162 protein-coding genes, 2 tRNA genes, 69 pseudogenes and 1 other annotated feature (1 of these 234 running past the window's edge) are annotated in these 230686 nt (G+C 56.6%); of the genes and pseudogenes, 113 read left to right on the top strand and 120 right to left on the bottom strand.

Features of this window, described 5'->3' with window-relative positions; translation table 11 throughout:
• Both JZM24_RS20095 and JZM24_RS16245 read left to right on the top strand, forming a co-directional pair.
• A pseudogene (locus tag JZM24_RS20095) lies at positions 1–41 on the top strand (type I glutamate--ammonia ligase); its annotated part reaches 496 nt to the left of the window's first position; the annotation flags it as partial.
• Positions 42–273: 232 nt separating this feature from the next.
• Positions 274–1648, top strand: a pseudogene (locus tag JZM24_RS16245) (APC family permease).
• Between the two features lie 21 nt (positions 1649–1669).
• Here JZM24_RS16245 and sbcB read toward each other — a convergent pair.
• Positions 1670–3091, bottom strand: a complete 1422-nt coding sequence (sbcB, locus tag JZM24_RS16240; protein WP_215670977.1) for an exodeoxyribonuclease I — start codon at positions 3089–3091, stop codon at positions 1670–1672.
• A 492-nt stretch (positions 3092–3583) separates the two neighbouring features.
• Between sbcB and JZM24_RS16235 the strand changes: the two genes are divergently transcribed.
• From JZM24_RS16235 to JZM24_RS16210, 6 genes and pseudogenes are all read left to right on the top strand, one after another.
• Positions 3584–4027 (top strand): type III secretion system chaperone, encoded by a 444-nt coding sequence (locus JZM24_RS16235; protein ID WP_215670975.1) that lies wholly within the window; start codon positions 3584–3586, stop codon positions 4025–4027.
• A 2-nt stretch (positions 4028–4029) separates the two neighbouring features.
• The gene (locus JZM24_RS16230; RefSeq protein WP_215670973.1) at positions 4030–5790 is read left to right on the top strand and encodes a hypothetical protein; all 1761 of its coding nucleotides are present in this window, start codon (positions 4030–4032) and stop codon (positions 5788–5790) included.
• Between the two features lie 815 nt (positions 5791–6605).
• Positions 6606–6746 (top strand): hypothetical protein, encoded by a 141-nt coding sequence (locus JZM24_RS16225; protein WP_215670971.1) that lies wholly within the window; start codon positions 6606–6608, stop codon positions 6744–6746.
• Positions 6747–7127: 381 nt separating this feature from the next.
• Positions 7128–7867, top strand: a pseudogene (locus JZM24_RS16220) (FUSC family protein).
• Positions 7868–8048: 181 nt separating this feature from the next.
• The gene (gene tmaR / locus JZM24_RS16215) at positions 8049–8393 is read left to right on the top strand and encodes a PTS system regulator TmaR (protein WP_215670969.1); all 345 of its coding nucleotides are present in this window, start codon (positions 8049–8051) and stop codon (positions 8391–8393) included.
• Positions 8394–8658: 265 nt separating this feature from the next.
• A complete protein-coding gene (locus JZM24_RS16210) occupies positions 8659–9222 on the top strand; it encodes a hypothetical protein (RefSeq protein ID WP_215670967.1) in 564 nt (187 codons plus the stop codon).
• Positions 9223–9465: 243 nt separating this feature from the next.
• Here JZM24_RS16210 and JZM24_RS16205 read toward each other — a convergent pair whose 3' ends face one another.
• Positions 9466–10416 carry an L-lactate dehydrogenase gene (locus JZM24_RS16205; RefSeq protein ID WP_215670965.1) on the bottom strand — a complete coding sequence of 317 codons (951 nt, stop codon included), beginning with the start codon at positions 10414–10416 and terminating at the stop codon, positions 9466–9468.
• A 113-nt stretch (positions 10417–10529) separates the two neighbouring features.
• Positions 10530–10718, bottom strand: a complete 189-nt coding sequence (locus JZM24_RS18925; RefSeq protein WP_246580116.1) for a hypothetical protein — start codon at positions 10716–10718, stop codon at positions 10530–10532.
• On the opposite strand from JZM24_RS18925, the pseudogene JZM24_RS16200 reads away from it, so the two are divergent.
• Positions 10626–11126 (top strand): annotated as a pseudogene (locus JZM24_RS16200) (DNA-3-methyladenine glycosylase family protein); the annotation flags it as partial. The gene JZM24_RS18925 and the pseudogene JZM24_RS16200 overlap by 93 nt on opposite strands.
• A gap of 108 nt (positions 11127–11234) precedes the next feature.
• Here the strand turns inward: JZM24_RS16200 and JZM24_RS16195 are convergent.
• Positions 11235–12530 (bottom strand): NCS2 family permease, encoded by a 1296-nt coding sequence (locus JZM24_RS16195; RefSeq protein ID WP_215670963.1) that lies wholly within the window; start codon positions 12528–12530, stop codon positions 11235–11237.
• A gap of 120 nt (positions 12531–12650) precedes the next feature.
• Between JZM24_RS16195 and JZM24_RS19300 the strand changes: the two genes are divergently transcribed.
• Positions 12651–12785 carry a hypothetical protein gene (locus JZM24_RS19300; protein ID WP_281418240.1) on the top strand — a complete coding sequence of 45 codons (135 nt, stop codon included), beginning with the start codon at positions 12651–12653 and terminating at the stop codon, positions 12783–12785.
• A 450-nt stretch (positions 12786–13235) separates the two neighbouring features.
• Here the strand turns inward: JZM24_RS19300 and JZM24_RS16190 are convergent, their stop codons facing one another.
• Positions 13236–13796 carry a flavin reductase family protein gene (locus JZM24_RS16190; protein ID WP_376775573.1) on the bottom strand — a complete coding sequence of 187 codons (561 nt, stop codon included), beginning with the start codon at positions 13794–13796 and terminating at the stop codon, positions 13236–13238.
• Positions 13797–13981: 185 nt separating this feature from the next.
• A pseudogene (locus JZM24_RS16185) lies at positions 13982–14761 on the bottom strand (DeoR/GlpR family DNA-binding transcription regulator).
• A 266-nt stretch (positions 14762–15027) separates the two neighbouring features.
• Between JZM24_RS16185 and JZM24_RS16180 the strand changes: the two are divergent.
• A pseudogene (locus tag JZM24_RS16180) lies at positions 15028–16359 on the top strand (aspartate aminotransferase family protein).
• A gap of 125 nt (positions 16360–16484) precedes the next feature.
• On the opposite strand, the gene JZM24_RS16175 reads toward JZM24_RS16180, so the two are convergent.
• The 10 genes and pseudogenes from JZM24_RS16175 to JZM24_RS16135 form a co-directional block, all read right to left on the bottom strand.
• Positions 16485–17066 carry a DNA-3-methyladenine glycosylase I gene (locus JZM24_RS16175; RefSeq protein WP_215670959.1) on the bottom strand — a complete coding sequence of 194 codons (582 nt, stop codon included), beginning with the start codon at positions 17064–17066 and terminating at the stop codon, positions 16485–16487.
• A 127-nt stretch (positions 17067–17193) separates the two neighbouring features.
• Positions 17194–17454 (bottom strand): YdgH/BhsA/McbA-like domain containing protein, encoded by a 261-nt coding sequence (locus JZM24_RS16170; protein WP_215670957.1) that lies wholly within the window; start codon positions 17452–17454, stop codon positions 17194–17196.
• An 816-nt stretch (positions 17455–18270) separates the two neighbouring features.
• Positions 18271–18432 carry a hypothetical protein gene (locus tag JZM24_RS16165; RefSeq protein ID WP_215670955.1) on the bottom strand — a complete coding sequence of 54 codons (162 nt, stop codon included), beginning with the start codon at positions 18430–18432 and terminating at the stop codon, positions 18271–18273.
• Positions 18433–18450: 18 nt separating this feature from the next.
• The gene (locus JZM24_RS19880) at positions 18451–18657 is read right to left on the bottom strand and encodes a hypothetical protein (RefSeq protein ID WP_376775572.1); all 207 of its coding nucleotides are present in this window, start codon (positions 18655–18657) and stop codon (positions 18451–18453) included.
• A gap of 1020 nt (positions 18658–19677) precedes the next feature.
• Positions 19678–19821: a hypothetical protein gene (locus JZM24_RS16155; RefSeq protein WP_215670951.1), complete on the bottom strand. Its 144-nt coding sequence runs from the start codon at positions 19819–19821 to the stop codon at positions 19678–19680.
• Positions 19822–19852: 31 nt separating this feature from the next.
• A pseudogene (locus JZM24_RS19875) lies at positions 19853–20203 on the bottom strand (pyrroloquinoline quinone biosynthesis protein PqqF); the annotation flags it as partial.
• Entirely contained in the window at positions 20200–20661 is a 462-nt protein-coding gene (locus JZM24_RS16150; protein ID WP_215670949.1) for an insulinase family protein, read from the bottom strand. The gene JZM24_RS16150 and the pseudogene JZM24_RS19875, both read right to left, overlap by 4 nt.
• Positions 20662–20783: 122 nt before the next feature.
• A pseudogene (gene pqqE, locus JZM24_RS16145) lies at positions 20784–21941 on the bottom strand (pyrroloquinoline quinone biosynthesis protein PqqE).
• Positions 21910–22182 (bottom strand): pyrroloquinoline quinone biosynthesis peptide chaperone PqqD, encoded by a 273-nt coding sequence (pqqD, locus tag JZM24_RS16140; protein WP_215671230.1) that lies wholly within the window; start codon positions 22180–22182, stop codon positions 21910–21912. Before pqqD ends, pqqE begins: the two are co-directional and overlap by 32 nt.
• Positions 22183–22187: 5 nt before the next feature.
• Positions 22188–22310: pseudogene (locus tag JZM24_RS16135) on the bottom strand (pyrroloquinoline-quinone synthase PqqC); the annotation flags it as partial.
• An 811-nt stretch (positions 22311–23121) separates the two neighbouring features.
• On the opposite strand from JZM24_RS16135, the pseudogene oppA reads away from it, so the two are divergent.
• The 5 genes and pseudogenes from oppA (at position 23122) to oppF (ending at position 28752) form a co-directional block, all read left to right on the top strand.
• Positions 23122–24759: pseudogene (oppA, locus tag JZM24_RS16130) on the top strand (oligopeptide ABC transporter substrate-binding protein OppA).
• A 98-nt stretch (positions 24760–24857) separates the two neighbouring features.
• Positions 24858–25778, top strand: coding sequence for an oligopeptide ABC transporter permease OppB (gene oppB / locus JZM24_RS16125; protein ID WP_215670946.1), 921 nt, complete (start codon positions 24858–24860; stop codon positions 25776–25778).
• A gap of 15 nt (positions 25779–25793) precedes the next feature.
• Positions 25794–26702: an oligopeptide ABC transporter permease OppC gene (gene oppC, locus JZM24_RS16120; RefSeq protein WP_215670944.1), complete on the top strand. Its 909-nt coding sequence runs from the start codon at positions 25794–25796 to the stop codon at positions 26700–26702.
• Positions 26703–26713: 11 nt separating this feature from the next.
• The gene (locus tag JZM24_RS16115) at positions 26714–27739 is read left to right on the top strand and encodes an ABC transporter ATP-binding protein (RefSeq protein WP_220098925.1); all 1026 of its coding nucleotides are present in this window, start codon (positions 26714–26716) and stop codon (positions 27737–27739) included.
• Positions 27736–28752 (top strand): murein tripeptide/oligopeptide ABC transporter ATP binding protein OppF, encoded by a 1017-nt coding sequence (oppF, locus tag JZM24_RS16110; RefSeq protein WP_215670941.1) that lies wholly within the window; start codon positions 27736–27738, stop codon positions 28750–28752. Before JZM24_RS16115 ends, oppF begins: the two co-directional genes overlap by 4 nt.
• A 115-nt stretch (positions 28753–28867) precedes the next feature.
• Here oppF and JZM24_RS16105 read toward each other — a convergent pair whose 3' ends face one another.
• Together JZM24_RS16105 and cls are read right to left on the bottom strand one after the other, a co-directional pair.
• Positions 28868–29191 carry an HI1450 family dsDNA-mimic protein gene (locus JZM24_RS16105; RefSeq protein WP_215671226.1) on the bottom strand — a complete coding sequence of 108 codons (324 nt, stop codon included), beginning with the start codon at positions 29189–29191 and terminating at the stop codon, positions 28868–28870.
• A 54-nt stretch (positions 29192–29245) separates the two neighbouring features.
• Entirely contained in the window at positions 29246–30706 is a 1461-nt protein-coding gene (gene cls, locus JZM24_RS16100; protein WP_215670939.1) for a cardiolipin synthase, read from the bottom strand.
• Between the two features lie 175 nt (positions 30707–30881).
• On the opposite strand from cls, the gene JZM24_RS16095 reads away from it, so the two are divergent.
• Positions 30882–31061: a YciY family protein gene (locus JZM24_RS16095; RefSeq protein WP_215670937.1), complete on the top strand. Its 180-nt coding sequence runs from the start codon at positions 30882–30884 to the stop codon at positions 31059–31061.
• 154 nt (positions 31062–31215) lie between these two features.
• Here JZM24_RS16095 and JZM24_RS16090 read toward each other — a convergent pair whose 3' ends face one another.
• Together JZM24_RS16090 and JZM24_RS16085 are read right to left on the bottom strand one after the other, a co-directional pair.
• Positions 31216–31449: a hypothetical protein gene (locus tag JZM24_RS16090; RefSeq protein WP_215670935.1), complete on the bottom strand. Its 234-nt coding sequence runs from the start codon at positions 31447–31449 to the stop codon at positions 31216–31218.
• A gap of 701 nt (positions 31450–32150) precedes the next feature.
• Positions 32151–32447, bottom strand: coding sequence for a YciI family protein (locus JZM24_RS16085; RefSeq protein ID WP_215670933.1), 297 nt, complete (start codon positions 32445–32447; stop codon positions 32151–32153).
• Between the two features lie 276 nt (positions 32448–32723).
• On the opposite strand from JZM24_RS16085, the gene tonB reads away from it, so the two are divergent.
• The gene (tonB, locus tag JZM24_RS16080) at positions 32724–33464 is read left to right on the top strand and encodes a TonB system transport protein TonB (protein WP_215670931.1); all 741 of its coding nucleotides are present in this window, start codon (positions 32724–32726) and stop codon (positions 33462–33464) included.
• A 223-nt stretch (positions 33465–33687) separates the two neighbouring features.
• Here tonB and yciA read toward each other — a convergent pair.
• From yciA to JZM24_RS16060, 4 genes and pseudogenes are all read right to left on the bottom strand, one after another.
• Positions 33688–34096, bottom strand: a pseudogene (yciA, locus tag JZM24_RS16075) (acyl-CoA thioester hydrolase YciA).
• A 41-nt stretch (positions 34097–34137) separates the two neighbouring features.
• Positions 34138–34689, bottom strand: coding sequence for a septation protein A (locus tag JZM24_RS16070; RefSeq protein ID WP_215670929.1), 552 nt, complete (start codon positions 34687–34689; stop codon positions 34138–34140).
• Positions 34690–34726: 37 nt separating this feature from the next.
• Positions 34727–35479, bottom strand: a complete 753-nt coding sequence (locus JZM24_RS16065) for a YciC family protein (protein WP_215670927.1) — start codon at positions 35477–35479, stop codon at positions 34727–34729.
• 54 nt (positions 35480–35533) lie between these two features.
• Positions 35534–35941 (bottom strand): annotated as a pseudogene (locus tag JZM24_RS16060) (YkgJ family cysteine cluster protein).
• A 277-nt stretch (positions 35942–36218) separates the two neighbouring features.
• Here JZM24_RS16060 and ompW point away from each other — a divergent pair.
• A pseudogene (ompW, locus tag JZM24_RS16055) lies at positions 36219–36855 on the top strand (outer membrane protein OmpW).
• A gap of 65 nt (positions 36856–36920) precedes the next feature.
• Here ompW and JZM24_RS16050 read toward each other — a convergent pair.
• The 6 genes and pseudogenes from JZM24_RS16050 to JZM24_RS16020 all read right to left on the bottom strand — a co-directional run bounded on the left by JZM24_RS16050 (position 36921) and on the right by JZM24_RS16020 (position 43890).
• Positions 36921–37235, bottom strand: coding sequence for a BON domain-containing protein (locus JZM24_RS16050; RefSeq protein WP_215671225.1), 315 nt, complete (start codon positions 37233–37235; stop codon positions 36921–36923).
• A gap of 109 nt (positions 37236–37344) precedes the next feature.
• Positions 37345–38151: a tryptophan synthase subunit alpha gene (gene trpA / locus JZM24_RS16045; protein ID WP_215670925.1), complete on the bottom strand. Its 807-nt coding sequence runs from the start codon at positions 38149–38151 to the stop codon at positions 37345–37347.
• Positions 38151–39341 (bottom strand): tryptophan synthase subunit beta, encoded by a 1191-nt coding sequence (gene trpB / locus JZM24_RS16040; protein WP_215670923.1) that lies wholly within the window; start codon positions 39339–39341, stop codon positions 38151–38153. The genes trpA and trpB overlap by 1 nt, the downstream gene beginning before the upstream one ends.
• Positions 39342–39374: 33 nt before the next feature.
• The gene (trpCF, locus tag JZM24_RS16035) at positions 39375–40727 is read right to left on the bottom strand and encodes a bifunctional indole-3-glycerol-phosphate synthase TrpC/phosphoribosylanthranilate isomerase TrpF (protein ID WP_215670921.1); all 1353 of its coding nucleotides are present in this window, start codon (positions 40725–40727) and stop codon (positions 39375–39377) included.
• A 7-nt stretch (positions 40728–40734) separates the two neighbouring features.
• Positions 40735–42328, bottom strand: a pseudogene (gene trpD / locus JZM24_RS18920) (bifunctional anthranilate synthase glutamate amidotransferase component TrpG/anthranilate phosphoribosyltransferase TrpD).
• Positions 42328–43890: an anthranilate synthase component 1 gene (locus tag JZM24_RS16020; RefSeq protein WP_215670915.1), complete on the bottom strand. Its 1563-nt coding sequence runs from the start codon at positions 43888–43890 to the stop codon at positions 42328–42330. The pseudogene trpD and the gene JZM24_RS16020 overlap by 1 nt, the downstream one beginning before the upstream one ends.
• Before the next feature lie 30 nt (positions 43891–43920).
• Positions 43921–44026 (bottom strand) — a sequence feature (Trp leader region).
• Between the two features lie 200 nt (positions 44027–44226).
• Here JZM24_RS16020 and rnm point away from each other — a divergent pair.
• The 3 genes and pseudogenes from rnm to rluB all read left to right on the top strand — a co-directional run bounded on the left by rnm (position 44227) and on the right by rluB (position 47293).
• Positions 44227–45114 (top strand): RNase RNM, encoded by an 888-nt coding sequence (gene rnm, locus JZM24_RS16015; protein ID WP_215670913.1) that lies wholly within the window; start codon positions 44227–44229, stop codon positions 45112–45114.
• 52 nt (positions 45115–45166) lie between these two features.
• Complete coding sequence (locus tag JZM24_RS16010) at positions 45167–45787, top strand: L-threonylcarbamoyladenylate synthase (RefSeq protein WP_215670912.1); 621 nt, start codon at positions 45167–45169, stop codon at positions 45785–45787.
• A gap of 600 nt (positions 45788–46387) precedes the next feature.
• Positions 46388–47293: pseudogene (gene rluB / locus JZM24_RS16005) on the top strand (23S rRNA pseudouridine(2605) synthase RluB).
• Between the two features lie 248 nt (positions 47294–47541).
• On the opposite strand, the gene cobO reads toward rluB, so the two are convergent.
• Both cobO and JZM24_RS15995 read right to left on the bottom strand, forming a co-directional pair.
• Positions 47542–48135: a cob(I)yrinic acid a,c-diamide adenosyltransferase gene (gene cobO / locus JZM24_RS16000; RefSeq protein ID WP_215670909.1), complete on the bottom strand. Its 594-nt coding sequence runs from the start codon at positions 48133–48135 to the stop codon at positions 47542–47544.
• Positions 48136–48189: 54 nt separating this feature from the next.
• Entirely contained in the window at positions 48190–48951 is a 762-nt protein-coding gene (locus JZM24_RS15995) for a YciK family oxidoreductase (RefSeq protein WP_215670907.1), read from the bottom strand.
• A gap of 356 nt (positions 48952–49307) precedes the next feature.
• On the opposite strand from JZM24_RS15995, the gene sohB reads away from it, so the two are divergent.
• Complete coding sequence (gene sohB, locus JZM24_RS15990; protein WP_215670905.1) at positions 49308–50354, top strand: protease SohB; 1047 nt, start codon at positions 49308–49310, stop codon at positions 50352–50354.
• A gap of 540 nt (positions 50355–50894) precedes the next feature.
• On the opposite strand, the gene JZM24_RS15985 is transcribed toward sohB, so the two are convergent.
• On the bottom strand, positions 50895–51146 hold the full coding sequence (locus JZM24_RS15985) for a YciN family protein (RefSeq protein ID WP_215670903.1): 252 nt from the start codon (positions 51144–51146) through the stop codon (positions 50895–50897).
• A gap of 272 nt (positions 51147–51418) precedes the next feature.
• Between JZM24_RS15985 and topA the strand changes: the two genes are divergently transcribed.
• The 3 genes and pseudogenes from topA to acnA all read left to right on the top strand — a co-directional run bounded on the left by topA (position 51419) and on the right by acnA (position 58308).
• Entirely contained in the window at positions 51419–54007 is a 2589-nt protein-coding gene (gene topA / locus JZM24_RS15980; RefSeq protein ID WP_215670901.1) for a type I DNA topoisomerase, read from the top strand.
• A 194-nt stretch (positions 54008–54201) separates the two neighbouring features.
• A pseudogene (gene cysB / locus JZM24_RS15975) lies at positions 54202–55176 on the top strand (HTH-type transcriptional regulator CysB).
• Positions 55177–55682: 506 nt separating this feature from the next.
• A pseudogene (acnA, locus tag JZM24_RS15970) lies at positions 55683–58308 on the top strand (aconitate hydratase AcnA).
• Between the two features lie 149 nt (positions 58309–58457).
• Here the strand turns inward: acnA and ribA are convergent.
• Positions 58458–59057: a GTP cyclohydrolase II gene (ribA, locus tag JZM24_RS15965; protein ID WP_215670899.1), complete on the bottom strand. Its 600-nt coding sequence runs from the start codon at positions 59055–59057 to the stop codon at positions 58458–58460.
• Positions 59058–59318: 261 nt separating this feature from the next.
• On the opposite strand from ribA, the pseudogene pgpB reads away from it, so the two are divergent.
• The 5 genes and pseudogenes from pgpB to yciH all read left to right on the top strand — a co-directional run bounded on the left by pgpB (position 59319) and on the right by yciH (position 63079).
• Positions 59319–60073, top strand: a pseudogene (pgpB, locus tag JZM24_RS15960) (phosphatidylglycerophosphatase B).
• Between the two features lie 256 nt (positions 60074–60329).
• Entirely contained in the window at positions 60330–60647 is a 318-nt protein-coding gene (locus tag JZM24_RS15955) for a LapA family protein (RefSeq protein ID WP_215670896.1), read from the top strand.
• A 6-nt stretch (positions 60648–60653) separates the two neighbouring features.
• Positions 60654–61823, top strand: a complete 1170-nt coding sequence (gene lapB / locus JZM24_RS15950) for a lipopolysaccharide assembly protein LapB (protein ID WP_215670894.1) — start codon at positions 60654–60656, stop codon at positions 61821–61823.
• A 178-nt stretch (positions 61824–62001) separates the two neighbouring features.
• Positions 62002–62760, top strand: a complete 759-nt coding sequence (gene pyrF / locus JZM24_RS15945; RefSeq protein ID WP_215670892.1) for an orotidine-5'-phosphate decarboxylase — start codon at positions 62002–62004, stop codon at positions 62758–62760.
• The gene (gene yciH / locus JZM24_RS15940) at positions 62753–63079 is read left to right on the top strand and encodes a stress response translation initiation inhibitor YciH (RefSeq protein ID WP_215670889.1); all 327 of its coding nucleotides are present in this window, start codon (positions 62753–62755) and stop codon (positions 63077–63079) included. The genes pyrF and yciH overlap by 8 nt, the downstream gene beginning before the upstream one ends.
• An 89-nt stretch (positions 63080–63168) precedes the next feature.
• On the opposite strand, the pseudogene JZM24_RS15935 reads toward yciH, so the two are convergent.
• A pseudogene (locus tag JZM24_RS15935) lies at positions 63169–63312 on the bottom strand (osmotically-inducible lipoprotein B); the annotation flags it as partial.
• 285 nt (positions 63313–63597) lie between these two features.
• Between JZM24_RS15935 and araD the strand changes: the two are divergent.
• Both araD and JZM24_RS15925 read left to right on the top strand, forming a co-directional pair.
• Positions 63598–64293, top strand: a complete 696-nt coding sequence (araD, locus tag JZM24_RS15930; protein ID WP_215670888.1) for an L-ribulose-5-phosphate 4-epimerase — start codon at positions 63598–63600, stop codon at positions 64291–64293.
• Positions 64294–64871: 578 nt separating this feature from the next.
• Positions 64872–65824 (top strand): annotated as a pseudogene (locus JZM24_RS15925) (2-keto-3-deoxygluconate permease).
• A gap of 131 nt (positions 65825–65955) precedes the next feature.
• Here the strand turns inward: JZM24_RS15925 and JZM24_RS15920 are convergent.
• Both JZM24_RS15920 and JZM24_RS15915 read right to left on the bottom strand, forming a co-directional pair.
• A complete protein-coding gene (locus JZM24_RS15920) occupies positions 65956–67890 on the bottom strand; it encodes an exoribonuclease II (protein ID WP_215670885.1) in 1935 nt (644 codons plus the stop codon).
• Between the two features lie 191 nt (positions 67891–68081).
• Positions 68082–70372 (bottom strand): annotated as a pseudogene (locus JZM24_RS15915) (FdhF/YdeP family oxidoreductase).
• 253 nt (positions 70373–70625) lie between these two features.
• Between JZM24_RS15915 and JZM24_RS15910 the strand changes: the two are divergent.
• On the top strand, positions 70626–72221 hold the full coding sequence (locus JZM24_RS15910; RefSeq protein ID WP_215670883.1) for a PTS transporter subunit EIIC: 1596 nt from the start codon (positions 70626–70628) through the stop codon (positions 72219–72221).
• A 298-nt stretch (positions 72222–72519) separates the two neighbouring features.
• Positions 72520–73401, top strand: a pseudogene (locus JZM24_RS15905) (LysR family transcriptional regulator); the annotation flags it as partial.
• Between the two features lie 60 nt (positions 73402–73461).
• Here the strand turns inward: JZM24_RS15905 and fabI are convergent.
• The 6 genes and pseudogenes from fabI to sapA form a co-directional block, all read right to left on the bottom strand.
• Entirely contained in the window at positions 73462–74250 is a 789-nt protein-coding gene (gene fabI / locus JZM24_RS15900) for an enoyl-ACP reductase FabI (protein ID WP_215671223.1), read from the bottom strand.
• A 181-nt stretch (positions 74251–74431) separates the two neighbouring features.
• A complete protein-coding gene (gene sapF / locus JZM24_RS15895; protein WP_215670881.1) occupies positions 74432–75244 on the bottom strand; it encodes a putrescine export ABC transporter ATP-binding protein SapF in 813 nt (270 codons plus the stop codon).
• Positions 75245–75246: 2 nt separating this feature from the next.
• Complete coding sequence (sapD, locus tag JZM24_RS15890) at positions 75247–76239, bottom strand: putrescine export ABC transporter ATP-binding protein SapD (protein ID WP_215670879.1); 993 nt, start codon at positions 76237–76239, stop codon at positions 75247–75249.
• Positions 76239–77129, bottom strand: coding sequence for a putrescine export ABC transporter permease SapC (gene sapC, locus JZM24_RS15885; RefSeq protein WP_215670877.1), 891 nt, complete (start codon positions 77127–77129; stop codon positions 76239–76241). Before sapC ends, sapD begins: the two co-directional genes overlap by 1 nt.
• A complete protein-coding gene (gene sapB, locus JZM24_RS15880; RefSeq protein WP_215670876.1) occupies positions 77116–78075 on the bottom strand; it encodes a putrescine export ABC transporter permease SapB in 960 nt (319 codons plus the stop codon). The genes sapC and sapB overlap by 14 nt, the downstream gene beginning before the upstream one ends.
• Positions 78072–79749, bottom strand: a pseudogene (gene sapA, locus JZM24_RS15875) (ABC transporter substrate-binding protein SapA). Before sapA ends, sapB begins: the two are co-directional and overlap by 4 nt.
• Positions 79750–80389: 640 nt before the next feature.
• On the opposite strand from sapA, the gene JZM24_RS15870 reads away from it, so the two are divergent.
• Together JZM24_RS15870 and JZM24_RS19870 are read left to right on the top strand one after the other, a co-directional pair.
• Complete coding sequence (locus JZM24_RS15870) at positions 80390–81643, top strand: TonB-dependent receptor plug domain-containing protein (RefSeq protein ID WP_376775561.1); 1254 nt, start codon at positions 80390–80392, stop codon at positions 81641–81643.
• A 7-nt stretch (positions 81644–81650) separates the two neighbouring features.
• Positions 81651–82025 carry a TonB-dependent receptor domain-containing protein gene (locus JZM24_RS19870; RefSeq protein WP_376775560.1) on the top strand — a complete coding sequence of 125 codons (375 nt, stop codon included), beginning with the start codon at positions 81651–81653 and terminating at the stop codon, positions 82023–82025.
• Here JZM24_RS19870 and JZM24_RS15865 read toward each other — a convergent pair.
• From JZM24_RS15865 to pspF, 5 genes and pseudogenes are all read right to left on the bottom strand, one after another.
• Positions 82022–83223, bottom strand: a pseudogene (locus JZM24_RS15865) (IS3 family transposase). The gene JZM24_RS19870 and the pseudogene JZM24_RS15865 overlap by 4 nt on opposite strands.
• A gap of 91 nt (positions 83224–83314) precedes the next feature.
• Positions 83315–83855 (bottom strand): annotated as a pseudogene (locus JZM24_RS15860) (TonB-dependent receptor domain-containing protein); the annotation flags it as partial.
• Between the two features lie 442 nt (positions 83856–84297).
• Positions 84298–85125 carry a hypothetical protein gene (locus tag JZM24_RS15855; RefSeq protein ID WP_215670873.1) on the bottom strand — a complete coding sequence of 276 codons (828 nt, stop codon included), beginning with the start codon at positions 85123–85125 and terminating at the stop codon, positions 84298–84300.
• Between the two features lie 60 nt (positions 85126–85185).
• A complete protein-coding gene (locus JZM24_RS15850) occupies positions 85186–86907 on the bottom strand; it encodes an RAD23 family protein (RefSeq protein WP_215670871.1) in 1722 nt (573 codons plus the stop codon).
• A gap of 280 nt (positions 86908–87187) precedes the next feature.
• A pseudogene (pspF, locus tag JZM24_RS15845) lies at positions 87188–88164 on the bottom strand (phage shock protein operon transcriptional activator).
• A 182-nt stretch (positions 88165–88346) separates the two neighbouring features.
• Here pspF and JZM24_RS15840 point away from each other — a divergent pair.
• A pseudogene (locus JZM24_RS15840) lies at positions 88347–88613 on the top strand (PspA/IM30 family protein); the annotation flags it as partial.
• Here JZM24_RS15840 and tpx read toward each other — a convergent pair.
• Entirely contained in the window at positions 88591–89097 is a 507-nt protein-coding gene (gene tpx, locus JZM24_RS15835) for a thiol peroxidase (protein ID WP_215670869.1), read from the bottom strand. The pseudogene JZM24_RS15840 and the gene tpx sit on opposite strands and share 23 nt — an antisense overlap.
• A gap of 148 nt (positions 89098–89245) precedes the next feature.
• Here tpx and ycjG point away from each other — a divergent pair, with 148 nt between their 5' ends.
• The gene (ycjG, locus tag JZM24_RS15830; RefSeq protein ID WP_215670867.1) at positions 89246–90169 is read left to right on the top strand and encodes an L-Ala-D/L-Glu epimerase; all 924 of its coding nucleotides are present in this window, start codon (positions 89246–89248) and stop codon (positions 90167–90169) included.
• A gap of 46 nt (positions 90170–90215) precedes the next feature.
• Here the strand turns inward: ycjG and mpaA are convergent.
• Positions 90216–90938, bottom strand: a pseudogene (gene mpaA, locus JZM24_RS15825) (murein tripeptide amidase MpaA).
• Positions 90939–91083: 145 nt separating this feature from the next.
• Here mpaA and JZM24_RS15820 point away from each other — a divergent pair.
• From JZM24_RS15820 to JZM24_RS15810, 3 genes and pseudogenes are all read left to right on the top strand, one after another.
• Positions 91084–92700 carry a peptide ABC transporter substrate-binding protein gene (locus JZM24_RS15820; protein WP_215670865.1) on the top strand — a complete coding sequence of 539 codons (1617 nt, stop codon included), beginning with the start codon at positions 91084–91086 and terminating at the stop codon, positions 92698–92700.
• A gap of 129 nt (positions 92701–92829) precedes the next feature.
• Positions 92830–93168, top strand: a pseudogene (locus JZM24_RS15815) (CorA family divalent cation transporter); the annotation flags it as partial.
• Positions 93169–93588: 420 nt separating this feature from the next.
• A complete protein-coding gene (locus JZM24_RS15810) occupies positions 93589–93753 on the top strand; it encodes a hypothetical protein (protein ID WP_215671262.1) in 165 nt (54 codons plus the stop codon).
• 90 nt (positions 93754–93843) lie between these two features.
• Here JZM24_RS15810 and ttcA read toward each other — a convergent pair whose 3' ends face one another.
• Positions 93844–94761 carry a tRNA 2-thiocytidine(32) synthetase TtcA gene (gene ttcA, locus JZM24_RS15805; protein ID WP_215670861.1) on the bottom strand — a complete coding sequence of 306 codons (918 nt, stop codon included), beginning with the start codon at positions 94759–94761 and terminating at the stop codon, positions 93844–93846.
• 567 nt (positions 94762–95328) lie between these two features.
• Between ttcA and JZM24_RS15800 the strand changes: the two genes are divergently transcribed.
• From JZM24_RS15800 to JZM24_RS15790, 4 genes and pseudogenes are all read left to right on the top strand, one after another.
• Positions 95329–95748, top strand: coding sequence for a pentapeptide repeat-containing protein (locus JZM24_RS15800; RefSeq protein WP_215670859.1), 420 nt, complete (start codon positions 95329–95331; stop codon positions 95746–95748).
• A 12-nt stretch (positions 95749–95760) separates the two neighbouring features.
• A pseudogene (locus JZM24_RS19560) lies at positions 95761–95994 on the top strand (pentapeptide repeat-containing protein); the annotation flags it as partial.
• Between the two features lie 186 nt (positions 95995–96180).
• The gene (locus JZM24_RS19555) at positions 96181–96369 is read left to right on the top strand and encodes a hypothetical protein (protein ID WP_312885053.1); all 189 of its coding nucleotides are present in this window, start codon (positions 96181–96183) and stop codon (positions 96367–96369) included.
• A gap of 38 nt (positions 96370–96407) precedes the next feature.
• Positions 96408–97381: pseudogene (locus JZM24_RS15790) on the top strand (hypothetical protein).
• Between the two features lie 424 nt (positions 97382–97805).
• Here the strand turns inward: JZM24_RS15790 and JZM24_RS15785 are convergent.
• The 3 genes and pseudogenes from JZM24_RS15785 to JZM24_RS15775 all read right to left on the bottom strand — a co-directional run bounded on the left by JZM24_RS15785 (position 97806) and on the right by JZM24_RS15775 (position 103483).
• Entirely contained in the window at positions 97806–98540 is a 735-nt protein-coding gene (locus tag JZM24_RS15785; RefSeq protein WP_215670853.1) for a collagenase, read from the bottom strand.
• A gap of 6 nt (positions 98541–98546) precedes the next feature.
• Entirely contained in the window at positions 98547–99569 is a 1023-nt protein-coding gene (locus JZM24_RS15780) for a hypothetical protein (protein ID WP_215670851.1), read from the bottom strand.
• 506 nt (positions 99570–100075) lie between these two features.
• Positions 100076–103483: pseudogene (locus tag JZM24_RS15775) on the bottom strand (2-oxoacid:acceptor oxidoreductase family protein).
• A 232-nt stretch (positions 103484–103715) separates the two neighbouring features.
• On the opposite strand from JZM24_RS15775, the gene JZM24_RS15770 reads away from it, so the two are divergent.
• Positions 103716–103964: a DUF333 domain-containing protein gene (locus JZM24_RS15770; protein ID WP_215670849.1), complete on the top strand. Its 249-nt coding sequence runs from the start codon at positions 103716–103718 to the stop codon at positions 103962–103964.
• Positions 103965–104109: 145 nt separating this feature from the next.
• Here the strand turns inward: JZM24_RS15770 and JZM24_RS15765 are convergent, their stop codons facing one another.
• Positions 104110–105102 carry a 2-hydroxyacid dehydrogenase gene (locus JZM24_RS15765; protein ID WP_215670847.1) on the bottom strand — a complete coding sequence of 331 codons (993 nt, stop codon included), beginning with the start codon at positions 105100–105102 and terminating at the stop codon, positions 104110–104112.
• A 149-nt stretch (positions 105103–105251) separates the two neighbouring features.
• Here JZM24_RS15765 and JZM24_RS15760 point away from each other — a divergent pair, with 149 nt between their 5' ends.
• The 3 genes and pseudogenes from JZM24_RS15760 (at position 105252) to JZM24_RS15735 (ending at position 107980) form a co-directional block, all read left to right on the top strand.
• On the top strand, positions 105252–105548 hold the full coding sequence (locus tag JZM24_RS15760) for an intermembrane phospholipid transport protein YdbH family protein (protein ID WP_215670845.1): 297 nt from the start codon (positions 105252–105254) through the stop codon (positions 105546–105548).
• A pseudogene (locus JZM24_RS20010) lies at positions 105514–107771 on the top strand (intermembrane phospholipid transport protein YdbH family protein). Before JZM24_RS15760 ends, JZM24_RS20010 begins: the two are co-directional and overlap by 35 nt.
• Positions 107771–107980, top strand: a complete 210-nt coding sequence (locus tag JZM24_RS15735) for a YnbE family lipoprotein (protein ID WP_215670836.1) — start codon at positions 107771–107773, stop codon at positions 107978–107980. The pseudogene JZM24_RS20010 and the gene JZM24_RS15735 overlap by 1 nt, the downstream one beginning before the upstream one ends.
• A 165-nt stretch (positions 107981–108145) precedes the next feature.
• On the opposite strand, the gene JZM24_RS15730 is transcribed toward JZM24_RS15735, so the two are convergent.
• Positions 108146–108751, bottom strand: a complete 606-nt coding sequence (locus JZM24_RS15730; RefSeq protein WP_215670834.1) for an FMN-dependent NADH-azoreductase — start codon at positions 108749–108751, stop codon at positions 108146–108148.
• A gap of 221 nt (positions 108752–108972) precedes the next feature.
• Between JZM24_RS15730 and hrpA the strand changes: the two genes are divergently transcribed.
• Positions 108973–112848 (top strand): ATP-dependent RNA helicase HrpA, encoded by a 3876-nt coding sequence (gene hrpA, locus JZM24_RS15725; protein WP_215670833.1) that lies wholly within the window; start codon positions 108973–108975, stop codon positions 112846–112848.
• A gap of 122 nt (positions 112849–112970) precedes the next feature.
• On the opposite strand, the gene JZM24_RS15720 is transcribed toward hrpA, so the two are convergent.
• The 5 genes from JZM24_RS15720 to rstA form a co-directional block, all read right to left on the bottom strand.
• Complete coding sequence (locus JZM24_RS15720) at positions 112971–113789, bottom strand: trypsin-like serine peptidase (RefSeq protein WP_215670832.1); 819 nt, start codon at positions 113787–113789, stop codon at positions 112971–112973.
• Positions 113790–113936: 147 nt separating this feature from the next.
• Positions 113937–114017: a small membrane protein YdgU gene (gene ydgU, locus JZM24_RS20090; protein WP_512699077.1), complete on the bottom strand. Its 81-nt coding sequence runs from the start codon at positions 114015–114017 to the stop codon at positions 113937–113939.
• A 139-nt stretch (positions 114018–114156) separates the two neighbouring features.
• On the bottom strand, positions 114157–114474 hold the full coding sequence (gene asr / locus JZM24_RS15715) for an acid resistance repetitive basic protein Asr (protein WP_215670831.1): 318 nt from the start codon (positions 114472–114474) through the stop codon (positions 114157–114159).
• 326 nt (positions 114475–114800) lie between these two features.
• Positions 114801–116105 (bottom strand): two-component system sensor histidine kinase RstB, encoded by a 1305-nt coding sequence (gene rstB, locus JZM24_RS15710; protein WP_215670829.1) that lies wholly within the window; start codon positions 116103–116105, stop codon positions 114801–114803.
• The gene (rstA, locus tag JZM24_RS15705) at positions 116102–116830 is read right to left on the bottom strand and encodes a two-component system response regulator RstA (protein WP_215670827.1); all 729 of its coding nucleotides are present in this window, start codon (positions 116828–116830) and stop codon (positions 116102–116104) included. Before rstA ends, rstB begins: the two co-directional genes overlap by 4 nt.
• 275 nt (positions 116831–117105) lie before the next feature.
• On the opposite strand from rstA, the gene JZM24_RS15700 reads away from it, so the two are divergent.
• Positions 117106–117531, top strand: coding sequence for a hypothetical protein (locus JZM24_RS15700; RefSeq protein WP_215670826.1), 426 nt, complete (start codon positions 117106–117108; stop codon positions 117529–117531).
• Positions 117532–117691: 160 nt separating this feature from the next.
• Here the strand turns inward: JZM24_RS15700 and ydgH are convergent, their stop codons facing one another.
• Positions 117692–118645 carry a DUF1471 family protein YdgH gene (gene ydgH, locus JZM24_RS15695; RefSeq protein WP_215670823.1) on the bottom strand — a complete coding sequence of 318 codons (954 nt, stop codon included), beginning with the start codon at positions 118643–118645 and terminating at the stop codon, positions 117692–117694.
• Positions 118646–118800: 155 nt separating this feature from the next.
• On the opposite strand from ydgH, the pseudogene pntA reads away from it, so the two are divergent.
• Together pntA and pntB are read left to right on the top strand one after the other, a co-directional pair.
• Positions 118801–120246: pseudogene (gene pntA / locus JZM24_RS19290) on the top strand (Re/Si-specific NAD(P)(+) transhydrogenase subunit alpha).
• 10 nt (positions 120247–120256) lie between these two features.
• Positions 120257–121648, top strand: a pseudogene (gene pntB, locus JZM24_RS15685) (Re/Si-specific NAD(P)(+) transhydrogenase subunit beta).
• A 395-nt stretch (positions 121649–122043) separates the two neighbouring features.
• Here pntB and JZM24_RS15680 read toward each other — a convergent pair.
• Positions 122044–122713 (bottom strand): annotated as a pseudogene (locus JZM24_RS15680) (SDR family NAD(P)-dependent oxidoreductase).
• A 544-nt stretch (positions 122714–123257) separates the two neighbouring features.
• On the opposite strand from JZM24_RS15680, the gene JZM24_RS15670 reads away from it, so the two are divergent.
• The gene (locus JZM24_RS15670; protein ID WP_312885042.1) at positions 123258–124196 is read left to right on the top strand and encodes a LysR substrate-binding domain-containing protein; all 939 of its coding nucleotides are present in this window, start codon (positions 123258–123260) and stop codon (positions 124194–124196) included.
• A 306-nt stretch (positions 124197–124502) separates the two neighbouring features.
• Positions 124503–124715 carry a DUF378 domain-containing protein gene (locus tag JZM24_RS15665; RefSeq protein ID WP_215670816.1) on the top strand — a complete coding sequence of 71 codons (213 nt, stop codon included), beginning with the start codon at positions 124503–124505 and terminating at the stop codon, positions 124713–124715.
• A 53-nt stretch (positions 124716–124768) separates the two neighbouring features.
• On the opposite strand, the pseudogene uspE reads toward JZM24_RS15665, so the two are convergent.
• Together uspE and fnr are read right to left on the bottom strand one after the other, a co-directional pair.
• Positions 124769–125711, bottom strand: a pseudogene (gene uspE / locus JZM24_RS15660) (universal stress protein UspE).
• 126 nt (positions 125712–125837) lie between these two features.
• Positions 125838–126595 (bottom strand): annotated as a pseudogene (fnr, locus tag JZM24_RS15655) (fumarate/nitrate reduction transcriptional regulator Fnr).
• A 214-nt stretch (positions 126596–126809) separates the two neighbouring features.
• On the opposite strand from fnr, the pseudogene smrA reads away from it, so the two are divergent.
• Positions 126810–127383 (top strand): annotated as a pseudogene (gene smrA, locus JZM24_RS15650) (DNA endonuclease SmrA).
• 35 nt (positions 127384–127418) lie between these two features.
• Here the strand turns inward: smrA and JZM24_RS19550 are convergent.
• Together JZM24_RS19550 and JZM24_RS19545 are read right to left on the bottom strand one after the other, a co-directional pair.
• Positions 127419–127868, bottom strand: coding sequence for an SLAC1 family transporter (locus JZM24_RS19550; RefSeq protein WP_312885041.1), 450 nt, complete (start codon positions 127866–127868; stop codon positions 127419–127421).
• Positions 127856–128371, bottom strand: a complete 516-nt coding sequence (locus tag JZM24_RS19545; RefSeq protein ID WP_312885040.1) for a TDT family transporter — start codon at positions 128369–128371, stop codon at positions 127856–127858. The genes JZM24_RS19550 and JZM24_RS19545 overlap by 13 nt, the downstream gene beginning before the upstream one ends.
• Before the next feature lie 107 nt (positions 128372–128478).
• Between JZM24_RS19545 and JZM24_RS15640 the strand changes: the two genes are divergently transcribed.
• From JZM24_RS15640 to JZM24_RS19865, 6 genes and pseudogenes are all read left to right on the top strand, one after another.
• The gene (locus JZM24_RS15640; protein ID WP_215670814.1) at positions 128479–129357 is read left to right on the top strand and encodes a LysR substrate-binding domain-containing protein; all 879 of its coding nucleotides are present in this window, start codon (positions 128479–128481) and stop codon (positions 129355–129357) included.
• A 114-nt stretch (positions 129358–129471) separates the two neighbouring features.
• A pseudogene (tam, locus tag JZM24_RS15635) lies at positions 129472–130232 on the top strand (trans-aconitate 2-methyltransferase).
• 478 nt (positions 130233–130710) lie between these two features.
• Positions 130711–131700, top strand: a complete 990-nt coding sequence (locus JZM24_RS15630; protein ID WP_215671221.1) for an isopenicillin N synthase family dioxygenase — start codon at positions 130711–130713, stop codon at positions 131698–131700.
• Positions 131701–131790: 90 nt separating this feature from the next.
• Complete coding sequence (locus JZM24_RS15625; RefSeq protein WP_215670812.1) at positions 131791–131976, top strand: antitoxin Xre-like helix-turn-helix domain-containing protein; 186 nt, start codon at positions 131791–131793, stop codon at positions 131974–131976.
• Positions 131973–132173 (top strand): MbcA/ParS/Xre antitoxin family protein, encoded by a 201-nt coding sequence (locus tag JZM24_RS15620; protein WP_215670810.1) that lies wholly within the window; start codon positions 131973–131975, stop codon positions 132171–132173. The genes JZM24_RS15625 and JZM24_RS15620 overlap by 4 nt, the downstream gene beginning before the upstream one ends.
• A gap of 172 nt (positions 132174–132345) precedes the next feature.
• Positions 132346–132819: pseudogene (locus tag JZM24_RS19865) on the top strand (RES family NAD+ phosphorylase).
• Positions 132820–133053: 234 nt separating this feature from the next.
• Here the strand turns inward: JZM24_RS19865 and JZM24_RS19540 are convergent.
• Genes JZM24_RS19540 through JZM24_RS19535 form a run of 3 tightly spaced genes read right to left on the bottom strand, consistent with a single transcriptional unit; the run spans position 133054 to position 134677 of the window.
• On the bottom strand, positions 133054–133200 hold the full coding sequence (locus tag JZM24_RS19540) for a hypothetical protein (RefSeq protein ID WP_312885039.1): 147 nt from the start codon (positions 133198–133200) through the stop codon (positions 133054–133056).
• A complete protein-coding gene (locus tag JZM24_RS15610; RefSeq protein ID WP_312885038.1) occupies positions 133178–134446 on the bottom strand; it encodes a protoporphyrinogen/coproporphyrinogen oxidase in 1269 nt (422 codons plus the stop codon). Before JZM24_RS15610 ends, JZM24_RS19540 begins: the two co-directional genes overlap by 23 nt.
• Positions 134447–134497: 51 nt before the next feature.
• Positions 134498–134677: a hypothetical protein gene (locus JZM24_RS19535; protein ID WP_312885037.1), complete on the bottom strand. Its 180-nt coding sequence runs from the start codon at positions 134675–134677 to the stop codon at positions 134498–134500.
• Between JZM24_RS19535 and JZM24_RS19530 the strand changes: the two genes are divergently transcribed.
• Positions 134676–134897 (top strand): hypothetical protein, encoded by a 222-nt coding sequence (locus tag JZM24_RS19530; protein ID WP_312885036.1) that lies wholly within the window; start codon positions 134676–134678, stop codon positions 134895–134897. The genes JZM24_RS19535 and JZM24_RS19530 overlap by 2 nt on opposite strands.
• Positions 134898–135071: 174 nt before the next feature.
• Here the strand turns inward: JZM24_RS19530 and JZM24_RS15605 are convergent, their stop codons facing one another.
• Complete coding sequence (locus JZM24_RS15605; protein ID WP_215670806.1) at positions 135072–135488, bottom strand: hypothetical protein; 417 nt, start codon at positions 135486–135488, stop codon at positions 135072–135074.
• Positions 135489–135746: 258 nt separating this feature from the next.
• Here JZM24_RS15605 and JZM24_RS15600 point away from each other — a divergent pair.
• From JZM24_RS15600 to JZM24_RS15585, 4 genes and pseudogenes are all read left to right on the top strand, one after another.
• Positions 135747–136345: pseudogene (locus JZM24_RS15600) on the top strand (ATP-dependent Clp protease proteolytic subunit).
• 647 nt (positions 136346–136992) lie between these two features.
• Positions 136993–137706 (top strand): PAS and helix-turn-helix domain-containing protein, encoded by a 714-nt coding sequence (locus tag JZM24_RS15595; RefSeq protein WP_215670804.1) that lies wholly within the window; start codon positions 136993–136995, stop codon positions 137704–137706.
• Between the two features lie 67 nt (positions 137707–137773).
• Positions 137774–139080, top strand: a pseudogene (locus tag JZM24_RS19860) (purine-cytosine permease family protein).
• Between the two features lie 16 nt (positions 139081–139096).
• Complete coding sequence (locus JZM24_RS15585) at positions 139097–139894, top strand: nitrilase-related carbon-nitrogen hydrolase (RefSeq protein WP_215670802.1); 798 nt, start codon at positions 139097–139099, stop codon at positions 139892–139894.
• A gap of 253 nt (positions 139895–140147) precedes the next feature.
• On the opposite strand, the gene JZM24_RS15580 is transcribed toward JZM24_RS15585, so the two are convergent.
• Positions 140148–140975, bottom strand: coding sequence for an SDR family oxidoreductase (locus JZM24_RS15580; protein WP_215670800.1), 828 nt, complete (start codon positions 140973–140975; stop codon positions 140148–140150).
• A gap of 669 nt (positions 140976–141644) precedes the next feature.
• Between JZM24_RS15580 and JZM24_RS15575 the strand changes: the two are divergent.
• Together JZM24_RS15575 and JZM24_RS15570 are read left to right on the top strand one after the other, a co-directional pair.
• Positions 141645–141804, top strand: a pseudogene (locus JZM24_RS15575) (transposase); the annotation flags it as partial.
• Between the two features lie 312 nt (positions 141805–142116).
• A pseudogene (locus JZM24_RS15570) lies at positions 142117–143392 on the top strand (ISNCY family transposase).
• A 550-nt stretch (positions 143393–143942) separates the two neighbouring features.
• Here JZM24_RS15570 and JZM24_RS15565 read toward each other — a convergent pair.
• The 9 genes and pseudogenes from JZM24_RS15565 to JZM24_RS15530 all read right to left on the bottom strand — a co-directional run bounded on the left by JZM24_RS15565 (position 143943) and on the right by JZM24_RS15530 (position 148627).
• The gene (locus JZM24_RS15565; RefSeq protein WP_215670798.1) at positions 143943–144116 is read right to left on the bottom strand and encodes a hypothetical protein; all 174 of its coding nucleotides are present in this window, start codon (positions 144114–144116) and stop codon (positions 143943–143945) included.
• Positions 144092–144670, bottom strand: a complete 579-nt coding sequence (locus JZM24_RS15560; RefSeq protein ID WP_215670796.1) for a PAS domain-containing protein — start codon at positions 144668–144670, stop codon at positions 144092–144094. The genes JZM24_RS15565 and JZM24_RS15560 overlap by 25 nt, the downstream gene beginning before the upstream one ends.
• A gap of 170 nt (positions 144671–144840) precedes the next feature.
• A pseudogene (locus tag JZM24_RS15555) lies at positions 144841–145378 on the bottom strand (type II secretion system protein GspD); the annotation flags it as partial.
• Between the two features lie 132 nt (positions 145379–145510).
• Positions 145511–145621 (bottom strand): annotated as a pseudogene (locus JZM24_RS19855) (hypothetical protein); the annotation flags it as partial.
• A gap of 320 nt (positions 145622–145941) precedes the next feature.
• On the bottom strand, positions 145942–147207 hold the full coding sequence (locus JZM24_RS15545) for a hypothetical protein (protein WP_215670794.1): 1266 nt from the start codon (positions 147205–147207) through the stop codon (positions 145942–145944).
• Positions 147197–147538, bottom strand: a complete 342-nt coding sequence (locus JZM24_RS15540) for a hypothetical protein (protein WP_215670792.1) — start codon at positions 147536–147538, stop codon at positions 147197–147199. The genes JZM24_RS15545 and JZM24_RS15540 overlap by 11 nt, the downstream gene beginning before the upstream one ends.
• Before the next feature lie 83 nt (positions 147539–147621).
• A complete protein-coding gene (locus JZM24_RS18110) occupies positions 147622–147813 on the bottom strand; it encodes a major capsid protein (RefSeq protein ID WP_220098924.1) in 192 nt (63 codons plus the stop codon).
• A gap of 316 nt (positions 147814–148129) precedes the next feature.
• Positions 148130–148468: a hypothetical protein gene (locus JZM24_RS15535; RefSeq protein WP_215670789.1), complete on the bottom strand. Its 339-nt coding sequence runs from the start codon at positions 148466–148468 to the stop codon at positions 148130–148132.
• A 9-nt stretch (positions 148469–148477) separates the two neighbouring features.
• Complete coding sequence (locus tag JZM24_RS15530; RefSeq protein ID WP_215671218.1) at positions 148478–148627, bottom strand: phage/plasmid replication domain-containing protein; 150 nt, start codon at positions 148625–148627, stop codon at positions 148478–148480.
• A gap of 27 nt (positions 148628–148654) precedes the next feature.
• Between JZM24_RS15530 and JZM24_RS15525 the strand changes: the two genes are divergently transcribed.
• Entirely contained in the window at positions 148655–149488 is an 834-nt protein-coding gene (locus tag JZM24_RS15525; protein ID WP_215670787.1) for an oxidoreductase, read from the top strand.
• Between the two features lie 101 nt (positions 149489–149589).
• Here JZM24_RS15525 and JZM24_RS15520 read toward each other — a convergent pair whose 3' ends face one another.
• Both JZM24_RS15520 and JZM24_RS15515 read right to left on the bottom strand, forming a co-directional pair.
• Entirely contained in the window at positions 149590–149931 is a 342-nt protein-coding gene (locus tag JZM24_RS15520) for a hypothetical protein (protein WP_215670785.1), read from the bottom strand.
• A gap of 85 nt (positions 149932–150016) precedes the next feature.
• The gene (locus tag JZM24_RS15515; protein ID WP_215670783.1) at positions 150017–150649 is read right to left on the bottom strand and encodes a hypothetical protein; all 633 of its coding nucleotides are present in this window, start codon (positions 150647–150649) and stop codon (positions 150017–150019) included.
• 125 nt (positions 150650–150774) lie between these two features.
• Between JZM24_RS15515 and JZM24_RS15510 the strand changes: the two are divergent.
• The 5 genes and pseudogenes from JZM24_RS15510 to JZM24_RS19505 all read left to right on the top strand — a co-directional run.
• Positions 150775–151596 (top strand): annotated as a pseudogene (locus JZM24_RS15510) (integrase core domain-containing protein).
• A gap of 71 nt (positions 151597–151667) precedes the next feature.
• Entirely contained in the window at positions 151668–151916 is a 249-nt protein-coding gene (locus JZM24_RS15505; protein ID WP_215670781.1) for a hypothetical protein, read from the top strand.
• Positions 151917–151919: 3 nt separating this feature from the next.
• Positions 151920–152399: a hypothetical protein gene (locus JZM24_RS15500; RefSeq protein WP_215670780.1), complete on the top strand. Its 480-nt coding sequence runs from the start codon at positions 151920–151922 to the stop codon at positions 152397–152399.
• 38 nt (positions 152400–152437) lie between these two features.
• Entirely contained in the window at positions 152438–152671 is a 234-nt protein-coding gene (locus JZM24_RS15495) for a hypothetical protein (protein WP_215670778.1), read from the top strand.
• A pseudogene (locus JZM24_RS19505) lies at positions 152604–154325 on the top strand (autotransporter outer membrane beta-barrel domain-containing protein); the annotation flags it as partial. The gene JZM24_RS15495 and the pseudogene JZM24_RS19505, both read left to right, overlap by 68 nt.
• Here JZM24_RS19505 and JZM24_RS19850 read toward each other — a convergent pair.
• Entirely contained in the window at positions 154306–154509 is a 204-nt protein-coding gene (locus tag JZM24_RS19850; RefSeq protein ID WP_376775559.1) for an autotransporter outer membrane beta-barrel domain-containing protein, read from the bottom strand. The pseudogene JZM24_RS19505 and the gene JZM24_RS19850 overlap by 20 nt on opposite strands.
• Positions 154510–154687: 178 nt before the next feature.
• Here JZM24_RS19850 and JZM24_RS19845 point away from each other — a divergent pair, with 178 nt between their 5' ends.
• Positions 154688–154936 (top strand): autotransporter outer membrane beta-barrel domain-containing protein, encoded by a 249-nt coding sequence (locus tag JZM24_RS19845; protein ID WP_376775571.1) that lies wholly within the window; start codon positions 154688–154690, stop codon positions 154934–154936.
• A 958-nt stretch (positions 154937–155894) separates the two neighbouring features.
• On the opposite strand, the pseudogene guaD reads toward JZM24_RS19845, so the two are convergent.
• Positions 155895–157220, bottom strand: a pseudogene (gene guaD, locus JZM24_RS15480) (guanine deaminase).
• Positions 157221–157847: 627 nt separating this feature from the next.
• Between guaD and JZM24_RS15475 the strand changes: the two are divergent.
• Entirely contained in the window at positions 157848–158963 is a 1116-nt protein-coding gene (locus JZM24_RS15475) for an aldo/keto reductase (RefSeq protein WP_215670772.1), read from the top strand.
• Positions 158964–159010: 47 nt separating this feature from the next.
• Complete coding sequence (ydfG, locus tag JZM24_RS15470) at positions 159011–159715, top strand: bifunctional NADP-dependent 3-hydroxy acid dehydrogenase/3-hydroxypropionate dehydrogenase YdfG (protein WP_312885052.1); 705 nt, start codon at positions 159011–159013, stop codon at positions 159713–159715.
• A 188-nt stretch (positions 159716–159903) separates the two neighbouring features.
• Here ydfG and JZM24_RS15465 read toward each other — a convergent pair whose 3' ends face one another.
• The gene (locus tag JZM24_RS15465; RefSeq protein ID WP_215670770.1) at positions 159904–160236 is read right to left on the bottom strand and encodes a YnfA family protein; all 333 of its coding nucleotides are present in this window, start codon (positions 160234–160236) and stop codon (positions 159904–159906) included.
• Positions 160237–160406: 170 nt separating this feature from the next.
• On the opposite strand from JZM24_RS15465, the gene JZM24_RS15460 reads away from it, so the two are divergent.
• On the top strand, positions 160407–160712 hold the full coding sequence (locus JZM24_RS15460) for a DUF1283 family protein (protein ID WP_246580108.1): 306 nt from the start codon (positions 160407–160409) through the stop codon (positions 160710–160712).
• Positions 160713–160789: 77 nt separating this feature from the next.
• Complete coding sequence (locus JZM24_RS15455; protein ID WP_215670766.1) at positions 160790–161044, top strand: DUF1161 domain-containing protein; 255 nt, start codon at positions 160790–160792, stop codon at positions 161042–161044.
• Positions 161045–161107: 63 nt separating this feature from the next.
• Here JZM24_RS15455 and JZM24_RS15450 read toward each other — a convergent pair.
• The 4 genes and pseudogenes from JZM24_RS15450 to JZM24_RS15435 form a co-directional block, all read right to left on the bottom strand.
• A pseudogene (locus JZM24_RS15450) lies at positions 161108–162560 on the bottom strand (MDR family MFS transporter).
• Between the two features lie 105 nt (positions 162561–162665).
• The gene (bioD, locus tag JZM24_RS15445; RefSeq protein ID WP_215670764.1) at positions 162666–163352 is read right to left on the bottom strand and encodes a dethiobiotin synthase; all 687 of its coding nucleotides are present in this window, start codon (positions 163350–163352) and stop codon (positions 162666–162668) included.
• Between the two features lie 117 nt (positions 163353–163469).
• Positions 163470–164687, bottom strand: a complete 1218-nt coding sequence (gene mlc / locus JZM24_RS15440) for a sugar metabolism global transcriptional regulator Mlc (RefSeq protein WP_215670762.1) — start codon at positions 164685–164687, stop codon at positions 163470–163472.
• A gap of 157 nt (positions 164688–164844) precedes the next feature.
• A pseudogene (locus JZM24_RS15435) lies at positions 164845–165731 on the bottom strand (LysR family transcriptional regulator).
• A gap of 135 nt (positions 165732–165866) precedes the next feature.
• Here JZM24_RS15435 and JZM24_RS19840 point away from each other — a divergent pair.
• The 3 genes and pseudogenes from JZM24_RS19840 (at position 165867) to tus (ending at position 168390) form a co-directional block, all read left to right on the top strand.
• A pseudogene (locus JZM24_RS19840) lies at positions 165867–166624 on the top strand (MFS transporter).
• Positions 166624–167136 (top strand): MFS transporter, encoded by a 513-nt coding sequence (locus tag JZM24_RS19835; protein ID WP_376775570.1) that lies wholly within the window; start codon positions 166624–166626, stop codon positions 167134–167136. Before JZM24_RS19840 ends, JZM24_RS19835 begins: the two are co-directional and overlap by 1 nt.
• Before the next feature lie 324 nt (positions 167137–167460).
• Complete coding sequence (gene tus / locus JZM24_RS15425) at positions 167461–168390, top strand: DNA replication terminus site-binding protein (RefSeq protein WP_215670760.1); 930 nt, start codon at positions 167461–167463, stop codon at positions 168388–168390.
• A gap of 63 nt (positions 168391–168453) precedes the next feature.
• Here tus and fumC read toward each other — a convergent pair whose 3' ends face one another.
• Complete coding sequence (fumC, locus tag JZM24_RS15420) at positions 168454–169851, bottom strand: class II fumarate hydratase (RefSeq protein ID WP_215670758.1); 1398 nt, start codon at positions 169849–169851, stop codon at positions 168454–168456.
• Between the two features lie 161 nt (positions 169852–170012).
• Here fumC and manA point away from each other — a divergent pair.
• The 3 genes and pseudogenes from manA to add all read left to right on the top strand — a co-directional run bounded on the left by manA (position 170013) and on the right by add (position 173971).
• A pseudogene (gene manA, locus JZM24_RS15415) lies at positions 170013–171189 on the top strand (mannose-6-phosphate isomerase).
• Positions 171190–171332: 143 nt separating this feature from the next.
• Positions 171333–172841 (top strand): YdgA family protein, encoded by a 1509-nt coding sequence (locus JZM24_RS15410; protein WP_215670756.1) that lies wholly within the window; start codon positions 171333–171335, stop codon positions 172839–172841.
• 128 nt (positions 172842–172969) lie between these two features.
• On the top strand, positions 172970–173971 hold the full coding sequence (gene add / locus JZM24_RS15405; protein WP_215670754.1) for an adenosine deaminase: 1002 nt from the start codon (positions 172970–172972) through the stop codon (positions 173969–173971).
• A gap of 150 nt (positions 173972–174121) precedes the next feature.
• Here the strand turns inward: add and JZM24_RS15400 are convergent, their stop codons facing one another.
• The 5 genes and pseudogenes from JZM24_RS15400 to JZM24_RS19830 form a co-directional block, all read right to left on the bottom strand.
• Positions 174122–174277, bottom strand: a complete 156-nt coding sequence (locus JZM24_RS15400) for a hypothetical protein (protein ID WP_215670751.1) — start codon at positions 174275–174277, stop codon at positions 174122–174124.
• A 214-nt stretch (positions 174278–174491) separates the two neighbouring features.
• On the bottom strand, positions 174492–175691 hold the full coding sequence (locus JZM24_RS15395; RefSeq protein WP_215670749.1) for a hypothetical protein: 1200 nt from the start codon (positions 175689–175691) through the stop codon (positions 174492–174494).
• A gap of 26 nt (positions 175692–175717) precedes the next feature.
• Positions 175718–176416: a hypothetical protein gene (locus JZM24_RS15390; RefSeq protein ID WP_215670747.1), complete on the bottom strand. Its 699-nt coding sequence runs from the start codon at positions 176414–176416 to the stop codon at positions 175718–175720.
• A gap of 1069 nt (positions 176417–177485) precedes the next feature.
• A pseudogene (locus JZM24_RS15385) lies at positions 177486–179436 on the bottom strand (MacB family efflux pump subunit).
• Positions 179436–180515 (bottom strand): annotated as a pseudogene (locus tag JZM24_RS19830) (efflux RND transporter periplasmic adaptor subunit). The pseudogenes JZM24_RS15385 and JZM24_RS19830 overlap by 1 nt, the downstream one beginning before the upstream one ends.
• Before the next feature lie 1093 nt (positions 180516–181608).
• On the opposite strand from JZM24_RS19830, the pseudogene JZM24_RS15375 reads away from it, so the two are divergent.
• Positions 181609–182419 (top strand): annotated as a pseudogene (locus JZM24_RS15375) (CPBP family intramembrane glutamic endopeptidase).
• Positions 182420–182743: 324 nt separating this feature from the next.
• On the opposite strand, the gene JZM24_RS15370 reads toward JZM24_RS15375, so the two are convergent.
• The 4 genes and pseudogenes from JZM24_RS15370 to araH form a co-directional block, all read right to left on the bottom strand.
• Complete coding sequence (locus JZM24_RS15370; RefSeq protein ID WP_215670745.1) at positions 182744–183760, bottom strand: bile acid:sodium symporter family protein; 1017 nt, start codon at positions 183758–183760, stop codon at positions 182744–182746.
• Positions 183761–183830: 70 nt separating this feature from the next.
• Positions 183831–184881: pseudogene (locus JZM24_RS15365) on the bottom strand (oxidoreductase).
• A gap of 81 nt (positions 184882–184962) precedes the next feature.
• Entirely contained in the window at positions 184963–185898 is a 936-nt protein-coding gene (gene araC, locus JZM24_RS15360; protein WP_215670743.1) for an arabinose operon transcriptional regulator AraC, read from the bottom strand.
• Between the two features lie 32 nt (positions 185899–185930).
• Positions 185931–186728: pseudogene (gene araH, locus JZM24_RS15355) on the bottom strand (L-arabinose ABC transporter permease AraH); the annotation flags it as partial.
• Between the two features lie 90 nt (positions 186729–186818).
• Between araH and JZM24_RS15350 the strand changes: the two are divergent.
• From JZM24_RS15350 to nth, 10 genes and pseudogenes are all read left to right on the top strand, one after another.
• Positions 186819–187997: pseudogene (locus tag JZM24_RS15350) on the top strand (IS3 family transposase).
• 136 nt (positions 187998–188133) lie between these two features.
• Positions 188134–188349, top strand: coding sequence for a transcription modulator YdgT (ydgT, locus tag JZM24_RS15345; RefSeq protein WP_215670741.1), 216 nt, complete (start codon positions 188134–188136; stop codon positions 188347–188349).
• Between the two features lie 183 nt (positions 188350–188532).
• Positions 188533–188772 (top strand): DUF2569 family protein, encoded by a 240-nt coding sequence (locus tag JZM24_RS15340; RefSeq protein ID WP_246580079.1) that lies wholly within the window; start codon positions 188533–188535, stop codon positions 188770–188772.
• Positions 188773–188977: 205 nt separating this feature from the next.
• On the top strand, positions 188978–189559 hold the full coding sequence (rsxA, locus tag JZM24_RS15335; protein WP_215670739.1) for an electron transport complex subunit RsxA: 582 nt from the start codon (positions 188978–188980) through the stop codon (positions 189557–189559).
• A complete protein-coding gene (rsxB, locus tag JZM24_RS15330) occupies positions 189559–190131 on the top strand; it encodes an electron transport complex subunit RsxB (protein ID WP_215670737.1) in 573 nt (190 codons plus the stop codon). The genes rsxA and rsxB overlap by 1 nt, the downstream gene beginning before the upstream one ends.
• Positions 190124–191788, top strand: a pseudogene (gene rsxC, locus JZM24_RS15325) (electron transport complex subunit RsxC); the annotation flags it as partial. The gene rsxB and the pseudogene rsxC, both read left to right, overlap by 8 nt.
• Before the next feature lie 108 nt (positions 191789–191896).
• Positions 191897–192937: an electron transport complex subunit RsxD gene (rsxD, locus tag JZM24_RS15320; protein WP_215670733.1), complete on the top strand. Its 1041-nt coding sequence runs from the start codon at positions 191897–191899 to the stop codon at positions 192935–192937.
• Between the two features lie 10 nt (positions 192938–192947).
• Complete coding sequence (rsxG, locus tag JZM24_RS15315) at positions 192948–193583, top strand: electron transport complex subunit RsxG (RefSeq protein ID WP_215670731.1); 636 nt, start codon at positions 192948–192950, stop codon at positions 193581–193583.
• Entirely contained in the window at positions 193576–194274 is a 699-nt protein-coding gene (locus JZM24_RS15310) for an electron transport complex subunit E (protein ID WP_215670729.1), read from the top strand. Before rsxG ends, JZM24_RS15310 begins: the two co-directional genes overlap by 8 nt.
• Positions 194267–194905 (top strand): endonuclease III, encoded by a 639-nt coding sequence (gene nth, locus JZM24_RS15305; RefSeq protein WP_215670727.1) that lies wholly within the window; start codon positions 194267–194269, stop codon positions 194903–194905. The genes JZM24_RS15310 and nth overlap by 8 nt, the downstream gene beginning before the upstream one ends.
• A 242-nt stretch (positions 194906–195147) precedes the next feature.
• On the opposite strand, the pseudogene JZM24_RS15300 reads toward nth, so the two are convergent.
• Positions 195148–196283, bottom strand: a pseudogene (locus tag JZM24_RS15300) (IS3 family transposase).
• A gap of 1 nt (position 196284) precedes the next feature.
• Here JZM24_RS15300 and JZM24_RS15295 point away from each other — a divergent pair.
• Positions 196285–197182 (top strand): annotated as a pseudogene (locus tag JZM24_RS15295) (oligopeptide:H+ symporter); the annotation flags it as partial.
• A 96-nt stretch (positions 197183–197278) separates the two neighbouring features.
• Here JZM24_RS15295 and pdxY read toward each other — a convergent pair.
• The 5 genes and pseudogenes from pdxY to JZM24_RS15270 form a co-directional block, all read right to left on the bottom strand.
• Positions 197279–198142, bottom strand: a complete 864-nt coding sequence (gene pdxY, locus JZM24_RS15290; RefSeq protein ID WP_215670725.1) for a pyridoxal kinase PdxY — start codon at positions 198140–198142, stop codon at positions 197279–197281.
• A 78-nt stretch (positions 198143–198220) separates the two neighbouring features.
• Positions 198221–199495: a tyrosine--tRNA ligase gene (gene tyrS, locus JZM24_RS15285; RefSeq protein WP_215670723.1), complete on the bottom strand. Its 1275-nt coding sequence runs from the start codon at positions 199493–199495 to the stop codon at positions 198221–198223.
• A 115-nt stretch (positions 199496–199610) separates the two neighbouring features.
• Positions 199611–200231 carry a pyridoxamine 5'-phosphate oxidase gene (gene pdxH, locus JZM24_RS15280; protein WP_215670721.1) on the bottom strand — a complete coding sequence of 207 codons (621 nt, stop codon included), beginning with the start codon at positions 200229–200231 and terminating at the stop codon, positions 199611–199613.
• A gap of 61 nt (positions 200232–200292) precedes the next feature.
• Positions 200293–200619, bottom strand: a pseudogene (locus tag JZM24_RS15275) (MliC family protein).
• A gap of 73 nt (positions 200620–200692) precedes the next feature.
• Positions 200693–201692 (bottom strand): annotated as a pseudogene (locus JZM24_RS15270) (anhydro-N-acetylmuramic acid kinase).
• A 326-nt stretch (positions 201693–202018) separates the two neighbouring features.
• Here JZM24_RS15270 and slyB point away from each other — a divergent pair.
• On the top strand, positions 202019–202486 hold the full coding sequence (gene slyB, locus JZM24_RS15265; protein ID WP_215670718.1) for an outer membrane lipoprotein: 468 nt from the start codon (positions 202019–202021) through the stop codon (positions 202484–202486).
• A gap of 96 nt (positions 202487–202582) precedes the next feature.
• Here slyB and slyA read toward each other — a convergent pair whose 3' ends face one another.
• The gene (slyA, locus tag JZM24_RS15260) at positions 202583–203017 is read right to left on the bottom strand and encodes a transcriptional regulator SlyA (RefSeq protein ID WP_074011882.1); all 435 of its coding nucleotides are present in this window, start codon (positions 203015–203017) and stop codon (positions 202583–202585) included.
• A gap of 1040 nt (positions 203018–204057) precedes the next feature.
• Positions 204058–204303, bottom strand: a complete 246-nt coding sequence (locus JZM24_RS15255; RefSeq protein ID WP_215670716.1) for a DUF1289 domain-containing protein — start codon at positions 204301–204303, stop codon at positions 204058–204060.
• Between the two features lie 179 nt (positions 204304–204482).
• Here JZM24_RS15255 and gloA point away from each other — a divergent pair, with 179 nt between their 5' ends.
• Together gloA and rnt are read left to right on the top strand one after the other, a co-directional pair.
• Positions 204483–204890 (top strand): lactoylglutathione lyase, encoded by a 408-nt coding sequence (gloA, locus tag JZM24_RS15250; RefSeq protein WP_215670714.1) that lies wholly within the window; start codon positions 204483–204485, stop codon positions 204888–204890.
• 129 nt (positions 204891–205019) lie between these two features.
• Positions 205020–205721: a ribonuclease T gene (gene rnt, locus JZM24_RS15245; RefSeq protein ID WP_215670713.1), complete on the top strand. Its 702-nt coding sequence runs from the start codon at positions 205020–205022 to the stop codon at positions 205719–205721.
• A gap of 150 nt (positions 205722–205871) precedes the next feature.
• Here the strand turns inward: rnt and JZM24_RS15240 are convergent, their stop codons facing one another.
• Positions 205872–206222 (bottom strand): Grx4 family monothiol glutaredoxin, encoded by a 351-nt coding sequence (locus JZM24_RS15240; RefSeq protein ID WP_215670711.1) that lies wholly within the window; start codon positions 206220–206222, stop codon positions 205872–205874.
• Between the two features lie 392 nt (positions 206223–206614).
• Here JZM24_RS15240 and JZM24_RS19825 point away from each other — a divergent pair, with 392 nt between their 5' ends.
• Entirely contained in the window at positions 206615–206959 is a 345-nt protein-coding gene (locus tag JZM24_RS19825) for a hypothetical protein (protein ID WP_376775558.1), read from the top strand.
• A 110-nt stretch (positions 206960–207069) separates the two neighbouring features.
• Positions 207070–207497: pseudogene (locus tag JZM24_RS19820) on the top strand (C40 family peptidase); the annotation flags it as partial.
• Positions 207498–207685: 188 nt separating this feature from the next.
• On the opposite strand, the gene cydH reads toward JZM24_RS19820, so the two are convergent.
• Positions 207686–207775 carry a cytochrome bd-I oxidase subunit CydH gene (gene cydH / locus JZM24_RS15230; protein WP_215670709.1) on the bottom strand — a complete coding sequence of 30 codons (90 nt, stop codon included), beginning with the start codon at positions 207773–207775 and terminating at the stop codon, positions 207686–207688.
• A gap of 220 nt (positions 207776–207995) precedes the next feature.
• On the opposite strand from cydH, the gene purR reads away from it, so the two are divergent.
• Positions 207996–209015, top strand: coding sequence for an HTH-type transcriptional repressor PurR (purR, locus tag JZM24_RS15225; RefSeq protein ID WP_215670707.1), 1020 nt, complete (start codon positions 207996–207998; stop codon positions 209013–209015).
• 476 nt (positions 209016–209491) lie between these two features.
• Entirely contained in the window at positions 209492–210628 is a 1137-nt protein-coding gene (cfa, locus tag JZM24_RS15220; RefSeq protein WP_215670705.1) for a cyclopropane fatty acyl phospholipid synthase, read from the top strand.
• Positions 210629–210706: 78 nt separating this feature from the next.
• Here the strand turns inward: cfa and JZM24_RS15215 are convergent, their stop codons facing one another.
• Positions 210707–211324, bottom strand: a complete 618-nt coding sequence (locus JZM24_RS15215; protein ID WP_215670703.1) for a riboflavin synthase subunit alpha — start codon at positions 211322–211324, stop codon at positions 210707–210709.
• 237 nt (positions 211325–211561) lie between these two features.
• On the opposite strand from JZM24_RS15215, the pseudogene JZM24_RS15210 reads away from it, so the two are divergent.
• The 5 genes and pseudogenes from JZM24_RS15210 (at position 211562) to JZM24_RS15190 (ending at position 215926) form a co-directional block, all read left to right on the top strand.
• Positions 211562–212906, top strand: a pseudogene (locus JZM24_RS15210) (MATE family efflux transporter).
• A 152-nt stretch (positions 212907–213058) separates the two neighbouring features.
• Positions 213059–213135, top strand: a tRNA-Val gene (locus JZM24_RS15205).
• An 8-nt stretch (positions 213136–213143) separates the two neighbouring features.
• Positions 213144–213220: transfer RNA gene (locus JZM24_RS15200), tRNA-Val, on the top strand.
• A gap of 483 nt (positions 213221–213703) precedes the next feature.
• Positions 213704–215116: a pyruvate kinase PykF gene (pykF, locus tag JZM24_RS15195; RefSeq protein WP_215670701.1), complete on the top strand. Its 1413-nt coding sequence runs from the start codon at positions 213704–213706 to the stop codon at positions 215114–215116.
• Positions 215117–215689: 573 nt separating this feature from the next.
• Positions 215690–215926 carry a major outer membrane lipoprotein gene (locus JZM24_RS15190; RefSeq protein WP_215670699.1) on the top strand — a complete coding sequence of 79 codons (237 nt, stop codon included), beginning with the start codon at positions 215690–215692 and terminating at the stop codon, positions 215924–215926.
• Between the two features lie 741 nt (positions 215927–216667).
• Here the strand turns inward: JZM24_RS15190 and JZM24_RS15185 are convergent.
• The 7 genes from JZM24_RS15185 to sufA all read right to left on the bottom strand — a co-directional run bounded on the left by JZM24_RS15185 (position 216668) and on the right by sufA (position 223791).
• Complete coding sequence (locus JZM24_RS15185) at positions 216668–217675, bottom strand: L,D-transpeptidase family protein (RefSeq protein WP_215670697.1); 1008 nt, start codon at positions 217673–217675, stop codon at positions 216668–216670.
• Between the two features lie 492 nt (positions 217676–218167).
• On the bottom strand, positions 218168–218584 hold the full coding sequence (gene sufE, locus JZM24_RS15180; RefSeq protein WP_215670696.1) for a cysteine desulfuration protein SufE: 417 nt from the start codon (positions 218582–218584) through the stop codon (positions 218168–218170).
• A gap of 23 nt (positions 218585–218607) precedes the next feature.
• Positions 218608–219831, bottom strand: coding sequence for a cysteine desulfurase SufS (gene sufS, locus JZM24_RS15175; protein ID WP_215670694.1), 1224 nt, complete (start codon positions 219829–219831; stop codon positions 218608–218610).
• Complete coding sequence (gene sufD, locus JZM24_RS15170) at positions 219828–221114, bottom strand: Fe-S cluster assembly protein SufD (RefSeq protein WP_215670692.1); 1287 nt, start codon at positions 221112–221114, stop codon at positions 219828–219830. Before sufD ends, sufS begins: the two co-directional genes overlap by 4 nt.
• Positions 221089–221835 (bottom strand): Fe-S cluster assembly ATPase SufC, encoded by a 747-nt coding sequence (gene sufC / locus JZM24_RS15165; protein WP_215670690.1) that lies wholly within the window; start codon positions 221833–221835, stop codon positions 221089–221091. Before sufC ends, sufD begins: the two co-directional genes overlap by 26 nt.
• 62 nt (positions 221836–221897) lie before the next feature.
• On the bottom strand, positions 221898–223403 hold the full coding sequence (gene sufB, locus JZM24_RS15160) for a Fe-S cluster assembly protein SufB (RefSeq protein WP_215670688.1): 1506 nt from the start codon (positions 223401–223403) through the stop codon (positions 221898–221900).
• Positions 223404–223416: 13 nt separating this feature from the next.
• Positions 223417–223791 (bottom strand): Fe-S cluster assembly scaffold SufA, encoded by a 375-nt coding sequence (gene sufA / locus JZM24_RS15155; RefSeq protein WP_215670685.1) that lies wholly within the window; start codon positions 223789–223791, stop codon positions 223417–223419.
• Positions 223792–224524: 733 nt separating this feature from the next.
• Here sufA and JZM24_RS15150 point away from each other — a divergent pair.
• Positions 224525–225712 (top strand): annotated as a pseudogene (locus JZM24_RS15150) (MFS transporter).
• Here JZM24_RS15150 and JZM24_RS15145 read toward each other — a convergent pair.
• A complete protein-coding gene (locus JZM24_RS15145; RefSeq protein WP_215670684.1) occupies positions 225709–226167 on the bottom strand; it encodes a hotdog fold thioesterase in 459 nt (152 codons plus the stop codon). The pseudogene JZM24_RS15150 and the gene JZM24_RS15145 sit on opposite strands and share 4 nt — an antisense overlap.
• Positions 226164–229232, bottom strand: a pseudogene (gene ydiJ / locus JZM24_RS15140) (D-2-hydroxyglutarate dehydrogenase YdiJ). Before ydiJ ends, JZM24_RS15145 begins: the two are co-directional and overlap by 4 nt.
• A 270-nt stretch (positions 229233–229502) precedes the next feature.
• On the opposite strand from ydiJ, the gene ydiK reads away from it, so the two are divergent.
• Positions 229503–230603, top strand: coding sequence for an AI-2E family transporter YdiK (gene ydiK / locus JZM24_RS15135; protein WP_215670682.1), 1101 nt, complete (start codon positions 229503–229505; stop codon positions 230601–230603).
• The last annotated feature ends 83 nt before the right edge of the window (positions 230604–230686 follow it).

Raw genomic sequence — 230686 nt, 5'->3', positions numbered from 1 at the left:
AGCGTTTTTGCCGTCTGTTTCATACCTGTAAAGCCGCCTAGCTGCGTCAGTTCGAGCGGCGGGTGACGACCACCGAAATTGACTGGATGCGGAACAATGCCTGAAGCGGCGCGGCTTGCCATCCCGGCGTCGCTGTAGCAAAATACCGCCCGAAAAAAAACCGGCGCCTCGCAGCGCCGGTTTTTTCATCGTTGTTTCGCGCAGATTGGCAGGCGCGCGACATGTTGTTACCCGATGAGGCGCCTTCGCGCGTGCATGAGGACGTAAAGAGCTATGGGGCAGAATGTGATGGCAGGGCCGGCGACCGCCGAACGCGCTACGTTAAGAAAAACCCTGACCTTGTTTCAGGTGGTGGTGATAGGCCTGGCCTACCTGCAACCGATGACCTTGTTCGATACCTTCGGTATCGTCTCCGGCCTGACCGACGGGCATGTGGCGACCGCCTATGCGGTAGCGTTGTGCGCCGTGCTGTTCACAGCGCTCAGCTACGGCAAGCTGGTCAGTCGCTTTCCCTCGGCCGGCTCGGACTATACCTACGCGCAAAAAGCTATCAGCCCCGGCGTCGGCTTCATGGTGGGGTGGTCGTCGCTGCTGGATTATCTTTTTATGCCGATGATCAACATTTTGTTGGCCAAAATTTATTTGCAGGTGCTATTTCCGTCGTTGCCGGCATGGATTTTCGTCGCGGCGCTGATCGCGATGATGACGCTGTTCAATTTACGCGGCATCCGTCTGGTAGCCCATTTCAACGGCCTGATTGTGGTGCTGCAGGTCGCAATTATTCTGGTGTTTCTGGGACTGGTTATCCGCGGTGTGATGCAGGGGGAAGGCAGCGGCACGCTGGTGAGTATGACGCCGTTTTGGTCTGACAACGCCCACCTCATTCCCATGATAACCGGCGCCACGATCCTGTGTTTCTCGTTCCTGGGTTTTGACGGCATCAGTTCGCTCTCGGAAGAAACGCCGGATGCCGGACGGGTGATCCCCCGGGCGATTTTCCTGACGGCGCTCGTCGGCGGCATTATTTTTATTATTGTCTCCTACTTTTTGCAGCTGTTTTTCCCCACCATTGCGCGCTTTCACCATCCTGACGACTCGCAGCCGGAAATCATGCTCTACGTGGCGGGGAAATTGTTTCAGTCGGTGGTGCTGTGTTTTTCCTGTGTAACGGGTGCTGGCGTCCGGCATGGCGTCCCATGCTGGCGTTTCAAGGCTATTGTATGTCATGGGGCGCGATGGCGTATTTCCGGCGCGCTTTTTCGGTTTTGTCCATCCCACCTGGCGCACGCCTGCCCTCAATGTACTGCTGGTGGGCCTGATTGCTCTGTCGGCGGTGTCATTTGATCTGGTCACCGCGACCGCGCTGATTAACTTCGGCGCGCTGGTTGCGTTCAGCTTCGTCAATCTGTCGGTTATCGCGCAATTCTGGCTGCGGGAACAGCGTCGCCGCCATTGGCGCGATCACCTGCACTATCTGTTGCTGTCGCTGGTTGGGCTGCTGACGGTAGGCCTGCTGTGGCTTAATCTGGAAGCCAGCTCCATGATGCTCGGTCTCAGTTGGGGTGCTACGGGCGTGGTGTATCTGCTGTTGATGACGCGCGGTTTTCGCCGCGCGGTGCCGCAATATCGTGAAGAGATGGCGGGGTAGCGCGGCGCCGCCGCCTTCCCGTTACAATGTCTGCAAATACTCGAACAGCGCGCGCAGTAGCCGCGTTTTGTGCTCATCCCCTTCATGGGCCAGATACAGCGTCTCCAACTGCTGCACATAGGCCTCCAGCCGCGGCTGGGTGAAGCGGGTCTTGCGGTGCTCAAGCCAGCGTAACTGCTCATCGTGGTCCAGCGTGTGGGGGAAATTGCGTGCGCGATAGCGGAACAGCAACGGCTTCAGGCGCGGGTCGACAAAGCTGATATCCAGCGTCGGCAGATTTCCCGACGCGGTGGCGAGAATAATCTCCATCGCGGCGCGGTCGGCATCGCTGAAAAAGCCATCATACAACTGAGCATCCACGTCATCCGAAGGCGTAAAAGGCGCGCTTTCGGCAAACAGCGCCACCACTTTCTCGCGCAGTTCCGGCCGCGCGCGCAGCCAGGTTAAATTCTCCAGACAGCGTTGACGCTGAATGCCGAGGCGTTCGGCATCCATTGGCCGTAGCGTATTGGCGGGCGCCAGCACCGGGCACTTATTCAGGTGCACCAACTTCAAGTGAACCGCGGCATTGTCACCCAGCGCGTCGCGTCGCGTGTACAGCCGGGTACGCAGTGCATCGCTGTCCAAATCCGCCAGCACCTGCATATCGCCACCGAGATCGCACACGATAAGCGCATTCGGATTGTCGGGATGCCAGGCGAGCGGCGCAATCCAGGCGGTATTGCCCCGGGCGGCGCCAAACATGCCCGAAACATGCACCAGCGGTTTCATCGTTGCGATGTCGACAAGCGATTTCAACGGTCGCTTACCGCGGTGGCGGTAGAGATAGTCAAACAGCTTCGGCTGCGCCTGACGCATCAGTTTGGCCATCGCCAGAGTGGCATAGACGTCGGCCATGGCATCATGCGCGTTGGCATGTTCAATCCCGTTAGCTCGGGTCAGATTCTCAAGCCGGAAGCTGGGCAGCCCGTCGTCATTCAGCGGCCATTCGATGCCGTCGGGGCGCAGGGCATAGCAGGCGCGCACCACATCGAGCAGGTCCCAACGGGAATTACCCTGCTGCCAGCTCCAGCCGTAGGGATCGTAGAAATTGCGATAAAACAGGTTGCGGCTGACTTCATCGTCGAAGCGAACGTTGTTGTAACCTAAGATGCAGGTGTCGGGTACGCTGAATAATTGATGAATACGGCGGGCGAATTCCGCTTCTGTGACACCGTCACGCAAGGCCTGCTGGGGTGTAATGCCGGTAATCAGCACCGCCTCCGGGTCCGGTAAATAATCATCGGTCGGACGGCAAAAAAAGACCTCCGGCTCGCCCAGGGTCTCGAATTGGCTGTCGGCGCGGATCCCGGCGAACTGCGCCGGCCGGTCAAGAGCGTGGTGCTTACCAAACGTTTCGTAATCGTGCACCAGAAAGGTGGGTTGCTTTAACGGGTTAGCCATGTTGTGCCCCCGCCCTGTTAGGGTAGTGAATTCCTTTATGAGTCATTTTTATGCCGTCCATTATGTTCACCGAGTTCCAGGTAGTCTGGTGCTGTCGTTGACGATGTTACCGCGATGATGCAGACGTGGGGAGGAGTAGATTCTGAACGTGCCATCAATGGCTGCGTACCCCTTCCCCCCCTCGAAGTTAACGTGTTTGGCCGGTTGACGCGGCGCAGTCTGTTCATTCACCGTCAGGAAAACTGACATTAACCTGATTTATGCCGGCGCGCCAATCATCCCCGTTCATTTACTTTATAGTTAATGGACTGTCTTTCGTTGACGGCGTTTCAGAAGTCGCCCGGCCCAGACCGCGACACGTTAACGACAGTGCGCCCGGAAGGATCCGCAGGAAATAAAACATCGCGTCAGCATAAAAACGGAATATTACCTGTATTTCAACCGATTGGGATGCGGAATGCCCGTATCCGTTGCTCACTAATGGTGATAATAATGACGTTTGAACAATTATTGCATGTACTCTCTGTGGAAACCCATCTCAATCTCGATGAAGCGATCGATAGCGGCGGCTGCACGTTGGAATTCGATAAGAATATCCGGGTGACGCTGGAGCACCATAACGGTTGCGTCTATATTTTCTCACCGGTAATGGCTATTACCGGTGAATTATCGGGGGACTTTTTCGCCTCCTTATTGCAGGTGCAACTCTTTGGCATCGCTACCCACCGTTGTTGGTTTGGTTACGATGTCGGTGGCCAGCGTATTATCCTGTTTTTTCTGATGGATCTGGCTTATAACAGCGCGCAAAGCGCACTGGAAAATATTGAAAATCTGATCGACCAGTCGCATTACTGGCTGAAAAATCTGCCCGATATTGCTTGCCATCTTGGCGTACATGGCGCACCGCGGTCAACAAACCACTTTGCTGTGAGGTGATTATGGAACCTGTCTCCCGCGCTGGTTTTGTCTTGCGCACCGCTACCTATGCCCTGTTGGATAAATCGACATGGTTGAATCAGTTAGCAAGCAGGATTACCTGCGGCAGTCTGAACCGCGATCGTCTGGCGGATGGTATTGCCGCCGATATGCTGCGTTTCGGGCAGGCGACGCTACAAGATACCGCCATGTTCAAAGATTATGACGCGGATTTGGTGGCGTTTGGCCGATCGGCATTGTTGGCCGAAACCCATCAGCAATGCAAAGACGGCGCCGCCAATTTCGTGCGGCACTTGTTGGCGTCCCGGGATTACCAACCCTGGCTCCAGACGTTGGCCGCCTCTCTCACTGAATTAATACCGCCGGAGGTGGCGGACCATCCGCTGGAAAGAGTGCTGACGGCGCTCAGTAGTCAGGAGAACGGCGAAGCCGTATTGCGCACGGGGCTACGCAATGCGTTGGCAGGGATAACCGGCGGGCGCTTGCTTACGGCACCGCTGATGGCGGCGTTCAAGCGGGCTGTCCTCGACACGAGCAAATATCCTCCCACGTTTTTCGGCCACCATGCTGCCGCATGGTATTTACGCCGACTGCTTGCCCCAGACGATAAATGCTCGCCGACGCAGCCGGTCAAAGCCTGGCTTCTCGCCTCGGGAGGAGATCTCTTCCGTATGCTGTATCGAAAAAAGGGTCTGATCTATCAGCGTTTGGGTTTCCTGCCGGCGGCATGCGATATCAATACCTTATTCGTCAGAAGTTTACCCGGCTCGCTTAAAGTCACCGCTGACATGACGCCGCAGGCCGTGACCCGTTTGGTGCTTAAAGCCTATGTGTGTGGTCAATTGCCGGCTATGGAGACGTCATTGTCGACGTTATCGACCCCGGTCGGCCAGAGGTTCCGGCTGCAGCGGGATAGCTTGTTGACCTTTCTCCGCCGTTTGCCGGACGCGGAAATCACCGCCACCCCCGCGATGCCGGATGAAATTGCTGCGGTGACCGCCACGTTAGCGCGGGAAGTCGAACCGGACGAACAACGGTGCCTTGATAGACGCCACGGTTTCGCGTTGCCGATAAAGCACCCGATGATGCGCGGCAAATGGGCAATAGACCCGGCGTTAGATCGGGCCTGGGAAGAGGGCATGGCGTTGAGGGTGCACCCGGCGGAACAGGATCTGCGGCTGTGGGTCCCAAGAGGCGTACAGGCGTGGCACAGCGCCTGGCATTATGCCTGCGGCGCCAGGTCGCCTTCCGCGCGGGACGATGCGCTGGCGCAGTTATCCGCGCTGGTGCAGGATAACGCGCTAAGTTTGCTGGCCCTCACCCGCCTGCTCAATCCCGCGGGTATCGTTGAGGCGGTCGGGCAGCGTATCCTGTCACAATTCGATGGTGGTCAGCCTGACCGGATAGTCTATCAAGGACTTTGGCTACAGTTGGCGAAACCGGCGGTAAGCTTTGAGGTCAGTCCGGGCGATGGCGTCAATGTCGCGGCAACCTTATGCTGGCAGGTTGTCGGCTTCAGACCGACTCCACGCTGTGAAAATACCCCTGGCGAGCCAGACGGAACGGCGACGTTATCGAGTACCGTACATATTCACTTGCGGCTAAATCAGCACGGCGTCGAGCAACACAGCTTCACGCTGGGGCCGGCCCGGCTGGTGCTGCGGAAAACCTGGCGCTGTGCCGTGCCGGAACCCTTGCCGGAATTGTCTGCGCGGCCGGAATCGATAACACCGCCGGTCAATATGATTGGCGAATTCGATTAATTGCGGCCCGCCATGTGAATGACACCGTTTGCGAGACACCGCCCAATCGAGGGACGATAATTCTTGACGACGCAAGCAAGCAATACCGGCTGAGTAGCGAAGCAGACTAAGGACGGGATTGACAGACATCGGCTGGCAATGGCCGCAGCTGGGCTGACAGGGCTAAATTGATAAAATGCGGTTCGGGGCCACGCGGGGCTAACCTCCGCGTACAGACATCCGCTTTTATCATGCCAGCCAGCGAAGAATGAGCGCAACAACAATCCAAAATAATAAGCAAACAATAAATACACCTCGCCAAGCAAAATAACGGGTCATCAAGATTCTACTGCGTAATTTGTGTATGGGATACATAAAAACGTAAACCAATATGAAATGTGCTAAGCCGGAAATACGATTGAACAGCCGACATCATAAACATACCGACCTAAACCGCAGTTGAATACCAAATAACAATCCTGAAAGGCGTGCATTTAAAAAAAGACAAGATGAAAACAAAGAATGGATTGTTCATCAGCCGGATAATCATGGTTCTCCATGAAACGGCAGAGTTTTTTTTGCGGGTGGACTATTATTTAACTGGGTTGGCAGCCATTTGACAACGGCTGTTAAGTTAAAGTGATTTTTCTTCATATTTAAAACGACCTTTTACTTTTAGGACGCGCTAGCGCCTTGTTTTTGTAAAGTGCAATGTAATTGTTTACTTTTGCATTAACAATCAGGTGTCTGGATGCGATCACCGCCAGCCGACGCCACCGATTCGTGCATTACCAGAACGCCAAAAAAAGAAGGGCAACCGTCGTGACGGAAGGCTGGTGTTTGCTCTGCATTTGGCAAAATGTCCTGCCGAAGCCGAAGCCGAAGCCGAAGCCGAAGCCGAAGCCAATACCGTTACCGTTGCCGATGCCTGTGCTACCGGCTGCGGTAACATCCTGTCGGTGGCGGTCAGTGGCTAACGCTAGCTGTCATTGCCAATGATCTCTGGCTCCCCTCCGTCCCCTGCAACGTCAGCATCCGGCTGCGGGCTGCCCATGTGATGCCGGAATGCTCTGTGACGCAACGGGCCGCCGGAATGGTCCCTGCACCTGCATCAATCTTGGCCGGCAAAGGGGCATCAAGATTGAGGAACGAGAAGCCCTGCACGCCATTGCGCGGGTAACGCCGCTTGCGCCGCACGCAAAGCGTCGCGGTGTTTGTCATCAATCCAGGGTCGCCTGGCAGACGGAACAAGGTGGGCGATGTCATAATTTGTATAAAAAATGATTTTATTATTATTGATTTTAATGGAATTAAAATTGACTAAAATAGTTATTTCCTTGGTTTTTGGTTACTCCGGCGTGCGTCTCGACAAAAAAATTTCTCCTCTCGAATACCGTATTTACCAGCATTATCGTATCGCCCATGGCCTGCGCATCGCTCTGGCGTTCGTGCTCACCTTCTTAATCGTGCGCCTGCTGGCGCTGCCGGAAGGCACATAGCCTCTGATTACGCTGGTGGTGGTCATTGGGCCTATCTCGTTTTGGGGCAATGTGCTGCAACGCGCGCTTCAGCGTATCGCCGGCACGGTATTCGGCGCCGCCTCGGGGCTTATTGCCCTGCGTCTGGAACTCATCTCCTTGCCGGTCATGCTGGTCTGGTGTGGTCTGGTAATGTTTTTCTGCGGCTACCTTACGCTCGGCAAACGCCCCTACATGGCGCTATTAATCGGTATCACGCTGGCCAAACGCTGAGCCGCAATATGGTCTGCGTGCTGGAAATGCAGATAGAAGCGTGGTGGGCCTCGCGCGAGAGCCACTTTTTGTTGTTAAACGCGACGTCGTTGCGCAGCACACAAATCAGAACCCTGCGGACGCTGGCTACGCTTGCGGAAGCGTTGCGCGAGGGGAATCCCGAGCCTATCGTCGCCAATAGCCAGGAGCTGGCCTCCATCGCGGCGGAGCTTCATCAAATGCGAGATCAGATAAATCAGCGCCATCAGATCGAAGCCCCGATTTATGGCTATGTGTGGCTGAGTCTGAAATTGGCCCAACAGCTGGAACAGCTGCTGTGTATCACACTTCGCCGGCCAATGCCATAACCGGCACCGCGCCCCGGTGGGCGCGTGGAGTCATAGGCCGGCCCAGCCCGTGCGCACAGATTTTTGCCATCGCCAAAAAGCGGGTAGAATAGGGGGTATGCCAAAGTGGTGCATAGCTGCTACTCTGTAAGCACGCAGCATTGCAAAGAATTTAACGTATCAGCTAAACAAGGAAACTGAAATGGATCACATTAAGCCTTCATTCCACGATGTCCTGGAATTCGTGCGCATGTTTCGCCGCAAAAACAAGCTGCAGCGCGAGATCGCCGACAATGAGAAAAAAATCCGCGATAACCAGAAGCGTGTGCTGCTGCTGGATAACCTGGGCGACTACATCAAATCGGGTATGTCCATTGAGGAAATCCAGGCGATTATTGGCAATATGCGTACCGATTATGAAGATCGCGTCGATGATTACATCATCAAGAACGCCGAATTGTCGAAAGAGCGCCGCGAGCTGTCGAAAAAACTGAAGGCAATCGGGGAAGTCAAGGCGCTCAGCACCGTGATTGATAAACAACCTTAAGTGCGGCAAAAGCTGCATTGGAGGTAGAAACAGCTACAGTAGGCCGGGCGCTCCCCGGCCTTTTTTATCGGGGTCTATAGCCTATGATATATTATGATTATTAATTGTTGATCGTTAAATATATATAGCTGATGCAGATAAATAAAATAACGCCGCGGAGAAAATGATGATAGCATTATCACCTTGCCTGTTAGTTTAATCACTACCAAGGAGTCAGGGCAGAGAATAATGGGGCTAACCCACTGAATTAAATTATTGATTTATTATGAATCTTGTTACTATTTTTTGTATTGATGACCGTGGCAAATGGAAGTTTCTGAGCCTGACGGAATTTTTACCGGTGCAAAAGGGCGTCAGCGGCGGCCTTGGTTCAAGGCGGATAAGTTCTCTCATGACCGTATATAAATATGATTCCGGTATAATATTACGTCCGGTTGTATTAATATTTTTATTGGTGGCATTACTTTATTGGCTAGGGAAATTACCTGGCACATTATCCCCTGCGGAAAAAAAAGGTGCAGCATCGTGCGATATGACCGAAGCGGTGCCGCTCTCCGCTCGGCGCACTCTCGACCAAGAGGGGCCGGGAATGCTGGCCTTTATGTCTGGCGCGGATCCGTCCTATTCCCAGATACCGAACTATTCGCCGGGTAATGCGCAATTAACCCAGTGGCGCCGGGCGAAGATTACCCCCGTCAGCGTGTGTTGCCAGAAGTTGTATTGCCGGATAAAGCTAAGGAAAATAATTTTTTTCAACCATATGAAAAAAATTCTGAAACGCGAAATCAGGCATTTTCTAAAATTTACGCGGCCAGATAAAAAAAATTAAAATGATGTGCTGAATTAATTATATGCATATTAATTTTATTGAAACCATTTGCCGGCGCACGCAATTTTTCTTGCGGCGACAATCGGATGATTGGCATACAGGGAGTGGTGACGAGGGCGGCCAGCATGTGGCTGGAGAGTTCGCACGCCGGCAACGTGTTGACGAAAAGAGAACGCTTCCCAGGCGCGTGCCATATGGGCATTGTCACCGGCCAGAGAGGCGGGCTTCGTCGCCGGCCGACGGTTAAGACGGCAACATCGCCAGCCGCCGGATGTTTTGCGCGATAACCGCCGCAGACACATCAAATTGCTGCCGCTCAAGTGGCGTAAAATCCAGCTCGATAATTTGCGCCACGCCGTCTTGCGACATCACCGCCGGTACGCCGATGGCCAGTCCGCGCTGACCGTATTCGCCATCCAGCACGCAGGAAACCGTTAGCGCGCGGTGGCTGCCGGTTAGAAGATTGCGGCAAATTTCGGCGATGGTGCCGGCGACGCCATAATCCGTGCAACCTTTCTGAGCGTAAATATCAAAGCCGGTTTTGCGGGTGCGTTCGGCCAATGCGGCAAAATCCAGCGATTGCCCGTTTTTGCCAAGGCTGAATTCTCCCAAGGGCATACCGTATACCGCGCAATGGGGCCACACCGGAAATTGGCTGTCGCCATGTTCCCCCACGATAAATGCATCGATACTTTGCGGCGCGATATCCAATTCCTCCGCCAAGAGACGGCGAAGCAGGGTGGTATCCAGCCAGACCCCGGTGCCCAGCACGCGATGGCGCGGCAGCCACGACAATTGCCATACCTGATAGGTAATAATATCGCATGGGTTGGTGGCGATAAGGAAAATGCCGCTAAAGCCACCCGCCATCATTTGCGGCACAATTTGCCCGACAATGCCGGCGGTGGCGTCAAGCTCATCCAGCCTGGTCTGGCCCGATTTCAAACTGCAGCCGGACACGGTAATAACGGCAATATCCACATTGGCGCAATCGGCCGCGCTGCGGCTGCTGACGGTTACGCGGCTCGGCATATAGGCCGCGGCGTCGGCCAGATCTTTGCGCTGACCGTCCATTCGCGATGGGTTAATATCCACCAGGATCAGTTCTTCACCAATCTGCTGGTTGAGCAATGCATAGGCGGCGGAGGCGCCGACATTACCGGTACCGATGATCATGACCTTACGTGGCTTCATACAGCGTCCTCGTCGCAATAATTACGGTGGCCATGGAGGCCACGCGCAGGCTACTCCAGCCAGAGTAAATGAACAATATCATGATTGACAAAATGCTATGCTAATTGCACTGGCTACCGCCATTGGGTGAGCACGAGGGGATCATGACGGCACAGTTTTTTCACTACGGCAGCAAAGAAACCGACTGGCTGGCCAAACGGGATAAACGCATGGCGGAGGCCATTGCGCATTTTGTGGTGCTCCAGCGCGGAATGGCGCCGGATTTGTTTGCCGCGCTTATCAGAAACATCGTCGATCAGCAAATATCCACGAAAGCAGCCTTAACGGTTAACGCTCGACTCCTGACGCTGGCCGGCGCTTTAACCCCGCAGCGGCTTGAGGCGCTGCCGGCGCAGGCGATTCAGGGCTGTGGCATGTCGATGAAAAAAGCATTGTACATTAAAGGGGCGGCCAGCGCCGCCATGAGCTGTGAGCTTGACCTTGGCACGATTGCGCAGGCGTCTGATGAGGAGGTGATCGCCACCTTGTCCCGCTTACCGGGCATCGGGATCTGGACGGCGGAAATGCTGATGATTTTCTCTCTGGGCCGGCCGAATGTGCTGAGCTGGGGAGATTTGGCCATTCGACGCGGCATCATGCATCTGTATCGCCACAAAACGTTGCCGCGGGAACGATTCGAGCGATATCGCCGCCGGACTATGCCGCGGGGTTGGCGGCACGGAAATCTGCTGTTTTTTGAAAGCGGTGGCGCGGGTGAGGTCAGCGGCAAAGGAGGGCGGCGCCACCGCAGGGCGTGCGCCGGGCGGTCCGCTGACGGGTCAGGCGCTAAGCCAGCCCAGCTTGATGACAAACAGAATCGACAACACAGTCAGCGCCACGTTCAGGTCGCGATAGCGGCCGGTCAGCAATTTCACCAGCGTCCAGGTGATAAAACCGAAGGCGATGCCGTTGGCAATCGAGTACGTCAGTGGCATGGTCAGGGCCGTTACGGTGACCGGGGCCGACACGGTGATATCTTTCCAGTCAATTTCCGCCAGGCCGGAGGTCATCAGCACCGCGACAAACAGCAGCGCCGGAGCGGTGGCGAAAGCGGGCACGCTTGAGGCCAGCGGGGCGAAAAACAGGCTGAGCAGGAACAGAATACCGACCACAATCGCCGTCAAACCCGTACGGCCGCCGGCGCTGACGCCCGCAGCGGATTCAACATAGCTGGTGGTGGTAGAGGTGCCCAGGAGCGAGCCAAACAAGGCCGCGGCGCTGTCGGCCACCAGCGCTTTGCCCATTTTAGGTATATTGCCCTGTTCATCTGCGAGTCCGGCGCGTTTGGTCACCCCGATAAGCGTGCCGGAGTTGTCGAAGACGTCCACGAACAGGAAAGCGAAGATCACGCTCACCAGCGAAATGTCCAAGGCGCCGAGGATATCCAATTGCATGAAGGTCGGCGCGATCGACGGCGGCATGGAGACCACCCCGGCAAACGGACTGAGGCCCACCGCGATGGACAGAAAAGTGATCGCCAGGATACCGATTAATACCGCGCCAGGGACCCGCCGCGCTTCCAGCACCACAATCACGATGAAGCCCAGCATGGCCAATAGCGGGCCAGGCCGGGTGAGATCACCCAGGCCGACCAGCGTCGCCAGGTTATCCACCACGATGCCGGCGCCCTGCAGCGCGATGATAGCCAGGAATAGCCCAATGCCCGCAGAAATCCCTGAACGCAGCGGCAATGGAATGCTGGTGATGATCCATTCGCGAATTTTGAAAATCGACAGCGCAAAGAAAATCAGCGCCGACAAGAACACCGCACCCAACGCGATTTGCCAGGTGTAACCCATGTGCAGGACCACGGTATAGGTAAAAAAGGCGTTCAGCCCCATTCCGGGCGCCAGGGCGATCGGGTAGTTGGCGATGAATCCCATCAGCATGGAGCCAATCGCCGCCGCAAGGCAGGTGGCGACAAACACCGAACCCTTATCCATGCCGGTGGCGCTGAGAATGGTCGGGTTGACGAACAAAATATAAGCCATTGCCAAAAATGTCGTCAGGCCCGCGACAATCTCGGTGCGTACCGTGGTGCGGTGGGCCGTTAATTTAAATAATTTTTCCAACATGTGTTTTAATCTCTGAGAAGATGTCTGCACTGCCCAAGCAATCGTTATGCCACTCTTCTGACACCGGCGCAGGACAGAAAAAAAACCGATTAAGGGTGATTAATCAGGTTCTCAACGGGCATGAAGGTCCCGCAGGCATTAACCCTCAGCGCGGAGGCGATAATGCGGTGCGGCAGTGTCACCCTGCTGGTGCCGAAGCACCAATGCAGGGCAAGCGCCCCCGGCCTGGCCGAAGTGGCGGCGGCGGGTGACTGACATGCCGGAGCGGCCACATCATATCGCCGGTAACGCTCAACGTCGATCATATTCTCCGCCACGACAAGATATTCTGTCGTCGCAGATGGGTCACGTGCCCGGCGGCAACGCAGAGCGGCGGCATGGGCAGACCCACTTCCGTGACGAAAGCGGGCGCGGGTAGCTCAACCCGTTGACCAACGCGGCGAGATGGGTAGCTTAACCCCAGGGACGAAAGTGGCGGCGTGAAGAGCCCAACTCCTGTAACGAAAGCGGCGGCGCGGCTAGCTCAGCTCCCGCAACGAAAGCGGCGGCGCGCTAAAGGACTGGCCGCTGACCCCAAGGGTGTCCAAGGTAGGTACTGGTGCGCAAATATTGCGGCCCGCGCAGAGTTCCGGCGCGGGGTAGCTAGCGGTAATAGCACGGCGCGCCGCTCCGGGCGGATAAAGAGGCGGGGCGGCGAGAAGGGTGTTACAGCATTTCGGGTTTGAACTGACCGCGCCGGCTGATGATATTCCCCGCCACCATAAACACGCCCTCGCCGGTATAATGCAGCGTCTGCGGGTGCTTCGGCCGTGCGGCGACATGGGATTTTACTATCTCGAAGATAAAAAAATTGTAGCGGTCCACCAGTTGATCATCAAACAGGCGGCACTCAAAGCAGGCGTGACATTCGGCGATAAGCGGCGCGCTGACCCGTTCTGCCTTCAGCGGTGTCAGATCATTTTCCTGGAATTTGTCCACCTCGGCGCCGTGGCTGTTACCTATCTTCACCACCTTATCGGTCAGATCGGTGGTGGGCAGATTAATAACGCATTCGCCGCTGTCTTGCACCAGAGAGAAACTGTGATTATTAGCGGCAATAACGCAGCCCAGCAGCGAAGGGGAAAATTCCAGCATCGTATGCCATCCCAGCGTCATAATATTGTTCTGGCCGCGGCAGTGCGAGGAGAGCAGCACAATAGTGCCCGGTTCCAGATATTGACGCGCTTTTTCCGTTGGGAAATCCCGTTTGCGGCTGTTCATCGCCAGTCTCTACGGCTCGGGTGGGAATGCTTTACGTCGCGGCTTGCCTGTCGGGACGGCGAGGCCGCGTTGCATCGCGCGCGAAGGCGGCGGCATGCAAAGCCCTCTCTGGTGATTAACCGCGCTGCCGATAACAACCGCAGCCGGGGGCGCATGACGCTACATTCTGCGTAGTGATAAGCATAGATCAATTATCCGGCGACGATGACCTCGGTCAATACCCGGTTTAACGCCTGGAGCGCCGGTTTATCCGCTGCGGCTTTATCCGTTATCAGCAGCGCAATACCGTTCGGGGGAGCGTAAACCGCGCGACTGGTGACGCCAAGCTTGCCATGGTCTGCCAGAATAACCAGTCGGGCCGCCAGCTGCGCCATCGCTCGCGCCACTTAGGCCTCCTGATGGTCATAGCTGCTGGCGCCTTCGCGCGCATCAATACCGACCGGCGACAGCATGGCAAAATCAGCCCGATAGCGATAGATACTGGCGATTGCGGTAGCAGCGATGCTCGCATGTCCGCCGGGTGCCAGCTCACCGCCGATAAGTGTTATCTGATGCGGGCAGGGCGCGCGCTCACCGGCCGCCGCCAGTTTGCGCGCGGCGTCAAGGCTGTTGGTCAATATGGTCAAACCGGCCATGGCGATCAATTCCTCCGCCAGCATGGTGGTAGTACTGCCGGCGTCGAGAAACAGGGTTTGTCCTGGCTGCAACAGCCGCGCCGCGGCACGGACAATGGCGCGTTTCTCACTGGCGCGAACCGCGCTGCGAACGGCAAGCGGCGGCTCCGACGCCGGTCTGACAGCCACTGCGCCGCCGTGGACCCGTCGCAGTATCCCCTGCGCTTCCAGTGCGATGATATCCCGCCGCGCGGTTTCGCGGTAAATCCTTAGCGCCTCGCTGATATGACCTGTCGTGATGCGATCGAGCGTTGCCAGCAGCGCGCTAATCCGATGAAGACGGGTTTCCTGAAGCATAGTCAACCTCAACCGATGACAAATTGCGCTAATAATTAATGCGCCTAACGAAAGGGGATATCGGTAGGTACGGACAGCGGTCATTATGACAAAGTTGCCTCGGCGGGCAAAGCGTCAATGTGTGTTTGGTTGCATTTGTGGATTTTATTGCATTTTAAATTAAAGCGTTCATCATGAGAGGCGCAATGTGTGTCAGGCTTCCTGGAAGGGATAGCTCCCCCGCAGGCGATGCCGGCAATAGGTTTACGGCCCTAGGGGAAAGCATTATGGCGTCACGTTCAACGATTATGGATACCAACAGCTATCGCGCGGAGCACTCGGCAAAATTGGATCCCGATGCCCGGCGATTGACCGAGCGACGCAGCAAACTGCTGGGCGAATCCTACCGGCTGTTTTACCGCAAACCGGTGCATCTGGTGCGCGGCAGCGGGCAGTATTTGTGGGATGCCGCGGGTCGAAAATATTTGGACGTCTATAACAATGTCGCCAGTATCGGCCATTGCCACCCGGCGGTAATTGACGCCGTCTACCATCAGATGAGCCAGTTAAATACCCATACCCGCTATCTGCATGAAACCATATTGGATTACAGCGAACAGCTTTTGGCTACCCTGCCGGCGGAAATCGATCGCGCCATGTACATGTGTACCGGTTCTGAAGCAAACGATTTGGCCATACGGGTCGCCCGTGCCTGGAGCGGCGGTACGGGGATCATTGTCAGTCGTGAAGCCTATCACGGCACCAGCGATCTGACCTCCGGCGCTGGGTAGCGGCCAGACGCTGGCGTCGACGACCCGGCTGGTGGTGCCGCCGGACCGCTATCGCGTTGATGCGCCAGATTTGGGCCGTTGGTTCGCAAACGAGATCCATCGGCAAATTGATGATATGACGGCGCACGGCATTAAATTTGCGATTCCATCTTCTCGTCGGACGGCGTCATGGTTGGCCAGCGCGGCTTCCTGCAGCCGGCGTTGGAGGTGGTGCATAACAACGGCGGGATTTTCATTGCCGATGAGGTGCAGCCCGGTTTCGCCCGTACCGGTGAAGCCTTCTGGGGCTTTGGCCGGCACGGTATCGTGCCGGATATCGTGACCATCGGCAAACCGATGGGCAATGGTATGCCCGTCTCTGGCCTGCTGGCCAAAAGCGAGGTGCTGGCGACGTTCAGTGACCAAATTCTGTATTTTAATACCTTCGGCGGTAACCCGGTATCGATGGCGGCCGCCCGGGCGGTGCTGGAGGTGATTGCGCGTGAAGGCCTCCAGGCCCATAGCCTGGACGTAGGCAACCGGCTGCAGGCGTAACTGCAGACGCTGGCGGCAAAATATCCCTGCGTGGGCGACGTGCGCGGCGCGGGGTTGTTCATCGGTTTTGAGTTGGTGAGCGATCGAGAGCGTAAAACGTCGGATAAAGCGCTGGCGCTGGAAGTCATTGAGGCCTTGCGCGACCGCTTTGTGTTGACGTCCGTCGCTGGCCCGTTCGGCAACGTTTTAAAATTGCGTCCGCCGCTGGCGTTCCAGACCGGGGATATCGACTGGCTGGTGGGGGCGCTGGACGGGGCCTTGGCAGACAGCCTGCAACGCGTCCGGCGAGGTTAACCTGACGTCAGCTAACCTCACCCGGGGCGCTACCGGCGCCGGCGGCGATCTTGCGCCCGTTTGGCGCCGTCCGGGACGACCGGGCACCAGGCGGGCAAAAAATGCCCCGTCGGCAACGCCGGTGCTCAGCAACCGGCGTCTTGTCGCCGCCGGCAAAAGCATTCAGCGCTATGGTCGTTTACTATCCCGACGTCCTGCATCCAGGCGTAGACAATTGTTGGCCCGACGAATTTGAAGCCCCGTTTTTTCAGCGCCGCCGAGATCTGCGCTGAAAGCGGCGTGGAGGCGACCTGCGTCACCCCGTCGCCCTCCAGCACCTGACCGTGGATGAAATGCCAGCAAAAGTCGCTGAATGATTCCCCTTGAGCTGCCATTTGGCAATAGATGCGGGCGCCGGTGATCGTGGCCTCAATCTTTGCGCGGGCGCGGATAATGACCGGATTGCCCAGCAGTCGTTGCACGTCATGTTCGGTAAACACGGCAACATGGTGCGGATCAAAGCCGCAAAACGCTTCGCGAAAAGCGGCGCGTTTACGCAGTACGGTAATCCAGGACAGGCCGGCCTGGAACCCTTCCAGCATCAGCATTTCCCATAGCAGGCGATTGCCATGCTGCGGCACGCCCCATTCGGTGTCGTGATAATCGCGCATGAGCACATCATTGCGTACCCAAGTACAGCGCGGCAGCGCCGGGTCCCGTGCAGTCATTTTCGCCTCCAGGCGTGATCAATACCGTCGTGTGGCATCATACCCTGAAAGACGCGGCATGGGCGAGCGCCGCAATAGTTCATTTACAGGCTGCGGCCGTGATCCCAAATTGGACGTCATGCGTTCATTATTGGTAGATCAAGGCATCACCATGCAGCCGGTTCTTTCCGGTCGTCGCGATAATCACATAATAATTCGCGCCGGCCCGGTCCGCTTTCTGGGCAATATTGCGCTCCAGGTGATCTAAGGTTGCGGCGCCGGTAACGCTGATTGTTCCTAGTGCCTGTTTATTTACCGCTTCCTGGCGGCTAATCGTCTCTGCGGCAAAAGCGGGAAGACTTAAACCGGCCAGCAATAGCGGTGTCAGAACGAGTAAAGATCTTTTCATGAGGTTTGGCCCTGTGGTGAGTTTACATTGGCGATGTAGATTACTAATCGCCGTAAGTGATATATTTGATATTGTCAGTGGAATATCGTTTATCGATATATAAGGGGCGCGTGGCGCCTGTTTAAATAAAATTATCCCCCTCGTCAGTATGTGTCTCGAAGACGCGCCGAGGTAACGCCGTCAGCCCAGACGCTGCCATCGGGCCGGAAAGCAAGGTGAGCATCGTTTTTTAATTCATCATCATCCATGTTGTTACAGAGAATTACGCTATCCCCCAGCAGGCGGGAAGACTATTCCGCCAGAGGCCACGTTGAAAGCCAAGAATACCTCTTTTTTACCCTGGCGCTTAAAACATTCCTAAAATTAAGTAAATGTTTTGTCTGTAACCGTAACGGTTATTGTCGAATGCATTCCTGATGTCAAAATAAAGCAAGTATAAGCACGCATGCGTTAATTGCTGTATTGTACTACTTAATGGCTCACTTATTTACCCCTGCAGGTATATTCATGCACTCGCCGGTCATGGATAAGTTAAACATACACTATAAATTATAACGTATCCCATCAGATAATGCGGATAATGCCCCTCCAGGCGTTAACGGCATTATGTATACTTTATATAAAGGCAACAAACTCAAACCGCTTGCTTTATACGTAATCGGTCACGCCAGGGAAAGCCTGCGCCATCTATGGGTGGCAACGTCGCCGGCATGACACAAGCTCGATTGGCCGCTTCACGGGTGGGGCGAACGCAATAGCGTGCCGGGAGACGTGGGGCCCTCCGGCAAAACCTGCACCGTCGGCCTTACCGCGGCATCAGACCGGTGGTGCCTGATTGCTGAGCAGCCACCAGCGCGCTGTTTTCCGCATCAACCGCTGGTGGTAACGCCCGAGCGTCAGGGGGCTAATGGCCTCCACCTCCTGCGCCAGCTGCGCGTGGCGTTGCCGCCAATCTCCCCGCCAGTAGGCCTTCGCCATCGCGAGATTATTTGCCGGTCACTGGGCCAGCGCCTGCGTTAACGATACCTTGAGCGCCGCCAGCGCGACGGAGGACAGCGTAGCCAAGGTGAGGGACATGTTCGCCAAAAAGTCCTGGAGATGGGTGTACAGCGCCGCCGCATCACACCCCGGCGATTGCAGCAGAAATAAAATGCCGTTGTGATCGGCGGCGTGATGGAAACGGCAACTGACAATATAGCCAATTTGCTTAACGACGCGCAGGTGCTGGAAGAAGCGCGGCTGATACAGCAGCGCCAGTAGCCGCCAGGCGGCTTCTGCGGACGGCGAACGCGCAGGCTGTGGGCAAAAACTAGCAGCGCTGCCTCAGAATGCAGGGAGCTTACCTGGAGCCAGGCATTTGGCGGCAGCGGTGCCACGGCCGGGGATGCTGGGGGAACTATGCTGCCGGGAAAGGGAGAAAGCAGGCGCGCCAGTGGCGTTGACTCGCTGCCGTAAAGCAGCGCCTGCCAATGTAAACCGTCCAGACGGGGTTTTTCAACAGGAAACAGACTTTCGTCCCTCGCCGTCAGAGTCCTATCCAGCCACTGCGCCAACGCCTGCAGCAGCGCGCGCGCCGGTATATCGGCCTCCCTCTGTAGCCAGTCTGCCTGCCGACGCCAGAGGCCATGTTGATACTCGGCCGCCGTCAACGATCGCAGGCGGTCAATAGCGCCTGCCAGTGCGCCCATCATCGGTGCCGGCGCCGCGCTGAGCAGCAGCGTCCAGCGCCCCTCTACAGGCTGGAACGACAATAGTCCCCCGCGATGCGCCAGCGCGCCCGCCGTCGTACGCAGCGCGCTCTGAATGCAATAGCCCAGACGATCATCCCACGCCTCCCAGGTCTGAGGGCGCATCAGCAGCAAGGCTCGCCGGCGCGGCGCCGGCCGGTGACGCAGCCTGACCCGGCGTGCCGGGAAACGGGTAAAAGTGAAAAGCGGATTTGGGCTGCTCGGCAGCAGGCCCGGCAGCGAGGGGACTCACCCCAGTGTCCGCTGCGATGGCACGGGCGGGCGGGGTCTGGGGGGCGAGCCCTGGTCCATCGCCGAGCCGCAGTGTGAATCCCTGGCTGACCACCTTCTTGCCCGGCAGATCGGCGGCGATAGCCAGCTGCAGCATGACCCGCGCGTCGAGCAGGCCCAGCCAGCGCGCCCAGTGCGCGCAGGGAAAAGACGACCGCGTTGCCGGCGTCGCGGCCTGCGGCCATAGTGTCCCGATGCGGGCGCGTTAGCGCAGCTGCCGCATCGGCGACAAACGCGCCAGCGCGGCCTCTGCCAAGACGGCATAATGCCGCAGCGAGCGCGGCGGCAGCCGGTGCAGGGAAACCAGCCATTGCTGCAGCAGCGCCGCAATGTCCTGACCTCGCGTCAATACCCCCGGCAGCAGGGAAAAAAACCAGCGCCACGATCCCCTGATTGAGGGTTTGGTCGCATGGCAACAGCTGCACGCTGTCGCACAACCCGCGTGCGCGCAGTTGATCTAACAGGCCGCCGGCGGCCTCATCCTGTAATAATTGTCGAAACAACGGCAGCGTCGCGGCCGTCCCTTCGATGGCATCGGTCAGGGCAAAGGCCAAGACCAGCCGTGGCATCCCGGGGCAGCAGAGCGTTAACGGGCCGGGCAAGCGCCAGACCAATGGCGGCAGGCTGGCCCGCGATGGGCAAGGGGACCGCCGGGGCAGTCCTGTGGCGCCCGCGTTAGCGATAGCGCGCAGAGCTTCCTCGCTCTGGGGTACCTGCGGCCATAACGTCATATTGGCAGCGTGAAAAAAACGCTGATGGTAGTCGCGCAGGGCGTGCAGCAATTCCGCCGGATCGCCGCCCAGTGAGACAGGTTACCGGCGCAAAAACGGTGCAGCGGGTGACCGTCGGCCACCGCCCACGCCAGCGCCGCCTCGACCAGCGTGTCGCCGTCGTGGCGGCGGGCGCGGTATTCCGCATCAATAACCGCCACTTCCCGCATCGCCGCCTGGTCCGACCATAACGGCCAAGTCAGCATTGAAATCAGTCGCTGGACACCGTCCGCCAACAGGGGGGCCGGCACCTCGAAAAAAAAGTGGGTGCTGGCGGCCTCCGTGCTGGCGTTAACCGCGCCGCCGACCGCTTCCACCCAGGGCATCAGCCGCGCGTCGCCGCGGTGATGCCGGTTGTCGCCGAACAGCAGATGTTCCAGCAGATGGGCCAGACCCGGCCAGTCTTGCTGGCTCGTCATGGCTACCGGCCGCCACGGTCAACATGGCGGCGGCGCGCGGCTGGTTCGGCGTACTGACCACCCGCACCGTCAGTCCATTTCGTAATCGACATGGGGCGTGAGCCGGGCTCATGATTTTGCGCTCACGGCTTGGCGTACGAGGCAGAGTTGGTCCGGTTGCGGTAATGCAGCTCACCGATGCGAATCGTGGTGGTGTAGGCTTCTTCGCGTGCGGACACAATTTTGTCGTGGTGCGGCGATTTGGCGCAGACCGGGTCGGCATTGGCGGCATCGACCGTCAGCAGAAAAGCCTGGCAGCGACAGCCGCCGAAATCTTTCTCTTTTTCATCGCAGGAGCGGCACGGCTATGGCATCCAGTCCTGGCCGCGAAACCGATTGAAGCCGAACGAGTGATACCAGATATGGCGTAACGGATGTTCGCGTACCGAGGGGAACTGCACCGGCAATTGTCTGGCGCTGTGACAGGGCAGCGCGGTGCCATCGGGGGTGACGCACATAAAGAGCGCGCCCCAACCGCCCATGCAGCCTTTGGGCCGCTCTTCGTAATAATCGGGCGTGACAAACAGCAGACGCGTCAAATTGCCCTCGGCCTTCATACGCGCCCGGTAACGATGAACCACCTGCTCTGCGCGTGCGATCTGCTCGCGGGTTGGCAGCAGTCCGGCGCGATTGAGTTTTGCCCAGCCGTAAAATTGACAGGTCGCCAGCTCCACATCATCGGCCTCCAGCTGCAAGCACAGTTCGATGATGCGATCGATGTCATCAATATTGTGTCGATGCAGCACGAAATTGAGCACCATCGGATAGCCGTGCGCCTTGACCGCGCGCGCCATCGCCAGTTTTTGCCGGAAGGCGCGGGCCGAACCCGCCAGCGCGGCGTTGAGCGTTTCGTCGCTGGCCTGGAAACTTAGCTGGATATGATCCAACCCGGCGCGGGCAAAACGGGCGATCTTCTTCTCGGTCAAGCCGATGCCGGACGTCAACAAATTGGTGTAAAAGCCCATCTGTGATGCCGCGCCAATAAGGCTGTCCAAATCCTGACGCATCAGTGGTTCGCCGCCCGAGAAGCCGAGCTGAACGCTGCCCAGCTCCCGCGCCGGGCGAAAAACATCGATCCACTGTGCGGTTGACAGTTCCTGGTGATGCTGGGCGAAATCGAGCGGATTGGAGCAGTAAGGACACTGCAACGGGCAGCGAAAGGTCAGTTCCGCCAGTAACCACAGCGGCGGGTTGACCTGTGGGGCCGCCTCAGTCGCTAAAGAGGATCCATTTTTGTTCATACGCCCTCTGCATGAATTCGTCAATGTCGGTGCCGATAGCCTGAGCCGCGGGAAAACGGGCGGCTAGCTGGTCAATGATGTCGCTAATACGCCGTTCGCCGTAGACCAGCAGAAGAACAGCGGCCGCGCTGTCGTTGAGCTTCACCATCCCCTCCGGGTACAGCACCACATGGCAATTCTGCACGGCTTCCCATTGCAGGCGGAAACCGCGGCGAAACGAAGGGATGGCGCGCCGGTCAATAGGGTTCATACCAGCCCTCCGTGATGCCAAACCGGTTCAGCCGTCACCGTATGGTAAGGGGGACGATGTAGTTCGTAGGCCATGCTCATCGCATCGAGCATGCTCCAGAGAATATCCAGGCTAAGCCGGCTTGTTGCGGGTGGCGATGTCCGCGGCGTTGTGGTGTCAACCGCCTTATCCATCGCAGTAGCGATATCGATGTAGTGGGCCCTCAATCAAACCCTGGCCGCCAGGCGCCAGGCGGGGGCGGTGAAATGCCACCGATGTCGGCGAAACGGACCCCGCCCGGCGGTGATAAGCCGCTCACTGTCCTTATGCCGGCCGTCAGTAGGCCACGAAGGTACGCGGCACATTATTCTGTGCCGATACGCAAGCCCTAAAACAAGGCGCATTGCACAATGATACGTCAACCGCGCACTCTTTTGCGGCAACGGCGGGATAAAAGGACGTTGGCGCAGAGAGACGGTGCAGAAAAAACTTTTTACGCTATTTCAGCCATATATCAGTAGTCCCCCGCACGGTAGGGTTTTTTTTAACCGTTCACGTTCAAGGGACTTGTCACAATGCAACCTATATGTTATTAGTGTTATTTATCTTATTATTAGCCAATTATTCTATTTCCTGGAGATATATTGACCTTATCTGTTTTAGCTAGCGTCTGGATTACTTAATTATTTGATAAACGGTCTATTGCAGTTGAAATCACCATGATAAAGGCTATGCCTATCGTTAAGGCGAGATCGAGCCTGTCGCCGCAACCTTTTTACGGCGACGCAACGCCTTGTTTAACATGCCTGGGTTAATACCGAATATCATACCTTTTGCCTTGCGGCTTCGTTCGCCACTGAGGGCAAGAGGTGCGTTATACCCGCAAAGCGGGAATCTGCAGAGGGCTTGACAGGGTCCGTGCAATAATAAAAAAACCGGAGTGCATCACTAATGACCAACATCACGAAGAAAACGCTTCTTGCCGCGGCCGTAATGACCGCCATGGGAATGGGCGTTGCTGGACACACTTTTGCCGCGGACGTTCCCGCCGGCGTGCAGTTAAGCGACAAACAGGAATTGGTACGCGGCAATGGCGCCGAATTGCAATCCCTGGATCCCCACAAGATAGAAGGGGTTCCCGAATCCAACGTTAACCGTGACGTGCTGGAAGGCCTTATCATTAACGACCTGCAGGGTCGGTCCCAGACGGGCGTGGCGGAAAGTTGGGAAAATAAGGATTTTAAAGTCTGGACCTTCCATCTGCGGCAAAACGCCAAATGGTCCAATGGCGATCCGGTCACCGCCCAGGACTTTGTCTACAGCTGGCGACGATTGGCGGATCCCAAAACTGCCTCTCCTTATGAAAGCTACCTGCAGTACGCTCAGATCACCAACATCGACGATATCATCAGCGGCAAGAAAAGTCCGGACACCCTGGGCGTGAAAGCGCTGGACAGTCATACCTTGGAAGTCACGCTGGCCGAGCCGGTGCCGTATCTCATTAAGGTGCTTTCGCATCCGTCCATGTCGCCGGTGCCGCAAAAAGTGGTGGAAAAATTCGGTGAGAAGTGGACCCAGCCCGCCAATTGGGTGGGGAATGGCGCCTATGTCGTCAAAGACTGGGTGATTAACGAACGTATTGTCCTGGAGCGGAATCCCCAGTACTGGGATAACGCTAAAACCGTCATTAATAAAGTCACCTATCTGCCGATCTCGTCGGAAGTCAGCGACGTCAACCGCTATCGCGCCGGCGAAGACGATATGACCTACAACAACATGCCGATTGAGTTATTCCAGAAACTCAAGAAAGAGATCCCTAAAGAAGTGCATGTTGATCCCTATCTTTGCACATATTACTACGAAATCAATAACCAGAAAGCGCCGTTCACCGATGCGCGCGTGCGTACCGCGCTTAAGCTCGGGCTGGATCGCGATATCATCGTCAATAAAGTGAAAGCGCAGGGCGATCTGCCGGCTTACGGCTTCACGCCGCCCTATACCGATGGCGCCAAGCTGACGGCACCGGAATAGTTTGGCTGGTCGCAGGAGAAACGCAACGAAGAGGCGCGCAAACTGCTGGCCGAGGCGGGCTATACCAAAGACAAACCCTTGACCTTCGATTTACTGTATAACACCTCGGATCTGCATAAGAAGCTGGCCATCGCCGTGGCGTCTATCTGGAAAAAGAACCTCGGTGTCAATGTGAAGCTTGAAAACCAGGAATGGAAAACCTTCCTCGATACCCGCCGTCAGGGCAATTTAGACGTCGCTCGGGCCGGCTGGTGCGCGGATTATAATGAACCGACTTCCTTCCTTAACATTATGCAGTCCAACAGCTCCAATAACAGCGCGCATTATAAGAGTCCGGCATTTGATAAATTGTTGGTCCAGGCCCTGCAGGATGGTTCGGAAGACGCCCGCGCCGGTATTTATCAGCAGGCGGAGCAGCAGCTGGATAAAGACTCGGCTATCGTCCCGGTGTGTTACTATGTTAACGCCCGTTTGGTCAAACCTTACGTTGGGGGTTATACCGGTAAAGATCCGCTTGATAATGTCTATGTGAAAGATCTGTACATTATCAAACACTAAAGACGTTTAACGCGAGACAACAGGGCAGACCGCTGGCGGTCATGCCCTGTTTGTTCTGCAAACGCCTTACAGTCTACTGCCATGTTATAGGTCTGGTAATGTTAAAGTTTATCCTTCGACGGCTGCTGGAAGCGATTCCAACGCTGTTCGTGCTGATCACCATCTCATTTTTCATGATGCGCCTGGCACCCGGTAGCCCGTTTACCGGCGAGCGCAACCTGCCGCCGGAAGTGATGGCCAATATTGAAGCCAAATACCATCTGAACGATCCCATCCTTACGCAGTACGGCAATTATTTATTGCAACTCGCCCACGGTGATTTCGGTCCCTCGTTCAAATATAAAGACTACTCGGTCAATGATCTGGTCGCCAATTCGTTTCCCGTCTCGGCCAAACTGGGGCTGGCGGCGTTTTTGCTGGCGGTGGTGGTCGGTGTCGCCGCCGGTGTCATGGCGGCATTGAAGCAGAACACCAAATGGGACTATCTTGCCATGGGGTTTGCCATGACCGGCGTGGTGATCCCAAGCTTTGTCGTGGCGCCGTTATTGGTGCTAGTTTTCGCCATCACGCTGAAATGGCTGCCCGGCGGCGGCTGGAACGGCGGTGAGCCCAGATTTGTCATTTTGCCGATGGTGGCCCTTTCTCTGGCCTATATCGCCAGCATTGCCCGCATTACCCGCGGTTCAATGATCGAAGTGCTGCATTCCAATTTTATCCGCACTGCCCGCGCCAAAGGGCTGCCGATGCGGCGGATTGTTTTCAGCCATGCCCTGAAGCCGGCGCTGCTGCCGGTCATCTCGTATATGGGGCCGGCGTTTGTTGGCATCATTACCGGCTCGATGGTGATAGAGACTATTTATGGCCTGCCCGGTATCGGCCAGCTGTTTGTCAACGGTGCCCTTAACCGCGACTATTCCCTGGTGCTGAGCCTGACCATTTTGGTGGGCACCCTGACCATCCTGTTCAATGCCATCGTCGATGTCCTGTATGCGGTTATCGACCCGAAAATCCGTTATTGACGCTGGAGCGCGCAAATGATTTTGAGCAAGAAAAATAGCGAAGCTCTGGAGAAATTCAGTGAACAACTGGAAGTGGAAGGCCGCAGCTTGTGGGCCGATGCCAGCCGACGCTTCATTCATAACAAGGCGGCATTGACCAGCCTGTTCATCCTGCTACTGATCGCGTTGTTCGTCATTTTGGCGCCGTCGCTGTCTGCATTCCGCTATGACGATACCGACTGGGCCATGATGTCCAATGCGCCGGATATCGCCTCGCAACACTATTTCGGCACCGATTCATCCGGCCGTGATTTGCTGGTGCGGGTGGCTATCGGCGGACGTATTTCGCTGATGGTGGGTATTGCCGCCGCGCTGGTGGCGGTGGTGGTGGGGACATTATACGGCGCCCTGTCCGGTTATCTCGGCGGCAAAACCGACTCCATAATGATGCGGCTGCTGGAAATTCTTAACTCGTTTCCCTTTATGTTTTTCGTCATCCTGCTGGTGACGTTTTTTGGTCAGAACATCTTTTTGATTTTCGTGGCCATCGGGTTGGTTTCCTGGCTGGATATGGCCCGTATCGTCCGCGGCCAGACGCTGGGCCTGAAGCGCAAAGAGTTCATTGAGGCGGCCATCGTCAGCGGCGTGTCCACCCGCAATATTATTCTGCGCCATATTGTGCCGAACGTACTGGGTGTGGTGGTGGTATACGCGTCGCTCCTGGTGCCCAGCATGATTTTGTTCGAGTCCTTCCTGAGCTTTCTTGGTCTGGGCACTCAGGAGCCGCTTTCCAGCTGGGGAGCGCTGCTTAGCGATGGCGCCAATTCCATGGAAGTGTCTCCCTGGCTGCTGATTTTCCCGGCGCTGTTTCTGGTGGTGACGCTATTTTGTTTCAACTTTATCGGCGATGGGTTGCGTGACGCCCTCGATCCGAAAGACCGTTAAGGAGTGCCGCGATGAGCACGTATCAAACCTCGGTGCCGGGCGCGGTAACGCTTACGTACACCGCTGCGCCGGAACTGTTGGATGTGCGTGACCTGCGGGTCACATTTGCTACCCAGGACGGTGAGGTGACCGCGGTCAATAACCTGAATTTCACTTTGCGCGCTGGCGAGACATTGGGCATCGTCGGCGAGTCCGGCTCCGGCAAATCCCAGACCGCTTTCGCCTTGATGGGGTTGCTGGCAGGCAATGGTCGTATCGACGGTAGCGCCAAGTTCAATGGCCGCGAAATCCTTAATCTGCCGGAAAAGCAGCTGAATAAACTGCGCGCCGAGCAGATTTCGATGATTTTCCAGGGTCCGATGACCTCGCTGAACCCTTATATGCGGGTGGGCGATCAGTTAATGGAAGTGCTGCAACTGCACAAACGGATCGGCAAACATGAGGCTTTCAATGAGTCCGTGCGCATGTTGGACGCGGTAAAAATGCCTGAAGCGCGCAAGCGCATGCGTATGTATCCACATGAGTTCTCGGGCGGTATGCGCCAGCGGGTGATGATCGCCATGGCGCTGCTGTGCCGACCGAAACTGCTCATCGCCGATGAGCCGACCACCGCGCTGGATGTGACGGTGCAGGCACAGATAATGAACCTGCTCAACGAACTTAAACGCGAGTTCGATACCGCCATCATCATGATTACCCATGACTTGGGCGTGGTGGCCGGTATTTGCGACCGGGTGCTGGTCATGTACGCCGGCCGCACCATGGAGTATGGCAAGGCACGGGATGTGTTCTATCGCCCGAGCCATCCTTATTCCATCGGCCTGCTGGCGGCGGTGCCCCGCCTGGATGCCGACGGCAGCGATATCATGACCACCATTCCCGGCAATCCGCCTAATCTGCTGCGCTTACCCAAAGGCTGTCCTTTTCAGCCGCGCTGTCCCTACTCGATGGACATATGCGCCACCATGCCGCCGCTGGAACGCTTTGGCGATCAGCGTCTGCGCGCCTGTTATAAGCCACTGGAGAAGCTGGTATGAGCACCCTGGCCGAGAATAAAAAAGTCATCCTCGACGTCGACAATTTGAAGGTGTATTTCGACGTGAAAGGGGATAAACAGTGGTTCGGGCAGCCCGCTAAAAGCCTGAAGGCGGTAGATGGCGTGTCCTTGCGGCTGTATGAATGGGAGACGCTGGGGGTGGTCGGCGAGTCCGGCTGCGGAAAATCGACTTTTGCCCGGGCGCTGATTGGTCTGGTCAAGGCCACCAGCGGGCGTATTGCCTGGCTGGGAAAAGAACTGCAGGATATGAATACGGCGCAGTGGCGCGCCACGCGTAACGATATCCAGATGATTTTCCAGGATCCGCTGGCCTCGCTGAACCCGCGTATGACAATTGGCGAAATCATCGCAGAACCGCTGCACACCTATTTCCCGAAAATGCCGCGGCGGGAAGTGAAAGAGAAAGTGCGCAATATGATGATGAAGGTCGGGCTATTGCCGAACCTGATTAACCGTTATCCCCATGAGTTTTCCGGCGGGCAATGCCAGCGTATCGGTATTGCCCGGGCGCTGATTCTCGAGCCAAAGCTGGTGATTTGCGATGAACCGGTGTCGGCGTTGGATGTGTCCATTCAGGCGCAGGTGGTGAACTTGTTGCAGCAGCTGCAGCGGGAAATGGGGCTTTCGTTGATTTTTATTGCGCACGATTTGGCGGTGGTTAAACATATCTCCGATCGGGTTTTGGTCATGTATCTCGGCCATGCCGTGGAGCTTGGCACCTATGATCAGGTGTATCACAATCCACAGCATCCCTATACGCGCGCCTTAATGTCGGCGGTGCCGATACCGGACCCGGATAAAGAGCGCAATAAGGCGATTCAACTGTTGGAGGGGGATTTGCCTTCGCCGATTAATCCCCCGTCGGGATGCGTGTTCCGCACGCGCTGTCCGCTGGCCGATGAGACCTGCGCCGTGACGCGACCGATATTGCAGGGCAGTTTCCGCCACGCATGTTCATGCATCAAGGTGGACGTTGCCCAACTGGCGCCATAGTGTGGTGTCCCATCGGGCGCGGCAAAAGGCGGTGGGCTAAGGTTAATGCGGCGTTAGCTGTCGCTACACGGCCTGACGAGCGCTGCGAGGGAGCCCATCGCTGGCGGGGCGGCGCTTACTCCTTCCACAAAATGTGGCAAACTTTTTCGCTTCTGTCGCGGCAAATCAGGATGCGCGCAAACACGTCGTTCACCGCCATGCCGTCTTGTTCCGCCAGACCTATCACGACTTCGGCGAAAAGATCAGGATTGAGATCGAAATCCACCTGCTCATGCCACGCCTCTGACGGGTCAAACAGTTCTGCTGCGCCGCGCTGTTCAAACTGCAGGTTGAACAGCAAAATGTCTGCCGGATCGAGATTATCCTGCGCCAGTTCAAGAAAAATATCGTAGGCCGCTTCGAGCGTTTCGTCATCCGTCAGACGATTGTCAACATCCATCATTACTGTCCCGTTAGCTGAATTGGCGCTATTACAGCATGCCGTCTGACAAAATTACAGCAATGGACTGAAAAAGTAGAACAGCCGCTCGACTAGACGCTGCCAGTAAGGACGCTTCGACCAGACTTTGGCCTCGATGAGCCGTGAACTGGCGATATAATCCTCCTGCACCCGCGCCAGATCGCTGCCAAAATCGTCATCGTCAATAACCAGGGTTATCTCAAAATTCAGCCACAGGCTGCGCATGTCCAGATTCACCGTTCCCACCAGACTCAACTGGCCGTCGACCAGCACACTTTTGGTATGCAGCAGGCCGCCCTCAAACTGATGGATAAGCACGCCGGCTTCCAGCAGTTCGGCAAGGAAGGCCCGGCTGGCCCAGCCTACCAACATGGAGTCGTTGTGGCGTGGAACGATAATATGGACCTCCACGCCGCGCTGCGCCGCGGTACAAATGGCATGCAGCAAATCGTCGCTCGGCACCAGATAGGGGGTGGTCATGACCAATTGTTCGCGCGCCGCATAAATCGAGGTCAGCAACGCCTGATGAATGACGCCCTCGGGGAAACCGGGCCCCGAGGCAATGACTTGAATGGTATGCCCTGTGGCTTGTTCAAACGGCATGATATTGACGTCGGGCGGGGGTGGCAGGATGCGTTCGCCGGTTTCAATTTCCCAATCGCAGGAAAAAATGATCCCCATGGCGGTAGCCACCGGCCCCTCCATGCGCGCCATGATATCGATCCATTGGCCCACGCCGGCGTCCTGTTTGAAAAAGCGCGGATCCACCATGTTCATGCTGCCGGTGTAGGCGACATAGTTGTCTATCAGTACCATTTTGCGATGCTGACGTAGATCCATCCGGCGCAGAAAAACACGCAGCAGGCTGACGTGCAGGGCTTCCACCACCTTCACCCTAGCCTTGCGCAGCAACGCGGGGTAGGGACTGCGGAAAAAGTCCACGCTGCCGGCAGAATCGAGCATCAACCGGCAGCGTACGCCGCGCCGCGCCGCGGCCATTAACGCCTCCGCCACTTGGTCCACCAGGCCGCCGGTTTGCCAGATGTAGAACACCATCTCAACATTGTTTTGCGCCAGACCGATATCGCGCACCAGCGCCCGCAGGGCATCATCGCTGCTGGTCAGCAATTGCATCTGGTTACCCTTCAGGCCGCCCATGCCCTGCCGATGCTCGCAAAGCTTGAAAAGGGAGCGGGCTACTTCGCTGTTTTCACTGGCAAAAATGTGATGGCAACCTTTGAGATCTTCGATCCACTTGGCGGTGGAGGGCCAGAGGGCCTTACTGCGTTCGGCGCGGCGTTTCCCCAGATTGAGTTCGCCGAACAGCAGATAGGTAATAATCCCCACCAAGGGGAGAATATAGATGACCAGCAGCCAGGCCATGGCGGAGGGCACCGCGCGACGTTTCATCATCACCCGCAGCGTGACGCCTGCGATCAACAACCAATAGCCGAATAGCAATAGCCAGTTGATTACGGTATAAAGCGTTGTCATAGGGGCGAAAAATCCTGTTCGCGGAGCGTTAGCCTGAGTTTACGCATAAGGGGCGCAAAGAGGAAATTGTTTTACCGGACGCATTATGCGTCGCAGCCCTTGCGTGGCTTGGCAGGGATGTAAAAGTGGCTATAATGGCGTGCGTTGATGTCAGCCCGTGCCGAAGGTCTTTGTGATGAAAAGAAGCCGTAACGAAGTTAGCCGTTGGCGCATGCAGCGCCAAGTACAGCGTCGGCGCAGCCAGTGGGTTGAAGCCCAATCCCGCACCTATCGCCGTCTGACGCGCTTGAGCCATCTGCAGCTCAAACAGCAGCGGCGCTCGTTGCTGTTTTCCCTCGTTTACACGCCTAACTGATCGCCGCCGCCGAGCCGCGGGTGGGGATTGCCGTGCCATACTCGGTCACTGGCGCCTTTGGCACGGGTTTTAGGCAATAAAAAACCGGCTCCATGCCGGTTGAGATGTGACAAACACAAGGCCTGTTTTCCTCCATGAGGCGTTACCTGCAGCGTTACTGCGTGGCGGTCGTGGTTGAGGTCGACCTAGAGGAACCGGTATTTTCCGGATCGCTGGCCGAGGTGACCGCGGCAACGGAGCCGGACACAAAGCTGGCGTCACTGCTGCTGGCGCTGCCGGACGCGCTCTGCGATGCCGCCGCGGTGGTACCGGCCGCGCCCGCGGCGTAAACGGACGAGCTGCCGACCGCAGACAGCACCAGAGCTACCATCAGTGTTTTCTTCAACATAATTACCTCCTACTGTTAAGTGTTTAACCGGGAGTACAGCATTTCTACGTTATGCGATAAACTGGCGGGGTACAAACCGGATATCCTTGGCGCGGCATCATTCGGAACTATCCGTAAAAAAGCGGTTAGATAACATACTGAATCGCGTCAAATTATAAAGTTGACTGCGAAAATTCCTAAATAGAGTGTTTCCGCGCCGTGCTCACGGAAATCATGGAAAGGTGATCGTTATTGGAATCGTTGAATTCTCGCCATGTATGACACCCTGACACCCTTGCGCCCTGATAGCCCTGCATCACCGCATCCAGGCATTCGTGCACGAATAAACGCCCAGTTTGTCCCGGGTCAATCGCGCCTTGGCGAACCTGACGTTGTCCTTGACGGTTTATATTGGGTGGGGAAACGGCAAGCGTGACCGGCGGCAAAAACGCCGTTGGGCTGGGGAAGATGCTTGGGGCAATGTGTGCGGTGTGAATGGTCAAGCGAGGACGCACCCACCCCCGCAATAGCGGCTCACGATCCGGTGACAGGGGCGCATACCCCAACGGCCTATGCCAAGGTTGGGCAAGCTTCGGCAAGGTTTGGCAAGGGATAACCGAGGGCGGCTGACTGCCCGAATGGGGTGCTATTCGTTTATGCCCGCGCCACGGGTTACCCCGCATGTTGGCGCTTGCAGGGGCACGCCCTCGCGACCTTGACGTTTAAAAGACCTTTTTGTAGGGTTTGGCCTGCACGCTAGCATACAGGCCGGCAGCGACATAGGGATCGGCTTCGGCCAAGGCTTGCGCTGCTTCTATGGAGTCAAATTCGGCGATGACCGTGGAACCGCTAAAGCCCGCCGCGCCAGGATCGTTGCTGTCTATAGCGGGTTTGGGTCCGGCGGTGAGCAGGCGGCCCTGATCCCGAAGCAGCTGGAGACGCGCCAGATGAGTGGGGCGAACGGACAGGCGCTTTTCTAACGAATCGGCCACGTCTTCGGCATAGATGACATAGAGCACGGTAAGACTCCCAACCAGGATTAAATAAAAGTAATTCACGTTATGATATTGCACCCTGTAGCGCAACGAAAAGTTACGCGACAGGGACGCGTTGAGAGCGGGTAGAACGGCGGGGGCCGATAGATGACCGTTGAGGCATTGGCCCTGAAGCGGAAGGTCCGGTGCGCCTGCCCTCTGACAGATAAATGCGCTAAACGAGAAAGAGATCGCTGTCAGTTATTGAATATGATTGCTATTTGCATTTAAACTTTGCCCTCATCCACGACTTCCAATGATATGGCGTTAACTATTTTGAATCAGACCCGTCGCTTTTCCTGGCCGTTTATTGCCTCTGCCGGATTACACGCCTCTTTGGTCGCAGGATTACTTTATGCCACGGTGCCGCCGATAAGTTTACCTTCCGCCGTCGAGCAGCCTATGACCGTGATGCTGGTGGCTCCTCTGCCCCAGCAGGCGCCGCCGGTGGAGCAACCGCCTGAGCCGCCTGTTCAGCCCGAGCCGGTGGTCGTGCCGCAACCTGCCCCGGAGCCAGAGCCAGTGCCGGAACCGCCCGCACCGGTGCAGGTGCCCAAACCGGTGCCGAAACCAAAACCGAAGCCCAAGCCCGAACGGCACCGTGAAATCAAGCCTCAGCCGCCGAAACCCGACACGCGCCCGGCGACGCCGGTCCCCAGTGCGCCGTCGGTTCGACCGACTAACGAGCCGGTCACCAGCGCGACGGCGTTAAGCAGCATGAAAAGCGTGAGTAATGCGCCGTGGGCCATGCAGTGTACCAACACCATTTATCCCCCGCTGGCAAGAGCGTTGGGCATTGAGGGGCGCGTGAGCATGATGTTCGATGTTAATGCCGACGGTCGGGTGGAGAATGTGCGGGTGTTATCGGCTCAGCCACGTAACATGTTTGAGCGCGATATCCGGTTAGCCATGCGCCGCTGGACCTATGAGCCAGGTAAGCCGGCGACCAATTTGACGGTCAATTTCAAATTTGACCTTGAGGGCGTCAGCAGCGGCGAATAGGAATAGGGGCGCAAAACCGGGCGCTAACCCTGCGCCGCCGGTGCCGTTATGGCAATAAGCGGGCAGCAGAGACCAGCATGATGCCGGTTTCCAGGCTTGGGATACGCCGGAGCGGGGTGGGCAAGGGTGTAAAGGGTAAGCGCGCCCTGGACGGTGCAGACCGGTTTCACGGCTGGCGCACCGGAAAGACCGGGTGCCCAGGGACGCCGGCCATGAAGACGCTTTAGTCTGCAGCGCTGTGACGCCGGTCCGGCGGCAGCGGGTGAGGTTTACCGTCGTTATCCACCGCAACGTAAGTAAACACCGCCTCGGTCGCCCGATAGCGCTGGCCGATGGGCTCCGAGGAGACTTTCTTCACCCACACCTCAATATTGATGGTAAGCGAACTGTTGCCGGTTTTCAGGCACTTAGCATAGCAGCAAATGACATCTCCCACCGCGACCGGTTTCAGGAATGTCATGCCGTCGACGTGCACCGTCACGACCCAACTCTTTTGCCAGAATAGCGCCGCCGATATCCGTCTGCGACATCAGCCAGCCGCCGAAAATATCGCCGTTGGCATTGGTGTCAGCCGGAATTGCCAGCGTGCGCAGCACCATTTCGCCGCCGGGCGGCTTTATCTCTTCGCTCATCATCACTCCCGCTTAACGTCACCCGTGCCGAAGGCACCGGATTAATGGGTATTATTATTGCGCTCGTCCTCCGCCATATGGCGGTAGATATAAATGCCGCTGAGCAGCGTAAACACCAGCGTCAGCACGGTAAGGCCGAAAACCTTGAAATTCACCCATATGCTCTGCGGCAGCCAGAAAGCGATGTAGATGTTCGCCGCGCCACAGGCCAGAAAGAATAGCGCCCAGGCAATATTCAAATTGTTCCAGACACGGGCGGGGAGATGGATCTCTTTATCCAGCATACGCTGGATGAGCGGCTTGCCGAATACGAATTGGCTGACCAGCAGCGCCACGGCGAACAGTGTGTAAATCACCGTCACCTTCCACTTGATAAATTCCGCATTGTGATAATAAAGCGTCAGCGAGCCGAAAATCGCCACCAGTACGAAGGTAATCAGGGCGACTTTCTCGACCTTGCGATAGCGCAGCCAGGTGTAAACCAATACCAGCGCAGAGGCAACGATTAACGCGCCGGACGCGTAGTAAATGTCGTAGAGCTTATAGACGATAAAAAACACCACCAAGGGCAGAAAATCGAGAAACTGCTTCATAACACAATCCACCGGTAAAAAGGGAAAACGCCGGCCATCAGGCCTGCTGCAGTAACATATACAGACGATAAAGATAGATGAGCAGCAGCGCGGAGATAAGGTTGCTCAACCCATTCAATAATACCGCCGCCGCCAGCGACGACACCAGGGTGAACTGTGTGGCCAAGAGTAACACTGCTGCCTTCGCCAGCAGCCAGAACAAGACAGCCGGCGCCAATAGCCGCAGATTGGCGAACGCCAGACGGGCGCTCAGGCGCATTGATTTGATAGCGCCCAGATTATCGCTGGTGGCGATGACCGGTGCCAGGCTAAAGGCAATGGCCAGCAGGATACCCGGCACGATAATTAACAGCAGTCCCAGCTGTACCAGCAGCGTGGTAAGAAAGATAAGCAACAGCAGGCGCGGCAACAGCGGCGCTGACAAACCGATGGCGCGCACTACGCTGACGGGCTGGCGGTTGGATACCAGACGAATCATGGTCAGCAGCCCGCCGGCCAGCAGGACATTGCCGACCAGACCGGCCAGGGTACCGGCGGCGGAGGCTTTCAGTAACACGCGCTGTTGGTCCACCGACATCTGCTGTACCAGTTGCTGCAGGCTCATATCGGCAGTATCGCCCATATGGGTACCGTCGCTCAGCGTCATCAGCTGCTCACTTCCCGGCGACAGCGCATGCTCCAGGACGACGCTTATCAGCGCCGTCAGCAGTGCCAACAGCAAGATACTGGCAAACTGGTTTCGGAAAAAATTCAACGTGTCGCGGTACAGGGTACTTGCCATAATTGGCATGGGGGCTCCTTGGCAAAACAATCAACGATTAGGCTAGCTCGCTATTCTACCCTGTTAATCCACGGCTTGGCACCCTAATGCATCATCCGGGGGTAAGTGCGGCACGATCTTTTCCTGCGTCGTCGAAGGCGGAAGCGGCGGCAGGCCAAAATGCGCCCGGTCGCGATCGCAGGCGGCATTGGCCCGGCCGTCTTCGCCGCTCATCTGAAATGCCTGGCAGGGTGAAGGACGGCAGGCATAGACGATACAGCTGACGCGTTGGACAACGTGACCCTGTAACGCACAACAGCGCACTACGCGATCGTTAGTGCCCGACATGCAGCGCAAGAAGGGGGTGAGTGATTACGTTAACGCCGCCGGCACCCGACCGGCGCCGTCATCCCCCTCGGCCCAGTAAAAAGACACGCGAAAAAAGGCGCAACAGGCGCCGCAGGACAGGCAGGGATTGCCATCACCGCTCATGCTGTTATCCACCGACGCCGCGGCGTCGAAGCTGAACTGACACTCCCTGAAGACTACCCAGCCGGCCGCTTGAAAGCAACAGAAATGAGTTATCACCGCTTTTTTTGCTGTTGTTGCCATTCCGTTGATATGGATCAACCTGTAAATAGTAAGGGGATTGATATAACACTCGCTATCAGTGTGACATATCAATTTGCCTCTACACCACCGCTAGCCCGGATGGTGATAAGGATCAAATTTACCCCTAACGGTAAGTACAACAGCAATGGAGCAGGGCATGAAAACAACCTTTTTGGCCGCTTCGGTGGCCGTTATTCTTTTCAGTCAACCCGTGTTCGCCCATCAGGCCGGCGACTTTATCGCCCGCGCCGGCAGTGTCACCGTCCGGCCCAGCGAGAGTTCGGATGATGTGCTGGGGTTGGGCGAGTTTAACGTTAGCAACAACACGCAACTGGGGCTGACCTTTGGCTATATGATCACCGACAATATCGGCGTGGAATTATTGGCGGCGACGCCGTTCAGTCACCGCGTCGGGCTTAACAGCACCGGTGATATCGCTAAAGTCAAACAACTGCCGCCTAGCCTGATGGCGCAATACTATTTTGGCGATCCCCAGGATAAGCTGCGGCCTTATGTCGGTATCGGCGTCAACTACACCACTTTTTATGACGCCCATTTTAACCAGAAGGGCCAAGATCTTGGCCTGAGCGATCTGAGCGTGAAGCATTCCTGGGGTCTGGCCGGGCAGGCGGGGCTGGATTATAACGTCAGCGAGAACTGGCTGCTTAATATGTCGGTGTGGTATATGGATATTGATACCACTATTCTCTTCAAGGCCCGGCGGCGAGCAGCAGTCCATTCATACCGATATCAAACCGTGGGCGTTTATGTTTGGCGTGGGCTATCGTTTCTGATGGTTGTCGGCCAACAAAAAAGGGCGCAAGCGCGCCCACGATGTAAGACGTAACTCAGGCGTGGGTTATTTGATTTGCATATCGTTTTCCACCGACTTGACGCCGGCAACCCCGCGCGCGGCCTGAACCGCCAGGCTGGCATCGGTGGCGGAGCCCACAAAACCGCTCAACTGTACGCGGCCTTTAAACGTTTCCACATTGATTTCCCGCGCTTTCAGGCGATCGTCGCGTACCAATTCCGATTTCACTTTCGCGGTGATAACCGTATCGTCAATATAGCCACCGGTGCCTTCAGACTTGGCGGTCGGCGCACAACCGTTTAGCGCGAAGACCAATATCAAAGGGGTTAACAGGCTGGCGGCGACTTTCCACACGTTTATAGTCTCTCATTGATGGAATGCGTTGTCGTTTTATGCTTGGTTGCTTTGCCGGGACCCCCTGGGGATGCCCGGCATTGATATTGTTAATGATAAATTGCGTTTGCGCCAGTCAATCGCGGGTCGCCGCCTTTAGTTCTCGCACGAAACGGGCCAATTTTTCCAGCATCAAGTCGGGATTATCCTCATGCTTTTCGATAATACGCACAATGGCCGAGCCGGAGATGGCGCCTGCCGTGCCAGCCTCAAGCGCGACACGGACCTGTTCAGGTTCGGAGATGCCGAATCCCTGTAGCGTCGGCGCGGCATGGTATTCCTTCAGGGTATCGACCAGATGCTTGAGCGGCTTATTCGCCCGTTTCTCACTGCCGGTAACGCCGGTGCGCGAGAGCAGGTAGGTATATCCCCGGCCGTGGGAGGCGATTTCGCGCAGCAAATCATCGCAAGCGTTGGGCGGGCAGATAAAAATGGGCGCCACGCCATGTCGCATGGCGGCCTGGCGAAACGGCAGACTTTCTTGCAGCGGCACATCCGCCACCAGCACCGAGTCGACGCCGACTTCGGCGCAGTGGGCGTAAAAAGCATCTATCCCCTCGTTGTAGACCAGATTGGCATACATCAATAAACCTATCGGTATCGCGGGGTATTTTAGACGAATCGTTGCCAGCATTTCAAAACAGTGCGTCGGCGTGACGCCGGAGGCAAACGCGCGCAGGTTGGCGTTTTGGATAGTGGGGCCGTCCGCCAGCGGATCGGAGAACGAGATGCCCAGCTCCAGTGCATCGGCGCCGGCGTCAATCAACGTATCGATGATGCGTAGCGAAAGCGCGGGATTGGGATCGCCAAGCGTTACAAAGGGCACAAATGCGCCTTCCTGGCGCGCCGCCAGCTGGTTGAATAATTGCTGATAGCGTTCCATTAAATGTCTCCTCGCGCCTTTAGAATATCATGAACGGTGAAAATATCTTTATCGCCGCGCCCCGACAGGTTAACCACCAAGATCTGCTCTTTCTCCGGCTCCGCTTGTATCATTCTTAGTGCGTGGGCCAGCGCATGGGACGATTCCAGCGCCGGAATAATGCCCTCATGACGGGAGAGGCGTCGGAACGCGTCCAGGGCTTCCTCATCGGTAACCGACACGTACTCCGCCCGGCCGATGCTATCAAGGTAGGCATGCTGAGGACCCACCGAGGGAAAATCCAGGCCGGCCGAAATGGAATAAGATTCCTCAATCTGCCCTTCGGCGGACTGCATCATCGGCGACTTCATGCCGAAATAGATGCCGGTGCGGCCGTGTTTTAACGACGCCCCATGCTGTCCGGTCTCGATACCCAGGCCGCCAGGCTCTACGCCTATCAGGCGAACCGCTGGTTCATCGATGAAATCGGCGAACATGCCGATGGCGTTGGAGCCGCCGCCAACGCAGGCGATGACCGCATCCGGCAGGCACTGTTCGTGCTCTTGCATCTGCGCGCGCGTCTCTTCGCCGATCATCCGCTGGAATTCGCGCACGATGGTCGGGAACGGATGCGGGCCGGCGGCGGTGCCGAGCATGTAGTGGGCACGTTCATAGCTGTCGGACCAATCGCGCAACGCTTCGTTGCAGGCGTCTTTTAAGGTGGATGAGCCGCTGTGCACCGGAATGACTTCGGCGCCCATCAGCCGCATGCGAAACACGTTGGGCGATTGGCGTTCGATGTCTTTGGCGCCCATATAAATACGGCATTTCAGTCCCAACAATGCTGAGGACAGGGCCGAGGCCACGCCGTGCTGACCGGCGCCGGTTTCGGCGATGATTTCGGTTTTGCCCATCCGTTTAGCCAGCAGCGCTTGCCCCAGCACTTGGTTGGTTTTATGGGCGCCGCCGTGCAGCAAGTCTTCTCGTTTGAGATAAAGTTTGGTCCGGGTACCGACGGTCAGGTTGCGGCACAGCGTGAGCGGTGTCGGCCGGCCGGCGTAGTTAATCAGTAAATCGCTGAGTTCGGCCTGGAACGCCGGTTCGCTCTGGGCTCTGACGAACGCGTCTTCCAATTGAATCAGCGCCGGCATCAGAATTTGCGGGACATACATGCCGCCAAATTCGCCAAAATAGGGGTTGAGTCGTGTCATGCTTGGTTGTCTCTCATGGTGTCAGGCTGAAGGTTAATAGGCGCGCAGCGTCTGAAATACCGTAGCCAGTTTATGATGATCTTTGATACCCGGCGCGCTTTCCACGTCGGAGTTGAAATCGAGTCCGACGCAGCCAAGACGGGCAGCCGCCACGCAGTTGTCCGCCGCCAGTCCACCCGCCAGCATGACGTCATCCAGCGTGTCGCCGTTTAACAGCGACCAGTCAAAAGGATTGCCGCCGCCGTTGTCCAGCACATAGCGATCGACCTGGGCCAGGTCACGCGCCGGCAGGGCGTGACGCATATCCAGCGCTTTCCAGATGCTACACTCGGGCGGCAGGGCGTGGCGCAGCGCATCGATATAGCGCTGATCTTCGTCGCCGTGCAGCTGGACTGCCGCCAGCGACAGCGCGCGGGCGGTCGCGGCGACGTCTGCCACCGGTGCATCGCGAAACACGCCGACATAGCGCAGCGCCGCGCCGGCTATCACGGTGCGGGCGGTATCTATATCCACACACCGTGGCGAGCCGGGGACAAAAATCAGCCCGCCGTATATCGCGCCCGCTTCCAGGGCGGCGCGGGCATCGACGGCGCGGGTAAGACCGCACACCTTATTTTCGCCCAATATAACCCGACGCACCGCCATCGTCAAGTCGGGCTCCGACATCAGCGCGCTGCCAATCAAGAAGCCGTTGGCGTAGTGGCTGAGCTCACGCACCTGGCGATAGTGATTAATGCCCGACTCGCTGATGACCGTCACCCCCGCCGGCAGCCGCGGACCGAGCGTGCGGGTGCGGTTCAAATCAATCGACAGATCGCGCAGGTCGCGATTGTTAATGCCCACCACTTTCGCTTCCAGGGCAATGGCGCGCTCGCGCTCTTCGTCGCTGATGACTTCGGTCAACACGCCCATGTTCAGGCTGTGGGCCACCGCCGCCAGTGCGCGGTAGGTGTCGTCGTCAAGCACGGACAACATCAGCAGAACGGCGTCCGCCTGATGCAGGCGCGCGAAGTAAATCTGCCAGGGATCGACTATAAAATCTTTGCATAAGACCGGCTGGCTTACCGAGCGGCTCACCTCTAGCAGATAATCAAAGCTGCCTTGAAAATATTTCTCATCGGTCAATACCGAAATCGCGGCAGCGTAATGCCGGTAAACGCCCGCAATGGCGACCGGGTCGAAATCGGCGCGGATCAGGCCCTTGGACGGCGACGCCTTTTTGCATTCCAGAATAAATGCGGTGCGGGTCCCGGACAGCGCGTGATAAAAACTGCGTGTGCTGTGCGCAACCTGATGGCGAAAACTGTCCAACGGCTTAAGCCGTTGCTGCCCGGCAACCCATTCATATTTATCTGCGACGATTTTCGCAAGTACCGTGTCCTTCATTGCTGTCTTATCCTCTTTCTGCCAATGCCATCACGCGCGCATAGGGGTCGCCGCTGTGAATTTCCTCCAGCGCCCGATGAGTGTTGTCACGGAGATTTTCCTGCCCGAACAATTTGAGCAGCAGGGCCACGTTGGCGGCGACTGCCGATTCATGTGCGTGTTCACCTTTACCTTGTAACAAACGTGCCAAAATGTCACGGTTTTCTTCCGGCGACCCCCCGCGCAGGGCCTCTGCAGGCTGGGGCGACAGGCCAAAATCTGCCGCGTTTAAAGTATAGCTCTCAATCGTCCCCTCGCGCAGCTCAGCCACCTGGGTCGGCGCATGCAGCGCGACTTCGTCCATGCCGCCGCCGTGCACCACCGCGGCGCGTTGATAACCCAACACGCGCAGCGTTTCGGCAATCGTCAACACCAGCTCCGGGCTGTAGACGCCAATCAGCGCCAGCGGCGGCCGGGCCGGGTTTATCAGCGGGCCTAGCACATTAAAAATGGTACGTGTTTTCAGAAGCTGACGTACCGGCATCGCATGTCGAAAACCGGCATGATACTGTGGGGCGAACAAAAAGCACATGCCCAGTTCATCCAACGCCTGACGCGACAGCGCCGCCGGCATATCCAGCCGGATACCGAACGCCGCCAGCAGGTCAGACGAGCCTGAGCGACTTGAAATGCTGCGGTTGCCGTGCTTGGCCACCCGGGCGCCGCAGCCGGCTGCGACGATAGCGCTGGCGGTGGAGATGTTGATGCTATTGCTGCCGTCGCCGCCGGTGCCGACGATATCGGCAAACGGATAATCCGGGCGCGGAAACGGACTGGCGTCGGCCAACAGCGCGCCGGCGGCACCGGCGATTTCCTCGGGATATCCGCCACGCACCTTCATGCTGATAAGCGCAGCCGCCAGCTGTTCCGGGGCCAGTTGCCCTTGAATGATGGCCGCGAACAGCTTCTGGCTTTTTTCGCGGCTGATACGCCCGCCCTGATAGAGATGTTCCAGTATCGCTTGCATGGAAAAGTCCTTGTGATTACGCCCGTGCCCAAGCGAGCGTCTGATTTAACAAATGCCCCCCCTGGGTGGTTAAAATGGATTCGGGGTGGAACTGAAAGCCGCAGACTCGATCGGCATCATTGCGTACCGCCATCACCATGTCGTTATAGTGGGCGTTGACCGTGAGCGTTGCCGGCACCTGACTGCCGACCAGCGAATGATAGCGCGCCACCGGCAGCGGATTCGGCAGTCCGGCGAACATGCCCTGGTTGTCGTGGCGGATGGGCGACGCTTTACCGTGCAGAATCTCGCCCGCCTGGCCAACATGGCCACCGTAGGCTTCTACTATCGCCTGATGGCCCAGGCAGATGCCGATAATCGGTAACAGGCCGCGCAACGACGTGAGCAACTCCGGCATGCAGCCCGCCTGGGCCGGTGCGCCGGGTCCCGGCGACAGCATCAGGATCGGATTTTCCATTTCGGCAAGCGCGCGCATTATGAGGGCGGCCGGCAACCGGTTGCGGTAAATCACCACCCGGTGATGGTTGGCGCGCAGCTGATCCACCAGGTTATAGGTGAACGAGTCGACATTATCGAGTAACAGAATATCGGCCATCAGAACAGCTCCTTTGCGTCGTGGGCGGTGGCAATGGCGCGCAACACGGCACGCGCTTTGTTGCGGCTTTCGTCGGCTTCCGCCTGCGGAACGGAATCCAGCACTACGCCTGCGCCGGCCTGCACCGTGGCAATGCCGTCTTCAACGTAGGCGGAACGGATTACGATACAAGTATCGAGCGCGCCGGCGGCGGTGAAATACCCGATTGCGCCACCGTAACTCCCGCGGCGTTCCCCTTCCGCCTCGGCAATAAGCTGCATCGCGCGGACTTTCGGCGCCCCGCTCAGGGTGCCCATATTCATGCAGGCGCGGTAGGCGTGCAGTACGTCGAGATCGGCGCGCAGCTGACCGACGACCCGCGATACCAAATGCATCACGAAGGAGTAGCGATCGACTTTGGTCAAATCCGCCACATAACGGGTGCCCGGCTCGCAAATACGCGCCAGATCGTTGCGGGCCAAGTCCACCAGCATCAAATGTTCGGCCAGCTCTTTATGGTCGGCGCGCATTTCCAGTTCAATACGGCTGTCGAGATCGGCATCCAGCGTGCCGTCGGCGCGCCGGCCGCGCGGACGGGTGCCGGCGATCGGGTAAATTTCAATCTGTCCGGTATCCGGGGCGTATTTCAGCGAGCTTTCCGGCGAGGCGCCAAACAAGGTGAACTCGTTGTCTTGCATAAAAAACATATACGGGCTGGGATTGCTTTTCTTCAACGTGTGGTAGGCGGCGAGCGCCGAAGGACAGGTAAGGGAGAAACGCCGCGAGGGCACCACCTGGAAAATTTCCCCTTCGCGGATCGCCTGCTGCATCCGGCGCACGACCTGGCCGTACTCTTCGTCACTCTGGCTGCAGGTCAATGTCATGGTGTCGATGACCTGGTGCGGAATGGGCTCCGGCGCTTGGCTTAGCTGATGTTGTAGTTGCTCAAGCCGGTACTGCAACCGCTGCTTTTCCGACGGACTCGGGCTAAACAGGCTGCATTGCAGTTCGCAAGTTTGTTGCTGGTGATCGAGGATAAGCAACGTTTCGGCCAGATAAAAGCAGTAATCGGGGCAGCGTTGTTCCGGACGCAGCGGCGGCAAGGATTCAAAGCCGGCAACCAGATCATAGGCGAACAGCCCGCCGACGAACATCGCTTTCGGCGCATCCGCCGGCTGGCCGACCAGCGTCAGTAGCAGGCGAAGACAGTCGAATACCGACAGCGAGCGCAGACGGGCATCCTCATCCACGTCCTGTTCCGCCGGCGGGAAGGTTAATTCACGGCCGTAAGGGTGGGTGACAATCGACACCTGCCCGGGCAAGGCGGCATCCAACAGCGGCAGCAGCTCGGCGCCGTTGGCGCTCAGCGCCTGCAGCGTGACGGTCTGGCCAAGGGCGGTGATACGCAGCGCGCTATCCACCACCATCATGCTTTCCAGATCATGCTTCTTATCGATCTCGGCCGATTCCAGCAACAGCGTCGCGGGGCGGGCGCCACACAATTGGTTGAACATGGCGGTCGGGTCGGGGCGGTAAGGGGCCTGCGCGTGCAGCAATTCTATCTGATAGTGACTGGTTGGCATTGGCATTATCTATTTTCCTGATTGTCGCCCATAAAAAAACCCGCTAACGCAGCGGGCTATTTGTGATCTTGCTCTGTCTGATGACAGCGACGCATGATTTCACCACCCGCTAAAGGGAGGTGCGCCACCAGCGAAGCATTACCGTATTGAAGGTCATCATGTTAAGCATCTCGAAGGCCATTGTTTAACTACGTACTAGTAAACTAGTTCAGAGATAAAAAGTCAACCATAATGGATGAACTCACGAAAATAAATCCACTAGTTCGATTCAGCTCGGTTTACCGCTATGATGGAGGGCAACGAAAACCACGTGGAGATCCCTTGACGGCACAGCCGATGACGACAGCCTTACGGGTTATTTATGACCTGCACAGCCATACTACCGCCTCCGATGGCCTGCTCACGCCGCGGGAACTGGTGGTGCGCGCCCAAGCGATGGGCGTCGATGTGCTGGCGATAACCGATCATGATACCGTCGACGGTATTTCCCCCGCTGAGGAGGCGATTGCTGCGCTCAATCTGCCGCTAAATCTGGTGGCGGGGGTGGAAATCTCTACTCTTTGGCAGCATCACGAAATCCATATCGTCGGGTTGGGCATCGGGCCGCGACACCCGGCGCTGACGGCATTACTGACGTCACAGCGTGCGCACCGCCTGACGCGCGCGCATGCCATTGCCGAGCGGTTGGCCAAGGCGGGCATCCGCGATCCTTGGCAGGGAGCCCGCCAGTTGGCGCAAGACGATCTGGTGACCAGCGGCCATTTTGCGCGCTATCTAATCAGCCTTGGCGCGGCCAGCAACGTCGCCAACGTTTTTAAAAAATATCTGTCGCGGGGGAAAACCGGCTATGTCCCGCCACAGTGGTGTACAATAGATGAAGCGATTGAAGCGATCCACCTGGCATGGGGACAGGCGGTAGTAGCGCATCCCGGGCGTTATGACCTGTCAGCCAAGTGGCTGAAACGGCTGCTGACGCACTTTACCGCTGCCGGCGGCGATGCGATGGAAGTCGCGCAGTGCCAGCAGTCGCCGCAAGAGAGGAGCCAGCTTGCGGCATACGCCCGTGATTATCGACTTCTCGCCTCACTAGGGTCCGATTTTCATCAACCCTGCGCCTGGATTGAGCTGGGTCGCAAACTGTGGCTGCCGGGAGGGATTGAGCCGGTTTGGCGTGATTGGACGGTGTTGCCTGCCGCCGGTCCTCACGCAGCCGCAGAGGGATAAACCAGGCTGCCAGAGTCCTCTGCCGGACGCCTTAATAAGGAGTGTTTGATTAATGAGTCAGTTTTTTACCCTTCACCCGGATAACCCGCAGCCGCGTCTGGTCAGCCAGGCGGTGGATCTGCTGCGCAAAGGCGCGGTCATCGTCTATCCTACCGACTCCGGCTATGCCTTGGGCTGCCAGCTTGAAGACAAAACGGCTATGGAGCGCATTTGCCGCATTCGCCAGTTGGACGGTCACCATAATTTTACGCTGGTATGCCGCGATCTTTCTGAATTGTCCACCTATGCGCAGGTGGACAATCAGGCGTTCAGACTGATGAAAAACAACACCCACGGCAAATATACCTTTATCCTTAAGGCCACCAAGGAAGTGCCGCTCCGGATGATGAGCGACAAACGCAAAACCATCGGCCTGCGCGTGCCGGCCAACCCTATTGCATTGGCGCTGCTTGAGGCCCTGGATGAGCCGATGATGTCGACGACCTTGATGCTGCCAGGCAATGATTTTGCCGAGTCGGACCCGGAATCCATTCGTGATCGCCTTGGTAAACAGGTCGATCTGGTGATCCACGGCGGCTTTCTCGGCCAGAAGCCGACGACAGTAATCGACTTGACCGACCCGACGCCGCAGGTGGTGCGCCAGGGGGTAGGCGATGTCTCGCCGTTCCTGTGACGCAAGCGCCGACGGGTGCGACGTGACGAACTGACGCAATAGCCGGACGGCGTGTGAGAACAGGAAGCGAATGTGCCGCGGTTCCGCGCTGGCGGCTAACTGGTGCCGAGAAACGGGCCATCCCCGCACGGAAGGCACGTCAAAGCGGGGCGGAGGTGGGTAGACCGGCGCTGGCGGTGCTTCAAGGCACGGCGCAGAAAGCCAGCGCTGCGCGGGCTGGGCACCAATGTGCGTGGCAGTAGGCCAGCGCTACGCGGGGAGTGCACCAATGTAAGTGGTAGTAGGCCAGCGCTGCGCGGGTGGTGTCTCAAATGCGGTGAAAAAGGTGTTATCTCTGCTTGCGGTCTAATCAGAGACTCGCGCCGCCGCCACTGACCGCCACCGCCGCTAGCACGAAAGGGGCTTTGGCCGCGCGACCGCTGTCGTGCTGCCGCCGCAGACTGATGCGGCCCGTTGCCACCACCGTGCCTGTGGGGAGAAGATAAAGCTTACAGCGGCAGGATAATCCTGTATAATGGCGCGGGTGTTTTTGTTAATATGTTGATTTGTAACATATTTTAATTCATCTGACGCCTGTGAAGGCGACAAGCGAGGTTCGCCATGAGCGAAAGCGAAAAACTGCAAAAAGTCCTGGCCCGCGCCGGTCAGGGGGCTCCCGCCGAGAAATCGAAGCCGTCATTGAACAGGGGCGCGTGAGCGTAGACGGCAAAGTCGCCACCCTGGGAGATCGCGTCGACGTCACCAGCAGCACAAAAATCCGTCTCGATGGGCGCATCATCGCCATCAAACCGGTTGAAGAGGCCGTGTGCCGCGTCCTGGCCTATTACAAGCCGGAGGGCGAACTTTGTACGCGCCGCGATCCCGATGGTCGGCCGACGGTGTTCGATCGCCTTCCGCGTCTGAATAACGCCCGCTGGGTGGCCGTCGGACGGCTGGACACTAATACCTCCGGGCTGTTGTTATTCACCACCGACGGGGAATTGGCCGATCGCCTGATGCATCCAAGCTGTGAAATCGAACGTGAATATGCCGTGCGCGTTTTCGGCGAAGTGGATGAGGATAAACAGCGTCAGTTGACCCGCGGCGTACAACTTGAAGACGGCCCGGCGGCTTTTCGCAGCCTGACTTTTCAGGGCGGATAAGGCCTGAATCAGTGGTATAATGTGACGCTGACAGAAGGGCGCAATCGCGAGGTACGGCGCCTGTGGGAGGCGGTTGGCGTGGCAGGTCAGCCGGCTTATCCGCGTGCACTATGGCGACGTTACGCTGCCGAAAGGGCTGCCGCGCGGCGGCTGGACCGAACTGCCGCTTGAGCACACCAACTATCTGCGTGAGAAAGTGCAGTTACCGCTTGAAGCGGTCACCAAGCTGCCGGTAGAGCGCGATCGCCGCCGTTTGAAGGCGACGCAAATCCGCCGTTCGGTGAAGCGCAGCAGCCAGAGAACGCCGGCGCGCGGTGGCCAGAGCAGTAAACGCAATAATGGTGTAGTTTACGGTACCGGCTAATGATCCAGGTTAACGGCACAGGCTGGCGATCCGGGCTTACGGCGGCGGCGCTTCAGGTGCTTAGCCGGTCTGTCTCACTACTACGGCGTCAGAGCGCACTCACGCAGGCCTGATAAGCTTTGACGTGCCCCACAAGAGGGTGGCTTATCGCCCGCAGGCAGGCCCCGGGGTGTTGGAGGCGGTGTCCCGCTGTGCCGTCGCGGCGGTTTTAGAGCCAGAATAAGGAAAACGCTTTTTATGTGACAGTGTCACCAATAAATGCCTTGCTGCGCCATAACGCCGGCGTCGAACGCGTGTTTCACCGGCCGCATTTCGCTAACGGTATATGCCATAGCCAGCAACGCTCGGTGGCAACCGCGCCCGGTGATAATGACGCTTTGACCTGCTGGCCGCGCGGCAAGGGCGGCGATAACCTCTTCGCGATCCAGATAATCGAAGCTGATCATATAGGTCAGCTCATCGAGAATCACAACATCAAGCGATGCGTCTGCCAGCATCCGCCGCGCATGACGCCAGGTATCGCGCGCGGCACTACTACGGTCCAGCTCCCGATTCTGCGTCTCCCAGGTAAAATCGGTGGCCATCACTTGAAACTCCACGCCGTCCGGCTCCAAAAGCTGCCGTTCGCCGTTGGGCCACTGCCACTTGATGAATTGCACTACCGCGGCGCGAAGTCCGTGGCCAACGGCGCGGGTGAGGGTCCCAAAACCGGCGGTGGTTTTGCCTTTGCCGTTGCCGGTAAAGATAATTAGGATCCCACGCCGCTCGGTGGCGGCGCGGATACGAGCATCGACCTGCTGTTTTAACCGTTGTTGCCGCTGTTGGTGGCGTTTGGCGTCCATAAATGCGCTCTTAAATAAAGGCCGCACCGCAGTGCGGGCGACCCTACAGGAGTATCAGGTGGCTGGACCGGGTTTGCGATCGGGCTGCGCGTCAAAACTGATGCCGGTTTTCCGTCGGCTATCGTCGCCCATCAGATAAAGATAGATGGGCATGATGTCCGCCGGGGTTTTCAAACGGTCGGCATCTTCCGCTGGGTAAGCGCTGGCGCGCATGCCGGTACGGGTACCGCCGGGGTTGATACAGTTAACCCGCAGCGTGGATGCGGGATACTCGTCCGCCAAGACCTGCATCATCCCTTCGGTGGCGAACTTGGACACTGAATAAGCCCCCCAGTTTGCGCGCCCTTGGCGGCCCACGCTGGAGGTGCTGAAAATCAGCGATGCTCCGCCGGCGTTAAGCAGCAGCGGCAGCAGCGCCTGCGTGAGCATGAAGGCGCCATTGATATTTACCGCCATCACCTCTGACCAGCGCGCCGGCGTCTGCTCGGTCATGGTCGCGACTTCCCCTAATAGCCCGGCGTTGTTCAGCAAACCGTCCAGATGGGGAAGTTCGTTCATCAGGCGCTGTGCCAGCAGCTGATAGGGTAGTGGATCGGCACAGGCCAAATCCAGCACCAGCACGCGCGTCTCACGCCCGCCGGCCTCGGCGATCGCCTGCTTCACAGCATTCAATTTATGCTCCGTTCGGCCGAGCAGCAGTAGTGACGCACCGTGGCGGGCATAGGTCAGGGCCGCTTCACGGCCAATACCGTCGCCGGCGCCAGTCACCAGAATGTGTTTTTGATCCAATAAATTACGTTTGGGCTGATAATACACGCCTCACTCCTCTGCTGTGAACTTTGCCGCCAACTGCCGATTATCGCGGCCCGTACGGACAGACTTGTCTCATTTTATGCCTGATCCGGCAGGGTATTTCAATCGCCGGCATTCCGACTATGAGCGCCACGCGAGCGAAAAGGCGTTACGGATGCGCCTAACGCCCGTGGGTTGCCGCCGTGACGGCGGGTGGCTGCTTTCAGGCCGATACCGGCCATTTTCTCTTGGTCTGACCCGCCCTGACTTGTAAGCGTGGTCTTCTCTTCACCGGCAATATTCTGATTTTTCAGGCGACGCGGCGCAGACCATTGGCTAGAATAGTTGGCAACTGTTCTCATTATTAGCAAGGCGGTTTTGTGGAATATATTGCGTTGTACGGACTTTTTCTGGCCAAAACCCTCACCGTAGTGCTGGCGATCGGCGCGCTATTATTGCTGGTGTTTGGCTTACGCATGCGCTCGCGCCAGCGTAAAGGACAGATCCAAATCGAGGATTTGGGCAAACACTATCGCGAGAGACAGCGGGAGATGCAACTGGCAAGGCTAGGCGAAGCCGAGAAAGGCGTGTGGCACAAACGGCACAAAAAGCAGGACAAGGCCGAAGCCAAACGGGCCAAACTGCTGGCGAAACGGGGTGATGATGGGACGGCGCGTTCTTGCCTTTACGTGCTGGACTTTACCGGCAGTATGGACGCTGGTGAAGTAAGCTCCCTGCGCGAGGAAATTTCCGCTGTACTGTCGGTGGCCAAATCCGGCGATGAAGTGTTGCTGCGGCTAGAAAGCCCCGGCGGCGTGGTGCACGGCTACGGACTGGCGGCGTCGCAGTTGCAGCGGTTGCGGGAAAAAGGTATCCACCTAACCGTCGCGGTAGATAAGGTCGCCGCCAGCGGCGGCTATATGATGGCGTGTGTCGCGGACCGCATTGTCGCTGCGCCCTTTGCTATTATTGGCTCCATCGGCGTGGTCGCGCAGATCCCCAACTTCCATCGCCTGTTGAAACGTAACTATATTGATATGGAGCTGCATACCGCCGGCGCCTATAAGCGGACGCTGACGCTGTTTGGTGAAAATTCCCCCGCCGGACGCGAGAAGTTCCAGCAAGAACTCAATGAGACTCATCAGCTATTCAAATCCTTCGTCCAGCGTATGCGGCCCTCGCTGGATATTGATGCCGTCGCCACTGGCGAACATTGGTATGGCGAACAGGCGCAGCATTTGGGGCTGGTGGACGCTATCGGCACCAGCGACGATTTGCTGATTGAGCAATTGGTGCGGCATGAGGTGATTAGCGTGCGCTTTAGCCGGCCGAAACGCTGGATGAACCGCTTCACCGACAGCGCTGCGTTAAGCGTGGAGCAACGCCTTCTGCGTTACTGGCAGCGCGCGCAGAAGCCGCTGTTATAACGATGAACGCGCCGGCTGCTGTCACCGCGACGTCGCAGCGGGCGGCAACAGCCGTTGACGTCGCGATATAAGCGCCGCACGCGCTAAAAGCCATTGTTGTCACGGCGAATCCGCCACGGCGGGCGAGCTCCGGGATAAGCCACGGTAGCGTGGCAGTGCGTCATACCCTCATCCTTCGTATGGTCATCTGGCAATGAGTTATTGCCTGCGAGACGGCAAGCGCTACACCCTATTATGCCTCCTTTCACATCGAAAGCCGTGCGGACGGCTGGTTGAATCACTATCTAGTTAGCGTGCCGCCGACAGGTTGCGGCGAAGGGGCGAGGGTATGGCACCCTTCTCGCCCTGGTGCTCGCGGCCGGTGGTGGCTGATGCAGAGCAGTTAGACAGGGACCAACGGTGCTGATGTTTTCAGCCCGGCCTTTCACTTGATAACCTGCGCCGGTGCGTAATTTATCCCTCATTTAACAACACTGCCCGCCGAACCGGCCGAAGGGCACCGCATTCATCGCGGCGTTGGCGATGACACGGCGCGCTACATCAGTCTGCCAAATGATATTTTTCCGACAGAACATGGGCAAGATGCTTGAACATATTAAAGACGGCGGTGGTCTTCCGCGTAGGTATTCCCTGCTCATCAAGAAAAAACTCACCGCGAAAAACCAGCACCGGTCCTTTCTGTTCAACCTCGGTGGCTAACATTCCCTGCATATAGTCTTCGTGTTCGCGAATTATCCGGTTCGCTTCTCTCAACAGACTTTTTCTGTCTATGGCGATGGTGAAGTTGTGCATATTTGTCACTCCTGTGTTAACGCGTGCCCTATTGTAATACCCGGTTGTGTTTGTCGGCAAACCGACTAAGGTTTAAGCGATTGCCTACGCTTATTATAAAAATAAGTGGATTAACAAGAAGTTGACCAAGTGCTCTCCGGTTAGGAAAGCGCGACAAAAAACTGGTTGATTTTTGGCGGCGCTGCCGCAATATAAAAAAAGAGGTATGCCCAGCCAGGGTCTGGCGCAAAAAACTTCTTATTGCAGAAGACATCACTCAGGTAAAGGTAAAAATGGGTAAAGCTCTCGTTATCGTTGAATCGCCGGCCAAAGCCAAAACGATTAATAAATATTTAGGCAAAGACTACGTGGTTAAGTCCAGCGTGGGTCACATCCGCGATTTGCCGACCAGCGGTTCAGCCAGTCAAAAGAGCAGCGATGCCAGTAAAAAGAAAAAAGCCAAGCCGGACCCGCAACACGCATTGGTCAACCGGATGGGCATCGATCCTTACCATGGCTGGAAAGCTCGGTATGAGATTTTGCCCGGTAAAGAGAAAGTGGTGAACGAGCTGAAAGCGCTGGCGGAAAAAGCCGATCATATCTATCTCGCAACCGACCTTGACCGCGAAGGGGAAGCCATCGCCTGGCATCTGCGCGAAGTTATCGGCGGTGATGATAAACGTTTCAGCCGAGTAGTGTTCAACGAGATCACCCGCAACGCGATCACCCAGGCCTTTGAACAGCCGGGCGAGCTGAATATTGACCGGGTTAATGCCCAGCAGGCGCGGCGGTTTATGGACCGCGTGGTGGGCTATATGGTGTCGCCGCTGCTGTGGAAAAAAATTGCCCGCGGCCTGTCGGCCGGACGGGTCCAGTCGGTTGCGGTCAGGCTGGTAGTGGAGCGCGAGCGGGAAATAAAAGCCTTTGTTCCCGAAGAGTATTGGGAACTGCATGCCGATCTGCAAACCGCGCAGGCAGCGCCGCTGGCAATGCAGGTGACGCATCAGCGAGAAAAACCCTTTAAGCCGGTCAATCAGCAGCAGATACAGGCGGCGTTGGACTGGCTTGAACATGCGGACTATGTGGTCAGAGACAGGGATGATAAGCCGACCAGCAGCAAGCCGGGAGCGCCGTTCACCACCTCGACGCTGCAACAGGCGGCCAGCACCCGCCTGGGCTATGGCGTGAAGAAAACCATGATGTTGGCTCAGCGGCTGTATGAAGCCGGGCATATCACCTATATGCGTACCGACTCCACCAACTTGAGTCAAGACGCGCTTGATATGGCGCGCGGCTATATCGGTGCGTCTTTCGGCAGTCCCTATTTGCCGAAGCAGCCTAATGAATACGCCAGTAAAAACAACGCCCAGGAAGCCCATGAGGCGATACGCCCCTCAGACGTTAACGCCTTGGCGGAACAGCTGAAAGACATGGAAGCCGATGCGCAGAAGCTTTACCAGCTGATATGGCGTCAGTTTGTTGCCTGCCAAATGACGCCGGCGCAATACGATTCCACCACGCTAACCGTTACCGCCGGCGAGTTTCAACTGCGCGCCCGCGGCCGCACGCTGCGTTTCGACGGCTGGACCAAAGTCATGCCGGCGCTGCGCAAAGGCGACGAGGACCTGACCCTGCCGGCGGTGGCAGCCGGCCAGACGCTTACGCTTACCAAATTGCTGCCCAGTCAACATTTTACCAAGCCGCCCGCTCGCTATAGTGAAGCCTCGCTGGTGAAAGAGCTGGAAAAGCGCGGGATTGGCCGGCCGTCGACCTATGTATCCATCATCTCCACCATTCAAGATCGCGGTTATGTCCACGCGGAAAACCGTCGTTTCTATGCGGAAAAAATGGGGGAAATCGTCACCGATCGCCTGGAAGAAAATTTCCGCGAGCTGATGAATTACGATTTCACCGCCAAGATGGAGGATACCCTCGATCAGGTAGCCGCCAATCAGCAGGAGTGGAAGCGGGTACTGGATGCCTTCTTCCAGGAATTTAGCCAACAGCTGGAAAACGCAGAGAAAGATCCAGAAGACGGCGGTATGCGACCCAATCAAATGGTGATGACCAGCATCGATTGCCCGGTCTGCGGCCGCAAAATGGGGATCCGTACCGCCAGCACCGGCGTCTTCCTCGGCTGTTCGGGCTATGCGCTGCCGCCGAAAGAGCGCTGCAAAAACACCATAAACTTGATCCCGGAATCGGAAACCCTGAACGTGCTGGAGGGCGACGATGCCGAAACCAATGCCTTGCGCGCACGCCGCCGCTGCGGGAAATGCGGCACCGCCATGGACAGCTATGTTATCGACGGCCAACGCAAACTCCACGTGTGCGGCAATAATCCGCTGTGCGACGGTTACGATATCGAACAGGGCGAGTTCCGTATCAAGGGCTATGACGGTCCGGTGGTGGAATGTGAGAAATGCGGTGCCGATATGCACCTGAAACTGGGGCGTTTTGGCAAATACATGGCTTGCACCAACGACGACTGCAAAAACACCCGCAAAATCCTGCGCAATGGCGATGTGGCGCCGCCGAAGGAAGATCCGGTGCCGCTGCCCGAGCTGCCGTGCGAGAAGTCGGATGCCTACTTTGTTCTGCGCGACGGTGCGGCGGGGGTGTTTCTGGCCGCCAATACGTTCCCGAAATCCCGCGAAACCCGCGCGCCGCTGGTGGCCGAGTTGGCCCGCTTTCGCGATCGCCTGCCGGAAAAGCTGCGCTATCTGGCCGACGCGCCCGTCGAAGATGACGAGGGCAATAGTACGTTGGTGCGTTTCAGCCGTAAAACCAAGCAACCATATGTGTCCTCGGAAAAAGACGGCAAAGCCACCGGCCGGACTGCCTTCTACATTGATGGTAAATGGCAGGTAACGAAAAAATAACCCTGACGTCGTCTCTGAGCCAACCTCGCGGTTGGATTTTTTAATTGATAATTAAGTGATATTAAGTGTTTTTTATGATTAAATAGTATTAGTCATAACCAACGCTTTTAAGCGCTTTCGCGGAGCCGGGTTCGTCCCCGGTGCGGCGGGCTTGAGCCGTGCGTCAGGTTCACGGTATTCGTCAGGACAAGCCAATGAAATTGCAGCAACTTCGTTATATTGTGGAAGTGGTAAACCACAACCTGAATGTCTCCTCTACCGCTGAGGGGCTCTACACCTCTCAGCCCGGCATCAGTAAGCAGGTACGGATGCTGGAGGATGAACTTGGCGTGCAGATTTTCGCCCGCAGCGGCAAGCATTTGACCCAGGTCACGTCAGCGGGTCAGGAAATTATCCGCATCGCGCGCGAGGTGCTGTCCAAGGTCGATGCCATCAAGGCGGTCGCGGGGGAACACCCCTATCCTGACAAATGATCGCTGTATGTGGCGACCACCCATACCCAGGCGCGCTATGCCTTGCCGGAAGTAATTAAGGGGTTTATCGCGCGCTATACGCGGGTTTCGCTGCACATGCATCAAGGCTCGCCCACCCAAATCGCCGAAGCGGTGTCAAAAGGGACGGCGGATTTCGCCATCGCCACCGAGGCGCTGCATCTGTATGGCGATCTGGTGATGCTGCCCTGTTATCACTGGAACCTGGCTATCGTGGTGTTGCCGGACCATCCGCTCGCGGGCAAGCGATCGCTGTCTATCGAGGAGCTGGCGGCTTTTCCTCTGGTGACCTATACCTTTGGTTTTACCGGCCGCTCCGAGTTGGATACCGCCTTCAATCGCGCCGGCCTGACGCCGCGCATCGTGTTTACCGCCACCGATGCGGATGTGATTAAAACCTACGTGCGCATGGGGCTCTGGGTTGGGGTCATCGCCAACATGGCAGTAAATACCGAAGCGGATCCGGATTTGGTCAAAATCAACGCCGACGGTCTGTTTACCCAGAGCACCACCAAAATTGGTTTTCGTCGCAGCACCTTCCTGCGCAGCTATATGTATGATTTTATTCATCGCTTTGCCCCGCACCTGACCCGCGATGTGGTCGATATGGCGGTGGCGCTGCGCTCCAATGACGATATTGAAGCGATGTTCAAGGACATCAAGCTGCCCTTGAAGTAACCGCACCACCTTTGCCGCCATCTATTTGCAACGCCCGGCGCCGGCCGCCGCAGCGTTGACGTGCTGTTGGCGTTGACATGTCACTGGCGTTGACTTGCCACTCTTGTTGCTAGGTGCTGTGCGCTGGCTGTACCGTTAGCTCATGCCGGCGGCCCTCCATCTTTCGTTCTCTGCTACCACCGCAGCCGTTGCGTCTGGCGCAACGGCTGCCGGCGCGGATGTGCTTGAGGATGGACGGTTGCCGCCGCTGCCGAAATTTATGGCGGCGAATGAAATAGGCCGCCGGGGCGACGTCGCGTCCGGCGCGGGGTTTTGCCAATCGCAATAATAATCCGCCTATGTTATGAAAAAGTTGCCGTTTGTTTGTACTATCTTTAAATGATTACCTCAACCCGAATAGGGTTATGACAATAATGATTTTGTTTGGAGGAGTTATGTCGTTATCAATTAAAGAAGCAAGCAGGGATACGCTCACCGCACACCATAAAACTTAGCATTTCTTCAGCCTGGCGCTGGCGGCAGAACAGCTGGGGCCAATCGACAAACTGCCCAAATCGATGAAAGTGCTGCTGGAAAATCTTCTGCGCCGTCAAGATGACGTTATCGTCACCGAGGCGCACCTGTGCGACGTCGCCGGCTGGCTAAAAACCGCCCAGGCGGAGGGAGAAATCACCTATCGTCCCGCCCGAGTGTTAATGCAGGATTTCACCGGGGTGCCGACGGTAGTTGATTTGGCGGCCATGCGAGAGGCGGTGAAACGGCTGTGCGGTAATGTCGATAAAGTGAATACTCTCTCGCCGGTGGATCTGGTTATTGACCATTCGGTCACCGTGGACGCCTATGGCAGTGAGGACGCCTATGCCGAAAACAACCATCTGGAAATGTCGCGCAATCGGGAACGTTATACTTTTCTGCGCTGGGGGCAAAACGCATTCAGCCGTTTCCGCGTGGTGCCGCCGGAGAACGGCATCTGTCATCAGGTGAATCTGGAATACCTTGCCAAAACCGTCTGGCACGAAGAGCAGGGCGGGCAAGAATTCGCCTACCCGGACACGCTGGTTGGCACCGACTCCCACACTACGATGGTCAACGGCCTGGGGGTGTTAGGCTGGGGCGTCGGCGGAATCGAGGCGGAATCGGCCATGCTCGGCCAGCCGGTGTCGATGCTGATCCCGGACGTGGTAGGTTTCAAATTGACCGGTAAGCTCAACGAAGGCATCACCGCGACCGATTTGGTGCTGACCGTGACGCAAATGCTGCGGGCGCACGGCGTGGTTGGCAAATTCGTCGAGTTTTACGGCGACGGGCTGGATAAACTGCCGCTGGCGGATCGGGCGACGATTGCCAATATGGCACCTGAATATGGCGCGACCTGCGGTTTTTTTCCGGTGGACGCCATTACGCTCGACTTATTTGCGGCTGACCGGGCGCAGCGAGGAGCAGGTGGCGCTGGTGGAGGCCTACAGTAAACGTCAGGGGCTGTGGCGTCAGGCTGGCGACGAGCCGGTGTTTACCAGCACCATTGAGCTTGATATGGAAAGCGTGGTGGCGAGCCTCGCCGGCCCGCGTCGCCCCCAGGATCGAGTGGCGCTGACGGCCGTGCCGGGGGCGTTCAAAGCCACTGATGAGCTGGCGTTAGGCAAACGCGCCGAACAGGTTGCGCAGCCGTTCGAGCTGGACGGTGAAACCTACCGGCTGGATCAGGGCGCGGTCGTCATTGCCGCCATCACCTCCTGTACCAATACCTCCAACGCCAACATTCTGATGGCCGCCGGGCTACTGGCGCGAAACGCGGTCAAGAAAGGCCTGCGCAGCAAACCTTGGGTGAAAACCTCGCTGGCGCCAGGCTCAAAGGTTGTGACGGATTACTTGGCGGTGTCCGGGTTGACGCCTTACCTCGACCAGTTGGGTTTTAATCTGGTGGGCTACGGCTGTACCACCTTGTATCGGTAATTCCGGCCCGCTCAAACCCAGCATTGAGGCCGCCATCAAGGCCGCCATCAAGGCCGGCGATCTCACCGTCGGCGCAGTGTTGTCCGGTAACCGTAATTTCGAGGGGCGCATCCATCCGCTGGTGAAAACCAATTGTCTGGCGTCGCCGCCCCTGGTGGTGGCGTATGCGCTGGCGGGCAATATGCTGATTAATGTCAGCGAGGATCCCTTGGGCAGTGGAACCGATGGCAAACCGGTTTATCTGCGCGACATCTGGCCGAGCTCGCAAGAAATTGCCGAGGCGGTGGCGCTGGTCAACAGCGAAATGTTCCACAAAGAATACGGCGAAGTCTTCACCGGTAGCCACGATTGGCGTTCAATCGCGATCCCACCTACCATTGGCAGCCGGATTCCACCTATATACGCCTGCCCCAGTTTTTCGAGGATATGCTGCATCAGCCGAAACCGGTGGAAAACATCCACGGGGCGCGCATCCTGGCCATGCTGGGGGATTCGGTGACGACCGACCATATCTCGCCCGCGGGCAATATTAAGGTAGACAGCCCCGCCGGGCGTTATTTGCACCAGCACGGCGTCAGCACAGAAGATTTCAACTCCTACGGGTCACGGCGCGGCAATCACGAAGTGATGATGCGAGGCACCTTCGCCAATATCCGTATTCGCAATGAAATGGTGCCGGATATCGAAGGGGGCTATACCCGCCATGTCCCTTCCGGTGAATCGCTGGCAATTTACGACGTCGCCATGCGTTATGCCGCTCAGCAGGTGCCGTTGGCGATTATCGCCGGTAAAGAATACGGCTCCGGCTCCAGCCGCGATTGGGCAGCCAAGGGGCCAAGGCTTTTGGGGATCCGGGTGGTGATCGCCGAGAGCTTTGAGCGTATCCATCGCTCCAATCTTATCGGCATGGGCATCCTGCCGCTGGAATTTCCGCACGGTGAGACCCGCAAGACGCTAGGCCTAAGCGGTGATGAAACGATTGACGTACCTGACCTGGCGGCGCTGAAGCCCGGCTGTGACGTCCCGGTGACCTTTACCTGGCCAGATGGCCGCAGCCGCACTATCGAAGCGCGGTGCCGTATCGACACCGGCAATGAGTTGACCTATTACCGTCACGACGGCATCTTGCACTATGTCATTCGTAATATGCTGAATGAACCGGTGGGTGATCCGGCCTGAGGTTAGCTGCAGTGAGCTTCCTTGCCAGCCTGCGCCGGAGGCTGGCGGTGCCGGGAGGGAAGACGACCCATTACCGGAAGGCGCGGGGGCACGTGGCCCACGCCACCTGCAACATGGCCGCGCGGGGGCGGGATAACCCGCACCGGCGTTTATTCGGCGGGACCGTTAAGCAAGTGCCCCATTTTGGCGGCCTTGGTATCCAGGTAGCGGGCGTTCTTCGGGTTGCGGCCAACAATAAGTGGCACCCGTTCGCTGATATTGATGCCCGCCTCGGTCAATATATCGACCTTTTTGGGATTATTGGTCAACAAACGTATTGTTTCGACGCCCAACAATTTAAACATGTCGGCGCAGAGGGTGAAATCCCGCTCGTCGGCGGCAAAGCCGAGCTGATGATTGGCCTCGACCGTATCGGCGCCTTTGTCTTGCAGAGCATAGGCGCGAATTTTGTTCAACAGACCGATATTACGGCCTTCCTGGCGGTGGTAGAGCAATATGCCGCGCCCCTCTTCGGCGATATGACTCAGCGCCGCCTCCAGTTGGAAGCCGCAATCGCAGCGCAGGCTGAACAGAGCATCGCCGGTGAGGCATTCGGAATGGACACGTGCCAGCACCGGCGCCGGGCCGGTTATATCGCCATAGACCAACGCCAGATGATCGTGCCCGGTGGCGATTTCCTCGAAGCCCACCATCAGGAAATCACCCCAGGGTGTCGGCAGTTTGGCTTCTGCCACACGTTTAAGCTGCATATTGCTCTCCAAAACCTAAGAATGACGCGCATCCTACTGCCTGCGGTGCCGTTTGACCAGCACCAGCGCAAGAAGGCGCGTCGATCGGAATCATCTGGGTTCTATTTTGCCATAAATTTACCCTATGACGGGATTTGTTGCGGTAAACTGGCGACAAAATGCGCAACCAACACGCCGTTAGCCATTGTTTATGGCACTTTCTGTTAAGCTTGTCTGCGGCCGTCGCGCACCCTGACGGCAATCCGTAAAAAAGGAAAATCAATGGTTGAAATTGCTAAACGCACCGGTATGGGGGCGCTGCTACTGATGGTGTTACCGCTGGTGCTGTGGGCCAGCGGCTGGCAGTGGCAGCCGGAAAATGATTACCGCTGGCTAAAAGGGTGGTACTGGCTGACGCAAACCGTGACCTCGCCCTGGGGCACCATGACTAGCGCGCTGCTGATAAGCTGGTTTCTCTGGTGTTGCGTTATCGTCTGAAACCGGCCCTGGGGCTGGCGGCGATATTGACCGCGACGTTACTTATCGGCCAAGGCATGAAATCGTTCATCAAAGAGCGGGTGCAGGAGCCCAGGCCCTTTGTGGTCTGGCTGGATAAGCATTATGCCATCGACGATCGGGCGTTTTACGCCATGCCGCGCAAAGCGCGCAGTGCGGCGCTAGCGCGGGAACTGAAACAGCAGCATGTGATCCCGCCCTGGCTGCAGAAGCATTGGCGGGCTGAAACCGGTTTTTCGTTTCCCTCCGGTCATACGATCTTCGCCGCCAGCTGGGCATTGTTGGCCGTGGGATTGCTCTGGCCGCGTCGGCACAGGGTCTCCACCGTGGTGCTGTTGATATGGGCCAGCGGCGTGATGGTCAGCCGCATGGCGCTCGGCATGCACTGGCCGCGCGATGTGGTCATGGGCGTCGCCGTCAGCTGGCTGGTGATTACCCTTGGCTGTTGGCTGGTGCAGCGCTGGATAGGCGCGCTGACGCCAACGCCGGAAGAAGCGTCGGATATTCGTTCGCGCGGGTGAGGGGGCCGGCCAACCGTTCTTTGCGCCTGGCCGGCAAAGAGAAAAGCACCGCCGGCGGTTGGGTTTTCCTTGTGGCGGCCCTATAGTAATTATTCAACCTGCGCAGATATTGCCGCCGCGGTGAAACTGGCCGCCGGCAGGTGATGCCCCCTATCGCAGGGGAAAATTTCCTTCATAACCGGGGAAATGGTAATTTAACCGTGTCAGATGAGCTAAGCGTCTGAACGTACGACTAACACGTCTTGCAGGAAATCATGTGAAATATGTTCTGATAATGTTGCTGGTGCTGGTGATTTTTATCATCTCCGTTACCTTTGGCGCGCATAACGATCAGGTGGTGACGTTTAACTACCTTCTGGCGCAGAGTCAATTTCGTGTGTCGACCTTACTCACCTCACTGTTCGCCGCCGGATTTGTCATCGGCTGGTTCATCTGCGGCCTGTTCTGGTTGCGCACGCGCGTCGCGCTGATGCGGTCCGAACGCAAGGTGAAACGCTTAGAACAGCAGCTTGCGCCGCTGGAAACGGTGACCACCGCGCCCGCCGGCGCGCCTGCCGTTACGCCTAAGGAATAACGCATTATGTTAGAACTGCTGTTTCTGTTGCTGCCCGTGGCCGGCGCCTATGGCTGGTATATGGGGCGCAGGAGTGCGCAGCAGGAGAAACAGCAGGAAGCTAACCGTCTTTCCCGGGAGTACGTCGCCGGGGTGAATTTTCTGCTGTCCAACCAGCAAGATAAGGCGGTGGACCTGTTCCTCGATATGTTGAAGGAGGACAGCAACGCCTTTGAGGCGCATCTGACGCTGGGCAATTTGTTTCGTTCCCGCGGCGAAGTCGACCGCGCTATCCGCATCCACCAGGCGTTAATGGAGAGCACGTCGTTAACCTTTGAGCAGCGGTTGTTAGCCATTCAGCAACTGGGCCGGGATTATATGGCGGCCGGGTTTTACGATCGCGCTGAAGATATGTTTAGCCAGTTAGTGAACGAAGACGACTTCCGGGTGGGCGCGTTGAGTCTGCTGCTGCAGATCCATCAGGCGACCAGCGAATGGTCGAAGGCGATAGACGTCGCCGAAAAACTGGTCAAACTCGGCGAAGAGCAGCGCCGGGTGGAAATTGCCCATTTTTACTGCGAGCTGGCGCTACAGGCGATGGGCAGTGACGATTTGGATCGCGCCGTCGCGCTGCTGAAAAAAGGGGCGGCAGAAGACAAAAACAGCGCGCGGGTGTCCATCATGCGCGCCAGAATATTCATGGCCCAGCAAGATTATGCCGGCGCGGTCGGCGAACTGACGCGGGTGTTGGATCAGGATCGCGAAATGGTCAGCGAAACGCTGCCTATGCTGCAGGAATGTTATCAGGTGTTGGATCAACCCGCTCAATGGGCGGAATTTCTTAAACGCTGTGTGGAAGAAGACAGCGGCTCGGCGGCGGAACTGCTGTTGACCGATATTATTGAGCGTGAACAGGGGCCGGAGGTAGCGCAGGGATATATCAATCAGCAATTGCGTCAGCATCCGACCATGCGCATGTTTCACCGGCTGATGAATTTTCACCTCAGTGAGGCGGAAGACGGTCGCGCCAAGGAAAGTCTGCAGACGCTGCGCGATATGGTCGGCGAACAGATCCATACCAAACCCCGCTACCGCTGCCAGAAATGCGGTTTCACCTCTCATAGCCTGTATTGGCATTGCCCGTCGTGTAAATCCTGGGCCTCGGTTAAGACCATACGCGGTCTGGATGGCCAGTAACCGCTTTCAGCCAATATCAGCCCGGAAAGATAGGTTACGCACCGCCGCCGCAGTATGGCGCTACTGACATCCGACGGCCAACCTGGCGCCGTCCTGGCTGGGATTTTGCGCCGTCGGCGGGTAAAATAGCTCGATGCTAACGGGACTGCGCTGGCGGGCCGCCAACCAGAGATGTTTCATGACGCGCACGATTGTATCTTCCTCTTCCCCTTTAACCACGCAACTGACGGGCTCGCCGGTGATAATGGCATTGGATTATGCCGATGCCCGTCAGACGTTGGCGTTTGCCGACCAGGTGGCGCCGTCCCAGTGCCGGATGAAAATCGGCAAAGAAATGTTCACCCAAGCGGGACCGACGTTGGTGCGCGACCTACAGCAGCGCGGTTTCGAGGTTTTTCTTGACCTGAAATTTCACGATATCCCCAACACGGTGGCCAAAGCGGTTAGCGCGGCGGCGGAATTGGGGGTATGGATGGTCAATGTGCACGCCAGCGGCGGTGAACGCATGATGGCGGCGTCGCGGGAGGCGCTGGTGCCGTTTGGGGCCGACGCGCCCGTGCTTATCGCCGTCACGGTGCTTACCAGCATGAATGATGATGATCTGCGGGGGATAGGCATTGCCGGCAGCGCCTCGGACCACGCCGTGCGCCTGGCCTTACTTGCAAAAGCTTGCGTCCTGGACGGCGTGGTGTGTTCCGCCTGGGAAGCGGCGCGGCTGAAAAGCGACTGCGGCGCGGATTTCGCGCTGGTGACACCGGGCATACGCCCCGCCGGTAGCGAAGCGGGGGATCAGCGCCGGGTGATGACGCCGCTGCAGGCGCAGCAGGCGGGCGTGGATTATATGGTGATCGGACGACCTATTACCCAGGCAGCCGATCCCGCTGCTGCGCTGGCGGCGATTTTGCAGGAACTACAAGCCGGAGAAGCCCATGTCTGATACAAACCGGCTGGTGTATTCCACCGACGGCGAGCGCATCAAAGCGCAAGAGGAGACGCCCGCGCCGCGCGCGTCAGGGGACGGTATTGTGCGCCTGCAGCGGCAAACCAGCGGCAGAAAAGGTAAAGGCGTGTGCCTGATTACCGGCCTCGATTGGGATGACACGGCGCTGCAAACCCTTGCCAGCGAGCTGAAAAAGAAATGCGGTACCGGTGGGGCAGTGAAGGATGGGGTAATTGAGATTCAGGGCGATAAACGCGAGCTTCTAAAACAACTTTTGGAAGCGCGGGGTCTGAAGGTAAAGCTGGCGGGCGGCTAAACGGGCGCGCCCGCCTTATCCGCCGCTAGCCGCGGCTGAGCGCGGTGTAGCGGCGTAAGAGTTAGCGGAAAACGGGCCCTAATCCACTTGATGGCCAATGATCCCGCCGACGGCGGCGCGGCGCCGATGGCGGTTTTACGATCGCGTTTCGACCAATTCGAGCACGCGCTCAGCGATAAAGCCAGGGTGACCGCCAGCGCCGCGGCGGCCATGCGTTTAGAGGTTGAGCTCATCATCACGTTCTCCATATCCAGCTGTTATGTTGAATTACCTTGAAATAATTATAGACTTATTCGCAACATTTAGCTTGTTTGGTGCTTATTGAGGATTTATTATAAATCAATATGTTACGACTTTTTCTCAGGTTAAATAATCCGAAATTTCCCCCCCTAAACCCTGGCTGATACGTTTCCCAGCGTTCCGATAGCAGAACCACGCCCGATCTTCAGCCGGTTTACCCATAGCGGACCCGCACGCCGGACCGGACAATAGCCTTATCTTGGGATAAGGAGAACGCCATGCTAAACAGTCTGAAACAAGAGGTGTTGGAGGCGAATCTGGCGCTGCCGCAGCACCAGCTGGTTACCTTTACCTGGGGTAATGTCAGCGCGGTCGATCGCAAAACCGGACTGATGGTCATTAAACCGTCCGGTGTCGATTACAGCGCCATGACTCTTGACGACATGGTTGTCGTGGAACTGGCCAGCGGCCGGCGGGTGGAGGGGCGGTGCAAACCCTCATCCGACAGCGATACTCACCGGGCGCTTTATTTGGCGTTCGAGGCGTTGGGCGGCATTGTGCATACCCATTACCGTCATGCCACCATCTGGGCGCAGGCGGGGCGGGATATTCCCGCCTGGGGGACGACGCACGCCGACTATTTCTATGGCGCGATCCCCTGTACCCGGCTGATGACCGATGACGAGATCAATGGTCGTTATGAATGGGAAACCGGACAGGTGATTGTGGAGACCTTCCGGCACCGGGAGCTCAGTCCGTCAACTTTGCCGGCGGTGCTGGTGAACGCCCATGGGCCTTTTGCTTGGGGCAGCGACGCGGCAAATGCGGTGCACAATGCCGTGGTGCTGGAAGAAATTGCGTACATGGGGATCTTTTCCCGCCAGCTCAGTCCAGAGCTACCGGCCATACAGCGCAGCCTGTTGGTGAAACACTATATGCGCAAGCACGGCAAAGAGGCCTATTACGGTCAGTAACCTGCGCCGCCAGACTAAACGCCACTCGCCGGCCAGCAATTTCGCGGCCCTCAAGTCTGAGAGCCTCGCCCCGGATTTTCCCGATTCAGCCATGTTGCCTTGCCGCTAAACGTCGCTGCCGCTAGGACTTGCCGGCAAACGGCGTGACTGCTTTGCAGCCTTGTAACCTTACCGCAGCATGGCTATGTTGCCTGGCGCGACTGCCTTGCTGCCACACGGCGCGACTGTCTTCTGCCTTGCCGCCGCACGGTGATGTTGCCTTGCAGCCAAATGGCGCTGCTGCTTTGTTGCCACCCGGCCTTACCGCCAAACGGCGCTGCTGCTTTGTTACCACCCGGCCTTACTGCCGCCGCCGGGGTCGCCAGACGGCGCTGTGGATGCCTCGAGGTCCGCCGCCTCGCGTTTTATCAAAATGATGTATTTTTAAAATAGAAACAATATTTCAATTATGCGGCCGATCACTGTTTGCCCTCTTATTTGCGGCTAGTTTAAGCCTACATTTCCCCGGTGCTCCGGGGATCCGGCCAGCGACTGGCCCTAATGCCTGAGGGCGGTGTTTGCGATAAGGTGGCGGCAGAATGCAAATTAAACGTGCTATCGATAAAATTCCGGGCGGTATGATGCTCATTCCGCTATTTCTCGGTGCCCTATGCCATACCTTTTCGCCAGGCGCCGGCGGCTATTTTGGCTCTTTCACCAATGGCCTAATTACCGGTCCGGTACCGATTCTGGCTATCTGGTTTTTTTGTATGGGCGCATCCATCAAGCTGAGCGCGACCGGTACGGTACTGCGTAAGTCTGGCACGCTGGTAGTGACGAAAATAGCGGTTGCCTCACGGGTTTTGCCGGCCAACGGCGTAGAGGTCGGTTTTTTTGCCGGATTGTCGACGCTGGCGCTGGTGGCATCGATGGACATGACCAACGGCGGTTTATATGCCTCCATTATGCAACAGTACGGCAGCAAGGAAGAAGCCGGGGCCTTTGTCTTGATGTCGCTGGAGTCCGGGCCGTTGATGACCATGGTGATTATCGGCACGGCGGGCATCGCTTCCTTTGAGCCGCAGGTGTTCGTCGGCGCGGTATTGCCCTTTATTATCGGCTTTGCGCTGGCAATACCATTAATTTGGCGGTCATTGCCCAAACCGGGTTATTGGGGATCCTGCTTGGCCTGATGGTCATTATCATTACCGGCATCCCGCTGATTTTGGCCGACCGCCTTATCGGCGGCGGTGACGGGACCGCCGGTATTGCCGCGTCCAGTTCCGCCGGCGCGGCGGTAGCAACACCGGCGGTGATTGCCGGCATGGCGCCGCAGTTTGCGCCGATGGCGCCGGCGGCGACGGCGCTGGTAGCCACGTCGGTAATTGTCACCTCGATTCTGGTACCGGTGTTAACCGCGCTCTATTCTCGCCGCGTCAAACGCGGGCAGCCGGCCGCGGTGGGTGCTGATAGGGGGATGGGCCGCGGGTCAGCGGCGGGTGAACGGGCGGTGGACAGCGAATCAGCGAGCGCCGATCGCCTGCTCCCCTGAGCGGACACTGCGGGCGCACGGCGGCGATCGGCAGCCCGGCGCAGAGGCATGAGGCGCAAAAAAAACCGCAGCGCCAAAGGCGATGCGGTGAGGAGGAAAGCGCCGGGCACCTAAGCGCCGCCGAGACAGATTTACGCCGGGCGAGCGATGACCGAGCGGTTTTCCATCCGTACTTCGGCGATGGTCACATCAAGGGTATCACCCTGACGGTAGCGTTCCTCGCCTTTCACCTGCACGGTACCGGTGTCCTGACTACAGACCAGCTCGTCGCGCACGCTGTGGATGAAGGGGGCGGGAATGAACGCTACCGCGCCGTTATCCAACAAACGCACCCGCATGCCGCCGCGGGAGATGTCGATGATTTCCGCCGCGAAGCGGCGGTTGCTGCCGGCTGTCGGCTGCAGGAAACGGGCATAAAGCCAATCGCCCACGTCCCGTTCCGCCATGCGGTGCTGGCGGCGGCGCTCGGCGAGACGCAGCGTGACTTCCTCATTCGGCCGTTCTGCGCCGCCCACGCCAATCAAGGCTTTAAGCAGGCGGTGATTGATCATATCGCCATACTTACGAATTGGCGAGGTCCAGGTGGCATAGGCGTCAAGTCCCAGCCCGAAGTGCGGGCCCGGCACCGTGCTGACTTCGGCAAAAGTCTGGAAACGGCGAATGCGGCTGTCCAGATAAGTGGTGGGCAGGGCATTCAGCCGCCGGCGCAGTGCGTAAAACCCCTCCAGCGTCAGGAGACAGGCGGGGTCGACATCGATTTGGTGACTGCGCAAAATGGCGACCGCCTGGTCCACCTGTAGCGGATCGAAACCGTGGTGCACGTTATAAAGGCCATAGCCCAGGCCGTCGCGCAACACGCGGGCGGCGCAGAGATTGGCGGCGATCATCGCCTCCTCGATCATGCGGTTGGCAATACGACGCGGCTCGACGACAATGTCATCCACATTGCCCTTCTCATCCAGTACGAAGCGATAGTCCGGGCGATCCCTGAACACCAGCGCGTGATCTTGTCGCCAGGCGCTGCGGGCCTGACAAACGTTGTGCAGCAGGCGAATCTGAACGGCGATAGCCTCGGTTTCCGGCTGCCATGTGACGATGTTTTCCAACCAATCAGACACATTGTCGTAGGCCAGTTTGGCCTTGGACTCGACCCAAGCGGTGAAAAAGTGCGCATCGTCGGCCAGGGCACCGTCTGAAAGCACCGTGACGCGGCACGCCAGCGCCGGACGCCGCTCGTGGGCGCGCAGTGAACACAGGTCATCAGACAACGTCCGCGGCAGCATGGGAATATTGAAACCGGGCAGGTAATTGGTAAAGGCGCGCTCGCGGGCAATATTATCCAGCGGGCTGCCTGCCGCAACCCAGGCGGTGGGATCCGCGATGGCGACGGTCATGACCCAGGCATCGTTCGGCGCTGGGGCCAGATGGATAGCGTCGTCCATATCTTCGGTGCTGGCGCTATCAATAGTGATGAAATCGAGCGCGGTAAGATCCTCGCGCGCCGGCCCGTCTTCCTGCAGGCTGACCCCTACCGGCATGGCCGGTGCGGTGCGCTCAAGGTTATGGCGGGCGAGTGTCACCCACCAGGGCGCGAAATGATCGTCGGCGGTGGTGACCAGGGCGGTAATTTCGGCATAAAACTGGCGATCGCCTTTCAGCGGGTGGCGGCGCATTTCCGCGACCGCCCAGTCGCCGGTTTGAAACGCCTGGCTAATGCCGCGCTGTGGCCGCGTGGGGATAACCTCTTTGATGAGCGGATGATCCGGCACAACGCTAAGACGATCGTCTTTGGCCTGTACCCGCCCCACAAATCGCGTGAGAAAGGGATCGATGAGTTCTTCCGGCTCGGAAATTTCCCGCTCTTTCTCGGTACGCACCACGGCGGAGATTCTATCGCCGTGCATCACTTTCTTCATGAAGGGCGGCGGAATGAAATAGCTTTTCTGGGCATCGACCTCGAGGAAGCCGAACCCTTTCTCTGTGCCTTTAACCACGCCTTCGACACGCGGTGTCTGGGAATGCAGTTGCTGTTTTAGCTGTGCAAGCAGCGGATTGTCTTGAAACATAATGTCCGGAAAAAGTGGATTGTAATGTGCTGAGTAGCGGCAGATAGTTTTACGCGATTCGGTCTGCGTCGGCAAGCTTACCGGTTATATGAAGCTAAAAAAACCACCCAGTTGACCCGGGGTGGTTTTTAGGGGGAAGGGACGCGCGATGAGCGCGGCCCTTGTCGTGTTGAGCCGGTGCGGCCGACCGGTCACACAATGCGCTGAGTCGGCGGCGTCAGGCTCGGCGTCAATTTGACCGGAACCGATTTCGAGGTCGGGGTAAAGGTGCCGTCACCGAAACTGGATAGGGGGACCAGCGGATTGGTTTCCGGGTAGTATGCCGCCAGGTTGCCGCGCGGGATAGCGTAGCTGACCGCTTTAAACCCCGTCACTTTGCGCTGCACGCCGTCATGCCACAGGGTTTCTATATCGACCCGATCTCCCTCCTTAAGACCCAGCTCGGCCAGATCCTGCGGGTGAATAAAAACCACCTCCCGCTGACTGTAAACGCCGCGGTAGCGGTCATACAGACCATAAATAGTGGTGTTATATTGATCGTGGGAGCGCAGGGTTTGCAGGGTGAACGGCGCGTTCTTGCCCTGCAACTGCGGTATAAGTGTTTCAGGCAGCGCGGCGGCGCTGAACTGCGCCTTGCCGCTTGGCGTCGCGAAACGCAGTTCGGCGGCGCTATTGCCGAGATAAAACCCCTCCGGCGCGTCGCAGCGGCGGTTAAAATCGGTAAAGCACGGCTGGGTGGCGGCGATGTGATCGCGAATCAAATCGTAATTGCCCGCCCGCGCGCGCCAATCGAGCTGGTCCTCCCCCAGCACCGCGGCGGCAATCGCGGTTTCGGAACGCAGCTGGTCGGAAATCGGCGGATTTACCCCTTGCGACGCGTGCACCATGCTGAAGGAGTCTTCGACGGTAATGTATTGATCGCCGCTGGCCTGGGTATCGCGGTCGGTCCGGCCAAGCGTTGGCAAGATCAGCGCGTCAAGGCCGGGCACCAGATGGCTGCGGTTAAGCTTGGTGCTGATATGCACGGTGAGCGCGCAGCGCTGCAGCGCGGCCTCGGTGCGCGGTGTATCCGGCGCCGGCGCCGCCAGGTTGCCGCCGAGGGTAATCAGCACTTTCACTTCATCGCGCAACATCGCTTCGATGGCTTGAACGGTATTGTGACCGGCGTCGCGCGGCGGTGTGAAGTTAAAATGTGCCGCCAGACTGTCCAGCATGGCCGCTGAAGGTTTTTTGTCAATCCCCATGGTACGGTTGCCCTGAACATTGCTGTGTCCGCGTACCGGACACAGACCGGCCCCCGGTCTACCCAGCTGGCCGAAGAGCAATTGCAAATTGACGATTTCGCGCACCGTGGCGACGGAGTGTTTGTGCTGGGTGATCCCCATCGCCCAGGTACAGATAACCCGCTTGGCAGCGCGGTAAATTTCCGCAACCTCGCGCAAATCCTGCTCGCTGAGGCCGGACTGCCGGGTCACCTGCTGCCAGGAGGTGGCGTCGACGGCGGCGAGGTACGCCTCCACGCCTTGGGTATGGGCGCTGATAAAAGCGTCATCGAATAGGCCGTCTTCTCCCCGCGCCAGATGTTGACGATGGGTTTCCAACAGCGCTTTGACCATCCCGCGTATCGCCGCCATATCGCCGCCCAGATTGGGCTGAAGGTAGCGCGAGCTGATTCGCCCGGATTTGGGCGTAATAACTTCCAGCGGTTTTTGCGGATCGGCGAAACGCTCCAGCCCGCGCTAGCGCAGATTGTTGAAGCTGACGATGCTGGCGCCGTGGTCGGCGGCGTGACGCAGGCTGTGCAGCATACGTGGATGGTTGGTGCCGGGGTTCTAACCAAAAACGAAAATGGCGTCGGCCAGGTCGAAATCGTCAAGGCGCACGGTGCCTTTGCCGACGCCGATACTTTGCTTCAGGCCGCTGCCGCTGGCCTCATGGCCATATTGGAACAATCGGGAAAGTTATTGGTGCCGAACATCCGGCCGAACAGCTGATAAAGATAAGACGCCTCATTGCTGGCGCGCCCGGAGGTGTACAGCTCAAGCTCTCCGGAATGCGTCAGATCATGCAGATGACTACGGATAAGGGCGAAGGCCTCTTCCCAGCGAATGGGCAGGTATTTATCGCTTTCGGCGTTATAGCGCAGCGGCTCCGTCAGCCGTCCTTGATACTCGAGGAAATAATCACTCTGCTGATAAAGCTGGCTAACGGTGTGCCGGGCGAAGAAAGCAGCATCCACCGCTTTGCGGGTGGCTTCCCAGCTTACCGCTTTGGCACCGTTTTCACAAAAACTGAAGGTGCCGTTATTATCACCCCAGGAACAGCCCGGGCAGTCAAACCCTTTTGATTTGTTGACGCGCAGCAGATTGCGGATGTTTTTGAAGGTCTGTTTGCTGTCCAGCACATAGCGGGTGGTGGATTCCAAGGCTCCCCATCCGCCCGCAGCGCCGTCGTAAGGTTTTATCGCAGGTTTGAATTTCATATTATGGTTTCGCAGATAATAACTTCGATGGGATGTTAAATTTTGTTTAACTGTTTGATCCAATTGCGTAAAAGTTTAATCGAGCTGCCGGCAAGCGTCTAATCGAAACGCTTTATCGCGGTATAGAGCGCGGTTATTGCACGCTATTTGTGATCTTGTTCATATTACTGGCCATCAACCCCGCGCGAGTTCCTCGCCGTCGCTGGCCCTGTCTCATACTGACTGGGTCGTCCAATCAGGAGTGTCCCGCGCGATGAAAGAGATAGGTAGCAAAATTCATGGGTTTGGCAAAGCGCTGATGATGCCGATTTCGGTGATCGCCGCCGCCGGGATTTTCCTGGGGCTGGCGGCAGCAATGCAAAACCCCGCAGTGACCGGCGAGGCCTTCGCCCGGCTGCAATACCCGCAACTGATCATCGGCTTCATCCGTCAGGTGGCGAGCGCACTGTTCGCCAACCTGCCGCTGTTTTTCGCCGTCGCCAGCGCTATCGGCCTGGCGCGAGAGGAAAAACCGACCGCCGCCTTCGCCGCGGTAATCGGCTTCATCAGCCTGCACGTGGGGGTAAGCGCATCGCTGGCGGCACAGTCTATCACCCCGGCCACCACCACCCTGGCGGCGTTAACCGCGCGCGGCATGTCGCAGACCGAGGCGATGATGTATGCCGCGCAGTTCACCCCGACGTTGGGCATTTTTTCCTATAATATGAGCGTGCTCGGCGGGGTTATCGCCGGCCTGGTGACGGTGGCGATGCATAACCGTTTCTATACCGTGGTGCTGCCGACCGCCATCAGTTTCTTCGGCGGCCGACGTTTCGTGCCTATCGTCACGGTGGTGCTGCCGCTGGTGGGGCTCTGCCTATCGCTCATCTGGCCCGCCATCGGCCACGGCATCGCCTGGTTGGGGCAGCTCATCGGCAAAAGCGGCGCCCTCTGGATGTGGCTGTACGGTTTTTGCGAGCGGCTGCTGATCCCCACCGGCCTGCACCATATATTGAATGAAACGGTGCGTTTCACCCCTATCGGCGGCATGGTGACGGCGGACAACCAGACATTGGTTGGGGCGTTGACCATTTTTAATACCTCACTTACTCATCCCGGTCTGCTAAGCGACGTCGTTATCCGCCACGCCACGCGTTTCCTGGTGCAAGGCAAAATTCCCACCATGATATTTGGCTTACCGGGCGCGGTGCTGGCGATGTATCACTGCGCGCGGCCCGAACATAAAGAACGCGTCAAGGCGCTAATGCTGGCCGGCGGTATGGCCTCGTTCACTACCGGTATTACCGAACCGCTGGAGTTCTGTTTTATTTTTGTCTCGCCTGTGCTGTTTATTTTTCATGCGGTGTTGAGCGGCGTTGCGTTTATGCTGATGGATTTGCTGCATGTCATGATTGGCAATGTGCAGGGCGGCGCCATTGATCTGGTTATCTTCGGCGTACTCGGCGGCGCCCGGACCCAATGGTGGTATCCGGTGCTGCTGGGGGCGGTGTATTGTCCGCTTTACTATGCGGTGTTCCGCGCGGTCATCCGCCGCAGGCATGTCGAGACGCCGGGGCGGGAATCGGACGAGCAGACTCCGCCGGAGCAGGAAAAGCAAAGCGCCGATGAACGCTCGCAAACCATCATTAATGGCCTGGGAGGGCGGCAGAATATCGCCGACGTTGATTGCTGTTTTACCCGGCTACGCGTGCGGGTGCGCGACATGCGGCAGGTGGTGGATCGTACCTTGATGCTCACCGGTGCCGGCGGGGTTAAACGGGTCAGCGGCAACGATGTGCAGGTAATCTATGGCCAGCAGGTGGAAAAAATCGCCCACGACGTGAAACGGACGCTGGGCGTGAGCAGTTAATTTCGAATCGGGGCAGACGTTAACCGCCATTCCCACGCTAACGCAGGTCAGGTGGCTCTTTTTATTTGTGTACCAACGATAGCGTTTGCTGTGTCGGTGTGGGCCAAACGATAGCCGCCATTGACGCGCTAACGCGGCTCAGGTGGCTCTTTTCATTTGTACACCAACGATAGCGTCTGGTGTGCCGGTGCAGGACAGACGCTAGCCGCCATTCCCGCGATAACGCGGATGTCCCGGCTGATTTTTGCCGGTATGGATATGATATACTGATTGCTATTCCCGGCTACCGATAGAACAGATGGATATCAAACAACTGATTTACTTGTGCAACCTGGAGCAGGAGCGCCATTTTGGCCGCGCCGCCGATGCCAGCTTTGTCAGCCAGCCTACCTTGTCAATGCGGCTGAAGAATCTTGAACGCGAATTGGGGGTGGCGCTTATCCATCGCGGCAATAGCTTCCAGGGTTTTACCGCCGAGGGGGAGCGGGTATTGGCCTGGGCGCGGGAAATTGTCTCGGTCTATCAGGGGCTGAAACTGGAGGTGGAGTCGCTCAAACAGGGCGTGGGAGGCACCTTACGTATCGGCATCGTACCCCAGTGTGGTCTATCGCTGCCGCAATTGCTACAGCAGGCCCAGGCGCGCTATCCAGATTTTCGCTATCAGGTAGCGGTGCTTAGCGCCGATCAACTGCTGGAAGCCTTGATCAATCATAGTGTCGATTTTGGCATTGGCTTTTTTGAACTGGCGCTGCTGCAAGAGCTTAAGTTCCAGACGGCACCGATTGTGGACAGCGGTGTGGATCTGGTGTTGCACCCGGTGTTTTTCTCCACGCCGCCAGCACCACTGACGCTGGCGCAGGTGGCTGAGTTGCCGCTTTGTCTGGCTGAGCCGAGCCGTTATTTCCGCCGATATCTGGATGAGCATTTCCGCGCCGCCGGGCTCCAGCCGCGGGTTATCCTCGAGAGCGCCTCGATTTTCCAACTGCTGCAGGGGGTGTTTTGCGGCCTGGGGTGCGGCATGGTGCCGCGCGGTCATCTCTTGCCGGAGATGACGCCGGCGTTAACCAGCATCCCGATCGCCATGCCGGCGATGAGACGGCAGACGGCAGTAGCGATTGCGCAACCCGGGCGGGCTATTACGCTAGCGCAAACGGTGTTCGATTTTGCGCGCGCCTGGCTGGCGCAGGCGGGGGGCACGGCGGGGTGTGAAAAGGGAGCCGGTCGCCCGGCCCCGGGGGAATTAATCCAGACTGAGCTCGTTCATGGCGGCGATATTGAAGCCGCCGTCCACATGCACCACCTCGCCGGTGATACCTGCCGACAAATCGGAGCACAGAAAAGCGGCGGTGTTGCCGACATCTTCAATGGTCACCACGCGGCGGATAGGCGTCACCGACTCGCAGTGGGACAACATTTTTTTGAAATTCTTGATGCCGTAAGCGGCCATGGTACGGATGGGGCCTGCGGAAATGGCATTCACCCGAACGCCCTGCGGGCCCATGGCGTTGGCCATATAGCGGGTGTTGGCTTCCAGCGAAGCTTTTGCCAGGCCCATAACGTTGTAATTGGGGATGGCGCGTTCCGCACCGAGATAAGTCAGCGTCACCAGAGCGGCGTTGGGATTAAGCATTGCCCGGCTGGCTTTGGCCATGGCAACGAAGCTGTAGGCGCTGATGTCGTGCGCGATGGCAAAACCTTCCCGAGTCACGGCGTTCACATAGTCGCCGTCCAACTGGTCGCCTGGCGCGTAAGCGATGGCGTGCACAAAGCCGTCAAAGGTCGGCCAGACGTCGGCCAGACGGGTGAACAGCGCGTCGATGCTGGCATCTTCCGCCACGTCGCACGGCAGCCCGATGCTGGAATTGAAATCGGCGGCAAAGCCTTCCACCCGTGATTTCAATTTGTCACTCTGATAAGTGAAAGCCAGCTCCGCACCTTCACGGTGCATAGCCTGAGCGATACCGTATGCAATTGAACGGTTACTGGCAACGCCAGTCACCAGAATGCGCTTACCGGTAAGAAAACCCATAGCATTAATCCTTGTGATCATTATTTCATGCGAACGTGTGCCCCGCGGTCAATCCGTAAAGCAACGTTCGTCGTTAATAAACCCGGCGAAGTGTAACATGAATCTTTCGCCGGAGTGTAGTCTCGCGCCCCGCGCGGCGGGGGGCTTAACGTCGGGCGCGCCACTGGGTGAGGGCGCGCGCTTAGGGCGTGGCGCCGTCGCGCCGCCAGCCATCGGCGGTCAGCGCTTCACCGAAATGGCTGGCGATAAGCCGGCGGGTCAACTCGTGCAGCGGCGCCGAGAGCACATCGGCGGTGCTGCCACGCTCCACGACTTCACCGTTTTGCATCACGATGATTTGATCGCTTACATGTTTCATCATGCCCAAATGTTGCGTCACGTAAATAAACGAAATTCCTTTTTTCGCCTGTAGCTCCAGCATCAGATTGATGATTTGTGAGCGCATCGACATATCCAGCGACGCCAGCGCCTCGTCCGCCACGATAACCTTGGGTTGCAAAATCAGCGCGCGCGCCAGACCGACGCGCTGTTTTTGCCCCGGCGCCAACATGTGCGGGTAGTAGTAAGCGTGATCCGGCCGCAGGCCGACCTGGCGCAGGGTGGTGTTGATGGCCCGCTCGCGTTCGTCGCCGGCAAGCGTCGTGTTCAGCCGCAGCGGCACATCCAGCAACTGGCCGACGCGCTGGCGCGGATTGAGGGCGTTGCTGGCATCCTGGAAAATCATGCGGATTCGCTGACTACGATAACGGTAATCACCATAATGCAGCGGATGGTCGTCTATCAAGATCTCACCGGCGCTGGGCTCGACGCTACCGGCCAGCATTTTCGCCAGCGTCGATTTGCCAGAACCGTTTTCACCGATAATGGCCAACGTTTGACCTTCACGCAGGGTGAAGCTGACGTTTTGTACTGCGGCCACCTGATGACGGCGAAACAGACCCGTGCGATAGCGAAACGTTTTGCTCAGGTTACGGGCTTCAAGCAGTGTTTCCATGCTTATTGCTCCTCCAGATTGAGCGGATAATGGCAGGCGAAAAAGTGGTTTTTCACCGGCAGCAGCGGCGGTTCCTGAATGCAGGTTTTTTGCGCATATGGGCAGCGCGGCCCCAGGCGGCAACCGATTGGCAGATGCTCCAGCGACGGAATGCCGCCGGGCAGGGTATTCAGCCGGCTTTTGGGCGGCATGGAACGGACAAAGTCTGGAATCGCCCGAATTAACGCCTGGGTATATGGGTGGTGCGGCGTGGCGATCAAATCCTCGCTCTGGGCGCTCTCCACCGTTTGGCCGCAATAGAGCACGTTGATGCGATTACACCATTTGCTCATCATTTGCAGGTCATGGCTTATCAGCAAAATTGTGGTGCTGTTATTTTGATTAAGGCGCGCCAGCAGGCGGAAAATCTGTGCCTGCGTGGTCGGCTCCATGGCGTTGGTGGGTTCGTCGGCAATCAGCAACCGCGGCTGGTTGGCCAGCGCGATGGCAATCATGACCTTCTGACATTCCCCTTCAGTCAGCTCGTAGGGGTAGGCGTGCATAATCGCTTTATGGGCCTTAAAGCCCACGCGGTGCAGCAGCTCAATGGCGCGCCGCTTGCGCCAGCCGAATCGCTGCCACCATTGACCCTTATAGGTCCAGCCGGGGATCGCCTGGATTATCTGCCGGCCGATGCGTTCCGACGGATCAAGGCACGATTGCGGCTCTTGGAAAATCATCGATACGTTGTGACCCACCACCTTGCGCCGCTGACGCGGGGTTAAGGCCAGCAGGTCGATATCATCGAAACGGAAGCGATCGGCGGTAACCCGCCAGTTATCGCGGGTCACGCCGCAGATCGCTTTAGCAATAAGGCTCTTGCCGGAGCCGGATTCACCGACCAGACCGCGGACTTCCCCTTCGCTTAAAGTGATGCTCACGTGATCCACCGCCTTCACCGGCCCTTCAGGGGTCATAAACTCGATGGTGAGATTGCGAATATCCAATAACGGCATTACTCCACCTCCGCAACCATGGCGCGGCGTACGCCTTCACCAAATATATTGACGATAAGCACGCTCAGCATAATGGCGCAGCCCGGCAGCATCACCGCCCAGGGCGCGACATACACCAGCTCTAACTGGTCGTCCATCGTGGCGCCCCATTCCGTCGAAGGCATCTGCGCGCCCAGATTAAGGAACCCCAGCGCGGCAATATCCAAAACCGCCATCGACAAGGCGCGGGTGAACTCTGACACCAACTGACTGGCGATATTGGGCAGCACCGCATAACGCAGAATATGCGGCATTGATGCGCCATCCATCCGCACCGCCAGGATATAGTCTTTTTCCAGCTCGCTATGAACGGAAGTATAGACGGTGCGCACGATACGCGGCAGCAGCGCTAGCCAGCACGCCAGCATGGCATGCTCCAGACGGGGACCGAGAAACGCCACAACGACAATGGCCAGCAGCAGAGAGGGAATGGACAGCACGGTATCCAGCACGTGATTCAGCGCCGCCGAGCGCAAACCTCGGGTGACGCCGGCCAGCACGCCGAGCGCCAGACCGACCAGCGCCGCCGCCAGGGTCACCACCAGCGCCGAGCCAAAGGTGGGGGCGGTGCCGGCCAGCAACCGGCTCAGCACATCGCGGCCCAGATCATCGGTGCCGAGAAAAAAGGATACGTCGCCGTAGCGCGACCAGGAAGGTGGCAGCAGATGATAGCCCAGAAATTGCTGATCCAGATGATAGGGCGCAAACAGCGTGCCGAACAGGCAAAGCAGGATCAGCAGGGCAAAACCGTACAGCCCCAGCATCGACAGGGCGTCGTGGTAAAAGCGTCGCCATAGCTGCACCAGCGGCTCGGGCATGCGCTTCTCGCGGTAAACATTATCTGAGGGCATACCACTCCTTATGGCGCAGCGGGTTCGCCAGCGCGCCGACCACATCCGCCAGGACATTGACGGAAATCACCAGCGCGCCCACCACCATCACGCCGGCGGAGATGGCGGCGTAGTCCTGTTGACGGATGGCCATAATAAGCCAGCGGCCCAGGCCAGGCCAGCTGAACACCACTTCGGTAATCATGGCCAGGGTCAGCATGGTGGAAAATTGCAGCCCCAGTTTGGGAATAATCGGCGGTAGGGCGTTATGCAACACATGGCGGCGCACAATGGTCCAGCGCGACAGCCCGCGGGTCGCGGCGGCGCGGATGTAATTGCGGCCAATCACCTCAACCGTGCTAATACGCATCAGCCGCACCACTTCGGTGGTCGGCGCCACTGCCAGCGCGGCGATGGGCAACACCATATGTTTGAGCGCGCTGAGGATCATTTCATTACGGTAGGAGGAGTCCGACAGCCAGGCATCCAGCAAGGCGAAGCCGGTAATGCGCTGCACGGGATACAGCAGGTCAAAGCGCCCGGCGACCGGGAACCAGCCCAGATGCAGGGAAAAATAGAGGGTCAGCAGCAGCGCCAGCCAGAAAACCGGCATCGACAGACCAAGCAGGGCGAAGATGCTGATATCCTGCCATTTACCGCGCGCCACGCCGGCGATAATACCCAAGGGAATACCGACCAGTAGCGCCAGCAAAAACGCAAGCAGGCACAGCTCCATGGTGGCCGGAAATACTTCGCCGAGCTGCACGCCGATAGACAGACCGTTAATACTGGAGACGCCAAAATTGCCGTGAGACAGGCTCCAGAAGTAATAGCGATAAGCGTCGATTAGCGCCGCGCCTCCGAGCGGGGCGCCGGGGGTATAATAGCTAAGACAAAAACCCACCAGGGATAAGAGAAACAGTGTCACTAACAGCAATACCAGCCGGCGCAGGGTAAAAATTATCATGGCGTCTGTTCCTGTCGTTCATCGCGATAAACGCCGGCGAAGGACGCATTGCCGAACGGGCTGAGCACCAAACCGCGGGATCCCGAAGCGGTAGGCCTGCAGGCGCAAAGACGAGGCCAGCGGCAGCACCGGCAGCTGTTGTGCCAGCATTTGCTGCGCGTCATGATAGGCATCGATACGACTGGCGAGCTGCTGGGAAAACAGCGCTTTATGCAGCAGCGCATCAAACTCGGGATCGCACCAGCGTGCATAGTTGGTTTGCGAACCGATGGCGGCGCAGCTCAACAACGGACGGAAAAAACTGTCCGGGTCGTTGCTGTCGGTGGACCAGCCAAAGAGGGGCATATCGTGATTTACGGCGGTCAGCCGCGCCTCCTGAAAGCGCCCCTCCACGGGAATAATCGTCAAACGGATGCCCACCTGCGCCAGATCGGCCTGAATCAATTCGGCCGTTTTCATCGGGCTGGGATTATAGGATTGCGAGGCGGTCGGCACCAGCAGATTAAGCGGCAACGATGTCTTGCCCAGCTCGCGCAGAATAGCGCGCGCCTTCGCCGGATTATATTCGGTTACCCGCGACTCATTATCATAAGCCCAGGACGCGCGCGGCAGCAGCGAAGCCGCGGTTTCGGCGGTACCGTAATAGATGGATTGTATCAGCCGTTGATTATTAATAGCCAGCGCAATGGCGTGCCGGAGCCGAACATCATTGAGCGGCGGCTTACGGGTATTAAACGCCAGATAAGCGATGTTCATCCCGGGGCGCAACGTCAGACGCAGGCGGGGGTCATCACGCAGGATAGACAACTGGCTGGCGGCGGGATAGGCCAGGACATCGCATTCGTCGGTCAGCAGCCGCGACAGGCGGCCGATGCCGCCGCTGCTCAGGCGGCCGATGCCGCCGCTGCTCAAATTAATAACCACTTGGACCATGCGCGGCAGGCCACGCCAATACTGTTGATGACGGCTAAGCCGTATGAATTGACCGGTGTGGTATTCGTTGAGCATAAACGGCCCGGTGCCGACCGGCAGGCGGTCCAATTGCTCTTGGTGGCCGCTGGCGGTCAGCTGGTCGGCATATTCCGCCGACAATACCGGCGCATAATGGGTCGCCAAATGCCATAAAAACGAGGCGTCGTGGCTTTCTAAACGGAACTCCACCGTCTCGTTGTCAATACGTTTGACGCTTTGCACCGTTTGCGGGAATTGCAAACTGTCGAAATAGGGGTAATTGCCGCCGTTGACACCGTGCCAGGGGTGGTGGGTATCAAACATGCGCGCGAAGCTGAACACCACATCGTCCACATTCAGCGTGCGGGTTGGCGTAAACCAGGCGGTGTGTTGGAAGACGATATTTTTGCGCAAATGAAAGCGATAGGTCGCCCCGTTATCCAACACTTCCCAACGCTGCGCCAGCTCGGGGATGAGAAGGTAGGTGTAGGGATCGACCGCCAGCAGCCGATCGTAAAGCTGCGCGGAGAGCGTATCAACGGTGACGCCGCTGCTGGCCATCTGCGGGTTAAACGTATTGACCACCCCGCTGACGCAATAGACAAAGCCGCTCTGGCGGATCCCGGGCAACGGCGCGGGACCGGCAACCGGACTGCCGCTCGCTGGCACTAGAGCAGGACCGACAGCGGGGACAATATCGCCGGCTTCGTCCGTCGCGACCATGCCATTGTGCACCGCGATGGCATTGAGCGCGGCGGGGACGCGTTTTTCAGTGACAATGTCACTTTTATCGGCCGATTCATCGGCGGCGGCGAGTCGGACCGTTCCGGACGTCAGCAGCACGCCCGCCAACAGCGTCACGGCGGCCCGCGCCCAACTGTAATCAGATTGTGTCGACATAAACCACTTTATTTCTGCCAGTAATCTATTGAGTTTACCTTACTCTGGCCCACCTCCCAATGCCGACGCGCAGAAAGCCGCATGTTTCCAGCCTGAACGCGGGTTATTCCCGCTGATGTTGACGGTCTTTCCGCCTTTTTTCCGCTCAAAACGCACCCGAGGGCCCCGCGTGCGGGCGGTCAGTTTTCACTATGCGGGTAAATTTTGCGAAAAGATCTTCCTTACAATAGATAATAATGTGTATCATTCACAAATTATAATAATAATTATAGTTATCATTTGAGTGTGGTTATTGTTCATTCCCTGCGCAAGTCAATGTGGGCACCCCAATATCGCCAGTGTGAAGAGAGGGAGCCGCAAAAAAGAGAGTGTATTTCATCTGCGTACTGTCATCTGCAGGGCCCACCCATGCCGTCAAATCAGCTTTAACAATAATAAATGTCAGTCAATTGGAGATTGCTTAATGACTATGCAACACAGGGGAATTCAGATAGCGCGTCTGAATAAGATCTTGCTCACCGGCATTATGGGCGGTACGGCCTTCGGCGCATTGGCTGCCGAGACCGTAGCGACCACCACCGCCGTAACCGCTCAACCGACGATATCCAGCGAGACGAACAGTAAAGAAGATCAAATTCGGGTAGTCGCCAGCAAAATAAAAAAGGAATCGGGCACCAAAACGTCCCTGAGCGCCAGCGAGCTGCAAAAAGAAGGCGGCAATGATTTCGGCACCATAATGCGTTATCAGCCGCTGGTCAGCGCCACCGGCGCCGCCACGGGAACCGGTACCGGCAAAAGCGGTTTTGACCGCGGCGGCTATACGGGCTATAACATCCGCGGCCTGGAGGCCAACCGTGTCTCAATTGACGTGGACGGCGTAGAATTGCCCAACGCCACCGGAAGAAGCTACGTTAGCCGCGCGGGTTCTGGCACCTTCGTCATCGGGCGAGATTATATCTACCCCTATATGTACGGCGCGGTAGGCATCGATTCCGGCGTCACCGACGTCACGCGCGCCAATCAGGCTATTGGCGGTGCGGTGTCGTTCCGGCCCAAAAGCGCCGATGATTATCTTTCCCCGACCAAATCCGGCTATTTCGGTTATCAGAGCGATTATGATTCGGCGAATCGCGGTTGGCACAACGGCATCACGGCCGCCGGCGGCGATGAATATCTGCGCGGTTTGGTGGTCATTAGCCGCCTGGACGGCCAGGAAACCCGCAATAATAGCGACAGTGTCGACGTAGCGCCGGCTAACTGGCACTCAAACACCTTTTTGGCCCCGGGCAGCTGGCAGATGAATGATAATCATCTGCTTACCGGCACCGTCGATTATTACCATAAAACCAACCACACTCATTACGATGCCTGGAACTCCGTCGACAGCGCCGTCATCGGCGCCAATCAGCAAACCAGCCAGACACGGCGCTGGACGGCAAGCCTGAATGATATGTGGCATCCCGATGTTGCCTGGGTTGACACCATTGATACCAAAGTTTTCTATCAAAACACCGAAGCACACGACTGGACCAAGGGACCGTCCACCACCGGCACCAGCCTGGTGACCACCTATTCCAATTACGATAGCAAAAGTTTTGGTATCACCAGCAATATGGAAAAAGAGTGGGGCATCCATGACTTCCGCTGGGGTATTGATGCCCGGCGCTCAGATACCGAACGCCCGTTCAGTCAGGAGCCACGACCAAAGCTCCTATAGTTACATCATGCAGCCGGAAGCTAACAGCACCAGCGAGAATCTCGGCGCCTTCTTACAGGATACAATGACCTGGGACCTGGCGGGGCATGATTTCTCCGTGGTGCCGGGGGTGCGCGTAGCCTATCAGCGCACCAAACCGAAAGACTTGTTTAACCTGGCCAATAGCACGCTTACCACCGATGAACTGGAGACGCTGTATGGTTCGTTCAGCGACACGCAGGTCTTGCCGTCCCTGAGTTTCCTGTACGACCTTACGCCCCGATTGACCACCTATATTCAGTACAAACGCGGCGCGCAATTCCCCAATGCCAGCCAGATGTACGGATCATGGAACCTCAGCTTGATCTTGCCCCGCCATCTCCGTACAGCTTTTGTATCTTAAGTTAACGAAGCCCGCTGCCGCCGGTATTCTCTCGGAGAGTGATATCCCAGCGCGCTGTGCGGATGGTTTTCATTGTAATGCGTGAACGCTGCTGCAAGGTTTCGCAGGGCTGTTCTCGCATCCGGTTTTGGCATGAACTCGATATAGTCTTCCTTCATCGTCTTCACGAACCGTTCGGCCATTCTCTGCGGGCTGCTCACCGCTGTTGTGCAGGGCTCCAGATCCAGTTCTCTGGCGAACCTCTGCGTTTCATGCGCGGTATACGCTGAACCGTTGTCCGTCAACCACTGCACCGCTGTATCGGGTAACCTGTCGCCGAAGCGCTTTTCTACCGACATCAGCATCACATCCTGCACGGTCGAACTGTCGTAGCCTACAGTGCTCGCAGACCAGTCTATGGCCTCTCTGTCGCAGCAGTCCAGTGCGAAGGTGACCCGCAGTTTTTCACCGTTGTCGCAGCCGAACTCGAAGCCATCTGAACACCAGCGCATATCGCTTTCTGCCACCGCGATCCTGCCCTTATGCTCACGCCTCGGCCGCTCTGGTTTTCAATGTAATAACAGCAGGTTATGCTCACACATGATCCTGTAAAGTCGTTTCGCATTTACCGGCGTCAGTCCCTCTGCGCGACGTTGTTTACACAGGATGCCCCACACCCGCCGATAGCCGTAGCTGGGCATATCGCTGATGATGTCGAGGATGTCCGACAGTATTTCAGCGTCTGCTTCGTCATTACGCCGGTTACAGCGCCTGTCCTGCCAGTCGGCAGAACGCTTAATCCGCAGTGACAGCGGCGCACGCGACCCGCTCATGGCGCGGCTGACCTGTGCTATTCCCCGGCCTTTGGCAACAAGGGCGCGTGCGCTATCCATTTTCGTGACTGGCCGTACTCCACGGCTTCTTTTAGGATCTCAACCTCCATCGTCTTCTTACCCAGAAGGCGCTGGAGCTCCCGGACCTGCTTCAATGCAGCTGCAAGCTCAGAGGCAGGAACAACGTCCTCCCCGGCAGCCACGGCGGTGAGGCTTCCTTCCTGATATTGCTTTTTCCACTTAAACAGCAGGCTGGGCTGGATACCGTGCAGTCGTGCGAGATGGGAGACATTCATGCCGGGCTCCATCCTCTGCTGAATAATGGCCATTTTTTCCTGAGGAGTTTTACGTTTACGGACTTCTTGACCTAACAGGATCCCGGTCATATCAAGATTGGCGTTAGTGTTAGACATATATTCAAGCCTATCTCTTATCTGGAGATACAGCTACTGTCTGGTGTTTCAGGGGGATAAATCACCGATCGGTAATATTGTATAACCCGCCGCTTACATTGACGTTTTTTGTAATACGATAATAGGCCGTTAAGTCCACCAAACCATACCCCGGCACCCGCATATATTCCGTCGTGGATTCGGTAATGTCGCTGCCGGTATTAGTATAACTCTGGCGATTAGTGGCGCTTGCCCGTTTTACTTTATTAAAGGTTGCCGTCAGCGCAGCGCCATACAGCTGGTCTGGATCGTCATACGACACACCGGCGACGAGGCGCATCGCTGTCCAAATCCACATATTTATCGCCCAGATAGTCCGACTTGGCTGCTCCCTCCGCCATACCGAACGCCAGCCGGGCACGCAGGCCGTCAACCGCCGGATACCAGGTGCCGAAGTTGAAACGCGCGCTGACTTCACCGCCGTAGATATAGGCTTTATCGCGGTTTTCCGCCTGGTAAGCAATATAGATATTACTGGGGATATTGGTAAATTTCTCCGGATTGCTGGACCTGCTGTAACGCGTATAGTCGATGAAATTCTTATAGGTGTTGTAGAACGCAGCCGTGCTGAAGGAGCAGGGTGCTGGCTTTTTTTGTCTGGCGCCCGGACCCGCCGCTGAAGCGTTAAACCGGTTCGCTTTTTTTCACCAGCACCGCCACCGGGGCGTTAAACTGGTTCGCTTATTTTCACCAGCACCGCAGAAAGGGTTTTGAACCGGTTCGCTGACTTTCACCAGCATCATTACCACCGCCGGGGCTTGAAACACGTCATTTGCCCCATATTCCCCTCAACTGTCGGCAAAGAGGCGCCAAAGCGGCGCCCACGGCAGATGCGGCAACCCTGCGCGGCGTTGCGCGCAGAGAAGCGTTTACAGTCATGCGCAAGCCGCTCGGAGCCCGTTCTCGCTTACCGCGTCAGTTCTACGTAGCGGGTAGCGCCCGCAGCGTGGTCATTAACTCATCAAGCAGGGCGGGCGAAAGCGTCAGCTGGGCGGCTTTGACGCCGTTTTACCATCGCACCATATCCGGCAGAAGGTGCTCATAAATCACAAGCGTCGCCAATGTTTCGGTGACAGATTGCCGATATTTCGTATCCTGCTGCCGTAAGTGCGGGGAAAACAACATCGTAAAATCCGGGCTCTCTTCGACCGCCACGGCAGACAGCGGGGCGTCGCTATCGTCAATATCCTTTACCCAAGTCTGGTACAGCGACGTGGTATAACGACTAAGATAGTCGCTGGCGCTGGTGTGTTGCATAAAGTAGGTTTGGACGTCGTCATCCGCGATCGCACGGTTTACCAGGTCGCAGGCTTCCGTCCACAGCGCCTGGAAGCGCGGAGAAAGGCGCAATGGCGCGGCCGTAGCCCTATGGCGTTGCAGAAAATGCGCCCTCAACGCCTGATGTAGAGGTTGGCTGGTAATCCGCTCCAGGCGCCAGTCGATATCAGCGTAGAGCCCGTTTGTCGCGCGGCTTAGGGGGAACGAAGCCTCATTCGCCGCCGGGGATGAGAAGCGGGGCTCAGCCGGTGCGTTGCCCGTCGGGGACTCAGTGGCGTGCCCGGCAGCCGTTGTCGGCGTGGGGGCGTGGCTCACCAGCACCGCAGGAAATGTGGCTGCCAGCGTGTGGCGGATTTGATTTATCTGACGCCGATAGCCGTCCATCAGGCCGATATTGAGAAGTGCGTTCAGATTGCTTACTTCCGCCGTTTCCTTCGCCAGTCGCAAATGAATGTGCTCCAGTAATGCTGGCAGGGAGATGCCATGTCCACGACCAACTGTGGAAAAGATGTCATACAGCAGCGGATCAAAATAGTGTGTGTAAAAATCTTCCGTCATGGCCCGTGTCTGAACGTAGTTCATGGCTAACCAGCGCTCGTCGCCGATAAAGTTTTCATACTAGATGTGCGCGTAATGCAGCGTGATATGTTGCAGCATTTCCGACCAGGTGGGAGCTGCCGGGCGCGTCAGATGGCTTGAATGCGCCATGTCGATGGCGGTGAATGAGCCAGCGGGGTCACGCGGTTCAGGCGTCGCCGTCGCCAGAGCGATGACGCTTACAAGCGCCGGGGCTTGCCCATCAAGCAGCGGTATTGGCAGGCCTGACGCGGTAAGGGATAAAGAACCCGCTCCCGTGGACGCCTGCGATAGCGCAACCGACGCCGGCGCCGTCTTTGTTGCCGGCGTTTCCACCACCATTGATGCGGCTTGTGGCGCTGGAATCTTAACTGCTGCGAATGCCGCTTCTGGCCCCGGAGTCTTAACTGCTGCGAGTGCCGCTTCTGATCCCGGTGTCTTAACTGTCGAGAGTGCCGATTCTGACACCGGAGTCTTAACTGTCAAGAGTGCCGCTTCTGACACCGGTGCAGTGACTGCTGACGGTACTGGATCCATTGCTGGCGCGTTCTGACGGTCGGACTGCAGGTCTGCGCCAGGCGGCGGATCCAAGGCGGGCGGCGGACTCGCCGGTACGCCATGCGATGGGGCTGTAACAGACTGATATAGCCAGTGCGCTAAATAGCCGCTAAAGAAAAAGCTCCCCGCCTTAGTGACAGCGCAGACGTGCTTGTTCTGCGAAAATAGACAGGAGGACAAAGCGGTTGAGGTTGTCACCACCGACTCGATGTGTAAGGGCAGATAATGAGCGGTTTTGCCGGATGTGGCGAAGGGGGGTGCCTGCGTATCGGGTTGACGGCCGTGGGGGCCTGTAAGAGAAGGGCAGGGAGGCAAGTCAAAATTCGTGTCAGTCAAGAAGAATAATGATTTTGATGCATCAGGTAGACGGCTGGGTGGGCCGTCTAGATCTTCACAGGGAGGCAAGTCAGAGTGAGGGTGCACAGGCTGGTCCCAGGCTCTGCCAGGCCGGTAGGCGGTGTGCCGCCGATCGCGCAAGTTTTGCTGATGGGCGCCGGATACGGACATGAGGTTAGCTGCAGGTGTCATGGCCGTCGCCATAAGGGAATTAGCGGGCATTTGCACGGCAGAGGTAGAGGGCGGTTTTGCAGCAGATGAGCGAATGATGTCTGCGGCAGAAACCTCCGCTGACGCTAAAACGGGTTTGCGTGCCAGGGTCGCCGCTGGCTTTGTCTTGTGTTTGCGCGCACGATGCGCGGCATGCCGCCGGTGGTGGGCACTTGGTTGACGTTTGTCACGCGCTGCGTTTTGCTGCGTCTGGGGGGCAATCTGCTCCAGGACCGGCATGGTGGTGGACAGTATTGATGGCGTCGTTTCATAACGCAACGCTTCCTTCGCAGTCAAGGGGGCCGACAAGCCATGGCTCGTCGAACTGCGCATGCCGGTCAACCGGCGCTTCGCCCAAGCGCCAGGACCGGCGGTATCGGCAGTGGCATTGCCATGAACCCCCTCATCCGCCGCCCGCTGACGCGCTGAGGCCCGCCCGCCGGTAAACGCCGATGGCCGCTCAGGCTGCGCAGCGACGGCACCAATATGGGTGATAATGCTAATAAGGCCCAAATAATTGATGGTCCGCCGGTACTTATCAGCATCGCCGGGTTGCTGCGCCAGATGAAGTAATACTTCCTGCAATGGCGGCTCTGTGCGCCTTTGCTGATGCTGAAATAAACCGGTGGTCTTACGATGATGTTGAAGCGATGCAGGCATAGTTAACCACTCCCTGGTTTAAAAAAGATGATCGTCGCGGCGGCGGCGGGCGCTGCCGAAGTAGGTAATAAAAGGTGTTATCAAACGTCAGTGATCCTGCACGCGGCGCTAGCGGCAGAAGCGACGCGATAGGTATGAAAATCAATTTAGCCTGGCGGATTTTAGGTAGCGCGACGGCACGGCGCAATAGCGAACGGTTAAATAAGGCGTTAACAAAATAGCGTGACGCGGGCGCTGACATTGCACAGCCTGCCAAAGTTCCAAACGCTATGGGCATAGCTCAGGGACGTGCTTTAATACCGTGTTTTTTCATCATGCCACGCAGTTGATGATAGCTCAGGGACAGCAGTTCGGCGGCCTGGCGTTGTTGATAGTGGGTGCGGGCCAGCGCCTCTTCCAGCCACTGTTTTTCCTGCTGCTGCAGCCAGGCGCGCAAGTCCAGCGGCAGAGAAGGCGCGGTAGTTGCTGGGGATGCAATCGGGGCCAGACGCACCGATCTAAAAGGGTTAATAATAATTTGGCTCAAAGGGTGCTCGCTATTGTTATGGCGATAAAGTGACCGTTCCACGACATTTTTCAGCTCGCGCACGTTGCCCGGCCAGCCGTAGCCGAGCAGACTGCGGCGCGCTTCTACGCTGAGGCCCGGAAATAAGGGTTGCTCCAGCTCGCGACACATCTGGATGGCAAAATGTTCGGCCATTACCATAATGTCGTCCGGGCGCGCCCGCAGCGGCGGCAGGGCCACCACATCGAACGCCAACCTGTCGAGCAGATCGGCCCGAAAATCGCCGGCCATGGCCAGGGTCGGCATTGGTGGCACAGACCTGCCGGACGTCCACTTGCAGTGCCTGACTGCCCCCGACGCGCTCCAGCTCGCCATATTCAATGACGCGCAACAGCTTTTTGGACCATCATCGGCGCGTTTGCCAACTCATCCAGAAACAGAGTGCCGCCTTCGGCGCGCTCAAACCGACCCTGGTGACGTTTTTGCGCGCCGGTAAACGCCCCGGCTTCGTGGCCGAAAAGCTCGGAATCAAGCAGATTTTCATTGAGCGCGGCGCAGTTGAGCGAGATAAAATGGCCTTGCCAGCGCGGCGACAGGTAATGCAACCGGCGGGCGATAAGCTCTTTGCCGGTGCCGCGTTCGCCAATCACCAACACGGGTTTTTGCAGCCGGGCGAGGCGCGACACTTGCTCCAGCACTTCCAAAAAGTCATTCGACTGACCGAGCAGCGGATCGTGTGGGGATTCAGACATGGTTAATTTCACCAACAATTAGTGTTTATCACCACTATAGCCGAAGCTTGGCGCAGGTCAAATTGAAAAAAACATTATATTTCATATTGATGCTTGATTAGCAAAGGTTGGCACGAAAAATGTACAAGTGAAACGGTGTGAGTAGCCAGACAAATTTGTGCGACATTAAGAGGATAATAACTATGGGCATTTTTTCCCGCTTTACCGACATCGTTAACGCTAACATCAATGCACTGCTGGATAAGGCGGAGGATCCGCAAAAACTGGTGCGCCTGATGATTCAGGAAATGGAAGATACGCTGGTGGAGGTCAGGACGACGTCTGCGCAGGCCCTGGCGGAAAAGAAACAGCTGCTGCGCCGCATTGAACAAGCAGACACCCAGCAGGCGGAGTGGCAAAGCAAAGCGGAACTGGCGTTTCGGGCGCTTAGGCCTGCAGCGCAGCGAGCGCGGCATCGTAATTCGGCTCTGAGGCAATCTCGCTAACCCGTTGGCTGTAAATGACCGTGTCGTGTTCATCCAGCACAACCACCGCGCGTGCCGCCAGACCTTTCATCGGACCTGCGTCAATTGCCACGCCATAATGCTGCCGGAATTGCGCATCGCGCAGGGTGGAAAGGGGGATAACTTTCTCCAGCCCCTCGGCGCCGCAAAAGCGTTTCTGCGCAAACGGCAGGTCGGCCGAAATACACAGTACCAACGTATTGTCGAGCTGGCCCGCCAACTGATTGAATTTACGTACAGAGGTGGCGCAGGTGCCGGTATCGACGCTGGGGAAGATATTGAGAACCTTGCGTTTACCGGCGTAACTTTTCAAGGTGACATCGGACAAATCGGTGCTGACCAATAAAAAATCCGGTGCTTTGGCGCCCGGCGTTAAAAATGTGCCGGTAACGGTGACCGGCTGACCTTTCAAGGTGATAGTCTCAGACATGAATCGCATCCTTTTTGGTGAAGTGTACAAGTCATTAACAGAATAATCTTAAATACACCGAAATACGAAATTTCTTCTTCCCGCAGCCGAAAGGCGTCCTTTTACCGATATACTTTTGATTTAGCGCTGATTGATCCGAGGATGCCCGATGAGAGTAATGCGTTTTTATCCGCAGGCCTGGCCGCTGCGAACGCCGTTTGTCATCTCGCGCGGCGAGCGTACCGAAGCCCGGGTGGTGGTGGACATCGAGCCGGATGGGCTGCACGGTATCGGCGAATGTACCCCTTATCCCCGCTACGGCGAAACCGAGTCCTCCGTTATCGGCCAGATTAACAGCGTCCTGCACGGTGTTGAACATGGGGTGAGCCGGGATGTTTTACTGCAGTTGCTGCCCGCCGGCGCGGCCCGCAATGCCATCGACAGTGCGCTATGGGACCTGGAACGGCAGATGGCCGGCCAAACGCTGGCGCAATACGCAGGCGTAACGCTGCCGACGCGGATTGCCACGGCGCAGAACTTGGGTATTGACGAACCGCAGCAGATGGCGGAAGCGGCGCGGCGCTGCTGGGAGCAGGGCGCACGCCTGTTGAAGGTCAAACTTGACGACCATCTTTTGACCGAGCGCATGGTGGCCATTCGCGCCGCAGTGCCTCAAGCCACACTAATTGTAGACGCCAATGAGTCCTGGCAGCCCGAAGGTTTGACGACGCGCTGCCAATTGCTCGCGGATTTAGGGGTGGCGATGCTGGAGCAGCCGCTGCCGGCGGAACATGACGCCGCGCTGCAGCATTTTATCCATCCGCTACCGATCTGCGCCGACGAGAGTTGCCATACGCGCGACCAATTGCCAATGCTGCAGGGCAGTTATGAAATGATCAATATCAAACTGGATAAAACCGGCGGCCTGACCGAAGCGCTGCTGCTGGCGCGGCAGGCGCAAGACCACGGGTTCGCTATCATGCTGGGGTGTATGCTTTGTACCTCGCGCGCCGTTGCGGCGGCGCTGCCGCTCACGCCGCAGGCAAGCTTTATCGATCTTGATGGCCCCACCTGGCTGGCGATGGATGCGTAGTCGGCGCTGGCGTTCCAGTGCGGGTCGATATCGCTGGACTAACCCTTCAAAGCACCGGTGCGGCGTTGGAATAGGTTAACAGCGCCGCCATTGCCGCCAGATAATCAACGGTAGCCGCATCGGCAGATATGGCCGGTAATTCGACGGTAATACATGCCAGCGCGCGATCGCAGCACCAACTGCCGAACGACCCCGGCGTTGGATAACCCACTCTCTCGACCAGCGGCAGGCGAAATGCCTGCGCTAAATGGCGCGCCGGCGGTGACGACGGCGCCTGCTCAACACAGGCCAGCGGTTCATGAAAACTGACGATCCAGGCGGGACGCAATTCGGCTATCAGCCGGCATAACGCCTGCGTTTCCGGCTCCTAGCCAGCCTTATCGCCGGTTGCGAGCACCATATCCCGAGCCTCCGCCGCGTTACTCCAGCGATACACCGTCTCGCCGCTTTGCCAATTAGTCGCCGGGAAATTGCGGTTGAGATCCACTCCCCGGGCGTTGGCGCGCAGGCCAAACCGGCAGCCGTCCGGATTCACGGCCAAAATGAGGTGATGGCGCAGCGTGCCCGGACTGATGGTACGCAGGGCGCAGGAAAGCGCGGTCACGCTTGCGGTTTCGTCGCCGTGCGTGCCGGCGATAATCAGCCCGCTGTCTACCGCCGGCATGGCCGCTGGGTGATAAAGCAATGGCGCACCCAGCACCGATGTGCCATAAGATTTTCCTAACGACGGCAAGACGCCGCGCTGGGATCGTGGCCGAAAGGGTTGCATACTGTATCCCGCCAGAAAATAATCAGTTACATTAACAGCGATTACTTTACCGAAAAATTTCCCGCAGTGTTAGTTTCCGCAGAGTATTTTGCCTGAACGCCGATGAGGTTAGCCCGGAGTCGGCCATAACGCTAAGGAACAGTCTATGCCGCATTTCCCGTTTGCAGTTTGCGCTCTCCTGCTGGCCGCCGTTAGCGGCAATACGCACGCCGCCACTGTACCGCCCGGTACCACGCTTGCGGAGGTACAACACGTTGTACGCCACATCAAAGACGAGCCTTCCTCGCTGGATCCGATCAAAGCCGTCGGTTTGGTTGAGGCGCAAGTCGACCGCGATCTGTTTGAAGGGCTAGTCAATCAGGATGCCACGGGTAAGGTCATTCCAGGCGTGGCGCTGAGATGGCAGACCAGCGACAACCAGAATTTTGTCTTCCATTTGCGGCGTGACGCGCGCTGGTCGAACGGCCAACTGGTGACCGCGCAAGATTTTGTTTACAGCTGGCGCCGACTCGTTGATCCCGCCAATCATTCCACCTTTTCCTGGTTTGCCGAACTTGCGGGACTAAAGAACGCCGGTGAAATTATCGCCGGCAAACTGCCCGCTGAGCAATTGGGGGTCAGCGCCACGGACGAATATACGCTGAAAGTGACGCTGGATAAGCCGGTGCCTTATTTTGTCAGCCTGGCCGCCAATTTTAGCCTGTTCCCGGTGAATCGCGCCACGGTTGAGCGCTACGGTCAGGAGTGGACGCGCGTCGGCAATCTGGTTGGCAATGGTGCGTTTGTTCTCAGTCAGCGGGTGGTCAATGAGAAACTGGTCCTTAATCCTAATCCACATTACTGGGATCACAAACATACCGTGCTGACACAGGTCACCTTTGTGCCGATTAGCGCCGAATCTGCCGCGCTTAACCGCTATATGGCCAACGATATCGACATTACCGAATCGTTTCCCAAAGACCGCTACCGGCAGTTGCTGCAACAAATCCCCGATCAGGTTTACACGCCTGACCAACTGGGAACCTATTATTATGCTTTCAATACCCGGCGCGGACCCACACAGGACGTACGGGTGCGTAAAGCGCTGTCTTACGCCATTGACCGACGTATCATTGCCGGCAAAGTCGTGGGCTCCGGCGAAAAGCCGGCCTGGCACTTTACCCCTGATGTAACGGTCGGTTTTAAACCCGCAGCCGGTTATCTGCAGCAGCATAGCCAGCAAGAGCTGGATGTCCAGGCGCGGGCCTTGATGCAAGCCGCCGGCTATGGACCGGATAAACACTTGACGCTTACCCTCTTATATAACACCTCGGAAAGTAATCAGAAAATCGCTATCGCGGTGGCATCGATGTGGAAAAAAACGCTGGGTGTCAATGTCAAATTGGTCAATCAGGAGTGGAAAACTTATATCGATAGCCGTAATACCGGTAACTTTGACGTGGTGCGCGCTTCGTGGATCGGCGATTACAACGAGCCTTCCACCTTTTTGTCGCTGCTGACCTCAACCCATAGCGGTAACATCGCCAAATTCAGCGATCCCGCTTACGATCAGCTGTTGCAGCAGGCCAGCCGGGAAACGCAACCGCAGCGGCTGAGCGAGGATTACAATAAAGCGGAGGCCATGATTGCCGAGCAGGCGCCGATTGCGCCCATTTATCAATTTACCAACGGCCGCCTGATAAAGCCCTGGCTGAAAGGGTATCCCATTACCAATCCAGAAGACGTGGCTTATAGCCAAACGCTCTATGTGTTGAAACATTAATCGCCAAGCGCACGCGCCGTGACGTCGGCGCGGTGCGTTGAGCCGCGGTGGCACCGCCTTTCGCCTACCGGCGGGGATCCGGCGCTCGCAGCACGACACATTCGTTGCGCTGTGCGGCCACAGGTGACGCTCAACTGGATGACGAACGATGACCGCCGGCGTATGCAGGATATTGCCGATCGTCTCGTGCGCGGGCTGGATGACATCGACGGCGCCATTGCGCGTACGGCCGTAGTTGCCGATGAGATCAATTCCCTGATGGCGGAAGCCATTAACCGACGCAGTTATACCATGTCGCTTATGGCAATGATATTTTTGCCGACCACGTTCTTGACCGGGCTATTTGGTGTGAATTTAGGCGGCATCCCGGGTAATAGCGAACGCTATGGGTTTGCGCTGTTTTGTCTGGTGTTAGTGATAGTGATCGGTGGTGTTGCCTGGTGGTTAAAACAGCGCAGATGGTTATAATTGTCGGCGCAATACCCGTGGATGTGGCGTCTTTTTGGCCATAAAATTGAGCAATATCAATAATAGTTGCGGCAATATGGGGCATGATCTCTTTCGCAGGTGAATGCAACGTCAAGCGATGGGCGTTGCGCTCCATATTGTCTTACTTCCTTTTTTGAATTATTGCATAGCATATTTAATTCAGATGATGCCGGGTGAATAGCCCGGCATTTTTTATCTGCGCAATTCATCACCGTGCGCCAAAGGTGGCAATAACGCCCGATGGCCTTTCTCCCGCTTGTTGTGACGCGTAATGCTTACAAGCTTTAAGAAAGCACGCCGTGAAGGCCATGGCGTCAGCCGGTGCAAACCGGCCGTACGCATCACGCCGCAAGCGATGGCGCGACAGCCTGGTGACGCATATTACAGAGGGGAAGCACAATGATGAACCAGTCCTACCTTGCCCGCAGCGCAATAATCCGCTATCGAATGAGCATTCCGATCGATCCGCCGCCGATCCCGACGCCGCTGCCCGAACCGCCGCTGGAGCCGCCCTACAATCCCTACCCGCATCCCATTAATGATCCCCCGCCGCATCTTTTCTAATGCCACCAGGCCGGGATAACGCCCTGCGCGCGACTAAGCGCTAGTGACTCATGCGCTGGGGCTGGCGCAGGCATTGGCCGCAGGGCGTGTTCAGCGCAGTTCCAGCACGTCCAGTCGGCCTTGAGTTGCGGCCGTGTCGTCATCCAACAAATCTTGCCAGCCAGCCGGCTGAATAGGAAAGGCTTCGCGGTCGAAGGCAATATCGCCGCCGTCGACCACCGCGCTGCCCTGAGTTAATCCTTTAAAATCGAACAGTCGGGAGTCGCTGAGATGCGAAGGCACCACGTTTTGCATCGCGCGAAACAGGGTTTCGCTGCGGACGGGGTAGTGTTTATCCCAGTCACGCAACATATCTCCGATAACCTGGCGCTGCAGATTAGGCTGCGATCCGCACAGATTGCAAGGAATAATGGGGAATTGCCGCGCCTGCGCGAAGCGGGCGATGTCCTTTTCGCGGCAGTATGCCAGGGGACGGATGACGATATGTTTGCCGTCGTCGCTCATAAGCTTGGGCGGCATCCCTTTTAACTTGCCGCCGTAGAACATATTCAGAAACAGAGTTTGCAGTATATCGTCCCGATGGTGGCCGAGCGCTATGCGCGTGGCGCCCAGTTCCGTGGCGGTGCGGTAAAGAATACCCCGGCGCAGGCGGGAACACAGCGAGCAGGTGGTTTTGCCCTCGGGGATTTTGTCCTTGACGATGCGATAGGTGTCTTCGGTGACGATATGGTATTCCACTCCCTGCGCCGCCAGATATTCGGGCAGCACATGGGCCGGAAAGCCGGGTTGTTTCTGGTCCAGATTGACGGCGACCAAGGAGAAATTGACCGGCGCGCTTTGCTGCAAATTGCGCAGGATTTCAAGCAGGGTATAGCTGTCCTTGCCGCCGGAGAGACAGACCATAATGCGATCCCCCTCCTCAATCATGGCGTAATCGGCAATGGCCTGACCTACGCGTCGCCGCAGGCGCTTTTGAAGTTTATTAATATTGTATTGCTGTTTTTGCATGACTACGGCGTTGTTTGCCTTCCTCATAACGTTGCGCGCGCCAGATGTGAACCTGCGCGAAATGACCGGCGTATGGTACGGAGTGTACGCGATAATGCCAACATCGACAGGCAAAAATTTGCTTCACCGGGTGTTTTGTCTCCCCCCGGTTACCGATCGGGCGACGCGTTGCGCGCACCTGTTCCTCACCGTTTTAGGACGAACCGCAAGTGTGAGCCGGCCACCGTCGCAAATGTTTTCCCGCTTACCGCGTGCTGGGCTTCTCACCCTGGCCGTATCGGAGATTAACATCAGCTCAGAAATTCTTTGCCCGCGTAAAACGGCTAAAACTGCAATTCCGCAGCGGTGCAAATGTTTCATCCACTGCGCGTAATCGTTATGTTAGGCAACACAAATTACCGCGTAGGAAGGTGTAACTCCGGGGTGATTTTTCAGTCAATAGGGTGGGATTGCCACGGTGTAATGGCTTAGGCAATACGGCGGCGTCCAACGACGTGGCGCATGCAAATAAACGTTACCCACTGTCATCTAAGATGAGAACGTATTCCAATCAACGTGGAGGATATTATGTTCAAAGCAGTGACGAATCCACCAGATTTTTCAGTCCAGGCGCCTGCTATCGCAAATAAACCCACCTCCAGGAGGATATTGATCCGCGTCATTTCTGACAATATCAGCGCCGAGAAAAAATCAAAATGGCAAAAGGCAAAATATCATGCTCTGCTCAGGTTAATGGCGGTCAGTAACCATCAAATCGGTACGTTGGATTTACCGCATCTGGTGATAAATCAGGTGACATTACCGCAAAAGTTCAATTTCAGAGGCGCAAATTTGCGTTGCAGTGAACTCAAACAGGTCACCATGACGGCGGTGAATCTGAGACAGAGCGATCTCAGCCACGCCAATATGGCCCGCTGTCCTATGAAGCGGGCCAATCTTCGCCACGCCACGCTGTATCATACACCGTTGGAAAATGCGTATCTGTAAGGAGCCGATTTACGCCATGCTAATTTGAGTCAAGCGCAATTGGGCCATGCCTTGCTCAATCGAGCCAAATTTCAGAACGCTTACTTTAACATCACCAATTTGTATTGCGCCAAATTTAGGTATGTGAATTTAAGCGGTGCCCACCTTAAAAATGTTGATTTGAGCGGCGCTTGCCTTTGTCATGCCAATCTGCGCAATGCGGATTTGCGCAGCGCCAATCTACGCGGCACGTGTTTAAACAATGCCAATTTAAGCGGTGCGAAGTTAAATTCTGATAGCTTGAGCGATATCAATTTTAAAGGGGCCATCATTAAACGGGCAATTAACTTGGATCTGTCTGCTGGCTGGAGTCGTCACGCCATCGATAATTATTTCAATGCAAGCGATCGCCCCGTCGGCGGTATTTTACAGGCAATTGACAGTATCAACGCGGTGTATCAATCGCTAAAAGTCGCGCTGGTACGGCAAATAATGATTTCACTACAGCAGACCACGCATTCCCTGACGCCCGTGGCACCCTCGCTGTTGAATACTTTATCCAGCGCACCTTATTACCTTGAGCCGGATATTGCCCGCTGGTTACAAGAAGTTTGCTCGCAATTTATCGGCACCTACAACTAGAGAATTATGCGGCGGCAAAGAGATGATGTCTTGCGGTGATGCTCGACACCTTCAACGCTGTCCCGGAAATGATGATAACCCATAACGCCGCTTTCATTCAGGCGATCGCTCAGGCCATCTATGCGCGCCCGACAACGCCGACGGCGCAGCAGGAAAAAGAGATATATTCACGTTATCTCACCGATCGCCGGCTAGTGCCTTATGTAATGAAAGCCGAATTTGGTGAAGCTAAGCGTCATTATCCAAATTGGGAGGATAGCAGCGCGGCAAATTATGTCCTGTTCGCCGGCAATCAATCCGCCCATGCCATGCTGATATCGCAAAATGACCTGGAAAGTTTACTTGGCACGGACAAGTCAGCGCACGACCACCGGGATTATCATGTTTATAATGGCGGCGTCAGCGTGGGCCGGCATGACTATTATTGGGAAACGTTGCGCCAAGAGGCCTTTCCGCTGTTTCAATCCGGTTATCTGCGGCGGTTGAGTGAGAAGAATATCATTGACGTCATGGCCCACTTATATCTGAACACTGCCCTGGAAAGGCTATTTATGGCAAGCACGCAACAGGCTTATTCAAGCGTCAAATTAGTCCGTCCGGAGAAACAGCTGGCGATGAATGAATTATGGGCGAACCGCGTGTATCAATTCGACGCCAATGACCATTGTACCCTTGACGACGGTTTTTATCAGCGGCTGATGACGCTTGCGTTGTTGGCGACAGCACCGCCCGTTGAACGGGCGCAAATTCTGTTTTGTCTAGCCGCCGTCTTTGCCAAATGTGCTTCAAGCAGCCTGTTCGGGACCGAAGAGATTCTCCCGATGCCTTACGCAGTCTCGCCAGCGCCTTTTTGGATAAGGCCTGTACACTACCTGATGGCATCACCCGCGCCGCGCAAGCATCTACGGTATGGAAAAATAGTTTGCTCGGTCGCCACGGTGAATTCACATGCGCCGCCGTTATCACCGATGAGATGTTAAGTTTTGCGACGATACATTCCCGGCGGTGCTAAAGCAGGTTATGCCGGTTGACTGGCGCTGAAAATAAACCGCCTGCCGCGTAAGCTTAACGGGCCGCGGCGTTAGCCGGCGGCCCATGGCATAAAAGCATCAGGCGACGGCGGTCTGATTCGCCAAACCGTCACGCATTAGCATCTTTGGCGACCGTCCGACCTGCCGCGCCTGCGTTTGCGCCACAAAAAGCTGCCGTTTGGCCCATCTGCGCCGGCGGCTCGAGCTGTACTTCACTCCGCCCGATCTGTTCGTCGTCAGGCGGCTGCGGCAACCTCAGCTTGAGCTTGTTTAACCAAGTTTTAAACGCACCGGCATGCTCCCTCACGAAATATGTCATTAATGGGGTAAATCCTGCACCGTGGTCTGGCTGACGTAATGCTGCAGCCAATGCGACAAGGATCGACCGTCCCGCAGCGCTACTGTTTAAATATTCAAAGACATAATAGGTCCAGACATAAATCCGCTCTGTATGTCCGTTCGCCGAGTAGATATCGATGTCGATAATTTTGTCCAAACTCGGACGCATGTCGACAGGACAACGCTGCAGGGTTTGGCCGCCAGCGCGCGATTATTACCGCTGAGAAATTCCGCCAAACCTTCTTGCCAAAAGGTAATGCGCTCTGGCGATAGATAAGCGCTGTCGCCATAGAGAATATATTTACCATCGAGGTAATGCACGATCTCATGGAGGAAATTAACAATTTCGCCCTCCAGGCAATAGACATAAATTCGCGGCTGGTTACGCGAGTCTTGCGGTTGGCCATCGATATAGATACCGCCGTTATTGGTATCAATGCGGAAAGGGTAATAGCCGTAACGCTCATAGCGCGCTCTGTCCGACAGAACAATGATTTCAAGGGGCCTGGATAAATCATCCGCGACAGGGGTGTCGCCAAACAGCGGATGAAAGGTATCCAGAAGACGTTGCAGGCTTGCGTTGAGCCGTTGTTGCGCCGCCGGGTCGATTTTGTGCTGCGATAATGTCCGCCCGCCGAAGGGTAACGGGGTGGCGTAGGGAAGAAATTCGCTTTCCCTGATAGGTTTGAACAGGCCGTGAAAGGCGTAAGCGTGAAAGCTATCAGGATGTCGCCCGGTGTCTTCGACATATTTCACCAATACCCCGCGGATGTCTTCGCGCAGCGAACATTGCGCCGGCAAGGCCTGTTAAGGCCGCACCCATTGCGCCAGTTTTTGGTCTCTTTGTGCCAGCAACGCAGGGTGACTATCGGGACGGTACGTCTTTTCATTGTTGGCCATAGCGGTAAACACTGTCATGGCACGACGCAGATGATCCAACGCGAAATTACCCTGCGGCGATGCCGAGGCAAGCGCCAGCGATTCCTGAATCGTCTGGCTTAGCAACAAGGGCTGGAGCTGTGTTTGCTTATGATACAAATAGCGGCTGTCGCTGCTAAAGTTTGGCACATAAGAAAACAGGTCGCACAGCAGGATAAAACAGCGATAGAAGGCGTAATCACCCATTCGCCTGGACGAGTCAGACAGGAGAAAGCGCATTAATCCTTCTATGGTGGCGAAGTTTGCCGCAAAGTGGCCCGCCGTCGGTTGCCGCCGCATGCTTTCAATCAGCGCGTTTATCCAAGTTTCGGTCAGCGTCATCATCGCCGGGTTGCTGCCCGCCATGCGCGGTACTTCAGCCGTCAGGTACTTGCCGAGACGGGACAAGGCAAGGCCTGCGGCCTGACGTGCTTTCGTTGCCTTCAACGATGAAGGGACGGTCTCTTTAACGCGCTTATAGTCGCTTTCGATATATTTGGTCAACAGACGTAGCGCGGTTAAATCCTTGCCGGGCTGGCTGAGGTGTTCATTGAGCATTCTCGCCGCCAGGTGCAGCTTCTGCGGGCTATGACCATAGCTCGTTTTCAAGAATAGCTCTTTTTTATTCAGCAGATCGTTCATCAACTGGTTACGGGCGGCCAGGCTTGCCGCGCTTTTTTTCGTTGCTTTTGCCGCCCCTCCTGCGTCTAAAGCAGACAATGAACGCGTTGTCCGATAATGAACGCGCCGCCCCCAACTTGTGGTTTTCACCCCCGGGGTGACCTCTTTAGTTGAAACCGAAGGCGATGCCTCCTTCGCCGTTGGTGATGATGGCGCTGGGGTGATACCAGACATCGGGGAGTGTTTAGTAGTCATGAGGTAATTCGGCGTGAGCTTTGCCTGGATGTACATGCATTTTCCTGAAGGAGTTAAATGTTGATCTAACGCGACCCGTGCCTGCCGACGCCAGAGGTCATGCCGTCCGCGCCGGCAAGCAATTGGTATCGCTTACAAAGTCGTGACTAACCCGTCCTGGCGTGAGCCGACCTGTATTGCTAATGTAGCGATCGGTTTCCTTAATCAGAAGAGCAAAGGCTACTGTTGCCATGACACCGTCGCCTGGCAGGTTCATCAGCGTTACTTATCCTTTCTGCGCTCGCTAGTTCCTTCCGGCAGGATTTTTATCGGTATCGCAGGTTGGACAGGCACCAGCGGCCCTGATTATGGAAAAAATACGGGCTGAGTGGAATATGAATTGGGAATGTCACGGTGCAAAGCGGTGGCATAGGCGCTAGCGCAGTAGGGACGCCGACTGGCGTAATGGCAGAGGGAAGCGGTTTCAAAACGACGCCGCGCAGATGGGGGCGGTGAGGCCACCCATCCGCGCGGTTGATAAGCGTTCGGGGAGTGCCGAGGCGTCAACCGGAGGTTTCCGCCTTACCGGCCATACGCGCCAGAAAATCATACTTTTGTTTCAGCTCATTCTCCGCCGCCTGATACAGCGTGCTGGCGACGTCCGGCTGCTGAGTAGTTGAGCCGGCGGAAACGTTGTTCGTTAAGCAGCTTGGCGGACAGGTCGCTTGACGGTGGCCGGGAGTCCAGCGCCAGCGGCAGTTTGCTTTCTTCGCGGCGGCGGGGATCGAAGCGGTACAGCGGCCAGAAACCGGTGGCGGTCAATTGTCGCATCTGATCATGGCTCAACGCCAGATCATAGCCGTGTTCTTCGCAGGGGCTATAGGCGATGATCAACGACGGCCCCGGATAGGCTTCCGCTTCCTGGATGGATTTAACCGTTTGATTCAACTGCGCGCCCAGGGAAATCTGCGCCACGTAGACATGACCGTACATCATCATGCTTACGCCAAGATCTTTGCGCGCCTTGCGCTTACCCTGTTCGCCAAATTTGGTCACCGCGCCCAACGGGGTGGCCTTGGACTGTTGTCCACCGGTGTTGGAATAGCATTGGGTATCCAGCACCAGGATATTGACGTTTTCGGTCAGACTCATTACATGATCCAAACCGCCAAAGCCGATATCGTAGGCCCAGCCGTCGCCGCCGATGAGCCAGATAGACTTATCAACCAAATAATCGGCGTCCTGCGCCAATTGACGAACCGAAGCATCCGCGGCGTCGCCCAGCAGCTGGCGCAATTCGCCGATTTGCCGCCGGCGATCGTCCACCGGCACCTCGTCGGCGCGTAAACCGGCCACCAGCGCCTAGGGCAGTAGCTCGGCGTGCGTCTCCAACAGGCGTAGCACGCGCTTACGGTGGCTATCCACCGTCAGGCGAAAGCCCAGGCCAAATTCCGCATTGTCTTCGAACAGCGAATTGGCCCAGGCCGGACCGCGGCCGTCGGCGTTGGTGGTATATGGCGTGGTGGGCAGGTTGCCGACATAAATGGAAGAACAGCCGGTGGCGTTGGCGATAAGCAATCGATCGCCGTACAACTGGGTCAGCAGTTTGATATAGGGCGTTTCACCGCAGCCGGAATAGGCGCCGGAATATTCAAACAGCGGCGTTATCAACTGCGAGGTGCGGATATCGATCCGCTCAAGCGTGCGGGTGTCGATTTCCGGCAAGTTGAGGAAGAAATCATAATGGACCTTCTCTTCCTCCACGTGCGCCAGACGCGAGGCCATATTGATCGCTTTGATGTCCGGGTTTTGCCGGTCTTTGGCCGTACAGACCTCGACACACAGGTTACAGCCGGTACAGTCTTCCGGCGCCACCTGCAGCACATATTTCTGGCCACGCATATCGCGCGCTTTTACCTCCAGAGACGCCAGGCCCGCCGGCGCGTTTTCCAGCGCTTCGGGGGCGACGACTTTGGCGCGAATGGCGGCGTGAGGACAGGCCGCGACGCAGTGGTTGCATTGGGTACACAGCGACGGTTGCCACAGCGGAATTTCCTCGGCAATATTGCGTTTTTCCCACCGCGTGGTGCCCATGGGCCAACTGCCGTCTGGGGGGAGCGCAGAAACGGGCAGGGCGTCGCCCAAACCGGCCAGCATGGCGGCGGTCACGACCTTGACGAAATCCGTCGCTGCGTCGGAAACGACCGGCGCGGCCGTACGGGACTTGCGCCATCGACCGGCTGCAACGTTACGTTAAATAACGCTTCGCGCGTTGCCGCCAGCGCTTGCCAATTTCGCTCAACCAGCTCTTGTCCTTTGCTGCTGTAGCTTTTGGCTACCGCCTGCTGCAGGGCGTTGAATGCCACATCCGGGGGTAAAATCCCCGACAGTTGGAAAAAAGCCATCTGCATGACGGTATTGATGCGCGCACCGAGCCGGCATTCGCGGGCGATCTGCTGGGCATTGATAACATAAAAGCGCGCCTGACGTTCATTGAGCAGCGCCTGCACTTCTTGCGGCAGCCGTGCCCAGATGTCTTCGGCGCCGTAAGGGGTATTCATCAGGAAAATCCCGCCGGGGCGCAGACGTTCCACCATTTGATATTTATCGATAAATTGCGACTGGTGGCAGCCGACAAAGTCCGCCTGGCCCACCAAATAGGCCGAATTGATCGGTTTTTCGCTGACCCGCAGATGGGAAACGTAAAATAACGCTTCCAGCCGGGACTGGCGCGGCAGCGTTGCCTCGGGCAGCGGCAGCGAAAGGTGGGTGACATCATCATAGATGCCGACGGTGAAACGCGGCCGCGGCGCCGCAAGCGTAAGCTCGTGGAACACCGCCAGCACGCAGGGCGGATCGAACTCTTTCGACGACAGACCATAGCGGCCGCCGATGGTTCGCGGCAGCGTGTCGCGCTCGCCTCGGCTATAGGCTTCCGCCAGCGCGGTCATTACGTCGAGATACAGCGGTTCCGCCTGGGCTCCCGGCTCTTTGGTCCGTTCGAGCACCGCAATGGCCCGGGCTGTCTTCGGAATAACCGCCAGCAGATGGCGGGCGGAGAAGGGACGAAACAGCCGCGCCTTGACCACGCCGACTTTTTCACCGCGGGTCAGCAATGTATCAATCACCTCCTCACAGGTACCGGCGGCGGACCCCATCACGACAATCACCCGCTCGGCTAGTGGATGGCCGTAATAGTCAAACGGTTGGTATTGCCGGCCGGTGGCGGCGGCGAAGGCATCCATCGCCTGTGCAACCTGAGTGTAGGCGTCGTTGTACAAGGGGTTGGTGGCTTCCCGCGATTGGAAATAGGTGTCGGTGTTGGCGGAGGTGCCGCGGATCATCGGTTTGTCCGGCGTCAACGCGCGGGCGCGATGGGCGTCGATGGCGGCCTGGGGCAACAGTGCTTGTAGAGTATCGTCCGACAAGGGAGCAATTTTGTTGATTTCATGCGAGGTACGAAAGCCATCAAAGAAGTGAATAAAGGGCAAACGGCTATTCAAACTGGCGACCTGGGCAATCAAGGCGAAATCCTGCGCTTCCTGTACGTTGTTGGCGCATAGCATCGCGCAGCAGGTCTGGCGCACCGCCATCACGTCAGAGTGATCGCCAAAAATCGACAGCGCATGGGTCGTGACGGTGCGCGCCGACACATGCAGAACAAAGGGAGTCAACTGGCCGGCCAGCTTATAAAGCGTCGGGATCATCAGTAATAATCCCTGTGACGAGGTGAACGAGGTGTACAGTGCGCCGGTTTGCAGCGCGCCGTGGACCGTGGCGATAGCGCCGGCTTCGGACTGCATTTCGACCACCCGCGGGGTGTCGCCCCAAAGATTGGCGGTACCGGCTTCAGACCAGGCGGCGGCCTGCTCCGCCATGGTGGAGCTGGGCGTAATAGGGTAAATGGCGATAACTTCATTAATGCGGTAGGCCACCGAGGCGACTGCATTGTTCCCGTCTGTGGTGATCATGAGGACCCTTTTCTGTGCTGCGGATGATAGCCGTTAAATCATTGGCTTATCATAAATTAACGCAATTATAGCAGCACTAACTCTGGGGGATTTTAGCTTTTGTGTGATGGCCGCCAGGCCGCGAAATAGGGTAAAAGTGTAAAGGCATAGAGCAGGTTCTCGACGAAAGCGTTTGCTACCGCTACACTGGCTGTTCCAGACGATTCCTATTTCATCCTTGCGGAGCCCTTTGATGACGTTATCACGGTGGGTATTGGCGACCTCAGTCGTATTACTGGTTGCCTGTAGCAGCGATCCCAGTGTTAATGACGAACCCGAGCAGCAGGGGACGGCGGTGCGCATGCAGCGTCCGGTGCTGAGCCAGGCGGAACAGGCCGCCTGCAGCGGCGTTGGCGGCACGCTTACCGCTGCATTGCAGTTGGACGGCTCCACCGTGGTAATGTGTCAGCTGACCAAAGGCCGTCGTCTGCACACGCGCTAAGCTTGTTAGTCGGCAAGCGGCGTCTTTCGCCGGTCGCTGTGCCGGTCTTGCCGCTCGGGATCCCAGCCTGCGGCAACACGCACTGTCCTGCCCTGGTCACTTGGCGCAAAGGCGCTTATTACCCGTCAGCGGCGCCGCAGCGTTATCACAGGCTAACGATATTGGCGCAATCTTCCCCTCGCGCCAGCATCTGAATATTTTGCAGCGTGGTCTGGCCGATGTGCGTCAGCGCCTCTTCGGTTAAAAAGGCCTGGTGGCCGGTGAAGAGAACGTTATGGCAGGCCGACAGGCGGCGGAACACGTCATCTTGGATGACGTCGTTGGATTTATCTTCAAAAAACAAATCCCGTTCGTTTTCGTAGACATCCATCCCCAGCGCGCCTATCTTCTGCAATTTGAGCGATTCGATGGCCGCCTGAGAATCAATCATCCCGCCGCGGCTGGTATTGATGATCATGACGCCGTCTTTCATCTGCGCAAACGCCGCGTAGTTAAGCAGATGGTGGTTTTCCGGGGTAATTGGGCAATGCAGGGAGATAACGTCCGAGGCGGCATACAGGCTTTGCAAGTCCACATATTCCGCCCCCAGCTCCAGCGCTTGCGGGTTGGGATAGGGATCATAGGCCAGCAGGCGCATGCCGAACCCGCGCAAAATACGCATGGCGGCGATGCCTATCTTGCCGGTGCCGATAATCCCGGCGGTGCGCTGATGCATATTGAAACCAATCAACCCTTCAAGGGAAAAGTTGGCATCGCGGGTGCGCTGGTAGGCCCGGTGGATGCGCCGGTTCAAACACATCATCATGCCTACCGCATGTTCCGCCACCGCTTCCGGGGAATAGGCGGGCACTCGCACGACCTGAATACCCAGCTCGCGTGCGGCCTCGAGACTGACATTATTGAAACCGGCGCAGCGCAGCGCCAGGATAGTGATGCCCAGCGCCGCCAGCTGTTCCAGCACCTCCCGGCCGCCGTCGTCATTGACGAAAAGGCAAACGGCATTACAGCCCTCGGCGGTTTTGACGGTGCGCGGCGTCAGCAGGAAATCGAAATACCCCATCTCGAAGCCAAAAGCTTCGTTCACCTGGGACAAATACTTGTGATCGTAATTTTTGGTACTGTAAACAGCGACTTTCATTATTTCGTCTCCTTGATCATCCGGCGAGTGTAGCAGATGACCCGTACAGGTACAATGCAGCGGCAACGCGACGTTGCTAATCGACAATATAGTCCTCGTATAGGATATGTTATTGTTAGCGGGTCTGTCAGCCACAAGGATGGATGGTCATGCCCCTGACACCATTGCCGTTTGGCACTTTTCGCCGGCTGTGGCGCAACGTTGCGCTGATGCTGGTGCTGCTATTTTTCCTGCTGCTTGCGCTATGGCTTAGCCTACCGCGCTGGTTGCCGATGTTGGCCGAATGGGCGCTGCCCACCGATGTGCATCTCCGGCTTGATGGCCGGCCCGGCTGGCGGCAGGGCGCGTTACGGCTACCGGCGTTCAGCCTGACGCGTGGCGGTTGCCTCTGGCTGCGCAGCGACGGCGGCGATGCCACTCGCCGCGCCGGCGACTCCCGCAAGTGATCCCCTTGCCCAGTGGCAAAGGTTGCCGGCGTTTACTGTTCACATCGATCGCCTGTCGGTGGCGCCGTGGCAGACGTGGGGCGGCGGTCTGACCCTGACGCATACGGGGGCGCACACCCGGCTGGTTTATCAGGGCGACAAGCTGAGCGCCGAATTGGCCCTTAACGATCGCCAACTCACCTTACAGCGTCTAAGCGTGAATGGCATGCCGGCGCCGGTGGTGATGCAGGGAAAACTCACGTTGGCGCCCGGCGCCCGGTTACAGCCCGAAATCGGGGCCATGCAGGGCGGGTTCAACCTGGCGAACGGCACAGCACTGGCGTTTAATCTTAGCTGGCGTCAACAAGCGGGGACGCTGCTTGTCACCGATACCCATACCGGCATCACGCTGGCGCAGTTGCCCTGGCGGCTTTCTGCGCGTGAGTTTGTCGTCAGCGGCGGGCGATGGCGATGGCCGTACGCGACACAGGCGTTGGCGGTGGGGATGGCGCTGACGCTGACCGACTGGCGCGCCTTGGCGTCAGCGCGCGGCTCAACGTACTGACCCAGGGCTTGCATGGCCGCGCCAACGCGGTGCTGAATATCGGACACGGGACGCTCAGGCTAACGGATAATCGTTTGCCGTTTCGCCTGAATGGTAAGGTAAATGACAATAATTTATCGCTGGATTCCGCTATCCCCGTCGAATTACGCGGCGATGTCACCGCGCCTTATCTTGCCTTATTACCCGGGGCGCTATTGCGGCTGGTGGGGGGCGTGTCGGATGTGCTGGACATCGATACCGCGCGCCTGCCCCTCGCCGGTATTCAGCTATCCTCTGCGGGAATCAACGGTCGACTGCAGGCGATTTTGCAGGCCAGGATGGGAGACAGTGGGCGTTTCACCCTCCATTTGGACGGCAAGGCGGTGAATTTCTGGCCTGATGCCGGCGACTGGCGCTGGCGGCTGTGGGGCGATGGCGAGCTGAAACCGTTCGGCGCCCGCTGGCGTATCGCCGGTCGCGGCGCCTGGCAGGATCAGGTCCTCCGTCTGAACGAGGCACAAGGGGAAATGGACCGCTTCCGCTATGGTCTGATCGATGCCCGAGCGCCGCGCTTGCGCTTAACTACGCCAATGGAGTGGCGTCGCGGCACCGATCATCCGGCGCTGGCAGGCGCGCTGGAAATGACCTAAGCGCGGGTGCGATTGCAGCGCGGCGGGGCGCAGCCAGGACGCCTGGCAGTGGCGCGGTACCCCCTACAGGCGGGCGCGCTGGGGCCTGTGCAGCTGAACGGCCGCTGGGACGGCGAGCGGCTGCGCGGTCAGGCCTGGTGGCCGAAACAGCCGCTGCGGGTGTTTGCGCCGCTTTTGCCGTCGACGTCGGATATCCGGCTGCATCAGGGCGAATTTTACGCCCAAAGCGCCTTTTCCGCCTCGGCGAGTCAAGGTTTCATCGCTGGCGTGCATGGCGTGTTGAGCGGGGGCGATATATAGTATGGCGTTAATCGTCTTATCGGCGTCCGGCTGTTGCTTTCCTACCGTCTGGCGCAGAGCCGCTGGCAGTTGTGGCTTCGTCAGCCTGTCTCCTTGCACATTGATGAGGTGGTTTCCCCCATCCCCCTGCGCGAGCTGGATACCGGCCTGAAAGGGTTCTATCCCTTTGATGATGCTCATCCGCTCACCTTGACGCATGTCCGGCTAAACACCCTGGGTGGTAAGGTCAGATTAACGCCGCGGCGGTTGCCGCAGCACGCGCCGGCGGTGCTGAAAGTCGAGGGGGTGGAGATGAGCGAGCTTATCACCGCGCTAAACCCCAAACAGTTTGCCCTGTCGTGGCGGGTAAGCGGCGAATTGCCGCTGCTGCTCGACGATCCGACGCAGGTCATTCCCCGCGGCTGGCTCGCCAGCGATAATCTGATGACGCTGCGTCTAGATCCACAGTTCGCCGACGCGCTTTCCCAACGGGATATTGCCACCGCCGCCGCCGCCGTCGATTGGCTGCGCTATATGGAAATCAGCAACCTGCGCGCCGGGTTGCATCTCAGTCGCGCCGGGGATTTGACCCTCAACGCGGATATCGCCGGAACAGGCGCCCATGCGTCGGCGCGGCGCACGGTACGCCTGCATTACACACACCGGGAAAATATCTGGCAGCTGTGGCGCAGTTTGCGCTTTGGCGAAAGGGTGGAACAGTTATTGGAAAAACAGGCGGCAGCCGCCATGCCTGCCGAAGAGGAGCCTTAATGCATTGGAACAAGAGCTTGATGGCGCTTTTGTCGCCGCTTCTGCTGACGCAGTGCGTGCCGCGGATCGAAATCGCCACGCCGACCACGCCAATCACCATTAATATGAATGTGAAGATCGATCACGATATCCACATCAAAGCCGACCCGCAAAGTGAGGCACTGTTGAATCGCGAGCGGGCCAGTCAGGCGCCATCCACGGGTCAGTGACGGTGTTTACGCCGGATTATCCCCCGTAAAAACCGGACAATGAGAGCCGGGCGTGAGAGAGCATACCATCACGCCGGGGGCCACCGGCGCTATCATGAAAAAAGCGCACCCGAAGATGCGCCAAACTGGCCAGGAGCCCAACGGAGGGTAGGTCAGTTAATGGTTTCAGGCTAAAACGAAGCCCTGGATTGCCGTTTTTGCCTCTTCCTGCGCTTTTACCGCGGCTTCCGGGCCATAAGCCACGCCTTCGGCGTAAATAAAGCTGACGTCGGTGATGCCGATAAAGCCCAGTAACAGGCGTAAATATTGGGTCACCAGATCGCTGGGGGTGTCTTTGTGGATAACACCGCGGGTGGTGAGAATAAGCGCGCGTTTGTTTTTCACCAGCCCTTCAGGTCCTTGTTCGCTGTGGCGGAAAGTTACGCCGGCGCGGGCAATCAAATCGAAGTAGTTTTTCAATTGGCTGGGGATCGCGAAATTGTACATAGGCGCGGTAAATACCAGCACATCATTAGCCTGCAATTCGCTTATCAGCGCGTCGGATAATTCGAGCGCTTGCTGCTGGCGCGGGGTCAAGGTAGCGTCGGAGGGACGCAGTGCACCGACCAACTCGCCATCCAGTTCCGGTACCGGCTGGGCGCCCAAATCGCGCACGGTAATGTCGTCGCCCGGATGCTGTTCGCGCCATTGGTCAATGAAATGGTCAGCCAATGGGTTCGACTGGGAAAAGGTGGCCAGAATGCTGGACTTGACTACCAAAACGTTGCTCATGGTTTTTCCTTAATGATGACGGGATTCGACAACCTGCGTTTACTGTAGGCAACTTCCCGCCGGCATGATAGCGCAATAATTCGAGTTGTTTATTCGAAATTATTGAACAATTGCCGAAGCGGTCGGGCTGCGCGCCGTAATATGGTAGAATGTGGACGAAAAGTGCATAGAGAATATCAGGCCGGCCGTGCATGTCCGGCCGCAGGTAAAGTAAGGTAGATGTGAATTCACCCCTTGCGGCACTGGCCGCGACGCTGGACGATGTCATGATCCGCGACAAAAAGGTGCTAACGCGCCGCCTGCAGGGCGCCGCCAAACGCCCTTTGCCCGGCGAGCGGCAGCAACAGATGGAAACCATCATCGCCGATTCGCGCCAACGGGTGCGGGATCGGCGTGCGGCCGTGCCTGCCATTGCTTACCCGGAAAATTTGCCCGTCAGCCAAAAACGCCGGGCGATATCAGACGCGATACGGGATCATCAGGTGGTCATCGTGGCGGGAGAAACCGGTTCCGGTAAGACCACCCAGCTGCCGAAAATCTGTCTCGAACTCGGGCGGGGCGTCACCGGCATGATAGGCCATACACAGCCGCGAAGGCTGGCGGCGCGCAGCGTGGCCGATCGTATCGCCGGCGAGCTTGCTACCCCGCTTGGGGGAGCCGTAGGCTATAAGGTGCGGTTTAACGATCAGATCGGTGATAACACCCTGGTGAAATTGATGACCGACGGCATACTGCTTGCGGAGATACAGCAAGATCGCCAGCTATTGCAGTACGACACGTTGATCATCGATGAGGCCCACGAGCGCAGCCTGAACATCGATTTTATTTTAGGCTACCTGCATCAGCTGTTGCCGCGCCGGCCAGATCTGAAAGTCATCATCACCTCCGCCACTATCGATACACAGCGCTTCTCGCGCCACTTTCATCACGCGCCGATCATTGAAGTGTCCTGCCGCACGTACCCAGTAGAAGTGCGCTACCGTCCGCTGGCGGAACAGGCGGACGATGAGGGGGATCAGGCGCAGGGCATTTACGATGCGGTGCATGAGCTTAGCCGTGAAGGGCCGGGGGACATTCTGATATTCATGAGCGGCGAGCGTGAAATTCGCGATACCGCCGATGGGCTCAATCGGCTCAATCTGCCACATACCGAGGTGTTACCGCTGTATGCCCGCTTGTCCAACGCCGAACAAAATCGGGTGTTCCAATCCCATGCCGGCAGACGCATCGTACTGGCGACCAATGTGGCCGAAACTTCCCTCACCGTGCCAGGTATCAAATATGTCATCGATCCCGGCACGGCGCGCATCAGCCGTTATAGTTTTCGTACCAAAGTGCAGCGCCTGCCTATAGAGCCGATCTCGCAGGCGTCGGCCAATCAGCGCAAGGGGCGCTGCGGCCGCGTGTCGGAAGGGATTTGTCTCCGCCTGTATTCGGAGCAGGATTTTTTCTCGCGGCCGGCCTTTACCGATCCCGAAATACTGCGTACCCATCTGGCATCCGTCATCCTGCAAATGACGGCGCTGGGGCTCGGCGACATCGCGGCGTTTCCTTTTGTCGAGGCACCCGACAAAAGGCATATTCAGGACGGCGTGCGGCTTTTAGAGGAATTGGGGGCGCTGGAAGGCGAAACGGCCCATGGCTATCGTCTGAGCCCGCTTGGACGGCAATTAGCTCAACTGCCGCTGGACCCGCGGCTGGCGCGGATGGTGCTGGCGGCGCGCGAGGGCGATTGCGTACGTGAAGTGATGATTATCGCCGCCGCATTGTCGATTCATGATCCGCGCGAGAGGCCGATGGATAAAAAGCAAGCGTCGGATAAGAAACATCGCCGTTTCGCAGATAAAGAGTCCGACTTCCTGGCGTTTGTCAACTTATGGGATTATCTGCAAACGCAGCAAAAAGATCTGTCCTCCAGCCAGTTCCGCCGCCAGTGTCGGGTGGATTTTCTCAGTTATTTGAGGGTGCGGGAGTTGCAGGATGTCTATACCCAACTGCGCCAGACGGTGAAAACCCTGGGCCTGCCAATCAATGCCAAGCCCGCGGATTACCGATCGCTGCACTGCGCGCTGTTAACCGGTCTACTGTCCCATATCGGGCAAAAAGATACCGACAAGCAGGAATATACCGGCACCCGTAACGCCCGTTTCGCGCTGTATCCGGGAGCGGCGCTGTTTAAAAAACCGCCGAAGTGGACCATGGTGGCTGAGCTGGTGGAAACCAGCCGGCTATGGGGCCGCACCGTCGCCCGAATAGAACCGGAGTGGATAGAGCCGCTGGCCTCCCATCTGGTGAAACGCAGCTACAGCGAACCGCACTGGGAGAAAGCCGCCGGCGCGGTGATGGCCGCGGAGCGGGTCACGCTGTTGGGCCTGCCCATTGTCATCGGTCGTAAAATCAACTACGGCGCTATCGATCCGCTCTTGTGCCGCGAGCTGTTTATTCGCCATGCGCTGGTTGAAGGCGATTGGCAGACCAGTCATCCGTTTTTCCGCGCCAATCGGCGGCTGCTGGACGAGGTGGAGGAGCTGGAGCATAAATCCCGGCGGCGTGATATTTTGGTGGATGATGAAACGTTGTTCGCGTTTTACGATGGCCGACTCGGTCAGGGGGTGATATCGGCGCGCCACTTCGATAGCTGGTGGCAACAGGTGCAAAAGACTGATCCTGAGCGACTTAATTTTGCCAAAACCATGCTGGTGCGCGCGGGCGCGGACACCATAAGCGCGGTGGATTATCCTAATCTTTGGCGCCAGGGTAACCTGAAACTGCGTCTAAGTTACCAATTCGAGCCCGGTAGCGATGCCGATGGCGTCACGGTGCATATTCCGCTGCCGCTGTTAAACCAGGTGTCGCCGCATGGGTTTGATTGGCAAATTCCCGGCATCCGCCGTGAGCTGGTTATTGCACTGATTAAATCACTGCCCAAGACGTTACGCCGTAACTTTGTGCCAGCGCCCAATTATGCCGAGGCGTTTCTGGCGCGCGTGACGCCCGATGAAACGCCCTTGCTGGACGCCCTGGAGCGTGAATTACGGCGCATGAGCGGCGTCACCCTCGAACGGGATGCCTGGCAATGGGATCTGGTGCCCGATCATCTGAAAATCACCTTCCGCGTGGTGGATGAGCAACAAAAAATCCTGGCTGAAGGCAAGGATTTGGACAGTCTGAAAGCCCGTCTAAAAAACAGTGTGCAGCAGACGCTGGCGGCGGTAGCGGATGCAGGGCTGGAGCAGGAGAGTGTGCAAAGCTGGAATTTTGGCAACCTGCCGCAGCGGTTCGAGCAGAAAAAGGGCGGTTACCGACTCATGGCTTGGCCGGCGCTGGTGGACGAACGGCATAGTGTCGCCATCAAGTTATTCGAGACCAAAAAAGAGCAGCAGCGGGCAATGTGGCATGGAGTGCGCCGCTTGTTGTTACTGACTATTCCGTCGCCAATAAAATACCTGCATGACAAGCTGCCCAATAAAGCCAAGCTGGGACTCTATTTCAATCCTTATGGCAAAGTACTGGATTTGATCGACGACTGTATACACTGCGGCGTGGATAAGCTGATGGCGGACCAGGGCGGGCCGGTGTGGCAGGAGCAGGATTTCCAACGGCTACAGGAGTATGTCCGCGGCCATCTCAATCCGGTGGTGGTTGAGATAGCCAGTGGGGTGGAGCAAATCTTAAGCGTGGTGTTCGCCATTAATAAGCGCTTGAAAGGCAAAGTTGACCTTAGCCAGGCGCTGGCGTTGTCCGACATTAAAACCCAGCTTAACGGTCTGGTGTATCTGGGCTTTGTCACCGCCAGCGGCTGGCGGCGGCTGGGAGACATTTTACGCTATTTGCGCGCCGTCGAACGCCGGCTGGATAAGCTGGCCATCGATCCCCACCGCGACCGCGCGCAAATGCTAAAGGTCGAAGCGGTGCAACAGGCATGGCGGCAATGGCTGGCCAAACTGCCGCCTGCCCGCCGTGATGAGGATGACGTGGTTGAGATCCGCTGGATGATTGAAGAACTCAGGGTCAGCTTCTTTGCGCAACAGCTGGGGACGCCAGCCCCGGTGTCGGAAAAACGCATTCAGCAGGCCATGGACCTCATCCAACCTTAACCGCGAGGGCCACGGCGCCGCGCCGGCCTTTCAGGGCAATGTAGTGTCCTGCAGGCGGGCGCTTAACTGCTCTCACTGAACGCATGGCTTAACCGCGAGGACTACGGCGCTGCGTCGGCCCTTCATGGCGCCGTAGTGTCTTGCCGGCGGGCGCTTAATTGCTTTAGCTGTTCGCGTGTCGCGGTAATGGCCAGCGCGCGGTTATCGGCCCGGTAGCGGTCTTTGGCCAGCGGTGCCGAGCTTTGAATGGCTATCAACCGCCAGCCGGTCAATGTATAGAGCATGAGCGGCGAGCCGCTATCACCGGGCAGGGTATCGCAGCGATGTGAAAGCACCGCGCGCTGCGCCCAGCCGGTAATTTGGCAGTTTTCATGGCGATATAGCATATCCAGATGATCTTCTGGATAGCCGGCCTGCGTCGCGTGCCGTTCTGCCTGTTTCAACTGCAGGGTTAATTCTTCGCGATCGCCTTCCCAGAGCGGAAACGGCTTCAATGCATTAAAGGGACGAGTCAGGCGGATTAACGCAAAATCTTCCCCTGCCGCCGACGGCGGTACCACCCAACCATCTCCCGCGGGTTTCAGCCGCTTACCAAGTGAGCCGGCCACCAGGGTCTCAATAGCGCTGGTCTGATAGCGCCAGCGCTGATGATCGGCGACAAAACGTAACATGACGGCGGGGTCGATGTTGCCCGGCGGCGTCAGCACGCAATGGCCGGCCGTCAAGGCGAGATGAGTGGAAATCAGCGTGGCGGTACACAAATTGCCGCTGGCAGTTTCTACCTGACCGCTGGCCTGCCACGGACAGCCAGCGGGGTCGGTTATCGCCTGACGTTGATCGTGACCAAAGAACAGCATGCGCTGCTCATCGGTTAGCGCGGCGCTGACCCGGGACAGAGGAAATATCATGACCAACAACAGCAGCAAAGGCGCAATACGCATAGAAATACTTGCCTTATGATTATCTTGGGATTCATCCGTGCGGCGTTTACTCACTATAGCCGATAATGGCCGCTAAGGAGAGTAAAAAACGTTGTGTTTCAGTCGGCTAAAGGCAGCTTGTGGTAGGCTGTCCGCCGAAGAGGATAGTTAGAGGTAGAATGACGCACAAATCAGCGCGCCGAGGATCAAGACGCCCAGAATAATTTCGTAGCGATAACGTCGCAGCATAGACCGGACCCTAATGAAGCGACACCCGGTTGTCCGGGTGTCGCGGTAGAGCGATGTTTCGCGAACCAGGACCGCGAAGACCCTGTCCGTGCGCGGCGGTGAGGGGGAGTAACCGACGGCCGGCAAGGGTTTACCTCAATTAAGCGGCAGGGGTAGCAGCAGCGGCTTTCGGCGCGGTTTTAGCGTGTTTCTTCACGTGCTTCTTGGCGGCCTGGGCCGTTTGGGGAGCTGCAGCTTTCTTATGCTTTTTCACGGTTTTTTTGGCCGCTTGGGCAGTTTGTGCCGGTGTGGATTTCTTGGCTTTCTTATGTTTCTTCACGTGATGCGTGGTTTTTGCCGGTGCGGTTTGAGTGGTGGTGCTGCCGGCGGCCGGCGCGGTGGTAGCGGTATCAGCGGCGAAAGCGGCGCTGGATAATCCCATGTTGGCGGCAACAATCAGTGCGAAAACTTTTTTCATTGTCAGATCCTCAGCATTGCGGTTTCGTTGACAACCCCGAAACGGGGCCGATGAGGTGAGATTAGGGGAAGGGGCGGATAGTGTCAGTGAGTGAATGGTATCGCTCTGTAACCGTTTGTACGAGCTGTGGCCATCATGGCATCAACCGGCACCATCAAAAAAATGTGCTGCCGGGCGCAGGTGGAGGGCGGCAGCGCCGGTAATGCAGAACACGAATGGGAACTGTGGTTAGTTACAACATACTACTAAATTTATTATTGCTAAATACTATTCAGACATAACGCACGCGGAAAACGAAAATACCCACCGTCATGAAGCCCGTGATATCAGCCAATGCCGGACGGTCGAGCGGCTCCCGCTTTCAGCGGCAAGCGAAACAAAAAACGGGCACCACCCAAATGGCTTTCGTCGGCACTCACCTCACCGCCGCAGGCCAGGGCAATGGAATGCACAATGGCCAGCCCCAGACCGCAGCCGCCGGTGGTGCGATCGCGTCTGGGATCGAGGCGAACGAACGGCTCGAAAATCCGTTCACGTTCGATCGCCGGAATGCCCAGGCCGTCATCATCGACCTGCAAATAGCCCCAGTTACCCTGTTGGCCTAGGCGGACGCTGATGCTTTGGCGGCTGTAGCGCAACGCGTTATTGACCAGATTATCCAGCACGCGTTCGGTAAGCCTTTCATCCAGAGAGCCGAAATCCCCGCCGGCGGGTATCTCTTGCGCGATAGCGCGTTCCGGGTGCAGTATGCGCATATCGTGCAATTTTTCGCCGAGCCAGCGCGGCAAATCGAAGGCGGTCAAATTCAATACCACCTGCGGCCGGTCGAGTCGGGCAAACGTTAACAGCTCGTCAATGAGACCTTCCAACTGTGAGATGTCGTGATTCAGGCGCTCCTGTTCCTCTTGCGAGACACCTTCGCTCATCGCCAGTCGGTAACGCAGGCGGACCAGCGGTGTACGCAGTTTGTGGGCAATACCGTCGATGAGCCGTTTTTTACTGGCGATAAGCGTATTGACGCTATCCGCCATCTGGTTAAACGCTATGCCCAGCCGGTAGAGGCTGGAGGCGCTGTCGAAATGGGTGCGCTCGTTGAGATGGCCCTGACCGAGGCGTTGGGCGGCGAGCTCCAGTTTCAACATGTCCTGCCAGTGGGGACGCATCCAGATAAATACCGGAAAATCCAGCGACAGCCCTATCATAACCAGCAGCGCCAAATCGAGCAGGCGCATCTCGTGCAGGAAGAATAAGTATGGTATAGGGCCGACCGCCAGGACATAATTACTGCGCGGAATACGCTGGATGAAGGAATATTCATCGTCGAGGGCGACAATTTCGCCACGCCGAAGACGCAGGTCTGACTCCGGCTGCAGGCGAAATTTTTTCATCGGTTCAATATGCAACTTGAACGACACGTTGAGGTCCAGCCGATTGATGGTCTTATTCCAGTCACGCGGCGGTATGGCGCGCAGCTCGCTTTTCATCAGATACAGCGAACTTTTCATCAGATCGTCAAGGGATTTACGGCCGGCACGCTCAGCGGTGACTTTATACACTAGTCCGACCAGCAGTGTCATCACCAGAAAGCAGACGAACAACAGCAGATAAAATTGGATAAAGAGCTTTCTCATGACCGAGAGCGCTCCCAGGCGTTGGGGGCGAACAAATAACCTTTATTGCGGATGGTTTTGATACGAAACGGCTCAAGCGCGCTGTCGTCGAGCTTTTTACGCAGACGGGAAATTGCCACATCGATACTGCGGTCCAGCCCGTCATAGCTTACGCCGCGCAGCTTTTTCAGCAAGGCTTCGCGGTCCATGATCTGGCCGGCATGGCAGGCGAGCTCCCACAGTAATTCAAAGTCCGCCGTAGAGAGCAAGACGGTTTCTCCATCAAGCATAACCTGGCAGTTGATGGCGTCGATAATCAATTGCCCGAAATGCAGCACGCTGGCGGTACCGACGGGGGACGAGGAAGCTTGCGCCTGCCCAGCGCCGCTGTTCTGGCGCAAATGCAGCCGCACCAGGGCCAGCAACACCGCGGGCGGCGTCGTTTTCAAAATATAATCGCTGGCGCCCATCTCCAGCGCCAGAACATGATTCATATCGCTGTCCAGCGAGGTTAGCAAAACGATAGGGCCCGTATAGCGCGGGCGTAAATCCCGGAACAGCGTCATGCCGTCCTTGCCGGGCAGGAGAATATCCAGCAGTACCAGGTCTGGCGCCTGCGCTTCGATAACCTCCAGCGCCCGATCGCCGCGCGGCTCCACAATGACCTCGAAGTCATGCTTCACCAGCCAGGCGGCGATCAGATTGCCGACTTCGCTATCGTCTTCTACATATACGATCTTATTCATTATTATACTTTACCGTTTTTTAACACCCACATCCCTGCCCAGAGCATACCGCCACTTGTGCCCGGGCGCCACGTGCCGGGATAAATCATTTGTTAACAGGAATTAAGGTGAGATCCGGGCCGCAAATGTTGACATCGATCGGGCGGGTAAGCATGGCAAGGCCACCTTTTCGCCATTGCCCGGCGGCTGAGCACCTTTTATCCCTGCCGGTATGGTATAGTGCAAGTCGGGCGGAAGGCGAGCGGCGCCAAACGGTTTAGAGAGGAAAGGGCGAGATGAGCAAACCTCAGTTTGCAACTGCTGAGCAGGGTGAAGCCTTTTGCTTCGATTACACGGATTATCTCTCCGCAAGCTGTAAGAAACGCTGGAGTTTCATTGATGCGATATACGGCGTCATTCCCATTTTTGGTATGGTGACCCGAAAGGCGGCGGTCAGTAGCCAGACCGACCAGGAAAAGCTGAAGGCCCTGGCATTGCAGGTGCTTTCCACCCAGTTGAACGACGAAACGAATATCATCCGGCTGATTACTCTCGCCGGACAGCAGGGCCTAACCCGCTTCTATATTAAATTGCCCTACGCCATTGAAGGGGAGCAACTGTCCCATATTCGTCAGGAAGTCGGTCAGCCGTTGCAGCTTACCCAACAAGATGAGCGGCTGCTCATCCGCTTACCTGCCCACCGCACCGCTCCCTGTATCTGAATCACACCACGAGAGCCTGTTGCCTGTTACCGCTGTCTTTTGGCGCCCTTGATCCAAGGCGCCAGGAGCCACAGCATCACGGCGCATAATAGCGCGTGAAAACGCGACTCTCTGGTGTGGGTTCAAGCTTGCGATTTACACGCAAGCCCGCGACGATACGTTATTTAAACAGGTCGGCGCTGATGGTCAAGTTACTGCCGCTTTGGTTTTGTTGCCATTGGCGCGTAATGTGATAAAACTTCGCCCCTTTCTTCGCCGCGCGTCGCGCGGTTTCGCTAGACACATCGGTCGAGCTATTGAAATGGCCGGTGAAGCTGATGAAATCAAACAGCACCATTTGAGCGGCGGTAATGTTGTTAACTTCCTGAATTTTGGTGCCATCAGGCAAGGTGACAGTGTAGCGTGTACCGCGCGTGGATTGCGTCTCGAAGAGGCGGCCTACGTTACTGCTGGGTGATTCTGACGAGGCAACCCCCGGAATCTCTACTTTGGCGGCGGCGGCGCCCCCGGCGGCCAGCGCTGCTTTCCCGGCTTCGGAATTGGCCGGGATCTTGTCCGGGCTCTGCACGACGCGCTTAGGCGCATCCGCTTTATAAATGAAGGTGGTTGCAAACTGGTTGCCGCCCTGATTGGCGTTTATCTGGCGCACGATGTAGTAAGACGCGGCGCCCTTGGCCTTCGCCGCTTTGGAGATAGCGTCGTTTATTTCCGGCTGGTTGCGATAAAAGCCGTTCACCGATACGGTATCATAAGGTTCGAGTAAATTGGCCTCGGTGCGCGGCAGCTCTTTGACGCCATTAAATACCCGGTACTGTGTTTCGGTGGAGGCGGCGGGGGCGTCCTGACGATAGAGATCGGCGGTCACGCGCCAATTGCCGCTGTTGTTGGCGTCATTGATATTGACCACATAGAACGCCGCGGCGCCAGCTTTATCGGCGCGGCGAGAAACCGCCGCGGCGGCTTCATTAATGGCATTAAAGCGGCCGATAATATTAATACGCTCAAAAGGCTGCAAACTGGCGGCTTTTTCCGGCGTAAGTTCCTGCGCCGCCTGTGCGGTAAAGGTAAGCACAGTCATTAACGCCGATGTCAATAGTGTCTTCTTCAGCTTCATAAAAAATCCTTTCGACAAACGCTTTCACGCAAAATGTGCTGAACTGTTGATGTATTTGACGCCTGCTGGATTTATCGGGCGGCGGCACGTGCTGCCGCGCGTTCCGGTCCCGGCAACCTGTCATTTACAAAAGAACTGAATAATAATGGAAAGCTATGCGTATTGGTGTACCTAAAGAACGCGTTGCCAACGAAGCCCGGGTCGCCGCCACGCCTAAAACCGTCGAGCAATTGCTTACGTTGTGTTTTAGTGTTGCGGTTGAAAGCGGCGCCGGCACGCTGGCGAGTTTCGAGGATGCCGCTTTTGTCGCGGCGCGGGCGCGACGCTGACAACAACCTCTGAAGTCTAGCAGTCGGATATCATTCTCAAAGTCAATGCGGCGACCGAGGATGAAATAGCCTTGCTGCAAAGCGGCACGACGTTGATAAGTTTTATTTGGCCGGCGCAAAATGCCGACCTTCTGACGGCACTCAGTGCTAAAAACGTGACCGTTATGGCGATGGATGCCGTGCCTCGCATCTCCCGCGCCCAGTCGCTGGATGCTCTGAGCTCAATGGCCAATATCGCCGGTTAGAGCGCCATTGTTGAGGATGCCCATGAATTTGGTCGTTTCTTCACCGGCCAGATTACGGCGGCGGGCAAAGTGCCGCCGGCCAAAGTCATGGTGATCGGCGCCGGGGTCGCGGGGCTGGCCGCCATTGGCACCGCGGGCAGTCTGGGCGCCGTGGGTCGCGCCTTTGACACCCGTCCCTAGGTGAAAGAGCAGGTGCAAAGCATGGGCGTCGAGTTCCTTGAACTGGATTTCAAGGAAGAGGCGGGCGGTAGCGATGGTTACGCCAAGGTGATGTCGGACGCTTTTATCAAAGCCGAGATGGCGCTGTTCGCCGAATAGGCGCAAGAAGTCGATATTATTGTTACCACCGCGCTGATTCCGGGCAAACCGGCCACCCGCTTGATTACCAAAGAGATGGTCGCCAGCATGAATCCTGGCAGCGTAATTGTCGATCTGGCGGCGCAAACCGGCGGTAACTGTGCTGACCGTGGCGGACACCGTTACGGTGACCGATAATGGCGTTCGCATTATCGGTTATACTGATTTACCCAGTCGGTTACCCACCCAATCCTCCCAACTGTATGCTACCAACCTCATTAATATGCTGAAGTTACTCTGTAAAGAGAAACAGGGCGACATCGTGGTGGATTTCGACGACGTGGTTATTCGCGGCGTCACCGTGATACGCGACGGCGAATTGACCTGTCCGGCACCGCCTATCACCTTGTCCGCCCAGCCGAAGCCGGCGCAGGCGGCTCCTGCCGCAAAACCCGTCGAACCGCCCCGTCCGGCGTCGCCGCTGCGAAAATATGCGCTTATCGCGTTGGCGATTATTTTATTTGGCTGGTTGGCGGATGCGGCCACGCGCGATTTCTTGTTGCATTTTACGGTGTTCGCTCTGGCCTGCGTCGTGGGCGCATTATTACAGATTGGCGATGGCGGTTGGGTTTCATTTCTGTCGTTTATCGCCGTGCTGATTGCCAGCATCAATATCTTTGGTGGTTTCACCGTCACTCAGCGCATGCTGAAAATGTTTCTTAAAAATTAAGGGGTGAACCATGTCAGAAGGACTCGTCACGGCGGCCTATATTGTCGCCGCCATTTTATTTATTTTTAGCCTGGCGGTGCTGTCCAAGCACGAAACATCACGGCAGGGAAACCTGTTCGGTATTACCGGTATGTCTATCGCGCTCATCGCGACGGTGCTGGGGCCGGAACGCCGGCAACGTCGGTTGGATTATCGTCGCCATGGTCATCGGTGGCGCCATCGTGGTTTATCTGGCGCGCAAGGTAGAGATGACCGAAATGCCGGAGCTGGTCGCCATTTTGCACAGCTTCGTCGGTCTGGCGGCGGTATTGGTCGGCTTTAACAGCTATCTAGAGCATGATGCCATCAACAATGCGGTCATGGAAAATATCCATTTGACCGAATTTTTTCTAGGGATCTTTATCGGTGCGGTAACCTTCACCGGCTCGATTGTGGCGTTTGGCAAGCTGCACGGTAAAATCTCCTCCCGTCCGCTCATGCTGCCACGGCGCCATCAAATGAATCTTGCGGCGCTGGTGATTTCGTTTTTGCTGTTAATACTGTTTGTGCGCAGCGACAATATCGGACTGCAGGTATTGGCGCTATTGCTCATGACGCTTATTGCCCTGGCGTTCGGTTGGCATCTGGTTGCTTCCATTGGCGGTGCCGATATGCCGGTCGTGGTTTCCATGCTCAACTCCTATTCCGGCTGGGCGGCCGACGCGGCAGGCTTTATGCTGAGTAACGGTCTGCTGATTGTCACCGGCGCGCTGGTCTGCTCCTCCGGGGCTATCCTCTCCTATATTATGTGTAAGGCAATGAATCGTTCTTTTATCAGCGTCATTGCCGGCGGCTTTGGTACCGATACCAGCGTTGGCGACCCTGAGGCCGAGATGGGAGAGTATCGCGAAACCACGGCGGAGGAGGTGGCTGAACTGCTGAAAAACTCCAGCTCGGTCATCATTACTCCCGGCTACGGTATGGCGGTCGCACAAGCGCAGTATCCGGTACACGATATTACCGCCAAGTTGTGCGTGCCCGGGGCGTTAACGTGCGCTTCGGCATCCATCCGGTGTCCGGGCGTTTGCCAGGGCATATGAACGTGTTGTTGGCGGAGGCCAAGGTGCCTTACGACATCGTGCTGGAGATGGATGAAATCAACGAAGATTTCAGCGCTACCGATACGGTATTGGTGATTGGCGCTAATGATACCGTTAACCCGGCGGCGCAAGAAGATCCCCGCAGTCCCATCGCGGGAATGCCGGTGCTGGAAGTATGGAAAGCCCAAAACGTGGTGGTATTCAAACGTTCGATGAATACCGGCTATGCCGGCGTGCAAAATCCGCTGTTCTTCAAAGACAATACGCAAATGCTGTTTGGCGACGCCAAGCAGAGCGTTGAGGCGATTTTGCGTGCGCTTTAAGCATTAACCGCCGCTGGCCGGCCCGACGTCTCCGGTAACCGGCCTTAACATTCACGCGCCTGGCGTTGTAGTTTGCAATCCCGCCAGGCGCGTCTTCATTTATTGCCGCTCAGGAACGCTATTGAGCAAGCAACATCGCCTTTCTTGCTGCCCAACGCCACTGATGAAGCGCGTCTTCCTTGTTACCGTCAAAGAAGGCTCCTGAGCATGGAGCATTGTCTTTCCTGCCTTGCAAACGCTGCTGAGCACACCGCTCCTTCTTTCGTGTCGCGTAATAGATGTGATGAGCCAGGGCGCAGGCCATTCACTTTTAGCGAAGGCCACCAGGCAAGACCTGGCCCTTTTTTCTGGCGAGATTTGCGCTGTTTGGCGCGACTGGCGGCAATATCAGGCGATTACCGGTAGCGTGCTGCCAACTGCGAAGACTGTCCGACAAATGCCGCCAGGCTTGCCTGTAAATCCTCCTCCAGCAGTGAGCTTTGGGCAACGCCGGGCGCACAAACCACCTCGCCCAACTCAAGGCCGCGCAGGCTGGCGGTCACCACCTCATCGGCGGACACACTCAAATCCATGCCTTGACGTTGGTGAAATTCGGTGGCGACAATCCCCGGGCATAGCGCCTGAATACGCAGGCCCGCAGGCGACAATTCTTCATGCAGTGCCAATGACAATGACAGCAAATGGGCGAGGGCGGCCACGTAGATAGATCGTCCGGTGGCCTGACCGAGCGGCGGCGCCGCGCCGAATGCCAGCATGCCAGCCACATTAATAATGGCGCAGTGGCCGCGGGCAATCATCCCCGGTGCGGCAGCGTGCGCCAGCAGGGTGGGCGCGACACATTTTACCTGGAGCAATTCGCTTGCTTTTTCAGGCGGCAGCGTAGTGAAGCTCATGTAATGGGCGACGCCGGCATTGTTAATTAGTAAGGTGAGTGGTTTCCCGCCGGCATAACGCGGCCACGGCGGCGATGCCGGTCTCGCTAGATAAATCCGCCACCACGGTACGGATATCGGCGGCGGGAAATTCGGCGGCTAACGCGTCTAATCTGGGCTTGCGGCGGCCCACGACAATCAGACTGTAGCCTTGGGCGGCCAACCGGCGAGCAAAGCTAAGGCCAAATGCCCGAAGACGCGCCGGTCACCAGCGCCAGGGGGTGTCATACTGTTCATGATTTTCTCCTCAATAATAAGAAATCTTTGCGTTATGATTCCCGTATTCGAGGTGAATTACGTACAGCCTTGGAACGTCACCAGTTTTTGACCTACCCGCTATAGGGGAAGCGTCCTAAACTAACGCGAGCGGGATCACGACTCCGGGCTATGCACGGCAAACCCACACGAGCGCCAGACTGCTGAGTCTCCGGGCCGTGCTTGATATGTAACCTTGCGCCAGAAGGATAAGTCTCCGGGCTTTGCACGGCATTTTACCCTGGCGCCAGAGAGCCTGGTATCCGGGCTACGGTGTACAGATTGTTCGTTTTTACGTACAATTGTGGGTTACAAGTGCTGAGAAGATGGACGGGATGGGAGGGTACCCCTCGTCGCGGTATGCGGCCGGGTACCGGCGCTGTCATGTCGCGCCAGAGGTTTCCAGCGCCAGGGGGTTTACGGTGACGAAAGGAGCAACGGACAGGCTAAGCGATTTGAAAGCGTTTGCGGCTGTAACCAACGCCGGTGTATTTCGCCAGGCGGCGCGCTTGCTGCACGTCAGCCCCTCAGGCCTCAGCGATGCGGTAAGGCGGCTTGAAAGCCACCTGGGCGTACGCCTGCTTCACCGGACCACGCGCAGCATATTGCCGACGGAGCAGGGGAAACAGCTGTTAAAGCGCATTGGTCCGGCGTTCGCCGAACTCGCACAGGCGCTGGAAACTGTCTCGTCGTCGGGCGATCGGCCCGCGGGCAGGCGGCGTCTCACCGTGCCGGTGAACGTCGCCCGCTTGTTTTTGCCGCAGCTCATCCCGCGTTTCCTCAAGCGTTACCCCGATATTCAGGTCGAAGTCATGGCGGAAAGCGGCCTTGTCGATTTTCTCGCGGTGGGGTGTGATGCGGGTATCCGCTATGATGACTGGCTTGAACAGGACATGATCGCGGTCCCAGTAGGACCGCGCGTACAACGTTTCGCTACGGCGTCGTCGCCGGCTTATCTGGATAAGCGTGGGCGACCACAGCATCCACGCGACTTGATGCATATGGAGTGTGTCCGCAGCCAGTTTGGCGGAGGGAACCTGGAAATATGGCAGTATCAACGGGGGGATGAAACCTATCATTTAGAGCCGACAGGCCACTTGGTTTACAGTGCTGGTACCGCAACCGAGCTCGGCGTGGCATCGTCTGTCGCGGGTCTGGGCGTTATCTATCTGTTTGAGGGCTGGTTACGCCCTTATCTCGACAGTGGAGAACTGGAACCGGTATTGGAACCTTGGTGGCGGACATTTTCGGGGCCATATCTTTACTATTCTGGCCGCAGGTTGGTCCCGCCGCCGCTGCGCGCGTTTATCGATTTCATTAGAGCGGAAGAGCATGCCATGACCTCATTTTCCTCGCAGTAGATTACTAAAGCTCGAAACACGGCCGGTGCGGTTATTTCATCTCCTTAGCCACAACCCAATGAAATAAACACTCCGTCACAAAGACGCCATAGAGCCCCAGGGAATGTACGCATTGTAACTCACGATAAAAGTATATTTTCATGAAAATGGCCGGGAAAATAAGATTTACTCCTCCTGAATGGGAAATAAGCACTACAGTTTATTAGCGTATTTCCGGGTCCGCCAAGCCGCCGGTTTTTACTCGGCAGGCATTAAGCGGCACTCATGATGCAATAATGCCTGATAATTTAAATGAGGGGAGTGACTATGAAAGCATTAACCACCATCGCGTTAATTTTGCTTATTGTCTGCGGCGTTAATTGGTTATTGGTCGGACTCTTTAGGTTCGATTTAGTGGCGACCGTTTTTGGCGGTCAAGAAGCGATGATTGCGCGCATTGTCTATGTCATCGTCGGCTTATGCGCCCTTTACTGTCTGTCACTGTTGCCGAAAATAGCGGTGTGGCACCGGAGCGTATAATAAGTCAGAAGTCAGACCTAAACAATCCACGGCGGCGTCACCCCAGGCACGGGTTACTCGTATTGATCCCCTTGCTCTAACGTCACCGGCGACACAAAGTCATCCGGTTTAATTGCCAGCAAATCACATTTCAGATGGTCGATCACCAGCTCGGTTGTATTGCCGATAAACGCGGTGCGGCCAATACTGCCTATCACCACTACGCCAGCATCCAAATGTTCCGCTAAATCGGGAATAACTTCTTCAGGCATACCTTTTTCGACGTGGGTATATTTCTGGTCGAGTCTGAATTTCTGCCGCAGGCTTTTCATGGCGAGAAGGTGCTGCCCTCGTATCGCGTCGTTATAGACGCTGGGATCAAAATCAGGTAATTCAATGGCGATATTTATCGGCGTAACCGGATAGGCGCCCACCAAATGCACCTCGGTCTGATTTACCTGTTTGGCCAAGGCCAGTGAGGCCTCCACCAGCTTGATGTTGAGCGGATCGTGATAAGGCTCTTCACAGGAAAGATTGACCGCCACCAGCGCTTTGCCGCCCTCAGGCCAGTGCTGGTCTTTCACCATCCATACCTGGCAAGGGCACTTGCGTAATAAATGCCAGTCCGTCGGGGTAAATATCACGGATTCAAAACGATCGTGCTGATGGGCCATTTTCAACAGCAGATCGTGGCCATAGGCGAGGACCTCCTGGATAATAGCTTCAAATGGACGGTTATGCCACACCACCTTGATTTCAATCTGCACGCCACTGTCGAGATAATGCCGGCATTGTTCGGTAATCCACGCGGTACGCTGTTCGATAACCACCCGTCGCATGGCGGTACGTTCATCGGGGGACAGCAGCGTGGTCATTTCATACGAGAAATCATAAATCGGCAGGAAGGCTTTAATATGGCCCCCTAGCCGTTGAACCAGGATAGACCGCCCTGCGCAGTGCAGGCTGATCGTCCTGATCGGGGTCGATTGCTACCAGCAGATTCTGATACTTTGCCATAATGTCTCCTTACTTCTGCGGTTCAACTGAACGTTTAGAATAAGAGTAACTCATCAAGGCAAACACTGACAGGTAAGAAACGAAGCCGGATTAATAAAATAACAAAATTACTTATCCGGCCACAATTTAAGCGGTTTTTTGCGGCGTGCCGGCCAGATCGGACAGCAGGGCGTGATTTTCAATAGTAATATATTTGCCTTTGACCGCCAGCATCACGTTTTTTTGAAAGCGTCCGAGTAAGCGACTGATAGTTTCCACCGTCAGACCAAGATAATTGCCGATATCGCCGCGGGTCATGGTTAGCCTGAATTCGCGGGGCGAGAAACCGCGTTGAGCAAAGCGGCGTGAAAGATTATAGACAAACGCCGCCAGACGCTCCTCGGCGTTTTTCTTCGACAGCGACAGGATCATATCCTGATCGCCTTTGATTTCGCCGCTCATCAATCGCATCATCTGCTGACGCAGATTAGGCATCTTGCCGGAAAGATCGTCGAGGGTTTCAAAAGGAATTTCGCACACCATCGATGTTTCCAGCGCCTGGGCGAAACTCGGATCGGATGCTGGCCGCCGCCGATAGCATCAAAACCCACCAGATCGCCGGCTAAATGAAAACCGGTGATTTGTTCGTCGCCCTGCTCGGTGATGGTATAACTTTTAATCGTACCAGGGCGGATGGCATAGAGCAATTTCAACTCATCACCGGCTTTGAATAGCGTCTGGCCCTTCTGGATAGGCTTTTTACGCTCGATAATGTTGTCGAGCTGGTCCAGCTCGTGCTCATTGAGAGTAAAAGGAATGCACAGCTGGCTGATACTGCAATCCTGACAATGGATGGCGCAGCCGCCGGACTGAATTCGTCTGATGATACGCTTTTTAGGGAAAATCATAGGTCGCCGATCATGCAATATTGATTTGCGTCAATTTTAACATCAATTGTTGCCGTTATAAAAGCGCCGCAGCGGGTTGGTGCACTTTTCGCCAAAAAAGGGCGTGGTTGGGGGTGAAAAGGCCGTGAAATATCGCGAAGTGGGGGCTATAGTTGAGCTGTATTTTCCCCGGATGCGGCGTCGCCGTCCGGGCCGGCGTGAGCGATTTACGATGACCTATGACGATAAAGAGTTATTCAACCAGGCCATGGAAGATGTCAGGCCGTTGAAGCAGCGCGCCAACGTGGTGTTTTTACCGGCGAAATCGGCGCCGTTCCCGCGGCCGGCGCCAGCGTGTCAGCCCGAGGAAAGTTTTCTCACAACAGAGCTTTTCGCGCCGCTGCCCTGCGATATGCCGCTTTATTTTAGACAAGACGGTATCCAGCAGGGGCTGCTCGATAAACTCGCCCGCGGCAAGTACGGTATCGACGCCAGCCTCAACTCAATATTAGCCGTATGCCGGTAGTGCGCGCGCGCAGTCTGCTGTTTGTTTTTATATCGCGGATGACGCGGGAGACGAGTGTCGCACGTTGTTGATTATCCACGGCATGGGGCGGCGCGACGACAGCCATGCTAATATCGTGCGTAGCTTTGTGGCACGCTGGTTGCGGCAGTTTGACCCGGTTCAAGCATATTGTTGTGCAGAGCCAGCTCACGGCGGCGGCGGCGCCTGCTATGTGGCGCTGCGCAAGTCGGCGCGGGCGAAAAGTGAAAATCGCGAGCGACACGCCAAACGACTACGTTAAGGCCGCCTTACGCGCACGCTTAACCCAGCCGGGCTTTATGCATCTACCGGCTGCCTGACGCGCGGCAAACCGTACAGCGCAAAGCGTAGCACGACATAGCCCACCACTGCCGTGGCGACGGCCACTTCAATATCCGATAAATACACTAATTGACTAACATACTCCTGCGCGGCCGGGTACACCGCCAGCGCGTGGGCCAGCTTATACAGCGCGATCGCTCCAATTAACATAGGGAAAGTAAAGGCCGCGAAGCCGGGCGTGAACGGCAGGCGCATCAAGCGCAGTAGCGGCAGGTAAATCATCAGCGTCATCGACAGCGCAACGCCCAGCAAAGTCGCGCATAGCAGCAGCGATGGTTGCGGCGTAACCGACAAATAGCCGGCTAAACACAGGCTGGCAGGGGCCGCCATAATAGCGATAGTCGGTTTGGCGCTGTCGGGTATTTCGCCACGAAACATAAAGCTGTAAAGCATTAGCGGCAGCATGGTCGGCGTAACTTGCCATGCCGAATTTTAACAAAATAAGCGCCAGCGGGGCCAGCGTGCCGCCGGGAAAGGCTACATCGGCGGCAATGATCCCCACCGGTGGCACGAACCAGGCGGGAACCATATGCTCCAGGCGAAAATCGCGGCCGCGGTGCCAGATGAAAATGCCCAATAAACATAAATGCCACGTTAATGCCATTGCCGCCCAGAAGCCACACCAACGAGAGCGCTTTGGCGACTATCATCCAGCCCATGGCGTAGGTCGGTAGTACGCTGCCGATGACCGCATGTCGTAAGTCTTGCGCCAAAAGCGCGGGGTAACAGCAAAATTTGACCGTCAGCGCCAGCAGCATGACAGCCGCTATCAGCGCGCCGGTATTTTGCCCCGCGCCTTGCAATGGTAAGGTGTATTCCAGACAGGCGCCGAGGCTGGCGATGCCCAGCGCCAGCCCGGCCACGGGGGTCGGCAGCGAATGTAGCGACGTTTTTAACGGTTTAAACATGCCTGTTCTCCAGCACAAAATGCTTATTCATTCGGCGCAAGTATAGAGATAATTCTTCGTTCAGGATATTCTGTTTTTTTTAACCTTGCGTTCTGTAAAACTAAACGATGAAGCTTACACTTAAACAGCTGCTGGTATTTAAAACCGTCGCGCAGTGCGGCAATCTTTCCCAGGCCGCCTGCCATCTTTTTATAACGAAGGGCGCGGTGTCGCAAACCTTGGGTGAGGTCGAAATCCATCTGGATATCAGGCTGTTCGACCGTCATCATGGCCGTCTGTTCATTAATCATGAAGGGCGACGTCTGCTACCGCTGGCGGATGAATTATTAACTCGTGTGGACGATATCGACGAGCTATTCAGCACCGGAGACCCGTCGTTACGGCTGGGTGGCAGCAAAACTATCGGCGGCTATTTGCTACCGGCGTTGCTGAGCGACTTCCGCCATCGCTACGGCTGGTTACCGGAGGTGGTGATAGATAATAGCGACGGTCTGCGTAAGAAGTTGCTTAATTTCGATTTAGCCCTGATAGAAGGCGAGGTGAATGACGACGATCTCCAGGTCACGGCATGGCGACAGGACGAAATGGTAATTATTTGTCCCGTCGGAGACCCACTCGCACAGGGAGAGAACGTACCGCTTTCGGCGCTCGAGGACCGTCAGTGGATCTTGCGCGAAGCCGGATCCGGCAGCCGCAACGATTTTGAGCATCAGTTGGCGCCGTTATTAACCAATCCGAGGATTGTGCTGGCACTGGAGGATTTTGACGCGATTTTGTTCTGCGTTCAGCAACGTTTCGGGCTGACCTTTGCCTCGCGATTGTTGATTGAGCAGCCGTGTTTCTCCGGACACTTCAGCCAGATCCCCACCCGACAGCGTTTTTTCCGTACCCTCAGCTTGTGCCATCATCGGCAGAAATACCTGTCAGACAGCATGGAATTATGGATAGGTTTTCTGCAGGCGCAGCGGGGCGATCGCACGATTTAGCCACCGGCGGAGGAGACGTTGGCGCCAGAATAATGCTAGGTTGACCCTTTCCCACAGTGAAATTATGCGGCCACATACCTTCGCGCCCGGCGCGGCATTTTAGGAGACCAGGTCATGCAGGAGTGGGACCCCGAGCTTTATCGCCAATTTGAAGATGAACGCACCCGGCCGGCACAGGAACTACTGGCCCGTATTCCGTTGATGACGGCGGCCAATATTACCGATTTGGGTTGTGGCCCCGGTAATTCCACCGCGTTACTGGTAGATCGTTATGCCGATGCCCGGGTCACCGGCGTCGATACTTCGCCCGGGATGCTGGCAATCGCCCGTACCCGTCTACCGGGGTGCGATTTTATTGAGCAGGATATGGCATCCTGGCGCCCCGCGCAGGCGCAGGACATCCTGTTTGCCTACAATGGGTGGGGGAGCATCGGCAGCTCCTGCCGCGGTTGATGGGGAAGTTGACCGCCGGCGGCGTCCTGGCGGTGCAAATGCCGAATAACCGGGAAGAGCCGAGCCATCGCGCCATGCGCGAAGTCGCGTCCAAGGCCAAATGGCGTGATCGGATCGGCGCGGCCGCCCATAGCCGGGTGGGTATTCTCAGCGCCGCCGACTATTATGATCTGCTGGCGCCGTTGGCCGCCGGCGTCGATATCTGGCAAACCCGTTATTATCATGTGATGCCGTCGCTGACCGCCATCGCCGACTGGCTGCGGGCGACCGGGCTGCGCCCGTTTCTCGATCCGCTCACTGCCGAAGAACAAGATAGTTTCATTCAGGACTATTTGCAGGCGATTGCGCCAGCCTATCCGCCGCGGGCCGATGGCCGCGTGTTGCTGGCCTTTCCGCGCTTGTTTATTGTCGCCAGGCGCTGACGGTGGTTTGTCGCCTTGGCGCGCGTCGTCAAGGCGGCAGGGCCTGGCGCCCAGACGCCTTTCTCTCTTAGTTTGGCGCGCATGCGCCGGTTGGATGTCGACACCGCCGGCGCCGACGTGACGCTATCCCCCCAGGTTCACCCTTTTGCTTGTCAGGAGAGGCCTGCGGCCGGCGACGACGTTGTCTTGTCTGGGAAAAGCATCTCGGCTTATTAGGATACCGCCCACGGCGCCGGCGGCAGCAGCGCGTCGCCGCCCATCCGCCCGCGGCTGGGAAGTGCCAGCGGCTGCATTTTGTTGTAGTCTGTCATAATTAGGCTTTAACGCCATACGGCAATGCAAATAACCACGCCGGCGAGTGCGGATATCGCGCCGGGTAACGGCGTGTTAGAGCGGTGCCGTTAGACGTTTGCTGTTGACCGATTCCAACGATACAGGAGGTGCCCATGCGACATTCAGTTCGCCCGATACCCTGCCCATGTTGGATCTCGCCCAATTCGACGCCGCAGGCGCACAACTCGACGCTTTCCTCGCCCGGCTGCGGCTGGCGGCGCACGATATCGGCTTCTTTTATCTGACGGGTCACGGCATCGATCCCGACCTGCTGCGCCAGGTGCAGGCGGTGGCGCGGCGGTTCTTCACGTTGCCGGATGTGGACAAACTGGCGCTGGCGATGATCCATTCCCCCCATTTTCGCGGCTATAATCGTGCTGCCTCCGAACGTACCCGCGGTCAACCGGATTGGCGCGAACAGTTTGATCTGGGTGCGGAGCGGGCTGCGCTACCCCATGACGCCACTCAGCCGGCCTGGAACCGCTTGCAGGGACCTAATATCTGGCCGGCGGCGCTGCCGGAGATGCAGCCACTGCTGACCCGCTGGCAGCAAGAGATGACCAAAATGGCGCTACGGCTGTTGCGGGCGTTCGCCGAGTCGTTGTCGCTCGCGAGCGGGGCGTTTGACCCGCTTTATGGCGAAAAGCCCAATGAGCATGTCAAATTGATTCGCTACCCCGGCAGGAAAGAGGGGGAGAGCCGGCAGGGTGTAGGGCCGCATAAGGATTCCGGTTTTCTGAGTTTCCTGTTGCAGGATGACAATAAAGGGCTCCAGGTGGAAATCGCTCCCGGCAAATGGATTGACGTCGAGCCGAAAGCGGGCACATTGGTCGTCAATATTGGCGAACTGATCGAACTGGCCACCAATGGCTACCTGCGCGCAACGGTGCACCGGTTGGTTTCGCCGCCGGCCGGGCATGAGCGGCTGTCGATCGCGTTCTTTCTTGGCGCGCAACTGGACGCGGTGGTGCCGATATATCCGCTGCCGCCCGCGCTTTCCATCGAAGCGCCAGGCGCCGTGAGCGATCCGGACAATCCGCTGCTGCGCGACGTTGGCTGGAATTACTTGAAAGGCCGACTGCGATCGCACCATGATGTCGCCGAGCGCTATTATGCGAGTCTGCGCTGGCCGTGAAGCAACGTCGCAATACGTGAGTCTTTCAGTAGACTTTTTCTCCTTTTCCGTCTAGGATGAGATTGTAGACGAAGGAGGTGGCGTATGCAGATGTCGGCGGTGTCAGAGCAGAAAGTAGATAAACAGCAAGCGTCGACGATAGGCGTCAAAACCGCATTAGCGATACTGGACAAGTGGGGGGCCTCCCCGGAGCAGAGCCAGGGCATTTTGCAACTGTCGCGGGCAACCTGGTATAAGCTGCGAAAGGACCCCGCCATGACCAGCTTGAGCGGATGAGCTATCTGCTGAATATCCATGCCGCGTTGCGCACGATATTTGACAATCCTGAGAACGTCTGTGGCTTCATGGCGATGGACAATCATAACCCCTATTTCAATGGCCGCTCGCCGCTGCACATTATCGGCACCGGCAGCTTCGGCGCGCTGTATGAGGTCCATAAACGCCTCGATGCCTCGCGCGGAGGACAGTGGTGAAGGAAACGCTTCCCTTTCTCCCCAGGATCACCCTGCGCGATCAAACCGGTTACCGTCTTATTAATTCCAAATACCCACCAGTGTCGCTATTTGATGATGTCGCCGACATGAATTCAACGCCCTATATACCCTGCAGGCATTGACCAATCCGCGCCTTCAGGATCAAGACGCCGTGCTTAACGGGTTAAAGAAAGGGGAAATCCCTTTTGGCATTGTCGGCTGCTCCTATGCCGTCGCGCCGTTTACCCATGTCAACCCCGACGGTAGCCGGTTCAGCGACGGCTCGTTCGGCGTGCTGTACATCGCTGATACCCTGGAAACCGCGCTCGCCGAAGTGGCCTATCATCAGCAGCATTATTGGCAAACGGGTGCCGGGGCTTAAGTTTGAACGCCTGGTGCTGCGCGGTCTGCAGGTTAATTTTTCCGCCCGTTTAGCCCGCGAGATGCTACCGTCTTGCCGCCCGATCACGCCGTATACGATCCCGAAAATTATCGCGTCTCACAGACCCTCGGGGCGATGCTGAAAAACGCGGAATGCGTCGCGCTGCGTTACCGGTCGGTGCGCCGCCGCGGCGCGCGGTGTGCTGGGGTTTATTTACACCCGCCGGCGTCACTGACGTGCGCCAGTGCGCGCATTATGAAATGATGTGGGACGTGCAGGTTATTACCAGCATCGGCAAAATCACACTTGCCAAATCGGCGACCCGAACGCGGGGCGGCCGCTCAGCGTAATGATGCCACCGCGCCGGCAGCCCTCTTGGGCCGCCGGCGTATGACTGCAAGCTAAGTCGCTTTTCCGCCCGCGACGGTCGGCTTCTGCCAGCCCAGTCTTCGCCTGCAACGGGCTTGCCTATCCAGCTTGCCCAAAGTGCGCACTGCGTCAACGAACCAGACCCATTTTCGGCTGCAGCGTCTTAACCGCTTCGGCGGCTTTTTTGCCGGCGATAAAAGCATGATTAGAGTTGTAATATTCCCATTCGCTGTAGCGGCCCGCCAGCAGAATGTCATAGCCGGACGGTGGCGACATGGGCCGCCCGGGCGTGATCATACAGCACATAGGCATAGGGCATATCCACCATATTGGCGGTGACGATCTTATCGTCTGCGCGGAACAGGCCAACGCGAATGCAGTCGCTGATACAGCGATCGATCAGCGCCTGACCCTCCAGCGGCAGCGGCTTGTAACTGGAGTAAGTCAGTTCGCAGGTCAGAGCGAAACCGCCCGGCGCATTGCTGTGCTGGCTGGCGTTGCCATGAACAAAAATACGGTGGAACAGTGTATCCCCCGGGTAATAGATCCAGTGCTTATCGGTCAGCGCCGATCGGCCTATACCCAAATTAACGCACCGTACGGAAATATGTCGCAGCGCGTGGGCAGCGTCATTAACCGCATCCGGGGCGGCGTCGCCCATCATGGCGATAAGCGCCGGCAGCGGCATGGTGCTGATAAGGTCCCCATACCGGTAACGGCGGCCATTGTCCAGCGTGAGCAAATGTGCCTCGGGCTGCAGCGACACCACCTCGGAGTCGGTGGCAAGCTCTCCGTGCAAATGCGGCAGAAAGCCCGACATCAGCGCCTGAAATCCCCCCTTCAGAGGGTAGCCAAAACGGGCATTAGGTCCCTGCGGCGGCCCTACCGGCTCCAGCGCACCGGAGATGATTTGATCCAGATCCGGTAGCGGCACTCTGCCGCCGAGCCAGGAAGTTTCCATTTCCGACAATGGCACGGTCCACAACTTTTGGTTGTAGGGCAGCGCGAAATGTTTACCAATGCCATCGCCACAGGCTTGTTGTATGAACTGCTCGAAATTGCCGGGGATGCGGCCTGCCTGGTCCGGCCCATCGACGTGGGGGGCGTCGGCGCTATCGGCGCTCACCGCCCCGGCATGGGGAAAACGGGCGGCAATCGCTCCTAATAAACATTCTTTGATGACCGCCGGCGGTAACCCGTATAGCGCGCCCTGGAAAGGATAGCGGGAGTAAACGCCCTGGCTATAAATCCAGGCCTCGCGATCTTGCCAATGCATATTGTCGCCCAGCAGCTTTTCATAGAGCCCTAAGACATAAGGATCGTGTGAGAACATGATGTGGCCGGCATAATCGAAGGTGAAACCATTATCCTCAATAGAGCGACACCAGCCGCCGACCTCGCGATGACGCTCCAGCAGCAGCGAGCCCGCGCCATAATGATAGGCGGCGCTAAGACCGGTGGGACCTGCGCCGAGAATAGCGCAGGGCACCGTGGTGACGTGAGCCTGTCGTGCGGGGGACACCAGGCTGACCGTCGTGGTGTCGGTGGCCGCCCGTGGCTGTGCTTCGCGATGTCACCCAAGGGAAGAGCGGTGGCGGGCAGCATCTACCGCCTGTTGTATTATCCCGGCCATCTTATCCGCGCTTTCGTCCCAGGAGGTGGCGGCGACAATGGCCTGCATTTGCGCCGCCAGCGCGTATTGCCGCTCGGCGGGCAGCGCCAGCCTTACCGGCCAAAAATTGCGGCAGGGCATGATAGGGTTGCTGACCGTAGTAGTGAATATTGTGTCGCCGCGGCAGGTTATCGGGGGCGATTTTCACCACCGGACCGACGATCACGCATTGCCAATCTGGATGTTTGTCGGCCAACGCGGCCAGCAGCGGCAAATCGAGACGTTCGTCAATCACGCCATAAAACCCCAGGCGCGGGTGCGGCAGGTCGCGTTGCAGCGGATGATCATTGCTCCTGTCTAGCGCTTGCTCGAAATGCACCGCATCTACGCTGCTGGGGAAGCAAAATGCGTTATCGTGGCGCGCTTGCTTGGCCCGGTGCAGGCTGGGCCCGCCGGTGCCACAAAGGCAAAAGGGGCCGGGAAACCCTGGGCAGCACACCGCGTCGGCTGGTCCCAGGCATCACCAAGACCGCCCTTATTCGCCTTGTTGCGGCGTGGCTGCCAGACGAGAGTCGAGCCACAGAGACAGATATCCCGTTTCGATACCGTACAAACAGGCGGTAGGCAACATGGCTTCCATTATGCGGCAGCTATAGAGCAAAATGTTGACCTCACTGAAAAGTGATGTGAATGTTAAAAGGAAAATTACCCGCGCGCCGCCTGCCGTTGGCGAACCGTGTTTGACCTGCACCGCCGCCGCCGCCTCGCCAAAGCCGGTCTTCTGCGCGGCGCCGGGTAACGCTGCGGTTCTACCTGCAACAGAGCTGGATGCCTTGGGCGAATAACGCAGGATGAAATCGTGGCTACTCAGCAACGCAGGGTAAAACGGGGCACCTGCGTGGATACTCAGTAACCCAGGCTGAAAACGGGCACCTTCGTGGCTACTCAGCAACGCAGGTCAAAACGGAGCACCTGCGTGGCTACTCAGTAACGCAGGCTACACGGGGCACCTTCGTAGCTACTCAGCAGCCCAGGCCAGCGGCCGGTTAACGCCGAGTTTAGCCAGCCAGGTTATCTGTCGGGCAATACAGGAAGGCCGACATGGAAAGATGAATCGCCTTACACAGTCGCCTGGCTGCTATTCTTGAGCAGGATAGCCCCTGGGGATGCTAGACTGTCACGGTACATCATTCACTCGGAGTAACAGCATATGTGGTCCCAAGCCAAAAACGATGAAAAAGAGCAGGACAAGAACGAGGAGTCGCATCTGATTCAGAAAAAGATGCTCGACTCTCGTTCCATTATCATTTATGGTGAAATTAACCAGGCGCTGACCGAAAAGGTGGTGTCGCAACTGCTATTGTTGCAAGAAATCGATGATCGACCGATCAAACTTTATATAATAGCCAGGGCGGCCATGTTGAATCCGCTGACACTATTCACGATATCATCAAGTTCATCAAGCCTACGGTGCACATCATCGGTACCGGCTGGGTCGCCAGCGCCGGCATTACCATTTTTCTGGCGGCGGAGAAAGCCCACCGTTATGCATTACCCAACACGCGTTTCATTATCCACCAGCCGTTAGGCGGGGTGCAGGGGCAGGCGAGTGATATTGAGATTGAAGCCCGAGAAATCATTCTGATGCTGGAACGCGTAAACCGACTCATTAGCGACGCCACCGGACAACCCTTGGAAAAAGTGAAAAACGATACCGACAGAAATTATTGGATGACGCCGCAGCAGGCGATGAACTATGGCATCGTCGGACGGGTTCTCACCTCATTCAACGAACTCAATCTAGATTAATCCGGGCGACCCGCGGACCGTGTCCCGGTAAAGGCGGTGCCGGAAGGGATCCCGGCGCCCAACCGCGCGAGTTGTCAGCTTTGTACCTTACTCGCGGCGCGTCGCTATTGACTGCATGATCCAACTCAGCATTTCCTTCGCTGCCGTCTAAATTCAAATTAAATAATCATTTTTTATTATGATAGAAATAAATCAATGTTAGCACATCAAGGTCCCCGCCGGTATTGAAAAACATAATACAATTAAGCGATGCGCAGGTTCCCATAACAGTGCCTGCATCAACGTTGGAAACGTTAATTGACGACATTGCAAGCATTTGGCTTCAGTAATATGACACGCTTTTCCCTTTGTCAGACAGCGTTTAAAAATCATATTGTTTGATGGCGGTCTATATTTAAGGACCTCCCTTTTAGCTGCCCGCGTTGGAGTGAAAGGCGAATAATTTTTGGCCAATTGTTGTCTCTAATCCCGGACAGTCATTACTTTAAGGTATCGATTGAATCGTTTCGATTTCGGATAAGAGTTAAATAAGTCGGCATGAGCTTATTGACGGTAGGTAATGACCTGAGTAAAGTATATCAGCGGATGACGTTTTTCTTGCTAATACACTATAGGATGCTTCGAGGAATCAAAAAGGAGGCGATACAATGGATGTTGACATCTCCCCTCAACTGATATCTATGTTTGAAAATAGCAAAGATCCGTGGGGGGTAAAATTATTTACACATAATAAATCATTCTACTACTACAGTAATCAATCTAATCTTGACATGCTGAATCTGCCCATTAACTTTGATATTGAAGGTAAAACCGATATCGAGATACCTCATCCGACATCAGAATTTGCCCATCATTTTCAGAATCATGATTTTGAAATATTAAAAAGGCAGGTCAGCATAACTTCTATTGATATCTATCCTTACGGAAAGGAGGTAACTCTGCAGCCGTATGCCTGCGAAAAGTTCCCACTTTACGATAGCAAAAAATGTTGTATTGGGGTGATTTATCACGCCCGGAAATTTACCCCCTACAACCTGAGAAATCTCCTTAATGTTAATTTGCCCTGCACCTACACTTGTCGACGCGGTACAGATGACGGCGGGGCGCTCGACCCGGATGATATGTTTACGGAAAGAGAAATGGAAATCATCTTTCTCACTATTCATGCTTTAAGTGCAAAAGAGGCTGCACGGGTCCTTAATATTTCCCATCGCACGGTGGAAAATCGATTGCGGATTATTTATCAAAAAATTGGCATCAATTCCTCATCACAACTTGTCGAATTTTGCAGGCAAACGAAGTTACATTGCAACATTCCGCCTGGCCTGCTTAGGATGGGAAGTTACCTACATTTTCAATAAGCATTGACAACAACGGCACGGATGTCGGTCGGGAGCCGGTTATTTGTATGGGTTTACTTATTTCTACATGGATATTTCTATGAATGATGATTTTGTTTATGGCAGAGTTCCCCGTGCGCAGCGTTCCAGTCTTTTCACCGTCACGTTGATAAGAATCGGTTCCATTACCGCGCTGTCGCAATTTATGCTTGGCGCGACACTAGGGCATGCCATGTCATTTTGGCAGGCGATGCTGGCTACCCTATATTAGGGAGCTTGATTCTGGAATTTGTCGGTCTGGGACTGGGCCTTGCTGGCGTACGCGAAGGGCTGCCCACTTCGCTGCTTTCCCGCTGGTGTGGCTTTGGCCGATTGGGCTCCGCCCTCATTGGTCTGGCGATCGGCATCAGTTCGCTCGGCTGGTTTGGCGTGCAAAATGGCGTATTTGCCAAAAGTCTGGCTTATGCTTTTGAAGGCAAGCTGTCTTTCGCCTGGTGCGCCGTTATCTCTGGTTTGGCCACGACGCTGCTTGTCGCTTTTGGCTATCGCGCCTTGGGCTGGACGGCGAGAATTGCAGTGCCGCTTTTTATCCTAATTGTAGTGTATGCAGCCTATCAGGTGTTGCCCGGCCACAGCACTGCCGAGATATTCGGATATGCCCGCGATCGCGCGGCGACGATTACACTTAGCGCCGGGGCAACAATGGTGGCGGGCGGCTATATTGTCGCGGCGTTGATTACGCCGGATATCAGCCGTTATTGCAAAGACGGTAAAAGTGTGTTTTGGATGATGACTATCTCTATCATCGTTGGGGAATTCATTGTCAATGCCTTGTCGATTTTAATCGCTCATGTACTCGATACGGAAGACGTGGTAAGCATTATGACGCAAAGCGCCGGCTGGTTAGGGGCTGCCTCGGTGATGCTGGCGGTGGTAAAGGTCAATGACATCAATCTTTATAGCGATCGCTCGGGGTAAGTAATTTTATTCATGTCTGGTCCGGTCTGCGCATCAAATACAGTTACATCACATTGGTAGCCGGTTCAATAGGAACGGAACGCTATTCACCGTGTCGGGGATTTTGCACAGATTCATCGATTTTTGATGATGGTCGGCGTGGTCTTTCCTCCTATCGCCGGTATTATGCTGGTTGATTATTACCTTTTGCGTACCCACCGCGCCCTGCTAGACGCCACGCGCCAAGAAGGCACGCTCCCCGACAGCACCGCAACCCCGTTTATGAATGTCATTGCTTTATTTTCCTGTGGCGTGGCTGCCGTCTCCGGCTACGTTATTACTGCGGGTATTCCCGCACTGAATGCGATAGCCATCTCCGGCGCTCTTTATTGGCTGTTGTCACATCTCAAACAAATAATAGTAAAACGCGTGTCATAAGGGTGAGAGGTAACCATTGTTTAAATTAGCTTTAGTGCAAACAGATACCTATTTAGGTGAAAAAAGAAAAAATCTTGAACGACTGCGACAATTTTGCTACACCGCCAAACAGGAGGGCGCTGAACTCATTTGCTTTCCTGAATTGGCCACTACCGGTTATGCGCCAACGCTATTGGGCCAGGAATATCGCGCATTGAGTGAAACGCGGCAGGGGGAAACGGACCGCATGTTCAGCGCTCTGGCAACCGAGCTGGGGGTCATTATTATTTTCGGTTTTATTAAACGCGATGTGCAAACCAACGCCGTTTATAATGCCGCAGGCGTCTGGCTGCCGGGGCAGGAAAGTTGGCTGGGGGTATTTAGAAAAATGCATCTTATCCAGGAAGAAAAACGCTGGTTCACGCCTGGTCAGCATCTTCCTGTATTCGATACGCCCCTCGGACGCATCGGCGGTATGATTTGTTATGATGCAGGATTTCCTGAAGTCGCTCGCTGTCTGACGCTCAAGCAGGCCGACTTTCTGCTGCTGTTATCTGCCTGGCCAGAAAAAGACAAGGATATTTGGTATATTAATGGCCCTTGTCGGGCGCTGGAAAATACCGTCTATCTGGCCGCCGTTAACCGCTGGGGCAGAGAAGGCGACTGCCAGCTGTTTGGCGGCAGTCAGATACTCAACCCGCGCGGTCAGGTGATGGCGAGAGCGACGGAGCACGGAGAGCAAATCCTCTATCATATCCTTGACGGGCAGACTCAGTCGGCAATACGCAATACCTTGCCTTATTTAGCTGACCGCCAACCCGATTATTATCGCTAAATGATTGTTGGCTGTCCGGCAGCCTGATTATTATCGCTGATTCATTTTTGCTGTCCGGCAGCCAGGTGCTTACCGGTAGATCCTTTCCCGACCTTGCAAGCACGGGCTGGCGTTTGAAAGACGACACCCGGGGCGCGGGCCTGCTAATACAGGCCAACCTATCACGCGGAGATTCCGCGCCCGGCACTACCTTCGGCGCGTGGGCTTTTGTTCCGTTAGCCGTGGTCCGGTCGATTAACAGCAGCGTTCACCGTTAAGGCGCGTCAGCCCCGGCGGCCACTGCCTCCTGGGTTACCAGTTCGGCCAGCTGTTGGTTAAGCGAGCGATGGATATTGTTAAATGCGGTGCTGCCCAGGGGTAAGTGAAACGGCGGATGTGCCATATCGGCGGCGGCAATCATGGCATCGACCGTTCTGCCCGCATCCCCTTTGATGGCAAACTCACCCGCCAGGAGCGCCGCGCGCATCTTGCCGGCCGCCGTGTTGTCATAAGCCGCCAGAGGCGGGGCCATGACCAGCGATTGCGCGAACCGGGTCCCGGTCGGGCCCGGCTCCACCAGAATAAAATCGATGCCGAACCCGGCAACTTCTTGCGCAACCGCATTAACAAACCCCTCAATTCCCCATTTCGTCGCGTGATACAGGCTAAAACAGGGGTAGGCGATGCGGCCGCCCTCGGAAGAAACCTGCATGATCCGCCCGCCGCCCTGTTGACGTAACTTAGGAAGCACTGCGCGAATCAGCTGGATCGAGCCGGTCAAATTAGCGGCAATTTGCAGGTCAATCTGACTGTCGGTCACTTCTTCCGCCGCACCAAATAACCCATAGCCCGCATTGCTAACCACCACATCAATCTTATCGGCCAGGGCAAAGGCCTGCGTCACGGCCGAGCGAATGCTGTCATTGCGGGTAAGATCTAAAGTAATAATTTGCAGGGCGTCGCCATACCGTTGCTTCAAATTATCCAACGCGTCGGGTTGACGCAACGTCGCGACAACTTTGTCATGGCGACGCAACAACGTTTCGGTCATGCCGCGGCCCAAGCCTGCGGACGTTCCGGTGATGAACCATATCTTATTCATTGTAACCTCCTATTTGCCGGGCTAACGTAGGGCCGAAATCGCTGTATTTTTCACGTAGCAGCGTCAAAATTTTTGGACCGCAGTTCAGCCGGGGCGCAATTGTTTGCAGGCTTGCAGCGTAATTGAGATAACGGTCCGGCAGCGCCATCAATCTGATAGCGACCGCGTCAGACGTTTATCGCAGCCCTGTGGCAAAGAAGGGATCCGGTCGAGTGCTTTCTGGCTCATGGTGAGCAATACAATCGTGATACTCCATACTGCCTGAATAAGAACTGGCTAACTGGAATACGACATTTTTAACTTAGCCCAGAACGGGCAATACCAATTGGGGCTTACAAGACAAGGTTTGCTTTACCTGCTTTATGTTAAACATTCCCGTGAGTAGTCAGAAATACGCTCCAGTGAACCAGCGTATTCACTCCACCTGTGCACAGATAGCGTATAAACGTGCTTCGGTGCGATAACATTGCTTTGACAAGGCGTTCCACAGATTCAATCCCTACTTCAAGTAATAGTTACTTATTGTAATAAGCCTTTAACACACTCGAAGCGCTGGTGTCGCAGATGTGGTATTAATACTTCTATATGAAACGATTCGAAAACGTACGATTGTTTTCTGAAAATTTAATAAACAGCTAACTTATTTTCCATAAAAAAGCTTCTTGGGAAAATTTCAAGACAGGGGGTAAGCTGGCAGCCTGCGTTGGGCTGACTCGTTGCAATACAGCAGAGGCGGCAATTCAAAGCTTGGCAGGATAACGAAAGCAGCAGATTCTTATTTGCAAATGCTGCTAGTTCAGGAGGGGCGCGTTCGTTGTTGATTGCTGCCTGAAGCGCCGACCGGTGGCAGCTTCCCGCCTGTGGCACTCCGGCGGCGCGGTGATATTTTCAACATGCAAACTGACCATCGTGACCGGTAAGACCAACTGGGAAACCGTGTCGCTTTATTCTTCTAACTGAAAAGAGCAACGGGGCAATATAGGTCTCGGTGAACCGTCATCACATTTAACATAATTAGTATTATGCGCACCGACGGTGTAAGCCCCATTTGATAATGTCACTTTTTAGCCAGTTGATAATGTCACCCGGATACGTCGCTTTTTCCACCTTTTCCGGGAGATCTCTGCTGATGCTGGTGACCATGTCAAACAAAGAGCTTCACCGCCTTCCTGTCATTCAGGCTGTCATTGAAAAACGTCTGCGCCGCCGTGATGCGGCCTCTCAGCTGGATCTTACCGAGCGTCAGGTTCAGCGGCTTATGAACCGCTACCGCGAATCTGGTGCAGCCGGTCTTATCCACGCACGACGCGGCAAGCACGGCACGCATCACACTTTTGCCGTAGAAAAACTACAGGAGCGACACGGGATTAAGATCTCCACTGAGACGCTGCGATGCTGGATGACTGCTGACGGGCTCTGGATCCCGCACGCGCGTCGTCAGCCCCGTATTTACCAGCCACGGCACCGGCGCGACTGCCTCGGTGAAGTTATCCAGATTGACGGATCGCATCATGACTGGTTTGAAGGTCGCGCGCCAAAATGCTGCCTGCTGGTTTACGTTGACGATGCCACCGGTCGCGCCTGATGCATCTGCGCTTTTGCCAGAGTGAATCAGCCTTCGATTACATGGTGGCCACACGTAGCTATCTTGATAAACACGGCAAACCGGTTGCGTTTTACAGTGATAAGCATGCGGTGTTTCGCGTCAGTCAGGCAGAGACACGACGCACCGGCATGACGCAGTTCGGGCGCGCGCTGCACGATCTGAACATCGATCTTATCTGTGCTAACAGCTCTCAGGCCAAGGGGCGCGTTGAGCGCGCCAACCTGACGCTGCAGGATCGGCTGGTTAAGGAGATGCGCCTGGAGAATATCACCGGCATTGAGGCCGCGAACGCCTGGATCGAAACGTTCATCAGCGACTTCAACCGCCGCTTTGCCAGACCGGCAAAATACCCGAAAAATCTGCACCGCACCGTCTCAGAGAGCCGCCCGGAACTGGACGATATTTTCGCCTGGCAGATGCTGCGGACGCTCTCAAAAACACTGACCTTTCAGTACGATAAAATCCTGTATCTGGTTGCACCAACTGAGAAAAACTCACGCATAGCCGGAAAAAAATCCTCGCTTTTGATTATCCGGACGGTACGCTCGAATTCCGCTACGGCAGCAAAACGCTGGAATATCAGATGTTCGATAAGCTGGGCTGCATCAGTCAGGGACGCATCGTTGATAACAAAAGGCTTGGCGCGGTGCTGAAGCTGGCGCAGGAAAAACAGGATGAACTTGAAGCTGCCGGGAAAAGGAAACGCAGCCAACATATGCCCAAAAGGCGGGCTCAGGTTCAGGCACAACTCAGAGCAATTAACCCGGTTCTGGCTGAGCCGGCGATCTTCAAATCCGGCCTTAAAAAATGAGCTCACTGCCCTTTTCTCTTCATCAGAAAACAGCAGAAAGTGACATTTAAAAGCGGAAAATCAGGGTGACATTATCAATATGGATAGACAGACGGACCATAATAGGCAATGTAAGGCGCATGATGCGACTTTAAGTCAAACCCTTTGGGATTGCATTACCAAAGGTGCTAATGTTGAATGTGGTGCGTTACGTGGGGTTTTTGGCGGCGCTGTAAGTAAGGTGTCGCAACGGCGCGTTGCGACCTCAGCGACCGGGGTGCATCCGGCGACGCAAAAAGACCGGCCTGGCAGGGGCGCAAGCGCGGGGGCAAGTGCCACTCGATACGTACGCCCTGGCTTCGGCGGACACGCACTCGCGCACCATGATAGCGCAGTATGCCGCCTTACATGCGCTGACGCGCATAAAAAAAACCGGCCACAATCGCCGGTTAATGAAAGGAATGATGTAAGAGGTGTTGCATGAAAGGTGGTGCAAGTAGAGATTAAGGCGTATTTGACTGACGCACCTTACCCTGTTTCCCTGCTGAACCACAGTGAGTTTTCTACGTAGCTAGGCCGCCAGACGCGCCACCGGCTGACTGGACGGGTGCAAAAACCGCGACGGGATATAGCGGTCAATGCCTTCGCGCTGGCAGTAGGCGCGGAACTGGCGCAGATTGTTCACTCCGGCTTTCTGGTATAACACGCTCAGGCGGTTCTCTACCGTCCGGAAAGAGACGTCCATACGTCGCCCCGTTTCTTTGCTGGACGAGCCTTGCATGACAAAAAAGCCACGTCCAAGTCCTTGATTGACCAGTCGCATGGCGGGCGCTGGAACCGCGCCACATAGGGCACTTGCCCATCCAACCACTGTAACGGGGAAAAAAACAGGCAGCGCCGGGCGTGAAACAAGGTGCCAATACAGGCACCGTCGTCGTTGTAATAGGGATAGATTTCATACAGATAGTGCTGCATCACCGATTGACGGCCAAAGGGAAAGGTATTCAGCACGCGCATCCCATGCCCGCGCTGGCGCACCTGCCCGTGTTGCGCCTGAAATACCGCCGAAAAATCCGCGCCCGGATGCGGTAACCCGCGGTCGGTGCGCCCTTCCAGCACAAAGCCCTCCGGCAGCGCCAACATGTCACGCAAGGCGGCATTGGCAAAGCGATAGCGACACGCCTTGTCTAACACCCCACACGGCTCATCACAGCCGGTTAACAACGCTACTAGTGACGGCGCCAGCGCAAAACGATCGTTGCATGCGCGTGAAGATTGGGTAGGATCCGAATCAGCCATAGTCAAAGTCCTCTTTTGATGGTGGTTAGCTGTGTAGTCGGACTACCATCCGGCTATCACAGCGCTAAAAACAAACACATCTCTCGATTGTGGTTACCTCATGCCCGTCCACCGCTACCATCACGGCGGGCGCGCTCCCCGCACCGCTGCGGGGCACGCCCGCCGCGCTGTTATCGTCGGACCTTGCTCACCTGTAACACCACGAGCAAATCCGTTTTGTTCTGCTCATCCGACGCGCCGGTTAACCAGCCTTTGGGCAAAAAACTCAAACCGGTTTTCGCTGACGACAATTTGCTTTCCGCCAACCAGCCAAACAGGATGATATCGCCATCACCCACTGCCACCTGCGTCTTGACCTGCCGTTTGGTCAGGATGGGACTGTTATTGACGCCGGTATCGGTTTTCACAAAGTCGGATAACTGTTGGTCGATAGTCAACTCCACCACGTCCGCCAGAATCTGCGGCGTCACCTGCAAAATCACCCCGCTGGAGCGGTATTCCACCGACTGCACCGGGCGGTTATCGGCATAGCTGACCTTGCCCAGCACCGGCACATCAGCCCCGACAGAAAAAAGCCGCTTGAGCGCCATTTTTCACCCGTAGGCGTGGCGAACTGACCACATGGAAACGGCTATCGGTACGAAACAGCTCATACAGCGCATCCAGTGAGCCGGTATTAATACGGATAAAATTATCAAAGCCGCCCGCCTGTCCAAAGGGAAAAAAATCCGCCGCCTGTACCTGCTCATTGGTCACCGGCACAATTTCACCCAAAGCGTCTGCTGAGGCTTTTTTGACCGTGACGCAATAGTCATAAATCTTTTGCGGCGCGATACCGTAAATATTGGTCACTATCCGCCGCCACGTCAGACAGGCGGGAATAATGACGCTCGCCACCACTTCATATGATTTACCGCTGCCCGGTAAGCCGACATACGCCGAAATCGCCATGCCTCACCCAATCAATGGAATACGACGAATGATAAAGCGCGTAAAGTAAGCTGAGGTCATTAATTTAAATCCATCAGCAAAAAAAGGTTCAAAAAATACCATACTGAATCAGGCAGATTGTTAAATAACGTCGTCACCACCTGAAACTGTTTAATCAATGTGCCAATAATGGGTATCATTTCTTTAATAATAAAGTAGAGTGCAAAAAACAAGAAAAACTTCGCCACTGAGCCCTTAAAGACAAACGAAACCAATACTCTGACCAGAGCGAACAACCCTGAAAAACAAAACAATAGAAGTGACTTAATAATTATCTCCCCCTATGCATAAAAGACGACACGAAAAGCCGCCAATGACCAAATCAATAACGAAAAAATAGCAAACAGCGGTCGGATCTTCTCGATCAATTCACAATGATTATCAATAACAATATGCTTTTCCCAAATGTCAAGCAAAATCACAGGACAAGCCACATTTGTAGGCGTTAACGACACCCCTTCCAAGGGTAATAAATCCAATAATGTTTTTAATATTTCATTTCCCCCGGGCGGCTCCTGCATATCAGGCAAGTTTATTTCTGGTAAATCTGCATCAGAAATTGCCTCACCGCTCCCCGATAATGAGCCGCCTCCCGACAACACATTATTTGTAGCGTTATTAACATTCTGAGGAAAGGTAATGTCAACCTGATTAGTTACATGGTCAACCACAGGCGAAAGCAATTCAAGATGAGTGGGTGAAATATTTAACGCTTTTAACGCCTTATTTACTTCCTCTTCGGTAAACAAATCCGTTGAAGAAAAAAGTATACCCTTATAATCTGTCGATGAAGCCGCTTGCATCATAAAATAGTTAATCAACCTCGTCAGTAAAGCAACATCCAATGCGGGCGGATTATCTTCCAATTTATCATAAACTGAATCCAAATCACCGATAATTTGCACAGGCTTATTTATTTGTGGCGTAATCGGCGTAAATGAAGATGATGCTGGCATGGTTGAACCATAAGCCCAATGGTCATTAATTCTAATTAAAGCATTTTGCGTGCCAGAAAATGCCTTTTCAACATCACCATAGACACAATTATAAGCATCACCAGAAATACAATCTTGCGTAATATACACCCCTTTTATAGCCACTTGCACATTTAACCTATCGCTTAACCACATACTGCCATCCAGATAAGGATAGAGGCCACCACCGGCCTTACTTATCACTTCAAAACTTTTTACGGAGCCATCATGGCGCGGTGTATAATTTTCTTTTAAATAATCCATGGCAACTTGCTCTTCATTATCACCATAGTAACATTTCCGATTATCATCCAATGTAAATCCAAGACAAATATAAAAACGCGCTGTAGCCGGTACATCTGGCTCATCAGATTTCCATCCCGACGCATCAAAAGCCGGTGATAACGATGAAGAGGAAACATCAGATGAAACACTTTTGTCCGAATAGACAAAAACAGGATTAGTAAATGTGGGTTGGAGCTTTTTTATTTCAACATCGGGAGAATAATCTTCATCCATTACCACCGATATTTTTTCTTTATCAAAGCCTTTCATCACTTCATCAATCGACATTATCCCTGAAGCAACCACCTAACCCTGCCCATGTTGTCTTGCCTAAACGAGATAAACGACTAGTAGATGACGCTCTTAACGCCTGTTGTGCAATTTTTTCTGATAAATGTCTCGCTGTAGCACGAGCAACCGTCAAATAGACCGCATCATTAGCCGCCGTCTGTGTTGCTACTGTTGCCGCCGCACGACTGGCAATCAAACGCGCTATTAAAGGACGCACTGCCAACACAACCAATGGATTAGCCATAACAGGCACGGGCCATGTGGCAAACAGCATAAATACACATAACGTATAAAGCGCTATCCGTTTAATCCCTGTATTGCAGCCCATGCACATAATAACCCCCACATAAATCCCAGCATATTCCAGTCAAGCATCAGCATAAAAATGGGCGTTACGGACACTTCCCTTTATCAGGCACTTTTTACCATGCGCAATATCCAGCGCACCCCGGCAAATCCGGCATACAACGTAATCATCGTTGCAGCAATTGCCATAATGCCCGTTAATACACTACTAAAATTTACCGCATTCGTTAAGGGTGTTAAGTCGATACCCTGAGCCGCTACCGGAGGATCAGCCCATGCGGGCATCCACAACCCCATAGCAAAAAATAACAGTAACGCAGCAAAATAACCTTTTACTGTTTGTATGTTAATATTTACTTTACCAATAAATGATATTATCCGCGCTTAACCATATTTAATAGAAGGCCAATACCTTTTGAAAATAAATACAGTGAACACACGGAGGTAAACGCAATCCCCTAGAATTGACCTATCGTTGCCGTGTCAATCGCAGAGGATTGCGGATATGGCGACTCAGAGAGTGTCAACGTTACAGACAGGCAATTCTGACCGGATGGCATATCGCAAATCTGTCCGGTAACCGTCACATTTTGAGATGCCATAACGGACTCCGTTATTTGTTTTTATTCTCTTCTATGATTTCAAAACCTAAAATTTCAAGTCGCGCCCATGCCATACCATTATACTCACCACTTCGTTCATTAAAAGTTATTTCAAGCACTTTTCCTTTAAGCGAATCAATTTTACGATGAAAACCCGTTTGCACCAAATCATTAGTAATAAGAAATTCTTGAGTGCTTGAATCAATAATGCCAAATTTATTTATTTTTTGTGATTGCAAGCCAACATAAATCTTCTTGGATTCCGTCATCTTGCCATCATCATCTTTAAATGTTTTTACTTCATTAAACATACCACAGTACACACCACGGAACATAAATCCAGTTAACATAGAACCTCCTTAAGCAACACGTAAATGATTAGGACGAATATACCAATCTGGCATTACTGCGTCAGAAACCGCAATTTCACGAGAATTACGAACAAATACAGGACTAAACTTCGACACATTGCAGCGCTGAGCTATATCAATACGACAAGATAATAATATGCATCTTCCATTTTAGTGGGAGGTGGTATGTCAAAGGCAAAAACGCTTGTAATCACGGGTGTCAGTAGCGGCTTCGGTCGTGCTCTGGCGCAAGAGGCGCTCAGCGCGGGGCATCGCGTCGTCGGTACGGTGCGTAACATGGAAGCGAAACGGGCTTTCGAGAAGCTTAATCCCGCCAGCGCTTTCGGACGGCTCTTAGATGTGACGAATGTCACAGCCATGGAGGGGATGATGGCCGACATTGAATCCGTTATCGGGCCGGTGGACGTGTTGGTCAATAACGCCGGCTATGGCCATGAGGGCGTGATGGAAGAATCAGTGCTTCTGGAAATGCGTCGCCAATTTGAGGTGAACGTCTTTGGTGCGGTGGCGATGATCAAAGCCATACTCCCCGCGATGCGTCAACGACGCCGAGGCCATATTATTAATGTCACGTCGATGGGCGGTTTCATCACCATGCCCGGTATCAGCTATTATTGCGGCAGCAAATTTGCGCTGGAAGGAATTTCCGAAGCGCTGGGCAAAGAGGTCAAACCTTTCGGTATCTTTGTAACCGCGGTGGCGCCCGGTTCGTTTAGAACGCAATGGGCAGGACGCTCCATGACTCGTACCCCGCGCACCCTTCCCGAGTATGATGCCCTGTTCGACCCTATTCGCACCGCCCGGGAAGAAAAGATCGGGAAGCAGCTCGGTGACCCGGTGAAGGCCGCGCGAGCCATGTTAGAGATCATTGAATGCGATTCGCAGCCGGCTCACCTGCTTTTGGGCAGTGATGCGCTGGAATTGGTGCGCGGTAAGCTCAAAGCCTTTGCCGGTGAAATCGCCGCCTGGGAGACGTTAACGCGTTCCACGTACGGTTAGCACCCCGCTGCGCATTCGGCGTGGAACAGGAAACCGTTCCACGCGCGCAGGCCGGGTAAAATGCCCCTGAGGTTCCCCGCAAGCGGAGGGGCAAACGATGTTTAACAGGTGGACGCCACCTCGCACAACGTGTGTAGCGTGCCTCGCGTCAACAAGGGTGGAGAGGCGTTGATTCCCTCTTGAATAGGCGAGCCGAACACCAATCGATCCTGCAGCATGAGATGGGTATCGGAAATGGTCAACCGTTCTTTTTCAAGGCCGTGCTTATTGAATAGCATGTTGACGTTGACCGTGGATGATATATAGCTTTGTTGATGATTGGTGGGTGATAGGCTATCGACAGCATCGCCAAATTCCGCCACGGGCCATTTCAAGCCAATAGCAATATTTACGCCATGGGGTTTACTCACCTCAAAACTCACCTCGGGTTTTCCCACTTTCATCCATACATTATCCACGCAGATGAGGTTGGGCGGCTGATGTGTAAACTGATTAAATACCTGGTCCTGAACGCGTGTGCCAATGCTTTCAGGAATCAGATAACGACTCAACGCCAGCAGACTCATGGGATTGTTGTCCACCATAGTGGATAGTTGTTCTAATTGCCGCTGTTTCAATGGCGATAGACCCTGTTTGTCCCAGCCAGCTATCTTTCGCTTGGGCGATAAATTGGCTGCCCTTGTCGGTAAGCCAGCGGCTGTAGCTCAGATGGCTATTGTCTATTTTTAGATCAATGCCTTTACTTAAGGATTTGATGAATTCACCGTCCGCTACCCACGCATCGACTTCTTGGGGATGATGTACCGGCACCCGAAATTCCTTATCGATAAAGGTTTGCAATTGCGCCGACGGCGGATGAGCACTCACTTGCTGTACCGAAACGGATTCTATATTGCCAGACCAGTTTTGCGCCACTTTGATTTCCGGCGCGGGTAACCGGGTTAATAAGGACCGGATGTTGGCAGCCTCCTGTTGCAGCGTTTGGCTAATACCTTTGGGTAAAGCAGCAATATTTTGATCGACAATAGCGGTTTGGTCGGTGGCGTGACCCATCATCACCACCCTGGAAAAATCCTTCGACGTAATGTTTTCCGGCACCGCCAGATCACTTGGCCAGCACTCGGTAAATACCGCGGACAGATCCTTTTCGCTGTAGGGCATTTGCAAGTATTGCTGAATATTATCGATCTGCTGGTGATTTATCCCCCTGAAACACCAGACAGTAGCTGTATATCCAGATAAGAGATAGGCTTGAATATATGTCTAACACTAACGCCAATTTTGATATGACCGGGATCCCGTTAGGTCAAGAAGTCCGTAAACGTAAAACTCCTCAGGAAAAAATGGCCATTATTCAGCAGACGATGGAGCCCGGCATGAATGTCTCCCATCTCGCACGACTGCACGGTATCCAGCCCAGCCTGCTGTTTAAGTGGAAAAAGCAATATCAGGAAGGCAGCCTCACTGCCGGGGAGGACGTTGTTCCTGCCTCTGAGCTTGCAGCTGCATTGAAGCAGGTCCGGGAGCTCCAGCGCCTTCTGGGATCCTAAAAGAAGCCGTGGAGTACGGCCAGTCACGAAAATGGATAGCGCACGCGCCCTTGTTGCCAAAGGCCGGGGAATAGCACAGGTCAGCCGCACCATGAGCGGGTCGCGTGCGCCGCTGTCACTGCGGATTAAGCGTTCTGCCGACTGGCAGGACAGGCGCTGTAACCGGCGTAATGACGAAGCAGACGCTGAAATACTGTCGGACATCCTCGACATCATCAGCGATATGCCCAGCTACGGCTATCGGCGGGTGTGGTGCATCCTGTGTAAACAACGTCGCGCAGAGGGACTGCCGCCGGTAAATGCGAAACGACTTTACAGGATCATGTGTGAGCATAACCTGCTACAGCGGTGAGCAGCCCGCAGGGCAATGGCATGGCCGAACGGTTCGTGAAGACGATGAAGGAAGACTATATCGAGTTCATGCCAAAACCGGATGCGAGAACAGCCCTGCGAAACCTTGCAGCAGCGTTCACGCATTACAATGAAAACCATCCGCACAGCGCGCTGGGATATCACTCTCCGAGAGAATACCGGCGGCAGCGGGCTTCGTTAACTTAAGATACAAAAGCTGTACGGAGATGGCGGGGCAAGATCAACACTTCTCATTTCAGGAAGAGATGCGATATACTATGAATAAAATACACACACTATCCTGGGGCATCATTGCTGTTATAATGGCAATGCATCAGGTGCAGGCAGAGTCTACCTTTGATTATGCGAACTATCATCGCCCCGATCTTTATAGTAAAAAGAGTTGGTTATTTCGTGATGAAACAGCCCGCATCTTCGACGGTGCCGGGCATTTGCTTCCAACCGAAGGGACATCGACTAAAATCGCTGGCAATTATCCAAGGGCGCTATTGTTGCTGGCGCCATAGTCCGTGTTTGCCATGGGATCTGGAGATAAAAGTGCGCGGCGTCAGGCAGCGTTCGCCCTTTCCGGCGACGCCGAAGATAGCGCCGAGGCCGATGGCTTAACGCTAATTCGTTTTGATTCTGATATAAAAAAACATCTTCGCCTGAAGCATATTGTTATTGAAGAACAGAGCAAGTGTATTTTGGACCAGCCTTTGATCACTGACGCTACAAATACGGCAGCTGCACGTTCATTAAACAAAAAATCTCCATTCACTACGGTGCACGTGTTAAATGGCGCACTTTTTTTAAAGGGTAATGCCAACGTGGATGCCAAAAAAACCATTATCCATAAAGCGGGTTTTTTGGGCGGACGCGGTGTTATTTCTGGCGACGTCAATAATGAAGGAGGGGTAATTTCTGTTGGCTATAATCAGGATGAAAAAATAAATGCATCTGAGAATAATCAAGCCGTGCAGGGCAGCAAAAAAATGCGCTGGAAATAACGTGGAGTTATTCATCCGAGAATAATGGTCAGGTTATAGTGTATATTGATGCACAAAAACCTACCACAGAGCCTTATCTTATAATTAAACAGGGCGTGCAGGGCACCAGTCTTCTGATTATTGACAACATTAAGGACGATAATATTCAAAATAAGATAATTAGAAACAATGGATTGCAGCTTATAACAGCAATGAAGAGCGCCAATGCCAGGGCATTTAGATTTGCTCCTCAAGAAATCGGTGCTTATTTTTTTCCTGGACCATACGAATGAGGGGCAACATCAGTGGGTACTTAGCGGCCAACCCACAAAGGCGGGATCATTACTTGTGACGTCGGGTGCCTCGACGGCGCGCCTGCTGACGCAATCGCCAGGGGACACGTTGGCTGTTATGGCATTACCGCCCCCAAAGCCGCCGCGTATGTTGTCTAATAACCAAGCTGCCCCCGAGTTAGCATCCCTTCGTGAGACCGCGAGTGAGGCGGCTTTACCAAGCGAGGCTGTCGTATCGATTAGCGCGCGCGACGTCGCTTACGACGGTACGCCCTTACCGCCGCGCAATGGCAAGTCAAGCGCCGCCGGCCAGGTGAAGCTGACTTCAAACGATGATGACCGGTCCGAAGCAGTGGCACCGTTACGTCGTGAGAGTCGGGCGCCATCGTACGTCAGCCTGGCCCCCTCCAGCGCGAGTGACGGAGTGTACGCTGAATTGACTCCGTTGCATCGTGATAGCGGGTTGGCATCGGTCGCCAACCCGGACTTAGCCTCCTCCAGCGGCAACACGCGCGAGGTTGTCGTTAAGGCGGCCCCGGCGAGTTCAATTGCCGGCGATTCGCCCTTCGCTGTCAATACCGGTGTTTATAGCGCGAGAGAAGACTGCGACACCGGTCGACGAGATAGTGTTAATTCGGCTGAGCGTTCAGTCTTCGATATCCGCGATCGCCGGACGTTTTCCGAAGACAGTTTGGCGTTGTCTGCGATAAGCAACAGCACAGTCCGATCGTTCTCCGGCGAAGGCGGCGATGCGCTTTTTGTGCCCGCGATGCCGGATGCTGCAATGGACGCTCGTGGCGGAGATGACATGGCACGTCAGCCTGATGCCGATAAAGGTGAAGACGTGCCCGCCACGCCTCTCGCAGCATCGTTGCCTGAAATTGACGCTCGGCGCACTGTGGCCTCTCGCGCGGATGACAAGACCGGGGCTACGCATTACCACCACCGCGGTGAACCAAGCCCTCTGGAGGATGGAAACGACAACCATTTCCAAAGCCTGACAGACGGGGGTAACGCCCCTGAATGCCCGGGCCGCGCCAGTGACAGCGGTTACCTGAATCTGGTTAATGAGAATAATGACGGCGTGCTTTGCCACCCGGTTAGCGATGGACGCGATAGCGGGTACTTAAGCCCGGCTGACGGCAATAACATCGGTGATCTTCCCCGCCTGGACGAAGGCGCAAGCAGCAACCCCATACCAGAGGCAAACACAAGCGATAACCTCAGCGGCGAAGTGATGGAAAATGTGACTGAAGGCGGAATCGCTGATGGCTTGCCCGCTGGCCTTACCTCCTTTGCGCCACCGACAGTAATCGTGCCAGCGGTCGGCGTTTACGCCGCCAATCATGCCCTGGCCAACACCCTGTTTATCAGTCGCCGCTCAGAGCGCAACGGCGCGGCCGGGATGACGGTGGGCAGTCTGGCGATGAACGCAGATCCTCGTCCCACACTGTGGCTGCGTATCCTTGGCGGAGAGACGCACGCTTTCGTCGGCAACGGCAGTCTGCAGACCCGCACCAAACGTCAGGTTGTTCAGGGCGGCGGAACCATGTTGCAATTCAGCCGCAGCGGGCAAGACAGTGGGCACGTCGGCGTGATGTTAGGCGCCGGTAAAAGTATGACGCTAAGCCGCTCTACCCGGGTTTCCAGCCACGCCAGCGGCGGGCTGCAAGGCGATAGCCGCTTTCCAGTGTTCCGCTCACGCCGGCGCTGCGGTAATGCTCCATCGGCACGTTGGTATGCTGGACGTCGTTGTTAAACCAGCTATAGCTAAGTTGGCCGTCAATGTAAGCGCCGTCCAGACCGGGCTGCTGCTGCCAACCGGCATATAATCCCACCGTATCGCTGGCGGCTGCATCAGGGCGAGCGTTTTGCCGTGTTTATTGAACCGCTTTGGCAGGTGTCTTGGATGGGAGTCAAGACGGACCGGCTTAGCACCCGGAGCGCCTATCGCGATGTCACCTTGACGTCGGCGCCCTGGCAAACCCCGGCTGGTGACCCGTCTCAGCCTGTGCGCTGGCGCAGACCCGTCGGGCTCAACCTTATGTGGAGATTAACTGGCTCACGACGTCCCAGCCTTTCGGCGTACAAACCGGCCATGGTCGATATGTACAGGACGGCCGCCGGCAACTGACTGAAATCAAAGTTGGTCACGAGTGGCAACTGACCCCTCAGATTGGCGTCTGGAGCCATTTAGCTTTTCAGCGCGGTGCCGGCGGTTTCAGCGATACGGCCGGATCGCTAGGGGTTAAAGTGCAGTTTTAGCGCCAACATCGGGATTAGCCCGTGCTGATCTCGTGCGCTTCATTCTTACCAACGCCATATCGCAGGGCGCTAGGTCCCTTGAGTTCTCTGCCATCTCCTATTCCTTAACCGAAATTATTACCTCATGATGACTTTTAATAAAACCTTGCTTGGCCCGATCATTGCCCTGGTTGTCTTGGTTGCCCTGGTCGCGTTATCCGCGGCTATCTGCCCTGTCATCCGCCCGCTATTAGCTCCTGGTGAAAAAGCCGTATCCGTTGTCAAGAAACCTGACACGTCGCGGCAACCGCCGGCCGGAAAACCTGATGGGGTGCGGACACCTCCGCCAGACGAAAAAGCGGTCGACCTGCGGATGTCGCCCCCTCCCGGCGGCGATGCCGCCGATCCGCAGACGCCTTCGCCCACCGGGGTAAATCCCCTTGCCCTGCGTTGGTCTTTGCCTGATGAGTTCGCTACTGTCAGCCTGCGGTTGTCTAGGCTCCCGTCGCCACACGGCCGCCAGTGTTTGTCCGGTTCGACACCAACGGGGTTAGCCTGCGTGGGGCTGGATCCGGCGCGGCGGCGGCTACGAATGTCGCCCGTCGCTGTCACACCGCTTCCGCTCGCGGAGGGCCTACACACCCTGGAACCGCACCAAGAGGCCTGTCGCCACGCGGGGGGCGAAAATGAGTTACGCCGAGGCCGGCCGGAGAACTTTTTTTCATACGGTGCGCATGACTAAGCGGCTGCTCAAAATGCTGAAGAAAGTCCGGCAAATAGCCGCCGCCCCTTTTCACCCTGCCGCTTAGACGATAGTTTGCCTTAGATTGCCGGCGGCACAACGACAGGCTATCAACCCGGGGGCCCCTACCGAGGTTCAGGTTCCCGGACACCCCTTGAAACAATACATGACATTGTCACTAATTTTGCGCAAATCGCTCACCCAGTGCGGCGATTGGCCACCGGCGGCGTAATAACATCACGGCGCCGGCCGCTCCTGCTGGCCGCGTTGCCAGACTATTTCGCCCTGAAGAAGCGTCTGAAAGATATTGCGATCATCACCCAGCATCATCAGGGCAAATAACCGCTCATGAATATCTTTGGCGTTTTGCTGACGTAAGCGCTGCAGCGGCGTCGCTGCGGGATCCAGAACCACCATATCCGCCTCTTTGCCCACGGTAAAATTACCGATAACGCCCTCCAGCGCCAGCGCCTGGGCGGCGCCGAGCCTGACGTGATAAAATGCTTCGTAAACCGACAGCCGATAATGTTGCAGTTGCGCGACCTTGTAGGCTTCAGACAGGGTTTCCAGGGCATTGAAGGTGGTGCCTGCGCCGACATCGGTACCGATGCCCACCGCGACGCCGACGTCCCAGCTTTTCTGAAGGTTGAACAGCCCGCTGCCCAAAAACAGGTTTGACGTCTGGCAAAACGCTATAGCTGAACGGGTTGTTGCCAGACATTGCCACTCCTCCTCCAGGTGCAGGCAGTGGGCGAAAACACTTCGATGCCCGGTCAAACCGTAATGATGATACACATCAAAATACCCTGCCCGCTCGGGATACAGTTCCTTGACCCAGGCCACTTCCTGCGGGTTTTCGCTCAGATGGGTTTGCAACCAGATATCGGGATATTCCCGCTTCAATGCCCCCACGACCGACAGCAATTGCGGCGATGAGGTGGGGGCAAAGCGGGGCGTTAATGCATACCCCAATCGCCCCTTATTATGTCAGCGTTCAATCAGCCGGCGGGTATCGCGCTCACTTTGCGCCGGCGTTTCCAGCAGCGCTGCCGGGGCATGTTAATCTATCATGACTTTCCCGGCAATCAGACGCATATTTCGCTCTGACGCCACGGCGAACAACGCGTCTACCGACGCCGCGTGCACCATAGCGAATACCAGCACGCTGGTGGTGCCATTGCGCAGCAGCTGATCAAGAAAAAACGCTGACATCGCGGCCGCGTGGTCGGCACAGTGATACTGGCTTTCGGTCGGGAAAGTATAATGATTCAGCCACTCCAACAGTTGGCTGCCCCAGGCGCCAATCATCTCGGTTTGCGGGTAATGGACGTGGCAGTCAATAAAGCTCGGCACAATGATTTTGTCGGGATAATGGCTAATGGGGATTGACGGCGGCAACTGGTTTTGCCCTTCTTCCCAGGTTTGTAAGGAGCGGATTTTGCCAGCGTCGATGATCATCAAGCCATCACTAATGAAGCGCGCCGCCTGTTCCAGCGCGTCGGGATGATGCACGGTGTGGGTGGTATCAAAAAAACTGCCGCGAATGGCTTTAATCGAATGCATAGTTTGCGCCTGTCATAACGACCGCCAGAGCGGTGGCGAGGTGGCCTCGCCATCCCTGCTCCCGCGGTGCGAGATTACGTTGCCGCGCCCGGTAGTTTGAGATAATAACCCCACCACCTGCTGGTAAGGCAGTGCAAGCACCAGGGAGCGCAGGCGCGGGGCGCGGAAAGTTGAGCGCATAAGTATCGCAAGAGAGAGGTCAATTTGGCAAAAAAACAAATCAAACTATTTACTATTACATATCAATTGGATAATGGTCATAATTCTTGTGCAATGATGATGGTTTGTCTTCGGCGCGCGTTCTTAACCAAGGCCAGCGTTTGCGGTGATGTCATAACGATTGCCCTGACCAATTAATTATCGTGCTATTTTTATAACGGGCAAATGACAACCCATCGACGCGATGATTTGCCCTGAACGACATCGTCTCCATGACCTTACTGCTCCAACCGCAGCCATGCACGCTCTTGAGGCAAGATAAACCTGGCGGCGCCGGCTTACGCCAGGCGCACGCTGACATACCCAGTGCCGCCATGCAGACGACCAGCGACCACCACACAGGCCTAAGGCGACCGCCAGACCGGCTGCCGTCTGTGCCCACGTAAAACCTATAACGGAGGAAGCGCGATGGAATATCGTCAATTAGGGCAGTCAGGATTGCGGGTTTCCGTGCTGAGTCTCGGCACCATGACCTTCGGCGGCAAAGGCAAATTCGCTAAAGTCGGTAACAGCGACGTGGCGGAAGCCCGTCGTCATGTCGATATCTGCCTGGAGGCGGGAGTCAATTTTATCGACACCGCCGATGTCTATTCCGCCGGTGGCGCGGAAACGATCGTCGGCGAAGTGCTACAACACCGCCGCCAGAATGTCTTGCTGGCCACCAAGGCACGTTTCCCCATGGGCGACTGCCCCAATGACCGGGGGCTATCGCGCCATCACCTGATCCGCGCCTGTGAAGCCAGTTTGCGACGGTTAAAAACCGACTATATCGATCTTTATCAGTTGCATGAATGGGATGGTCTGACGCCGCTGGAAGAAACGCTGTCCGCTTTGGAGCATTTGGTCAGCGACGGTAAGGTCCGCTATGTCGGTCTGTCCAACTTCTCCGGTTGGAATATTATGAAAACCCTCGGCGTCAGCGAGCGGTTGGCGGGGGTGCGCCCGGTCAGTCAGCAAATCCACTACATTCTCCAGGCCCGCGAAGCGGAATATGAGATGCTACCGATTGCGCAGGATCAGGGGCTGGGCGTGCTGGTGTGGAACCCGCTGGCCGGCGGGTTGCTGTCAGGTAAATATCGCCGCGGTCAAAAACCCGAAGGCACCACCCGTCAGCTTGCGGAGTGGAATGAGCCGCCGGTCTATGACGAAGAAGCGCTCTACCGTATTGTCGATGAACTGGTGGCCTTCGCCGACGAACGCGGCGTGTCGGCCGCGCAGGTTGCGCTGGCGTGGTTAATCAGCTCGCGGCTGGTGTCCTCGGTTATCATCGGTGCCCGCAATGAAGCGCAGCTGCGCGACAATCTGCAGGCGGCCGATCTGGTGCTCGGCAGCGCCGAATTGCAACGTCTGGCGCAGGTCAGCCGACCGCCGTTAATTTATCCTTACTGGCATCAGGCGCAAACCGCCGCCGATCGCCTGTCGCCTGCGGATCTGTCTCTGATAGCGCCCTATTTGCGTCATCCCGATGGCAGAGGATCTCTAATGGCGTCTTCGTGGGTCTGCCATAACCAAAAAGGAACGTAACCATGATTATTTTTGTAACCGGCGCGACTGCCGGCTTTGGCTAAGCCATTACTCGTTTGTTTATCAAGCAGGGACATAAGGTTATCGGGACCGGTCGCCGTGAGGCGCGCTTGCAAGAACTCCGGCAGGAATTTGGCGACGCCTTTCTCCCGCTGCAACTGGACGTACGCGACCGCGCCGCCGTTGCCGCACAGGTGGCAGGGCTACCTGCCGAATGGCGTGAAGTGGATGTGCTGGTAAATAACGCCGGTCTGTCGCTGGGTATGGAGCCGGCGCAAAACGCCAATTTGGATGACTGGGAAACCATGATCGATACCAACAACAAGGGCCTGGTCTATATGACCCGCGCGCTGTTGCCGGGTATGGTCGAGCGCCGGCGCGGGCATGTTATCAACCTTGGCTCTACGGCCGTCCGCTGGCCCTATGCCGGCGGCAATGTGTATGGCGCCACCAAGGCTTTTACCCGTCAGTTCAGCCTCAACCTGCGCACCGATCTGGTTGGCACGCGCGTCAGGGTGACGGATATCGAACCGGGGTTGGTGGGTGGCACGGAGTTCTCATCGGTGCGATTCAAAGGCGATGAGGGCAAGGTGGAAAACACCTACAAAAATGCCGATCCGCTGATGCCGGACGATATCGCCGTGGCCGTGTTCTGGGTGGCAACCCTGCCCGCCCATGTCAATATCAATGTGCTGGAAATGATGCCGGTCAGCCAGTCTTTTGCCGGGCTCAGCGTGCACCGCGAGGGGTGATCCGGCGAAGGGCGTTCCGCCGGGGACGATGCCCCGGTCTGCGACGCACCCTGCGGCGTCGGCAGCGGGTCGCAGCCGACCTTCCGCGCCTTAAGGGCATGTCAGCCTGCGCCGCGGCGGCGTAGTGAGACTGACGCGCCGGGCAGGGACTGGCAAGCCCGCCAGACCCGCGCCGCTTTCTGCGCCCCTCAGTTCGCGTCGTGGCGCCAGCCGCTTATCATGATCATGACGCCGCACAGCACCACCGCCGCCCCCAACCAGTCCTGGGGGGATAATTTTATGCCGTCGATGAACCTCAGCCATACCAGCGCTGTCAATATATACATGCCGCCGTAAGCGGCATAAACGCGGCCGCTGGCGGCGGGATGCAGCATAAGCAAGCCGACGAACGCCATCAGGCTTAGTGCGGCGGGAAGTAGTAGCAGCAGGCTACCTCCCCGTTTTATGTAGCAATACGGCAGGTAACAGCCGATGATTTCAGCGACGGCGGTCGCAAAATACAGCAACAAAGTTTTGGTCATTCAAGCTCCGTTCGCGTCAACATCGCCCCTCTTGTTGAGGGTTGGTGATGGGTTTGAGATAATATTATTATGATCGCATACATTATTAGCGCGTTATGCCGCGCACAGCTTAGAAGGAACATGGCATGAACACAATCCCGCCCCGACGTTTGCTCGGCGGACTGCTGGCAATGGGCCTGCTGGCGTATGCCGGCGCAGGGATCGCCGCAAGCGACACTACCCAGCATATCGTTATCGACTCCGGCGATACCGCGAGCTCGCGGGCGGCGGCGCGGCAAAGTCAGGAACAATGGAATGCTACTCACTGGCTGCGTAACAAAGTGAATACGCGCGTAGAAAAAGATTTCGATCGCTATGATCAGTCGGTGGATCTGCAGGAAAAATGCAACATCAGCCAGAATGTCAACGCGTATTGGGAACCCAACACTTCCCGCTGTCTGGATCTTCGTACGGGACGTTCGCTGCTGGCGCCTTAAGCGACAGGATGATTTCCTAAAAGGCTTTACGTTGCTACGCTTATAACGCCACTTCATTATCATATAAGGATGACAGGATGAAGAAGTCAATGTTGTTTACCCTTGCGCTGGCCCTGCTTGTGCCGCTCGGCGCACAGGCCGCGTGCGAAGACGTGAAAGCGGACATAGCTCGGAAGATTGTTGCCAACGGCGTACCAGAATCCGGTTTCACGCTTGAAATCGTGCCGAGCGATCAAACGGATGGCGCCAGCGGTCAGGTGGTGGGTCATTGCGAAAACGATAGCCAGAAAATCGTCTATACCCGCCATGGGGATGACGCACCCAGTCCTTGATTCGTCACGCGGGAGGCGCTGGATGTGCCTCCCTCTTCTGCACCTGACCGGTTTTTGCCCACGTTACTCTTCCTGCCGCGGACGCAAACCGTCGGGCATCAGGACGGCAGCACCCAGCGCGCTGAGCGCAATCAGCATTGAAACCCAATAAACCCCCCACCTGCTGCGCCATATGCGTCAGACCATGGCCGTCTTGGCCGTGATGGGCGATAAGATGCTGCACCGGATCGTCGATTCCAGGTAACCGCCGCTGCAAATTGGTATTGAGCGTGGCGCCCAGTACTGCGGTACCCACCGCCGAACACACCATGCGGGTAAATACCGTTGAGGCGGTGGCAATACCTCGAATCGCAAACGGCGCCTCGTTTTGTACCGATACCAGAAAGGTGATATTACACATGCCCATGCCCAGGCCGATGACAAACGACGCCAGCCGGGCGTCATTAATACTGCTTTGGGCGTCAAGCCGCAGTATCAGCAGACTGCCGGCCACCAGAAAAACCGCGCCGCAAAGGGCCATCAGGCGATAGGACGTGTGGATCATCAACCTGCCGCATAGCGTGCTCGCCAGCGGCCAGCCCAGAGACATCACCGCCAGTGTCCAGCCTGCTTCCAGAGTGCTGCCGCCCAGCACCGCCTGAATATAGGTGGGTAAAAACGCGGCGATACCCATCATAGACGCGCCGATAATCAGCCCGCCGACATTTCCGGCAATAATGACCTTGCTCTGCCATAGCGCCAACGGGAACAACGGCGCTGGGCTGCGCCGCTGTTCGCGCACCAGCAGCACGGCGCTGACAACGGTCACGGCCAGCAATGCCGCCCGCCAGTGGCACAGCTGTCCACCCTGCAGTAAGGTGATAATCAGCCCGCCGACCGCCAGGGTCATATAGGCGATGCCGGCGAGGTCCAGGGATGTCGTGTCGCGCCGCTGGGGCGCCGCAGGGAGATAACGCGCCAGCAACCCTACCGAGAGAATGCCCAGCGGCACGTTCACCCAAAATACCCCTGACCAGTGAAAATGCCGCACGATAAAGGCGCCCATTAACGGACCCACGATCGCCGATACCGCCCAGAAGCTGGAAAGATAGCCCTGCAGACGGGCGCGTTCTTGCTGATTGTAGACATCGGCAATAATGGTGGTGGCGAGCGGCACGATAGCGCCCGCACCCAGACCCTGCAGCGCGCGAAACAAAATCAGCCCCGGCATATGGGTAGCAAAGCCGCACAAAATAGAGCCGGTGAGAAACAGCCCGGTGCCGATAAAAAACACCGGCTTACGGCCGAACAGGTCCGCCTGGCGGCCGTAAATCTTGATGCTGATGGCCTGCAATAACAGGTAAATAGAGAACACCCAGCTCAGCAGAGGAAAACCGCCCAGACTGGCGATGATATCCGGCATGGCGGTGGCGACGATGGTGACTTCTACCGCCGCCATAAACATGGCTAACATACAGGCAATAAGAATTCCGCCGCGCCGCATTGGCGCAGCGGCTGACGCCGGCGTCTGGTGCATAGATCCCTACTGGTGCGCTTTTTTGTCCGCTGATTATAGCAGTTGGCCACCTGAGGAGACAGACGGCGATTCGCCGCTACATGGTGAGCGCGTTTGCGGCGCCCTTCAGGCGGTATGTTGCGCCACGATGTTGAGCGGCGAAAAATCAATAAATTTGGCCAAATCCCGCTGCTCCGCACGCGGCAAATAAGGCAGATCGCCCAATTTCGGCGCCGGCATGATGTGGTTCAATACGCCTAGGACTTCGGCATAATGCGCCAATCCGGGGTTAATGCGATTAGCGATCCAGCCCAACAGCGGCAGACCGTCGTTGAGGATAGCCTCGGCGGTCAGCTTCGCATGGCTGATACAGCCGAGCTTAATGCCGATCACTAGCACCACGGGTAAACGCTCGCGAATGACCCACTCAGAGTAAGGCCGGTAATCGTTCATAATCGCGCGCCAGCCGCAATTGCCGTCCACCACAACCGTATCCGCCAGCGCGGAAAGATGTCGCAGTCCGCGGCTCATGGCCTCATAATCCACCGCCGCGCCGGTGAAACAGCCGGCGGCGGCCTCGGTGAGCAGCAGCGGATTGACATCACTGTAAGGCCGTTCCAGCGATGACGACGTCTGCAACACCAGCGCATCGTGGTTGCGCAGCCCCTCGGCAGTCATCAGGTTTCTTTCGGCAATCGGTTTATAACCGACTGTCGTGAAATGGCTGGCCGCCAAATGCTGCAATAGTGCGCGCGCGACAACAGTCTTACCGACGGCGGTATCCGTACCGGTGACAAACATATGTTTCAACATGGCAACTCCAGACTGTCGTAATCCATTAGACTTGATAAAATTTCGCGGAAGGATCAGGGGGAAATGTACGTCATTGCGGCGAGGTGTGGCTTGCGTTAGCTCAATATTTTGGCGTTTTTACCCCTGCATCAGCTTTAGCAAAAGTGAACCATCATACAGCGAATCTTTTACCAGCGCCGCGCCGGGCATGGTGCCATGATTGCTAAAACGGGTTGCCTGAATTTGTATCCGCCGGCTGTAATCCGGCAGCGCTTGTTGCCCAATACAGCGCTGTATGGCCGGATAAAGGATCGACGCCGCGCCGTTGAGCGGGGAGCCTACCAATATTTTTTCCGGATTAAACACATTCACCATCATCGCCAGGATCCGACCGACGTTCAATCCGACGCCGGTGATGATCTCCTGCGCTACGCGATCACCGGCCAGCGCTGCTCTGCACAGGCGATCCACACTTAACGTCATGCCGTTGAGCGGCGAATCCGGCTGACGCTTCAGGCGTTGGCGGGTGTGTTCAAGGATACTTTCTATACCGGCGACGGTTTCGAGACAGCCTCGGTTCCCGCAGTAACATCGCCGGCCGTCGGGATCGATTTGCGTGTGGCCGATTTCCACTAATGTACGGCTGCCGCCGTGCAGCAGCCGGCCGCCGGTTATCACTCCGGCGCCGACATTATGATCAATAACAATCTGAATGACGTCGTTACTTCCCCGCGCCGCGCCGTAGAGCGCTTCGGCCATGGTCCAGGCGCAAATGTCATGCTGCAGGTATACCGGCACGCCGATATGGTTGCTGAGAACCTCGCCCAGCGGCATATCGGACACCTCATACCAGGGCATACGGTGGATAACCCCGGCCTGCGCGTCGATAATGCCGGGCACCGTTACCGCAATTGCCGTCAATCGCTCTAACTGGCGCTGATGGCGTGTAAAAAAACCATCCACTTCAGCCACAAGCCGTGTCAGCAGCGGTAAGGTGGCCTGCGACGGTAACGGGACGGTGTCTTCCACCACCAATTTGCTGGACAGTTCACGCAGCGATAACGAAAGGCTGCCATGACTGATGTGTATCGACAAAAAATGCCAGGCTTGCGTCTCCACCACCACGCCAATCGCCGGCCGGCCGCGCAAGCCGTTTTCCTGGTATTCCGTCTCCCTCACCAAGTGCGCTTCCATCAGCTCGCGCACGATTTTGGTGATGCTGGCTGGCGCCAGCCGGGCATATTTAGACAGCGCGATACGGGAAACAGGACCATACGTATCAATCAAACGGTACACCGCTCCCACGTTCGCCTGTTTAATTTGATCAATATGTCCGGGTTGACCAATGCCAATCACTGAACCGCTCCCGCTATTTTTCACGCTATAAAATAATAAGATTGGGGTTATGGTGAAACTTTTACGTTTAGCCGTCAACTATTTGATTGGAAATGTGATTTACTGCACATATTTACAAACAGCCGGCATTCCCCGCGGGCCGCCCCCGCGAGCAAATTTACTGTCCCTGTAGCATTAACCCTATCATACGCTGCGCCGAGGCAGACAGAGCGCGCTGTCGATTGGTGACCAGCCAGACTTCGGTTTTGGCGTCAGGCTCCTGCAGCGCCAGATAGCGCACGCTGTCTACTTTGATACGCAGAAACGACGCCGGCAGTATCGACACGCCGAGCCCGGCCGCCGATGGTCATGGCTTCGCCGACTTCCTGGGTAATATAGGGGTCGATGTCATAGCGTTTAAGCAGCAGCAGAATTTCATCATACAGCGCAGTGCCGACCTTACGGTCGAAAAAGACAAACGGCTCATCCGCCAGTTGGCGCACCGTAATGGTCTCACCGTCGACGCTGGCGAGGGGATGGTCCTGATGCACTACCGCAATGAGCGGTTCGCGCAACAACAATTGATAATCCAACGCATCGGGCAGGGGCGTGTTGCGCATGATCCCAATATCCAGCTTGCCGGTCAGCAAGGGGTCGATCTGCTGCTTGGTGTTGGTATCTACCATTTGGATATGCACATCCGGATGCTGCTGACGAAATGCCAGCAGGCTGGCGGAAATGGATTTGATAAAAGGCGCCGAGGCGGTAAAACCGATCGTGACCTCGCCCAACTCACCGCGGTGCATCCGCGCGGCGCGATCCGCTGCCTGATTGACCTGAGCCATGATCTGCCACGCCTGCTCTAGGAACTGGCGTCCGGCCGGCGTCAGCCTGACGTTGCGGTTGTTGCGTTCTAATAGCAACGCCCCCACCTGCTGCTCCAGGATTTAGGATCTGCTGGCTTAACGGCGGCTGCGAGATATGCAGTTTCTCGGCGGCGCGGCCGAAATGGAGCGTCTCGGCGACGGCGATGAAATAGCGTAAATGCCTCAGTTCAATATTTATATTTTAAAGATATCAATTATTATTAATATATTAGACAAAAAATTTAGCACTTTCTGTCCTTATTAAACGATTCAGCTAGTCAGCGGCCCTGCCGTTATTGTTAACCATGTATGATGTTGGTATTAAGAATTGATTGTGAACACCCTTTCGCGCACCACGGCGTCATCGCCGGCGACTCGAATCGCCCAGCCCGTTGCTTCCCCGTCCCGCTCACTGTACATCAAACGCGGTACCCCACAATTCATTCAGCTCACCCTGGCGCTATTTTCCGCCGGTCTGGCGACGTTCGCCCTGCTGTATTGCGTGCAGCCCATCCTGCCGGTGCTGTCGGCGGACTTTGGCGTTTCCCCCGCCGCCAGTAGCCTTTCACTGTCGGTGTCCACCGGTACGATGGCGCTGGGTTTGCTGTTTACCGGCCCGCTGTCGGACGCAGTAGGCCGTAAATCGGTGATGGTGGTGTCCTTGATTCTGGCCGCCAGCTTTACCCTTTGCAGCGCTTTCATGACCAGTTGGCAAGGTATTTTCTCCTTACGCGGGCCTGTATCGGCCTGTCGCTCAGCGGCGTCGCCGCGGTGGCGATGACCTATCTCAGCGAAGAGATTCACCCAAGCGTAGTAGCGTTTTCCATGGGGCTTTATATCAGCGGTAACCCGATAGGCGGCATGAGCGGCCGGTTGCTAAGCGGTGTCATGACCGATTTATTTTCCTGGCGGGTTGCGGTGGGCTGTATCGGTCTGGTCGCGCTGCTGGCCGCCGTGATGTTCTGGCGCATACTGCCCGCCTCGCGCCATTTCCGGCCGAGTTCATTAAAACCCCGCAATTGGCAATCAATTTCCGTCTGCATTGGCGTGACCAAGGCCTGCCGCTCCTGTTCATGGAGGGTTTTTTGCTGATGGGCCCTTTCGTTACGTTGTTTAACTACATCGGTTATCGGTTGCTGTCACCGCCGTGGTCGCTTAGCCAAGCGGTGGTGTGGTTGTTGTCGGTGGTGTATCTGACCGGCTCCTGGAGTTCTCCGAAAGCCGGCGCGTTGACCGCGCGCTACGGCCGTGGACCGGTCATGATGGTGGCTATCATTATCATGGTCGCCGGCCTGTTGTTGACGCTGGCAACGCCGCTGGCGGTGATTTTTATCGGCATGATGCTGTTTGCCGGGGGGTTCTTTGCAGCCCACGCCGTCGCCAGCGGCTGGATTGGCCGCCGCGCGCGCCGCGCTAAAGGTCAGGCGTCTTCGTTGTATCTATTTTGTTATTATCTTGGCTCAAGTACCGCCGGGACGCTTGGCGGGTTCTTCTGGCACGGGTACGGCTGGGGCGGCTTCGTGGCGTTTATCACCGCGCTGCTGCTCGTTTGGCTCTCTGTCGCCCAGCGCCTGCGCCGGTTGCCCGAGCTGCGTGCGGTCTGACCCGGGCCGCGTGAGTGCAGCGTTAGGGCGTTAGCCATGTCGGTTGCTCACCCGCGATACAGCCATCGCAGACGTTGTCTCCAGATATGAGGGGGCGATGCACACAAAGGCGATGTTAATTGTCATCGCCTCAAGTTCATCGCGCCGCCATGCTAATTTGCGTCGCAGTAGTGGCTATACGACAAGCAGTTAATCCAGCCCCCTCCACAGTCGGGTTATCGGTTGGTTGTGCTGGACGTATTTGGGTCTTTTTCGCTAAGATAATAGGCTGTTGATAGTAGAATTCATCAATAGGATGTTGTAACTAACAGCCAGGATGACATTATGCCCGCTTTAGATCTAACCGAGCGCCTTAACACCTGCTTTAACACGTTGCAATTGCGCCTGACGGCTCTTGAGCCACTGCTGGGTGGGTTCAGGCTGCTGGCCGCCCGCATATTTACCCTGCCTGAAGTGGAAAAAGGACAAGAACAGGAAGAGATAACAACGCTGACGCTACAGCAACAGGTGGGGAAAACCGCGCTGGCGAACGGCATGGCGCACTTTCATCGCCTGTTTATTTATCAGCAAAAGCAAAACAGCAGCAGCAAAGCGGCGATCCGCCTGCCGGGTGCCCTGTGCTTTGCCGTGGATGATGATCAGTATGCTGCCGCCATCGCGTTGATAAGCGAAATTAACCACCAGAAAACACAATTGGCCCGGCTGATTACCGTGGAATCGCAGCTGCCGCCGGAGCAGCGCTTTGACTTCGTACATCGCCATTTACGCGGTTTGAAAACCCTGAGTGCCTATCGCGGCCTGCAGGTCATTACCGACCCCGATTCGGTACGTTTTGGCTGGGCAAACAAACAGGTCATCAAGAATCTGACGCGTAAGGAGGTGCTGACCATGCTGCAAAAAAGCCTGCACGGCGGGCGGGCGGTACCGCCTTATACCCGCCAGCAGTGGCGAGAGCGGGTGCGGGACGAGATAAACCTGGTGTCAAAACTGCCGCCGGACATTGCGCTGAAAATAAAGCGGCCGGTAAAAGTGCAGCCTATCGCGCGGGTCTGGTACCAGGCGCAGCAAAAACAGGTGCAGTACGCCTGCCCTTCCCCGCTGATTGTCCTTTGCCGGACGCAGCAAGGCGCGACGGCACCGACGCTTGGGGAATTACTGAATTATGACCGCCGTACCATCCGCCCGAAACACGTCCCGACGGCATTGCCGGCCCACCTGCTGATCGAACGGCTGCATTTGTACGTTGCGACCTGAGGCAAGCGTCGGTCGTCGCAGTTCCCGCGCGGCGCGCCTGTCGCGCTGGCATCCCTCCCTCATTCAGCTTTTCATACTGCCAACCATGTCTTCCGGGCGGACCCACTCATCAAACTGCACTTCCGTCACATAACCCAACATCAGCGCCGAGGCCTTCAGCGTCAGACCCTCTTTATGGGCTTTTTTGGCGATTTCCGCCGCCTTGTCGTAACCAATATGGGTATTAAGTGCCGTCACCAGCATCAGAGATTCATTCAGCAACTGATCGATGCGATCGCGCTTCGGTTCAATCCCTTGGGCGCAATGGTGATTGAAGCTGTCGATACCGTCCGCCAGCAGGCGCACCGATTGCAGAAAATTATGAATAACCATCGGACGGTAGACATTAAGCTCGAAATTGCCGGAAGCACCACCGATATTGACCGCCGCGTCATTTCCCATGACCTGACAACACAGCATGGCCATGGCTTCGCACTGGGTCGGGTTGACTTTTCCCGGCATAATGGAACTGCCCGGCTCGTTTTCGGTAATGCTCAATTCACCAATGCCACAACGCGGACCGGAAGCCAGCCAGCGTACATCGTTGGCAATTTTCATCATCGACGCCGCCAGCCCTTTCAAGGCGCCATGGCCGTGGACCAGCGCATCGCAGGTCGCCAGGGATTCAAATTTGTTCGGCGCGGTGACAAAGGGTTGGCCGGTCAGATCAGCGAGCGCTTTTGCCACGCGAACCGCATACTCCGGGTGAGTATTAAGCCCGGTGCCGACCGCGGTGCCGCCCAGCGCCAACTCGCACAAGTGCGGAATGCTTTGCTCAATATGCTTCGCGCTGTGCTTAAGCATCGCTACCCAGCCGGAAATTTCCTGACCGAGCGTCAGCGGCGTCGCATCCTGCAGGTGGGTGCGGCCGATTTTCACGATATCCTTGAACGCGACGGCTTTGGCGTCCAGGGTTTTCTCTAGCACCGCCAATTGCGGTAGCAGATGTTCGCGCACGGCAATCACCGCGGCGACGTGCATCGCCGTCGGAAACACATCATTGGAACTTTGGCTTTTATTTACATCATCATTGGGATGCACCCGGCGCCCCTCGCCGCGCTCGCCGCCAAGCAGTTCGCTGGCCCGATTCGCCAGGACTTCGTTCATGTTCATGTTGCTTTGGGTGCCGGAGCCGGTCTGCCAGATCGCCAGCGGGAACTCGGCGGGGTGTTTACCGGCCAGCACTTCATCCGCCGCGTCGATAATCGCCTTGGCACGTTTGGCCTCTAGCAAGCCGAGATCCTGATTGACCTGCGCCGCGGCACGCTTGGTTTGCGCCAGCGCGCTAATGAGTTCAGGCGGCATTTTTTCGCTGGAAATGCGAAAATGTTCCAATGACCGCTGCGTTTGCGCGCCCCAAAGACGGTCCGCGGGGACGTCAATCGGCCCCATTGAATCTTTTTCTACACGAGTGACTGCCATCATAACCTCCTGGTATTCTTCCTAAAGATCGCTATCCCGCCCCACGATGCTTACTTCTTTAGCCAGGGCATTGGTAGTATAGTCCCACATAAACGCTTACCATTATGCGAGCGTTAAGCGCTATTATAATACGAATCAATAAATTATTAACGGGAACGATCATGGAAAAAATGATAAATACCCTCCAGCATTACGCCTGGGGCAGTAAAGATGCCCTGACCCGGCTTTACGGCATTGCCAATCCCGAGGGCCGGCCGATGGCGGAATTGTGGATGGGCGCGCACCCGAAAAGCAGCTCGCGCGTCGTCGATGCCCAAGGAAATGAGATAACACTGCGTTCGCTGATTGCGCGCAATCCGGCGGGCATGCTGGGCCGCTCGGTGGCGGACCGTTTTGGTGAACTGCCTTTTTTGTTTAAGGTGTTATGCGCCGACGAGCCGTTGTCTATCCAGGTTCATCCCAGCATTGAGGCGGCAAAAATCGGTTTTGCCAAGGAAAATCAGGCGGGAATTGCCCCGGATGCACCCAACCGCAATTATAAAGACGCCAATCACAAACCGGAACTGGTGTTTGCCATGACGCCGTTCCAGGCAATGAACGGCTTTCGCACGCTGTCGTCCATTGTCTCGCTGCTGCAGCCTATCGCGGGGGCCCAATCCCACTATCGCCGCCTTCCTCGCCCATCCCGATGAGCATCACTTGGCGCAGCTGTTCGGCGATTTGCTGTCGATGAGCGGCGAGCAAAAGTCCCGGGCGCTGGATATTCTCACCGTCACGCTGGCCCATCAGCACGGCGAACCCTGGGATACCGTGCGCATGATTGCCGACGTTTATCCCGACGACAGCGGTCTGTTCTCGCCGCTGCTGTTAAATGTCATTACCCTGCAGCCCGGTCAGGCGATGTTTTTGTTCGCGCAAACGCCTCATGCCTATCTCAAGGGCGTGGCTCTGGAAGTGATGGCCAATTCTGACAATGTGCTGCGCGCCGGCCTGACGCCGAAATATATCGATGTGCCGGAGCTGATGGCCAATGTCCAGTTCGTCGCCAAACCGGAGAATACGCTGTTAACCGTACCTCAGGAGCAGGAAGGCGCGCTGGTCTTCCCGATTCCGGTGGACGATTTCGCCTTCTCGCTGCACGCATTGACACCAGCGCCGCGCGGGATGGCCCAGGACAGCGCGGCCATCGTATTTTGCGTCGATGGCCAGGCCACCGTGGACGGCGCCGGGCGGCAAATCACACTGCAGCCCGGCGAGTCGGTATTTATCCCGGCAAATGAGTCACCCATTAAGGTTAGCGGGAGTGGCCGTTTAGCCCGCGTTTACAATCAACGCTAACGCCGGCCAGACAAATTGCTTGTCAGTTGCTACTATTAGTTGCATGTATTGGGCAGTATTCCCGGTCATGTGCGCTTTTTGTTGCCTTCGGCGTAGCTGGGCGAACAAGTGGGATAGCAAGATATTATAAGGATGCATAACCTATGAAAAAAACCCTCGTAGCGGTCAGCGTGATCGTCATTCTCGGCGCCGCCTGGACCGGTGGCGCCTGGTACACCGGTAAACAGTTTCAGCGCCGTTTGCCTGAGTTGGTCAACGACGCCAATAGCCGCTTGCAAAGCACCTTTCCGCAATCTGGTCTACGCTTTGCCGCAGAGAATTACCGGCGCGGCATTTTCACCAGTCGTGTGGATGTTGTGCTGCAGTCCGATGGCACTACCGGCGACAATAAGCTATTGAAACCGGGCGAGGATGTGCGCGTCAATGAAAAGGTCGATCATGGCCCCTTTCCCTTTGCCCAGCTGAAAAAAGGCGTGTTTATTCCCAGCATGGCCTCGGTGCATAGCGTGCTGGCAAAAACCGCCAAAACTCAGCCGCTGTTCGACGCCGCCAAAGCGGGCGTACCGCTGGTGGCGGAAACCCGCGTCGGCTATAGCGGCAACACGGTATCCAAAATTTCCGTGGCGGCGATGGATTTCCAAAATGATCAAACGGTGATCCGCGCCAGCGGCGGGACCTTCGATGTCGCCGCCGATAGCGATGGCGATAAATTGAAGGTAACCGGCGGCATTGATAGCCTGGTGATGGGCGGACTTAACCAGTGGCAACAGCGCGAACAGCTGACGCTACAGGATTTCAGCGTTGACAACGATACCCACAATGGCAAACAGGGATACAGCATCGGCGATAATACGCTTAAGGCGCGCACGCTGATGTACAACCTGGACGGCAAGGACATTTTAAGCATCGACTCGCTCTCCCAGGTGACCCATGCTACAGAAGATGACGATAAGCTGTCGGTTCAGGTCAATTATGCCCTGGACGCACTGCATATTCAGGGGCAAAACTTCGGCGCCGGCAAGCTGAATATCAGTTTGTCCAATTTGGATGGTAAAGCGATCGAAGCGTTCAGCGATAATTATCATCAGCAGGTCGCGCAAATCATGCAGCAGACGGGGGCGGTGGATCCGCAACAGCAGCAGGCGCAAATCACCCGGGCCTTTTTGCAGCAGTTGCCTACCGCGCTGAAAGGCAGCCCCTACCTGACTATCGCCCCGCTGAGTTGGAAAAATACCAAAGGAGAAAGCATTTTCACCCTGACGCTCAATCTTAATGATCCGGCGGCGGCGCAGGAATCAGCCTTGATGCCGGATCAGCAGTGGGCCAGATTCGTCAACAAATTGGATGCCAAACTGACCGTTCCGCTGGATATGGCCACCGAAAACACCGCGCAATTCGCCCGTCTGCAGGGGTACAATGAGAAAGATGCCGACCTGCTTGCTAAGCAGCAGGTTCAAGGTTTGGCCGCCATGGGGCAGATGTTAAAATTGACCACGGTGGCGGATAATACCCTGACCAGCAGTTTCCATTATGTCGACAACCAAATCAATTTGAACGGCCAGAAGATTTCCATTCAAAACTTCCTGGGCGTCTTCGGGGTGCCCGAGGGCGCGCCGCAGCCGGCTGAGCCGCCGGCGGTGCCGCATCCCTGAATCTCCCGGTCTGTCCTTGCGCTCCTGCCCCTGAGCCGGGGGTGTTTTTTCTCACCCGCCCGGACGTCGCTACGGGCCGGTCAATGTTATAATCATCCTATCAATGTCACCTGAAAGAGTTATCCCCCATGATTAATACTTCCCTGCCGCTGACGGATTTGCACCGTCATCTGGACGGCAATATTCGCCCGCAGACGATCCTGGATCTCGGTCGTGAATTTGGCGTCGCCCTGCCCGCGACAACGCTTGAGGCCTTACGTCCGTATCTACAGGTCACCGCCACCGAGCCGGATCTGGTCAGCTTTTTGCAGAAGCTGGATTTTGGCGTGTCGGTGCTGGGATCATTAGAGGCCTGTCAGCGCGTGGCGCTGGAAAATGTCGCCGATGCCGTGGCGGCCGGTCTGGATTATGCCGAGCTGCGTTTCTCGCCTTATTATATGGCAATGAGTCACCGCTTACCGCTACAGGGGGTGGTAGAAGCGGTGATCGACGGCGTGCACCGCGCGAGCCGCGACAGCGGATTGACCGTGCGCCTCATCGGCATTATGAGCCGCACCTTCGGCGAAGACGCCTGCTGGCAGGAGCTCGAAGCGTTTCTGGCCTGCCGCGATGGCATTACCGCGCTGGATCTGGCCGGCGATGAGCTGGGCTATCCCGGCAGCGAATTCCTCAGCCATTTCGCCCGCGCCCGCGATGCCGGCCTGCGTATCACCGTGCACGCCGGCGAGGCCGCCGGACCGGAAAGTATTTGGCAGGCCATTTCGGAGCTCGGCGCCGAACGCATTGGTCATGGGGTGAAAGCCATAGAAGATCCCAAGCTGATGGATTTCCTCGCCGACCACGCCATCGGCATTGAGAGCTGCCTGACCTCCAATATCCAGACCAGTACCGTGCGTGATTTGGCCCATCATCCGCTGAAACGCTTCCTCGATCACGGTATCCTGGCGACGCTCAATTCTGACGATCCGGCGGTACAGGGCATCGATATTGGACATGAATATTGCCAGGCGGCGCCGGCGGCCGGCTTAAGCAGGCAAGATATTACCCGCGCCCAACAAAACGGCCTGACCATCGCTTTTTTAAGCGAAGCGGAAAAACAGGCGCTGCGGGCAAACGTGCTAGCCCGCTAACGCCAATGAGCGCCCATAGTGACACCGTCACTGGCGCATTCCCCCGCCATCATGTGCCGCACCGGCCTACCACAGGGCCCGGGTGATGAACAGCGCAAGCACCTCGGCATTCAACCGTTTTACCGACACCGTGTCCCGCTTCGCCTTCGGTTAAACTCTGTCTACCAGTTCCATAATAATTTGGCTAAACGAGTCGGCATTTTGCATTAGAAACCGCCCCCGCACCTGGGGATAATAATTATACAGCATCCGAGCCAGCGGTTTTTCCTTGAACGGCGGCAACGTCACCTTCAGGGTTTTCGCCATATCGATAATCCCTTTGGCCTCTTTTTTCGCTATATCGCCTCTCGACAGTCTATCCAGTTCTTCATTAAGCGGTCGTTTGCCTTCCAGGCTGTCGAGGTAAAAATAATCCTCCGTTTTTACCGCATTGTGCGACGCTTCGTGAAGAAACGTTGCGACATTATCATTGAATTTGTAGTGGCTACAAAGAAAACGGCATTTGATGTTGCTACGTTTGTTATATTGATAGGCGCCGCTTTTTTAAGTTAATGAATATTCGTTTGAGCGGATCTTGGCGATAGACTTCCCCTACCAAATTATGATTATCATGGTCAACCAGCCAAATGCGGCTGCAGTTATCGCTGATATGCCGCGAGAGTTCATTACCCGTGTCCTCGATATTGCGCAGCAAAGTGGCCAGGAGCGCCTCAGCTTCATCGGAATTGGGCTCTACCGTGAAAATCTCATGAAAGCGTTGCATTAGCGGGTGCTCCACGTTGCCCTTCATCAGTTCGTGTTTTACCTGGCTGATATACCGATGCGCCGTGATAACGCCATCCCTCAGTTCGCGGGCAGCACCGGTATATTTACCCGCCAGCGCCAATTCGCCCTCGTCCAAGCCATAAAGCAAAATCGATTTAATGTTATCTCTGAGATTACTATCCACCTCCAACACCTGGCGGTAGTCATCGAACTCATCGGTTCGAAACCCTTCCCGATAACGAATTTTCTGACTTTGCTGCAGGAAACTGTTCTGAAAATGACGCTGTGCTTCCCGTACCGCCTTGACGTAATTGATCTCGAAGCCGCTTGAACTGACATAGCCTTTTTCATCGGGCACCAAGACAAAACGCTGCGCCAGACGATCGAAGCGACACAGGATCTTATCCGTTTCTTCCGGCCCCAGCATATAGATGTGCGGCAGTAACGGGTGTTTATCGATTTTAATCGCCTGCTTGCCCGACAGCAGATAACGCGTACCCTCACGGGATCGCGCGATGCCCTGGCTATTGGGCGGCGTGAGCGTTGGAATATCGATATGGGGATCAGTCAAGGTTTTCTTCATGGCCTTGCGTAACCGCGGCGAAACAAAGCGCTGCGAGCGGAAGCCTGCTGCGCTTTGCTGTTGATGCGGCTTCACTTTCAAACCCAAGCGCCATTGATTCTCGGCATCGAGATGAACCGGATAACCGGCTTTGCCCGGCTTGGCAATATCATAAGCTTCGTAATAAAGATGGCGAGCGTGTTGTCGTATTGGTAAATAATGATCCGCAATTTTGATGCAAGGTTGACTACCCTGGCCGTCGACCAGCGTGACGTCATACAGGCTGGCGCCCTGTGCCTCCGGCGCTATCGGCCTGACCGACTTAACGCTGAGCGCAAGCTGCCTGATGATACGCTCCTGGACGCCATAGCGCTGACCTGGCGCATACGCCACCGGGGGGCCTGCGTATCGGTCGTCTCCTACCGCTCCGCCAAGGTGTCGTAACGCACCTCTCGCTCCTCGCCATGGCGCCGGGCGTAAAACCGTCCCTGTCGATAGGTCATTCGCCACATATCACCATCCAGCTTGGTGGTAAGGCTATCACCAGACACGAAGGTGTTCTTGGGCAATGTCAGCGTCTGGTCGATGGGGACACCGCGGGGATCTTTCGGCGAGGCCGCGACGATGGACTTGGCCAGCAACAAGACCTGATTATTGACTTCATTTACCGCGTCGACATCCACGGGTTCGCCGTCAAGCTCGTCCGCCAGCATTTTTAGCAGCGGTCCGCCGAGGTTTTGCGCGATCACCAGAGGTTGCGATCCTGGCAGTAGCGCGACCACCGCGGAAATTACCGCATCTACTTTGTTGGTAATGTTGGCAAGCCTTGCAACTTCCCCTTCGGTGGGACAGCGTCCAACATGCTGATAGAAATAAATAATCTGCGACTCTTCCGCCAGGGCCGATACCGGGTTTTTTAAGGTTTTACCTATTTGGCGCAATATGTCGGCAACCGTCAGGGTTTGCCGTTGCTCAAAACAGGAAAAATCCAACTTAACCTTCTTCACCTCATCCGGTATCGGAGCTACCGTGGTGGTGGATGGCGGTTCTGCCACATAGGCGTCGGTATGGGGCAGCGCCTGCGATCCGTCGGTGTCAGGGGGTAGCCTCGCCTTCATGGCGCAGGGTAACGGTCGGGCAATTGACCCAGCGGCCGCGGGGGTTGCAGGCGCTGAGTACTGATTTTCGGCCACGACGCGGGGAGGTGTCGGAGAGGCGTCTTCGACCGCAGCGGTAGGGGGCGATGAATACGCTTCAGCGGCCGCGGGAGGAGCATACGCTGAATACGGCCTTGCACCCACGGCAGGCGGATATGGCCCTGCGCCCAAGACAGGTGGGTGCATGGAATATGGCCTAGCGGCCGTAGCGGGATGGGGGGTATCACCCGCGTAGCGCAATGCAACCGGTCGTGCCCCGTCGCTATCAAAGCCGCCAGAGGTCCACAGCCATTGATAAGCGCGCCACGCGCCGACCATACATGCGCTGCTGAACATCAGCCCCCCCATTACCAGCGCCCTTTTTGAGGTCAAGCGCCAGCAGGAAAGCGGCGTCGCTTCCCTCTTCTCCTGCTGATACCGAACCTGCTCCAGCAGCGTTTCACCGCGCGACATGACCGCGCGCAACGCCGCGTCGTGTTCCCACGGCAGGACTGCCCCGGCATCGGCAACGAACCACGACGCGGCATCGGTTGTCGGGTGTCGGCGGCAACAGTCTCAAAGCTTCAGACGTATTGGCGATGGGCTTGAGGCGATGGATCCCGGCGTCAGCGCCGGCGTGTAACGCAGCCTGAGGACAAGGTTTTTGCTGCGGGTATGCCGCGGCGGCAATGTTGAGTCTCTTTGCGGGCATGGCCTGGGAAATGAGGATGATCATTTTTCCACAAGGTTAGCAGGGTATTTTCCACTTGCACGGCGCAGCCGTTTCTTTTCGCCCAAATACTGTTTGACCAACGGTCACATCACCAACGGCACGTGACAAGGCAGCGCACAACACGCCCAAACGCCGCTATCGTCACTGGTGCTGCTATCGCATCGACACCCTGTCGCGACGTCGGCCTTCGGCACCGTGAGGGAAATAGACGGTTAAGAAGCTGACTGAAATGTGGCCTTGGCGCACTCACGGCGTTGAGACGCCACCTCTACCGCCGCCTGTGTCAACTCGCCCGTCGTGGCACCGCCGCCCGACCGACTATTCACTGTTGAGTGCCTCCACCGGATTCAAACAGGCGGCATTGCGCGCAGGCCAATAGCCAAACACCATGCCGATAGCACAGGCGCACAGGAACGCGCCGGAAACCGCCGGCCAGGAAGTGACCATCGGGAAAATATCGCCCGACAGCGCGCTGAACAATGCGCCACCGCTCAGGGCTAGCAGGACACCCACCACGCCTCCCGTCAGGCAAACCAGCACTGCCTCGATAAGAAATTGCTGCATGATGTCACCGCGCCGGGCGCCTACCGCCATCCTCACGCCGATTTCGTGGGTACGCTCGGTGACCGATACCAACATGATATTCATGACGCCAAGACTACCGATAAACAACGCGATTACCGCAACCATCGCAATCAGCACGCTGAACGTCGTAGACGTTTTCATCACCGAACGACGGATCTTGTCATCGTTGAACAACATGTAATCCTTGACGCCATGACGCTGCAGCATCAGTTGCTCAATGGCGCGTTCCGCCACCGCATTATCAATATCGGCCCTGGTACGCACCACGATGCCGTTGACGTGCTGCTGCCCCATAAGCCGATGCAAGACAGTGGTATATGGCAACTAGATATGGATGCGGTCAGAGCGATATCCCGTCACGTTGGTATCGGCGGCCGCAACGCCGACGACCCGCACCGCCATGGTATTTAGCAGGAGGATCTGACCGAGCGGCGATTGCCCGGTGGCGGCAAACAAGGTACGACGAGCGTTGTCGTCGATAATGGCGTCCGTGGTCGCCTGCGCCACCTGCTGAGCGGTAAATGGCCGTCCTGCAGCCAGCGCAAGACCCCTCACGAGAAAATAGCTTTCCCCCACGCCGATAACATCCACGTTAGCGGCCTTATTGCGATAACGCAGGGGCGCCGAGGTCCCCAACTCCGGCGACACGCTGTCGACATAACCTTGCCGGGCCAGCGCCGCGGCATCAGCCGGTACCAGCGTGCGAATGGCGCCCGCAAACTCATCGAAAAAGTCTTTGCCGGGATAAATGCTGATAACATTGGTACCAAGAAAATTAATGCGGCGCAGCGTTTGCTCCCGCGCACCTTCCACCAACCCCACCACCGTGACCACGGCGGCGATACCGAACACGATACCAGCCATGGTCAATAGGGTACGCATGCGGTGAGCATTCATCGCTTTCAGCGCCATATGCAGCGACTCGCGCACTCTGTCGGCAAACTGCGCGCCGGGGATGCGCCGCGCTCGTCGGCAGCGGTGGCGCCAGCGGCGTGTGATCGGTACGCGTGTCCGCGACAATGCGGCCATCGTGAATCTCGATAATGCGGCGGGCATGGCGGGCCACCGCCATATCGTGGGTCACGATAACCAGCGTATGCCCCTGTCGGTTCAGCTCCGTAAGTATTGCTAACAATTCCTTGCCGGACGCGGAGTCCAACGCCACCGTCGGTTCGTCCGCAAGAATGATTTCGCCGCCGTTCATCAGCGCGCGGGCGATACTCACCCGCTGTTGCTGACCGCCCGACAGCTGCGCCTGGCGATGATGATGCTTACCCGCCAGCCCCAGCCTATCCAGTAGTGCCGCCGCTCGCCGCCGCCGTTCCTGACGCGGGCGGTTGGCGTATACCGCCGGGATCTCGACATTGCCCACTGCGCTGAGCTCAGGCATGAGATGATAGCGCTGGAAGATAAAGCCGATATGCTCACGGCGCAGCGCCGCCAGCGCATCAGGGGTGAGCTGGGCGACATCACGACCGCGAATGCGGTATTCACCGCCGCTGGGCCTGTCTAGGCAGCCCAGAATATTCATTAAGGTCGATTTTCCCGATCCTGAGGACCCGATGATCGCCACCATTTCGCCGGAATCAATACGCAGATGAATATCGTTCAACACGTTGACTGTCGCATCGCCCTGGCAATAGCTTCGGCTGACCCCCTGCAGTTCAATTAAAGGCGTCGTCATCACGCCACCATGGCCGGCGGTTCATCCTGGGCCAGGATCACCTGCTCACCCGCCTGCAGACCTGACAGCACCTGAAGCCTATAGCGCCACTTGCCTTCCGAACGGGCCAGCGCCGCCGCGGGGATCAGCAACGTATTTTTAACGTCATGTACAATAAGCGACACCTGAGCGGTCATATCGATACGCAGCCGGTTATCGGGATTGGGGACATCAAACAGCGCATTATAGTAAACGGCGGCGTTACTGGTGCTGTCGGAGCGGGTCGTATCCTCCTCCTTATTCAAGCTCTCCGGCGCCTGTTCGATGGCGCGCAGACGGGCGTGATAGGGATGGTCAGGCTCGGCGAAGATGGTGAAAAACAGCGGTTGGTTCGTGGCGATGCGGGTAATGTCGGCCTCGGAAATCTGCGTTTTGACCGTCATGGTATCCAGTTGGGCAAGTTTTACGATAATTGGCGCTCTTTGCACCGCGTTGACCGTCTGGCCTTCTCGGGCGATAACCGCCACCGGCGCACTCACGCGGGTGTAGTTTAGATTAACCTTTTCTTTTTCCACCTTTATGCTGGCCTGCTCGATTTGAGCATCCAGTTCATCAATGCCTGCGCGCACCGTCGCCAGGTACGCCTCCGCCTCTTCATAGGCTTTACGGGAGCTGGCATCATTGCGCCACAGGCGCTACTGGCGCTGATAAGCCAGCGAGGATTTTTTCAACGCGGCGACTTTGGCAGCGCGCTGTGCTTTGAAGACCTGTAATGCCGCCTGGGCGATCCTGAGCTCGTTAATCTGATTGGAGTCGTCGATTTCGGCAATCAGTTGGCCCTTCTCCACCCGATCGCCGTTGGCAACATGCAGCGCGGTAATTTGGCCAGACACCTGAGCGCCGACGCTGACGCTTTTTACCGCTTCGAGCTTGCCGGTGGCCTGCACCAACACCTGCAAATCGTCGCGGCGAACCGGCGCGGTAAGATAATCTGCGCGCAGGGTATGCAGTATCAGCCACGCCGCCGCCGTCACTGCCGGTAGCACCGTACCGGCAATCACCAACAACGCGCGCCGTGAAACCCTCGACCATAACGGCATTAGTCTGTTCCCGCCATCATGCCGGTGCGCGCGGCATGATGGCCCGCCCCAATCTGCACGCCATACCGCGTAATGACGCCTGCTGGCGCTTTTTGCACGCCATGTACGCCACAAACGATTCCATCCCTGCGCCGCACTCTGCTGATATCCTTGGCGGTTATCGTTCGAGTCGACGCCTGCCGGACCAGCGGGCCCGGGACGGCCGCCAGCAGCGCCCCCCCACCGCCGGCCTATGATGAATATTTACCGGCTCCCCGATGCGGGTCGCCGACGTCCCGGCGCGCGGGGGGGTGACGGACAACCAGACTGGCCGAAACCGGCCACGAAATAAGCCCTGAGTTCCGGCCAGGAAAATAACCTCTCATAAAAAACCTGCATATTAAGCCAGACGTTCCCTGGACCGACAGTGTCCTATGCTGGCACGGCACGCACGGTGGCGGAAAAGGCGTCAGGGAAAATAGGCTGAACGATAACACCAACGATCGGGTATTCTGCCACATTTCCCTTCCGGCAGACTAAACGCGGGCTGAACAAAGCCGGCAATGTCAAGCGGCGTTAATTATCGGCCACCTTCCGGGCGGCAGGTTATTAAATAATGTGGGTAAATATTTTATAGTATGTTGTAACTAAACATGGGGGCCCCCACTACGGGAACGTTATTACCCGCAGCGCTACTGCCGCCGGGATCCCGCCTGACTAGGCCGAATCCCGCGCCGATACCCCCCACCGCGCGCCTGAACCGTCTACCTAAACGCAACTTTCAGTGCGATATTTTCGTGGTATCGACCTTAAGGTAAGCCGGTGCAATTAATGATTTTTACCGGCTTATCCATGCCAAATACGATCACCCGTCTATTTTCACTCAGGTGATAACTTTCCTTTATCTCAATATTCCTCTACTCGTTTAAGAGTCAGTATCATGCAAAAGAATAACCGGCCGCTGGCGCAGCGTGTCGGGTACCTTCATATTATCAGTAATGTCGATTGACAAAATTCCCGGCAACTCATTTAATCTAGCAGCATTTGCCTTATAGCCTCTTTTCCCATGAAAAAGATGAATCTAAACAGATTATAATAGACAGGAGTAACTCTCATGGAATATTTATTGCCCCTATCACTTGCCGCCATTGTTTTTAATTTTCGCGCGGCGTTGGTGCTTTTGGCTCTGGCTCTGGCGGCGGTCTTTTGGCAGGGTTATGTTGCCGTACCGGCTATCCTTTTTCTCACGCTGGCGGGCTTGATTGCCCTGCTGCGTTGGCGTTATCAAAGCCGCAAAGGGGTCGCCATCACCTGCGAGGGAGTGCTGGTTATTGCCAGTGTGATGTTATTTATGCATTGGGTGCCGGGATTCAGCACGCCCAAAATTCTTGACCAGGTTCAGGCCGGGCCGCACAGTCAGCCGTTCACCCTCTATTACGGTCTGGATAAGGCGCTGATACCCTTCTTGTTGCTGGGCGCTCTACCATCGCTATTCGCGACCTCGGCGCAGGCCAACGTCGCGCCATGGCGATGGGGGGTATTGCTGCTTTGTGTTCCTGGCCTGTTGCTGTTAGCCGTGGCGCTGGGCGGTCTTGCGCCGGAATTGCATGCGCCGGTGTGGCTCGGCAATTTCATGTTGGCAAACCTGTTTTTTGTCTCGCTGGCGGAAGAAGCGCTATTTCGTGGTTACATTCAACGCCGGCTGGGACAGTTTACCGGTGGCCTGCCCGCCTTATTGATCACCGCGCTTTTGTTTGGCTTGGCGCATCTCCAGTCCGGAATGCTAATGGTGATTTTTGCCGGACTGGCGGGCTTTGTATACGGCCTGGAAATGGAGCGGTAAGTTGTGGCTGGCGGCGGCGGTCCATTTTGCCCTGAATATGTGTCATCTGCTGTTTTTCACTTACCCTGCGTGGCGGCGTTAGATTGCCTGGGTTAACAGCTTGGGCTTGCGGCAGGGAGTTTGACCGGCGCGCATAAGCCAAACTTGCGGGTGATAAGCTCCGGCTTGACCGTGCAAGCAGGCTGGTAGACAACGGCAGGAGTGTAAATGCGCAAGTAGCAAGACCGCGAGTGGCGCCAGCCGAGGCGTTACAGGCAAACAATTTACTGCGTCGGTTACCGCCTTCTGAAGCAGGCCGGCGGTAAAAGATGTCGGTGAACACCTGCAAACAGGCAAACAACCCAGGGCGGCGGTCGATACGTCAAGCACAACGCTGGGGCGCCGCGCAAGGCGGCAGCCCGGCCCATCAGGGCCGATGACCCGCATCCGGCGCCTCGGCCGCCGATGCGGATTGTTTACGGGCATAACGCTGGGCGAGAACCGCACACACCATTAATTGCACCTGATGGAAAATCATCAGCGGCAAGACCAGCGTCCCCACCATGGCAGCGGGAAACAGGACATTGGCCATAGGGATGCCGTTGGCGAGACTTTTTTTCGAGCCGCAAAACACGATAGTAATCTCATCCGGGGTATCGAACCCCATCCAACGGGCAGCAAAGGTATTGGCGATCAACACCGATGCCAGCAACACCAGCGAGAACACCAGAATCGCCACCAGCGTCCAGCCGGTGATTTGTTGCCAGATGCCCTCCACTACCGCCGCGCTAAAGGCAACGTACACTACCAGCAAAATGGATGACCGGTCAGTCATATTCACCAGCGTTTTATGCCGTGCCACCCAGCCGCCAATTAGCGGCCGTGACAGGTGGCCGATAATAAAAGGCACCATCAGCTGCAAAATAATCGAGCCGATGGCGTGCAGCGTATCATGACCGCCCGCCGCCCCCTCTTGAGTGTGCATCAGCAGCCCGACCAGCACCGGCGATAAAAATACGCCAAGAATGCTGGAAGCCGAGGCGCTACAAATCGCGGCGGCGACATTTCCGCCCGCCACGGAGGTGAATGCAATAGCCGACTGTACCGTTGCCGGCAGCGCACACAGGTAGAGAAACCCCATATACACACTGTTTGACAGTAAGGTGGGCACAAAGACTTTCATCGCCAGACCCAGCAGCGGAAATAAGGCAAAGGTGCTAAGAAACACCACTACATGCAATTTCCAATGGCCGACACCACACAGAATAGCTTCCCTGGATAATTTGGCGCCGTGCATAAAAAACAGCAATGCGATGGCGGCGGTGGTCAAATTTTCAAAGATGACCCGGGCGATGCCGCGACAGGGAAAAAATGACGCCAGCGCCACCACGCAAATCAACACCAACAAAAACTTATCAATACGCAAACGTTGCAACCAGGACATAGAGACAGCCTTTCCCTCATTGATCATGACATCTGAAAACGCGTGTTACTTACCTCGACCGCTGGCGTGGTCAGCCGTTTTTCACCGGTAACGTTTTACGTTGTTCGGCGCTTTCGATGCCTTGCTCGATGATTTCCATCACCCGAATGGCGTCTTCGGCCGGCACGGGATTCGGCGCCGCGCCGTTAACGGCCGCGTGAATACCCTGATAATGGGCGAGATAGTTTCCCGCAAGCGTAGGCTGTGCCGCCGCCCGACGCCCGCCCTCCTCGACAAGCGTAAGCACGCCGTCCTGCTTATCGGCGCCCCAGCCGGGGCCGCCCGGCCGCTCGCCCGCTTTCAAACTGTCTTCCTGACTGTCCAGGCCGTACTTGATATAGCTACCGCGGGTGCCGTGCACCTCAAAACGCGGCGTCGGCGCCGCGGCCAGCATGCTACCGTGCAATATCACCCGGCGCTGCGGGTATATCAGCACCGCGTGAAAATAGTCGGTAGTTCGCGCGCCGGGACGTAACTGCGCCAGATCGACGTTGACCGCCACCGGCATACCGAACAGCACCAGCGCCTGATCAATCAAATGCGCGCCCAAATCATACCAGATGCCGCTACCGGCGCCGGGGCGCTCGCGCCAGCGATCCATTACTTCCAACCGGAAACGATCGTAATGGGAGGCCAAATACCCGATCTCCCCCAGGGTCCAGGCGTTAACCAGTTGCTGGAGCGTCAGGAAATCGCTGTCCCAGCGACGATTATGGAACACCGACAATACCCGCTTGCGCGCGCTCGCTCGCTAGCTGATTTAATTCCTGCGCCTGGGATAGCGTTACGGTGAATGGCTTATCCACCACCACATGTTTATCGGCTTGTAATGCCTCGCGGGCCAACGGAAAATGCGTGTCGTTGGGGGTAGTAATGACTATCAGGTCAACATCGTCACGATGAATTAACTGCTGCGGATCAGCAACCACCGTGACCTGCGGCCAGTCGGCGTGCACCTTGCCGGCATCGCTGGAAGAGACCGCCGTCAGGGTCAGTCCCGGCGTGGCGTTGATTAAGGGGGCGTGGAAGGTTTTACTGGCGAAACCATAGCCAATGATTCCGATGCGAAGCGTGTCAGCCATAGGTTGTCCTCGATTGACTTTGACGCCGCCGGCGGCAATGCCCCGGCGGCGTTAAGTTTACCAAACAACAATATCAATAAATTAGCCGCTCACGATAGCCTTTTCGTTTCTGGCGGACCAATTGACCGCCTGCTGGAGATCTTTCACCGGGTAGTTGATTTCACTGCTCTTGCGCCGGAAGTCGCTTGGGCTGATGCCTACTCGCTTGCGAAACACCCGGGAAAAGTACAGCTGATCGTCATAGCCCACCACGCGGCCAATGGTGGCGATCGACTCTTGCGTGGTTTGCAGCAGCAGTTTGGCGCTGATCACGCGCTGATCCTCACGCCAGCGTAATATGTTGATACCCACCTGTTGCCGTAACAGATGCGCCAGGCGCGACGGCGACAGGCAGACGTGGCGGGCGACTTCGTCGATGCGCAATTCACCCGACAGATGTGCCGTGATAAATTGGCATGCTTCGATGATGCGAGGATCCATAATTTTACTCGGGCTTTGCGGATCTTCTTCCATGGCGCGCAGCCGCCGCTCGAGCAAATTCATGCCCAGCTCTTCGGCGAAGCGCCGGCCCGAGCGCTGCGTTTGCTCGATGTTGGCGAGCAGGCGATCGAATTCCGTGACCAGCGCCTCGCTGCCCAGCCGCAGCCGGCCGATGTCGCGCATTTTGCTGTGCCATTCCAGCCAGTCTGCCCAGTAAGCACGCGGCCGGAAGTAAACCCAGCGGTGATACCAGCAATCCGCGTCGGGCGAGCGGCCATAATAGTGGGCGGATTTCGGCGGGAATAACAGCAAATCGCAGGGGGTACAAATAAAGGCCTGGTCCCCCTCTAATATCCGGCCCTGCCCTTTGATAGTCAAATTGAGTATATAGCCCTTCATCCCCTCAGGACGGTCAATATAAAAGTCCAGCGAACCGTTAGCGATAATAGGCGTCAGGCCGGCAACCAGATAAGCATTGAACGCATAACCCGGTAACAGCGGGTTCGACTGCGTTTCATGATTGATACGATGATACATCTTTCCTCCCGACGCGTTATACCGGCCCGATACAGCGTGCGTTTGGCTTTTTGTTTATAGCGGTCGAATATCACCGCCGCCAACAGTATGACCACGCGCACCACATATTGAGAAAATGGCGAGATATTTAGCAGGTTCATGGCGTTTTCCACCGTACCGAGGATCAGTACCCCTGCCACAACATAAGAGATTTTACCGATACCGCCCTTGAGCGAGACGCCCCCCAACACACAAGCGGAGATGACGATAAGCTCATAGCCGAGCGAGGTCATCGGCTGGCCGCTGGTCATCCTTGAGGCCAGAATAATGCCCGCCACCGCCGACACCAACCCTGAAAGCACAAAGATAATAATTTTGGTGCGCACCACCGGCACGCCCGCCAGCCGGGCAGCCTCTTCGTTGCCGCCAATAGACAGCGTGTTGCGCCAGAAGGTGGTTTTGTTGAGCAGAAAACCGAACAGGATCATACACAGCACGGTTATCCAGATGGGTGCCGGCAGCCCCAGCCAGTTGGCATAACCCAGCACAAAAAAACGCTCGTCCTCAATGCCGACCGCCTTACCGTCGGAAATGATGTAAGCCAGGCCCCGGACAATCTGCATCGTCGCCAGCGTGGTGATAATGGCGTTGATTTTCAGCCAGGCGATCACCACACCGTTCACCAGGCCGGAAATCACCCCCAGCAGCAAACCGGCGGCCACCCCTATCCAGAGGCTCTCGGTGATATTAATCACCACCGCGGCGGTCACGCCCGAACAGGCAATCACCGACGCCACCGAGAGATCGAAATCACCTGAGGCTAAACAAAACAGCATGCCGCAGGCCACAATGATTTATCCCCCTGAAACACCAGACAGTAGCTGTATCTCCAGATAAGAGATAGGCTTGAATATATGTCTAACACTAACGCCAATTTTGATATGACCGGGATCCTGTTAGGTCAAGAAGTCCGTAAACGTAAAACTCCTCAGGAAAAAATGGCCATTATTCAGCAGACGATGGAGCCCGGCATGAATGTCTCCCATCTCGCACGACTGCACGGTATCCAGCCCAGCCTGCTGTTTAAGTGGAAAAGCAATATCAGGAAGGCAGCCTCACCGCCGTGGCTGCCGGGGAGGACGTTGTTCCTGCCTCTGAGCTTGCAGCTGCATTGAAGCAGGTCCGGGAGCTCCAGCGCCTTCTGGGATCCTAAAAGAAGCCGTGGAGTACGGCCAGTCACGAAAATGGATAGCGCACGCGCCCTTGTTGCCAAAGGCCGGGGAATAGCACAGGTCAGCCGCGCCATGAGCGGGTCGCGTGCGCCGCTGTCACTGCGGATTAAGCGTTCTGCCGACTGGCAGGACAGGCGCTGTAACCGGCGTAATGACGAAGCAGACGCTGAAATACTGTCGGACATCCTCGACATCATCAGCGATATGCCCAGCTACGGCTATCGGCGGGTGTGGGGCATCCTGCGTAAACAACATCGCGCAGAGGGACTGACGCCGGTAAATGCGAAACGACTTTACAGGATCATGTGTGAGCATAACCTGCTGTTATTACATTGAAAACCAGAGCGGCCGAGGCGTGAGCATAAGGGCAGGATCGCGGTGGCAGAAAGCGATATTCGCTGGTGTTCAGATGGCTTCGAGTTCGGCTGCGACAACGGTGAAAAACTGCGGGTCACCTTCGCACTGGACTGCTGCGACAGAGATGCCATAGACTGGGCTGCGAGCACTGGAGGCTACGACAGTTCGACCGTGCAGGATGTGATGCTGAGGTCGGTAGAAAAGCGCTTCGGCGACAGGTTACCCGATACAGCGGTGCAGTGGTTGACGGACAACGGTTCAGCGTATACCGCGCATGAAACGCAGAGGTTCGCCAGAGAACTGGATCTGGAGCCCTGCACAACAGCGGTGAGCAGCCCGCAGAGAATGGCCGAACGGTTCGTGAAGACGATGAAGGAAGACTATATCGAGTTCATGCCAAAACCGGATGCGAGAACAGCCCTGCGAAACCTTGCAGCAGCGTTCACGCATTACAATGAAAACCATCCGCACAGCGCGCTGGGATATCACTCTCCGAGAGAATACCGGCGGCAGCGTGCTTCGTTAACTTAAGATACAAAAGCTGTACGGAGATGGCGGGGCAAGATCAGCCGCAGCGCGCCGTTATCCATTGCGGCAGGAACTTCTGGACAGCCCAGCCGCACAGAATATACTACGATGCTTATATTCCCTTCCCTGAAAGCGCGACATGACTGCCCACGATTATTTGCTGAAGTTTCGTAAGGTCAACACAACTGAAAGTCTGGAAAAGCTATTTGATCATTTAAATTATTCTCTGACCGATGATGATGAAATTATCAACATGTATCGGGCTGCGGATCACCGTCGCGCTGAATTAGCCGCCGGTGGTCGCTTGTTTGATCTCGGGCAGGTACCGAGAGCGGTTTGGCGGTACGTGGTGTGACAGCGCCTTCCTCCACGCTCGCCCCGCGTCCCATCGGGGGCTGGCTCTGGGCGGTCATCGCCTGGCTGGGTATGACGCTTTTAAGCGCCACGGCCATATTGCTGGCGTATCTCTGGTTTTTGATTAAAGCACGGCGGTCCTCTGACGCCGGCCGGCATCGCTAGCCTGCTGACCTCCGGCGCCATGTGGCTGTTCACCTTCTCGCTATTGCGTTTGCTGTTTCGTCGTTCCAGGCGATTTCCCCGCCTGCTTGTCTTGTGGCTGCTGGTCGGTGTGCTGCTGGGGATCAAAACCTTCGCCTTCGCCCCGGTTAGCGACAATCTGGCGCTACGGGTGCTATTCCCCCCCGTCTTGGCCGCAGCGCTACTGGTGCCTTATATCAAGCGTTCCCAGCGCGTGCGTCAAACCTTTATCCTGCCCTGAGTCGACGGCGGGTTTTGTTCCCGTGAATGCTGCGGGGCGAAAGCCGCGTTGTTCGGCGCAACGCGGGTTATCCCGCGCGCGCTCATCGTTAGCGCGACCGGCATGCTCGTGTCTGCGCATGGAAATTGTCTACGCGTGCGCGAATGGGTTGTCGAACGCCCGCCGATGCCGGATAATGCCCGTTGTTTCTTGTGTAGGTATGGCAATGAATGGTTACCTGATGCTGTTCATCGGCACCGTGCTGGTGAATAACTTTGTGTTGGTCAAATTCCTCGGGCTGTGCCCCTTTATGGGCGTCTCTAAAAAAGTGGAGACCGCCCTGGGTATGGGTATGGCCACGACTTTTGTCATGACGCTGGCGTCTATTTGCGCCTGTCTTATCAATGATTTTATTCTGCTGCCGCTGAACATTCCCTATCTGAGAACGCTGGCGTTTATTTTTATTATCGCGGTGGTGGTGCAGTTCACCGAGCTGGTGGTGCGTAAAACCAGTCCGGCGCTCTATCGCCTGCTGGGCATCTTTTTGCCGCTGATTACCACTAACTGCGCCGTGTTGGGCGTAGCGCTGCTGAATGTGAATGAAAACCATAATTTCCTGCAGTCCGCGCTGTACGGCTTCAGTGCCGCCGTCGGCTTCTCACTGGTGATGGTATTATTCGCCGCGATTCGCGAACGGCTGGCGGTGGCGGATGTCCCGGCGCCCTTTAAGGGCTCGTCCATCGCGCTCATAACAGCCGGGTTGATGTCGCTGGCCTTTATGGGCTTTACCGGGCTGGTGAAGGTCTGATGCTGACGTTATGGCTGGCCGTCGCCGCCCTCAGCGCTCTGGCATTGCTGGCCGGCGCGTTGCTAGGCTTTGCCGCCCGCCGTTTTCAGGTAGACGCGGATCCGGTAGCCGAGCGCATTGATGCCCTGCTGCAGCAAAGCCAATGCGCTCAATGCGGCTACCCTGGCTGCCGTCCTTATGCCGAAGCGGTCGCCGGCGGCGCCCAGATTAATAAATGTGTGCCGGGCGGCGAGGCGGTAATGTTGAAAATCGCCGCCCAGCTCAGCGTCGATCCCCAGCCGATGGAAGGCAATGCCGCCGCAAAACCCGAAACGCGCGTAGCCTGGATAGACGAAGGCAACTGTATCGGCTGCACCAAATGCATTCAAGCCTGTCCGGTGGATGCCATCGTCGGCGCCACGCGCGCCGTACATACCGTGGTGAGCGATCTGTGTACCGGCTGCGATCTCTGCGTGGCACCCTGTCCCACCAATTGTATTGAAATGCGGTCACTCGTCGTCACGCCCGCCAGCTGGAAGTGGGATCTGCGCACTATACCCGTCACGGTTATCCAGCAGGAGCAACATGTTTAACTTATTGTCTGCCCTGCGCAAACAGCGACTGTGGGATTTCCCGGGCGGTATCCATCCCCCAGAAATGAAAAACCAGTCCAGCAATGTCCCCTTACGGTCTGTGCCGCTGCCTGACAGGCTAATAATCCCTCTGAAGCAGCATTTGGGCCCTGAAGGGGAATTGCGCGTGGCCCCCGGCGATGACGTGATGCGCGGTCAGCCATTGACCGCCGGCAGCGGCCGGACTTTACCGGTGCATGCCCCCACCTCCGGTACTATCGCGGCAATTGCGCCGCATCGGACCGCACATCCGTCGGGCCTGGCGGAACTGAGCGTCATCTTGCTGCCCGACGGCGAGGACCGCTGTGTTACGCGCCAGCCGCTGGCGGATTTCCATCACTGCTCGCCAGCGCAGTTGCTCTGCCGCATTCATGACAGCGGGATCGCCGGTCTGGGCGGCGCAGGCTTTCCCACCGCGGCAAAACTCGGCGACGGCAAGCACCGACCAGAGACCCTCATCATTAACGGCGCCGAGTGTGAGCCTTATATTACCGCCGACGACCGGTTGATGCAGGAATATGCACATGACATTGTCACCGGCATGGCGATTTTGCAGCATATGCTGCAACCCCGGCGCATCCTGCTGGGCATCGAGGATAATAAACCCGCGGCGATTGCCGCCCTGAAAGGCGCGCTGTGTGAGCGCCCTATCGGCGAGCTGCGCGTCGTTCCCACCAAATACCCCTCCGGCGGCGCTAAACAACTGACCAGAATTTTGACCGGCAAAGAAGTCCCCGCGGGTCAACATTCCGCCGCTATCGGCGTGGTAATGTTGAATGTGGGCACCGTCTATGCCATCACGCGCGCCGTTATCGATGGAGAAGCGTTAACCGAGCGCGTAGTGACGCTGACTGGCGAGGCGCTGGCTCGGCCGGGTAATGTCTGGGCGCGAATCGGCACCCCGGTGAGCCATCTGCTCACCTATGCCGGTTTCATACCCGATGCGGAGCCAACAGTGATAATGGGCGGGCCGCTAATGGGCTTCACGCTGCCTGCGCTGGACGTGCCGGTGGTCAAGACTAGCAACTGTCTGTTGGCACCGTCCGTTAAGGAGCTCGCGCCGGCGGAACCGGAGCAAAGCTGTATTCGCTGTAGCCGTTGTGCGGACGCCTGTCCGGCCAGCCTGCTGCCGCAGCAACTTTATTGGTTTAGCCGCAGGCAAGAGCACGATAAGGCGCGCCGGCATCACTTGTTTGATTGTATCGAATGCGGCGCCTGCGCCTATGTTTGCCCCAGCAATATCCCGCTGGTGCATTATTATCGCCAACAGAAAGCGGAAATCCGCGCGCTGGACGATGACGCCCGGCGTGCGGCCATGGCTAAAGCGCGCTTTGAAGCCAAACTGGCGCGGCGCGAGCGGGAAAAACAGCTTCGGCTTGCCCGCCATCAGCAGGCCGCGGTGAAACTGGATGACGCTTCAGCGGCGGTTAATTCACACGCGGATAACACCGGCTCGACAACCGCGTCCCCCGAAGCCAGCGTCGCCGCCGCTATCGCGCGGGTTAAAGCCCGACGCCAGACAGTGCAAGACGCCCAGGGCGCGGCAGCGGACATTCCGCCGGCGGCCCCCGCCGACGTCGCTGGAGACAGCGTCGATCCACGTAAAGCCGCCGCCGCCGGCGCGGTGTCACCGCCGCCGCAGGGTGCCAGCGCCGCAATCCCTGCCCGGCAGAAGGCGGAGCATGGTCTTTCCGCCACGACCACAATTTCGTCTGAAGAGGACTAAATGGCGTTTAGAATTGCAAGTTCCCCCTTCACCCATAACCGGCAGACCACCCGGCAAATCATGATTCAGGTCATGACTGCTTGCCTGCCCGGGCTGGTGGCTTTGGCCTATTTTTTTGGCAGCGGTATTGTTATCCAACTGGCGTTGGCCTGCGTGACGGCACTGATTGCCGAAGGCATCGTGCTCAGGCTGCGCCGTCAACCGCTAGCTCCCCGACTTGGCGACGGATCCGCCCTGCTTACCGCACTGCTGCTGGCGCTGAGCCTACCGCCGCTGGGTCCGTGGTGGATGATAGTGCTGGCGACGGCGTTTGCTGTCGTCATCGCCAAGCAGCTCTACGGCGGTCTCGGCCATAATCCCTTTAATCCGGCGATGGTAGGGTATGTGGTATTGTTGATTTCCTTCCCGGTGCAGATGACCAGCTGGTCGCCTCAGCAAAGCCTGCTGCTGCATCCGGTGTCACTGAGCGACAGTCTGGCGTTGATTTTCACCTGCGCCACGCCGGATGGATTGACGCTCGCGCAACTGCGCGCCACCGTTGATGGCGTCACCCAGGCCACCCCGCTCGACGGTTTTAAAACCGGGCTGCGCACCGCCGCGCTGACGGCATACCACTATCGTTGGGATTGGCAGGCCAGCGCAGGATGGACGTGGGCAAACATTGGCTTTTTAGTCGGTGGGCTATATCTGATCTGGCGGCGGGTCATCAGCTGGCACATTCCGCTTAGCGTGCTTGCCGCCATGCTCATTGGCGCCGGACTCGGGCACTGGCTGGCGCCGGAGGTCAGCGCGCCGCCTTTACTGCACCTATTTTCCGGCGCTACGATGCTGGGTGCGTTTTTCATTGCCACCGATCCGGTCACCGCCGCCACTACCCTCAGAGGACGGGTGATCTTTGGCGCGTTGACGGGTTTGTTGGTATGGCTAATCCGTACCTGTGGAGGTTACCCTGATGGCGTGGCCTTTGCCGTATTGCTGGCCAATATCTGTGTGCCGTTGATTGACCACTACACTCAGCCACGCGCCTATGGCCATCGCTAAGGAAGGCATGATGTTAAGGACAATGAGGAAGCATGGCATCACCCTTGCCCTATTCGCCGCTCTGGCTACCGGGCTGACGGCGCTGGTCAATGGCTTGACCACCGGCACCATTGAACGGCAGGCGGCCAGACAGCAACTGCAATTATTGGATCAGGTTGTGCCGCCGGATTTGTACAATAACCAACTGCTGAACGAATGTTATCTGGTCACCGATCCGGCGCTCGGCAGCGCTGCACCGCACCGTCTTTACCTGGCGCGCAAAGACGGGACGCCGGTCGCGGCGGCAATCGAGACCACTGCGCCGGACGGCTTCGCCGGCGCCATTGATTTACTGGTCGGTGCGGACTTCGCAGGCAACGTTTTGGGCGCCCGGGTGACTCGCCATCATGAGACGCCGGGGCTGGGGGATAAAATTGAACTGCGGCTGTCGGATTGGATTACGCATTTCAGCGGCAAACCGCTGCGCTCAGATAACGACACGAACTGGGCGGTGAGGAAAGATGGTGGTATGTTCGATCAATTCACCGGCGCTACGATCACGCCGCGGGCGGTGGTAAATGCCGTCAAGCGCACCGCCGGTTTTTTGAAAAAGAACCTTAACACGCTGGAAAAAATGCCGCTTTGTGGAGAACCATCCCATGACTGAAGCGAAACTCGTCCTCCTGGAAGGTCTATGGCGCAATAACTCGTCCCTGGTGCAATTATTGGGCCTGTGTCCACTGCTGGCGGTGTCCAATACCGCCACCAATGCGCTCGGGTTGGGGCTTGCCACGACGCTGGTGCTGGTTTGCACCAATACTGCGGTGTCGGCTTTGCGCCGCTGGATCCCCGGTGAAATCCGCATTCCCATCTGTGTCATGATTATCGCCTCGGTGGTCTCTGCGGTACAGATGCTCATCAACGCCTATGCCTTCGGCCTTTATCAATCCCTTGGCATTTTCATCCCGCTTATCGTGACTAACTGCATCGTTATCGGCCGGGCAGAAGCCTATGCCTCGCAGCGGCCGCCAGCGCTGGCGGCGCTGGATGGTTTTGCCATCGGGCTCGGCTCGACCTGCGCGCTGCTGCTGATCGGCGCCACGCGCGAACTGCTGGGTAACGGCACGCTGTTCGACGGCGCGGACCAACTGCTGGGCGGATGGGCGCGGGTGCTGCGCATCGAGGTATTCCATACCGATACGCCCTTTTTGCTGGCCATGTTGCCGCCCGGCGCGTTTATCGGCCTGGGGTTTATGCTGGCGGGGAAATACCTAATCGATCAACGCATGAAAGCCAGGCAGCCGAAGGCGGCCCGACCGATCGTGCTGCAACAGGGACAGCCGTTAGCCGATGAATAAGAGCAAGCGTTATGACATTCTGTGTCGCCTGCGGGCGAATAACCCCCAGCCCACCACCGAGCTTATGTACCGCTCGCCTTTCGAGCTGTTGATTGCGGTACTGCTCTCCGCTCAAGCGACCGATGTCAGCGTCAATAAGGCGACCAGCCAGTTGTTTCCGGCGGCCTCCACGCCGCAGTCCATGCTGGCGCTGGGCGTGGAGGGCGTCAAAAGCTATATTAAATCGATAGGGCTATTTAACACTAAAGCGGAAAATATTATCAAAACCTGCCGGCTGTTGTTAGAACGCCACCAGGGTGAGGTTCCCCAAGACCGCGCGGCGCTGGAAGCGCTGCCCGGCGTCGGGCGCAAAACCGCCAATGTGGTGTTGAATACCGCTTTCGGCTGGCCGACGATTGCGGTAGACACGCACATTTTCCGTGTCGCTAATCGCACCCGCTTCGCGGTGGGTAAGGACGTGGAGGCGGTGGAGCATAAGCTATTGGACGTGGTGCCGGGGGAGTTCAAGGTGGATTGCCACCATTGGTTTATCCTGCACGGCCGCTATACCTGCATCGCCCGCAAACCGCGCTGCGGCGCCTGTTTGATTGAAGATTTATGTGAGTACGACCAGAAACATTACCCGCAATAACGCCCCGGACGTGCCGGCAGGCCGTTAACTAGCCCCCGGCCGGCACTGCCCCTGCCTGACAGCTTTCGTCCGTCGCCACGGCCATTCAAAGATGCCATCGTTGACCCCGCCCGCGCCCTAGCCGTTTCTGCTCATCTCAGCCTGATTCTTCCGTTTCTGCCTATCTGAGCCTCTCTTCCCCGTTTCTGCCTTTCGCTGCCCGTCTTGATCTTGCCCCGCCATCTCCGTACAGCTTTTGTATCTTAAGTTAACGAAGCCCGCTGCCGCCGGTATTCTCTCGGAGAGTGATATCCCAGCGCGCTGTGCGGATGGTTTTCATTGTAATGCGTGAACGCTGCTGCAAGGTTTCGCAGGGCTGTTCTCGCATCCGGTTTTGGCATGAACTCGATATAGTCTTCCTTCATCGTCTTCACGAACCGTTCGGCCATTCTCTGCGGGCTGCTCACCGCTGTTGTGCAGGGCTCCAGATCCAGTTCTCTGGCGAACCTCTGCGTTTCATGCGCGGTATACGCTGAACCGTTGTCCGTCAACCACTGCACCGCTGTATCGGGTAACCTGTCGCCGAAGCGCTTTTCTACCGACATCAGCATCACATCCTGCACGGTCGAACTGTCGTAGCCTACAGTGCTCGCAGACCAGTCTATGGCCTCTCTGTCGCAGCAGTCCAGTGCGAACGTGACCCGCAGTTTTTCACCGTTGTCGCAGCCGAACTCGAAGCCATCTGAACACCAGCGCATATCGCTTTCTGCCACCGCGATCCTGCCCTTATGCTCACGCCTCGGCCGCTCTGGTTTTCAATGTAATAACAGCAGGTTATGCTCACACATGATCCTGTAAAGTCGTTTCGCATTTACCGGCGGCAGTCCCTCTGCGCGACGTTGTTTACGCAGGATGCCCCACACCCGCCGATAGCCGTAGCTGGGCATATCGCTGATGATGTCGAGGATGTCCGACAGTATTTCAGCGTCTGCTTCGTCATTACGCCGGTTACAGCGCCTGTCCTGCCAGTCGGCAGAACGCTTAATCCGCAGTGACAGCGGCGCACGCGACACGCTCATGGCGCGGCTGACCTGTGCTATTCCCCGGCCTTTGGCAACAAGGGCGCGTGCGCTATCCATTTTCGTGACTGGCCGTACTCCACGGCTTCTTTTAGGATCTCAACCTCCATCGTCTTCTTACCCAGAAGGCGCTGGAGCTCCCGGACCTGCTTCAATGCAGCTGCAAGCTCAGAGGCAGGAACAACGTCCTCCCCGGCAGTGAGGCTTCCTTCCTGATATTGCTTTTTCCACTTAAACAGCAGGCTTGGCTGGATACCGTGCAGTCGTGCGAGATGGGAGACATTCATGCCGGGCTCCATCCTCTGCTGAATAATGGCCATTTATGGTTCAGCACCGGATTTCGTGGCGCTTAAATGGTCGCGTATGCTGGCGGTCATCGCCGGTATCCTGATACTAATCCCCTTGGCCACCTGGCTGCTGTATCATCAGGAAATCGCGCGGATGGCGCTCGGCGCGGTGACGATCGGCATTTTGCTGGTCTTCGCCTATGAAACGCTGCGCCTCGAGGGCGCGGCGCCGTATGCTGGTGGCGTTAATCATGATGCTTGAGGCGGTGGTTTTCTTCGTGCTCTATAGCCAGATGCCGACCTCCCTCAACTTTTTTGCCATTCACAACGTGGAAACCTCGCTCTTGGGTCTGCAGTTTGAACCGGAGCAGTTTCAGGCCCTGAACCCTTTCTGGATCATGCTTGCCAGCCCGTTGCTGGTGGCGGGCTATAATCGCCTGGGCGACAAGCTGCCGACGCCGTTCAAGTTCGCCATTGGCATGGTGTTGTGTTCGCTGGCCTTCCTGGTACTGCCGCTGGGTGCACGTTTCGCCAGCGATGCCGGTATCGTCTCGATCCACTGGCTCATTCTCAGCTATGCGTTACAAAGCATCGGTGAGTTAATGATCTCCGGCCTGGGTCTGGCCATGGTGGCACAGCTGGTGCCTCAGCGGTTGATGTGGTTTATTATGGGCGCCTGGTTCCTGACCACCGCTGCGGCGGCGATTATTGCCGGCTTTGTCGCCAACTTATCCACGGTCACGTCGCATATGAGCGACCCGCACCACTCCCTGCAGGTGTATAGCCACGTGTTTTTGCAGATAGGCATCTGCACCGGTGTCATCGCCGTGTTGATGCTGGCGTTCGCGCCGAAGCTTAACCGCCTGGCGCGGACAGACGAGGCGACGCAACCGGTGCAAAATAATATGACCCCGGTGACGCAGGGCGAATAAGCGCCCGCCGTTCGCCGCAAACAAAAACCGGCCCTTGACGGGGCCGGTTTAGTGCAAAGACTGTTAAACGCACCGCCACAGAAGCCTGTCCGACGCTTACATCACCGGTGATGCCGGGAAATGATGTTGCGGCAGTGCGATCTGGTCTTGCGCCGCCACCACCCGCAGTTCATACTCTCCGGCCTCTTTGGTCTGCTTCATGACCTCATACACCGCTGCGGTGACATGTTCCAGCGCTTTCTGCGGGCTTAACCCTTTAAGCAAATTGACCAGCAGCAGGCCGCTGGTGAGATCACCAACCCCCACCGGCTGGCGGGCGCCGAAATCCACCAGCGGGCGGCGGGTATGCCACGCCCCGTCGGCGGTCACCAGCAACATCTCGAAGCTTTGGCTATCATAGCCGGCATAGCTGAGATGTTTCACCAGCACCATGCGCGGCCCGCGTTGCATCAATTCACGGGCGGTGGCGATCGCGTCGTCCACCGAGCTTACGCGATGCCCGCTGAGCTGCTCCAGCTCAAGCAAATTCGGCGCAATGATATCGGCGGCTGGCAGACCGGCTTTACAGTGGAATTCCGCCACGCCAGGCGCGACTATACAGCCCTTATCCGGGTCGCCCATCACCGGATCCAGCAAGTAAAGGGCGGCGGGGTTCGCCTGCTTGACCTGTTGCACAATGGCCAGAATATGCTCTCCCTGCTCTGGTGCGCCGATATAACCGCTCAGCACCGCGTCACAGCGTTTTAGACCATCGATTGCCGCTATCCCTTTGACTATCTCGGTCAGATGTGTGGCGGGCATCACGCAGCCGGTCCACTGCCCATATTGGGTGTGGTTAGAAAACTGTACGGTATTGAGCGGCCAGACATTGACGCCCATCCGGCGCATGGGAAACACCGCCGAGCTATTGCCCGCATGGCCGAAAACCACGTGAGACTGGATAGAGAGAACATTCTTCATCAAAAATCGCCTTACACATCTTCGGCTCGCGGCCGTCACACATAAGAAAGGGGCCCGAGGCCCCTGCCAGAAATCCCGCTATTGCCAATTGAGCAGACAATAGTGTTTTTTGCCCCGGCGCAGTAGAGTATACCGGCCATACAGCCTGTCGGCATCATTGAAGACATAGTCTGCCGACGCCTGCTTTTCGCCGTTGACCGCCACCGCGTTGGAGCTTATCAATGTCCGGGCCTGACCGCGTGACGGCACCAGTTCCGCCGCCACCAGCGCCTGCTGCAAATCCGCGTCGCGCGCCAGGTTGACCGTCGGCATGCCGTCCTGGGCAAGCTGGGCGAAATCCTCTTCGGTCAAATTGGCCAACGCGCCGTAAAACAGACTGGCGTTGATACGCTTCGCCGCCGCCAGCCCCTGCTCGCCGTGGACCATGCGGGTCACCTCTTCCGCCAGAACATACTGGGCGCGCGGTGCTTTATCACTGGCGCGATCCTCTTGTTCCAGCGCGTCGATCGCCGCAAGCTCGAGGAAAGTAAAAAATTTCAAGAAACGATACACGTCGCTGTCGGCGGTATTGATCCAGAACTGATAGAACTTATAAGGACTGCTCTTGCTGGGATCGAGCCATACAGCGCCGCCCTCGGTTTTGCCGAATTTGGTGCCGTCGGTTTTGGTAATCAGCGGCACCGTCAGGCCGTAAACGGTGTTTTGATGCAGCCGGCGCGTCAAATCGATGCCAGAGGTTATATTGCCCCACTGGTCAGAGCCGCCTATTTGCAGCGCCACGCCGTATTGCTTGCTCAGGCAGGCGAAATCATAACCCTGCAGCAAATTATAAGAAAACTCGGTAAACGAAATACCGCTGTCATCGCGGTTCAACCGCTGCTTTACCGCCTCTTTGTTGATCATTTGATTGACGGAAAAGTGTTTACCGATATCGCGCAGGAACGTCAGCACGTTCATCGAGCCAAACCAGTCGTAGTTGTTGGCGGCGACGGCGCTGTTATCGCCACAGTCAAAATCGAGGAACGGCGATACCTGACGTTTGATTTTCTCCACCCATTGCTGGACGGTTTCTGTGGTATTCAGCTTACGCTCGGTGGCTTTAAAACTGGGGTCTCCGATAAGACCGGTAGCCCCTCCTACCAGCGCCACCGGTCGATGCCCGGCCAGTTGAAAGCGTTTGAGGCACAGCAATGGCACCAAATGCCCCAAATGCAAGCTGTCGGCGGTGGGATCGAAACCGCAATACAGCGCGATTGGCCCAGCCGCCAACCGTTCAGCCAGCGCCTTCTCATCCGTGACCTGGGCAATCAGGCCCCGCTCTTGCAATTGTTGTATCAGGTTACTGCTTGCCATCAAAAACTCCATTATCATTGAAAAGAAAAAAGGACACAACACCCCGCGCCGGCGTTGGCCGGCACGCGCACCCGTCCTTAAAAAAACGCTATCAGGCCGCCGTGGGTCAGCGCAGTTACGGCGCCAGCCGGTCAATGTGCCAAGCGCCGTTTTCGCGTCGATAGAGAAACCTGTCGTGCAGCCGGTGTTCACCCCCCTGCCAGAACTCTATCGCATCGATGGTCACCCGGTAACCGCCCCAGAAACTCGGCAGCGGCACCTCACCTTGGGCAAATTTTTGTTTCAGCTCGAGGAATTTACTTTCCAGCACGCCGCGGGCGGAAATACGGCTGGACTGGCGCGAGACCCAAGCGCTTATTTGACTGTCGCGGGTACGGCTATGAAAGTACTTCATCACATCGATAACCGACAGGCGCTCCAGCGCGTGCCAGGGAAAATGCAGGCTGATGCGCGGGTTGTGCGCCAGATGCGTGGCTTTGCGGCTGCCAAGGTTGGTGTAAAACACCATCCCCTGATGGTCAAAATGTTTTAACAGTACCAGCCGCTGGTACGGCTGACCGTTGGCGTCCACGGTGCCCACACTCATGGCGGTGGCATCGGGAAGCTGCGCGGCGCAGGCTTGTTTTAGCCATTGCTCAAACAAGTCCATGGGCTCCGCCGTTAAATCGGCGCGACGGAGTCCGCCTCGGGTATATTCCCTGCGCAGGGCGGCAATATCGATTAAATGTTCAGTCATAATGTGCTGAAAATGCGGCAATGAAAGCCGTTATTGTGCGCCGTGACGCTGAAAATCTCAATCATTTACCCGCAGCGCTCTGGATGACGCAATCATCCACAATAATTTTGTCCTGTCGCTCGATAAATGCGCGCTCGCCCTTCGACTAGAAGCTGTATTGGCCATCACTATAGCGGGCGCCGGAGGCGGTGGCGACCTGCGGTAAACTCAACTGCTGTCCATCAAGAATAAAGTTCACCCGCTCGCGGGCATTATCCAGCGTCACGGTCAGCGGCAACGTACCGCATTGGTAGTGTAAGGTCTCCGTTGATGCCTCACGGTCGCCATGATAGATACACGCGGAGGCAGCCAGCGTCAGAGAAAGGATTAACATAGGGTTGCGTATCATGTTTAGGTCCTGTGGTATGATGTAAACACCGCCTCAGCGGGCGCGCAATCTTCGGCATCCCCAGTGGCCGGGGTTATAACTTCACCGCCACGGGCATGACCGGATAAATCGCCCCCAACAGCGTTTCTTCCCGGGCGCCGGTGACAGAAGGCAGATTACCCGGCAAGCCGGATAAGGTCCGAAACGCCAGCCAGGCAAACGCCAGCGCCTCCATATCATCGCCGCTTACGCCGAATTTATCGGTGTGGCTAACTTCAATGCCCGGCAGCAACGCCGACAATCGGTTCATCACCAGCGGATTGCGCGCGCCGCCACCGCAGACCAGCAAATGTTCACAGCCACCGCACAACAGCACCTGCTGTGCGATAGTGCGTACGGTCAGCTCCGCCAGCAGGTGTTGCAGCAATCCCTGATGCACTAGCCCGCTGCGGGCCCAGCGGCCGTCCTGATCATAAGGCGCCTTGCGGTGCCGCCAGGTCCAGGCATCCAGCAGCATATTGCCGGGTCCGGTATTAAAGCCGCGGATCGGCTGACCCGGCAGCAGTAGAGACAGATTGGCAATGCCACCGATATTCAATACCATCCGCCGTTCCTGGGGATGCGCCAGCAGCGCGTGGTGGAAAGCCGGCACCAGCGGCGCGCCCTGCCCGCCCAGCGCCATATCCCGCCGGCGAAAATCACCCACGGTGGTTATCCCAGTCATGGCGGCGATGCGGTTATTATCACCAATTTGCAGGGTACAGGGGGCGGCCCCGTCCGGTTCGTGCCAGACGGTTTGTCCATGACAGGCGATGGCGGTTACCTCGTGCGGCGCCACGCCGGTCTGTTGCAGTAAACTTAGCACCGCCTCGGCGAACAAAATGCCAAGTCGGGTGTCCAATTGTCCGAATCTCGAAAGGGTCACCGCCTGCCCCTGGCACATTCGCCAGGATTTGCTGTTTGATAGGCAGCGGAATAGGATGGCAGTAGCGGGCCTGCTGCGCCACGGTGTGCTCATCGAGCGCTGCCAGTACCACATCGATACCGTCCAGACTGGTGCCGGACATGATGCCTATATAGCGTCCGGTTCTCATTTCACTCCCTCTCCCCCGTGCGGTAATGTGACATAATAAGGGTAACTTACCGAGCTTTACGGCAGGAGGACATGAGAATTCACGCAAAATGCCAGGTTATTACGAATTCGGTAATGATAAAACAAGACCTTAGTGTAATTAAGATTTTATTATCTAACTATCTTAGTTCGTTTATTCGCAGTTTATCTTTTTTTCGATATAATTGTCTGTAGTCTCTGCGCGTTTCAGGGCACTTCGATTCCCTACACCGGCGCATGTAGTTTTAACCGTTTACCCGCTTCTGTCCGGGATTGCCGGGCAGAACGGCATGTTAACTGGAGTTTTTTATGATGAAACGTTTGATCGTGGTGGCCCTGGCCGGTATAACGCTTGCGGGTTGCGCCAACAATAACACCTTGTCCGGTGATGTTTACTCCGCATCGGATGCCAAACAGGTTCAAAGCGTGACGTACGGCACCTTGGTAGGGGTACGTCCGGTACAAATTCAGGGCGGTGAAGACTCTAATGTCATCGGCGCAATCGGTGGCGCAGTGCTGGGCGGATTTCTGGGGAATACGGTCGGGGGCGGCAGCGGCCGCAGCCTGGCAACCGCGGCGGGCGCCGTGGCCGGCGGCGTAGCGGGTTCAAGCGTCGAGGGCGCAGTAAACCGGACGCAGGGCGTGGAGCTTGAAGTGCGTAAAGACGACGGTAATACCATCATGGTGGTCCAGAAACAGGGTAATACCCGTTTCAGCGTTGGACAGCGCGTGGCGCTTGCCAGCAACGGCCGCACTATCACCGTATCGCCGCGCTAACCCACCGCTTACGCGCAACCGCACTGTTTGCGCGCAGCAAAAAACCGGCCCTGGGGCCGGTTTTTTTGCTCACGTCAGTGCCGTGTACGTAACGCATCAAGACTTGTTATAAAGCTCCAGAATATTCTTTTCCAGTTTGGCAATCATATTGCTCAGCAACTGAATCTCCTCCTGGCTAATGCCATTAAGAATTTCATCTCGAGTGCTGTCGATAACATTGTTCACTTCTTTGATAATAGGTTCAGCAGATTCGGTCAGTTTGATCCGCTTAGCCCGGCGGTCATTTGCGCAGGTGTGCCGGGTGATGAGCCCTTTTTCTTCGAGCTGATCCAGCGTCCGCACCAACGAGGGCTGTTCGATACCGATAGCCTTCGCCAGTTGAATCTGAGACTGCTCTGGCGGTAACTGGCAAATATTATGTAAAGTGATCCAATGCGTCTGTGTGAGTTCTAAAGGCTTTAAACGGTGGTCAATTAAAGCCCGCCATACTCGAACAAGTCGCGCCAAATCTGATCCTAATGGCGATTCCAATTCTCTCTCCTTATAATTAAGCTGATTAAGCTTGCTCCCTGGATTCCCATCCATCCTAATGGGTGGATGAGCAAATTACAAATATATATACCCATAACCTAAGCATTATGTAGAGATCGATGTAAGCGGCATATTCTTCCTTAATAAAAATTGGACGTCACACACACGCGCCGTTTGCGACGTAAACTCCCGATCGCGCCAGGACACGCGGCGTTCTGCCCCCACTGATTCCCTTGTGGTTTTAACGCGCTGGCAGACATCAAGGGCCTCCCCGCAGAAGCCAACGCAGCCGGCTTTCACGCTGACGGGCCGGACGGCTTATTCATAACTGTAACACTATTATTGCCACATACGTAGTTTATTGTTAATTTAAGTTAAATGAAGATATAACAAATATCAATATCCCATGTATTCAGTAGCATATTGTAATTTAAATATATAAATAACTATTTAATGCATTATAAGTTATAATGAAGAAAAAACCACAGTTTCATGGCTATTTTTTAGCTAATTATCACCAAATTATGACGTTATTTCCCCGCCGTTAAAATGCTTTCTCTTTTCAGGAAAATACTCCTCCCGCCTGGCTATTGTCGCCCGATGACGAAAGATTATCCATAGCGCACCGGGCTGAAAGCCATTTATTATCGCTTCGCGTTAGGTTCTATTTCGGACGGTGATATTCGGTGGTTTACCCTCAATCATTGTCCGGGAATTACCGGCTATCGTTTTGTTAACCCAATCGCGCCCGTAGCGCCGGCGTCAGACGACGCGACCGCTATGGTCAACGCTGTGGGCCATCGCCCGGGAATTGCCTCATCCACGCTGTAGGCCGTCGCCCGAAATTTTCCTCGTTCACGCCGAAGGCCAACCGCCAGGAAAACGTTAATAATGATGCACCCCGCAGGCTATGCTACACCCGATAGCGGCGGCAAACTTAACCAGAAGCTCAAGGGCGCTCAACCTGAAAAATGCATTCGGCTTGCCGCGAAGCCCAGCGGCGAGACCGGCACCACGTGCGAGGCCCGGTACTACGGCACTTAAAACAACGAGGGTTGTTCCGGCTGGTCCAGCAAAACGTCACCCCCGGCGGCGGCGCGGCGCAGCCGCAGATAGCGCTGGTGGCAAAGCCGCAGCACTTCCCGTTTTTGACTGTCGTTCATCCCACCCCACTGAAAACGTTCGTCCCGGCTGCGCAGGCAACCGCGACAATAGCCCCTGGCATCTGATTGGCATACGCCGCGGCAAGGGTTGGGCAGGCTGAAAAATTCAAGTTGTTCCGCCACATGACCTCCTCTGCCTCTAAAGTGAAGACGGCATTTTCTCCGCTGGCAAGTTATTTTTTACCCAGCGGTCCGACATTCTGTGCTAACGGGCGGCATTGAAGCGGTTTTACCCCGCAGGCTATACTGAGGGTTCTTCACTTAACACGGCCGCACCGACCGTGATGGCTCACGAGGACATTATGCGTTTATTACATACCATGTTACGGGTAGGCGATTTGCAACGCGCTATTGATTTTTACACCAAAACGCTTGAAATGCGACTCCTGCGCACCAGCGAAAATCAGGAATACAAATATACGCTGGCGTTCGTCGGCTACACCGACGAAAGTGAAGGCGCGGTTATCGAGCTTACCTACAACTGGGGCGTGGACAGCTACGACTTAGGCAGCGCCTATGGTCATATCGCTCTGGGGGCGGACAATGCGGCGGCCGCCTGTGAACGTATTCGCCAGGCCGGGGGTAAAGTCACCCGCGAAGCCGGGACGGTGAAAGGCGGTAGTACCATCATTGCCTTCATCGAAGATCCCGACGGCTACAAAATTGAACCGATTGAGAACAAACACGCCGGTCAAGGCGTTGGCAATTAACTCCGTTTGCACGGCCGTAACCTGCGGGTTCACGGTCGTTTCTCCCTGCCACGGCGACATAACTCGCCATGCAAGACGTACCAAAATTTGCCATAATGGCGGCTGAATTCACTGAACATAAGATTAGGCATGGCTGAACTAGACAATATAAATACCCTCCGCGCCCGCTTTCGTGGTTTTTATCCGGTTGTCATTGATGTGGAAACCGCGGGGTTCAATGCCGGGACCGATGCCCTGCTGGAAATTGCCGCCGTGACCTTAAAGATGGATGACGATGGCTGGTTGCACGCCGACAATACCTTGCATTTCCATGTCGAACCCTTTCCCGGCGCGCTTCTGCAGCCGGAAGCGCTGGCCTTTAACGGTATCGACCCGCACAACCCCTTGCGCGGCGCGGTTAGCGAGTATGAATCCTTGCATGAAATTTTTAAAATGGTGCGTAAAGGGATTAAAGATCAAGACTGCAACCGCGCCATTATCGTCGCCCACAATGCCGCTTTCGATCACGGCTTCCTGATGGCCGCCGCCGCCCGCGCCGGTTTAAAACGCAACCCTTTCCATCCTTTTGCCACTTTTGATACGGCGGCGCTGAGCGGGCTGGTGCTCGGCCAGACCGTACTGGCGAAAGCCTGCGCCGCGGCCGGCATCGCCTTTGACAGCGGCAAAGCGCATTCTGCGCTGTACGATACCGAACGTACCGCGACGCTGTTTTGTGAATTGGTAAACCGCTGGAAACGTATGGGCGGCTGGCCGGTCGCGCTACCTGCCCAGGACGACGAAGCAGAAACCGTTGCCGCGCAGGATGGCACCACCCCCACTATCGACTTGTAAATATGCAGCTCGGCGACGTGCGCACCAAAAAAACCACCCGCCCTGCTGCGGGTGGTCTTTTGCGGTCAGGGTGAAACCTCGCCGCGGCGCCAGCGCCAGACGGCGCAGGGCAAACTAAACTCAGCGCGTTATCCCTCTGCAAACAGTAACTTATTGCTGAGCATTATCCGTTTGCGAATTGTATTTTACCGCGGTTTCCTTAATGAGCGGCTGCAGTTCGCCGCGCTGATACATCTCGATAATGATGTCGCAGCCGCCGACAAGCTCACCATCCACCCACAGCTGCGGGAAGGTGGGCCAATTGGCGAATTTCGGCAGTTCAGCACGAATATCCGGATTGGTCAGCACATCAACATAGGCGAAACGCTCGCCGCAGGCGGAAAGCGCCTGTACCGCCTGGGCGGAAAAACCGCAGCCCGGTAATTTTGGCGAGCCTTTCATGTATAGGAGAATCGGATTCTCGGCGATCTGTTGCTGAATTTTTTCGATAGTCGTAGTCATTGTCTCGCTTCCTTAAGCCAGGGGCTGGCTTTTATTTATCGTGCATCGTATCTGACGTAATTCACTATTCTAACGATTCCCTGGGGAAGATTTAAATGCTTTTTCTAAGTTTGACGTGCCTACAGTCTTCAGCTGGACCGGCGAATGCCTACCCCCCCTGACGGGTCTTGCGACCCTTGCGATAACACTTTTTTGCGTCTAGGTGGGTTAACAACTTGTAAAGGCGTTGTTTTTTACGACGAGCGTCGCGCAAAAACCCGACAAATGCGCGGTTATTCACGTTTATTCACACTCTGTATGAAAATACGGATGCATTAGGTCTTCAAATAGCTTAAATTCAGCGGAGTCGTCATTTCCCCCCCGACTTTGGGCCACAGAGGATAGCGTTTATCATGCGTTTATGCTTTACGCTTTTTGTGCTGCTGTTTACCCAGCTCTTTCTCAATATTGCGCACGCCGCGCCGAATGCGGGAGTGAATGCCGATCAACGTAAATCGCAGGCCAGCGCGGCCAAAACCGACGATCGGCGCAAGCGCAAGCCCGTTAAGCTGCTGAAAAAGACCCGCAGCGCGGAAAGCGAACATCTGCGTCATCCCGAGGCGAAAACCGACGCCGCCAAACCGCCGCCAGCCCGCGCACTAAGACGGCAAATACCGCCGCCGTTAACCCCAAAGCCGCCAAGGTGGCTAAAAGCAAAACCACCGCTTCCCGCCACCCGCCTGCCAGCGCTCGCGTGACGCACAGCCTGGCTTCCCGCACCGGGGCGAAAAAACGCTACGGCCGCCATCGCGGCGGTGTGGCTGCTCAAACCGCCGCCACCGCAGCGGGTGGGCAACCCTTACGTATGAGCGAAAGCCATAAAGTGCGCTATCAGCACGCCAAATTGACGGCGATGGCAAAATTGATGTCGCAGGTGGGTAAGCCCTATCGCTGGGGCGGTAAATCGCCGACCACCGGTTTTGATTGCAGCGGTCTGATTTATTACGCCTATAAGGATTTGATCCGGGTGCCGCTACCGCGCACCGCGAATGAAATGTACCATCTGCGCGACGCGGCACCGGTGAAAAAAGCGAACTGGAAAGCGGCGATCTGGTGTTCTTCCGTATTCGCAACCGTGGCACGGCGGATCATGTGGGCGTCTATCTGGGCAATGGCCGCTTCATTCAGTCGCCTCGGACCGGGCGCGACATCCGTATTAACTATCTGAGTGAAGATTACTGGCAGGATCATTATATCGGCGCCCGCCGCGTGATGACGCCCACCACCATTCGTTGAGAAAAGCCGCGCCGTAATCTCTCGCCCGGCTCCCCATCGGCCGGCCTGGCATTCCCCTGAATTGAAAACCACCGTCCCGCGCACAGCCCGACGACCCGCGCCCCCCGCACGGACAAAAAAGGGCGTGAGCGCCCTTTTCACCTTCTGAATCAGTCCCGGCACAGCGCCGGACTCACCGCTTGCGCGAATCAGTTTAATACGGCGGTGAAGCTGAAAATCACAATGACCAGCAGGGAGAAGACGGTCGTCATTAACGACAAGGCTAAATCGCGACTCATAACATTTCCTTTGAACGCTTTGGCTTCAGGTGGTTGACCTGGTATTCATTCGGTCTTCATCTTGCCACACCTTAGGCCAAAAAGCATGTCCCGCCGACGTGAGAACGCATATAACGCTTTCACTTTAGCGGCAAATCGAGGAAAATTGCCTTTTGTTGGCAGGCAAACGATTCACTTAGCATTTTACCCTGCTGCCGGGGTATTCAGGAGTAGTTTAGACATGGCAACCATAAAAGATGTAGCCAAACACGCGGGGGTATCAACGACCACGGTTTCGCATGTAATCAATAAAACCCGCTTCGTGGCGCCGGACACCAAACGCGCCGTTTGGGATGCCATAAAACAGCTCAGCTACTCCCCCAGCGCGGTGGCGCGCAGTTTGAAAGTTAACCGCACCAAATCTATCGGCCTGCTGGCCAGCACCAGCGAAGCCCCCTATTTTGCCGAGATAATCGAAGCCATCGAACATCAATGTTTCGCCAAGGGCTACACCCTTATCCTGTGCAACTCCCATAACGAAGCGTCAAAACAGCAGGCCTATCTGCAAATGCTGGCGCAAAAGCGGGTCGACGGGTTACTTGTCATGTGCGCTGAATATCCGGAGGCGCTGTTGTCGCTACTGGAAGAATATCGCCACATTCCCATGGTTGTCATGGATTGGGGCGAGGTGCACGGGGATTTTACCGATACCATTATCGACAATGCCTTTGCCGGCGGCTATATGGCTACCCGCTATTTGCTCGAGCGTGGGCATCGGGATATCGGCGCCATTCCCGGCCAGCTGGCGCGCAATACCGGCGGCGGACGCCACCGCGGCTATCTTCATGCCCTCAAGGAGGCCGGGATTACCCCTAACGAGGCGTGGATTGTTCAGGGTGATTTCGAGCCGTCTTCCGGTCACCGCGCCATGCAACATATTCTTGCTCAGCGCCACCCTCCCAGCGCGATATTTTGCGGCGGCGACGAGATGGCGATGGGCGCCCTGTGTGCGATTCATGAGCAAGGGTTGCGCGTACCGCAAGATATTTCGATCATCGGCTACGATAATGTCAGCCACTCGCGTTATTTCACCCCGGCGCTGACCACCGTCTATCAACCCAAGGCGGTATTGGGAGAGTCTGCGCTGACCATGCTGCTCGATAGGATCATCAACAAGCGTGAGGCCGCGCAGACGATCGAAGTCCACCCGACATTGGTGGAGCGCAGCTCGGTGGCCGACGGCCCTTACCGCTCCCGCTAGTTTCCCACCGCCGCCGCTCGCGGCACGTCCCCGTGCAAAACGGGGGCCTCACGAACGGCGCGCGGCGTTGCATGCGGTGCTTACCGCTGCCGATACCCCCTCATTGCCTGCATGAATAATAACTCTTTAGGCTAATAAACTCTGTGATAATGGTGACTATTTATTATTTTTATCATTGACTTAGTCACTCATCCCTAATCCTGTTTTTGGAGTTGTCTAAAGCCGGATGCAGGCTTATACTCAATTACGTTAACAATTATAACGAGTTTTCAATTCATTTTCGCTTAGGGACATAATGTTTACTCATGCCTGTATTTTTGGGCAAAGCAGCCGGTTTAACAGCCATTCTGAGTTTCTATTCCTCTGTTAATTTTGTATCAGACACCACGGGCTACCGTGGATTCTTATAAAAGCTCGCAGGCAGAGCCTGGCTCTTCCTGACGAGGTATTTTCAGAAGAAAGGTGATGGAGAAGCTATGAGTTCCTCGTGTGTTGAAGACCTGAGCTTTCAAGATAACGCTTGGTATCGCATTGTCCATGAATTACTCGCTGAGGCCGACATTGAGATCAATGGATCGCATCCATTTGATATTCGCGTCAACAATCCGGATTTTTTTAAGCGCGTGTTACAGGACGGTTCGCTGGGCTTAGGTGAAAGTTATATGGATGGCTGGTGGGAATGCGAGCGGTTGGATATGTTTTTTCAGCGGGTTTTGCGCAGCGGGCTGGAAAATAAGCTTCCCCATCATTTAAAAGATACCCTGCGCTTCGCCGCGGCGCGGCTGACCAATCTCCAATCGCGTAAACGGGCCTGGATCGTCGGCAAGGAACATTATGATTTAGGCAATGACCTTTTCTCATTGATGCTAGATCCGTTTATGCAATATTCCTGCGGTTATTTGCCTCATGCCGACACACTGGCGCAGGCACAGCAAAATAAACTTGAGATGATTTGCCAGAAACTGCAACTCCAGCCCGGTATGTCGCTGCTCGACGTCGGCTGCGGCTGGGGCGGCCTGGCGCACTTTGCGGCACAGCATTACGGCGTCACTATTTCAGCCGAACAGCAAAAACTAGCGCAAAAGCGCTGTGAAGGACAGGATGTCACTATTTTGCTGCAGGATTATCGCGATCTGGATTTACAATTCGATCGCATTGTCTCGGTGGGGATGTTTGAGCACGTAGGGCCCAAAAATTACCACACCTATTTTGATGTGGTTGCCCGTAATCTGAAACCCGACGTGCTGTTTTTGTTGCACACTATCGGCGCCAATGAAACCGACATGAATGTTGATCCGTGGATCAACAAATATATTTTCCCGAATGGTTGCCTGCACTCTGTACGGCATATCGCCGCTGCCAGCGAGCCGCATTTTGTTATGGAAGACTGGCATAACTTCGGCGCGGATTATGATCGCACGCTGATGGCCTGGCTGGAACGCTTTATTGCCGCCTGGCCATCATTGAAGGGCAATTACTCCGAGCGTTTTTACCGTATGTTTACTTACTACCTTCAATCCTGCGCCGGGGCCTTCCGCGCCCGCAATATTCAACTTTGGCAGGTGTTGTTCAGCCCCCAAGGGGCGGAAGGCGGCTTGCGCGTCGCGCGTTAACCTCCCGCACCAACGTGTGCGCCGGCCCTCGTCGGCGCACACCTGCTCGTGAGTCAGCGTTTTACGCGCCTTTCTCCATCAGGTGCGTTCGCGCGCCGCCAATATCCGCTCCACGGTATCAACAATCGCCTGCGTCTGCGGGTCGATTTCGATATTGACGCTATCGCCCAGCCGTTTCTTGCCGAGCGTGGTGCGCAACAACGTTTCAGGTATGAGATGCACGCAAAAGCGGTTGCCTGCGACTTCCCCAACCGTCAAGCTGATACCGTCGACGCCGATATAGCCTTTATGCAGGATATACTTCATCAGCGCCCGATCCGGCACGCTGAACCAAATCTGGCGGTTATTTTCCGTTGTGACGATTTTGCTTAGTTCGGCGGTGCAGATAATATGCCCGGACATCAAGTGACCGCCAATTTCCGCTTGCAGGCTTGCCGCCCGTTCCACATTGACTTCATCGCCCATCATGAGCTGGCCCAAATTGGTCAGTCTGAGGGTTTCTTTCATCAGATCGAAACTCACCACATCGCCGGTTATCCCGGTAACCGTCAGACAGCAGCCGTTATGCGCCACCGAGGCGCCAATAGCCAAATCCGCCAACAGCGCAGCCGGCAAGCGGACATAATGGGTACGAAAATGATCTTTTTCTTCAATCGCGACAATGGGCACAGTGGCCTGAACAATCCCGGTAAACATGCGTTCTCCTCATCGGGCTACCCCAAACGTAATGGCGATCAGTTTGCCCCATAATATGACGAATTCCAAATACTGACACGGTGCAATAGAAGGCATATCCCGCATATCACGTCGTTTCCCTGCTATCTTCGCCGACGAAATGCTTTACACTATCCCGCTAAAAGGATCCTGCCAGGTAGATACCTCAGGATTTCCACTAATAAAGAAATTTTTTTCAAACGAAAGAAAGGTGTTTGCGTGCAAAATTATGTCAAGGAAGCGCGTATCCTGCTGGCTCTCGCCCTCCCGGTCATTTTCGCCCAAGTGTCACAGACGGCAATGGGGGTGGTGGATACCATCATGTCCGGCTCGGTAAGCGCTACCAATATGGCCGCGGTGGCGGTGGGAACGTCCATCTGGCTGCCGGTGATTTTATTTGGTCACGGTCTGCTGCTGGCGCTGACGCCGGTCATTGCCCAGCTTAATGGTTCCGGGCGCCGGGACCGGATTGCCCACCAAATCCGCCATGGCTTCTGGCTGGCGCTCGGCGTCTCGCTGGTCACTATGGTGTTGCTGTATAACAGTCATCTCGTCATCGACCATATGCACAGCGTCGAGCCGTTGCTGGCGGGGAAAGCGGTGGCGTTCTTGCGCTGTTTGCTGTGGGGCGCGCCGGGTTACTTGTTCTTTCAGGTGCTAAGCTGCCAATGCGAAGGGCTTTCCCGCACTAAACCCGGCATGGTGACAGGGTTCATCGGCCTGATGAGCAATATTCATATCAACTATGTCTTTATCCACGGCAAGCTCGGCATGCCGGCGCTGGCTGCGGCGTCGCGACCGCCTCGGTTTACTGGATAATGTTTCTGCTGCTGCGAGCCTACACGCGCCGGGCCAGCACGTTCCGCGATTTGCGCCTGGCGGGCGGGTGGCAAAAACCCGACTCGGTGGCGCTAAAGCGGCTGTTTGCGCTGGGTCTACCGGTGGCGCTGGCGCTATTTTTCGAGGTGGCGCTGTTGGTCGCGCCGTTAGGTATTGTTGCCGTTGCCGGCCACCAAATTGCGCTTAACTTTAGTTCGCTGATGTTTGTGCTGCCGCTGTCGCTAGGGGTGGCGGCCACCATCCGTATCGGCTATCGCCTAGGACAAGGTGACGTCGAGCAGGCTCGGGTCAGCGCCTGGTCCAGCCTGATGATAGGCGTCACGCTGGCTTGCTGCACCGCGCTGTTTACCAGCCTGCTGCGTGAGCGTATTGCCCTGTTATACAACGATACGCCGGCGGTGGTGACCATGGCCTCGCATTTGATGCTGCTGGCAGCCATCTATCAGATATCTGATTCTATACAGGTGATTGGTAACGGCGTGCTGCGCGGCTACAAGGATACCCGTTCTATCTTCTTTATCACCTTTACCGCCTATTGGCTGCTCGACCTGCACTGCGGCTATGTGCTGGCGCTGACGGATTGGCTGAGTCCCGCCATGGGGCCTAGCGGGTTTTGGGTCGGCTTTATTATCGGTCTTACCACTTCGCCATTCTGATGATGAGCCGCATGCGTTGGCTACAGCGGCAGACGCCCGCGCGGATTTTGCACCGGGCGGCGCGCTAAGGGGCGTAATGCGCCGTGAGCGGTGAAAAAGCCGGCTTAATGCACATTCCCTCGACAATCAATCGGTGTTCGGGAGAAAAAACGCGTTTTCCCCTTGCAAGGCGTGATAGAGCCCGTTAATATTCGTCGCGCTGGGCAGCAGGCAACAAAATGCGTTCTTAGCTCAGTTGGTTAGAGCACCACCTTGACATGGTGGGGGTCGATGGTTCGAGTCCATTAGAACGCACCATTCTCTGTGCGTCCGTAGCTCAGTTGGTTAGAGCACCACCTTGACATGGTGGGGGTCGGTGGTTCGAGTCCACTCGGACGCACCAATCATTTTCGCACCCTTTGCTATTCCTATTTTCACCGTTACTGCTACCATACGCGGGTTTCGCACCGACCACAGGTTGGCAGGTGTAGTTATCGCCATCGACGCTCCAGGTAACCCCGGTCTGGCAGAATTCAGGCGTACAATGCGTTAGCGCCACGGCATCGATAAAGTGCGACGATCTGGGGCAAAATTGACACAATTACGCTTTTTTTTGTGCTAACGCATTAATTGTCCAGTTTTTACTATGTTTATTGAATGGTTCGCGCCGATTGATTTGTCTTACACCCATAAAAACAGTATTGCCCTACGGCGCATATCAGCCTCATTGGCTTGAGCCGTTCTGCTTTTTTCCTTACGTTCTGAGCGTTGTCACCTATCCTTTAACATGGACCGCAGGTTCAACAAGCGGCTTTTTTTTCATCGCGGGCATGGTCCGGCGATGCACCATCTTTCTCATCCATCACAACTTATAGAAATCAACGTTATGAAAAAGACTAAAATTGTTTGTACCATCGGTCCGAAAACCGAATCCGAAGAGGTACTGTCCAGCCTGCTTGATGCGGGTATGAACGTCATGCGTCTTAATTTTTCCCATGGTGATTATGAAGAGCAAGGTCAGCGCATCAAAAATCTGCGTGCGGTGTTGAAAAGAACTGGTCAGCAGGCCGCTATTTTGCTTGATACCAAAGGCCCCGAAATCCGTACCATGAAACTGGAAAACGGCGCCGATGTTTCGCTGCGCGCCGGCCAGACCTTTACCTTTACCACCGATCAAAGCGTGATTGGCAATAGCGAACGCGTCGCGGTCACCTATCCTGGCTTCACCCAGGATCTGGCGGTCGGTAATACCGTGCTGGTCGATGACGGTCTGCTGGGCATGACCGTCACCAGCGTGACCCAGGATCAGGTGGTGTGTAAGGTGCTCAACAATGGCGATTTGGGTGAAAATAAAGGGGTTAACCTGCCCGGGGTGTCTATTGCCCTGCCAGCGCTGGCGGAAAAAGATAAACGCGATCTGGTTTTCGGCTGCGAACAAGGCGTCGATTTTATTGCCGCCTCGTTTATCCGCAAACGTTCCGACGTACTGGAAATCCGCGAACATCTGGAGCAGCACGGCGGCGGCCATATCCAGATCATCTCTAAAATCGAAAACCAGGAAGGGCTGAATAATTTCGATGAAATCCTCGAAGCCTCCGACGGCATTATGGTCGCCCGCGGCGATCTCGGCGTCGAAATTCCGGTTGAAGAAGTGATTTTCGCGCAAAAGATGATGATCGAGAAGTGTAATCGGGCGCGCAAGGTGGTGATTACAGCGACCCAAATGCTTGACTCGATGATTAAAAACCCGCGTCCGACCCGTGCGGAAGCCGGCGACGTGGCCAACGCCATTCTGGATGGCACCGATGCCGTGATGCTGTCCGGCGAGAGCGCCAAAGGCAAATATCCGCTGGAAGCGGTGACCATTATGGCGACTATCTGCCAGCGCACCGATCGTATGCTGCCAAGCCGTATCGACAGTGTGAACGATAGCCGTAAACTGCGTATTACCGAAGCCGTCTGCCGCGGCGCGGTCGAAACGGCGGAAAAACTGGAATCACCGCTGATTGTGGTCGCCACAGAAGGCGGCAAATCCGCCAAATCCGTGCGTAAGTATTTCCCGAAAGCAGAAATTCTGGCGCTGACCACCAACCCACTGACCGCCCGTCAACTTTTGCTGAGTAAAGGGGTTTCCTGCCAGCTGGTCGAAGAAATCGCTTCCACCGATGATTTTTACCGCATCGGCAAGGCAGTGGCGTTAGAAACCGGGTTAGCGGCTAAAGGGGATATCATCGTCATGGTTTCCGGCGCGTTGGTACCGAGCGGCACCACCAATACCGCCTCGGTGCATATGCTGTAAGCGCCAGCAGGGGGTGCGTACCGACCTCAGTCCCACCCCCTGATCCCTCTACCTGGCGCGGCCGAGGCGCTTCGCGCCCGCGCGCTGACCTAGGCTGACCACCTCAGGCTTCGAAACCGTTTACAGGCCCCTGCCATGCAGGGGCCTTTTTGTTGTCCCAACCGGACATTATTAAATAAGTGTAATACTTATTAATTAACGGGCGTCCTGGCAATACCGCAATTGGTACCAGAATAGTATAAAGAAACTTTATCTGCAGACCTATTTCATGGCCTATCACCCATCGTCATCACCGGTAATTGAACGCATAGTCAAAAGAATCGCGCTAAAGAAATAAAATATTTAGCGCAACCAATTTCGATAGCACGTTTTGCCGCTGACGTAATCGGAGAAATCTTATGGTCGCAAGGCCCTTAAGGCGCTTTTTTTAACCACTCTGTAAAATAAGATGTTTCTTTGAGCGGTCGATCGAATTTAATCGTTTTATTCGCAAAATTTATTCTCATTCGAAAATAGTTTGTGTAATACTTGTAATGCTACATGGAGACTAACTCAATCTAGAGGGTATTAATAATGAATCGTACTAAACTGGTACTGGGCGCGGTAATTCTGGGTTCCACTCTGCTGGCTGGCTGCTCTAGCAACGCTAAAATCGATCAGCTGTCCTCCGACGTTCAGACCCTGAACGCCAAAGTTGACCAGATCAGCAACGACGTGAACGCACTGCGCTCCGACGTACAGGCTGCTAAAGACGACGCTGCCCGTGCTAACCAACGTCTGGACAACCAAACCACCTCTTACCGTAAGTAAGAGTTCCGGTCTTGATTGTGAATGGCGCACACTACTGTGCGCCATTTTTTTTGCCTGCTTAACAGGCACTGGCTACTGGAGCTCGACTTCCCCTCTCTTCGCCCCCGCGGGCATCATCAGGCGACGGCGCTAATCCTATCCTGAGACGTCAGGGCTCGGCATAACGCGTGTTAACTCCCACAGGCTGAGCCGGACATGCGACGTGACGCCCCCGTGGGCATCATTAGCGGATTACGCCTAACGCCCAGATAACGCGCCAGACGCCTGGCCTGGCTCGTCACGCCAGCAGGTGCAGCCAGACGTGCGGCGTAGCTCGCCATCGCCCGCCACTGGCACGGCAGATGCCCGGTGTCGTTCACCATCAGCCTCTTCAGTTAAGCCAGAAATCTGGCATAGCGTGCCCTTTTTTACAGCCGCGACCAGCTATCCGGCGTATCGCCATTGCCCTTCACAGACGTAGCCAGAGGCCCGGCGTAGCTCAGCATCGGCCTCCACAGGCTCAGCCGGACGCTCGGTGTTGCCCGGCGTCCTCACAGCCCGACATCCCTACGTCTGATACGTGCGCCGGCATCACCCAACGCGCGGCATAAAACCTTGTCTTGAGCATACCCGTGCCAAAACGACGACGGACGCGCCGCCGGTTCAGGCGATGCGTCCGTCTTTGTCTGTCGTCGTTCTGATGCTGCGGCCCGGCGTCAACATCCCTGCCATGTGCCAAGCGTGGATAGGCCGGGCCCGGCATTATGCCCCCGCGGCACCCTTTGCTACGGCGTGATCCGCAGCTTTTTCCGCCACCTGCGACGCCTCGGGTGGCGCCGGTTCACCGTTATTGACCAGCACCGGCATACCCGAGCGGCGCGTCACGGCCTGCTTCACCATGGCGCGGTCGGTTGCGGGCGCGGCAACAAATTTGGTCGTCCGGGCGTTAAAGCGAATGGGGATGGTCTGCGGATCATCCTTCTCGGTGCGGGACAACGGTTGGTGGACCTCTACATAACGCTTGCCGTCAGGCTCCACCGCTGCTTTCACCGGCTCATTAATGACCTGAACGCGGGTACCGACCGGGACTCTGTTGAAAAGGGCCTCAATATCGTTCGGCCGCAACCGTATACAGCCAGAGCTGACCCGCATACCGATACCAAAATTGGCGTTGGTGCCATGAATAAGATAGGTGCCGGTACCGGCCGCCAACCGCAGCGCGTACAGCCCCATCGGGTTTTTCGGGCCTGCCGGGACCACGGCGGGCAGCGTGACTCCCTGCTCTTTCAGGTAAATCTTGCGGATATTGGCGGTCGGCGTCCAGGTCGGGTTGGGGATTTTCTGGCTGATAGAGGTTACCATCGTTGGCGTATTGCGCCCCAGTTGACCGATGCCGATGGGGTAGACAATCACCTGATTTTCCCCTTTAGGATAATAATAAAGCCGCATTTCCGCGAGATTGATGACGATGCCTTTGCGCGGCGTATCGGGCAATAGCATTTGGCTGGGAATGGTCAATACCGTACCCGGCCGTGGAAGCCAGGGATCGGTGCCCGGATTGGCTTCCAGCATCGCCAGCAGGCCGATTTTATAGTGATCGGCGATCGCTTCCAGCGAACCGCCATCCTGGATGACGGTGTGCGTGGTGTTCTCACCGATAAGCCGGCTATTGTCCGGCGGCAGCGGATAGACGCTGGCGCTGGCCGCATTGATGCCGCCTGCCAGCACGGCGGCCAGCGTCCACGCCAGCCTGTTGGTTATGTTTAGCATAAGCTGTCCTGGGTCAGTAACCGTTAGAGCGGCGCAAAGGTCAGCCATGGGAGTCTTGACCGGCCGGCGCCAGCGTTGAGTGTACCAAATGACCGGCCAGTTCCGCGATGCAGCGAACTCCTAAAGCGCCGCAAATACCGTCCTGCTGAACATTGCCCCTCGCAACCAAAAGCAAGCACTACCGGGCAATCACTGTTAATGGTCACTATCGCGGCAGCGCTCGGCCGCCTGTTAAGGCAACGGGTAAGTCGATCGGGCGACAGAGAGTCAATTTCGTCAAGGCAACGGGCAAGCCACTCGCGTGACAGCGAGTCAACTTTGCCAAAACATCGGGAAAGCCGCTTGGGCGACAGCGAGTCAAACCTGTGGTGGTCGATCACAGGCAGGCCGTAAGACGCGGGACGCTCCCCTGCGGGGGAAAGACAAACTACTCGCAGCGCCATCGTGTGGCGCCTCGGGAGTCTGGCCGTCCCGACGGGGACGGAAAAAAGGTTACTGGCGCGCGGAAGCCTGGGCGCGAATGCCCCGCACCATGGCCTCCAATCCCTGCGACCGGGACGGCGTCAGATGCTTGGTGAGCGCCAGAGCGTCGAAAAAGGGCCGCACGTCATAGGCAATAATCTCCGCCGTCGTCAGCCCCTGATAGAGAATAAACACCATGGCGATGAGCCCTTTCACGATAGCGGCATCGCTATCGCCGTACAGCTGGACGCTGCCTTCTGCCGGGGTCGACAGCACAATCCATACCTGGCTTTGGCAGCCGGCTATCAGATGATCCGGCGTGCGCATACCCGCCGGCAGCGGCGGCAGAAGTCCGCCCAGTTCGATAATATACAGGTACTTCTCTTCCCAATTGCCGCAGCGGGAAAAATTGCGCAGCAATTTATCTTTATCAGACAGATTCGCCATCGTTACTCGCTCCCTGTTGGCTATCAGCCCAGCAAACGCTGCACCCGCACCAGACCGGCCACCAGCCGGTCAATGTCGTCGCGATCGGTGTACATCGCCAGCGACGCACGGCACATACTCGCCACCTGGAAATAGGCCATCAGCGGCATAGCGCAATGGTGACCGGTGCGTATAGCGATACCGTATTGATCAAGGAAACTGCCCACATCATAGGCATGGTGTTTGCCTAAATTGAACGCGATAACGCCGGTGCGATCGTCGGGCCCGTACAGCGTCATGTCCGGCACTTGCTGCAATGCTTCAAGCGTATAGCGCATCAGCTCGTGCTCATAGGCTTGAATACTGTCCAGCCCCACTTGTTCAATATAGGCAATCGCGGCGCCCAGTCCCATCATGCCGGCGGTGTGTGGCGAGCCTGCCTCAAAACGCCAGGGCGCATCGTTGAAGGTGGTGCCCTCGGTCAAACTGACGGTGCGAATCATCGAACCGCCGCCTTCCCACGGCGGCATGGCGTCCAGGAGCGCTTTTTTAGCGTAGAGAATACCAATCCCCGTCGGACCATAGATTTTATGGCCTGAGAACACATAAAAATCGCAATCGAGCGCCTGCACGTCCACTTTCTGATGCATGACGCCCTGCGCACCGTCTACCACCACCACCGCGTCGCAGGCTGCGCGCACTTTAGCAATAAGTTCCGACAGCGGATTGAGGGTGCCGAGCACATTGGAAACCTGGGTGACGGCAAACAGGCGGGTGCGATCATCAATTAACGCCGGCAGTTTGGCGACGTCAAGCGTGCCGTCGGGCAACAGCGGAATATAGCGCAGCGACAGCTGCTTTTCTTGGGCCAGCATTTGCCAGGGGACAATATTGGCGTGATGCTCCATCTCGGTGATAAGAATATTATCGCCGGGCTGAAGATGCTGCCGGCCCCAGCTATTGGCCACCAGGTTGATGCCTTCGGTGGCGCCTTTAACGAATACGATTTCGTCCGCCGAGGCAGCATTGATAAAACGCGCCACTTGCTGACGCACGTTTTCCATGCGGGTGGTGGCTTCGCTGCTTAAGGTATGAATACCGCGGTGCACCGCGGCGTATCCCTGGCGATAATAGTCGCTTTCACAATCGATGACGGCGTTAGGCTTTTGCGCACTCGCCGCGCTGTCGAGATAGGTCAGCGGTTTATCGTTAACATGCCGCGCCAAAATGGGGAAATCAGACCGGATTCGCGCAATGGGATAGGTCATGCTGCCACCCCCTGTAATGCATCGGCGATACGCGCCAGCACCGTGGCACGCACCCCTTCGTGGCCAATCGCTTCCGTCACTTCCGCCGCGAAAGCATAAATGATCATCTGCTGGGCGTCTTCGCGGGTGATGCCGCGCGAACGCAAATAAAACATCTGCTCCTCGTCGATTCGCCCCACTGTGGCGCCATGACTGCATTTTACGTCATCGGCATAAATTTCCAGCTGCGGTTTGGTGTCCACCTCCGCCAGGCGATCGAGCAGCAGATTATTATTGGTCATCTGACCGTCGGTTTTCAGCGCATGCTTGGCCACTTTAATCAGCCCGTTGAACACTCCCTTGCCGCGATCGCGGGCAATCACTTTGTGCAGCTGACGGCTCAGGCAATGGCCTTTATTGTGCTCAAGATAGGTGCGGGTATCGCTAATATCCTGCCCCAAGGTCAGCAGCAGGCTGTTTATCGCCAAATCGGAGCCTTCGCCGTTTAACTGCGCGCTGGTCTGATGCCGGGTCAAGCCTGCGCCAAGAATAAAAGTACTGCTGCGCACCACCGCATCGCGACCCACGCTGATATCATTATGGCTGAAGTGGTAGCTGGCGCGGCTTTCAAAAGCCAGCTTGATATGGCTCAGGTGCGCATTGTCGCCGATCGTTAAAGTGGTACGGGCGCCGCTGAAATGCCCCTGGGCATCGACGCTGGCGAAATGTTCGATAATTTGCCCCTGCGCACCGGACTCGATATCGATATGATGGCGGTAATGCAGCGTGCTCAGCGCTTCGTTATCCTCGCCGCCCTGGCTGATATGCAGCAGATACAGCGGGCGTTGCGCCACCTTGCCCGCCGGCAGGCGAATGCGGGTGGTCTGCTGACTCAAGCTTTCGGTCAAATGCAAAAACATCTCCGGCTGGATGGGAGTAGGCAGCGCCCGGCGGGCGGCCCCTTCCTCCACCTCGATTTGCCACAAACCGGTATCGCTATCGCTCAGCGCCGGCGCAAAACGGCCATCGACAAACACCAACCGGTAGGCTGCAAGCGTCAGGCTCAAGGCATCGCGCACTGGAGCGGACACCGCGCGGGTGGCGGCGGGGGTAAAGCGGTGCGCCAACAGCCCGTCAAGCGGGGTGTATTTCCAATGCTCGTGCTGGCGGGTGGGCAGCCCCAAACGCTCCACGTCCCGCCAATGGGCGTAGGCGTCGGCAGAGCGCGCCGCGCTCTGCCCGGCAAACAATTGATGCCATTGAGTCAGCGCGCGGGCGTTACTGTTGTTCGGTAAGCCAGCCATAGCCTTGCTCCTCAAGCTGTTTCACCAGGGAAAAATCACCGGATTTTACAATGCGGCCCTGATACAGCACATGAACGTGGTCTGGTTTGATGTAGTCCAGAATACGCTGATAGTGGGTAACGATAATAAAAGAACGCTTGCCGTCACGCAGGGTATTCACACCATGGGCGACAATCTTCAGCGCATCGATATCCAGACCGGAGTCCGTCTCATCCAGAATGCATAAATCCGGCTCCAGCGCCGCCATTTGCAGAATATCATTACGTTTTTTCTCGCCGCCGGAAAAGCCCACATTGACCGAGCGGGTCAGCAGATCGGCCGGCATTTTCAACAGTTCAATCTTGGCGTCGATAAAATCGGCAAAATCGAAGCGGTCCAGCGGCGGCTGTTCGCGGTATTTGCGCACGGCATTGACGGCCGTCTGCAGGAAAAACTGGTTGCTGACGCCCGGTATTTCCACCGGGTATTGGAACGCCATGAACACGCCTTCGCCGGCGCGCTCTTCCGGCTCCAGCGCCAGCAGATCGCGGTCATTGAACATGACCTCACCGGATGTCACCTCATAATCTTCGCGCCCGGCAAGCGTCGCGGACAGAGTACTCTTCCCGGAGCCGTTTGGCCCCATGATGGCGTGGACCTCGCCGGGTTTCACTTCCAGATTCAGTCCTTTGAGAATAGCGTTGTCTTCCACGCTGATGTTCAAATCTTTAATCGATAACATGTTTCATTTTTCCTTTACCCGCCCTGTCGAGCCGTCCGGGCAGCAAACGCGGTAGCGCGGCCTTAGCCCACGCTGTGTTCAAGGCTGATAGCCAGTAATTTTTGCGCTTCCACGGCAAACTCCAGCGGCAGCTCGGAGAACACGTCCTTGCAAAAGCCGTTGACGATCATCGAAATCGCATCGTCTTCGCTGATGCCGCGCTGGCGGCAGTAGAACAGCTGATCTTCGCCGATACGCGAGGTGGTCGCTTCGTGCTCCAACTGGGCGGTATTGTTGCGCGCTTCTACATAAGGAAAGGTATGAGCGCCGCATTCGCTGCCGATAAGCATGGAGTCACACTGGGTAAAATTACGTGCGTTGGTAGCGGTCGGCATAATTTTCACCAGCCCGCGATAGGTGTTTTCGCTCTGTCCGGCCGAAATGCCCTTTGAAATAATGGTCGAGCGGGTATTTTCGCCGATATGGATCATCTTGGTGCCGGTATCCGCCTGCTGGCGGCCGTTGGTCAGCGCGACCGAGAAGAATTCCCCCACCGAATTGTCGCCGCGCAAAATCACGCTCGGATACTTCCAGGTGATGGCCGAACCGGTTTCGGACTGCGTCCAAGACATTTTGGCGTTTTCACCCGCGCACAGCGCGCGCTTGGTGACGAAATTGAGAATTCCGCCCTCGGCTTCGCTGCCGGCGAACCAGTTTTGCACCGTGGAATACTTCACCTCAGCATCTTTCAGTACAATCACTTCCACTACCGCCGCATGCAGCTGATAGCTGTCGCGCACCGGCGCCGAGCAGCCCTCGATATAGCTGACATAACTGCCTTCATCGGCAATCAGGATAGTGCGCTCGAACTGGCCGGTTTTGGCGGCGTTGATACGGAAATAGGTCGACAGCTCCATCGGGCAGCGCACGCCCTTCGGCACATAAACGAATGTCCCGTCGGAGGCGACCGCCGAGTTGAGCGCGGCAAAGAAATTGTCGTTAGCGGGTATCACGCTGCCCATATACTGGCGCACCAGTTCGGGATGCTCATGGATAGCCTCACCGAAGGAGCAGAAAATAATGCCCTGCTCCGCCAGCTTATGGCGATAGGTGGTGGAAACCGACACCGAATCGAAAATTGCATCGACCGCGACCTCGCTGCCTTCGCGTACCGGCACGCCGAGCTGGTTGAACGCCTGTTCCACTTCATCGGTCAGGTAGTTTTTCGCCACTTCCGCGCCGGACTGCTGCGTCGCCCCGGGCTGCGAGCCGCAGGTATCATCGCAGGCGCCGCACGACGGTGCGGAATAATAACTGTAATCGTTATAGTCGAGCGGTTTGTAATGGGCTTTCAGCCAGTGCGGCTCGTCCATTTCCAGCCAGGCGCGATAGGCGTTAAGACGAAACTCCAGCATCCACTCCGGCTCATCGCGTTTCGCCGAGATAGCGCGCACCACGTCTTCACTGATGCCGTGCGCCAGCTCTTCGGTGGCCAATTGGGTAAAGAAGCCTTCTTTATAACGCTCGCTTTTCACCCAGGGTTGCGTTGCGTCAATCGCCTCAGGGGTGTCTGTATTGCTTCGTGCCATAATGATTCATCGCTCAAAGGCCAAAACTCTCGCCGCACCCGCAGGCGTGCTGAGCTTTAGGATTGTTAAATTTGAATACGTGGTTCAAACCTTCCTGTACGTAATCGAGTTCCGTGCCGTCAATAAAAGGCATCGTTTTTAGCGGCACGTACAGTTTGGCACCGTCATGATCGTAAACCCGGTCGCTGTCATCGGTCTGAATGGCCTTTTCCACCACATAGCCGAAACCGGCGCAGCCGGACTGTTTGACGCTAAGCCGCAATCCCAGCATGGTGGGGTCGCTCTCTACCAGACGCCGGATCTGACGGGCGGCGGAATCGGTTAGAGTCAGGCCGCGCCAGATATTCTCCTCCAGGGAGAATGTCTCAACCTTATTGTCTACTTGCATCAGGTTTACCTCATGACGTTACAAGCTGATACTCGGAAAATCCGCCTATGTTAAAGAGTTGTATTTTCTCTTCAACCTTGACCTTTATAGGGGAATAGTCCGTTTGCGGGGAAATGGCTGCGGCTATCGCCGGCAAAAAACCGTTTTTGACCGCTATTTCCCTAATTAATTTATGGCTATTACACCGCTAATACCCTGATTTTCCGTATGTATGAAAAGAAAAGAACATTTTTTAATACTAAAACTTTCTGCCCCGTGACTAAAGCGAATATTCATAGAAATAAACTATTTTTATAACAGGCGAAAAAATAATTCGTCATTTTCGTTCAGCAAATAGCCAATGGGGAAATAACCCTAAAATGCGACGGAAATAAGCGTAACGGCTATACTGTCTTTATTTGATAATAATTATCATTACGTGGCTGCTGGCCGATTACGCTCGCTAATATTGGCTTCAATTATCGAGCTCATCACGGTCATCACGGCCTTGCTGGTCTTGATAACAATTATATCACAAAAGCGCCGGCGGCAGCAGGCTCTTCTGTGCGCCGCCAAACCAACGGCATAGGTCGCTGCCACCGCGTCGCCCCCTGTGGCGGGTTGTCCAGTAAGGGGATGTCGTCGGTACGCCTGACCTGCCCTGACGGCGACCAACCGGGCACATTTCTGATTCCCATGACCCGGGTGATAGCGCTATGCTGGGTCCTTTGGTGATTGCCCGCTGGATCCTGTTATGCCCACGTCTGACCGCCCCGCCGCGCCACTCGCGGCACCGGAGTTGAATAAGCGCATCATCCCTATCTTTTTTCACCTTTATTTGCTATTTGACCATTGGTATTCCGCTGGCCATCCTGCCAGGCTTTACCCACACCACGCTGGGTTTTTCGACCCTGCTCGCCGGTATCGCCATCAGCCTGCAATATTTCAGCACCCTGGCCAGCCGTCCCTATGCAGGCCGCTGCGCCGATCTGCTGGGACCGAAAAAATCGTGCTTATCGGCCTGCTATGCTGCGCCCTGAGCGGCGCCTGCTATATGATGGCCCGTGCCACTACCGCCCAGCCGGTGCTGAGTCTCTGCTGTCTTTTTGCCGGCCGGCTGCTGCTGGGCGTGGGCGAAAGTTTCGCCAGCACCGGCTCGATGCTGTGGGGCATCGGCGCGGTCGGACAGCGGCACACCGGCCGTGTTATTTCCTGGAACGGCGTGGCCACCTACGGCGCAATCGCCATTGGCGCTCCGCTGGGGGTGCTTTTCAATAACCTCGGCGGTTTGGCGCTGGTCGGCGGGTTCATCCTGTTGGTCGGCATTGGCTCCTGGCAGGTGGCACTGCGCCGTCCCGCGGTCAGCGTAAGCGCCGGCAGGCGTATTCCGTTTACCGCCGTGTTCGGTAAAGTCTGGCTGTTCGGTCTGGTACTGGGTCTGGGAACGCTGGGTTTCGGCGTCATTGTCAGCTTCATCACGTTGTATTTTGCCGAGCGCGGTTGGAGCGGCGCCGCCTTCGCCCTGACGCTGATGAGCTGCGCTTTTGTCGGCGTCAGACTGATGTGGTGCAACGTCATCGGCCGTTACGGCGGCCGTCGGGTGGCGCTGCTGTCTTTTGTGGTTGAAACCGCCGGGCTGCTGCTGTGGGCGGCGCCGGTCGCGGCGATAGCGAGTATCGGCGCGCTGCTTACCGGTGCCGGTTTCTCGCTGGTGTTTCCGGCGCTGGGGGTGGAGGCCATGAAACAGGTCCCGCCGCAAAATCAGGGCACCGCACTGGGCACCTACTGCGCGTTTCTCGATCTGGCGCTTGGCGTGGCCGGGCCGGCCGCCGGCGTGGTGATGTCCCATCTGGGCATGTCATGGATCTATCTGGCCGCCGCGCTGATGGCGGTGCTGGCGGCGCTGATGACCTTACGGCTAAAGCAGACGGCGCCGGCCTAAATTCGCTGTAAAGGCGCCAAGTGTCGCCTCAGCCGCCCGGCCCCGTCCAACACGGCGGTGGTCAAGCGGGAGACGCAGGTCAGCCGCACCGTGTCATCGAAAATGTGGATATCCCACACCTGGCGCGTGCGACCAAGATGAAACGGGCGGCATACCGCGCGCACCCAGCCATCATAAACGCTATGCAGATGATTGGCGTTAATATCGAGCCCCACGATCCGCTGGTCCTCGCGCGTACAAAGATAGCCGGCGGCGGAGCCCACTGTCTCCGCCAGCACCACCGAAGCGCCGCCGTCTAAGATGCCGAAGGGCTGACGGGTGCGTTCATCCACCGGCATGATGGCTTCCAGTTCATCCTCCTCCAGTCTGGTGTAGCAGATCCCCAGATAACCTATCATGCATCCCTGGGCTATCTGATTAAGTCTCTCCAACGACGGCGTACGCGTCCAAATCATGCGATAATCTCCAAAAGCGCCTGCAGCGGATGACGGAGACCTTCCCCCTCAATACGTTTGACCTGACTGCGGCAGGAATAGCCGATCGCCAGGCAACGGCCGCGCGGCAGCTGTGCAAGTTGTTGTTGCCAGGAGAGCGCATAAATACCGCGCGAATGGGCATAATTCGCGCTCTCGTGACCATAGGTGCCCGCCATGCCGCAGCAGCCGACGCTGACCGTCTCCAGGCGGGCGCCGTAGCGGGCGAAAATGTCGCGCCATTGCCGGGCGCTCGCCGGTAATTGTGTGGCTTCGGTACAGTGGCCGAACAGGTACCAGGGCGCCGCCTGTACCGCCGGTTCGGGCGCGTGGACCCGCGACGGTGCGTGGTCGCTCTCCGGCAGGCCGGCAAGCCATTCATGGACCAATTGCACCTGGAAATCGCCACGGGTGGCGCCCAGCACTTCTCGATAGCAGGGCACCAGAGCCGGATCGACCCCCACCATCGGCAGTTCCAGCCGCGCCGTGCGGTTGAGAAAATCCGCCGTGCGCCGGGCGGTACGGGCGAAACGCTGCAAAAACCCTTTGATATGCTGCGCTTTGCCGTTAGGGGAAAAGGGCAATAACACCGGTGTCAGCCACAGTTTTACCACCAGACGGGCGAAATCCGCCACCACGCGCGCATCATAATGGCTGGTAAAGGGATCCTGCACGATAAGCACATGGGTCTGGCGCTGTTCGACGGACATGTGCTCTAGTGCTTCCAACGTGGGCTGCGCGTTGAAAATGTCCGCCGCCTGACGACGCAACGGCGGCTGCGACAGCAGCGGCACATCCACCATCCCTAAGGCACGTTCGCTTAACGTGCGCACGACGGGCCACTTGAGAAAGAAATTGAACGTTGCCGGCGCCAGCGCCATGAGCGGCGCGTACCTTTCCACCCCCGCCACCAGATAATCGCGCACCGGTCGTAGATACCGGCTGTGGTAAAGCTGCAAAAAGCGCGCGCGGAAGCCCGGTACATCGATTTTAATCGGACACTGGCTTGAGCAGGCCTTACAGGCCAGACAGCCGGACATCGCGCTTTTCACTTCGTGGGAAAATCGTACTCGCCGCGCCGCGCCCGCCAGCTGTTGCCCACTCGCGCGGCGACGTCGCGCAGGGTGGCCATTCCCCGCGGCAATTCCTGCTCCAACTGCAGCGGACTAACGCCCTGCTGCGCCAGCAACCGCAGCCATTCGCGCACCAGCGTCTCCCGTCCATTTGGTGAATGGATCCGGTCAGCGGTGATTTTCATCGACGGGCACACCGGACTCAGGGTGTCAAAGTTAAAGCACAAACCGTTGCCATTGCACTCCATTGCGCCGCGCCAGGCTCCGCGCACCGCCACGGGGATCTGGCGATCGAAAGTGCCGCGTTTGACGGCATCCACCGTCAGCATCGGCGCATCGTTTGCCAGCGGCGGACAAATTTTGCCGGGGTTCAGCCGGTTGGCAGAATCGAACGCCGTTTTAATATGGCGCAACTCCTGGTACAACACGTCGCCAAAGAACGCCGGGCTGTACTCGGCGCGAAAACCTTTACCGTGCTCGCCACACAGCAGGCCGACATATTTGGCGGTCAGCGCCACGATGCGATCGGACAGTTGCTTCATCAGCACTTCCTGCGCCGGATCACACATATCCAGCGCGGGACGCACGTGCAGCACGCCGGCATCCACATGGCCGAACATGCCGTAGCTGAGCTGGTGACTGTCGAGCAGCGCCCGGAATTCGGCGATATAATCCGCCAGATGTTGGGGTGGAACGCAGGTATCTTCGGCAAACGGGATTGTCTTCGCCGGGCCTTTGCTATTGCCAAGCAACCCTACCGCTTTCTTGCGCATGGCGTAAATACGCTCGATTTCCGCCAGCTGACCGCACAGCTGATAACCGATAACCCCGGCCTCGCCGGCCGCCATCAAGCTATCCAGCCCGGCGCGTAAGGTCTCCAGTTGACCGTCTATCAGGGCACCATCGTCGCCGGCGAATTCCACGATATTCAGCCCCTGCATCGTCTGGCCAGGGACATCTTCGATGAGCTCGCGCACCGAGTCCCAGACAATATCCTCCCGCGCCAGATTCAGCACCTTGGAATCGACGGTTTCCACCGATAGCGCATGGGCTGCCAGCATAAACGGCGCATTGCGCAGGGCGGAATCGAAAGAGTCATACTTCACATTCACTAAACGGCGCACTTTCGGCAGCGGCGTAATATCCAGCGTCGCCTCGGTGATAAACGCCAGCGTACCCTCGGAGCCGGTGAGGATAAGGGTTAGATCGAAGGTTTGCAAATCGTCGCTGAAGACATGGCGCAGATCATAACCGGTCAGGAAACGGTTGAGATCGGGAAACTTTTCCACGATCAGACTGCGCTGCTGCAGGCAGCGTTCCAAGACCGTGCGATAAATGTCGCCAATGCGGCCCGGCTGCGTCGCCAGCGCCTGCGCCGCCGACGTCGGCATCGCGCTGGTCTCTAGCAGCTCGCCACCCAGCAATACCGCCCGCAGTCCGAGGACATGATCGGAGGTTTTGCCGTACACCAGCGAGCCCTGTCCCGAGGCATCGGTATTGATCATGCCGCCCAGGGTGGCGCGGTTGCTGGTGGACAGCTCGGGCGAGAAGAAATAACCGAGCGGTTTGAGATACTGATTTAACTGATCTTTAATAACCCCCGCTTCCACCCGCACCCAGCCTTGCTCGGCGTTGACGTCAAGAATGCGGTTCATATAGCGTGACATGTCCACAATCACGCCGCGATTAAGGGATTGTCCATTGGTGCCAGTGCCGCCGCCGCGCGGGGTGAAGCTGAGCGAGTGAAACGCTGGCAACGTCGCCAGCCGGCCAATCAGCGCGACATCCTCGCTGGAGCGGGGAAAGATCACCGCATCGGGCAACAATTGATAAATGCTGTTATCTGTCGCCATGGTCAGGCGGTCGGCATAGGCGGTGGCGCTATCGCCGGTAAATCACTCCCGCTTCAGCCGGTCGAGGAATTCGGATCACCACCGGGTCGACGCCAGGGGCCTGGGAAATCTTTGGAAGCATGGACGCTAAACCTATTGTGTTAAAGCCTCATCAGGGCGATGGGGGCCCGCCGGCAACAGCCGAACCTGACTGTTTTATCATATATTTTTCTTCCATGTCCTGCTGGCCAAAAAAAATCCCCCTACAGCGGCGACCTGAGCGGCTTACGTGGCGAAAGTTTTCATCCCCCCTGTCAAAAAACGGCGATATACCCCATCATTATGCTACTCGCCCAAATTGGCCTTGCAGGCCGTGGGTAACCCGTCGTTTGTTTGAGGAGAAAGGTGTTACATGGATTTCCCGCGCCCGCTTCACGATTTGCCCAGAATGTTATTCAGCGTGACGTTTATCGCGCTGATGACTATTGGCTGCTTTTGGGTGGTACAGCCTTTTATTCTCGGCTTTTCTTGGGCTTCAATGGTGGTAATAGCCACCTGGCCGCTGCTGATTAAAGTGCAGCATCTGCTCTGGGGACGGCGTTCGCTGGCGGTGGTGGTCATGACGCTGCTGCTGTTGCTGCTGTTTGTACTGCCGGTGTCGATTCTGGTGAGCAGTATTGTTGATAATAGCGCACCGCTGGTGGCCTGGGCGACGCAGCCGGACCGCCTGACCTTGCCCGCCCTTGCCTGGCTGCAAAATGTGCCGATGGTGGGCCGCAAACTCTACAGCGCCTGCCAATCGCTTATCTCCGGCGGCAGCGCGCCGTTAATGAGCAAAATCCAGCCCTACATCGGCAAAGCCGCCAGCTGGCTGCTGGGCCAGGTGGCCAACCTGGGCAGTTTGCTGCTGCACTGCGCTTTGATGATTCTGTTCAGCGTCTTTCTGTATCTGCGCGGCGAACGCGTGGGAATGACGGTGCGACATTTCGCCATTCGCCTGGGCGCCGAACGGGGGGATGCGTCGGTCCTGCTGGCAGCGCAGGCCATCCGCGCGGTCGCGCTTGGCGTGCTGCTGACCGCCATCGTCCAGTCCGTACTGGGCGGTATCGGTCTGGCTATCACCGGCATTCCGCTCCCGAGCGTACTGACCGTGACCATGTTCGTGCTGTGCATCGCGCAGTTGGGCCCCTTGCCGGTGCTTATTCCGGCCATGATCTGGCTCTATTGGAGTGGCGACACTACCTGGGGAACCGTGCTATTGGTGTGGAGCTGCGTCGTGGCGACCCTGGACAACATCCTGCGACCAATTTTCATCCATATGGGGGCCGACCTGCCGATGCTGCTGGTGTTGTGCGGCGTATTAGGCGGCTTGCTAGCCTTCGGAATGATAGGCCTGTTCATCGGCCCGGTGGTACTGGCGGTATCCTGGCGGTTGATTTTCGCCTGGATGCAGGAGGCGCCACCGCCGGAAAAAATCGATAACCCGGAAAAACAACTCAAAGAATTACATTAATCTCCTCCGCTTCCCGGCGCACGCCGGGACAATAATGACCGCCGCCGCGACGGTTATTCTTTTTCACTGCTAATTTACCCCGC

This window comes from Candidatus Sodalis endolongispinus (assembly GCF_018777395.1).
Lineage (GTDB): Bacteria > Pseudomonadota > Gammaproteobacteria > Enterobacterales > Enterobacteriaceae > Sodalis_B > Sodalis_B endolongispinus.
The sequence above is the reverse complement of the archived record's forward strand: the minus strand, read 5'-3'. Positions and strand labels throughout refer to the sequence as shown.

Bases quoted from the DNA above. Each gene is read 5' to 3' on its own strand.
- sbcB (WP_215670977.1), bottom strand. From the start codon at position 3,091: ATGGCTAACCCGTTAAAGCAACCCACCTTTCTGGTGCACGATTACGAA.
- JZM24_RS16235 (WP_215670975.1), top strand. From the start codon at position 3,584: ATGACGTTTGAACAATTATTGCATGTACTCTCTGTGGAAACCCATCTC.
- JZM24_RS16230 (WP_215670973.1), top strand. From the start codon at position 4,030: ATGGAACCTGTCTCCCGCGCTGGTTTTGTCTTGCGCACCGCTACCTAT.
- tmaR (WP_215670969.1), top strand. From the start codon at position 8,049: ATGGATCACATTAAGCCTTCATTCCACGATGTCCTGGAATTCGTGCGC.
- JZM24_RS16210 (WP_215670967.1), top strand. From the start codon at position 8,659: ATGAATCTTGTTACTATTTTTTGTATTGATGACCGTGGCAAATGGAAG.
- JZM24_RS16205 (WP_215670965.1), bottom strand. From the start codon at position 10,416: ATGAAGCCACGTAAGGTCATGATCATCGGTACCGGTAATGTCGGCGCC.
- JZM24_RS16195 (WP_215670963.1), bottom strand. From the start codon at position 12,530: ATGTTGGAAAAATTATTTAAATTAACGGCCCACCGCACCACGGTACGC.
- JZM24_RS19300 (WP_281418240.1), top strand. From the start codon at position 12,651: ATGAAGGTCCCGCAGGCATTAACCCTCAGCGCGGAGGCGATAATGCGG.
- JZM24_RS16175 (WP_215670959.1), bottom strand. From the start codon at position 17,066: ATGACTGCACGGGACCCGGCGCTGCCGCGCTGTACTTGGGTACGCAAT.
- JZM24_RS16170 (WP_215670957.1), bottom strand. From the start codon at position 17,454: ATGAAAAGATCTTTACTCGTTCTGACACCGCTATTGCTGGCCGGTTTA.
- JZM24_RS16165 (WP_215670955.1), bottom strand. From the start codon at position 18,432: ATGGCGAAGGCCTACTGGCGGGGAGATTGGCGGCAACGCCACGCGCAG.
- JZM24_RS16150 (WP_215670949.1), bottom strand. From the start codon at position 20,661: ATGACGAGCCAGCAAGACTGGCCGGGTCTGGCCCATCTGCTGGAACAT.
- oppB (WP_215670946.1), top strand. From the start codon at position 24,858: ATGTTAAAGTTTATCCTTCGACGGCTGCTGGAAGCGATTCCAACGCTG.
- oppC (WP_215670944.1), top strand. From the start codon at position 25,794: ATGATTTTGAGCAAGAAAAATAGCGAAGCTCTGGAGAAATTCAGTGAA.
- JZM24_RS16115 (WP_220098925.1), top strand. From the start codon at position 26,714: ATGAGCACGTATCAAACCTCGGTGCCGGGCGCGGTAACGCTTACGTAC.
- oppF (WP_215670941.1), top strand. From the start codon at position 27,736: ATGAGCACCCTGGCCGAGAATAAAAAAGTCATCCTCGACGTCGACAAT.
- JZM24_RS16105 (WP_215671226.1), bottom strand. From the start codon at position 29,191: ATGGATGTTGACAATCGTCTGACGGATGACGAAACGCTCGAAGCGGCC.
- cls (WP_215670939.1), bottom strand. From the start codon at position 30,706: ATGACAACGCTTTATACCGTAATCAACTGGCTATTGCTATTCGGCTAT.
- JZM24_RS16095 (WP_215670937.1), top strand. From the start codon at position 30,882: ATGAAAAGAAGCCGTAACGAAGTTAGCCGTTGGCGCATGCAGCGCCAA.
- JZM24_RS16090 (WP_215670935.1), bottom strand. From the start codon at position 31,449: ATGTTGAAGAAAACACTGATGGTAGCTCTGGTGCTGTCTGCGGTCGGC.
- tonB (WP_215670931.1), top strand. From the start codon at position 32,724: ATGGCGTTAACTATTTTGAATCAGACCCGTCGCTTTTCCTGGCCGTTT.
- JZM24_RS16070 (WP_215670929.1), bottom strand. From the start codon at position 34,689: ATGAAGCAGTTTCTCGATTTTCTGCCCTTGGTGGTGTTTTTTATCGTC.
- JZM24_RS16065 (WP_215670927.1), bottom strand. From the start codon at position 35,479: ATGCCAATTATGGCAAGTACCCTGTACCGCGACACGTTGAATTTTTTC.
- trpA (WP_215670925.1), bottom strand. From the start codon at position 38,151: ATGGAACGCTATCAGCAATTATTCAACCAGCTGGCGGCGCGCCAGGAA.
- trpB (WP_215670923.1), bottom strand. From the start codon at position 39,341: ATGACACGACTCAACCCCTATTTTGGCGAATTTGGCGGCATGTATGTC.
- trpCF (WP_215670921.1), bottom strand. From the start codon at position 40,727: ATGAAGGACACGGTACTTGCGAAAATCGTCGCAGATAAATATGAATGG.
- JZM24_RS16020 (WP_215670915.1), bottom strand. From the start codon at position 43,890: ATGCCAACCAGTCACTATCAGATAGAATTGCTGCACGCGCAGGCCCCT.
- rnm (WP_215670913.1), top strand. From the start codon at position 44,227: ATGACGACAGCCTTACGGGTTATTTATGACCTGCACAGCCATACTACC.
- JZM24_RS16010 (WP_215670912.1), top strand. From the start codon at position 45,167: ATGAGTCAGTTTTTTACCCTTCACCCGGATAACCCGCAGCCGCGTCTG.
- cobO (WP_215670909.1), bottom strand. From the start codon at position 48,135: ATGGACGCCAAACGCCACCAACAGCGGCAACAACGGTTAAAACAGCAG.
- JZM24_RS15985 (WP_215670903.1), bottom strand. From the start codon at position 51,146: ATGCACAACTTCACCATCGCCATAGACAGAAAAAGTCTGTTGAGAGAA.
- topA (WP_215670901.1), top strand. From the start codon at position 51,419: ATGGGTAAAGCTCTCGTTATCGTTGAATCGCCGGCCAAAGCCAAAACG.
- ribA (WP_215670899.1), bottom strand. From the start codon at position 59,057: ATGCAGCTTAAACGTGTGGCAGAAGCCAAACTGCCGACACCCTGGGGT.
- lapB (WP_215670894.1), top strand. From the start codon at position 60,654: ATGTTAGAACTGCTGTTTCTGTTGCTGCCCGTGGCCGGCGCCTATGGC.
- pyrF (WP_215670892.1), top strand. From the start codon at position 62,002: ATGACGCGCACGATTGTATCTTCCTCTTCCCCTTTAACCACGCAACTG.
- yciH (WP_215670889.1), top strand. From the start codon at position 62,753: ATGTCTGATACAAACCGGCTGGTGTATTCCACCGACGGCGAGCGCATC.
- araD (WP_215670888.1), top strand. From the start codon at position 63,598: ATGCTAAACAGTCTGAAACAAGAGGTGTTGGAGGCGAATCTGGCGCTG.
- JZM24_RS15920 (WP_215670885.1), bottom strand. From the start codon at position 67,890: ATGTTTCAAGACAATCCGCTGCTTGCACAGCTAAAACAGCAACTGCAT.
- JZM24_RS15910 (WP_215670883.1), top strand. From the start codon at position 70,626: ATGAAAGAGATAGGTAGCAAAATTCATGGGTTTGGCAAAGCGCTGATG.
- fabI (WP_215671223.1), bottom strand. From the start codon at position 74,250: ATGGGTTTTCTTACCGGTAAGCGCATTCTGGTGACTGGCGTTGCCAGT.
- sapF (WP_215670881.1), bottom strand. From the start codon at position 75,244: ATGGAAACACTGCTTGAAGCCCGTAACCTGAGCAAAACGTTTCGCTAT.
- sapD (WP_215670879.1), bottom strand. From the start codon at position 76,239: ATGCCGTTATTGGATATTCGCAATCTCACCATCGAGTTTATGACCCCT.
- sapC (WP_215670877.1), bottom strand. From the start codon at position 77,129: ATGCCCTCAGATAATGTTTACCGCGAGAAGCGCATGCCCGAGCCGCTG.
- sapB (WP_215670876.1), bottom strand. From the start codon at position 78,075: ATGATAATTTTTACCCTGCGCCGGCTGGTATTGCTGTTAGTGACACTG.
- JZM24_RS15870 (WP_376775561.1), top strand. From the start codon at position 80,390: ATGACTATGCAACACAGGGGAATTCAGATAGCGCGTCTGAATAAGATC.
- JZM24_RS19870 (WP_376775560.1), top strand. From the start codon at position 81,651: ATGCAGCCGGAAGCTAACAGCACCAGCGAGAATCTCGGCGCCTTCTTA.
- JZM24_RS15855 (WP_215670873.1), bottom strand. From the start codon at position 85,125: ATGACGGAAGATTTTTACACACACTATTTTGATCCGCTGCTGTATGAC.
- JZM24_RS15850 (WP_215670871.1), bottom strand. From the start codon at position 86,907: ATGCCTGCATCGCTTCAACATCATCGTAAGACCACCGGTTTATTTCAG.
- tpx (WP_215670869.1), bottom strand. From the start codon at position 89,097: ATGTCTGAGACTATCACCTTGAAAGGTCAGCCGGTCACCGTTACCGGC.
- ycjG (WP_215670867.1), top strand. From the start codon at position 89,246: ATGAGAGTAATGCGTTTTTATCCGCAGGCCTGGCCGCTGCGAACGCCG.
- JZM24_RS15820 (WP_215670865.1), top strand. From the start codon at position 91,084: ATGCCGCATTTCCCGTTTGCAGTTTGCGCTCTCCTGCTGGCCGCCGTT.
- JZM24_RS15810 (WP_215671262.1), top strand. From the start codon at position 93,589: ATGATGAACCAGTCCTACCTTGCCCGCAGCGCAATAATCCGCTATCGA.
- ttcA (WP_215670861.1), bottom strand. From the start codon at position 94,761: ATGCAAAAACAGCAATACAATATTAATAAACTTCAAAAGCGCCTGCGG.
- JZM24_RS15800 (WP_215670859.1), top strand. From the start codon at position 95,329: ATGTTCAAAGCAGTGACGAATCCACCAGATTTTTCAGTCCAGGCGCCT.
- JZM24_RS15780 (WP_215670851.1), bottom strand. From the start codon at position 99,569: ATGTACATCCAGGCAAAGCTCACGCCGAATTACCTCATGACTACTAAA.
- JZM24_RS15770 (WP_215670849.1), top strand. From the start codon at position 103,716: ATGACGTTATCACGGTGGGTATTGGCGACCTCAGTCGTATTACTGGTT.
- JZM24_RS15765 (WP_215670847.1), bottom strand. From the start codon at position 105,102: ATGAAAGTCGCTGTTTACAGTACCAAAAATTACGATCACAAGTATTTG.
- JZM24_RS15760 (WP_215670845.1), top strand. From the start codon at position 105,252: ATGCCCCTGACACCATTGCCGTTTGGCACTTTTCGCCGGCTGTGGCGC.
- JZM24_RS15735 (WP_215670836.1), top strand. From the start codon at position 107,771: ATGCATTGGAACAAGAGCTTGATGGCGCTTTTGTCGCCGCTTCTGCTG.
- JZM24_RS15730 (WP_215670834.1), bottom strand. From the start codon at position 108,751: ATGAGCAACGTTTTGGTAGTCAAGTCCAGCATTCTGGCCACCTTTTCC.
- JZM24_RS15720 (WP_215670832.1), bottom strand. From the start codon at position 113,789: ATGCGTATTGCGCCTTTGCTGCTGTTGTTGGTCATGATATTTCCTCTG.
- ydgU (WP_512699077.1), bottom strand. From the start codon at position 114,017: ATGCTGCGACGTTATCGCTACGAAATTATTCTGGGCGTCTTGATCCTC.
- asr (WP_215670831.1), bottom strand. From the start codon at position 114,474: ATGAAAAAAGTTTTCGCACTGATTGTTGCCGCCAACATGGGATTATCC.
- rstB (WP_215670829.1), bottom strand. From the start codon at position 116,105: ATGAGAAAGCTCTTTATCCAATTTTATCTGCTGTTGTTCGTCTGCTTT.
- rstA (WP_215670827.1), bottom strand. From the start codon at position 116,830: ATGAATAAGATCGTATATGTAGAAGACGATAGCGAAGTCGGCAATCTG.
- JZM24_RS15700 (WP_215670826.1), top strand. From the start codon at position 117,106: ATGAGCAAACCTCAGTTTGCAACTGCTGAGCAGGGTGAAGCCTTTTGC.
- ydgH (WP_215670823.1), bottom strand. From the start codon at position 118,645: ATGAAGCTGAAGAAGACACTATTGACATCGGCGTTAATGACTGTGCTT.
- JZM24_RS15665 (WP_215670816.1), top strand. From the start codon at position 124,503: ATGAAAGCATTAACCACCATCGCGTTAATTTTGCTTATTGTCTGCGGC.
- JZM24_RS19550 (WP_312885041.1), bottom strand. From the start codon at position 127,868: ATGCTGCCGCTAATGCTTTACAGCTTTATGTTTCGTGGCGAAATACCC.
- JZM24_RS19545 (WP_312885040.1), bottom strand. From the start codon at position 128,371: ATGTTTAAACCGTTAAAAACGTCGCTACATTCGCTGCCGACCCCCGTG.
- JZM24_RS15640 (WP_215670814.1), top strand. From the start codon at position 128,479: ATGAAGCTTACACTTAAACAGCTGCTGGTATTTAAAACCGTCGCGCAG.
- JZM24_RS15630 (WP_215671221.1), top strand. From the start codon at position 130,711: ATGTTGGATCTCGCCCAATTCGACGCCGCAGGCGCACAACTCGACGCT.
- JZM24_RS15625 (WP_215670812.1), top strand. From the start codon at position 131,791: ATGTCGGCGGTGTCAGAGCAGAAAGTAGATAAACAGCAAGCGTCGACG.
- JZM24_RS15620 (WP_215670810.1), top strand. From the start codon at position 131,973: ATGAGCTATCTGCTGAATATCCATGCCGCGTTGCGCACGATATTTGAC.
- JZM24_RS19540 (WP_312885039.1), bottom strand. From the start codon at position 133,200: ATGTCGCCACCGTCCGGCTATGACATTCTGCTGGCGGGCCGCTACAGC.
- JZM24_RS19530 (WP_312885036.1), top strand. From the start codon at position 134,676: ATGATAGGGTTGCTGACCGTAGTAGTGAATATTGTGTCGCCGCGGCAG.
- JZM24_RS19535 (WP_312885037.1), bottom strand. From the start codon at position 134,677: ATGCCCTGCCGCAATTTTTGGCCGGTAAGGCTGGCGCTGCCCGCCGAG.
- JZM24_RS15595 (WP_215670804.1), top strand. From the start codon at position 136,993: ATGGATGTTGACATCTCCCCTCAACTGATATCTATGTTTGAAAATAGC.
- JZM24_RS15580 (WP_215670800.1), bottom strand. From the start codon at position 140,975: ATGAATAAGATATGGTTCATCACCGGAACGTCCGCAGGCTTGGGCCGC.
- JZM24_RS15565 (WP_215670798.1), bottom strand. From the start codon at position 144,116: ATGGACGTCTCTTTCCGGACGGTAGAGAACCGCCTGAGCGTGTTATAC.
- JZM24_RS15560 (WP_215670796.1), bottom strand. From the start codon at position 144,670: ATGGCTGATTCGGATCCTACCCAATCTTCACGCGCATGCAACGATCGT.
- JZM24_RS15545 (WP_215670794.1), bottom strand. From the start codon at position 147,207: ATGTCGATTGATGAAGTGATGAAAGGCTTTGATAAAGAAAAAATATCG.
- JZM24_RS15540 (WP_215670792.1), bottom strand. From the start codon at position 147,538: ATGGGCTGCAATACAGGGATTAAACGGATAGCGCTTTATACGTTATGT.
- JZM24_RS18110 (WP_220098924.1), bottom strand. From the start codon at position 147,813: ATGGGGTTGTGGATGCCCGCATGGGCTGATCCTCCGGTAGCGGCTCAG.
- JZM24_RS15535 (WP_215670789.1), bottom strand. From the start codon at position 148,468: ATGTTAACTGGATTTATGTTCCGTGGTGTGTACTGTGGTATGTTTAAT.
- JZM24_RS15525 (WP_215670787.1), top strand. From the start codon at position 148,655: ATGTCAAAGGCAAAAACGCTTGTAATCACGGGTGTCAGTAGCGGCTTC.
- JZM24_RS15520 (WP_215670785.1), bottom strand. From the start codon at position 149,931: ATGAAAGTGGGAAAACCCGAGGTGAGTTTTGAGGTGAGTAAACCCCAT.
- JZM24_RS15515 (WP_215670783.1), bottom strand. From the start codon at position 150,649: ATGCCCTACAGCGAAAAGGATCTGTCCGCGGTATTTACCGAGTGCTGG.
- JZM24_RS15505 (WP_215670781.1), top strand. From the start codon at position 151,668: ATGAATAAAATACACACACTATCCTGGGGCATCATTGCTGTTATAATG.
- JZM24_RS15475 (WP_215670772.1), top strand. From the start codon at position 157,848: ATGGAATATCGTCAATTAGGGCAGTCAGGATTGCGGGTTTCCGTGCTG.
- JZM24_RS15465 (WP_215670770.1), bottom strand. From the start codon at position 160,236: ATGACCAAAACTTTGTTGCTGTATTTTGCGACCGCCGTCGCTGAAATC.
- JZM24_RS15460 (WP_246580108.1), top strand. From the start codon at position 160,407: ATGGGCCTGCTGGCGTATGCCGGCGCAGGGATCGCCGCAAGCGACACT.
- JZM24_RS15455 (WP_215670766.1), top strand. From the start codon at position 160,790: ATGAAGAAGTCAATGTTGTTTACCCTTGCGCTGGCCCTGCTTGTGCCG.
- bioD (WP_215670764.1), bottom strand. From the start codon at position 163,352: ATGTTGAAACATATGTTTGTCACCGGTACGGATACCGCCGTCGGTAAG.
- JZM24_RS19835 (WP_376775570.1), top strand. From the start codon at position 166,624: ATGGGCCCTTTCGTTACGTTGTTTAACTACATCGGTTATCGGTTGCTG.
- tus (WP_215670760.1), top strand. From the start codon at position 167,461: ATGCCCGCTTTAGATCTAACCGAGCGCCTTAACACCTGCTTTAACACG.
- fumC (WP_215670758.1), bottom strand. From the start codon at position 169,851: ATGGCAGTCACTCGTGTAGAAAAAGATTCAATGGGGCCGATTGACGTC.
- JZM24_RS15410 (WP_215670756.1), top strand. From the start codon at position 171,333: ATGAAAAAAACCCTCGTAGCGGTCAGCGTGATCGTCATTCTCGGCGCC.
- add (WP_215670754.1), top strand. From the start codon at position 172,970: ATGATTAATACTTCCCTGCCGCTGACGGATTTGCACCGTCATCTGGAC.
- JZM24_RS15400 (WP_215670751.1), bottom strand. From the start codon at position 174,277: ATGGCGAAAACCCTGAAGGTGACGTTGCCGCCGTTCAAGGAAAAACCG.
- JZM24_RS15390 (WP_215670747.1), bottom strand. From the start codon at position 176,416: ATGAAGGCGAGGCTACCCCCTGACACCGACGGATCGCAGGCGCTGCCC.
- JZM24_RS15370 (WP_215670745.1), bottom strand. From the start codon at position 183,760: ATGTCCTGGTTGCAACGTTTGCGTATTGATAAGTTTTTGTTGGTGTTG.
- araC (WP_215670743.1), bottom strand. From the start codon at position 185,898: ATGTATCATCGTATCAATCATGAAACGCAGTCGAACCCGCTGTTACCG.
- ydgT (WP_215670741.1), top strand. From the start codon at position 188,134: ATGACTGCCCACGATTATTTGCTGAAGTTTCGTAAGGTCAACACAACT.
- JZM24_RS15340 (WP_246580079.1), top strand. From the start codon at position 188,533: ATGTGGCTGTTCACCTTCTCGCTATTGCGTTTGCTGTTTCGTCGTTCC.
- rsxA (WP_215670739.1), top strand. From the start codon at position 188,978: ATGAATGGTTACCTGATGCTGTTCATCGGCACCGTGCTGGTGAATAAC.
- rsxB (WP_215670737.1), top strand. From the start codon at position 189,559: ATGCTGACGTTATGGCTGGCCGTCGCCGCCCTCAGCGCTCTGGCATTG.
- rsxD (WP_215670733.1), top strand. From the start codon at position 191,897: ATGGCGTTTAGAATTGCAAGTTCCCCCTTCACCCATAACCGGCAGACC.
- rsxG (WP_215670731.1), top strand. From the start codon at position 192,948: ATGTTAAGGACAATGAGGAAGCATGGCATCACCCTTGCCCTATTCGCC.
- JZM24_RS15310 (WP_215670729.1), top strand. From the start codon at position 193,576: ATGACTGAAGCGAAACTCGTCCTCCTGGAAGGTCTATGGCGCAATAAC.
- nth (WP_215670727.1), top strand. From the start codon at position 194,267: ATGAATAAGAGCAAGCGTTATGACATTCTGTGTCGCCTGCGGGCGAAT.
- pdxY (WP_215670725.1), bottom strand. From the start codon at position 198,142: ATGAAGAATGTTCTCTCTATCCAGTCTCACGTGGTTTTCGGCCATGCG.
- tyrS (WP_215670723.1), bottom strand. From the start codon at position 199,495: ATGGCAAGCAGTAACCTGATACAACAATTGCAAGAGCGGGGCCTGATT.
- pdxH (WP_215670721.1), bottom strand. From the start codon at position 200,231: ATGACTGAACATTTAATCGATATTGCCGCCCTGCGCAGGGAATATACC.
- slyB (WP_215670718.1), top strand. From the start codon at position 202,019: ATGATGAAACGTTTGATCGTGGTGGCCCTGGCCGGTATAACGCTTGCG.
- gloA (WP_215670714.1), top strand. From the start codon at position 204,483: ATGCGTTTATTACATACCATGTTACGGGTAGGCGATTTGCAACGCGCT.
- rnt (WP_215670713.1), top strand. From the start codon at position 205,020: ATGGCTGAACTAGACAATATAAATACCCTCCGCGCCCGCTTTCGTGGT.
- JZM24_RS15240 (WP_215670711.1), bottom strand. From the start codon at position 206,222: ATGACTACGACTATCGAAAAAATTCAGCAACAGATCGCCGAGAATCCG.
- JZM24_RS19825 (WP_376775558.1), top strand. From the start codon at position 206,615: ATGCGTTTATGCTTTACGCTTTTTGTGCTGCTGTTTACCCAGCTCTTT.
- cydH (WP_215670709.1), bottom strand. From the start codon at position 207,775: ATGAGTCGCGATTTAGCCTTGTCGTTAATGACGACCGTCTTCTCCCTG.
- purR (WP_215670707.1), top strand. From the start codon at position 207,996: ATGGCAACCATAAAAGATGTAGCCAAACACGCGGGGGTATCAACGACC.
- cfa (WP_215670705.1), top strand. From the start codon at position 209,492: ATGAGTTCCTCGTGTGTTGAAGACCTGAGCTTTCAAGATAACGCTTGG.
- JZM24_RS15215 (WP_215670703.1), bottom strand. From the start codon at position 211,324: ATGTTTACCGGGATTGTTCAGGCCACTGTGCCCATTGTCGCGATTGAA.
- pykF (WP_215670701.1), top strand. From the start codon at position 213,704: ATGAAAAAGACTAAAATTGTTTGTACCATCGGTCCGAAAACCGAATCC.
- JZM24_RS15190 (WP_215670699.1), top strand. From the start codon at position 215,690: ATGAATCGTACTAAACTGGTACTGGGCGCGGTAATTCTGGGTTCCACT.
- JZM24_RS15185 (WP_215670697.1), bottom strand. From the start codon at position 217,675: ATGCTAAACATAACCAACAGGCTGGCGTGGACGCTGGCCGCCGTGCTG.
- sufE (WP_215670696.1), bottom strand. From the start codon at position 218,584: ATGGCGAATCTGTCTGATAAAGATAAATTGCTGCGCAATTTTTCCCGC.
- sufS (WP_215670694.1), bottom strand. From the start codon at position 219,831: ATGACCTATCCCATTGCGCGAATCCGGTCTGATTTCCCCATTTTGGCG.
- sufD (WP_215670692.1), bottom strand. From the start codon at position 221,114: ATGGCTGGCTTACCGAACAACAGTAACGCCCGCGCGCTGACTCAATGG.
- sufC (WP_215670690.1), bottom strand. From the start codon at position 221,835: ATGTTATCGATTAAAGATTTGAACATCAGCGTGGAAGACAACGCTATT.
- sufB (WP_215670688.1), bottom strand. From the start codon at position 223,403: ATGGCACGAAGCAATACAGACACCCCTGAGGCGATTGACGCAACGCAA.
- sufA (WP_215670685.1), bottom strand. From the start codon at position 223,791: ATGCAAGTAGACAATAAGGTTGAGACATTCTCCCTGGAGGAGAATATC.
- JZM24_RS15145 (WP_215670684.1), bottom strand. From the start codon at position 226,167: ATGATTTGGACGCGTACGCCGTCGTTGGAGAGACTTAATCAGATAGCC.
- ydiK (WP_215670682.1), top strand. From the start codon at position 229,503: ATGGATTTCCCGCGCCCGCTTCACGATTTGCCCAGAATGTTATTCAGC.